Here is a 228,029-nt window from a genome sequence, read left to right as displayed (position 1 = left end):
CTGCGGTGACGGTGCCGTCGCCGGCCACCAGCACCACGACATCGAGCCCCTTGGAACGGCGCAGCGTATCGATCGCCTGCTGCGGGGTCTGCGCGATCGGTCCTGCGACATTGAAGGAGGTGTTGACGGACAGCTCGACGCCGATATGGCGGCCGAGCGCCTTTAAGTAGGCATAGGTGAGGGGATCGTCGCCGGCGCGCACGATCTGGATGCGGCCGGTGCCGTCGGCGTGGATGACCGCCGGGATTTTTTCGCGCGCATGCGGCTTCGAATGCGCTGTCAGCACCATGTAGTTATAGGCGTTGTAATCGGCATCCGCAGCGCCGGGCAGCAGTTCGAAGTATTCTTTCGCAGCTTCCAGCGTTGCCATCGGCGCCAGCGGGCGAATGGCCTCGCGGTATTTGACGCGCGCGTTGAGCAGCTCGCGCACCGCCGGATCGCAGGGATTGGCGAGGATCGAGCGATGGCCGAGCGCACGGGGACCGGTCTCGGCCGCGCCCTGATACAGCGCGATCACGCCGTTTTGGGCGACCATCAACGCCATCAGGTCGGCGATCGCTTCAAGGCCTTCAGGCGTCGATATATCGCCGATCCTTTGCGAGGTGATGTCATCGGCCGCAACGGCGTGGACGATGTCGCCTTGCGAGGGCGGCGTGCCGCAATAGAAGGCGTGCGTCATCGGCGCGCCGCGCGGAGCGCCCGCCAGATGCGCGAACAGCCAGGCGGCACCGATGGTGACGCCGGGATCGCCGGGCACCGGCGGCACCCACAGATGCAGCCGCGCGTTGCGCCGCTGCGCGCCCGCGAACCACGCTTCGTCGAAATGTTCGAGCAGCCGCATATTGCCGACCGCGTTCAGCGCGACGCCGCCGGTCAGCACCAGCCGGTTGGCGCCGGTCGTGCGCAACAAATGATCGACGACGTGGATCATGGCGTCCTCGAACACCAGTTGCGTCGCGGCCGCCTTGTCGAGACGGTCCTTGGTATCGGGACGGTGGTGGATGTCCTCGACACGCAGCACCGCATCCGGATTCCAGAGCTGGTCTCCCTTAAGCGGTTCGCCGAGAATTTTTGTGAGTGCTTCCTTGTAGGGATGGTCGAACGGGTCGCAGTACCAGTTGGCCAGCGCGCGATTGAGCCTGATATCGCCGTTCGCCCCGAAATGCAGAACGTCGCGCAGCCGCGTGTAATAGGGATTGCTGGCGCGGTCCATATTGCCCCAGGCGGCAGCGCCCATGTAGCGGCCCTCGCTGGACAGCCAGGTCCAGCCGCCCTGTGTTGACGAGATCACGCTGTAGAATGCACCGAGTGAATCGAACATGCTGTCGTTGCAGTAGAGCCGACGCATCGCGTCGTTCTCGACCACATAGAGCGAGATCGAGCCCTGATCGCCGGTGCCGTCGAGCACCGCAATCGCGGTCGGCGCGGTATCGTCGGCGAACGGCGAGGCGGCGTACGAAAACCATGCATGGTTGTCGTGATGCGGCAGGCAGATCAGCGGCACCCGCTCGGCAAGCCCAAGCTGGCGCGCGAGGATTTTTGGCGTCCGCGTCATCTGGTCGAGGCGGCGGCCGTCGAAGCCCGTGGCCTCGGTGGTGCGTACGAGTTTTAGGCTCTGCGGCAATTCCTCGAGCACCGAGCGCGCCAGCGTACCGGCGAGCGTCGGGTAATCCCAGCTCGTGAGCCAGGCATCGATGTCGCCGATGTCGCGGCCCATGCCGCGCAGCGTTCCTACCGCCGCGTCGATCGACAGCCTCGGATATTCGGTGGTGTGCTTGTTGCCGGAAAAGCGTTCTTCCTCGTTGTTGACGATCAGCCGTGGCCCATCCGCCTGCGTCACCTCGACCAGCGCCAGCCCTGAATTGTGCGTGCCGGGCGCGCCGAGGCCCGCGAGATAGACCGCCTCGCCCCGCGCGAGCTTGTCGCGCACATGCGCGATCCGCGCATCGGCGAATTCAGAGCCAAGCTGATGAAATCCCGCAGCACGCATGGTCTTTGCAGCGAGCCAGCGCGCAAAGCGAAATCCACCCGCCGCGAGTTTTGGGCGTCGCGGACCAATTCGTGTGTTCGGTTTCAAGCCTTAGTCCAACCTCTGGGCCTCGCCATCGCGCAAGGTCATGCCTGCAGCCCGCATCAATCACAATTGGCGCCGGGCAACAATGCCATTTCGGCATAAGGAATAGGTGTATCCTTGCAAGCGCTGAAGCGGCTTGCGAGACAACGGCGAGCTATGGGAAGTATTCGGCGACATCATGCCGGCGAGGTCGGGTACTGGAGGATGAGGCACCACCGCGTGGTGCCTCTCCTCGACCGTCACTATCCCGGAATATCCGGCTCCACGAGCAACGCGAGCTGGGCAAGCGATTGTTGCCAGCCGAGATAGCAGCCTTCGACCGGGATCACCGTCGGCAAGTTTGTCTGTTCGATGTTGATCTCGGTTCCGACCGAAACCGCTTTCAGGGTCACGGTAACCTCAATAACGCCAGGCAAATTGGGATCGTCGAAACGATCGGTGTAGCGGATCCGCTCGTTGGGCACGATCTCCAGATATTCTCCGCCGAACGAATGGCCGGCGTTCGTGGTGAAATTCGTGAACGACATCCTGAACGTGCCGCCAACCTTCGCCTCGAATTGGTGGACCTTGCAGGTGAAGCCGTAGGGCGGCAGCCACTTGGCCATGGCATCCGCATCGAGGAAGGCGCGAAAAACCTTCTCCGGCTTGGTGGCGAGGACACGATGCAAACGAACGGTATTGCCTTGGGACATGACGTTATCTTCTCCATTACTGAGCGGAGTATATTGCGGGATTTGGTTGGGTTCGCTCAGTCTCTGCCACAAGGACGCCTGGCCCCCATACGATCCGACACGGGGACCAAAAAAATTCACCGACGCGGGCGCGCGGTTCCGTTTTACGTGACGGTAGAATGGGCGGAGGGAGAATAAAGGAAGTAATTCCGCGCGCGATCAACAAGCGAGCACGCCAGTTCTGACGGCGCGATGTTAGCCCGAGCTGAGCCGCACGCCCGCGCGCAGGAATTTCTGCGGATCGACGGCGTCACCGTCAATCCGCGTTTCATAGTGCAGATGCGGACCGGTGGAGCGGCCGGTTGAGCCGACGGCGCCGATGACCTGGCCGATCTTGACGAAGTCGCCGACCCTGACGTGAATCTCCGACAGATGGCCGTAGCGGGTCGACAGGCCGTTGCCGTGATCGACCTCCACCATGCGACCGTAACCACCCATCCATCCCGACGATACGACCTTGCCGTTCGCGGTGACGCGCACCGGATCGCCGCTGGCGGCGCGGAAATCGAGGCCGGTATGCATCGCGGGCCGGCCGAGGAATGGATCGCTGCGAACGCCGAAGCCCGAGGTGAATTCGACCTCGCCGACGACGGGTTTGCGGTAGGGCACCAGCGCGAGCGTCGCGTTGAGGCGCTGCATCTGGGCACGGGTGAGGTTGATCCGGTTGAGCTGGCGTTCGAACGCACCGGCATCCGCCGGCAGCTTCAACGGCACGAACGGGCCACCAATGGCCGAGCGCGGCGTTGCGGCTTCGAGCTGCGCCATATTGAGGCCGAGATCGGTGAACACGCCACGCATGCGGCGCAGCCGCGACTCCATGCTGTCTTCGACCGAGCTCAAGGCCGCCATCTGCCGCCGCTCGACGGAATCCAGCGAGGTCTGCAGGCGGACCAGGACATTGTCGACACCCTGAACCTTGGCGAACTGGTTTGGCTGCGGCTTGGCGACGGCGGGCGCGCGCGATTCCAGCCGGGCCTCGCGATCTGGCGGCGCTACGAAGATCACGGTGTCGCTGATCGGGGAGGGTTTTAGGCTGCCGGAAGCGGGCGTCTCCGCGGCCGCGCCGCGCGGCGGAGGCCGAATCGAACCGGTCGCCGCGATATCCGGCATCGCGCCAAGGGCAGTGGCGCGCGACTCGAGCGCGGTCTGGCGGCGCATGATCTGGTCGAGCTTCTGGTCGAACTGTTCCTGATCGAGCAACTGGCGGCTGGTCGTGCGGTCGACCTTGGCGCGCAGCTCCGCGATGCGGTCTTCATAGGCGTATTGCATCTCGGCCTGCCGGGCGATCAGCCGGGTCAGGACATCATCGCGAAACGCGAAATACGTGGCGGTGGCCGCCGACCACATGCCAAGCAGCACGATCGTGCCGACGACGATCCAGAACACGACCGGGCCGAGCCTGACCTGCCTGCCGGCATGGACGATGGTGTAGCCGTCACCGTCTAGCGCTGCAGCTTTTGCGGCATGGGGTGCCGGACGGCGGGGCGGCGTCCGGCCATGATCGTGGGGATGGTGGTGATCGGCATAATGACCGGAACGGTACGACATCGGCACTCCCGCGCCGGTCGGAAATCAGCTCCGTTCGGCTCAATTTGCGTGCCGATTTGACCCATTCATGGTTAATTTTTGGGAAATGGAACCTGCCGATCACATGCCGCGGACGGCGGCCAACACCTCGTCGGCATGGCCGTCGACCCGCACATTGCGCCAGATTTTGGCGATCCGTCCGTCGGCGCCGATCAGAACCGTCGTTCGAATGATCCCCATGAAGGTCCTGCCGTACATCGATTTTTCGCCCCAGGCGCCATAGGCCTCAAGCATCTCATGTTGCTCGTCCGAGATCAGAGGAACCGAGAGCTGGTGCTTGTTCCGGAAGGATTCCTGGGCCTTTACGGTGTCGGCCGATATCCCGAGCACCACCGCGCCCGCATCGGCAAACGCGCTATCGAGCCGCGTGAAGTCGATCGCCTCCCGGGTGCAGCCGGGCGTGTCGGCGCGGGGATAGAAAAACAGCACCAGTTTCCTGCCGGCATAATCTGCCAGCGAAACACTGCCGCCGCCGTCCCGCGGAAGCTTGAAGGGGAGCGCCATGGCGCCTTCGACCAGTCCGGTTCCGGCAACCGGCTTGGGCGTATCCGATAGATTGGATTTTATTAACTGTTTCGATGTCGGCTTGTGCGACGCTTTGGCTGAAGCGCTCTTGGCCGTCTTTGCCGGTTTCTTGGCCGGCTTCTTGGCGGCCGCCTTGGTGGCGGTTTTGGCGGCCTTGTTGGCTACCTTGGCGGCAGGCTTTTTGGTCGATGCCGGCGTGCTGCGGCGGGCGGTCTTGGCGGCAGTCTTGGCCGCGGCCGGTTTTGCGGCGGAAGTCTTGCGGTTCTTGGGGGATGGCATGGAGGATTTCTTGCGCGTTTTCTTGGACATACGCCTTCCTTTCGTCGCTTTCCGCAGATCAACCATTAGGGTATTGCGGGTCTCGCCTTTGACCGTCGGATTCGCTCCGGCTGCTGGGCAAGTTTGATGACCCCGGAGTATGGTTACAAGGAATTCGACGCTACCCCCGTCCGCTCGTCGATGGGACCGCCCAATCAATCCTTGGGCCCGACCACGAGTAACAGTATTAATCGAGGAATGGCAGCGATGCCGGCACAGGAACGCTCGATACCGATCGAAGAGCGTGCCCTTGGCGGCGATCAACCTCAGCGCCGGCACCGAGAGGCAATGGCTAAGAATACTTCGCCCAAGGGGTCGAATCCGCGTGCCGAGGCCCAGCAATGGGATGACGCTGCGGGCTGGGAGCAGGACGAGGCGGCGGGCTATCGTGCGCGACGGCTGTTGTCGCGCTCCAATTCCCGATTCCACCGGTTCGGCGACAAGTTCTCAGCGCTGCAGCAGATGACCGGCGAGCGCTGGGTCAAGCGCCTGGCGATCGTGATCGCCGTGCTGGCGGTGATCTTCACCGGTTGTTTCGGCGGTCTGTGGTGGCGGCTCGGCGCCGGGCCGATCAACCTCGACGTCGCGACGCCGTGGCTGGCGGCCGCGATCGAAGACAATATCGGCCATGGCAACACAGTCGAGGTCGGCGGTACACAGATCGAGCGGGCCGGACGGATTCGAATCGCGGTGCGCATCCGCGACATCGTGGTCCGCGACCGTGACCAGATCGTCGTCGCGACCGCGCCGAAGGCCGAGGTGAAACTATCGGGCATGGCGCTGGTGATGGGACGGCTGCGCGCCGAGAGCCTCAATCTGGTCGATGCCGAACTTTCGGTGCGAATCACGCCGGACGGCCAGGTGACGGTGTCTGCCGGCGACACCGCCAAGCCGCTGGCGACCGGCGTTGCTTCCAAGCGCGATGCCGGCATAGCCCCAACATTCCCTCGCCAGGCGCCTGCGCCGCCGCAGGGTGCTGCTGCGACGGCTCCCGATACCACGCAGAACGGATTGCTGGCCGGCCTTGACTGGCTCGACAGCCTCAGCCTGACCGGCCTCGATGGGCAGAACCTGAACGAGATCGGCCTCAAGAACGGCAATCTCATCGTCGACGACCAGCAGCGCGGCAACAAATGGACGTTCGAGAATATCAGCCTCAGCATGCGCCGGCCGAGCAGCGGCGGGGTTGCGGTGAGCCTTGGCGAGCAAGGTGCGCGTCCCTGGTCGCTCAAAGTCGTAGTCGGACCACAGCAGAACGGCGTGCGGTCGGTCGATCTTCGCGCCGACAAGGTGCCCGCCGCCAACATCCTGCTTGCAATGCGGGTCAAGGACCTAACCTACAGCGCCGAGCTGCCGCTTTCCGGCGAGCTGAAGGGCGAACTGGGCCGCGACGGTCTGCCGACCTATTTCCGCGGCAAGATCACCGCCGGCGCCGGGAACCTCATCGACAGCGATACGCCTGACTATCCGATGCCGATCGATTCGGCGGAGATGAGCGTCGAATGGGATGCCGGACGGCGCGTGCTGGTCGCACCCTTCAAGGTCATTTCCGGTTCGAACCGGATTACGTTGCTCGGCCATCTCGAGCCGCCGAACGGCGCGACCACCGAATGGCAGGCCGGCCTTAGCGGCGGCACCATCCTGTTGGCCGGCACCGACAACGAACCGCCGCTGATCTTCAACCGGATCGCGATCGGGCTGAAGTTCGACACCGACCGCAAGCGCGTGCTGCTCACCCAGGCCGATATCAGCAACGGCGAGATCGGCATCGCCGGCACCGGCAGCATCGACTATGCGAACGAGGCGCGGCTCCAGCTCGGTTTCGCTGGAACGCCGATGTCGGCGTCAGCCCTGAAGCGGATGTGGCCGATCCTGATCGTGCCCGAAGTGCGCGAATGGGTGATCGAGCGGATCGAGCGCGGCACGCTCCAGCGCATCGAGGTCGGCGTCAACTCGCCGGTGCGCAATCTGTCGCGCAAGGGACCGCCGATTCCCGACGATGGTCTGGCCGTCAACATCGTCGCCTCCGGAGTTACCGCGCGTCCGGTCGACGACATGCCCGCGGTCCGCGATGCGGATTTGAAAGCGCGCGTTACCGGGCGAACAGCGACGGTGACGATCGGGCAGGGAATTGCCGACACACCCGGCGGCCGCAAGATCAACATTTCCGATTTCACCTTCGAGGTGCCGGACATGGCGCCGAAGCCGTCGCCCTCGCGGGTGAAGTTCAGGGTCGATGCGTCCGTGCCGGCAGCGGCCGAGATTCTGGCGTCCGACCGCATCAGCGATCTCTCCGGCACGCTGATCGATCCGAACGCCAGCAAGGGAAACGTTGCCGCCGTCATCACGCTTGGCATGCCGGTCAAGGGCTCGATGACCAAGGCCGACACCACCTACACCGTGATTGCCGATCTGGCCGGGTTTGCCGCCGACAAGCTCGTGATGAACCAGAAGCTGGAATCCAGTACGCTCAAGGTGCTCGCCAATAACGCGGGCTACCAGGTCAAGGGCGACGTCAAGATCAACGGGCAACCGGCTTCGCTGGACTATCGCAAGCCGAGCGAGGGCGACGCCGATATCAGGCTGCAGGCGACATTGGATGATGCCAGCCGCGCGCGCCTCGGGATCGATTTCGGACCCGCCGTGAGCGGCTCGATCCCGATCAAGGTGGTCGGCAAGATCGGCGAGAACGACAGCCGCGTCGGCATCGAAGCCGATCTGACCTCGCTGCGGCTCGACAACATCCTGCCGGGGTGGGTCAAAGTGCCCGGCAAGTCGGGCAAGGCGACGTTCAATGTCGTGAAGAAGGAGCAGTCGACGCTGTTCCAGGACATCGTGGTCGAAGGCGGCGGCGTTTCGATCAAGGGATCGCTGGAAGTCGACCAGAATGGCGATCTGTTGAACGCGAACTTCCCGACCTACGCGCCGTCGGACGGCGACAAGACGACGTTGAAGGCCGAGCGCGGCACCGATGGCGTCGTGAAGGTCACGATGCGCGGCGACGTGTTCGACGGCCGCGGTTTCCTCAAATCGGCGATCTCGGGCAAGGAAGCCGACCCCAAGAGCAAGTCGAGGAACATCGATCTCGATGTCGACGTCAAGCTCGGCGCGGTCGCCGGCTTCAACGGCGAGGCGTTGCGCAGCGTCGACAGCAAATTCTCCCGCCGCAACGGCATCGTCAAAAATTTCACGCTCTCCGGCAAGGTCGGGCGCGACACGCCGGTGACCGCCGATCTGCGCGGCCGCGGGCAGGGACAGGGACGCGACATCATCATCCTGCAGACCAACGATGCGGGTGCTTTCTTCCGCTTCACCGACACCTACTCGAAAATGGTCGGCGGTCAGCTCTCGCTTGCGATGGAGCCGCCGACGGTTGAACCCAGTGCCAAGGACGGTCTGATCAACGTCCGCGATTTCTCCGTCAAGGGTGAGGCCGCACTGGAGCGCGCCGCCGCGGGCGGAGCGGCCGGCGTTCAGAACGGCATTTCCTTTACGGCACTGCGCGCCGAGTTCACTCGGCAGAGCGGACAGCTCACGATCCGCGATGGTGTCGTGAAGGGTCCGATCATCGGCGCGACCATCGAAGGCAGCATCGACTATGTCGGCAATGCCGTGCGCATGAGCGGCACCTTCGTTCCGATGTACGGATTGAACAACATGTTCGGTCAGATTCCCGTGCTCGGCCTGTTCCTCGGTGGCGGCAGCAATGAGGGGCTGATCGGCGTGACCTATGAGGTGGTCGGCACGCCTGGCCAGCCCGTGCTGCGCGTCAATCCGATTTCGGCCGTGATGCCCGGCGTGCTGCGCAAGATCTTCGAGTTCAACACCGGCAAGCAGAACAACACCCCGATCGAACTGCCGCCGAATAATTAGTCAGGCATCGCCGCAGGTTGGTGGATGATCGAATGGAAGCTTCGGGATGGGAAGCTTTCTCTCGGTAGAAATCACTGCTCTGGTGCCAGACATGGATCCAGCAGGACATGGTCGACGTCGCGTCGTCGATATCCGCCTCTCGCGATAACCCTGTCGCCGACCGCTAGGCCGTTGGATTGGTAGGTCACGCACATGATCCTGATATCCGGCGGTGAGCACAGCACGAGATACCACAAGACTTGATCCGTCTGCACCGCTGTGAGATTACCGACCACCGAGAGATCGATCCGGTAGTCGAGTTCTGGAATACCGTCCGCCATCCGCCTGACATCCTTGCAGTCGGCTGGCCTCCGCGCAGGCTGCTCTGCTTCGGAAAATGCCGGACGGTCGGCAAATATATCGTTCGACGCGATTGATCGAGTCGAGCTCGGCACTGCAAAGCACAGGATAATGGTTGCTACCGATAATCCGCCAGTTGCTGCGTGCATTCGGCACCTAGCCAGATGCCATGGCCGAGACCGCCCGCGCGACCGAAGCCAAAGTGGCGTTTTGCTGCGCGGCAGAAACGGTGGCGCCAGTCAGATAGGCGGTGATCACGATGGGCGCTTTGCCGGGTGGCCAGGTCACAGCAACGTCATTGTTTGTGCCTCGGGCACCAGTACCGGTCTTGTCGCCGACGCGCCAGTCTTTCGCAAAACCTGCACGGAGTCGCGCGTCGCCGGTCTTGTTGGCGACCAACCATGCCGTCAGTTGCTCGCGCGATGTTGCCGACAGCGCTTTGGTCCCAAGGATCAGCGCTTGCAGATTCGAAGCCATCGCATTCGGTGTCGTGGTATCGCGGGGATCGTCGGGCAAAGCCTCGTTGAGCGAAGGCTCATCCCGGTCTAGCCGCGTGACTTGGTCGCCCAGGCTCCGCACGAAGGCCGTCAGCCCCGGCGGTCCGCCGATGCTGGCCAGCAGCAGATTGCCGGCCGTGTTGTCGCTCAGCGTCACCGCCGCTTCGCAAATTTCAGCGAGCGTCATGCCGTCGCCGCCGACGCGCTTCTCGGTTACGGGTGAGTACACGATGAGTGCGGATGCGTCGAAGGTTACGCGCCGCGTCAATTGTTCCTTGCCGGCATCCACCCGCGCCAGGATCGCGGCGGCTGCCAGCATCTTGAAGGTGCTGCACATCGGAAAGCGCTCATCGCCCCGGTGGGCATGACGAGTGTTCGTTGCTGTGTCGAGGACACAAACACCGAGCCGGCCGCCGCTCTCGCTCTCCAGACGCTTGATCTCGTCGATCAGTCGTTGATTTGCGGTCGATGCGCGTATCGCTTGCCGGGCGCTCAAAGCAGTCGTTATCAGCGCTGCACCGCATCCAAGCTGGAACTGTCTTCTCGTGATCACCAGGAATCCCTCCTTGCTGCGCGCAGGAAGGTGCCGATCGGTCGCTGTCTTGACAAACGATGAGTTCTGCGGGCAGGCATAAGAAAAACTAGGGACGAGCAATGCGGCGCCGGATGAAGCTTTCGCACCTTCCGCTCAATGCGCTACGGGCCTTTGAAGCGACGGCGCGCCATCTCAGTTTCACCCGTGCTGGCCTGGAGCTTCGGGTTACACAGGCGGCCGTCAGCCAGCATGTGAAAGTGCTGGAGAACCGGCTTGGCGTACAGTTGTTTCGCCGGCTGCCCCGCGGCGTTGCGCTCACCGATGAAGGACAGTTGCTGCTGCCGAGCATTGTCGAGGCCTTCGGCCGGCTCACCGAAACGCTCAATCGTTTTGACGACGGCCACTACCAGGACGTCATCGCGGTCGGTGTGGTCGGTACCTTCGCTTCGGGCTGGCTGCTGCCGCGGCTCGATGCCTTCAGGAAGGCCTATCCACGGATCGATTTGCGCCTGTTCACCAACAACAATCGTATCGACATCGCGGGTGAAGGCCTCGATTACGCGATCAGGTTTGGCGATGGCCTTTGGCACGGCACCGAGGCGACCCACTTGATGGCAGCGCCATTTACCCCATGCTGCGCGCCTTCGCTGGCTCGCAGGCTGAGCCGGCCGGCCGATCTCAAGCGCGAGGTGCTGCTGCGTTCCTACCGACAGGAGGAATGGCCGCGATGGTTTACCGCTGCGGGACTGCAGAGTCCGGTCCTCAAGGGAATGGTATTCGATTCATCGATCACGATCGCCAGTGTAGCGGCGCGCGGTTTCGGCGTTGCGCTGTTGCCGGCGCGATTGTTTCAGGACGAGATCCGGCAGCGGCGGCTGGTACGTCCTTTCAAGGTCGAAGTCGCGCTCGGCGATTATTGGATCACGTCGTTGCACTCCCGGCGACCGACCGCCGCGATGCTCTCATTCAAGAGCTGGCTGCTTGAAACGATCGCAGCAACAAGGAGGAGCCCTGGCAAGCAGGCCGGGACGTAGCTACCGCCGCAGCGCCGGCACGACCAGGAACGGAATCATTCCGAGCACGACGGCCACCAGCGCGAATGCGATCACGGGGTTGTAGCTGTGGGTCCAGTCGTGGATCAGGCCGCCGGCCCAGGCGCCGAGTCCCGAGCCAAGGCCGCTGCCGATCGAGATCGTGCCGTAGATGGTACCGACCCGTTCGCCGCGAAAGATATTCATTGCGGTTGACGTGATCAGCGGGCCGCGCGAGCCGATCATGCTGCCGAAGGTTACGACGAAGGCGCCGAGCAGCCAGAAGTTCGGATAGAACTGCAGCAGCCAGAGCAGGATGATGCCGACGATCGAAATAGCGTAGCTGAGCAGCACTGATGGTCGTCGTCCGAACATTGCATCGAGTTGGGTCACGCCCAGCATGCCGAACAGCAGCACGACGCCGGAAAAGCCCCAGGCGGTTGCGGCCTGCAGCGGCGGGAAGCCGGCATCGATCAGATAGGCGACGATCTGCGCCGCAAGCGCATACATCCCGACGGCCGTAAAGAAGAAGGTCGAAAACAGCGCCCAGAACGCGTGGTGACGCATCGCGCTGCCGAGCGTCCAGCCGCCGTCGACAAAATCGGGATCGGCCTTTTTCGCGATGTGCGGCGAGCCCGTGGAGAACAGCCGCCATGGCAGCAGCAACAACGGCGGCAGCAGGCAGAGCGCAATGATACCGAACGTCTGGTAGGCGCCGCGCCAGCCGATGTGATCGATCAGAAGCTGCGATGCCGGCAGCAGCACCAGGACGCCCGCTCCGGCGGCGGAATAGACCACCGCCATCGCGGTAGGCAATCGCCGGCCGAACCAGCGGCCGAGCAGGATGGAGTTCGGTACGTTGCCGATGAAGGCGATGCCGATCCCGACGGAGACGCCGACGCTCAACTGGAATTGCCACAGCGCCTGCGCGCGTGACGCCACCAGGAACGCTCCGCCGAGCAGCAGCAGTCCCAGCGAATAGACAGCGCGGGGGCCGTAGCGGTCGAACAGCCGCCCCACCACCGGCGCCGTTAGCCCGCCCGCCAGCCATGTCAGCGAATAGACCGAAACCACTTCCGCGCGGTCCCAGCCGAAATTCTCCGAGATCGGTTTGAGGAAAACCGTAAAGCTCTCGCCGAGGCCACGGCCAAGCAGCGCCAGCGTGAAGCACAGCGCCAGTACGTTGAGCGCCACGCGCCCCGGCTTGAGCGGCTTGGCTGTCGCGTCTCCCTCTGGCGTCTTTTCTTCCATAAGACGCAGGGAGCGCGTTTCCGCTGATGCCCGCAAGCGTCAAAAAGTGAATGCGCCTATGCAAGGCCGAGCTAGATTCTTTGTTTGAGCATGATCTCCGGGCAAACGCTGCGCGTTTGTCCCGAGGGGAAAACTGGTATCCACTTTCCGGATCATGCTCTAGGCCGGCTTGAGCAGGACGTGCTTTTTCTTCCCCATGGAAAGTTTGATGACGCCTTCCGGGGTGAGGTTGGACGGTGTGAGCACCATCTTGTCGTCGGTCACCGCGGCATCATTGACGCGCAAGCCACCGCCCTTGATCTGGCGCCGTGCCTCGCCATTCGAGGTCACGAGACCCGCTTTCACGAACAGCCCCAGCACGGCCGCGCCGGCTTCGAGCTCGCCGCGCGAAACCTCCACTGTGGGCAGGTTCTCCGCGATCGCGCCTTGCTCGAACGTTTGCCGGGCGGTTTCGGCGGCGGTGTTCGCGGCGTCGCGGCCATGCAACAGCGCGGTCGCCTCCGTCGCCAGCACCTTCTTGGCCTCGTTGATCTCGCCGCCTTGCAATGCCGCGAGCTTCTCAATCTCGCTCATCGGCAGGGTCGTGAACAGCTTTAGAAATTTCACGACGTCGGCATCCTCGGCGTTGCGCCAATATTGCCAGAAGTCGTAAGGCGAGAACTGGTCGGCGTTGAGCCACACCGCGCCCTGCGCGGTCTTGCCCATCTTGGCGCCCGACGCGGTCGTGAGCAGCGGCGTGGTCAGCGCGAACAATTGCGGCGTGCCCATGCGGCGGCCGAGATCGACGCCGTTGACGATGTTGCCCCATTGATCGGAGCCGCCCATCTGCAGCCGGCAGCCGGTGCGCCGCGCAAGCTCGACGAAGTCATAGGCCTGGCAGACCATGTAGTTGAACTCGATGAAACTCATCTCCTGCTCGCGCTCGAGCCGGAGCCTGACCGAATCCATCGTCAGCATGCGGTTGACCGAGAAATGCCGGCCGATGTCGCGCAGCATCTCGATCCAGTTCAATTTCGTCAGCCATTCGGCATTATCGAGCATGATCGCATCGCTCGGGCCGTCGCCGTACCGCAGCACCTTCGCGAACACGCCACGGATCGAGGCCTTGTTGGCCTCGATTTCCTCGATCGAGCGGATCGCGCGCGTTTCGTCCTTGCCGGAGGGGTCGCCGACCATGGTGGTGCCGCCGCCCATCAGGGTGATCGGCTTGTTGCCGCTCTGCTGCAGCCAGTGCAGCATCATCATGGTGAGGTAATTGCCGATATGGAGCGACGGCGCGGTGCAGTCGTAGCCGACATAGGCGGTCGCCTGGCCCTTGGCGGCCAGCGCGTCGAGGCCCTCGAAATCGGAGCATTGGTGGATGAAGCCGCGCTCCTGCAAAATGTTCAGAAAATCTGATTTAAATTTGGTCATGGGCGAGCGCTTTGATCATTCTATTTTCACTGTAATTGTAACCAGTTGCGGAACCATGGCCGGAACAGGCTGCCGCAAGGCCGGGCGCTGTGGCATTATAAGATGTGCGTGTTTGGCACAAGCTGGTCGTCGTCGGCGGGACGTATCGAGCAGGGCGTTTCAAAGGCACAATCGACCATGATGTTGACGGCATTAGGTTTGATGAGCGGCACCTCGCTCGACGGGGTGGATGTCGCTTTGATCGAAACCGACGGCCGCCGGGTGAATGCGCTCGGACCGTCCGGATACCGGCCCTATACCGATACGGAGCGCGGCCTGCTGCGGCAGGCGCTGTACGAGGCCGCCGACCTGACCGATCGCACGGCGCGGCCCGGCTGCCTGCGGGAGGCCGAGCGGGTCGTCACATCTGCGCATGCGGAGGCGGTGGCCGCCTTTACCGCGCAACACCGGATGCGCTTCGACGATATCGACATCGTCGGCTTTCACGGCCAGACTGTGCTGCACCGGCCAGAGAAAAAGCTGACGGTCCAGATCGGCGATGCGCTGACGCTCGCCAAGACGATCCACATTCCGGTCATGTACGATTTCCGCGCTGCCGATGTCGAAGCCGGTGGGCAGGGCGCGCCCTTTGTGCCGGTCTATCACCGCGCGCTCGCCCAATCGCTGGAGTGGGAGGGGCCGACCATCGTGGTCAACATCGGCGGGGTCGCCAATATCACCTATATCGACGGCGACACGCTGATCGCCTGCGATACCGGGCCCGGCAACGCCCTGCTCGACGACCACATGTTCCGCCGCATGAACCAGCGCTTCGACACCGAGGGCCGCACCGCCGCGCTGGGCAGGGTCGATGCGGCCTGGATCAACCGTGCGCTGGAGATGCCGTTCTTTTCGCTGCCCCCGCCGAAATCGCTCGATCGCAACGATTTTGCGGGCCTGAAGCTCGGCGATATGGCGCCCGCGGATGGCGCGGCGACGCTGACCGCCTTCACCGTCGCCGCGATCGCCCGGGTGGTGCCATTGTTGCCGAAGGAACCCAAGAACTGGATCGTGGCCGGCGGCGGCGCCCGCAACCTCACTATGTTGCGGATGCTGCGTGAGTGTCTGGCGCCTGCGACCGTCCGGGCGGCGGACACCCTGGGCTGGGCCTCCGACGCCATCGAGGCGCAGGCTTTCGGATTTCTGGCGGCGCGAGGCCTGAAAGGCCTACCGCTGAGCTACCCCGCCACGACCGGGGTGCCGCTCCCGATGACCGGCGGCATCATCGCGCGGCCGTGACGCGGTTCAAGATATGTTGATGCAATTGCATTGACCTTGACGGCTGCATGCAGGTGCATCTAATTTAGATGCAGATGCATGGAGCGGAGGCCGGCCGGCCTTCGCGTTGGGAGGTCGTCATGGCGCAGAAGCTCACTTTGATCAGCCACAAGCTTTGTCCCTATGTGCAGCGCGCCGTGATCGCGCTGAACGAAAAGGGCGTTCCGTTCGAACGGGTCGACATCGATCTGGCCAACAAGCCGGACTGGTTCCTGAAGATTTCGCCGCTTGGCAAGGTGCCGGTGCTCGTCGTGACCGGTGCCGACGGCAAGGAGGTCGCGTTGTTCGAAAGCAACGTGATTTGCGAATACATCGAGGACACCCAGGGCGGCGCAAAGCTGCATCCGCAGGATGCGCTTCAGCGTGCGCAGCATCGGGCCTGGATGGAGTTCGGGTCGACCATTCTGAGCGAGCTCTGGGGTCTGGAGACGACGGGTGATCCCGCGATCTTCGAGAGCAAACGGCAGGCGGTTGCCGCAAAATTTGCACAGGTCGAGAAGACGCTCGGCACGGGTCCGTTTTTCGCGGGCAAGGGCTTCAGCCTAGTGGACGCGGTGTTCGCGCCGATCTTCCGCTATTTCGACGTGTTCGATGAGTTGATTGATCTCTCAGTGTTCGCCGACACGCCGAAGGTCCGCGCATGGCGAGAGACGCTGGCGAAGCGGCCGAGCGTACGCACGGCGGTGGGTCCCGACTATCCGCAATTGCTGCACGCGTTCCTGGTGCGCCATAACGCGCATTTGCTGAAATTGGCGGCCTAGCGCGGCGGGTAGGCCCGGCTCTGCGGTGCACCACTTCGTGTTGCACCACGCCCGGGGCACGGACCAGACGTCAGCGGACGTTGGCAAGGCGCATGTCGAGATAGCCGGTCACCGTCTCCATCAGCGGCTCGAGCTTGCCGTCGAAGAAATGATTGGCGCCCGGGATGATCTGCTGATCGATCACGATGCCTTTCTGCGTCTTCAACTTCTCGACCAGCGTATTGACGTCCTTCGGCGGCACCACCGCGTCCTTCTCGCCGTGCACGATCAGGCCCGAAGACGGGCAGGGTGCGAGGAAGGAGAAGTCGTAGAGATTGGCGGGCGGCGCGATCGAAATAAAACCTTCGACCTCGGGCCGGCGCATCAAGAGCTGCATGCCGATCCAGGCGCCGAACGAAAAGCCCGCGACCCAGCAGGCGCGTGCTTCGGGATTGATGGTCTGCGCCCAATCGAGCGCGGATGCCGCGTCCGAGAGCTCGCCGGTGCCGTGATCGAATGAGCCCTGGCTGCGGCCGACACCGCGGAAATTGAAACGCAGCACCGAGAAGCCGCGATGCGCAAACGCGTAATAGCACTGGTAGACGATCTGGTGATTCATCGTGCCGTGGAACTGCGGATGCGGATGCAGGATCATCGCGATCGGCGCGTTCTTCTGCTTGGCCGGATGATAACGGCCTTCGAGGCGGCCTGCGGGGCCGGTGAAAATTACTTCAGGCATTGATGATCCCTAGGCAACGGACGTGATCCGGCGGAAAAGAATGTGATCATGCGTCGTTGGGCGATGCGCGAACGGGCGCTCCCGTGAACTGGTTGCGGCCTTCTAGCATGAGGCGAGGGGCAAAAAGCAAGCATCTTGAACGTCTCGAAGGCTGTTCAAGGGGTCAGCTTGCGATTGTATGAGACGGCACGATCCCCAATTGCCATAAGGCGCTTTGCGCAGGCACCCGGCGTACCTCGCGCTGGCCGCCCGCGGATGTAGGTAATATTATACAGAACAATGTCCGACCGCATCTATCTCGATTGGAATGCGACGACGCCGCTTCGCCCCGAGGCGAGGCAGGCGATGGCGGCCGCTTGGGACCTAGCCGGCAATCCGTCCTCGGTGCATGCCGAAGGGCGTCAGGCACGCCGGCTGGTCGAGGACGCACGGGCTGCAGTCGCGGCGGCCGTCGGCGCCCGTCCGCACGACGTGGTGTTTGCTTCCGGCGGCACCGAAGCCAATACTATGGCGCTGGCGCCGGGATTGCGCCGGGGCACGGGGTCGCCGGTCCAGCGACTGGTGGTGTCGGCCATCGAACACCCGTCGGTGCTATCGGGCGGACGGTTTCCGGCGGACACGATCGCGGCCATTAAGGTCTCGGGTGCCGGCTTGGTCGACCTTACCCATCTGCGTACGCTGCTGGCCGAAGGGCCGCCTGCGCTGGTGTCGGTGATGCTGGCCAACAACGAGACCGGCGCCATTCAGCCGGTCGGCGAAGTCGCTGACATCGTGCATGAAGCGGGCGGGCTGCTGCATGTCGATGCGATCCAGGCACTCGGCAAAATACCGTTCGATATCAAATCGATACGGGCCGACCTAATCACCCTGTCTGCGCACAAGATCGGCGGCCCCAAGGGGGTTGGTGCGCTGGTCCTGGCCGAAGAGGTTCAGGGTCTGGAGCCGCTGCTCCGCGGCGGTGGCCAGGAGCTGGGCCGCCGGGCGGGAACCGAGAATGTCGCCGGTATTGCGGCCTTCGGCGCTGCGACCAAGGCAGCCATGGCCGAGCTGCCGGCCGGCGCCATCCGGCAGCAGGGCCTGCGTGAGCGCCTTGAGAAGGGGCTGAAGCAAACGCCTGAAATCATTGTGTTTTCAGAGCATGCGCCGCGCCTGCCCAATACGACGCTGTTTACCGTTCCCGGGCTTCGGGCCGAGACGGCAGTGATCGGCTTCGATCTCAGCGGTATTTTCGGTATCGTCCGGTTCCGCCTGTTCCTCGGGCAAGGTGCAACCATCCCACGTTCTGGCCGCCATGGGGTTCGAAGGCGAGCTGGCACAGGGAGCGGTGCGGCTCAGTCTGGGCTGGTCTACCACGGAGACAGACATTGATTTGGCCCTTGAGGCTTGGCGAAAGCTCGCCGATGCCTTACTTAGAGGGCGACGAAACACGGCTTGAACCGTTCTAAGCGGGTTTCGCCGGAAACGCTTCGTCACACTGATTTGCGATTGTTCCACCGCGGTCCTTGAAACCGCGAGCGGAGGATGGAATGCCAGCCGTACAAGAGACGGTCGAGCGCGTACGGCGCATCGACGTCGATCAATATCGATATGGTTTTGAGACGCTGATCGAGTCCGACAAGGCCCCCAAGGGTCTCTCGGAAGACACCGTCCGCTTCATTTCCGCGAAGAAGAACGAGCCGGCCTGGATGCTGGAATGGCGTCTGGAGGCCTATCGCCGCTGGCTGACCATGACCGAGCCGACCTGGGCGCGCGTCAACTATCCCAAGATCGACTACCAGGACATCTATTACTACGCGGCGCCGAAGCCGAAGAAGACGCTGTCGTCGATCGATGAGATCGATCCCGAAATCCTCAAGACCTACGAGAAGCTCGGCATACCCTTGCGCGAAGTCGCCATTCTCGAAGGCGTCGAGCCCCCGCCCGGCGGCGAGCCGTCGGCCAACCGCAAGATCGCGGTCGACGCGGTGTTCGATTCGGTTTCGGTGGCGACCACCTTCCAGAAGGAGCTGAAGGCCGCCGGCGTGATCTTCATGCCGATCTCGGAGGCGATCCGCGAACACCCCGAACTGGTGAAGAAGTATCTCGGCACGGTCGTGCCCACCTCGGACAATTATTTCGCGACGCTGAACTCGGCGGTGTTCTCCGACGGCTCGTTCGTCTATGTGCCGCCGGGCGTGCGCTGCCCGATGGAGCTGTCGACCTATTTCCGCATCAACGAGCGCAACACCGGCCAGTTCGAGCGCACGCTGATCATCGCCGACAAGGGCTCCTACGTCAGCTATCTCGAAGGCTGCACCGCACCGCAGCGCGACGAGAACCAGTTGCATGCGGCGGTCGTCGAACTCGTCGCCCTCGATGACGCCGAGATCAAATATTCGACGGTGCAGAACTGGTATCCTGGCAATTCCGAAGGCTTGGGCGGCATCTACAATTTCGTCACCAAGCGTGGCGACTGCCGCGGCAACCATTCGAAGATTTCCTGGACCCAGGTCGAGACCGGTTCGGCGATCACCTGGAAATATCCGAGCTGCATCCTGCGCGGCGACAATTCGCGCGGCGAGTTCTACTCGATCGCGATCTCGAACGGTTACCAGCAGGTCGATAGCGGCACCAAGATGCTCCATCTTGGCAAGAACACGTCGAGCCGCATCATCTCCAAGGGAATCGCGGCGGGCAAATCGCAAAATACCTATCGCGGCCTCGTCACCGCCCATCGCAAGGCGACCGGCGCACGCAATTATACGGCCTGCGACTCGCTTCTGATCGGCGACAAATGCGGCGCGCATACCGTGCCTTACGTCGAGGCGAAGAACTCGTCTGCGACCTTCGAGCACGAAGCGACGACGTCAAAGATCTCCGAGGACGTGCTGTTCTATTGCACCCAGCGCGGGCTCTCGCAGGAGGAAGCGGTTGGCCTCGTGGTCAACGGTTTCGTGAAGGACGTGCTGCAGCAACTGCCGATGGAGTTCGCAGTTGAGGCGCAGAAGCTGATCTCGATCTCGCTCGAAGGATCGGTTGGATAGCGACCTCATCCTGAGGAGGCCGCGCAGCGGCCGTCTCGAAGGATGAGAGGAAAGATTGTGGCCACGCCTTCGAGACGCGCCTGGCGGGCTCCTCAAGACGAGGGGTGAAAATGGAAAAACGACATGTCATTGCTTGAAGTGAAAGACCTGAAGGTTCGTGTCGAGGATAACGAAATTCTCCACGGGCTGACGCTGACCGTGAACCCGGGCGAAGTCCACGCGATCATGGGACCGAACGGCTCCGGCAAATCCACGCTGTCGCACGTCATCGCCGGCAAGCCGGGTTACGAAGTCACGGATGGACAAATCCTGTTCCGGGGTGAGGACCTCCTGGAGATGGAGCCGGACGAGCGCGCCGCCAAGGGCGTGTTCCTGGCGTTCCAGTATCCGGTTGAAATCCCTGGTGTCACCACCTGGAATTTCCTGCACACGGCATTGAATGCCCAGCGCAAAGCTCGCGGCGAAAGCCAGCTTACCTCTCCGGAGTTTCTCAAGAAGGTCCGCGAGGTCGCAAAGTCGCTCAACATCCCGCAGGACATGCTCAAGCGCGGCGTCAATGTCGGCTTCTCCGGTGGCGAGAAGAAGCGCAACGAGATATTGCAGATGGCGCTGTTCGAGCCTGCCGTCTGCATCCTCGATGAGATGGATTCCGGCCTCGATATCGACGCGCTCAGGATCGCGGCCGACGGCGTCAACGCGCTGCGTTCGCCCGACCGCGCCATGGTCGTCATCACCCACTACCAGCGGCTGTTGAACTACATCATACCTGACTTCGTACACGTGATGTCGAGGGGCCGGGTCGTCAAAAGCGGCGGCAAGGATCTGGCGCTGGAGCTCGAAGCTTCCGGCTATACCCAGTTCGAAGACGCAGCCTGACGCAAAGCGGATTTGTGATGAACCTGGTTTTGGCAAAAAGCGAGACGGGACAGGCGCTAAGCGACAGCTTTGCGATCGCCCGCGACCGGTTGCCCGGCACCGGCAAGGTGGCCGAAGCGCGAAGTGCCGCCTTCGAGGCCTATGAGCGCGCAGGCCTGCCGCATCGCCGGATCGAGGACTGGAAGTACACCGATCTGCGGGCGCTGATGCGCGAAGTGCTGCCGCTGGCGCCTGCGCCAGATGCCGCTGCGCTGACGCGGGCCGCCTCCGCCGTCAAGCTGCAGGCGATCAAGGGCGCGCGCCGGCTGGTGCTGGTGGACGGCGTGTTCGCGCCAAAGCTTTCCGAACTAGGCGGCCTGGAGAAGGGCCTTACCGTTCGTCCCCTGCGGGATGTGCTGGAAGCCGGCGAGGCCGCGCTGCAGGCGCAACTGCTCACGACCGACAACACCAATCCGATGGTGGCGCTCAACAGCGCGATGATGACCGATGGCGTGGTGATCGAGATTGCCAACGGCGTCGTGCTGAAGCAGCCGCTGCAGATCATTCATGTCGCGAGCGGCACTGCGCCCGCGGCGATGTTTACGCGCTCGCTGCTGCGTCTCGGCAAGGATGCCGGCGTGACGCTGGTCGAGAGCTACATCGCAGCCGACGGCGCGAAGACCTATCAGGCCCACGACTCGCTGATAACAGCGATCGGGGACAATTCGCGGCTCGATCATGTTCGACTGGTCGAGGACAGCCGCGAGGCCTTCAACATCTCCTCCGCCGTCATCACGCTCGGCGCCCATGCGCATTTCAACACTTTTGGCATAACCTCGGGCGCTGCCGTCAGCCGCTACCAGGCGACGATTGCGTTCGCGGGAGAACATTCCCGGGTCGAGACCAACGGCGTCAACCTGCTCAACGGCCGCCAGCACGCCGACACCACGCTGCTCATGGACCACGCGGTGCCGCACTGTGCCAGCCGCGAGGTGTTCCGCGCCGTGGTCGACGACCGTGGCCATTCGGTGTTCCAGGGCCGCATCATCGTGCGTCCCGATGCCCAGAAGACCGACGCCAAGATGATGACGCGGGCACTGCTTTTGTCCGACGACGCCGAGGCCGACAACAAGCCGGAGCTCGAGATCTTCGCCGATGACGTTACCTGCGGCCATGGCGCCACGACCGGCGCGCTCGACGAGAGCCTGCTGTTCTACCTGCGCGCCCGCGGCCTCTCCGAGAAGGAGGCCCAGGCGCTGCTGATCCAGGCCTTTGTTGGTGAGGCCATCGAATCCATCGTCAACGACGATCTGCGCGAGCTCGCAATCGCCGCCGCGCAGCGTTGGCTGGAGGCACGGGCATGACCCAGCATCCGGCGGTCAAGAATGGCGCCTATGACGTGGCCCGCGTGCGGGAGGATTTCCCTGCGCTGGCGATGAAGGTCTATGGCAAGCCGCTGGTCTACTTCGACAACGCCGCCTCCGCGCAGAAGCCGACCGCCGTGCTCGATCGCATGACGGAAGCCTACAGAAGCGAATACGCCAACGTACATCGCGGTCTGCATTATCTTGCCAATGCCGCGACGGAGGCTTACGAGGGCGGCCGCGCGAAGGTGGCGAAATTCATTAACGCAGGGCGTAGTGAGGAAATTATCTTCACCCGCAATGTCACGGAGGCCATCAATCTGGTGGCATCTTCCTGGGGCGAGCCCAACATCAAGCAGGGCGACGAGATCGTGCTCTCGATAATGGAGCACCACTCCAACATTGTGCCCTGGCACTTTTTGCGCGAGCGCCATGGCGCCGTGATCAAATGGGCGCCGGTCGACGACGACGGCAATTTCCTGATCGAGGAGTTCGAGAAGCTGCTGACACCGCGCACCAAGCTCGTCGCCATCACTCAGATGTCGAACGCGCTTGGCACCTTCGTCCCGGTCAAGGAAGTCGTGAAGCTCGCTCATGACCGCGGCATTCTGGTGCTGGTCGACGGCGCGCAAGGCGCTGTGCATTTACCGATCGACGTGCAGGACCTCGATTGTGATTTCTATGCCTTCACCGGCCACAAGATCTATGGTCCGACCGGGATTGGCGCGCTGTACGCCAAGCATGAGCACCTGGTCGCGATGCGGCCCTATAATGGCGGCGGCGAGATGATCCGCGAGGTGGCAAAGGACTGGGTCACCTATGGCGATCCGCCGCACAAGTTCGAAGCCGGGACGCCGCCGATCGTCGAGGCGATCGGGCTGGGCGCTGCGATCGATTACGTCAACTCGATCGGCAAGGAGCGCATCGCCGCCCACGAGCACGATCTTTTGAACTACGCCCAGGAGCGGCTGCGCGAAATCAATTCGCTGCGCCTGATCGGCACCGCGCGCGGCAAGGGGCCGGTGATCTCCTTCGAGATGAAGGGCGCCCATCCCCACGACGTCGCAACCGTGATTGACCGGCAGGGAATCGCGGTGCGCGCCGGCACCCACTGCGTGATGCCGCTTTTAGAGCGGTTCAATGTCACAGCCACCTGCCGGGCGTCGTTCGGGATGTATAATACCCGGGAAGAAGTCGACCATCTGGCACAGGCGCTGATCAAGGCGCAGGATTTGTTCGCATGAGTGATACGGCCGAAGTCAAAACCGCCAACATGGAAACCAATTCGGCGCTGCCGCCGGAGGAGACCGAGCGGCTGGGCACCGAAATCGTTGCCGCGCTGAAGACGGTGTTTGACCCGGAAATTCCGGCTGACATCTACGAACTCGGCCTGATCTACAAGGTCGACCTCAAGGACGACCGCAGCGTCGATGTGACGATGACGCTGACTACGCCGAACTGTCCGGCCGCCGGCGAACTGCCGACCATGGTGGAGAACGCGATCGCCAGCGTCCCGGGCGTCGGCGTCGTCAATGTCAATCTGGTGTGGGATCCGGCCTGGACGCCGGATCGGATGTCCGACGAGGCGCGCCTCGTCCTCAACATGTGGTGAAGGGACCTATTGCCCAAGCTATCCGGCGTCATCGAGACTGCACTCTACGTCGATGACCTCGACCGCGCCCGCGCGTTCTACGAGGAGGTGCTGGGTCTGGAAGCGCTGACGGCGGATCCGCGGTTCGTTGCTTTCGATGTCGGTGGACGAAACGTGCTGCTGCTGTTTCGCCGCGGCTCGGCGCCTGAGACGATCCAACTCCCCGGCGGCACCATTCCGCCGCATGATGGCAGCGGCCCCGTTCATATGGCCTTTGCCATTCCGGCGGCTGAGCTGCCGGTGTGGGAAGAGGCACTCGACAAGCACGATGTCGCGATCGAAGGCAGGACGGACTGGCCGCGCGGCGGGAAGAGCATCTACTTCCGCGACCCGGACAGCCATTTGCTGGAACTGGCGACACCGGGAATTTGGGCGATTTACTAGAATGCTTGCGGCTGGTTTCGACGGGTTCTGAGTGAGTTCATGACGAGGGGCCTTCACAGCGGGATTTTCGTTGTTATTTTAATGCCATGATAGCTCGTCGCCACGATGCGACGCCGGAGATCGACTGCAATGGATACCACCGTACAGTCTTCCAAGCCGAAGCCGCGGCCGCGCCCGCAGGTGATGAAATTGACCGAGGCGGCGGCTGCGCGGATCACGGAGCTGACCAAGCGGGCCGATTCCGAGATCGTTGGCTTGCGCGTTGGCATCAAAAACGGCGGCTGCGCCGGGCAATCCTATACGGTGGAATACGCCCACGAGATCCGCCCGACCGACGAAGTGGTCGAGGACAGGGGCGTGAAGATTCTGGTCGATCCCAAGGCGGTCCTGTTCCTGCTCGGCACTGAGATGGACTACAAGGCCGACAAGCTCCAGGCGCAGTTCATCTTCAACAACCCGAACCAGGTTTCCGCCTGTGGCTGCGGCGAGTCGGTGCAACTGACGCCGGCGAAGGGTTAACGACCGCATCGCCGGGGGCGGTGAGCCATGGACCGCGATTTCCTGATCGACCTGTTTGCCGATTTCGGGCCGGTCACCATCCGCCGGATGTTTTCAGGTTTCGGCATTTCCGCCGACGGTACCAATTTCGCGCTCGCGCTGCGGGCGGGACTCTATCTTCGTGCCGACGAGCAAACGATCCCGCAATTCCAGGCCGAGGGATCAACCCCATTTCAGTATCAGACGCGAGCCAAGACCGTCACGGTGAATTCGTATTGGCAATTGCCGGCTCGTCTGTTCGACGATTCCGAGGAACTGGCCGGATGGGCGAGGGCAGCGCTGGCCGCGGCGCAGCGCGCAGCTCTGCGCAAGCGACCGAAGGCGCGCAAGGTAGAGAAAGCGAAGGTGTCCGGGACGACCGCGGGCAAGCCGGCTGCGAAGCGGAAGGCCACGGGCACGAGGAAGGCGCGGGGCAAATAGCTGGCGCCTAGGCGACCTGGCTGCGGGTCTCGGCGGCGTATTCGGGGTCGACTTCGCAGACCACGCGGTTGCGGCCGTTGCGCTTGGCGGCGTAGAGGCAGGCATCGGCGCGCTCGATCAGCGAATCGGTGTCGTCGTCCGGCTTCAGCATGGAGACGCCGACCGAGATGGTGACGCGGCCGAGAATTTCGCCGGTCGATTTCTTCTTCAACTCCTTGGCCATGACGGCGCGGCGGAGGTGGTCGGCGACCGTCAGCGCCTGACGCAGCCCGGTATTCGGCAGCACCACCGCGAACTCCTCGCCGCCATAGCGGGCGGTGATGTCCTGGCCCTTGATGGTTTGCTTCAGCGACATCGCTACCAGCCGCAGCACCTGATCGCCGGTCAGATGGCCGTAGGAATCGTTGAACGATTTGAAATGGTCGATGTCGAACATCATCAGCGACAGCGGTTCGCCGCTCGCCATCGCCGTTCGCACCGCCATCTCGATCGAGCGGTCGAAATATTTGCGGTTGCCCAATCCGGTCAGCGGATCGGTCAGGCTCTCGGCGCGGATCGCTTCGAGGCTGTGCTGCAGATTGCTGATCGCGGTCCTAGACAACGCCAGCCGATTCTCCAGCGCCTTGTTGGTCTCGCGCATCTCGCGCGTCGATTTCATCAGACCGTCGACGATCGCCTTGATCTGATCGCCGCTTTTGGCGTTCCTGAGTTTTTCGTTCGCGCCGCTCAGCTTGGCGTCATAGCTCTCCGACATCGCGAGCGCCGCGGTGATGAGGGTCATCACGTCGTCGATCTCGCCGATCACGCGCGCGCCGACCTTGTCGATGCGGTCGGAGGCCTTGATGTGCGAGAGATAGGTTTCGTAGATCTGTTCGAGATCGGACTCGCTCAGCTTGCCGTTGCGCGCCAGCGTCTCGTTGATGATCTTGTTGAGGGGAGCATTGTATCCAGTCGCGTAGACGTACCAGATTTCATAGTTGCGTGGGACGGCGGTCTGCCTGAGGGATTTGATCTGGCCCAACGCGACTTCGGCAAACGCCATCGTGCGTTCGTGCTCGTCCAGCAGCTTGACCACTGATCCGTCCCCAATAGCGAGTAGCGCCGGTCGTTGCCGTGCAGCAATGATTAAAATTATCGCCGCAGGTTAACGGAGGAGGATGAACGGCCGGTAAACAGTTCCGGCCGCAGCAAATCGACGCTTGTCAGACGCGGGCGCGAATGGGCCGCAACAGGAATGCAGGAAGGTGCGAGTGATCGGCAGGCTCCGATTCGACCTCGCGGTGAGCGCGCCGCGGTTCGGGTCGCCCGATCGAGGGCACGCGCGAAGGCTGCGCAGGGGCGGGCGGCGAAAAGGCGGCGGCCTCCGGCTGCGGCCTCGCACTGCGGCCCGTGCCCTTGGCCTGCCGCGTTTCACGATCGGCGCTCTTGTCGCGGCGCTTATCAGAATCCCTGGCGTGTCGCGGCTCGCGTTCGCGCCGCGGCTTGCGCCCGCCACGCGAGCCTTCCCGCGCGCGATGCTCGCGCGGCTGATCGGTCTCCTCGGACGAGTCCGAATGTACGGCGTAGTCACCTTCGGCGGGGGGAATGGTTTGCCCGATCAGTCGTTCGATTGCAGCGATCGATTTACTGTCGAGCGGCGTCACGATCGAGATCGCGGTGCCGGCGCGGCCGGCGCGTCCGGTGCGGCCAATGCGGTGCACGTAGTCGTCGGCGTGATGCGGCACGTCGAAATTGAAGACGTGGCTGACGGCGGGAATGTCGAGGCCGCGGGCAGCGACATCGGAGGCCACCAGCAGCGGAATATCGCCCTTGCGGAATTGATCGAGCGCCGCCGTGCGCGCCGACTGGTCCATGTCGCCATGCAGGGCGCCGACGCTGAAGCCATGCTTCTGCAGCGATTTGTGAACGACAGCGACTTCGCGCTTGCGATTGCAGAAGATGATCGCGTTGTTGAGGTCCTTGGCGTCGCGCAACAGGCGGCGAAGAAGCTCGCGCTTCTCGTGCGGCTCACGGCCGCCGTTGACCTTGAACTGCGACACGCCGGTCGCCGTGGTTGCCGGGCGCGAGACTTCAATTCGTTCAGGATTGTGCAGGAAGGTTTCGCTGATGCGGCTGATTTCCGGCGGCATCGTCGCGGTGAAGAACAGGGTCTGGCGCGTGAACGGCACCAGCTTGCAGATGCGTTCGATATCGGGGATGAAGCCCATGTCCAGCATGCGGTCGGCTTCGTCGATGACCAGCAGTTCGACGCCGGTGAGCAGGAGGCCGCCGCGCTCGGTGTGGTCGAGCAGCCGGCCCGGAGTTGCGATCAGGACGTCGACGCCACGGGTCAGCTTGGAATCCTGGTCGCCGAACGAGACGCCGCCGATCAAAAGCGCGACGTTGAGTTTCTGGCCAGCGCCATACTTGTCGAAATTCTCTTTCACCTGTGCCGCAAGTTCGCGGGTCGGTTCAAGGATCAGGGTGCGGGGCATCCGTGCCCTGGCGCGGCCCTTTTCCAGCAAAGTGAGCATGGGTAGGACGAAGGCGGCGGTCTTGCCGGTGCCGGTCTGGGCGATGCCGAGGACGTCGCGGCGGGCCAGAACGTGGGGGATCGCCTGTTCCTGGATGGGAGTAGGGGTGGTGTAACCGGTAGCCGCAACTGCGGCGAGGACCTTATCGGAAAGACCGAGATGGGAAAAAGACATTGAGCCTCTAGTCGACACCGCCGTTCGGAATCGAAGGTAAAAATGCTGTCGCGTTTTGCCCCGAAACGGCGCGCTTTTGAAAAGCTGGGGGCTCTGACTTACGCAGACGAGCGGCTAACCTAGAGAATCGCGTTTCGATCCAAGGCCGCGTTGAGCGCGAACATAGGGTCGAAATGGCCAAAGTCAATCTGGGAACTGACCATATAGCGAAAAAGCTTAATGTTTTCGCACAAATAACGGCCAAAACCGTCATTTGGCCGTCAAACCGAGCCGCTGTATTCCTATCAACCGGAGCCGTTGAACCGTGGGCATCGGGATGCCGACTATGGCATGAAGCGGCTTTGCACGGCCTAAACCAGGACCATTCGTGCGCTGGGGGATTTCGATGAAGCGTTGGCTTTCCAGATTGCTCGCGGTGACGACCCTTGCAGCTTGCATGGCGGCCCTCACCGTCCCCGCGCAGGCGGAAAAGCGTGTCGCGCTGGTGGTCGGCAACAACGACTACCGGAACGTGCCCAAGCTGCAGAAGGCGGTCAACGACGCCCGCACCATGGGCGATACGCTCAAGCAGCTCGGCTTCACGGTGATGGTGGCGGAAAACCAGAACCGGCAGGCGTTCAGCCAGACGCTGCTGGCCTTCGACAAGGCGGTCGACGCCGGCGACACCGCGTTCTTCTTCTATGCCGGCCACGGTTTTGAAATCGCGGGCCAGAATTTCCTGCTGCCGACTGACGTGCCGGCGGCGACCGAAGGCCAGGAAGAGCTCGTGCGCGACGCCTCGATCCTCGCCGACCGCATCATCGAGCGGATGCAGAACCGCAAGGTGCGCACTGCCATCCTGGTGTTCGATGCCTGCCGCAACAATCCGTTCGAGCGCGCCGGTACGCGTGCGGTTGCCGGCGGCGGCGGTCTCGCGCCGATGACGCAATTGCCGGAAGGCGTGTTCTCGATCTTCTCGGCCGGGCCGCGGCAGACCGCGCTCGACCGGCTTTCCAATGACGACGCCAATCCCAATTCGGTGTTCACGCGAACCTTCGCGAAGGAATTGACGCAGCCCGGCGTCAATCTCGTGCAGGTCGCGCAACGCACGCGGCGCGCGGTCAGCGAACTGGCAGAGACCGTCCACCACAAGCAGATCCCGGTTTACTTCGACCAGATGGTCGACGACGTTTTTCTGAATGGTTTGGCGAAGGCCCAGCCTGAGGCGGCGAAGCCCGCCGAGCCGCTGCAAAAGCTTGCAGCTTTGCCTCCGGTACAGCGCCTGCAGCCGCAGAACGATTCCGTCAACGCGCCGATCGCGATGTTCTCGCGTCACAATGGCGGCTGGACCGTGGTGTTCTCGATCGCCGATCCGACGCTCGGTATTTCCTGGCGGATCGGCGACAGCGGCGATTTCCGCGAGACCGGCTTCATGGATACGCTCGATCCGCGGACCCGCAAGCGGATGCCCAACCCGTCGGTCGAACTGCCGGCCGATGCTTCGGCGGCCATCATCCAGGTGCGCTATGTCGACACCAATGGCGAGTTGCAGGGGCCGTTCCCGATCCGGTTCGATCCCGAGGCTGCGCTGATCCGCGACCAGCGCAAGATTCTCGATATGACCGCGACGAGCTGGCTGTCGTTCCGCGAGTACAACGGGCTTCTGGTCTACTATACGCACTTGATGTCGTACCGCTGCGCGATCCGCGAAGTGCGCGTCGGCATCGACAGCGCGGTGCCCGACAAGGTGCTGAAAATGCCGCCTTGCAACACTCGCGATCCCAGCGTCATTCCACACGATGCGCAGCCCTATTTGAAGCTTGCGCCGGCGACCAGATCGGTTTCGGTGGAATTGACCTATCGCGACGGCAGCGTCTCCGAGATCAAGAGTTTTAGGCGGTAGCGGACGCGGCCTCGATTGCATCACGGGCACCTCGGAGCAGCTCTCCTCCGTCGTCCCTGCGAACGCAGGGACCCATAACCACAAATGTACGTTGTTTGAAGGAAGCCGTTATCGATCCAGCACGACAACGACGGCCGCGGCGTATGGGTCCCTGCGTTCGCAGGGACGACGGGGTGGATGTGGTTCAGTTTTCGACAAGCCAAACATCCGCGCAATGGCTTTCGCGCCGCATATTGCATTGCCGATGCCTGGCAGATGATCGATGCTGCCTCGTCGGGCAAACCGGCGACAGGAGCGAGCGATGAAAGTACGTTGTTGTATCGTCGGCGGCGGGCCGGCCGGCATGATGCTCGGATATCTGCTGGGCCGCGCCGGCATCGACGTCGTGGTGCTGGAGAAGCACGCCGACTTCTTTCGCGATTTTCGCGGCGACACCGTGCATCCCTCGACGCTGCAGGTGATGGACGAACTCGGGCTGATCGACGGCTTCCTGAAACTGCCGCACCAGCGCTTGCAGAAGATGCAAGGCATGTTCGGCGGCGAAACGGTGCGGCTCGCCGACCTGAGCAGGCTTGGCGTCAAATATCCCTTCATCGCCTTCATGCCGCAGTGGGACTTTCTCAATTTCCTGCGCGAAAGCGGCAAGCGGTTCGGCTCGCTCAAGGTAATGATGTCGACGGAAGCGATCGATCTCATTCGAGACAGCGAGCGCGTCACGGGCGTGAAGGCGAAGACGCCGGATGGTATCATCGATATCGAGGCCGACCTGACCGTTGCCTGCGACGGACGCCATTCGCTGGTGCGCGAATGCGCTGGCCTTGAGGTCGAGGAAATCGGCGCGCCGATGGATGTCTTGTGGTTTCGCGCCGGCAAGCGGGAGAACGAAAGCGAGAGCCTGTTTGCGCGGGTCGATCCCGGCAAGATGATGGTGACCTTCGACCGCGGCGACTATTGGCAATGCGCATTCGTCATTCCCAAAGGGCAGTACGACGCGGTCAGGGCGAGGGGACTGCCCGCGCTGCTCGACGACATCGCGCGCATGGCGCCGGTCCTGAGACCGGGACTTGCCGAGGTGAAGAGCTGGGACGACGTGAAGCTGTTGAGGGTTGCGGTCAACCGGCTGAAGCGCTGGACGCGCCCGGGGCTATTGTGCATCGGCGACGCCGCGCATGCGATGTCCCCGATCGGCGGCGTCGGCGTCAACCTCGCGGTTCAGGATGCGGTGGCGACGGCGAATCTGCTGGCGCCGAAGCTGGTAAGTGGCTGCCCGTCCGAAGACGAACTCGACGCGGTGCGCCGGCGGCGCGAATTTCCGGTGAAGATGACGCAGCGGATGCAGGTCGTCGTGCAGAACAACATCGTGAACGCTGCGCTGAAGCCGGGCAACCAGCCGCTGAAGGTCCCGTTGGTCATGCGGCTGGTCACCGCGGTGCCCTGGCTGCAGGGCGTCACGGCGCGGTTCGTGGGCTTAGGCGTGCGCCCAGAGTATGTGGAACGCCGTAAATAGGATACAGGGCCGTTCCTAGGGCCAAGAACCAGGAGTTGATGGCGACGGTATTTAAAATACGCGCAAATGCCGGCTACCGACCACAATACCCGCGATTGTAGCAACCGGGTGACAGCCAAAGGGCGAGAATCTCCGTAAGGTTAGTCATGATTTTGGGTCTTAGATGTCTAATTCCGTGGGAATAAGGGGTAACAACATGAAGAAACTGGTACTCGCTGCTTCCATCCTTGCCGCCAGCGCGGTGAGCGCGTTCGCCGCAGACATGCCGGCGCGCATCGCGAAAGCGCCCGTGGTGCCCCCGGTCGTTACCTACGACTGGTCCGGTATCTATGTCGGCGGCGCGGTTGGCGGCGCCTGGCACGACACCGCCGGAAACTTCTTCAATGCTCCGCCCTTCCTCTGGAGCACCGGTAACAGCGACGCCGCTTTGATTTACGGCGGCTTTGCCGGAATCCAGAAGCAGTGGGGCAATTTCGTCCTCGGTATCGAAGGCGGCTACAACGCCCTCGACAACGGCTTTAACACCACCGCCGGCACCGGCGCCCTCGGCGCCTGCAACTTGGTCGTTGGCCTTTCCTGCCAAAGCCGCGTCAATGACATCTGGTATATCGGTGGGCGGGTCGGTTATGCTTGGAACCGCTTCATGGTGTATGGCCAGGGCGGCTACGCGCAGGCTGACATCGACACCCAGATCCTCCTCAACGGAACCGGCATTACGTCGGACCATGCCGGTGCTTCGCATGGCGGTTGGTACGCCGGCGTTGGTTTCGAATACGCGGTTCTCGACAACCTGATCCTCGGCGTCGACTACAAGCACTACGAGTTCGATAGCAAGCAGCACAATTGTAATCTGGCGTTGGTCACCTGCACTCCTGGAGGAGTGTCCTTCCGCAACGTCGATGCGGATGTCGATGCTGTGATGGCGCGGGTGAGCTACAAGTTCAATCCGTGGCCGACTGGGCCGGTCGTCGCCAGATACTGATCCAAGTACCGAAATCCAGAGACGATGCAAAAGCCCCGGCCTTGGCCGGGGCTTTTTTCGTGCAGGCCGAGGATCAGGCAAGCCGTCTTTGGCTACCCCATGATCGAATACCCGCCATCAATTGGAATCGCCGTGCCCGTGACGAAATCCGACGCTGCCGAGGATAGAAATACCGCGATGCCCGCAAAGTCGTCTATCCCGCCCCAGCGCGCCGCCGGCGTGCGCGCCAGCACCCGCTCATGCAGGCCGTCGATCTCCTGGCGGGCGCGCTTGGTGAGATCAGTGTCGATCCAGCCCGGCAGCACGGCGTTGGCCTGGATGTTGTCGGCTGCCCAGGCACAAGCGCAGGAGCGGGTGAACTGCACGATGCCGCCCTTGCTCGCGGCATAGGCTGGCGTGAAGCTGGCGCCGAAAATCGACATCATCGAGCCGATATTGATGATCTTGCCGCCGCCGGCCGCTTTCATCGCCGGATAGACCGCCTGCGAGCACAGGAAGGCGCTGGTGAGGTTGGTTTGGATCACGCTGTTCCACTCGGCGATATCGAGCGCATGCGGCGGCTTGCGAATATTGATGCCGGCGTTGTTGACGAGAATATCGATGCGGCCGAGATCGCGGACGACGCGCTCGGTCATCGCCGCGACCGCTGCCTGGTCGGTGACATCAGCCGCCACCGCAATCGCCTTGGCGCCGCCTTGCGCAAGTTCCGCGACCGCATCGGCCGATTTGGCTTCGTTGCGGCCCACCACGGCGATCGCCGCGCCGGCCTCCGCGAGGCCCCGGGCCATGCCGAGCCCGATGCCGCCATTGCCGCCGGTGACGATAGCTACCTTGCCGGTGAGGTCGAAGAGTTTTGTGGTCATTGTTGTCGTCCGTTTGCTTTTGGTTTTCGTAGGGTGGGCAAAGGCGCGCTTCGCGCCGTGCCCACCATTTTCAGAGCGAGTGAAGGATGGTGGGCACGCTTCCGCCTTCGCTCGTTGAGCTACGGCGGACAAGTCGCTTTGCCCACCCTACGAATCTAGCGGTTGCCTTGCCAGATCAGGATCAGGCCGACGGCGACGAGCACCGCGCCATATCCGGCCCATTGCAGCTGGTTGATCATGAAGCTCGATGACGGCCAAGGGATCGCGCCGGTGCCCTGGCCGATCCACAACAGGCCGATCGCAAGCGCCAGAAAGCCGATGATTGAAAGGGATCTGGCCATGGCTTCCTCCCTCCTACCGCCTGGCGTGGGGACGCGGTGCGGCATTCTCTTCGGTTGTCTTTGGGCCGCTGCAGGAAACCATCGCCGGCGGCGGCCGTAGCTTCCGATCGAATAGAAAGCCGGCCGGCTTCGCAAGGCCTGAAGTTGCGGCATCGCCAAGGATCATCAAGGATCATCATGAGCTGCCGAATGATCTGTCTAGCGCTCGCGTTGATTCTGATTGCCATTGGCGCCTATGTGTCGTGGCCGCGGAAAGCTGATTTGCGCGCTTTCGATCCGGCTGACATCGCGCGGCTCGAGACGGTGATGTGGCGCGACTATTACGACAAACGCTATCCCGCGCTGTTCTACCATCTCTACGAGCTGTCGCGGACGCAGTTCGGCTTCTCGCCGCTCGATAGTTTCTGGATCGCCTTGGCGGCGGCTAGGGCCGCGAAAGCCTTCCAGCCGACGCGCTCCCGCGAGGCCGCCAACGCCGCGCTGCCCGCGCTCGTGACCTACTACCGTTTGCTCGCGTCCGCCACGCCCGAAGGCTTCAATGTTGAGGAAGCGGCGCGTCTCGAGCTCGATTGGTGGCAGGCAAGGCGCGAGGCCGTGGGCCCCGCGCAGTACGGCGTGACGGTCGCGCGCGTTGCCGCCATCACCTACGGCAAGCATCCCGACGATCCGTCGCTCGTGATGTCAGGTATCGGCCGCGCCGAGGCGATGGCCTGGCGCGACGCCCGCGGGCAGGCGATGACGGATCAGGACTGGTCCGAGATCGAGTGCCGGTTGCGGCGGGCCTATCGATCGCTGAAGGCGGCGGTGGCAGGGGGCGGGCCGTGAAAGCAAGTGCAGCGGGTAAGTTGGCGCGGCTGCCCGCAGACGCAAAAAAGCCCCGGGCGATGCCGGGGCTTTTGAGCTGTCGAGTTAGCAGAAATCAGTACCTGGCGGCGACCGGAGCGCCGCCCCAGTTGAAGCGGTAGACCAGCGAGGTGCTGATGGTCTGCACCCAAGGCTTGAAGGTAACCGAATTGCCGGTGATTCCGCCGCCGAAGGCAGGCGTGAACGTCTCCGGGAGGGTAGCGCGGTCATAGAAAGCCGACCGATATTCGGTCTTCATGAACCAGCCTGGTGCGGAGATTCCGAAGATGTCCAGATTGTTCTCGACGCCGCCGCCGATGAACCAGCCGTTGCGGGTGAAGGAGGGGGTAGTAAACACCACCGGTCCGCCTGCCGCGCCCAATGTAGAATAGCTGGCTCCGGACCACTCCGAACCGGAGTAACCGCCGTTCACGTAAGACAGCACATTCGGCGCGACGAGATAACCCAGCCTCACGCCAGCCGCATAGCTGGTCCGAAGCTTTTCACGTCCCTCAAAAGCGAAATCCGGTTCGTTGATGGAGCCACGGATGTCACCGAATTGTCCGTCACCGAAGACACCGGCCACCCACCTGCCACCGAACTGCCAATCGTAGCCGATACCGACCGTTCCGAACCACCCGCTTCCGCCCATCCTCTGGTCACGGCTGATCGCGACGCCGCCGGGGTTAGTCACCAGGTTGCTGTCGGCTGCCCACAGTCCGCCGCCAGCGCCGCCGAAAATGTAGAAGCCGGTCCAGTTATAAACGGGGGCGACCGGCGCCGGAGCCTTGGCATAGGGACGGGCCCCGAGGTCAGCCGCAACGGCCGATCCAGTCATTGCCGCCACCGCGGTCAGAGCGAGCAGTACCTTTTTCATTTTCAAGTCCCTTACCCTAGGTGCGCCACCGCTCTAGAGGTGCGCGAGCGCCGATTCCCAAAATCCAGTAGCGTGACTATACGCAGTTCCCGCGAAATTGCTGTTGCGGGGGAAGCACACTGGGCCGAAAAGGAACGGCTGGCAAAAGCTCGAAATACGGGCAGGTTTCGCCAGTTACCGGCCAGAATGGCCGGAAATTGCTCGAAAATCGCCTGTTTTCGATGAATCAGACGTCCAGCAGCTCGTCGCTGGCGAACTCCGCCTTGTCGGAGATGAAGGCGAATCTGGCCTCGGCCTTGGTTCCCATCAGCCGCTCGACGGAATCAGCCGTGCCTTCGCGGTCGTCGGCCAGCAGCACCACGCGGAGCAGCGTGCGCTTGGCCGGGTCCATGGTGGTTTCCTTGAGCTGGGCCGGCATCATCTCGCCGAGGCCTTTGAAGCGGTTCACCTCGACCTTGGCGTTGGCATTGAACTCGCTCTTCAAGAGCGTGTCCTTATGTGCATCGTTGCGGGCATAGACCGACTTGCTGCCGTGGGTCAGCTTGTAGAGCGGAGGCACCGCCAGATAGAGATGGCCCTCGTCGATCAGCCGCGGCGTCTGGCGATAAAAGAATGTGATCAGCAGTGAAGCGATATGGGCGCCGTCGACGTCGGCGTCCGTCATGATGATGATGCGCGAGTAACGCAGATCCTCTTCGCGGTAATGCGCGCCGGTGCCGCAACCGATCGCCTGCATCAGGTCGGCAAGCTGCGCGTTCTGCATCAGCTTGTCCTTGCCGGCGGAGGCGACGTTGAGGATTTTTCCGCGCAGGGGAAGCACGGCCTGGGTCTTGCGGTCGCGCGCCTGTTTGGCGCTGCCGCCGGCCGAGTCACCCTCGACGATGAAGAGCTCGGAACCTTCGGTCGCGGTGTTGGTGCAATCGGCGAGCTTGCCGGGAAGCCGCAGCTTCTTCACCGCGGTCTTGCGCGAGGTTTCCTTTTCGGCGCGGCGGCGCAGCCGCTCGTCGGCGCGCTCGACGACGAAATCCAGGAGCTTGTTGGCCTGCAGCGGATTGCCCGACAGCCAGTGATCGAACGGGTCCTTGATCGCCTGTTCGACGATCTTCTGGGCTTCTGCCGTGGCGAGACGATCCTTGGTCTGGCCCTGGAATTCCGGCTCGCGCACGAACACGGACAGCATCACCGCAGCTCCCACCATGACGTCTTCCGACGTGACGGGCGCGGCACGCTTGCCCTGGCCGATACGTTCGGCATGATCTTTCAGGCCGCGCAGCATCGCGCTGCGCATGCCGGATTCATGGGTGCCGCCGTCGGGCGTCGGCACGGTGTTGCAGTAGGAGGAGAGGAAGCCGTCGGCATCCGCGGTCCAGGCGACCGCCCATTCGCAGGCGCCATGGGCGCCGTTGCGCCCCGACTTGCCGGAGAAGATATCCGGGTGCACCAGCGTATCGGCGTGAATGGCGGCGCCGAGATAGTCCTTCAGGCCGCCCGGGAAGTGGAAACTGTCCTCGGCCGGAACGTCCTCGATGCCCTTCAGCAGCGCGGGATCGCAGCGCCAGCGGATCTCGACGCCGCCGAACAGATAGGCCTTCGAGCGCGTCATCTTGAACAGGCGCTGCGGCTTGAAGGCCGCCTTGGCGCCGAAGATATCGGTGTCCGGTTTGAAGCGGATGCGGGTGCCGCGGCGGTTGTTGATCTTGCCGAGGTCCTCGAGCTTGCCCTTGGGATGGCCGCGCTCAAAACTCATCCGGTAGAGCTTTTGGCTGCGCGCGACTTCGACTTCGAGCCGCGAGGAGAGGGCATTGACGACGGAGACGCCGACGCCGTGCAGGCCGCCCGAGGTCTCGTAGACCTTGGAGTCGAACTTGCCGCCGGAATGCAGCGTGCACATGATGACTTCGAGCGCCGACTTCTTCGGAAACTTCGGATGGGGGTCGACCGGGATGCCGCGGCCGTTATCGGTGACGGTCAGAAAACCATCGGCGCTCAGTTCGACCTCGATGAAGGAGGCATGCCCTGCCAGCGCCTCGTCCATGGCATTGTCGATGACTTCGGCGAACAGGTGGTGCAGCGCCTTTTCGTCCGTGCCGCCGATGTACATGCCGGGGCGGCGGCGCACCGGTTCCAAGCCTTCCAGCACCTCGATATCGGCCGCGGTATAGCCGGCCTCGGCGCTGGTTCCGCGCGAGGCGGCCTTGGGCGCCGCGCGGCCCTTCGCCTCTGCCCCGAAGAGATCGTTGGCGGATTTTGATTTTGTAGCTGATTTCAATGGCTTGGACATGGCTCTTTAAGTGTTGCGCGCGATCTCGCGCGAGCGAATCGGTCTGCCTGACTATGCCACGGATGGCCTGAAAAGGTGACGGCGGGGCTGGCGCGATGCGTTACTTCCCTGCTGTTGCACCGGATGCAAGGCCGTACCAGTCTCGCGCGGCTCTGAACAGAGGACCGTAACGCCCTCGGCTATCACCTGGACAGATCAGGGTTTTTCGCGGCGTATTGATCGTGGCTCCGGCAAGCCGGCACGGTGCTATCACATCCCGTGCCAGCCCTTGTGACTTGAAGTCACGCAAGCGGCTGGCTTAGCTGTCGCATAGCCTTGAATCAGACCAAAGTTCAATGGTGTGAACGGGGCGGGGGAAGGCATTCAAGACATGGAAGACTATGTGCGCGCCCTGGCTGATTTTGTGCGCGACAACCAGGCGTGGGCCGCACCGATCGTTCTGGTGCTGGCATTCGGCGAATCGCTTGCCTTCGTCTCGCTGCTGGTGCCGGCCTGGGGGGCGCTGGTTGCGATCGGCGCGCTGATCGGCGTCAGCGGCATCAACTTCTGGCCGGTCTGGCTCGCCGGCGGCCTCGGCGCGGCGCTCGGCGACTGGGTATCCTACTGGATCGGCTTCAAATACAAGGAGCACGTCGCAGAGATGTGGCCGCTGTCGCGCTATCCGGGAATCCTGCTGCGCGGCGAGGACTTCGTTAAGAAATGGGGCGTGCCTTCGATCTTCATCGGCCGCTTCTTCGGACCGCTGCGCGCCTCGGTGCCGCTCGCCGCCGGCATTTTCGAAATGTCATATTGGCCCTTTCAGATCGCCAACTTTGTCTCGGCCCTGGTCTGGTCGGCCGCTCTGCTGCTGGTAGGCGACGTCATGGGGAAGATCGCCGAATGGCTTTGGCGGGTGGTTTAGGAGCGAACGGAATAAGCGGATGACGGGGGTGTTAGCCCCAACGTAAGTAGACAAGAGCAACTTCGCATTGCCGTCGTGTCGTCGCGCTATCGCAGGAGTGCTGATAGGTTCAGCGGCAACCGACCAAGGACACGCATCAAAGCGGGTGAATCCCGCCCTCGTATCCATCATCTCACCGGGGAAAACATCACTATGGAACTGACACGTCGTCACGCACTCACTGGCGCCGCGGCGCTCGCCGCCACACCGCTATTGCCGCAGGCGCCGGCCAGGGCGGCCGCCCAGGTGGCGGACAAGCAGGCGCCGAGCTTCTATCGCTACAAGGTGGGCGATGCCCAGGTGACGGCCATCTCTGACGGCGTCAACAATTTCGCGCTGCCCGACACGTTCGTGCTCAACGCCAAGAAGGACGAAGTGAACGCGGCGCTCGAAAAGGCCTTCATGCCGAAGGACAAGATGTCGATCCAGTTCGCGCCGCTGGTCATCAATACCGGTGGCAAGCTCGTGGTGGTTGATACCGGTAACGGCGCCGCTGCGTTTGCATCGAGCAAGGGCAATGTCGGCCAGTTCGGCGCCAACATGGTTGCCGCGGGCTTCGACCCCAAGGCGGTCGACATCGTCGTGATCTCGCACTTCCACGGTGACCACATCAACGGTCTCCTGACCGCGGAGAACGCGCCGACGTTTCCCAATGCCGAGGTGCTGGTGCCGGCGGCCGAATGGAAATACTTCATGGACGACGGCGAGATGAGCCGTGCGCCGGAAGGGCGGATGCAGACCGTGTTCAAGAACGCCCGCCGCGTGCTCGAGGCGGGGCTCAAAAAGAAGGTGACGCCCTATGAGTGGGGCAAGGAAGTAGCTCCTGGACTGACGGCGGTGGAAACCATCGGCCACACGCCAGGCCACACCTCCTATGTTCTCGCATCCGGCTCCGACAAGATGTTCATCCAATCTGATGTCACCAACCTGCCGGCGCTGTTCGTCACCAATCCGGGCTGGCACCTGATGTTCGACCAGGATCCGGCATTGGCGGAAAAGACCCGCCGCCGGGTCTACGACATGCTGGTCGCCGACAAGATGCGGGTCCAGGGCTTCCATTATCCGTTCCCGGCCAACGGCTTCGTCGAGAAGGACGGCAACGGCTACCGGCTGATCCCGGCGCCGTGGAATCCGGTGATCTGACACCAGACCCTGCCGGAATGGCAGTCATAACTTGACGCCAGTCGGGCGCGGCCTTATAGCCGCGCCCATGACTTACGCTTCGACCATCTCCAACGCTCGCCGCCGCCGCGCCATCGTCGCGGTATGGGCGGACGTCTGCGTTTGAGATTGTCGCCTCTGCCGCCGGATCGGGTCCCGCGGCTTCTCCCTTTTCCAGAAAACGCGGTCTGAACTGGCGGCTCCTACATCAAGCAGGAGTTTGAGATGTATACGCCTCCACCGTTCAAGTCCGACCGCGCCGCGAGCCTCGCGTTCGCGGAAGCGCGCGGCTTTGGTCTGGCCTGCGCGTGGGATGGCAATAAGCCGGTCGCGTCGTCGCTGCCATTCTATCTAACCTCGGCCAATGACGGCACGCCGCGCGCGGCGTTTCACGTCGCCCGTCACAATCCGCTGGTAAAGCTCGCGAGCGGAACGACGTCCTGGCTGCTGGCCGTCAGTGGCGCGGACGCCTATGTATCGCCGGACTGGTACGTCTCACCGGACCAGGTACCGACTTGGCTCTATCAGGCGGTGCACCTGACCGGCCCGGTGCGGATGATGTCCGACGGCGAACTCGCCGCGCAGATCGAGGCGCTGAGCGCCAAGTTCGAGGCGCGGCTGTTGCCGAAGAAGCCATGGTTGTCGTCGAAGATGACGGCGGGTCGGCTGGAGGCGATGAAGAAAGCGATCGTGGGCCTAGAGATGACGGTTGAAGAGGTCGAGGGCAGCTTCAAGCTGAACCAGCACAAATCCGAGACCGACTATGCAGCGGTTGCGGGGTCGCTGGCCTCGCAGGCCGACGCCGGCGCCAAGCAGATCGCGCATTTGATGAGAGAGGCGCGGCCCAACGTGTTTGCAAACCAAGGGGCCTTTGCCGACGAAACCAATCAGTTCGAAAGGACCGTGCCATGACCATCACCGATAGCCACGAGCCCAAGGCCGTGGGCGCCGCGACCAAGCCCGCCGTGTTCGTTGATGGTGCGTCCGGAACGACGGGACTCGGCATTCAGGAGCGCCTTCGGCAGCAGAACGACGTCGTCGTGAAAAGCATTGCCAAGGACAAGCGCAAGGATTCCGGCGCCAAGCGAGCGCTGATGGAGGAGGTCGATCTTGTCATCCTTTGCCTGCCTGACGATGCGGCGAAAGAGACGGTCGCCCTGATCGACAGCATGGGCGCTTCGGCGCCCAAGGTGCTCGACGCCTCGACGGCGTTCCGGGTCGCCGGCGACTGGACCTATGGCTTTCCGGAGCTCGCGCCTGATCAGGCCGACAAGATCCGCGCTGCTCGGAAGGTTTCCAATCCGGGCTGCTACCCGACCGGCGGCATTGCGCTACTGCGACCGCTGGTCGATGCCGGCCTGTTGGCGCCGGACTATCCCGTCACCATCAACGCGGTCAGCGGCTATTCGGGTGGCGGCAAGTCGATGATCGCAAGTTTTGAGGACGGCAGCGCGCCGTCGTTCGAACTCTACGGCCTCGGCTTTGAGCACAAGCATCTGCCGGAGACGCAGCTTTACTCAAAGCTGACGCGGCGGCCGATCTTCGTGCCGTCGGTCGGCAATTTCCGGCAGGGCATGCTGGTCTCGGTGCCGCTGCATCTCGACACACTGAATGGCAGACCCAGCGGCGCTGACCTGCACGCCGCGCTGGCGAAGCGCTATGCCGGCAGCACCTATGTCTCGGTCATGCCGCTGGAGAATGCGGCAACCAAGGCTGGGCGGCTGGAGCCGGAAGCGCTCAACGAAACCAACAAGCTCGAGCTTTACGTCTTTGCCAGCGACAAGCATCGGCAAGCCGTCTTGGTCGCGCGGCTCGACAATCTCGGCAAGGGCGCGTCGGGCGCAGCGGTGCAGAACCTGCGGCTGATGCTGGGCTTGGCGGACAAATAACAGGAACGCGTGATGAGCTCGAAAAAGAAGATCGGCATTCTCGGTGCCTCCGGTTACACCGGAGCCGACGCGGTGCGCCTGTTGGCGCGGCATCCGAACGCCGAGATCACCGCGCTCACCGCCAACACCCACGCCGGCAAGTCGATGGGCGACGTGTTCCCGCATTTCTTCATGCTCGATCTGCCGAAGCTGGTCGAGTGGGAGAAGGTCGACTGGACCAGCCTCGACGCGGTATTCTGCGGGCTGCCGCACGGCACCACGCAGGAGATCATCGCCGCCGTCCTCAGGGCCAACCCCAACATCAAGGTGCTCGACATGTCCGCCGATTTCCGGCTGCGCGACAAGGACACCTATGCGCAATGGTACGGCCATGAGCACCGGGCGCTCGAACTGCAGGGCGAGGCCGTCTACGGTCTCACCGAATTCTACCGCGAGAAGATCGCGGCCGCGCGGCTGGTCGCATGTCCCGGCTGTTACCCGACCGCGGCGCTGCTCGCGCTGGTGCCGCTAGCCAAGGCAAAGCTGATCGACGTCGACGACATCGTCATCGACGCCAAGTCGGGCGTTACCGGCGCCGGGCGCGGCCTGAAGCAGAACACGCTGTTCAGCGAGGCGGGCGAGGGGCTGTCGCCCTATTCGGTCGGCACCCACCGGCACGCGCCGGAGATCGAGCAGGAGATCGGCGTTGCCGCGGGTACAGCGGTGACGGTCAACTTCACGCCGCATCTGATCCCGATGGCGCGTGGCGAACTCTGCACGTCCTATGTCAGGCTCAACAGCGGCGCGACGCCGGACGATCTGCGGGCCACGCTGGAGAAGGCCTACGCCAACGAGCCGTTTGTGCATGTCGCCAAGAAGGGCGTGCTGCCGCAGACCCAGAACGTGCGCGGCTCCAACTATGTGCAGATCGGCGTCGTCGCCGACCGCATCAAAAACCGGGCGATCGTGATTTCCACGCTCGACAACCTGGTGAAGGGCTCGGCCGGGCAGGCGATCCAGAACATGAACCTGATGTTCGATCTGCCCGAAACGGCCGGGCTGGAGCAGATTGCGCTGTTTCCGTGATGTGAGGTGCTGCGGTGGACGAGCAAACCCTGCAATTCTACCGCGGCAACGCGGAAGCCTATGCCAAGCGCACGTTCACCTCGCGCCAGGCGCGGCTGATGGCGTTTCTGGTGCAGCTTCCGCCGGGTGCTTGCATCCTCGAACTCGGCTGCGGCGCCGGCGGCGACACAGCGGAAATGCTGGCGCGTGGGTTCGATGTCCGTCCGACCGACGGGTCGCCAGAAATGGCGGCCATCGCCTCAAAGCATCTCAACCGCAGCGTCGAGACGCTGCTGTTTCATGATCTCGACGCGGTCGAGGCGTACGATGGCGTCTGGGCCAATGCCTGCCTGCTACACGTTCCGCGCAACCAGCTTGCCGACGTTCTGAGATTGATCTGGCGCGCGCTGAAACCCGCCGGCTATTTCTTCGCGAGTTTCAAGGAAGGCGATGGCGACGGCCGCGACACGCTCGACCGCTACTACAACTATCCCTCGCCGGACTGGCTGCGCGCGGCTTACGCCGAGGCGGGCAAATGGGATTCGCTGTCGATCGAGAGCGGCGAAGTCAGAGGCTTTGACGACAAGATGGCGTCGATGCTGTTCGTTGTTGCCAAAAAAGCGACTTACGGCTCGCAAGGCATCGTAACGTAGTTCCACCAGTTGAGCGGGCAATTCGTGGAACCTGTGGCGGCCTAGCTACAGAATCGGGGACAAGAAACCAGTAAAGATGCGTTCGAAGCGCCGGCGGCACGCCTGCCGGGAATGCCGGACTGGGAATGCCGTAAATGAAAATGAAGAAGTACCTCTTGGCCACCGCTCTCGTTGGCCTGGGATGCGCTCCGACGTTCGCCGCAGACCTGGCCGCCCGGCCTTACACCAAAGCTCCCGCACTGGAAGCCGTCTACGATTGGACTGGCTTCTATGTCGGCGTCAACGCGGGTGGAGGGGTCGGGCGCGACCGCACCCGACATCAGCCGTTTCCGGGGCAAGACTATTCGCTTTACCTGCAGCCTCAAGGCGCGCTCGGTGGCGGGCAGATCGGATACAACTGGCAGACGAATTCCGTACTCGGGCCGATCGTCTTTGGTGTTGAAGCGGATATCCAGGGAGCTGGCCTCAGCGACGACCGCACCAATTTGAATTTCGGCGGCGGCTTGCTTACGAACTACAGCCAGAAGCTCGACTGGTTTGGAACCGTTCGCGGACGTGTCGGCCTGGCCAAGGGACCGGTGTTGAGCTACGTCACGGCCGGATTTGCCTATGGCGACGTCAACACCACGATAACTCAGTCGGGACCGGGTCCGGTTCCGGTGACGTTTTCAACCGATCGTACCCAGGGTGGATGGGTGGTGGGCAGTGGTGTGGAGGCTGCGCTGGGCGGCAATTGGACCGGAAAGATTGAACATCTCTATCTGAACCTCGGCAACCGGACCGACTTCGCCGCACCGTTGTTCTTCCCAAGCAACGTGAATACCGAGATCCGCCAAAATATTTTCCGCGCCGGCTTGAACTACCGGATCGGCGGCAACTCGAACTACCAGCCGGTGGCTGCGGCCAATTGGAGCGGTTTCTATCTCGGCGGCAATTTCGGGTCCGGATACGGCCGTGACCGGAGTTCGCTGAGCGTGCCGATTGGTCCGTTCGTGGACACCTTCAACCTGGCCCCCGATGGTTTCATTGGTGGCGTGCAGGCGGGCTACAACTGGCAGGCCGCTAACTGGGTGTTCGGCTTTGAGGCGGATATTCAGGGGTCGACCCTGCAAGACGACAAGACTTGCGTATTGAGCTGCGGGTTCGCTGGAGTGAGCGCGGCTTACGATGCCACCCTGCCATGGTTCGGCACGGTTCGCGGGCGGCTGGGTTATTCGGTCGGGTCGACGTTGTTCTATGTGACCGGCGGTCTTGCTTACGGCAGCATCAAGACGAAGATCAACACGACCTCCTTCGTCGGCCCGGTGACGCAATCGTTCTCGCATACCAATACCGGCTGGACCGCGGGTGCGGGCATCGAAACGCCGTTTACGCTGCTGGGATTGCTGGGTCCGAATTGGACGACCAAGACCGAGTATCTCTACGTCGACCTCGGTTCGACGTCGGACAGCTTTGTCTTCGGCGCTGTTCCGGCGACGACGACCCGTTCGGCTACCGAACACGTCTTCCGCACCGGCATCAACTACCACTTCAATTCGCCGGTCGTTGCGAAGTACTGAGCGCCATTTCAGGACGCACTAACGAAAACCCCCGGGGCGAAGCCTCGGGGGTTTTTCATTGACATTCGAGATGCGAAAGGGAGCCTCAAATCACCGCATGACCGCAGGCGGGATCACATACGGGCTTTATGTGACGATCCATTCGAGCAGGGCGTTTTGCGCGTGTAGAAGATAAGCCTTTGCAGCGGCACTCTGGCAAGCTGGATGATGCATTGCATCAGCAGTGACTTCCTTTTCCCTGGAAACGGGTGGGCAGGGAAGGAAAATGACATCGGGTCGGCATTTCGCCAGAACAGACGCCGAAATCCGGTATTCCCGCATCTGTTCTTCATGTGCCTCACTTGGCCATGAGTCGGTAACGATCACGTCCGCATTCAACAGCTCTGCGAGATCGGTGCTCGCAGCGAGGTTTGGGCCCAATAGTGAGACGTCTTTGACGTGCCAGTTTTCCGGATAGACCTGTCTCACCTGGATGGGCATCGAGATGGAAGCTTCTACCCACGACCGAAAAACGTTGGCGTCCGGAGTAACGCCGACGACTTTCATCCCCTCAAGAGTTCCTCTCTTGCTGTAGATATAGGCGAGATCGCCAAGTGTTTCGCACGGATGATTGGACCTCGTTCTCGCATTTACCACGGCAGCTTTGGCAATTGATGCGAGTTCTTTCAGAGCAGATAGCTCTTTGGTGCGGATCACCAAAATGTCGAACCAGTTGTCGAGGTATCTCGCTAGATCCGCCGTGGCTTCACGGACATTGAACCTGATTTGCGATTGGACACAGATGCCACCCATGGCCTGTATGCCCAGATCAAACGCAGTCGTATTCCTCCATCCACTGTCGTCGGCAATGAGAGCAACACGCTTGCCGGACAAGCTCTGAGGCATGGTGCGATCGTTCCAGGCTGTCGCCAACGACTGAGCGCGATCGATGAGAAAAGATGATTTCTTTTGGCAACCCGTGAAATTCAAGAAAGTCCTTTGCTGGATGCCATGCGCATTCTCGCCTCAAGTGGGCACTGTATCCAGACCCGGAAGCCCAAGATTCCGGATGCGCACTTCAGCGCCCCGGATGACGATGCAAGGAGATAGATGCCCGAGGGCTGGTCGCCTCAGACCACCCTGAAGATCGCCAGCGCCAGCACGGCTTGCGCCAAGAAGCCGACGGTGAAGGCCAGCGTGCGGAATACCGGCAGGCCCAGCGTGTAGACGATCAGATGGGCGACGCGGGCCCAGAAATACACGGCGCAGGCCAGTACGGTCCATCTGTCGGAATAGTCGATGGCGTTGAGGATCAGCACCAGCGGCGCGAAGATGATCAAATTCTCGACCGCATTGTCATGTGCGAACATCATCCGATTGGCCCAATCCGCATGCGGCTTGTCGTTGCGCGAAGGGTTGGCCATGGCGCCGGAGAGGCCGCGCACCTGACAGCGATTGATGAAGTAGGGGACGCACATGAGCCCGGTCAAAATCACGGTCAGAGTCAGCCAGAACAATTCACGCGTTATTGGTTGCGTCATTGGTTTCCCCTCAAACGATTTCGATTCCCGGCACGGGATGGCCAAATATACTCAACAACGCGCTTCCGTGCTACGCGCGCACCTTGACGTAGCTGCCGGGCGCGTCCTCGATCGGCGGCATCTCCTCGGACCCGACGGCGCGCGCGGGCACGCGTTCGGCGTCGAGGCCCTCCAGCCATTGCAGCCAGTCGGGCCACCACGATCCCTTGTGCTCGGTGGCGTTCTTCATCCAGTCGGCGAGCGTGACATCCTTGATGTTGTCGTTGGTCCAGTACTGGTACTTGCCCGCGTCCGGCGGGTTGACCACGCCTGCGATGTGGCCCGAGCCGGACAGCACATATTTGACCGGGCCACCGAAGAACTGCGAACCGTAGAGCACCGAGTCCGCCGGTGCGATGTGGTCCTCGCGCGTCGCCAGATTGTAGACGGGCACCTTGACCTTCGACAGGTCGAGCAGGGTGTTATCGAGCACCATGCTGCCGGAGGAGAGTCGGTTCTCCAGGTAGCAGTTGCGCAGGTAATAGGAATGGTTGGCCGCCGGCATCCGCGTGGCGTCGGAGTTCCAGTGCAGCAAGTCGAAGGAGGAGGGCGGCTGTCCCTTCAGGTAGTTGCTGACGACATAGGACCAGATCAGGTCGTTGGAGCGCAGCATGTTGAAGGCCATCGCCATCTTGCTGCCTTCGAGAACGCCCCGTGCTTCCATCTCGCGCTCCAGCGTCGCGATCTGGTCTTCGTCGACGAACACGAGCAGATCGCCGGCATGGGTGAAGTCGACCTGGGCCGCAAAGAACGTCGCAGAGGTGACGCGCTGGCGCCGCTTCTCGGCGAGCCAAGCCAGCGTCGACGCCAGCAGGGTACCGCCGACGCAGTATCCGGCGGTATGGACCTTCATCTCGCCCGTGACCTTTTCGATGACGTCCATAGCGGTCAGCGGGCCTTCCTTCATGTAGTCGTCGAAGGTTTTCTTGCCGAGCTCCTTGTCCGGATTGACCCAGGAAATCACGAACACGGTGATGCCCTGATCGACGCACCATTTGATATAGGATTTTTCCGGCTTGAGATCGAGTATGTAGAACTTGTTGATCCAGGGCGGCACGATCAGGAGCGGCGTGCGCAGCACCGTCTCCGTGGTCGGCGTGTACTGGATGAGCTGCATCAGCTCGTTCTGGTAGATCACCTTGCCCGGCGTCGTCGCCATGTTGACGCCGACTTCGAGATTCGACGGATCGGACTGACGGATGCGCAGCATGCCGCGCCCGGCCTCGATGTCCTCGGCCAGCATCTTCATGCCGCGAACGAGGTTGTCGCCGTTCGAGGCCAGCGTCTCGCGCAGTACTTCCGGATTGGTAAGCACGAAATTCGACGGAGCGATCGCGTTGGTGATCTGCTGAACGTAGAACTCGGCCTTCTTGCGCGTGTGCGGATCGACGCCTTCGGCGTTCTTCACCAGTTCTTGCGCCCATTGCGCGGTGAGCAGATAGAGCTGCAGCACGAAATCGAAGAACAGATTCGATTTCCACTCCGGATCCTTGAAGCGCTTATCGCGCGGCGACGGCTCGATCGCAGGCTTGGCCTGTTCGCCGGCCATGCGGCGCGCCGCCGAGCCCCAGAGATCGAGATAGGCTTTGCCCATCCTGGCCTGCAGAGCTTCGGCGCGTTGCTGGTCGGTCAGCCAGTATTCAGCCACTTTGGTGAACGTCTTGATGACTTCACCGATTTCGCTGGGCGGCTTGTCCTTCGGTTCCCCGTCCTCGCGCGGTTTGAGATAGGCCGCGAGCGCTTGGCCGCTCGTCTCCATCGCCTTGGCGATGTTCATGGCGAAGGCTTCGGCGTTGAAGGTCTTCGGAGCCTGGGTTTCGGTGTTGACGTCGCTCATATCAAGCACACTATAGCTTCGTTTCGCGTTCGTCACCGCGTGGATTGATGGCGGCGGCGTTGGGGTTAAACCCTGTTGCACTGCGATAAAGTTTGCGTGTTCAGACACAATGCACACATTGCAGCCGCACCTGTCACATTTGCTGTTTGGGCTTTAATCGTTTCGGGCGACAATGGTTTGAACGGTTCTAGCGAAATCAACGCCGCGGACGATTTGGCGATGCAAGGCTCGTACCAGCGCATAGATGTCGTCGCGATGCGCGTGCACTGCATCAGGTAGTGTTGGGGATTTCCGGACGGATGCCGGTAAGCCGAATGATAAGGCTGTGGTCGATTGCCGCGCTGTTCGCGTCAGCGTTCGCGCTCGGCGGCTGCTCGACCCAGATCGCGGATATGCCGGGCCTCGGCCTGCCGGCCGGCGCGCCCGAGCGTCCGAAGGAAGCCGGTGGCTATCTGCCGGTTCATGACCTGCCGCCGGACCGCAACGAGGAGGCGATGAAGCCGGCCGAGTTGGCTAAAATCCAGGCAGAATTGACCGCCGCTCGCGACCGTCAGGCGGCCGCCGCTACCCCGCCAAAACCGGCCAAGAAGTGAGATAGCCTTAGTCTGGACGCGTTTTCTTCACGCGAACCGGTCACCATTTCGCTTGAAAACGCTATAAAAACTGGCGCTGCCGGGCTCCCATGGTAAAAGAACCCAATTCAACCGCATTGCGGGTCCAGAGCCTAGAGACCTCGCGCCTGAATTCGCTCCAAATCCTTGATTGGACGCGATTTTTGGACGAAGCCGATCGGGTTTCGTAGCGCGCGCAGGTTCCGTCCGATTCTGTCCTGCCGGTTGCCGGAGCAAGGGTCCCATGGAAGATTTTTATCGCATTCGCCGTCTGCCGCCTTACGTGTTCGAGAAGGTCAACCAGGCCAAGGCGGCCGCGCGCAATGCCGGGGCCGACATCATCGACATGGGCATGGGCAATCCGGACCTGCCGACGCCGCCTCATGTGCTCGAGAAGTTGAAGGAGACGCTGGGCAAGCCGCGGACCGATCGCTACTCGGCCTCGCGCGGCATCAATGGCCTGCGCAAGGCGCAAGCCGCCTACTACGGACGGCGGTTCGGCGTAAAACTCAATCCGGACACCCAGGTTGTTGCGACGCTGGGTTCGAAGGAAGGCTTTGCCAATGTGGCGCAGGCGATTACCGCGCCCGGCGACGTGGTGCTGTGCCCCAATCCGAGCTACCCGATTCACGCCTTCGGCTTTCTGATGGCGGGCGGCGTGATTCGCTCGGTACCCTCGGAACCGACGCCGCAGTTTTTCGAGGCGGTGGAGCGCGCGATCATTCATTCGATCCCGAAGCCGATCGCGCTGATCGTCTGCTATCCCTCCAATCCGACCGCCTATGTCGCCGAGCTCGATTTCTATAAGGATCTGGTGGCGTTCGCGAAGAAGCACGAGATCTTCATCCTGTCGGATCTGGCCTACGCCGAGGTCTATTTCGACGACCGGAATCCGCCGCCCTCGGTGTTGCAGGTTCCCGGCGCAATCGACGTCACCGTCGAATTCACCTCGATGTCGAAGACGTTCTCGATGGCTGGCTGGCGCATGGGCTTTGCGGTCGGCAACGAGCGGATCATTGCCGCGCTGGCGCGGGTGAAATCCTACCTCGACTACGGCGCGTTCACGCCCATTCAAGTCGCGGCCACCGCCGCGCTGAACGGACCGGACGATTGCATCAAGGAGATGCGCGACACCTACCGCAGGCGCCGCGACGCGCTGGTCGAATCGTTCGGCCGGGCCGGCTGGGAGATTCCGCCGCCGCAGGCCTCGATGTTCGCCTGGGCGCCGCTGCCCAAGGCATTTGAAGGCGTCGGGAGCATGCAGTTCGCGACCCTGATGGTGGAGAAGTCAGGCGTGGTGGTTTCGCCCGGCGTCGCCTTCGGCGAGCATGGCGAAGGCTATGTCCGCATCGCCATGGTGGAAAACGAGCAGCGCATCCGCCAGGCCGCGCGCGGGGTGCGCCGCTTCCTTGAAAGCGGCATTGAAACGTTGCACAACGTGGTTCCTCTCGCCAACCGGCGCTAATTCCTTTTATTGCAGGTTCTCTCATTCATGGTCGCACCCCTGAGAGTGGGTATCGCGGGGCTCGGCACTGTTGGTGCCGAAGTCGTCCGCCTCATCGAAGAGCAGTCGCGGATGCTTGCCGAGCGCAGCGGGCGCGGGGTGCGGGTCGTTGCCGTCACCGCGCGCTCGAAAACAAAGAAGCGTTCGCTCGATCTACGCGGCATCGACTGGGCGAAAAGCCCGCTTGATCTGGCAAGCGACGCCAACGTCGATTGCTTCGTCGAACTGATGGGCGGCTCCGGCGAGCCGGCGCTGTCGGCGATCGAGGCCGCGCTGAAGTCCGGTAAGTCGGTGGTAACCGCCAACAAGGCCCTGATTGCCAAGCACGGATTGCGGCTGGCGAAGGCCGCCGAGAAGCACGGCGGCGCCCTGAACTTCGAGGCGGCGGTCGGCGCCGCCATTCCCGTCATCAAAACCCTGCGCGAGGGGCTTTCCGGCACCGGCGTCAACCGCGTCTACGGCATCCTCAACGGCACCTGCAATTACATCCTGAGTCGGATGGAGCATGAGGGCCTGTCGTTTGCCGAATGCCTGAAGGATGCACAGCGGCTCGGCTATGCCGAAGCCAATCCGTCCTTCGATGTCGATGGCCATGATACCGCGCAGAAGCTTGCGATCCTGGCGAGCCTCGCCTTCGGCACCAAGGTGGCGCAGAGCGCGGTCTATGTTGAAGGCATCTCCTCGATCACGCCGGAAGATCTGCGCGCCGCCGAAGAGCTCGGTTATCGCGTCAAACTGCTCGGGGTTGCGGTGCGGACCGCCAAGGGCATCGAGCAGCGCGTGCACCCGACCATGGTGCCGAAATCGTCCTCGATCGCGCAGGTAATGGGCGTCACCAACGCGGTGACCATCGACGGCGAGGGCATTCCCGCGATCACGCTGGTGGGGCCCGGCGCCGGCGGTGCTGCGACGGCGTCCGCCGTCGTCGCCGACATCGCCGACGTGGCACGCGGCATTCGCGCAAAGCCGTTCGGCCGCCCGGTGGAACGGCTGCGCGACACCACCAAGGCGCCGATGGAGCGGCATGAGGGCGGCTACTATATCCGCCTGATGGCGCGCGACCTCGCCGGCACCGCCGCGACCATCGCCACCCGCCTCGCCGAACAGAAGATTTCGCTGGAATCGATCGTGCAGCGCCATCCGGAAGGCGTGGATGCGAACGGTGCCGCGAAGAAGCCGTCACCGGTTCCGGTGATTCTGATTACCTACGCCACCTCCGAGGATGCGGTGTATCGTGCGCTCGAAGCCGTTCAGCGCGACAAGGTGATCAGCGGCCGGCCGCAGGTGATACGGATCGAGAAGAACTGACGTGGGATCGAAACGGATCGCGCGCCAAAAGGTTTGATTTGCGGGCCGAGCTGCCCGTGCAGGTTTAAAGGAGTGAGCCGATGACGACCCATATTTCCGTTCCGCCGCAATTGCTGCTCGAGCGCATCCTGACGCTCGAAATCGTGCGGGTGACGGAACGTGCCGCGGTTTCGGCCGCGCGTCTGCGCGGCCACGGCCAGGAGAAGGCGGCGGACCAGGCCGCAGTGGACGCGATGCGCCGCGAACTCAACAAGCTGCCGATCGAAGGCACCATCGTGATCGGCGAGGGCGAGCGCGACGAGGCGCCGATGCTGTTCATCGGCGAGAAGGTCGGGCTGAATGCCGGTCCGCAGGTCGATATTGCCGTCGATCCGCTGGAAGGCACCACGCTCTGCGCCAAGAACATGCCGGGCGCGATCGCGACCATGGCGATGGCCGATGGCGGCACGCTGCTACATGCGCCCGACGTCTACATGGAGAAGATTGCCATCGGCCCAGGCTACGCCAAGGGCGTGATCGAGCTCGATGCTTCGCCCGCCGACAATGTCCTGCGGCTCGCGAAGGCCAAGGGCGTCGAGCCTGGCGCAATCACGGTGCTGGTGCTCGATCGCCCGCGCCACGCCGATATCATCGCCAGCATCCGCTCAACCGGTGCGGCGGTGCGGCTGATCACCGACGGTGACGTGGCGGGCGTGATCCATTGCGCCGATCCCGATAACACCGGCGTCGACATGTATATCGGCACCGGCGGCGCGCCCGAGGGCGTGCTGGCGGCGGCGGCGCTGCGCTGCATCGGCGGCCAGATGCAGTGCCGGCTGATCCTCGACAGCGAGGAGAAGCGTGAGCGTGCGCACAAGATGGGCGTGACCGATCCGAAGATGATCTACGGCATCGAGGACATGGTGCGCGGCGACTGCCTGTTCGCGGCCACCGGCGTCACCACGGGCTCTCTGCTGACGGGCGTCAAATTCCGCAAGGATGGCGTGATCGAGACCGAAACGGTGGTGATGCGCTCGGTGACCGGCACGGTGCGCTACATCAAGGCGGAGCACCGGCAGTTGGATAAGTTTCATCTGGACTAGCGAGCCGTCATTCCGGGGCGTGCGAAGCACGAACTACGATGCGCAATTGCGCATCTGAGAATCTCGAGGTTCCGGGTCTGGTGCTACGCACCATCCCGGAACGACGTCTCTCAAAAAAGAGAAAACGGGGAGGGGCTCGCATGTCCGACGTATCAGCCGTGAAGGCGCTGGTGTTCGACGTGTTCGGCACCGTGGTCGACTGGCGCACCAGCCTCATCAACGATTTCACCAAATGGTCGGAAACCTCAGGCATCGAGGCCGACTGGACCGCCTTGGTCGACGGCTGGCGCGGCGTTTACATGGCCTCGATGGACGAGGTGCGCAAACATCCCGAACGCGGCTACCAGATACTGGATACGCTGCACCGGCGGTCGCTGGAAAAACTGGTGGCGCAGTTTTCGATACAAGGCTTGAGCGAAGCCGACCTGCATTACCTGACGCTGGGCTGGCACCGGCTGCATCCGTGGCCCGACAGCGTGCCGGGCCTGACGCGGCTGAAGAAGAAATACATCATCTCGCCGCTCTCCAACGGCAACGTCGCGCTGTTGACCAACATGGCGAAGTTCGCCGGCCTGCCGTGGGACCTCATCATGTCGGCGGAATTGTTCGAGCACTACAAGCCCGATCCGGAAACCTATCTCGGCGCGGCGAAGCTGCTCTGCCTGCCGCCGGAGCAGGTCATGATGGTCGCCGCCCACAATGGCGATCTGAAAGCAGCACAGCAGAACGGCCTCAAGACCGCGTTCGTCGCGCGTCCCACCGAATACGGCCCGCACCAGAAACATGATTTCGAGGCCAAAGGCGATTGGGACATCGTCGCCAAGGATTTTGGCGGCATCGCCGACCGGCTGGGGTGCTAGTGGCCTATCCCGCGCCGGCCTGGATCACGCCGAACCAACCAAGGCCCTTATAGGTCTCGTAGCCGGGCGTGGCGTGGAACGCTACAAGTCCACCGGAGCGGTCCTGATGGAAGCCGGAGCGTCGCCCTTCCAATGGAAGCGAGATGCGTTCGGTGAGCAGGCCCTGGCCGTCGGACGCCGCGATCACCCGGAAATTCGAATCGACCAGCAGCACGCGCGCCCTGTCGGCCGCGCCGACGCGTACGCCCTGGACGATGGCGCGGGCTTGGGGTTCCCAGTCGAAATGAATGGCCAGCACGCCGGTCGGTCTGCCGTGCGCCTTGCCGCCTTCGCGGACGCTGGCGCAGTAGGTCACGACCTGAGCGTTGCCGAGCAGGGGCTGGCATTCGACGTCGCCGACGGCGTAATCGTCGCCGGAGCGCAAGCCGCGCGCGGCGCGAAACCACTTGGTCTGCGCCACGTTCTGGCCGATTACGTTGAAACGATCCGCGCGGCCATTGGCCAGCACATTGCCGTTGAGATCGCAGAGCCAGAGATCGAGATAGACGGTATAGGCGCCGAGGATCACTGCCATCCGTTCCGACACGTGGCTGACGGCGGCAGCCTGCGGCGCGGCCGCGCAATCGACCACGGCGGAATCGGTTGCCCACCAGCGCACGTCGCAGGTGCGCTCATAGAGGTTGCGGTCGATCAGCTCAATGGCGTTGAGCGACAAATCGACCATGCGCTCGCCGCGCGAGCGGTTGGCCATCTGCGCGATCGAATTCATCAGATTGCCGGTCCGGTTGGTGAGCTGGCTTTCGAGCTCGCGGGCAATCGTCTCAACCTGCTGGCCGACATTGCGGACTTCCTGCGCCACCACCGCAAAGCCCGCACCTTGCGCGCCGGCGCGCGAACTCTCGATCAGCGCGTTCAGCGCCAGCATCTTCATCTGGTTGGTGATCTTCTGGATCGACTTGGTCTTCTCGCAGGCGACCTGGTTGACCTCGGCGGTCAATCTCGCGATCAGCGCGGAAACGTCGGATTCGTCCTCGGCGCCCGCTGATTTTGCCGGCTGTTTTGCAGTCGTTGCGGTTTGGGAGCGAAGCGCGACGGACATTGGCGGGAATTCCTCAGTCTTTGTGCGGATGTCGATCTTCTGCGGATCGGCGGGACTCAAGCGAGAGCGTATTCGTCTCCTTTGTCGGGGATCATGGCTAACGATTGGTTTAAGTTCCGGCGGCTTGCGGGTAGTTTTACCTGATGAAGTTGCATCTTCTTTGTGCAAGTCGCATTTGTCGGCATAGCCCAGGGCCCGCGACGCCCCGAGGCTGTGCCGGCGTTGCCGCATACGATTCGTTTGCCTGCCATCGTCGCCGTTTGCGTTTGCCGACAGCCCGCTTAGCCCCTATCTCTCGAAGGCATCATGATCCTTCCCGCATCCGCACTTCCCGTTGAACTGCCGCCGGCGTTTCTCGGCGTGGCGCGTTCGGCGACGGGCAAATTGTGGCGCGACCGGCTCGACGTCAGGGGAGCTGCGCGGGCGCTGGCGATCACCCAGCGCTATCAGTTGCCCGAAATGCTGGCCCGCGTGCTGGCGGGCCGCGATGTCGGAATTGACGAGGTTCAGGATTTTCTCGATCCGACCATCCGCAAACTGATGCCCGATCCGCACACCGTGACGCAGATGGAACTGGCGGCCAAACGCATCGCCGATGCCGCGATGCGCGGGGAAAAGGTTGCGATCTTCGGCGACTACGACGTGGATGGTGCCACGTCCGCGGCGCTGCTGGCCTGGCACCTGCGCCATTGCGGGCTCGATCCGCTGATTCACATCCCGGACCGGATCTTTGAAGGTTATGGCCCTAATGTCGAGGCGGTGCGGGCGCTGGCCGCCAAGGGCGCAACGCTGCTGGTGACCGTCGATTGCGGCACTACCAGCATCGAGCCGCTGGCGGAAGCGCGAAAGCTCGGCCTATCCGTCGTCGTCATCGACCATCACCAGACCGGCGACGAATTGCCGGAGGTCGACGCGCTGGTGAATCCGAACCGACCGGACGATCTCTCCGGCCTCGGCCATCTCGCCGCTGTCGGTCTCGTGCTGATCACGCTGGTCGCCGTGAACCGCGAATTGCGCGGCCGCAGCTTCTGGAGCGCGGAGCGGCCGGAGCCGGATCTTTTGGGCATGCTGCATCACGTGGCGCTCGGCACCGTGGCCGACGTCGCGCCGCTGATCGGGCTCAACCGCGCCTTTGTCGCCAAGGGCCTGATCGCGATGCGCCGCCGCGACCATGTCGGGCATACCGCGCTGATGGATGTGGCGCGGCTTAACGGCCCGCCGGAAGCCTGGCATCTCGGCTTCATGCTGGGGCCGCGCATCAATGCGGGCGGCCGGATCGGTCGCGCCGATCTCGGCGTGCGGCTCTTGCTGGAGGGCGATGTCTCGGAGGCCGCGCGGATCGCGGCCGAACTCGACCGTCTCAACAGCGAGCGCCGCGTCATCGAGCAGGCAGCCGAAGCGCAGGCCGAAGCCGAGGCGCTGGCCTCGCTCGGGCTCGAAGACAAGGGTGCGGTGATCGTGACCGCCGCCGAAGGCTGGCATCCCGGCATTGTCGGTCTCGTCGCCTCGCGGTTGAAAGAGAAGTTTGCGCGTCCCGCCTTTGCCATTGCGCTCGAGCCGGGCGGCATCGGCACCGGCTCGGGCCGCTCGATCTCGGGCGTCGATCTCGGGAGGGCGGTGCGGCAGGCGGTAAAGGAGCGGCTTTTGATGAAGGGCGGCGGCCATGCCATGGCTGCCGGCGTGACGCTGCGCAAAGAGAAGCTCGCGGAGTTTCGCGCCTTCATGGAAAGCGCGCTGGCCGAGGACGTCGCCAATTCCCGTCACGAGAACGAGCTGTTCATCGATGGCGCGGTTAGCGCGCGCAGCGTGACCGTGGAATTCGCCAATACGCTGAACCGCGCCGGGCCGTTCGGCGCGGCCAATCCGGAGCCGGTGATCGCGCTGCCGGCGCATCAGCTCGTCTATGCCGACGAAGTGGGGCAGGCGCATCTGCGCGTGCGCTTCAAGTCGGGCGACGGCGCCATTGTCAATGGCATTGCGTTCCGCGCGGTCGGACAGAAGCTCGGAGACGCGCTGACGCAGAACCGCGGCCAGCTCCTGCATGTCGCTGGCTCGCTCGCGGTCGATCGTTTTCAAGGATCGGAACGGGTGCAGTTTCGCGTGCTCGACGTCGCGGTGCCGGATCCGGGACCGGCGGTGATCAGGTAAGTGGAGGTTTTCGATGTCCGATCAAGAGGAACATCCGTGGGAAGGGCAATGCCTCAAGGCTGCCTATAACTTCGCGTCGAGATGTGCCGAACTATATTTCAAGCAATCCATAGTCCGAAGCTCCTCTCGAAAGCATCATCAACACTCTCATGACGGAGTTGCGGGCCAGGGGATTTAGTCAGTCAGAGATACGAAGTGCCTTTGAGAAGGCTATTTCTGACATGCCTCGTTATGCCGCGGGAGAAGAACGACGAGGCTAGCAAATCGAACGCATGCAGTTGCGAAGTCGCGGTCCCGGGTGCGGGCCGGCGGTGATCATCGTGAAGGTGAGCTTTTGACGAATTGCGCGCGCAACCAGGCTTGCGTTGCTTCGATCGGTTCGGTCAGGGGTCTGCGGGAGCCGCGCACAAGATGCAGGGTGAAGCCTTCGATTTCCGGGCCGAACGGCACGACCAGCGTTTTGGTCGCGAGCTCCTCCGACACCAGCAGCAGACTGTGCAACGCAACCCCGGTGCCGGCGACGGCGGCCTGGATCGCATGGGTCTCATCGCTGAAGCGGAGCCCGGCCCGAGCATCGATACCGTCGATACCTGCGATCTTCAGCCAGCGTCGCCAGGTCGGATTGCCGCTATCGCTGCGGCGCCAGTCGAAATGCAGCAAGGTCGCTGAGTGCAGATCGGCCGGCTTCTTCAGACCAAGACGCGGGCTTGCCACTGGCGCAAAACGATCGATGGCCAACGGTTCGGCGCTCAGATCGGGATAAGGGCCAGGGCCATAGCGCAATGCGAGGTCCGCGACACCCGAATTAAGGTCCACGACCTCCAGGGTCGCCAGCAGCGTGAGATCGATGTCAGGTCTTGCGTTGTGAAAGCCCGCGATGCGCGGCACCAGCCACTTGGCAGTGAACGCGGGAGTGGCCGACAGTGTCACCGTCGCGCGGCGCTGCCTGCGGCTCAATCCTTCGATGACACGTGCGAAGGAATCGAATCCATCGCGCAGAACTGGCAGCAAGACTTGCCCTTCCGCGGTCAGCAGGACCTGACGCGTCCGCCGCTCGAACAGGTTCACGCCAAGCACCTCTTCCAATTGCCGAACCTGGTGGCTGATGGCGGTCGGCGTCACGTGCAGCTCCTGCGCCGCACGCTTGAAACTCAGATGCCGCGCGGCGGCTTCGAACGCCCGCAGTCCGGACAGCGGTGGAAGACGTCTCATCGGCAGGCCCAACAGATGAATGTAGTTCATCCATGTGATGAGCAATTTGCTTTTGTCAATGCATCCTTCCCGATCCATCTAGTCGAACAAGGATGAAAGGAGATATGCCGTGAACTTGCTACGGATTGACGCCAGTGCACGGCCTGACCGATCGGATCGGTTCCCTCGCGGGTCGCACACGCGCCGCCTCACGGAACGCTTCGTGCAGCGTTGGCTGCAATACCGGCCGAATGACCTCGTGACCGATCGGGATGTCGGCCAATCACCTCCGCATCACGTCACCGAGAAATGGATCGGTGCGGCCTTCACCAAACACGAGCTGCGCGAGCCGTGGATGAATGATGTGCTGGCGGAAAGCGACGCATTGGTCGATGAACTCATCGCCGCAGATTTGATCGTGGCTGGCGTGCCGATGTACAATTTTGGAATGCCGGCGCAGTTCAAGGCGTATGTCGACAATGTCGTGCGGGTCGGTCGCACTTTCGGCTTTGACCGTTCCCGGCCAGACGATCCTTATTCGCAGCTACTGGCTGGTAAGGGTAAACGTCTCATCATGCTCAGTTCGCGGGGTGATTACGGCTACGATCCGGGCGGACGGATCGCGCACATCAACCATGTCGAAGGGGCGGTGCGCGACGTGTTCGGCTTCCTCGGCGTCACCGACTTCCACAGCATCGCCATCGAATATGACGAGTTCGGGGGTGAACGCTTGAAGGCGTCGATCGCTGCGGCCGAACGCGCAGTGGATCATCTTGTGGATCGGCTGGCGAAGGAAGTCGAACCGCTGGAAGCGGCTTGACTGCAGGATCGATGGAGAGGACGTGGCCGAGCCGCGCGAGGTTGAAGCTGCGTCGCTATCCGCCCTGCCTCAACCGCGCCAGCACCTTCAGTCCGCCGTACCCATCGGCGGGCAGAAGCCCCATCTTGGTCTGATAATCCTTCACAGCCTTCATCGTGTCGTTGCCGACACGGCCGTCGGTGCCGCCGGTATCGAAGCCCGCTTTGGTCAGCCGGGTCTGCAGCTCCTGCACTTCGGCGAGCGTCAGGGCGCGCTCCGAGCCGGGAAAAGGTTGGATGAAGGGCGGCGCGCCCAAGATGCGATCGCCGAGATGGCAGATCGCGAGCGCGTAGTTCATCGACGGGTTGTAGCTTTTCACCGAATAAAAATTCGGACCCAGCAGGAACGAAGGTCCGCCGGCGACGGGCACCCACATCTGCGCCGACGCGTTCGGCTGCGGGAACGGCTTGCCATCGGCGCGCGTGACTCCGGCGCCGGCCCATGCCGCATAGGTCCGGCTGCCGCTCGAAGCCCCTCCTGTGCTACGGACCTCATAGCCCCAGTGCTCGCCGCGGTGATACTTGCCGCGGTTGAGCAAATAGCGCGCGCTGGAGCCGAGCGCGTCATCGGGCTTGCCGAACGGCGAGACGCGGCCGTCCTTGTCGTAGTCCATGCCGACATTGAGCCAGACTTCCGGCATCCACTGCGTGTGCCCCATCGCGCCGGCCCAGGATCCCCGCATTTCCTCCGGCGTGCCCCAGCCGCGATCGACGATCTTCAAGGCGTTGAGCAGCTCGGTTTCCCAATAGCTGCGGCGGCGCGGCTCGTTCCAGGCGAGTGCCGCGAGCGCGGGAAAGATCGGGCGCATATGATTCTGCTGCACCAATGGGTCGCCATAGGCTGACTCGACGCCCCACAGTGCGAGCAGCGTGCCGCGCTCGACGCCAAAATCCTGCTCGATCCGCGCGAACAGCGGCTCGTGCTTCTTCAAGGCTTCGCGGCCGTTGATGATGCGCCAGTCCGAGACGCGGCGGTTGATGTATTGCCAGATCTGCTCGTGGAATTCCGGCTGTTTCTGCATCTGCCGGAACACGCTCATGTCGGGCTCGACGCGCCCCATGACCCGCGTCCAGGTCGCATCCGAAATGCCTTTTGCCAAGGCGCGTGCGCGAAAGTTATCGCGCCACTGGTCGAAGCCGGCCGGCGCGGCAAATGTAGGAAGCCCGGTCGCGAGCAAGGCGCCGGCGCCGAGGCTGCCTCGCAGCAGGGCGCGGCGGGTCGGCGCAGTCTTGGAATCAGGCTGTTTCATGCGCTCAGTCTAGCGGCGTTGCGTGCCTGCGCCAAAAGCTATGACGCCGCGGGAACCGGCTTTTTCCGGAGAATCCGCGGCAGTTTTGCCGGTGCGGTTAGCCATGGACGGGGTGCGGGGTCTCTTATAATCAAGCGGAGTACTGACAACAGAAGGCAGGAAGAATGTCGCACGCCCGCAAGGAATACAAAGACTTCATGTCGCTGACGCCGGACGCCTACGAGGCGGTGCTGGCGCTTGGCCAGGTCGCGGGCAAGGCGGGCATGGACAAGCAACTGCTCGAGCTGATCAAGCTGCGTGCCTCGCAGATCAACGGCTGTGCCTTCTGCGTGCAGTACCACATCCTGGAGGGCGAGAAGCTCGGTGTGCCCACCGACAAGCTCAACCTCGTGGTGGTCTGGCGCGAGGCGCCGCAGTTTTCCGCGCGCGAGCGTGCCGCGCTGGCTTGGACGGAGGCACTGACGCTGCTCGCAGACGGCGTCAATGACGAGGTCTACGCCCAGGCGAGCGCGGAATTCTCCGAGAAGGAGCTCGCCTATCTCACCTCCGCCGTCGCCTCGATCAATGTCTGGAACAGATTCGGCGCGGCGTTTCGCTGGACGCCGCCGGCGCGGAAGACGGCCGCCTGAGCGTCGAGGGCGCTAGATACCGGTTTAGGCGAGAGGATCGCGTCCGAACCGAACCGGTTTGCGATTAGTTAGCGCGACCTTCCGCTCGCCTCGCGACGTGCCGCAGCACGCCCTTCGACAACGCATGCGCGACGGCGGCTGGCGGCTCCGTCCCGATTTCGTGGCCGCGGCTGCGGATCAGCCGTTCGTAGGAGACGATCAGGGTGGTGTAGGGGTTGACCCAGATCCAGCCGTCGCGCGTGAAGACCTGCACGTCGAAGTGGAGGTGGTACGACGTGCCGTTCGGGAAATCGAGATAGTTGGAGACCACGCCGATCTTCTCGCCCTCGGCGACCCGGCGCCCGTTGAGGATGCCGTCCGCATCCATGGCTGACGGGTTCATGTGCATGTAACGGAAACGGATGTGCTCGTTGCCTGTGTTGATCTGCAGCGTTGCCGCCTGTTGTTTCAGCGAACGGATGACGACGCCGTCGCGGACCGCGACGACCGCCTGTTTCTTCGGATGGCAGGCGTTGTCGGCGCTGCTGTTCGGCGGGCAGGGCGCGGGGCGGATGTCCTGGCCCTGGTGACCGAAGCCGGCCGCACATTGGCCGACCTGGAAACTGCGGGCTTCGCAAAAATTGTCCCGCCACGGATAGACGCCGCCGGATTTGCGCTTGGTGAACTGCTGCGAGCTGACCCGGGCCGGAGCTTTCTCCAGCGGAAAGCGGATCTGCGAATAGGCGATCAGGTCGGCGCGGCCGCCGCGCCTGCGCGCGCCGCTGTTGGCAATGATGTCGCCGCTCGGGCGATAGGTGAAGTCGGACGAAAGGGTGACCGGCCGTTCAGCAACCTCGGAGGGCACGTCGAAGCGCGGTCGCGCCGGCTGGCCTCCGGAGATGCGCAGCGCCTTCAGGAAGCGCTCGGCAATCGGGTAAGCCTCGCGGCAGGCCAGCCGCCGCGCCCGCGGCGCCGAATCGAGGCACTGGATCGACACCACGTAGGGCACGCCGAAACGGGTGAAGGCGTAGCGCACGTAACCTTCGCGAATGAAACGGCGCATGTCCGGAAATTGCGACACCAGCGCCTTGACCGGCTCGCCCTTGCCGCTGAGCGGATCGGCGAGATCATAGACCAGGATTGAGCCCGTAATCTGCACCTCGACCGGACGGGCGAAAGTTCGAGACGGCAGGCCGTCACCGGCGCCGGGGTCCAGCGAAAACACCGCGTCGTAGCCGGAGGGGCCGGCGTGAAACAGATCGACGGGGCGGAAGCCGGCCTGGTGGCGTGACACCGCCGGGTGGCGCGTGCCACCGGCCTCGGCCTCGAGATAGGCCGCGGTATCAAAGGGCAGCAGCACCGGCACCGGACTGCGGCCGATTCCGGCGAACATCGCCGAATTGATCGCGTTCAACTGCACCAGCGCGGGCGTCGCGCGCGGATCCCATGCCGGCACCCGCCGCTGGCCTGCGAAGGTGAAGCGCTGTGCGATCGCCGGCCGGGAATTGATCTCGCTGCGAAGCTGATCCAGAACGGCGCGCCATTCGACGCGAACGGCCGACATCGACGGCGTTCTGAACTCATTGGCGGAAGCGCCTGATATCCCGGCGGGGAGCAAACAAAAGGCTGCCCGCCAACGCGAGAGCAAGCGGACAGCCTTTGTACCCAATGCATCGCCCCCCGGCGTGTGCTCCGTGGCCTATGGCGCGGTCTTAGTCCTTTGCGCGCTCGACGTAGGAGCCGTCCTCGGTCATGACCACGATCCGTGTTCCCGTTCCAATGTGCGGCGGCACCGAGGTGCGTACGCCGTTGGAGAGGATAGCAGGCTTGTAGGAGGAAGACGCGGTCTGCCCCTTGGTGACCGGCTCGGTCTCCACAACTTCGAGGGTTGCGCGCTGCGGCAACTGGATGGCGACCGGATTCAGGTCGTGCATCGACAGCTTCACGGTCATGTTCTCCTGCAGGTAGGGCGCGGCCGAGCCCACGATCTCCTTCGAGACCTGGACCTGGTCATAGGTCTCGGCGTTCATGAAGTGGAAGCCGTCTCCATCCTCGTAGAGGTAGTTGAAGTTGCGGTCCTCGACGGTGGCCTTCTCGACCTGGTCAGTGGTCTTGTAGCGTTCCGACACCTTCACGCCGTCGCCAATGCGGCGCATTTCGATCTGGCTGACCGGGGTTCCCTTGCCGGGATGGATGTTTTCGGCCGACAGGACAACATAGAGCTTGCCGTCTTGCTCGATGACGTTGCCCTTGCGAATAGAACTGGCGATGACTTTCAAAGCTATTTTCCCGAATTTCTGGCCTTCGGCCGAACCGGACATTTGTGTCCGCAGGGCCAATCAGGCGGTTTCGGGCTGCAACATACTGATTTTGCCCGTCGATGCCAGCGTTTTACGGCCGGTCCGGCAAGCTGCTTGAAGCCGCAAATGGCTGGATTTTGCCGTGTTATGTGACGCGTCTGGCAAGCAATTGAACGATGGGCCGACCGTTGCTGATGGGCTTGAAAGCAATGGTTTAAGCGGTTCGCGAATATCCGCAGCTTTGGCTGATAGCGGCGACATCGATCGGGCGAATGGACAAGGAGGGCGTCTTTCGACATGAAATGACGGAGCTGGAGCTGGATCTTGCCGCTTCCTCCGGCTCGCCCTGTCGAACGCAAAGAAAGTCGAATAATATCAATGATATTTGCCGATCCCCTGATCGCCTTGATCGGCTCCGCGGAGGATGCTCGGTGGATTCGGAACCGCCTGTGATGGTCGATATCGACCAGCCCTCGCCTTGGTGGTCGGCTACGCGGCATGCCGATCGAAAGCCGTTCCTGATAGCGCGTGCCGCGATCACGAGGGCAGTGCGAGGCTGGTTCGACGAGCAGGGTTTTACCGAGGTGGAAACCGGCGTCCTGCAGGTCTCGCCGGGCAACGAGACGCATCTGCATGCCCCACGCACCGAAATCATCAGCCACGATGGCACGCGCGCGACGCGCTATTTGCGAACGTCGCCGGAGTTCGCCGCCAAGAAATTGCTCGCCGCCGGCGAAGCCAAAATCTTCGAATTGGCGCGCGTGTTCCGCGACCGCGAGCGCGGCGATCTGCATCTGCCCGAATTCACGATGCTGGAATGGTATCGTGCCAACGCAGGCTATGATTCCGTTATGGCCGACACCATCGCCGTGATCGCACATGCGGCGCAGGCGACCGCGATCGGGCAGTTTTCGTTCCGGGGCAGAACGGCCGATCCCTTCGTCGAGCCGGAACTGCTGACGGTGGCATCCGCGTTCGACCGCTTTGTCGGGATCGATCTGTTGGCCACAATCAGCAATGGCGAGGGCGATCGCGCGGCGCTTGCGGCGGCAGCAGGGCCGCGGGTGCGGATCACCGATGACGACACCTGGTCGGATATTTTCAGCAAAGTGCTGGTCGAGCATGTCGAACCGAATCTGGGGCAGGGGCGTTTGACTGTCTTATTCGAATATCCGGCGCCGGAGGCAGCCCTTGCTCGGGCGAAAGCGTCCGATCCGCGCGTCGCCGAACGTTTTGAGGTCTATGCCTGCGGCGTCGAACTCGCCAACGGATTTGGCGAATTGACCGATGCCGGCGAGCAGCGCCGCCGTTTCGCCGCTGATATGGACGAGAAGGAGCGGCGCTACGGCGAGCGCTATCCGCTGGATGAGGATTTTCTCGCAGCGGTTGCCGCGATGCCGCCGTCGGGCGGCGTCGCGCTCGGTTTCGACCGGCTGGTGATGCTGGCAAGCGGCGCGCTGCGGGTGGACCAGGTGGTGTGGACGCCACCGGCAGGAGAGACATGAACAAGATCGACCCGAAACTTTTGGCAACGCTGCGGCAGCCCGCCGATCTCATCGAGCGGGGGTTGGCGAAGCCGGCCGATCTCGCCGACCTCGAGCGGGTCGCCGCGCGCTACGCCATCGCGGTGACGCCTGATATCGCGAACCTGATCGACACGGAAAATCCTGACGATCCGATCGCGCGGCAATTCATTCCGAGCGCGCTCGAACTAATGAATGCGCCCGGTGAAAATGCCGACCCGATCGGCGACGACGCGCATTCGCCGGTCGCCGGCATCGTCCATCGCTATCCCGATCGCGTGCTGCTCAAGTTGGTGCATGTCTGCGCGGTGTATTGCCGCTTCTGCTTCCGCCGCGAGATGGTCGGGCCCGGCAAGGCAACGGCGCTGTCCGAGGCCGCCTATCGCGACGCGCTGGACTATATCCGCAACAACAACGAAATCTGGGAAGTCATCCTGACCGGTGGTGATCCGCTGATGCTGTCGCCACGGCGGCTGGCTGAGATCATGGCGGACCTCGCCGCCATCGATCACGTCAGGATCGTTCGCATCCACACCCGCGTGCCGGTGGCTGCGCCTGCGCGCATCGATGGCGACATGATCAGGGCGTTGAAAGCTGACGGCGCAACGACCTGGATCGCCGTTCACGCCAATCATCCGCGCGAATTGTCGGGCGAGGCCCGCGCCGCCTGCGCGCGGCTGGCCGACGCCGGTGTTCCGCTGGTGAGCCAGACGGTGCTGCTTCGCGGCGTCAATGACGATGCCGCGACGCTGGAAGCGTTGATGCGGGCCTTTGTTGAAAACCGAATCAAGCCCTATTACCTGCATCATGGCGATCTGGCGCCGGGGACCGGGCATCTGCGCACTACCATAGCAGAGGGACGGGAACTGATGCGCAACTTGCGCGGCCGCGTTTCGGGCCTGTGCCAGCCGGATTACGTGCTCGACATTCCCGGCGGCCATGGAAAGGCGCCGATTGGGCCGAATTATTTGTCGCATGCAAGTTCCGGGGAATGTGAACTATCCTCGGAAGCGCAGTATCGTATCGTCGACTATTGCGGAGACGTTCACCTCTATCCGCCAAAGCCGTGATCGGGCGATGACGGAGGACGGCGAGGAGAAACAGGAGCCGCCGGAAGACGAGGGCCATCGCGGAATCGAAAACGCCGTTCTGCTCGGCTTCTTCGTCCTGCTGGTGGCCGCCGGAATCTGGTTGCTAGGCACCATGGCCGATGTACGAAAGGCGCAGGACTGTGCTGCCCAGGGACGGCGAAACTGCGTAACGATCGACGTGCCCGAACGGACACGATAAAGGAATCTAAAAGGCGGAGAATCAGGATGCAGAGAACAATCTTGTCAGTCGCGCTGATGGTCCTGATCGGCATGCCTGCTGCGTTCGCGCAGGGCGGGACGTCGACAATGCCAAAGAGCAACCCGAGTGCCGGAGGGATTCCGGAGGCGCCGATCGGACACCGGCAGCCCCGCCGCAGCGATGTGCCCAGCGAAAAGAACCTGAACGATCCGAACGATCCGCTGAGCAAGGAAAACGCAGCGCTCGACCGCAAGATCAAGAGCATCTGCCGCGGCTGCTAGGCATGATGAAGCAAGCCTGACACAATGGATCCGTCACCTCTGAGGCGGCCGTGCGTAGCGCGGCCCTCGAAGGGCGACGGCCACCAGCCGGGTCATTGATCCTTCAAGGCTCGCTTCGCTTGCTAGTTCACGGACCGGCTCACAGGTCGGAAGTCCGCGAAGATGACTGAACCGGCTATCGCCGGGAGAAAACCAGCCGTCCGGCTTTTCGTCTCGCCTTTGGCGAGCTTACCGCCGACGAGGAAAACCGCTTCCAGCCGCGCTGGAGGTAGCGTACCGGCATCGCTACTGTCGGCCAATTCCTCGACCATGTTTTGACGTTCGGGCGGACCAGGCTGCGACGCGTCCGGCTTTTTATTCGAGTCGATGTCAGGCATTCGTATGCGAATGTTGCGCGGCAGATTAAGCGCAAGATCTCAGGTAATAACCCAAACAAGCTCGTGCTAAATTTCGGGCTTGACTTGCCCCAGATCGCGCATGTGGAGCCACTGCCCGCACGCCCGGGAGTTTCATGTGGTGGTCGGCCTTTGTCCTAGCGATGCCGTTGACGTCCCGACCCGGTTTCGTCATCTGCAACGCCTATGACCTCGTACTCGAAGACGATGCCTTCTGGATCGTTCACCACGAACCACTCATCGGCGAGGTCCGAGTTTGCAAACACCTTGAGATGGTCACGGTCGCCGACCTTTTTCTTTGTATCGACGTAAATCCAGACCGTTTTCATCGATCTCGCGCCAGCTTGCGGCGTCCCCAGTGAGGGTCCTTGCAAGAAAGGTTAAACTCCCGAACGTGGCTCCGGTTCAATGCTTTCATGACACCGACGCGCGAACATCGTCGGGCCGCCGAGTCCGCCAACAGCATTAGCGCCTCGATCGCGGCCTGCCATTCCGAGAACGGCCACGGCCACGGCTATCACCCGTTGATGGGAACTAATCGATCATTGTCGGCTTAATAGCCAAATGATGAGTGACTTCACGCCCAAGAATCGCATCAACAGCGAGCCAGGACGACCGCGCCACATACTACCGTGGGTTTTACTTATTCTCCTCGCGGTTGCCATTGCGGCAGTGCTTTGGGCCAGCAATCGAATCGGATCCGAGTCCTCGCCATTAGCGGCTGTTCACCCCAATGTTGAGCCGTCTCTGGCTGCCGAAATCGCTGACAAGACGGCTAGACATGCTGTGGCCAATCTCCAGCAAACGATCCAAGAGCTCCAGGCAGCACAGGAACGTGCCGCGGAGCAGATCAGCGGTCTACAGCGGCAGATATCGGCTGAGCAGGGCCAACGTAAGTTGCTTTCGGGAACAGTTGGGTGGGCTTTCCGCTCGCGTGGATAGTCTCCAAGGATCGAATGCAGCAGCGCCACCCGGCCCGCCGCCACCTGCCAAGAAAGGGCGCGGGCAATGAGTGAGGGCTCAGCTTCCCCGCGGCTGCTGGACCTTCGGCAGGTTACGGCCGGTCAGCATCGTCATGAAGCTGCGCGGCATACCTAGTAAGTCAAGACCAGCAGTCGTTGCACAATCGCGCCTAAGCAGACGAGCACAACCAGTAATTTTAGAAGGTTTGCTAGTTTCCTATCGGGGGCAAACTTTTCGATAGCCCAAAAACAAATTGCCCCCACGACAACAATGACCAGAACCCCAATCAGAACTGAAATGATCGCCATGTCGGCATCCCCCGAGCACTGCCTCTAGCGGGGCGAGCACCCTAGTGCTGTGGTCCCACGTCAAGAGCTGGCTGGCTCATGCCATTTAGTCATCGATTAAGGAGCCGATAAGCTTCAGCAGCGCTTGGTGTTCTGGGCCGTTGGCACCGTCTCGGAGAAATTTACCAATGTCCGTGTAGGAGATTTGTCCACCGGAACTCACGTTCGGCTGATGTTTCACGGCGGGCATCCTCGACACCGGGTCGCGCGTCAACAACCAAAAATCGCCGTTGCTGCTCTCGAAGAGAACTCGTTCAATCATAGGCATCTAATCGAGCCCGCGATGTTCGGTTCCTGACCGATTTCCGGGGGGAGTGCGCGCCTTGAGCAGCTCGGCCGCGACTTGGAACCCGACCGAGCGTCAGTGGCTGTACAGCGAATCCCCGCGCCTTGCTGCCGACTTCCACAAGGTCTAGAGACAACAGCCACCAAGTATGAGCATGAATCGTCAGCCGCAGATCACAAGCTGACACGAGGAACGACTGCGTCAGGTCGTTTATCTGCAACCCCGGTCGCGATCTTGTCATCCTGAATTGTCAGTAATCGAGATCTGACAGGAATGTAGTGTTCACGATTTCAAACTCGGACTCCAACCAACCTTTCATCAACTGCGCACGCGCCAGACGATGCGTTTCGGAATCTGAGGTAGTGCATTTCACCGCGTGATGATCGATGCCCGAAATCTCGAGCAGCGTGTCGAAGCTTGCCTGGCGATCTTCGCGATTCCCGACTTCGGCAAAGTAGATCGTATGGTCGAACTTTCCCATCGCCCAGCAAAATTGAACGGGGGTTTGCGCAACGTCGGCAACTGCCAAGTTCGGAACAATCAAAGCTGCAATCATGATCAATCGAATGACTAATTTAATCATCACACCATTCCAAAAAATGTCGTTTGAGTTGCTGGTCTGAGGCCGCTACCGCTTGGTGACAGGCTTGGCCGTTGTCGGAATATCGATTGATGCTGGCCCATCTTTCAGGCGTGCCATCTGAGTTTCGTTCGACGCTCTGAGGTCGCGCGCAGGTCCATTTGCAAGAACGAGACCGACCGCGACGATGATCGCGGCCAAATAGGTGAGGTACAAGCCGCCAGTCCACCGACGGTAGGTGCGCAGGTCGTCCGCACTCAGTTTGCTGGGAAATTGCTGGTTGTTCGGAAATTGCTTCATCGAAACCTCGTTCGAAATAGAAGTCCCGGCAAAGCAGTATTCCGAACTGCGATTTCGTAAGTGTGAAGTATGCCACAGGCCCGCCAATTTTTTGCTGCTAGCGCAGCTTTGACGGCGTCGCGCGGGTGCGTACGCTTCGTAGTGCAGCTTCAATAGAAGCTGGGCAGGGCGCACCGATCGCGCCCTACTTCGCCATCATTCGACCCGGGTGGCTACGCCGAGCGCTCCTCCCGGAAACTGCGCGATGGCACGTTCCGGCGTGTTACCACGGCATCAGCCAGCATGTTCAGCGCCGACACCGTCGTCTCCCAGTCGATGCAGCCGTCGGTGATGCTCTGCCCATAGGCGAGCTGTTTGCCCGGCACGACGTCCTGGCGGCCGGCGACCAGATTGCTCTCGATCATGACGCCGGTGATGCGCTGCTCGCCATCCGATATCTGGCGCGCGATGTCGGCGACCACCAGCGGCTGGTTCTCCGGCTTCTTGTTGCTGTTGGCGTGGCTGGTGTCGATCATGATCCGCGGGGCGACGCCGGCGCGGACAAGCTCGACGCAAGCGGCATCGACGCTTTCCCGGTCGTAGTTCGGCTTGTTGCCGCCGCGCAGGATGATGTGGCAGTCCTCGTTGCCCGTGGTTGCCGCAATCGCCGAGCGCCCGCCTTTGGTGACAGCCATGAAATGATGCGGATGCGAGGCCGACTTCACAGCATCGGCTGCAATGCGGATATTGCCGTCGGTACCGTTCTTGAAGCCGACCGGGCAGGATAGACCGGAAGCGAGCTCGCGATGGATCTGGCTCTCGGTCGTGCGAGCCCCGATCGCCGCCCATGCCATCAGGTCGGCAATGTATTGCGGCGTCGTCATGTCGAGGAATTCGGTCCCGGCCGGCAGGCCGAGATTGTTCACGGCGGAAAGCACGTTGCGGGCGAGCCGCAGGCCCCTGTTGATGTCGAAGGAGCCGTCGAGATTGGGGTCGTTGATCAGTCCCTTCCATCCGACCGTGGTGCGCGGCTTTTCGAAATAGACACGCATCACGATTTCGAGGCGGTCGGCGAGTTTTTCGCGCAAGGCGGCGAGCCGCTCGGCGTAATCAACGGCCGCGGCGGGATCGTGGACGGAGCAGGGGCCGACGACCACCAGCAGGCGGTCGTCGGTGCCGTGCAGGATGGCGTGGATGGCATTGCGCGCCGCCATCACGACGCGCGTCGCGGTCAAGGTGCGCGGTATCTCGCCCATCACCTCCTGCGGCGTACTCAGCTCTTTCAGTTCGCTAATTCGAAGGTCGTCGGTGGTGCTCAACACGGCTATGGCTCCTGTTTCTAGGAAACCTGCCGGCCAACAAAAAAGCCGCCAGGTTTGGCGGCTGTTCGGACTTCTTGGCTTCAATTCGTCAGATTGAGCGCGATCCTCCCACCGCCAGCGAGCTGTCGTAGCTAAAATACCAAAAGTTGCTGGCGGCGATCATGATCATGGCGGGCTCTATAGCGCACCAAGCGGGTCTTGTCATCCCATAATCGGCGGCATCAGGACTTGCGCGCGGCGAGCGCTATGCCGCGACCAGTGACGCGCCGCCGAGCACGAGATTGATCCCGACCAGGAGGCCGATCGCCCATTCCGCCGAACCCGGCAGGCCGGCGATGATGATGAATGCGATCAGGAGGTCCATCACGCCTGAAATCAGCAGCCAGGACCAGCGCTCCGACAATTCGCGGCGGTGGTTCAGTGCGTACATGATGCTGACGACGCCCTCGGCCAGAAAATACGCGCCGACCACGATGGTGAGCGTGAGAACGCCTTGCGCGGGCCGCGCCAGCAAAATCCCGCCGGCTAGAACGGCGAGCGCCGCCGAAAACAGCGACCACCAGAAGCCCGGCATCTGCCGCGCCCAGTAAGTGACGAACAGCCCGGCAATGCCGCTGATCAGAAACATCCAACCGAGGAAGATGGTGACGGCGAGGCTTGCCAGCGGCGGCACGATCATAGCAGCCAGGCCGAGCAGGGCGAGCACGATGCCTTCGAACAGGAAGGCCTTCCAGTGCGCTTTCACCGCGGCATTCATTTCGGACTGCAGCTTGCCGATGTCCGGGGGAATATCTTGGGTCATTGGAAACTCCCGATACCTGCCGCGCCGAATATCCAATACCCGGTACGCCGGCTGCGGGTAATATTGTTGGCTGGCTTTTTAAGCGAGATCAACGACTGAGGGATGACGTTCAGCCCGGCTCGGGCGCGGACGAAAATCCGTCCGAGGACTTTCTGATGCGATTGCGGCCAAACACATAGACAGCCGACGTGGCCAGCAACAACGCCAAGCCTACCAAGATGGAGGTCATGCCGAGCGGAATGAGAAGCAGCGACGCATTGCGCTCCGGATTGACGAACCAGTGATGAAGCGAGGTCAGGACGAAAGCCGCGCCGGCGAAGCCCGCACCGCTGCCCGCGAGCAGCAGGGCCCACATTCGCCGCAACTGGCTCAGCCGCTCACGCGCGATTTCGGTGCGCGGCGCATGATGGCGGCCGACGCGCCGTATCAGCCGTATGGCAAACCCGATCGAACTGAAACCGATGAGCAGGCTCGCCGCCCCCAGCAGCATTCGCGCGTCGGGGCCGAGATCTTGATGTTTCTGTAGCGTGAGCAGCGGAAAATCGAATGCCGCATGCAGCGCGACCGGCGCGAACAGCGCCAGCGCCCAGCTCGAGATCCGCGCCCAGTCGCGATGATGGCGATGCGCACCCAGCGCGGTGCCGGCGCGCGCGATCGCGATATACGCGCCTGCGATGATGCCGAGTGCGCCGTGAAACGGCACCGTCAATACGCTGCGCAAGGCGGCCAGCGACCGCCACATGTCGGCGTGCTGCACGAGATAGGCGAGATTTTCGTAGGCCGCGAAGCCGAGGCCCGCGGCCGCACCGTAGACCACCGTGTCCATTGGGTCGGCAAACGCGCGGCGGCGCACCGGCAATGACACTAGAATGATCACGAGGACCTTCACGATTTCTTCGGGCGCGGCCACCCCGAAGATCGAACGCAGGCCTTGTGTCATCCAGGGGTTTCCAGGCACCGCAAGGATCGCGGCAAACGGGGCGCGCGCGATTCCCAACAGCGAAATGCTGGCCGCGCCGAGGATGAAAGCGAGCCACACCCGCACCGGCGGGCCTGGGCGCTCATCGGCGGCGATAACAAGCCATAGCACCAGCAACGCCGGCGCGATCGCGGCAACGCCGATCGATGTGGGGAGGGCCTGAAGCAACAACATCTGCGGAAATTTACCTCATGTGAGCGTAAATGGCCGCAAATCCAGCCGTTTGCAAGAAAGTCAGACGCGACTCCTTGTCACCAAGGAACCTGGCCGAATCCGGCATCGCTCAGGCGGCGGCCTGTTGGCCGATCTTGCCCTGTACCACCAGCAATCCTGCCAGCGCGACCAGCGCGAAGCCGGCGCCGGCCAGGAACGTGCCCTGCGGCCCTGCGATATCCCAGAGTGCGCCGGCAATGACGCTGGCCGCGAGCATCGCCACGCCGCCGAGCAGGTTGAAGAATCCGTAAGCCGTGCCGCGCAACTCGGCCGGCGCGGTATCCGCAACGAGCGCGGCCAGCAGTCCCTGCGTCAGCCCCATGTGCAGGCCCCACAGAATGACGCCCAGCGCAACACCGCCCACCGACGGCAGCAACGCCAACACGATGTCGGCGGCAACCAGCACCAGTATGCCGCTCGCCAGCACGGCCGTGCGGTTCATGCGATCCGAGATGACGCCGGCGGGGTAGGCTGCGAGGGCATAGACGATATTCATGGCCACCAGCACGGCGGGCACGAGCGCGATCGGCACTCCGACATTCTGGGCGCGGAGAACGAGGAAGGCCTCGCTGAAGCGCGCCAGCGTAAACACACTCGCGACCGCCACCACCCACCAATAGGCCGACCCCAGGTTTTTGATCTCGGCCAGGCTGATCGGATTGCGCACGGTGCGCAGCGCCCGCGGCCGCTCCGGCTCACGCACGGCGAAGACGATCAGCGCCAGCGCCAGGAAGGCGGGAACTACGGCAACCCAGAACACCGCCTTGAAGTTGTCCGATGTCCACCACATCAGGGCGATGGCGAGCAGGGGACCGACGAAGGCGCCGACCGTGTCGAGCGATTGGCGCAGCCCAAAGCTCGCGCCGCGCAGATCGGCCGGCGAAAGATCGGCCACCAACGCATCACGCGGGGCGCCGCGAATGCCTTTGCCGATCCGGTCGACGAAACGCGCGGCCACCAGCCAGCCGACGGTTGGCGCCAGCGGAAACACCGGCTTGGTGAAGGCCGCGAGGCCGTAACCGATGGCAGCCAACCATTTGCGTTTGCCGAGCCAGTCCGAAAGCGCGCCGGAGAATATTTTTGTGATGGCGGCGGTCGCCTCGGCGATGCCTTCGATGACGCCGACCGTCACCATCGATGCGCCGAGGACCGAGACCAGGTAGATCGGCAGCAGGGCGTGGATAATCTCCGACGAGATGTCCATCAGCATCGAGACGAAGCCCAGCACCCATACGCTGGCCGGAATGTCCCTGATCGAATAGGCCGGCCTGGTTTCAGCAACCATGTCGCATCTCGCGTCGCCTCATTGCGCCAACAGCCGCCGGCAGGCGTCAACAAAGACCTCCGCTCCGGTAATGATGTCGGCGTCGGCGGTGTTCTCGGTCCAGTGATGCGAAATGCCGCCGATCGAGGGCACGAACAGCATGCCGGCCGGCATAACGGTTGAGAGAATCTGGGCGTCATGACCGGCGCCGCTCGGCATGCGGAGCGACTTGCCATCGGCAAAAGCTGAGCTGGCAGCCTCGATGGCCTGCTGGCACGAGCCATCCATCCGCGCGGGCGTCCCGGTGCGGATGCGCTCCACCGCGACGGCGCAGCGGCCTTGGGCGTTGACCTCTGCGGCCATGCTGTGGAGCAGCTCCTCCAGCCGCGCAATCACGGCAGGATCATCGTCGCGAATCTGGAACAGCATTTCCGCCGCTCCCGGGATGATGCTGGGCGCACCGGGGTCGAGCGCGATGCGGCCGGTGGTCCACACCGTGCGCGGGCCGCAGGCGGCGGGGAAACGATTGTCGATATCGACGCAAAATCTGGCGAGTGCGAGGCCGGCGTCCCGGCGAATGGCCATCCGCGTGGTGCCGGCGTGGTTTTGTTCGCCCGTAAAGGTGATGCGGTATTGCCATATCCCGACGATGGACGTGACGATACCGATCTTGAGGCCGCTGCTTTCCAGTGCTTCGCCCTGCTCGATATGGGCTTCCAGATAGCCGGTATGCCGCCCTTGTTCGCACCGCGCGCGGGCGCGGCCGGCAAGGCCCGCGTCGCGTAGCGCGTCACGCATGCTCCTGCCATTGTTGCGATCGCGCGCGGCGTCGATATCGGCTTCGGTGACGCCACCGACATAGGACCGGCTGCCGAGGAAGTGTCCGAAATGGCCTTCCTCGTCGCACCACGCCGCCACTTCGACGGCACCCTTTATATTCGGGTCGGGATTGATGACGCGCGCGGCTTCGAGCGCATAGACCACGCCGAGCGGTCCATCGAGCCAGCCCGCGTGGTTTTGGCTTTCCAGATGCGATCCCGCCAGCAGCTTCGGCCCGCTTTTCGTGCTGGTGCCGAGCACGTTGCCGATTCCGTCGATCTCGCCCGTGAGGCCGGCCTCAGGAAGCTGTTGCACCAGCCACGCCAGCGAGCGCAGATGGGGTTCAGAGAAAGTCGGCTTGTGAACGCCGGTCTTGTAGGCGCCGATGGCGCGCAGCGCGTTGAGATCGGCGAGGACGCGGTCGCCATCGACGCGCGCGAAAATGTCAGCCATGCTTCCCGTAGTTCTCCGGAGTAGAACAAAGTTCCGTTACCGTTCTCGGAGTAGAACAAAGTTCCGTGAACGCCACCAGCAGCTTTACTTATCTTCCGGAATGCAACGCCAATGCAATGATTGCTAGCCATGCCACGATCACGAGCGCCGTCACCTTCCGGTCTTCTCCTTAAGCGTGTAGTCACGCATTCTTTTCGCATAAGCTGTGGAGTGACCAGACGCTTTACGTCCGAGAGTCGCCGAATATGATTATCCGAATATGATTTATAATGGCTGTAGCAGTTATCGCGACGGCCGTTTCGACCTGTCCGGTCCGGGAAAACTTGACAGCCTGGTTCGAGGCGAATCGAAAGGCGTCAGGCGTCAGGCGTCGAAAGTCGCGTCGGCGGGAGAGACCAGCTGTCTGCCGAACATGGCGTGGTTTTCGCTCATGCGGTTTCATGGCGCCGACGACGATGCGTTTCGCGTTTTTTCCCGCACAGGATGATCCCAGAAACTCGCGCCGACCGTCCGTCAGGCATCCGGCGGAAAGTAGCACTGCAACGTGCTTTGAAAGTGGTGGCAACGTGATGGCGCGCCGTTCAGAACAAAACTACGAACTCTTATGCTGTTGAAATCGCGATATGATTTTGAGCAAAGCTCAATCGTGGTGCCGCACCCATGTTCATAATTTCCACTTCTCCGGGTCGGAGGCAGCGCTGGACTGAAGGTTCGGGGCCTAGTGGCCGGTGGAGCGTCGGTTCATTTCCTCCAGAAGCTCGCGCATTGCATCGAACTGCGTGCCGAAACCTTTCCAATCTCCGGACTTCAATCGCTCCACTGCTTGATTGTAGCGATCAAGCGCCTCCCGTGCCCGACTTGCCGCCGGGCCTGTGACGGGCCTCTCCTCTGTCGTGGTTGAAACTGCCGGTGCAGCGCCGGACTCTATGAACAGCGCTGACAAGGCCTCGGCGAGCGTCTCTTTCATTACCACATGTTCGCCGTAGGCTGCGATCACGCGCTTCAGCTCCGGCAGGTGTCCGTGCTCCGCTCGCAAATAGAGCGGCGTTACATAAAGGATCGAGTTCTCGATCGGGATCACAAGCAAGTTCGCACCGCGTATCACCCGCGAGCCCATCTGATTCCATAGCGTGATTTGTTGCGATATCTCGGTACTCTGATTGATCCGCGCTTCGATCTGGAATGGTCCATAGACGAGCTTCTCCTTGGGAAACTCGTAGACGATCAGCTTGCCGTAGTCGGGCGCGTCGCAGCGCGCGGCGAGCCACGCGATCATGTTGTCGCGACGGCTAGGCACCATCGGAAGCATGAGGAAGAACTCGGCCTGCGGCTCGCCGGGCAGCCGCATGATGATGTAATAAGGGGCCATCGTTGCAATGCCGCCACCGCCCGGCTGGCGCGGAAACTGCCAGAGATCCTCGCGGTTATAGAAAACGTCGGCCGCCTCCATGTGGTAGGTCTGATACAGCCGCGCCTGAATCAGGAACAGGTCCTCCGGATAGCGAATGTGTTTCTGCAGGTCCGGCGGCATAACCGAGAACGGCTTGAACAAGCCCGGAAAGATGCGCTGGAAGGTTGCGGCGACCGGGTCGCGGGTGTCGATCAGATAGAAGTCGACGGTTCCGTTATAGGCATCGACGATAACCTTCACTGAATTGCGGATGTAGTTGAGGTCCAGCTCTTGCGCCGGCTGTGCATAGGGGAAATAGGAACTCACCGTATAGGCGTCCTGCATCCAGAACATCCGCCCATCGCTGATGACCAGATAAGGATCGTGATCGAGCCTGAGGAACGGAGCGATCGTCCGTACCCGCTGCTGGATATTGCGGCGGATCATGATCCGGCTGTCGGCGGTGATGTAGCCTGAGAGCACCAGGTTAGGGTCGTTGAAGTAATAAGCAAACAGGCCTCTCCACACCATCGCTCCGATCGGAACGCCACCGGTGCCGTCATAGGCCGCATAGACATTGTCCTTTCCCTTCGGATAGTCGAACTCAGGAGTACTCCCCTTGACGATGACGTAGCTGTCGCGTTCTTCGCCGTAGTAGATGCGCGGTTCACGGATCTGGGGGCCTCCATCCGCAACAGGAGGTATGTCGCGCAAATAAAAGAATGGCAGCCCTTCGGTGCTCTTGCGAGTGACCGGGCTCATCACCGCGCCGGTGCCGTGGGTAAACAGCACGTGGCGGTTGACCCATGTCTGTGCATTCGGCGGCAGCAAGGAGGGCCGCAGTTCGCGGGCCGAGATCATTACGCTTTGGTACGAGCCATCGAGCCAGTAGCGATCAACGTCAAGATGGTGGAATTTGTAGTAAGTGCGGATCTCCTGCAACTGCGCGTAGGTGTCCGACAAGGGCTGCCAGTCCCACAGCCTGATATTCTCGATGGTCGCCTTATTGGCGTCGAGCGTCTTAAAGGTAAGCTCCTGTTCGGCAGTAAACGGCTTGGCTGCGATCTGATCGAGATTGTATGCCTGCCGGGTGAGTGCGATGTTGCGTTCGATGTAGGGCTTCTCCAGTTCCAACTCGCTTGGTTTGACGAAGAACTGCCGGAACAGCACGGGAGCGACGCCGGACAGGACGAAAGAGCCGATGACGACAAGCAGGACCGCGGCGGCAGGGAGCCGGTAGGTCCTCACCCGCAAGTTTGCCAACGCAGCAAACGCCGCAATGATCGACAGCCCGATCATTAGCCACAGGCCCGGTAGCCCCACATGCACCTCGGTGTAACTGGCGCCGACGACGACGCCGTTGTCGCCATACAGTAGAAGGTAACGGTCGAGAACGTACGACCAGGCCTTCACGACCAAGAGGAGAGCAAGCAACGCCGAGCCGTGAGCGATTGCTGTCGGCGACATCGATCGACGATGAATGCCGTACTCGATATCGCCGTGCACCCAGTAGATCGCTGCAGCGAAGAGCGCGCTCAGAACGATTGTGAGCAGCATCCAGTTTTTGACGAGGATATAGGCTGGTAGCACGAAGAGATAGAAACTGATGTCGTTGTTGAAGAGCGGATCGTCTGCGCCGTAGGGAACGTGATAGAAAAATGGCAGGATGATGCCCCAATTGCCGGCTTCTGCCGCGGCAACCAGCAGAGCGAGCAATCCTGCACCGCCGGCGATGACGCGAGGCCACGGCAGCCGATCGCGCATGACCGCGAACAGGTCGGGCGGCACATTGCCCGCGAGATTCTGCACGAAGGCCGCGACAGATTGCGTCGGCTGCCGTCGGGCAAAGTGCACCGCGAGCCATCCGTTCAACCAAAGGACGACCGCAGTTCCGGTCCAGACTGCAAAAAAGACGACGGCCTTGGCGCCGATTGTCGTCCAAAAAACCTGCGGATAACCGATCGCGGAAAACCACAGCCAGTCAACCAGGAAGTCGCTCGTGAGCCAGAGCAGGATCAGGCAAATCGCAACGAAGACGGCCGCAATGATGGACCCGACCACGGCGCTTTGCCTTGGTACCTTCCGTTCGGGTCCGGTAATCCCGATCGTCATGGTTTTATTATAGCGGGAATGAGGGCCGCCGGCCGCTTGATTCGTGGTCGGGATTGCGAGTCTGCCAGGCGGGGGACCCGGACGCTCGAAGCTCTGTCGCCGGAACCGCGGAACGATCGAAGCTGTTTCGAACGTTTTTTGGGGGGGGGGGCGGATCAGCCGATGGCTTTCCGCCAGCACGCGTTTCTATGCCAACTTCCGCACCGCCAGATACCGCGGCATTTAAGTTGATGCCTTGGGCCATGGCGAAAACCCACCGGCATGGATGGCATCCGTGCCGTCATGGGTTCGCAGTTTTGTTCGGAGTGGTGGCAATTTGGCGCTCCCTAGCGGAATCGAACCGCTCTCTCCACCGTGAAAGGGTGGCGTCCTAACCGATAGACGAAGGGAGCAAGAACAACAGGAAAATCAAGGTGTTAGTGCTTGATGGGCCGTGTTGGCCGCCGGCCGTCCATGTTTGATGGGGGCGGCGACGGGCGAACGTATAGTGGCGTTTGGGCGGGTGGGCAAGCCGCTCGGAAAGGCGTTCTGCGGCCGCTTTGCGTCTCTCCATCAGCGTCCCGGCCGAATGACGGAGGCATGCCCACGCGCTGAGCAACGGATTTTAAAGCCGCATCGTGTAGGGCTGTCTCGGGGGAGCTTTCGACATGGCTTTGCTATCAAGCAAGAAGCGCGACGCGCGCAAATCATTGAGTCAACCCGGGTGGATCACGCTCGAAGGCGGTTTTGCCGCGCGCCAATGCGTGGTCCAGGATATGTCCGCAACGGGGGCGAAGGTCACGATCGACGATCCCAACACGTTGCCGGCGAAATTGCGGTTGGCGTTTTCGCGCGACGCCAGGACCGGGCGCCGCTGCGAAGTGGTCTGGCGCCGCGGCAAATCGGTCGGCATCAAGTTCATCCGCTAGTCTGGCTCTGATCCGCGAGAGACGATAGAAGGCGGGATGCGAAAATCCCTCCTGGTATTGATCGCCATAATGGTCGCCTTGGCGCTGTCTGCGGTTGCCTCGGTCGCGGAACAAACCCGTCCTCAGAAGCTCGACAAAGCTCCCGCGTCGGGCAAGTCGCTGCCACTCAAGCGCCCAAGTTCGGCCAATGCATGCGCGGAATACGGCGCGGGCTTCGTCAGAATCGAAGGCAGCAACACCTGCATGAAAATCGGCGGCGCGGTAAGCGTCGGAGCGGGGGTGTCCGGCGGCTCGCGTTGAGAAGATTCGCGCTTACGTCATCGGCGGCGCGATGAACTGCGTGAAGCCGGGGCGTACGGCGAGCTGCGAAAACCAGCGTTCGAGGTTTGGCAGTTTCGGTTTTGTCACGCCTTCAACGCCGAACCAGCGCCGCGCGAAGGCACCGAGCGCGATGTCGGCGATGGTGAACTGATCGCCCTCGATGAAGCGCCGCGTCGGCAGGTGCGCCTCGACGATCCGCCACACCGCGGCTTCGGCATCGACATCCTTCTGGATCGCGACCATGTCGCGCTTTTCGATGGGCGTGCGCACCAACGCCCAGAACACCGGCCGGTCGACCGGCTGCAGCGTCGACAGCGTCCAGTCGAGCCAGCGATCGACGCCGGCGCGCGCCTTCGGCTGCGAGGGATAGATCGACGAACCTCGTTCAGATCCTTGTTCAGATCCTTGGCCATAGGCCATGCAGAGATAGCGCATCACGGAATTGGATTCCCACAGCACGTAGTCGCCGTCGACCAGCGTGGGTACGCGGCCGTTCGGATTCATCGCCAGATAGGCAGGCTCGCTGTTCTTTCCGAACTGCATGCCGGCATCGATACGCTCATAGGCGAGATCGAGTTCGGCAAGGCACCACAGCACTTTTTGCACGTTGACCGAATTGGCCCGGCCCCAGATGGTGAGTTGTTGTTTGTTGTTGTCGGCCACGCGCGTTGCTCCCGCTGATTTTCCGATTGGCCGTTAATAGCCGAAGATCGGCAAAAAAGCGCGCTCTTGCGTGGGCTCAAGCCCAACAAAAATCGGGGCTCCGCCGCAGTGCGACAGAGCCCCGATTTCCGCGTCATGCGCGGGCGAGAGCGTTTTCAGTGGCCGAAGAACAGCCACAACAGAATGATCACCGGAATAGGCACGCCCAGCAACCAAAGCAAAATTCCTCGTCCCATCATCTCCTCCTCAAAATGCACTGAGGAGAAAACGCGTCATGTCGTGGCCCGTTCCCATGCAGAAAAGAACCCGAGTGAAGGAACGTTTATGGTAGCTCGGACGACGGACGTGGACGAAGAAATTGTACAGGCCTACCAGTGACCGGTGTTCGGCATCGAGGTCCACGGTTCGGCCGGCGGCTTCGGTTCGCCCTTCTGCAACAGCTCGATCGAATGCAGATCCGGCGAGCGGACGAAAGCCATGTTGCCGTCGCGCGGCGGGCGGTTGATGGTGATGCCGGCCTTCATCAGGCGGTCGCAGGTCGCGTAGATGTCGTCGACCTCGTAGGCGAGGTGACCGAAATAGCGGTCCTCGCCGTATTTCTCCTCGTCCCAATTATAGGTGAGCTCGACCAGCGGCGCGCCGCGGTTCTGGGGAGCGGCCTTGAACAGGCCTTCGTCCTCCGGCGCGCACAGGAACACCAGTGTGAACCGGCCCTTGTCATTGTCGACCCGGCGTACTTCCTTCAGCCCCAGCGCGTCCCGGTAGAACTTCATCGCAGTATCGAGATTGCGGACGCGCAGCATGGTGTGGAGATAGCGCATGTTTGTTGTCCTCCTGAGAACGTTCAGAGATCTTGTTTGGGTTGGGCGGTTCGGGCGGAAAATAGCAGCAAAGTGCACCAGAGGTCACCGATAACGTGCGGATAAAGTGCGGGTCCGCACCGAGCGCTCTGTGGCCTCAGAAGGCCATCGATGCGGGCGAATGCGAAAGATCGGAAGCGCTCGTTGCTCAAGGTCAGGCCTGCGGAACGACGCCCCGCTTGGGCGATGCACAGGAGAGCTCGCCTTACCAGCGCGCTCGCGAAACCCGTTTCTCGTCCTCTCGTAGATATATTTCGAACCTTGGTTCCGAGGAACGAAACCGCTACGCCGGTTTTGAATGGAGGGAGGTGTGGCATGAAACAAGATCATCCGGCTGAAGAGAACGCGGCGCGGGAAGATTTGCCGACAAGGTCCGAGCGAAAGCTCGGGACTTTGACCGCCGGTGCCATTGCTCTCGTTGTCGTTGGAACAGCAATTTATTGGATCGCGTAGCCATCTGCGCGAAGGTCCCGCTCGCTGATGCGCGCTCTGGGTGCCGATAGGACGCGCGATCCTCACCCTTGCCGTGACATTTCAATCGCAACTTAAAGGCTCAATGCGGTAGCAAGACCCTCAAGTAGCGCGACGAGCCTTTCGCCGGTCATTCCGACGGCAGCGATGATGGCCAAGGCGATGAACCCGGCGATGAGGCTGTATTCGATTGCAGTGGCGCCGCCCTCGTCGCGCAGAAACTTCCTGAGCATTTCTTTTTCTCTCGAACTTTGATCAAATCGGTGTGGCACGCTCAAGTTGTGATTGAGACAACGAAAAGCGTAAAATTGCAGAATTGTTGGCACCGCGTCACGGGGGTGACGTCCCACACATACGCGGTTGGCTCCTCCGTCCATTGTGGCGGCAACGGAGGGATCGACCATGTACCTGCTCTATGGCGTGCTCATAGTTGCGATGGTTTTCTTTCTCTTGCTCCCGATTACCGATGCCAGGACGGCCCGGATGAAATTGTCCGTGGTGAGCAGCCTCGGCGCATTGCTGGCGGTATCGGTTATCGTGCCGCGCCTGATGCATTAACGAAGGATATGCCTGCCTCGACGCGCAACGAACATGTTGAGCGCTGCCGCTTGCTCCGTTCCTCGCTTACAAGGAAGGGCCGCAATGGGTCTGGTTTGCTGGCTTGGCCGTGCTCGCCGGCATCGGCGGTCTGCTGACGCTTGGCGTCGTGCACGCACAACAGCTCGCATGGCGAGCGTGAGAGGGGGCCGGACGCAGTCTGGCCTCGCGCGCAAGATTGATACTTCCCGTCAGGTCAGACTTTAACGTCCACCAGCGACGGCTCGTCGGTCTGTAAATCGGCAAGGGCCGCTTCTATGGCGGCTGCCTTGGCATGGTCGACGGCCCTTAGATCCTGATTGATCGTGTGCGGCGGCGCCTTGGCGGCCTGATCGACGACGAGCTGGATTCTGGCTTGTGTCACTTCAACCGGTATGGGGTAAATGACCATGGGTGCAACCCTCCTAGTCGAAACTTGTCAGGTTCCTGTTTACGTCTTGTAAAGAGGTTGGGTTAACGGCCGGGTGCTACAGCGCAAAGGGGTAAACAGAGGCTTAAAGCCTCTATGCCATGCACGCCCCGCGCAATCGCGCTAATGCATCTGTTCCAGTCGCTCGGCGTAGAGGCGGAATTCCTCGGCCATCTCGATCAGTTTCTTCGAAGCTTCCGGATCCTTGACGGCTTCGGCAAGCCGTCGGGCTCTGTCGGATTGTTCTCGATAGTGGTCGGCCTGAGTCATCGCAGCACCTTTTTAGATAGGTACGGGCTGCGCCAAAAAGGTTCGACGGTCGGGACGGCGAGGTAACGGCATCTTAAGAAAGCAATCGTGCCTGAAACGCGCCCCCTGTTCGTTCCGGGAGAACAAAAAGAGTCTGCGGCCGTAAACCGAAAGCGGCCAGCGCTGGTCAAGGCGAACTAGCGCCTGCCCAGTGGGCACTCAACGGTCCGGCAATTTTTCGTCTGGCGATTTGTGATAGGTCGCGATGGCGATGAAGCCGGCATAACCGATCAAATTGATCAGAATTTCCATCCACGCAGGCATGATGCACCTTCCGGTAGTGAAACACCGAACGGATCGAATTCGTTCCGCGCAATTCGACGGTCAGGTCCGCGGGATCGCATAGCTCGCAATGCCGCCCTCCAAAAAGGCAAACGAAACCCCGCCTACATCCGAAGACCTAGACGGGGCTTTCGTGCTTTCACCTCTCACAGGGCTGCGGCATTTGTTAGCAAAGCATCGAGACATCGGCTTGGTTCCGGCCGCAGCAAATTCTATTGCGGGTTCCGGACGCGATATTTCTGTCGACGACAGCGCGGAGGTCGAACAGTGCCCTTGGCGGTGTTGCCTCAGCGCCAGAATGATGGCCGGCTGGATCCATTCAGCGCGTTGGCCAAGGTCGTTTCGTAATATTCTTCGCGCTCGCGTTCGAACTTCTGCTGGGTTTGCCTGAAGCTCGCGACGCGTGCTGCGATTTCGGCACGGTCGCGCGCGAGTCTTTCTTCCTTCTCCGTCATCGCCCATCCATTTTTTTGATTCGCGCCCGCCATCATTGGCGTGCGCGAATGGGGCGTGAATGGGGAGGCCTTGTGATCGCGCGCCGCCTGAAGCGAAGGCGGTGGATAAGGTGTGGCGCATTCTTGTCGCTCATGCGGGTTCCCGTTAGCGAAAGACAAACGGGAGGTTCCAATGGCAAAGATCGATCTGGATTCATTGAGCATCGAAGAACTCGCAGGCCTGCGCGAGCATGCTACCGACAAGTTGTTCGAGAAAGTCGCTGCGCGCCGCGCCGAGCTCGAAGCGGAACTGGAAAAGCTGGTGCAATACGGCAAGCCACCGGTGAAGAAGACGGAAAGCGCACCCGCACCCAAGGCGAAGAAGTCGGAAGAAGCCAAGGAGCCGAAGGAATCCGTGGCCAAGGCAGCATAATGAGGCAGCATGACGCGTCGGTGTGACAAGGCGGCGCGGCATAAGGCGGCTTGATAAGGCCGCCTTGCCGGATGTGCGTGCGGCGCAGCCTGGCAGCGTGCATCGGTCTGGCAATCCGAACGACCGTGCTATAATCCGCGCGGCCCAACAATTTGGAAAATATCAGCGGTGATCGCCAAGGATTTGCGCAGCGGCGTCGAGCAACTCGGCAACATGATCGCCGAAGCCGCATGTATCGTTCCCTTCACCGGTGCCGGCATTTCCACGGAATGCGGCATTCCGGATTTCCGCTCCCCGGGCGGCCTCTGGACCCGCAACCGCCCGATCGCGTTCGACGAATTCGTTGCAAGCGCCGACGCGCGGGCCGAGGCCTGGCGGCGACGGTTTGCGATGGAGGCAACTTTTGCAGCGGCCAGGCCCGGTCGCGGGCATCGCGCGCTGGCCTCGCTCTACAAAGCCGGCAAGACGCCGGCGATCATCACCCAGAACATCGACAATTTGCATCAGGTGTCAGGCTTCAGGGCCGATGACGTGATCGAGCTGCACGGCAACACCACCTATGCCCGCTGCATCGGCTGCGGACATGCCTATGATCTTCCTTGGGTAAAGCAGCGTTTCGAGGAAGCCGGCAGCGCACCCGACTGCACCATCTGCGACGAGCCGGTAAAGACGGCCACGATCTCGTTCGGACAAGCGATGCCGGAAGACGCGATGCGCCGCGCCACCGAACTGGCGCAGCATTGCGACCTGTTCCTGGCAGTCGGATCTTCGCTGGTTGTTTGGCCCGCCGCAGGTTTTCCGCTAATGGCCAAGAACTGCGGCGCGAAGCTCATCATCATCAACAATGAACCTACCGAGCAGGACGACGTTGCCGATCTGGTGATCCGTCACGACATCGGAGAAACGCTCGGACCGTTTGTAGGCAATTGATCTCCAACTGATTCGCGGCTGTGCAAGCCTGTTCATAGTTGCAGGCCAATTTGTTTTTTTAGCTATGCGCCACAATCGGGAGTGTTATCTTTGATTCGAGAGATTCGCGCTGCGTTATCATGATGGTCATGGTAGGGCGCGTGTTCCGGTCCGCTACGGCGACAGTGGACCGCTTTTTGAAGTGTGAGGTCCGGGGTCATGGGGTCGGACGAATTTGGGTCCAAGAAGCTCGGGGGGCCGCCGACAGGCGGGACAGGGCAGAACAGGCTTGGACCAGGTGAATACGCAGCCGGCGCACAGCGCGATCCGGCGGCGGACGCGTTGTCGGGGCTCGGCGATGCCGCAGCAAACCTTGTCGAAATATCGGGCATCATCAAATGGTTCGATGCTTCGAAGGGTTACGGTTTCATCGTGCCGGACAATGGCTGGCCCGATGTGCTGCTGCACGTCACCGTGCTCAGGCGCGACGGCTACCAGACCGCCTATGAAGGCGCGCGGGTGGTGGTCGAATGCGTGCAGCGCGCCAAGGGCTATCAGGCGTTCCGGATTGTCTCGATGGACGAGTCCACCGCGATCCATCCGGCGCAGATGCTGCCGCCTCGGACTCATGTCAGCGTTACGCCGACCAGCGGTCTGGAGCGGGCCCAGGTCAAATGGTTCAACCGGCTGCGCGGTTTCGGCTTCCTGACCTGCGGCGAGGGCACGCCGGACATCTTCGTCCACATGGAAACGCTGCGCCGCTTCGGCATGACCGAACTGCGGCCGGGGCAGTACGTGCTGGTGCGCTACGGACCCGGGTCCAAGGGCATGATGGCGGCGGAAATTCATCCGGAGACCGGCCCGTCGGCGCTGTCGTCGCATTGATCCCGCCGTACCACTGACGCAAACGTGAGCCGGCCGTCGCGCCCCAGCGCGGCGGCCTCTGGCATTTGCCGCAATCCTCAGGTTAGGGTTCCCGGCAATTTCTCCTGGGATATCCGGCGTGAGTGCTTTGATGAATTTCGCTTTGATGGTTGCGCGGCTTCGCATCCCGGACCGCCTTATGACGTCGCTGGCCGCTGCGTCTGCTGTGCTCTTTATTCTCTGCGCCGATCCTGCCGCGCAGGCCGCGAGCGTTCAGCCGCTCGAGATTGCCACCAAGTCAGGCGTACGCGTGTTCCTGGTCGAGATGGCGACGACGGAGGAGGAGAAGACTCAGGGGCTGATGCACCGAAAAGAACTCCCGGACGGCAAAGGCATGCTGTTCGATTTCTCGCCGGAGCAGCAGATCTCGATGTGGATGAAGAACACCTACATTCCGCTCGACATGATCTTCATCCGCGCCGACGGCCGCATCCTGCGAATCGCTGAGAACACCGAGCCGCTCTCCACCAAGATCATCTCCTCGGGCGGGCTTGCCAGGGGGGTCCTGGAAGTGATTGCCGGCACGGCGCAAAAGTATGGAATTCAGCCAGGCGACAGGGTGGCGCATCCGCTGTTCAGCAAGCGCTGACCGGCTTCCATCGCCTTGATGGCTGCGGATTTAGCGTGTATCGAGCATTTCCAGCGTCGGATCGGGGTATAGCGCAGCCTGGTAGCGCGGCAGTTTTGGGTACTGCAGGTCGTTGGTTCGAATCCAGCTGCCCCGACCAATAAAATCAATGACTTGCGACGTCTTTTTCGGATTGAATCTTCCCAGCACAATTGGGGAGGGGCAGGGGAACAATTGTGGCTGGTAGGAAGACAGTCATTCTGGTGCGGCAGGCCCTTCTGCTGGGGCTGGTGATTTGTTTTGTCGCCGCAGGGAGCCGGCAGGCGGCGGCCAATCCCGCGCAGATGATTTCCGATTTTCGGCTAAAGCACGGGCAGAAGCGCGTAAGCCTGGATGCGACTCTCACACGGATAGCACACGATCAAGCTCAGGCGATGGCCGCAAAGGACAAACTGGATCACGATGTCCTTGGCCGGTTCAATACGCGTGTCGGCCCGGCGGGAGCAGGTCGGGCCGCAGAGAACATTGCGTACGGCTACGACGGTTTTCCCAAGACCCTCGACCAGTGGATCAATTCGTCCGGGCACCGGAAGAACCTCCTGTTGCCCGGCGCGACGCGCGTAGGTGTTGCCAGCGTGAAAAGCGCGCGGACCGGTCGTACGTACTGGGCCATGGTGATCGCCGGCGACTATGAGCGTCCCAAGGCGCCGAAGAGTGCGCCAAAGAGTTCGCCGAAGGATTCAAAGCAGGCAAACGCTGCGAAGTCCAAATCGCGCCCGGCTGAGGCTTGTCGACTGAAGATTCTCGGCCTCTGCATTTAGAGTTGAAACCGAGATATCGGAGTGGCTGCTTTCGCGGCGCGCTCAGTGATGGCTTATCCGAGGCGTGACGGACGACGTTGTCGATAACGCCTACGCGTGCGCGCGACCTTTCGATACTGCAATTTCGCTTTCATGACTTGTGACACCGCCACTTGTGACTCCGCAGCGAATTCGTGGCTTGCAATTTCGTTCCTGTTATGTTCTCCTTAGTCGTTGTTTGGAGGTGACCAATGGATGTCGAGAAGCAACGGGAAATCATCCGGCTCTGGAATCGCATGCGTCGGGTCGAAGGCCCGCTCGCGGAGGAAATCCGCATTCAGATCCTTGAGTGCTTTGCGCAGCCGGATTCGCCGAGCGAGCGCATGAACGAGCGGCGCGCGGTGCTGGGTCGCGTGCCGGTTCGGACCGCGCAACTGTATCGCATTGGCGAACGCAACAATAACGCAACGCTCTGACGGCTTTCGTATCCTGGCGAGGTTGATTCGACGGCCGTCAAGATTGACGAAATCGATCCGCGGTGCATGTTGCGTGCATGTTGTCGCGTGTGCGCAATCATTTCCGAGATGCGAAGTTCGCCCGCATGAGCAGCGGGACGTACTGCATCATTCGCGATCTCGGGCTGGTCAAGGGCGGCAAAGGAATGCGGCACCATGAGGTGCTCGTCACCTTCAGTCTCCGGGCGTTGTGGCGCTGGGTCGGACGGGGTTGGCGGCGCCTTATGACGGCGTCGAAGAAGCCGGAGGTTTCGGCTCGGCCTGTCGCAGATACGTAGCCGCAACTGCTCGGCTGCCGGCGATCACCGTCGCGCTGCCTGCCACGCCAACAGTCTGTGCTCCGCCAGCGACATCGCCACCGACGTCACGTAACCGGTGACGCCAAGCAGGATGACACCGGCGAACAGGTCGGCCGAGCGGAACGCGCGGGCTGACAGCAGAACCCAATGGCCGAGGCCGTCGAGGCCGGCCAGGATTTCGCAGACCACCGACAGGATCAGCGCCACCGTCAAGCTGAGGCGCATGCCGGCGAGGATGTCGGGGCTGGCGGAGGGCAGCGCGATCTTGAAGATCACCGCGAGCCGCGACATCTGCAGCGACCGCGCGACCTCATAGAGCCGCGGCTCGACCGCCGCAAAACCGTGGATGGTCGCCAACATGATCGGCCAGATTGCGCCGAAGGCGATCACGAACAGCGCCATCGCCTGGGTTAGCCCAAGCATCGCGATCGCCACCGGAATGATCGCCGAGACCGGCAGCGGCCGCAGAAACTCCAGCGATGGCGCGACATAGGTCCGCATCGGGCGCGACGATCCGATGATCGCGCCGATCGCGATGCCGGCAATGGAGGCGGCGAGCCAGCCATAGGCCATGTGTTCGAGCGTGCCGGCAAGCTTGCTCCAGAGATCACCGGAGGAAAACCCGCGCACCAGCGCAGCCCAGGCCCGGTCCGGTCCCGGCAGGAACACCGACGAGACCAGTTTTAGATTGGCGATCAATTGCCAGAGCGCAATGAATCCGGCCGCGACCGCAAAGCTCGCCACACGCCAGAGGAGGGCCGCGCGGTTCATGCGCTGTCTCCGCTCAACGCGGCGCGTCCGAACAGGTGGTTCTGGGCGACGGTCAAGAGGACGTTCAGCGCGTAGCCGATCATGCCGATCCAGACCAGGTAGGCCAGCATGAGGTCGGGACGCAGCGCCTGCTGCGCCAGCATGATGCCGGCCCCGAGGCCGAGCGGGTTGATCGCGATTTCGACCGTCACGGCGACGATCAGCGCGATGCCGGCCGACAGGCGGAACGCGACGAAGATCCGCGGCAGCGCTGCCGGGATGATGATCTTCCAGACCCGCTGTGCCGGCGACAGCCGCAGCGCCCGCGCCACCTCCATCAACCGCGGCTCGATGCTGCGCACCGCCGCGCGCGACAAGATCAGAACCGGCCAGACGCAGGCGAACGCCACGATCACGATTTCCATGCGGTAGCCGAAGCCAAGCGCGATCAGCGCGATCGGCAGCAGCGCAATCGAGGGAATCGGCCTGATGGCCTCGACCGTTACTTCCATCAGTCGATCGAGCGTATCTGAAATCCCGAAGGCGATGCCGAACGCCAAGCCGATGGTGGTGCCGATCGCAAGGCCTGCGAAAGCTGAAAACAGCGTGTCGCGCGTCGCCGCCAGGATCGAGAGATCGGCGAAGGCGCCGAACAGCGCCATTACGATCTCGCTCGGCGGCGCAAGGCTGTCGCTCTGCAGATGGGTGGCGCGTGCCCAGACTTCGAACGCCACCAGCACGGCGAGCGGCAGCACGAGCGCCTTGGCGGAATTCGCCGTCACTGCTCGGTGGCCTTGATGAAATCGAACAATTGCCGCCGCAGCCGCAGGAATTCCGGATGCTCGCGGGTCGACAATTGATCGCGCGGGCGCGGCAGGTTGACCGAAAGCTCGATGCCGATCCGTCCCGGATGCGGCAGCAGGCCAATGACGCGGTCGCCAAGATAGATGGCTTCGTCGAGGTCGTGGGTCACGAAGATCACGGTAGCGCCGCTGGCTGCCACCAGCGATAATACCTCATCCTGCAATCCCTGCCGCGTCATCGCGTCCAGCGCGCCGAACGGCTCGTCCATCAGAAGCGTCTTCGGCTCCTGCGCCAGGCAGCGGGCTATCTGCAGGCGCTGCTGCATGCCGCCTGACATTTCTGACGGGTATTTGCCGGCATGGCCGGGCAGGCCGACCGTGCGCAAAAGTTCCTCGATGCGGGCAGGGCGCTCGGCTGACGGCATGCCGCCCGCTTCCAGCGCCAGTGAGACATTGCCCGCTGCGGTGCGCCACGGCAGCAGCGCCTTGCCATAATCCTGGAACACGATCGCGATCTCGCGACGCGGCTCGCGCATCGGCTGGCCGTCGAAATTCACCTTGCCGCTGGTCGGTTGGTACAGACCGGCCGCCAGCCGCAGCGCCGTGGTCTTGCCGCAACCGGAGGCGCCGACGATGCAGAGGAATTCGCCGGGCTGTACGCCCAGGCTCAGATTCTCGATGATGGTCTTGCCGCCGAGGACGAGTGTGACGCCGTCAAATGTGATCTGGGGCGTGGCAGTGCCGGATACGGCTTCGAGGCGTTTTGCGGCGCTTGCCATGATGTCAGCTCTCGTTGCCTGGGGGATAGACGAAATCCATGGTCGAACGCAGATGCGCCGATAGCATCGCTTGAGACCCCTGAATGTCGCGGCCGATCACGCGGTCGGCGAGCAATTGATGCGCGCGCACGAATTTCTTGCCGCTATCGACGGAGCGCATCATCACGCGACGGTAGCGATAGGCCTGGTCGTAGAGATCGGAATGGGCCGTCAGCAAACGCTTCGAGCCGCACGCCGCCAGCAAGGCGGTGTGAAAGCCCTTGTGCAGCCGGTCGAAATCCTCTGCGCCCTCGCGGAATTCATCGCCGGTCCGCTCGATGTGGCGGCGCATCTGGTGCAGCGCGCTGACGATGCCAGCCTCCCAGGCATCGTCGCCATGGGTGATCGCCAGCCTGATGGCCTCGATCTCGATCGCCGTGCGCATCGTGGTGATGTCGAGCAGATCCTCGCGACTGACGTCGGCGACGCGGAAACCGCGCTGCCCGGTGCCCACGATCAGCCCCCGCGACATCAGCCGTGACAGGCCCTCGCGCAAGGGGGTGGCGCCGATCTCGTAGCGCTGCACGAGGTCGACGATGCCGAGCCGCGATCCCGGCGGTAGATGACCGGCAAGAATGTCCTGCTCGACCAGCGTGGCCGCGCGCTCGCTCAAGGTAGCGGCCTCAGTCACCGGTCGGCTCGATTGGCGCTCAGAGGCCGGCATCGCGAAATCCTTTACTTCAGGACCAGCTTTGAGGTGTCGAGCTTGGATTGCAGCATCTTCTGTGACGACATCACCTCGATCCACCAAGAGAGCTGCTCGGGCTTCAGCGCCGGTTCGGAACGGTTCGGCGGCGTCGCCTTGACCAGTTCGATCGGCTGCTTGGTGAACTTGGCAATCGAGTTCGACGCCTTTTCGCGGTCATTGTTGACGATCGCGGCGGATTCGGCGAGCGCATCGCGAAATTTCTTGACTGCCGCGGCGTTCTTTTCCGCCCATTCGCGCGAGGCCGCGTAGAAGATGATCGGATCGGTGCGCGCCAGTTCGACCGCATAGCGCGCCCCGACCGAACCAAGGCCGGCATTGGTCATCCGCGTCACCAGCGGCTCAGCGGTCAGCACGGCGTCGACGCCGCCGGACTTGATGATATCGGCCATCGTCGGAAAGGTGACCTCGACGAAATTGACACTCTTGGGATCGACGCCTTTCTCCACCAGCCATTTCACGAACAGCACATGCAGGAAGGCGTTTAGCCCCGGCGCACCGACTTTTTTGCCGATGAAATCCTTCGGCTCCTTGATGGTGATGCCGTTGCGGACGAAGGCGGTGATGTTGCCGTTCGACACCGGGCTCATGATGGTAGCACCCGCAATAGCGACGAGATCGAGCCCACCGTCGACGGCTTGCAAAAACACCGTCGAGGTCGGCCCGCCAATCTGGATCGAATTCGACAGGATCGCCGCTGGGATGTTCGAGTTGATGCCGATCGGCGTCATCTCGACCTCGAGCCCGTGTTTTCTAAAAATGCCCTCGTCGATCGCGATCATTGCCGAGGCGCAATCCGAGGTCGCCGTGCAGCCGACCTGGATCTTGGCTTGCGCAAAGGCGGTACCGGTCAGCGCCACGCTGACGGCAAGGGCGGCTAGCGCCTTTTTCACAGTGTTCTCCCCACTACACATTTTTCTGTCTTGTTTATCGATATTTTTTTTGATCATATATTTCACCGAAAAACAAGGGGCGTCAGGTGAAACTCGCAACAATAAAGTCGGGCGGTCAGGAAAAGGTCGCCATCGTGCATAGCGGCGACAGGCTGCTCTTTGATCTCGCAGCGGCGGCCAGCCGCAACGGAGGTGCCAATCCTGCCTTCGCTTCGATGCTGGCGCTGATCGATGCCGGTGACGCCGCGATCGAACAGGCGGCAAAGGTGTTCGACAAGCACGGCAAGGACGAGAGCTTGTCCATGAAGATCGAGGCGGCCGAAATTCTCGCGCCGGTCCCCGAGCCGCGGCAGATGCGGGACGGCATGTCGTTCCCGCTGCACATCCTGCAGGCGCCGCGCGGGCAGCTCAAGCTGGCCGCACGCGCCAAGGGCGACATGGCCGAGCTGGCGCGGATCGAGGCCGAGCCGCTCGGCGAACTGCCAGAGGTCTATCGCAAGCAGCCGATCTACTACTTCACCAACCGCTTCAGCGTGCGCGGCACCAACACCACCGTGAAATGGCCGCGCTACAGCCAGGTAATGGACTATGAGCTCGAATTCGGCATCATCACCAGGAACAAGGGCGCCAACATCTCCGCCGCCAAGGCCCAAGACCACATCTTTGGCTATACGATCTTCAACGACTTTTCCGCGCGCGATGCCCAGCGCATTGAAATGGAGGGACGGCTAGGCCCGGCAAAGGGCAAGAGTTTCGACGGCGGCAACGTGATGGGCCCGTGGATCGTGACGCCAGACGAGATCGGCGATCCCTACAAGTTGAAGATGGAAGCGCGCGTCAACGGCGAGACGCGCTCGCAAGGGGTGACCGAGGGCATGCTATTCTCGTTCGAGGAGATCATCGCCCATGTCAGCAAGGACGAGACCCTGATGCCCGGCGAATTCATCGGATCCGGCACCGTCGGCAATGGATGCGGGCTCGAACTCGGCTGGTATCTCGAACATGGCGATACCATCGAACTCGAAGTCGAAAAGATCGGCATATTGAAGAACCGGGTCGAGCGGCAATAGCCGTTTGCGACCACGCTCCACAAAAAGAACATCCAGCGAGGAACCGCCATGGCGCGCAGATTGATCGACATTTCCGTCCCCCTGCAAAACGACGTGCCGGCCGATCCGCCCGGCAACCACCCGACCATCCAGTACATCGATCACCAGCAGGGCCTGCCGCGCATGCTGCAGTTCTTCGAAGGGTTGAAGGCGGAAGATCTGCCTGATGGCCAGGGCTGGGCGGTGGAGCAGGTATCGCTCTCCACCCACAACGGCACGCATCTGGATGCGCCCTGGCATTTCCATCCCACCATGAACCGCGGCGAGCGTTCATGGACCATCGACGAGGTGCCGCTGGAATGGTGCTTTCAGCCGGGTGTGAAGCTCGACTTCCGGCATCTTCCGGATGGCTACGTCGCGACCGCCGAGGATGTCGAAGCGGAATTGAAGCGCATCGGCCATACGCTGTCGCCACTTGAGATCGTCGTGGTCAATACCAGCGCCGGTGCCAAATACGGGCAGCAGGACTACGTCACCTCCGGCTGCGGCATGGGCTACGAGGCGACGATGTATCTGTTGGAGCGCGGCGTGCGCCTGACCGGCATCGACGGCTGGAGCTGGGATGCGCCGTTCGTCTACACCGCGAAGAAATATGCCGAGACGAAGGACGCCAGCCTGATCTGGGAAGGCCACAAGGCCGGCCGCCACATCGGCTATTGCCACCTCGAGAAGCTGCACAATCTCGAGCACTTGCCGTCGACCGGATTCATGGTGTCGTGCTTCCCGGTGAAGATCGAGCGCGCATCTGCAGGCTGGACCCGGGCGGTCGCCATTCTCGACGGCTGAAGGCTGCACGCAACAACAACAAGATCGGGGAGAGAACGAATGACGGATTTGCGCACGGCCCCGCTGCGGGGATGCTTCTGCTGTGGTCAATCGAGTTCGTCATTCGCAGCACCAAGCCGGCGTGGCTTCATGCTCGGTGCCGGCGCGCTGGCGATGACGACGGCGATCGGTGGTGGCTGGGTGGGGGCACAAACCGCCGACGCAAAGCCGTTCCGGATTGACGTTCACCATCATCTCTCGCCGCCAACCTACGTGACCGCGTCGAACGACAGCGGCTTCGGCGATCCCTTGATGAAGAACTGGACGATCGAGAAATCGCTCGCCGATATGGACAAGGCCGGCATCGCCACTGCGATGCTGTCCGTGACCACGCCCGCGGTCAATTTCACCAAGGGCGATACGGCACGAAGGCTCTGCCGCGAGTCGAACGAATATGCCGCTAAGCTGGTCGCGGATTATCCGGGGCGGTTCGGCAATTTCGCGATGCTGCCGCTCGCCGACGCCGAAGGCAGCCTGCGCGAACTCACTTATGCGCTCGACACGCTCAAGGCCGACGGCATTGCCTTGATGACGAGCTACGGCGACAAATGGCTCGGAGATCCGTTGTTCTTGCCGGTCATGGAGGAGCTCAATCGCCGCAAGGCGCTGGTCTACACCCATCCCACCGCGGCCAATTGTTGCGTGAACCTGGCGCCGACGCAGCCGCCCGTCATGATCGAGTTCGGCACCGACACGACGCGCACGATCGCCGACATCGTCTTCTCCGGCAACGCGCGGCGGTTTCCCGAAATCCGATGGATATTCTCCCACGCCGGCGGAACGATGCCGTTCCTGATCGAGCGCTTCGTCCGGCATCCGCTGCTGGCGCCGAAGGCGAAGGAGACGGTGCCCGACGGCACGCTCACCGAGCTGAAGCGATTCTTCTACGACACCGCGCAGACGTCCAACCGTGGTGCGATGTCGGCGCTGGCGGCGATCATTCCTCCGTCGCAGATCGTGTTCGGGACCGATTTCCCGTACCGGACCGGCATCGATCATGTGAAGGGGCTGCGCGAGGCGGGTGTGTTCACGGAGGAGCAGATGGCGGCGATCGAGCGGGGGAATGCGCTCAAGCTGCTTCCCCGGCTTGCAAGTTAAGCCGGGCGCGGACGGCGCTCTCTGTGCACGGAAGCAATCGGCCAAAGAAAAAGGCGTGCCGTTTGGCACGCCTGATTCCGTTAACGATCCCGTCTGACGCGACGGCGATCGGCCTATCACCACCTGCAGACGCGGGCGCCGTAGGCGTTCCACCAGCAGCGCGGGCCAGGGCGCACAACAACGGGCCCACCATAGAAGCCTCGGCCGCGATAGAAGCCACGACCGCCGCGATAGAAGCCACGGCCGCCATAATAGCCTCTGCCTCTGCCGCGGTACGCCTGTGCGGACGTGGTTGTTCCGCCCACCAGAATCGCAGACGTGCTGGCCACGTAGACGAACAACAAAGCCAGCGCTGCAAGACAGCGGGTCAGGATATTGTAGCGTTTAGCCATTCGAGAATCTCCCGGTCACTTCCGAAACACCTGCACTTCGGCACTATCTCACGTAGACGCGCGAGAATGCTTTCAGTTCAGATGCACTAAGACAATATTTTTACTAAGGTTCTTTCGGGCTTTCCGGACTTTATTGAGAAGGGGAGGTAAGGTCAAGTTACGGTGGTTTTGCTGCGGATTCCTGCGGCGCGCATTCATCTTCCTGAATGTTGGATGAACACTTAGGATTGTGCGCTGCAGAACTTCGATTGAAAAAATCTGCAAGGCCACGCCAAGAACTTGATGTCGACACGATCTCCATTTTTCAGCGCAAGACGATCCTCTCCTGACGAGTACCCATGCCAAAAAAACACACTTATGTCCTTGGTCTGAACACCTATGACCATGATGTCAGCGCCTGCCTGTTGCGCGACGGCGCCATTGCGTTTGCGATCGCCAAGGAGCGGATCACGCGGGCCAAGCACGCATCGGGCTTCTACAAAGAAGTGATCGATTATTGTCTCGAAGCCGAAGGCATTGCGCTCGACGACGTCGATCTGGTGGTGCGCAATTGCTACATCCTGCCGGTCCCGGAAATGGAAGAGCGGCTGGTCTATTTCGACGCGCCGGGCTTCCTGCCGGAATTCGAGCGCGACGAGGCAGCCAAGCATCCGCTGTATCTGAAACATTCGGACAAGGTGGTCACGATCTCTCATCATCTCGCGCACGCCTACAGCGCGTTCGCGGTGTCGCCGTTCGAGGATGGCGTCGTGATGATCGTCGATGGCGTCGGCAGCTATCGCTCCGACGTCATGGAATCATTTCCCGCCAGCGACCCGGCAACAGCGCTGGCACGAGAATCCGAAAGTTATTACAGGTTCAATGGGACGACCCTCGAGTGCCTGAAGAAGGTCTGGATGGAGCCGGATCGCGGCTTCCTCAGCGACGAATTCTACACCATGCCCGGGCTCGGCGCGCTCTACAGCCGCGCCTCGACCTACATCTTTGGCGACTGGAACAAGTGCGGCGAGCTGATGGGACTGGCGCCCTATGGCCGCCGCGATCAGGTCAAGCATCTGCTCGAACTGCACGACGGCAAGCTGCACGTGCCGCACTGGAACGCCACCGACTTCAAGCAACCTTATGTCTTCGACGTCGCCGGCAACTGGGAAAAACACCCTGCGATGCGGCACTGGGAAGACCTGGCCTGGCGCACGCAGGACGATACCGAGAACGTGCTGCTGGCCCGCGCCCGCTGGTTGCGCGAAACCACCGGCGCCAAAAACCTTTGCATGGCCGGCGGCGTCGCGCTGAATTGCGTGGCGAACGGGCGTCTAGCCCGTGAAGCCGGTTTCGAGAACGTCTGGATTCAGCCTGCCGCGGGCGATGACGGGATTGCGATCGGCTGCGCCTATTACGGCTGGCTCGAAATCCTGAAGCAGCGCCGCGCCTTCGTGATGGATCACGCCTATGTCGGCAGGCGCTACAGCGACCAGAATGCCGCCAAGGAGTTACAGAAGTTTCTGGTGCGGATCCAGGTCGACGCCGTCAGGAGCGACAATGTCTGCCGCGACACCGCCAAACTGCTCGCCGATCAGAAGGTGATCGGCTGGTTTCAGGACCGCTCGGAATTCGGGCCGCGCGCGCTCGGCAACCGCAGCCTGCTGGCCGATCCACGCAAGCCCGAGATGAAGGACATCCTCAACAGCCGCGTAAAGCACCGGCAGGCGTTTCGGCCGTTCGCGCCGATCGTGCTGTCCGAGCGCATGAAGGATATTTTTGAAGGCGAGGAAGACTCGCCCTTCATGCTGATCGCCAAGCCGGTTCGCCCTGAATGGCGCGACAAGATCCCGGCGATCGTGCATGTCGATGGCACTGCACGCGTCCAGACCGTGCGCGAAGAAACCAATCCGATGCTCTACCGCCTGCTGAAGGAATTCGAGGCCTTGACCGGCGTTCCCGTGCTGATCAACACCTCATTCAACATCAAGGGCGAGCCCATCGTGGAAGCGCCGCAGGACGCCGTGAACTGCTTTCTGACTACGGGCGTCGATCATCTGGTGATCCACGACACGATCGTATCGAAGAACGCGATGCACAAGGTGGTGGCGCCGCTAGTCAATATCTACACCGACGTGCGGACGTTGGTGGCATCGACCGCGCAGCCGGCCTGAACCCGCCTGCCGGAGACCAGCCGAGAGCCGCTCAGGCGGCCTTCGGCGCCGCCGGCTTCAGCGGCTTGTCCTGCCGCTTTGACCAGGAAATGTAGTAGGCGACGATGGTCATGATCGCGATGCCGGTCACGCTGACGAAGATCTGCGCGAACAGCGAGCCCGAGCTCATCGACAGTTCGAAATGCCCGACGAACGACAGGAACACGCCGACGCAGAATACGGCGAGCGACTGCTGGCCGCAGACCACCAGCGGATCGAAAATCCTCCACTCCAGCCCCGGCCATTCCTTCGGCACGAAGCGGATGATCAGGATCACGATCGCCACGAAGTGCAGGAAGCGATACGGCGCGAGGTTGGTCTTGTCGTTGGGATTGAACGTCGAATACAGCCACTGCGGGAACATTTCGCCGAAAGTCGGGAATCGGCCGGCCATGGTCATGATCAGGGCGAAGATCAGATAGCCGATGCACAGATACAGCGTGATAGGCGCGTTGATGATCGCGAGGTTGTTGCGGGCGCCGCCTAAGGCGCACCATGCGCCGAATACGAACAGCACCTGCCAGGCGAACGGATTGAAGTACCATGTACCCTGCGGGTAGGCGGGCAGGTTCCAGCCGGTCTGCCGCGACACCAGCCACAGCACGATTGCCGCCACCATGGTCCAGTTGGGCTGGCGCAGCATGATCCATAGCACCGGCGGGAACAGACCCATCAGCACGATGTAGAGCGGCAGCACGTCGAGATTGACCGGCTTGAACTTCAGGAACAGTCCCTGCCGCAGGGTTTCGGTGGCGTTGTCGATCAGGCCGACCACATTGAAGTCGTTGACCAGTTGGGAATCGCCGAAGCGCAGGGCGAGATAGCTGATCGAGGCGATATAGATCACGAACAGGATGATGTGGGCGACATAAAGCTGCCAGACGCGTTTGGTCAGCCGGGTGGCGCCGACAATGAAGCCGCGCTCGAGCATCATCCGGGCATAGACGAATGAGGCGGTATAGCCGGAAATGAAGACGAACAGGTCGGCGGCGTCGCTAAACCCGTAATTGCGGGTGGTGATCCAGTTCACGACATTGTCTGGAATATGGTCCAGATAGATCGCCCAGTTCGCGACTCCGCGAAACAGGTCGAGCCGGAGGTCGCGTCCTTTTTCTGGCAGGGTGGCGTTGATTTTCATGGGTGCCGCTTCGTGATGCTTTCGGGAGGATCGTGCCGCAAGACCGGGTCCTGGGCGCCGGATAGCCCTGGATTGTCACAGTACGGCATAATGACTATACCGGTACGGAAATGGTACAGCCGGATTTCTGGAATCACCGATCAAATTCCTGAAAGGTGTCTCTATACTATCCCGGCCGTTTCCACCAAACGCTTCCATGTCGCATATCGCTTGAGGACCCGACCATCCAATGACCGCCCGCATTTTCAAGCCTGCCAAGAACGCGATGCAATCGGGAAGGGCCAAGACCCAGGAATGGCAACTCGATTACGAGCCCGAGCAGCCGCAGGCGATCGAGCCGCTGATGGGCTGGACCTCATCCTCCGACATGAAGCAGCAGCTCACCTTGCGCTTCGACACCAAGGAAGACGCGATCGCATATTGCGAGCGCAAGGGCATCGCCTACCAGGTGATCGAGCCCAAGGATTCGGTGCGCCGGCCGGCCGCTTACGCCGACAATTTCGCCTTCAAGCGCGTCGAGCCCTGGACCCACTGAGAGAGCCCGGCCGGCACGCTTTCCGGTCGTGCGACGCGAGGGTGTTGCGGCCAGGACTACTGTGCCGGGTCAGATGCCGCCGGACTTGGGGATATCGGCAGCGGCGCATCCTTGGCGACGCCAAGCACCGGGAAGGTTCTGATATTGCGGACCTCGGGCATCGCTGAAAATTGCAGAAGCTGCTGGTGCATGCCCTCGACGTTTCGCGCCACGCATTTGAGCAGATAATCGGCGTCGCCCGAAATGCGCCAGCTCTGCTGGACCAGCGGTATTGCCGCGATCGATTTTTCGAACGCCTGCAACGTCGCCTGAGCCTGGCTCTGCAACTGAATCAATACGTAGGAAATAACCTCATAACCAAGGAGCTTTTCGTCGAGCGTGGCTCGGATAGCACTGACATAGCCGCGCTCGCGCAAGGACCGAACGCGCCGCCGGCACGGAGGCTCCGACAGGCCGACTCTATCAGCCAGCTCATTGTTGCGGATGCGTCCGTCCTTCTGCAACTCGGACAGGATTTTTAGGTCGAATTCGTCGAGGGGTTGACGTTCCGTCATCGGCACCTCATCCGCCCTCCGGCCTGCCGCGAGCCGTGACATCAGGGGAGGGCGCGCGCTTGGTTTGCGCCCGGTCAACCGTCGCGCCAGGAGCGACGCCGGATAGTACCAGCTTCTCATGGGCGGCGACGATCGCCTCCTTGGTGAGCCGCCCGCCGGGCCGGTACCAGGCAGTGAGGCCGGTCAGGAGCGACAGGATCGCAAACGTCGCCACCTGGATGTCAACGACCTCGAACTCGCCTTCCGCGACACCCTCGGTGAGAATTTCCGCAAGCCGCCGCTCATAGGCGCCGCGCAGCGCCACGATCTCCTCGTAGTTCTTCTGCTCCAGGCTTCGCAGCTCGGAATTGGCGATGAAGACCTCGCGCTTCTTGGTCATGTGGTAGCTGACGTGAAAGGCGACGAAGGCGCGGAGCTTGTCGGCCGGCCCCTGTTTCCCCTGCAGGGCGCGATCGAGCTGGCGCAGCAGCTCGTTGATGTGGTCCCGTACCAGCACGAACAGCAATTCCTGCTTGGTCGAGATGTGATTGTAGAGCGAGCCCGACTGGATCCCGACTTCGGCCGCAAGCTGGCGCAGGCTCATCGCCGCGTAGCCGTGCTCGAAGATCAGGCGCAGCCCGGCTTTGCGGATCGCCTCCATCGTCTTGGGGCCGTGTGAGCCGATCGTCCGCGCCATTTGGCCTCTGAGAGTGGAGGGCGTTCGCCGCCCTTGAAACGAGCAAGCGGCCGTATAATTCTGGCACGAAAAGATAGTAATTTCAATTTTCTGCGGCGTTCATTTGAGCCTCAATATGTCCCACTTGCGAGGATAGTAAAAAAACGTATGATCGTTTAATTCGAAGATATGCAAGGGTGGAACGATGGCCTCAAACAGGGCGCTGCTTCTCAACTTCGACCTCGGCGAGACTGCGGACGCAATTCGCGAGACCGTGCATGCGTTTTCGCAAAACGAAATCGCCCCGCGCGCCGCCGAGATCGACCGCAGCAATCAGTTCCCACGCGATCTCTGGCCCAGGATCGGCGCGCTCGGCCTGCACGGCATCACGGTGGAAGAGGAATATGGCGGCGCCGGTCTCGGTTATCTTGAGCACTGCATCGCACTGGAAGAAATGTCGCGGGCATCCGCCTCCGTCGGCCTGTCCTACGGCGCCCATTCCAACCTCTGCGTCAACCAGATCCGCCGCAACGGCAGTGATGCACAGAAGCGCAAATACCTGCCGAAGCTCATCTCGGGCGAGCATGTCGGCTCGCTCGCGATGTCGGAGCCGGGTGCTGGCTCGGACGTGGTCTCGATGAAGACCCGCGCCGAAAAGAAGGGCGACCGCTTCGTGCTGAACGGCAACAAGATGTGGATCACCAACGGCCCTGAGGCGGACACGCTGGTGGTCTACGCCAAGACTGATCCTAACGCCGGCCCGCGCGGCATCACCGCCTTCCTCATCGAAAAGGGCATGAAGGGCTTTTCCACGGCGCAGAAACTCGACAAGCTCGGCATGCGCGGCTCCGACACCTGCGAACTGCTGTTTGAGGATTGCGAGGTGCCGGAAGAGAATGTGCTCAGCGAGGTCGGCCGTGGCGCCAATGTGTTGATGAGCGGCCTCGACTATGAGCGCGCGGTGCTGGCGGCGGGGCCGATCGGCATCATGCAGGCCTGCATGGACGTGGTGCTGCCCTACGTGCACGAGCGCAAGCAGTTCGGTGAGCCGATCGGCAGCTTCCAGCTGGTGCAGGGCAAGATAGCCGACATGTACACCACGATGAACGCCTCGCGCGCCTACGTGTACGCCGTGGCAAAAGCCTGCGACCGCGGCGAGACCACGCGCGAGGACGCCGCCGGTGCGATCCTCTACGCCGCGGAGAAGGCGACGCAATGCGCGCTCGACGCCATCCAGCTCCTCGGCGGCAACGGCTATATCAACGACTACCCGACCGGGCGGCTGTTGCGCGACGCCAAACTCTACGAGATTGGCGCCGGCACCAGCGAAATCCGCCGCATGCTGATCGGCCGGGAGCTGTTCGAAAAGACGGCTTGAACTTCACATCGAGGCAAAGATGATACAGGCTGTCATATCTTCCTCGAACGTTACGTTCCGGCCGTCCTGAAGCCGTTCCAACGGCTCCCTCGCATCCAAAGAAAACGCCGATCATGCCGCTTCATTCCACCATCGATCCTGCATCCTCCGAGTTTGCCCGCAATGCCGATGTGATGCGGGGTCTCGTGGCCGAACTGCGCGAGAAGCTCAAGGTGGTCGCCGGCGGTGGCGGCGAGGTGTCGCGTAAGCGGCATACATCGAGGGGCAAGATGCTGGCGCGCGAACGCGTCGACCTGCTGGTCGATCCCGGCACGGCGTTTCTCGAACTATCGCCGCTCGCAGCCCACGGGCTCTATGGCGGCGACGTCCATTCTGCGAGCGTCATTACCGGGGTGGGACGTATTTCGGGCCGTGAATGCGTGATCGTCGCCAACGACGCCACCATCAAGGGCGGCACCTACTATCCGATGACGGTGAAGAAGCATCTGCGCGCGCAGGATATCGCGCGCCAGAACAATTTGCCCTGCGTCTACATGGTCGATTCCGGCGGCGCCTTCCTGCCGATGCAAGACGAGATCTTTCCGGACGAGCGGCATTTCGGCCGCATCTTCTACAACCAGGCGCAGATGTCCTCGCAGGGCATCCCGCAGATCGCGATCGTGATGGGCTCGTGCACCGCGGGCGGCGCCTATGTGCCGGCGATGTCGGACGAGAGCATCATCGTGCGCAATCAGGGCACCATCTTCCTCGGCGGTCCGCCGTTGGTGAAGGCCGCGACCGGCGAGGTGGTATCCGCCGAAGAGCTCGGCGGCGCCGACGTGCATTCCCGCCACTCCGGCGTCACCGATCACTATGCGCAGAATGATGCACATGCGATCGGAATCGCCCGGCGCATCGTCGCCATGCTGAAGCCGCCGACGCGCGCGGTGCTGAACATGCGCGAGCCGCGGGAGCCGCTGTTTCCCGCCGAGGAAATCTACGGCGTCGTCCCCGCCGACGGCAGAAAACCGTTCGACGTGCACGATATCATCGCGCGGATCGTCGACGGCTCGGAGTTCGACGAGTTCAAGAAGCTCTACGGCGCGACGCTGATTTGCGGCTTCGCCCATATCTGGGGTTATCCGGTCGGCATCATCGCCAACAATGGCATCCTGTTCAGCGAGAGTTCGCTGAAGGGCGCGCACTTCATCGAGCTGTGCTGCCAGCGCAATATTCCACTGGTGTTTTTGCAGAACATCACCGGCTTCATGGTGGGCAAGAAATACGAGGCCGGTGGCATCGCGCGCGATGGCGCCAAGCTGGTGACGGCGGTCGCGACCGCCGGCGTGCCGAAATTCACTGTCGTGATCGGCGGCTCCTATGGCGCCGGAAATTACGGCATGTCTGGCCGCGCCTATTCTCCGCGTTTCCTCTGGATGTGGCCAAACGCGCGTATTTCGGTAATGGGCGGTGAACAGGCCTCCATGGTGCTGAGCCAGGTCCGCCGCGACAATATCGAGGCGAAGGGCGAAAGCTGGTCGGCCGAGGAAGAGGACAAGTTCCGCGCACCGATCCGTGCCCAGTATGAAAGCCAGGGCAATCCCTATTACGCCACCGCGCGGCTGTGGGATGATGGCGTGATCGATCCCGCCGACACCCGCCTGGTGCTGGGCCTTGGGCTGTCCGCCGCGGCCAACGCGCCGATTGAACCCACGAAATTCGGCCTGTTCAGGATGTGATGATGGACCGCTCGAAACTTTACCGGCGTTTTCGCACCCTCCTGATCGCCAACCGCGGCGAGATTGCCTGCCGTGTGATCCGTTCCGCCCGCGCCATGGGCCTGCGCACTGTCGCCGTCTACTCCGAGGCCGACCGCGACGCCATGCACGTCGCCATGGCCGACGAGGCCGTGCTGCTTGGACCGGCCCGGGCGCGAGACAGCTATCTCAACGTCGAGCGCGTGATCGAAGCGGCGCGCCAGACCGGCGCCGAGGCGGTGCATCCCGGCTACGGTTTTCTGTCTGAAAATGCCGAATTCGCGCAGGCCTGCCTGAATGCCGGGCTGGTGTTCGTGGGCCCCACGGCCGAGATGATGACGGCGATGGGCTCGAAGTCCGGCTCGAAAGCGCTGATGGAAAAGGCTGGCGTGCCATTGGTGCCCGGCTATCACGGCGAGGCCCAGGACGAGGCGACGCTTGCGAAGGCCGCCGAGAAGATCGGATTCCCCGTGCTGGTCAAGGCTTCCGCCGGCGGCGGTGGGCGGGGCATGCGCGTGGTCAATTCGGCCGGCGAGCTTGCGGCGGCGATCGTCAGCGCCAAACGCGAAGCGAAGGCTGCGTTCGGCGACGATCGCATGCTGATCGAGAAATTCGTGCAAAACCCCCGGCACATCGAGGTGCAGATCATCGGCGACAGCCACGGCAATCTGCTCTCGCTCTGGGAGCGCGAATGCACGCTGCAGCGGCGGCACCAGAAGGTGATCGAGGAGGCGCCGTCGCCGACGCTGGACGCCAAGCAACGCGAAACAGTCTGCGCGGCTGCGCGCAAGGCGGCTGCCGCGGTCAATTATGTCGGCGCCGGCACCATCGAATTCGTCTCCGACGGCAAGGAGGTGTTCTTCATCGAAATGAACACCCGCCTGCAGGTCGAGCATCCCGTGACCGAACTCATCACCGGCGTCGACCTCGTCGAATGGCAGTTGCGGGTGGCGTTCGGCGAAACGCTGCCGTTGGCGCAGAACGAGATCAAGCTGAACGGACACGCCATCGAGGCGCGGGTCTATGCCGAGAATCCGCAGAAGAATTTTATGCCGTCGGTCGGTCGGATCAGGACCTGGCGCACGCCTGAGGCGGTCGACGGCCTGCGGATCGATGCAGGCTACCGCAGCGGCGATGCGGTGTCGCCATACTACGATGCCATGCTTGCCAAGGTCATCGCATGGGCGCCGACCCGGCAGGCGGCGATCGAGCGGCTGAACCGTGGGCTGGAAGAGACCGACGTCCGCGGCATCGTCACCAACATTGCGTTCCTGTCCGCGCTGGTGACGCACCCGCAGGTGCGCGCCAATACCATCGACACCGGCTTCATCGAGCGCGAACTGAAGAAGCTGACGGAATCGTCGGGAACGGCAGGGGACCTCGAGCTTTGTGCCGCGGTAGCGGCAATTGTTGTCGATGAGCAGAACGCCGCGCGAAAGCAAGCGCATTCACCCTGGCAGACGTTTGGCTGGATGCCGGTCGGCCAGCGAAAGCGGGTGTTCTCCTTCCGTCAGGGGCAGGGCACCGAACACGGGGTGACGCTGCACTATGGCAATGGTGCATCGAAACTGACCATCGGCAAGCATGAGTTCGTTTTCGCGACGTCGCCCGCGGAAGAAGGCAGCTTCGATCTGACGATCGAGGGCATAAAATCGCGCGTCACGGCCGTGATCGAAGGCCACGAGCTTTACCTCCGCACCCGGAACGGCCGCTTCGATCTGCATTGGGTCGATCCGTTCGGCGGCGAGACGGAGGAACTGGTCGGCGAGGACAAGATCGTGGCGCCGCTGCCGGGGACCGTGGTGGCACTGCTGGCCGAGGAAGGCGCGACGCTCGAGAAGGGCGCGGCGATCCTGACGCTGGAAGTCATGAAGATGGAGCAGACCCTGCGTGCGCCGTTTGCGGGCGTGTTGAAGAAAATCAGGTGCAAGGTCGGCGATATCGTCGGCGAAGGCGTCGAGCTCGCCGAAATCGAACCGGCGGCTGTGTCATGAGCGAAGGCGTTCACATTGTCGAGGTCGGCCCGCGCGACGGGCTGCAGAACGAGAAGACGCCGATCAGCGTCGCCGACCGGATCGCGTTCATTGAGGCATTGATCGGCGCGGGCCTCCACACCGTCGAGGTCGGCGCCTTCGTCTCTCCAAAGGCGATCCCGCAGATGGTCGGATCGGCCGAGGTGTTGCGGGGCGTCAACCACCATACGAATTGCGAACTGCCGGTATTGGTGCCGAACGAGAAGGGCTACGAGGCTTCTCAGGCCGCCGGCGCCAAACTGATCGCGGTATTCGCTGCGGCGTCGGAAAGCTTTTCCCGCGCCAACATCAATTGTTCGATCGCGGAATCGATCGAACGCTTCAAGCCGGTGCTCGCCCGCGCGAGGGCCGATGGCGTCCGGGTGCGCGGCTACATCTCCACTGTGCTCGGCTGTCCCTATGAGGGCGAGATCAAGCCGCAGGCGGTGGTCGATGTCGCAAAGGTGTTGTGGGATCTCGGCTGTTACGAAATCTCGCTCGGCGACACCATCGGCGTCGGCACGCCCTCGAAGGCGCGGCAGCTATTGCGCGCGGTCGCCGGCCATGTGCCGATGGCCAATCTGGCGATGCATTTCCACGATACCTATGGCCAGGCACTCGCCAATCTCTACGCCGGGATGGAAGAGGGCTGCCGCGTGATCGACTCCGCCGCCGGCGGTCTTGGCGGATGTCCCTACGCCCCCGGCGCGACGGGAAATGTCGCAACCGAGGATGTGGTCTACATGCTCGAAGGCATAGGCATTGCGACCGGCGTCGATATGGCAAAGCTGGTCGCTGCAACCAATGTCGTCAGTGGGCTGATCGGCCGCCCGCCGGTCAGCCGCGTTGCTGCGGCGCTGAACGCGAAGGCGCGGGCCGCCAAGTAGGCCGCTTACGCGGCCTTTAGGCCGACGTTCGGCAGCACCGGCCGGTTCTTGAGCGCTTTCGCCATCATCGCTTCGACCTCTGCTTTCTCGTGCGGCAGCAGCGCCAGCCGCGGCGGACGGGTCAGCGCGGTGCCGCGGCCCATGATGTGCTCGCAAAGCTTGATGCACTGGACGAGGTCCGGACGGGCATCGAGGTGCAATAGCGGCATGAACCATTCGTACAGCGGCATCGCCTCGGCATAGCGCCCCGCCTTGGCGAGGCGGAACAAGGTCTCGCCCTCGCGCGGGAAAGCGTTCGACATGCCGGAGACCCAGCCGACCGCGCCCATGGCGACGCTCTCGACGATGACGTCGTCGAGGCCAGCAAACAGGACGAAACGGTCACCAACCATGTTGCGGGTGTCGATGAAGCGCCGTGTGTCGCCGGAGGAGTCCTTGAAGCAGACGACGGTCTCGACGTCGGCGAGCGAGGCCAGAATGTCCGGCGTGACGTCGTTCTTGTAGATCGGCGGATTGTTGTAGAGCATCACCGGCAGGTCGGTCGCCGTGGCGACCGCGCGGAAATGTGCGGCAGTCTCGTGCGGTTTGGACGAATAGACCAGCGCCGGCATCACCATCACGCCGTCGATGCCGACGCGCGCCGCTTCCTTGGCGGTTTCGACGGCGAAGGCGGTCGTGAACTCGGCGATGCCGCACAGCACGGGCACGCGACCCGCTGCGACGGATTTCGCGGCTTCCATGATCGCGACCTTCTCCTTGCGCTCCAGCGAAGTGTTCTCGCCGACGGATCCGCAGACGATCAATCCGGAAACGCCGTCGCGGATCAGGCCGTCCATGACCTTGGCGGTCGCATCGATATTGAGCGACAGGTCGTCATTGAATTGCGTGGTGACCGCCGGGAAGACGCCTTCCCAGGAAATGCGTGGGCTCATTTGTTTAGCTCCATTGGAATTGTTGCGGCGGACTGATGAATCCGCCGGGCTTTGGCTTGAAAACGATGGGATGGGATCAGAGCGTCGCGCCGACTTTGCGCAACTCGGCAAGGACCGGGGCCTTGGGCAGCCAGACCTTGTCGAATTCGGCAATGACCGCTTCGGTATCCCCGGCCGGGACCTGACGGATCGGGATCGGCGCGTTCTTAAAGTTCTCGATCAGCTTGGGCTCATTGCCGGCCAATTCATCGATCTGCGCATCGAGCGTCGATTTGACGGTCTTGGTGATCAGCTCGCGGTCGGCCGCCGGCAGCGATTGCCAGACGCGGCCGGAGACGATCGCTGCCATCGGCATGAAGACGGCATTCATCTGCAGGATGACTTTCGACACCTTGTCGAAGCGCTGGTTCCAGGAGAACTCCAAGTCCGCCTCGAGGCCGTCGACCTGGCCGTTCGCCATGGCGTCAAACACCTGCGGCGTCGGGATCGGCGTCGGCGCCGCGCCCAGAGACGAATAGAAATCGCGATAGACCGGCGTCGGGTTGATGCGCAGCTTCATGCCCTTGATATCGGCCAAGGTCGTCAGGTCCTTCGACGAGAAGATGGCGCGCATGCCGGTGATGCCCCAGCCGAGGCCGATCGTGCCGGTTTCCTGCGGCAGCACCTCGAACAGCTTGATCGCGGCCGGATGGCGAACGAATTTGGCGACCGACGGCGTCGAGCGCACGATGTAGGGCGCGTTGATCGCTGCGATATGCGGCACGCGCGAGCCGAGCTCGGCGGCCTGGATGAAGCCCATGTCGAGCGCGCCGGACTGCAATTGCTGCATCATCGCCGGCTCATTGCCGAGCTGGCCGGAGTGAAACACCGTCATGGTCAGGCGGCCGTTGGTAGCAGCCTTGAGGTCGTCGCCGAGCTTTAAGGCCGCCTTGTTCCAGGAATGACCGTTGGGCGTGATCAGGCCGAGGCGGAATTCCTTGGCTTGCGCCAGCGCCAACGACGGCGCGAACAGCGGCACGGCCGCGCTGGCGGCAAGGAAGCGGCGACGTGAAAGCGACATGACAATGCTCCTTGAGGGGTTTGGACCTACTTGATGAGGACGAGGGAGAGGGAGGGATAGAGCGAGAGCAGCACCAGCAGGATGCAGGAGATGCCGAACAGCGGCAGCGTCACGATGAACATCTTGCCGGGCTTGGCGCCGGTTACGGCTGCCGCCACGAAGAAGCAAAGACCGACCGGGGGCGACAGCAATCCAAGCACCAGGTTGATCACCACGACGACGCCGAACTGGCGTGGGTCGATGTGATAGATCTCGGTCGCGACCGGCAGCAGAATCGGCACCGTCATGATCAGGCCGGGAATGCCGTCGATGACCGTACCGATCACCAGCAGGATCACGTTGCAAAGCAGCATGAAGCTGACGGGATCCTTGGCGACCGACTGGATCCATGCGGCGGTCTCCTGCGGCACCTTGCCGAACACCAGCACCCAGGAGAACACGGCGGCCGCCGCGACCAGGAACAGCACGATGGCCGAGTAGACGCCTGCGCGCAGCATCATCTGCGGGAGCTGCGAAAACCTGAACTCCTTGGTCCAGAATTTTCCGACGAGAGCGGCGGCTACCGCGCCGACGGCCGCGGACTCCGTCGCGTTGGCGAGCCCGCCGAGAATGCTGCCGACGATCACGATCGGAATCAGGAGCGTCGGCGATGTCCGCAGGATCGTCGCCAGCCGCTGCCGCGGCGTCTGATAATCGGCCTTGGGATAGTTGTAGACGTATCCCATCAGTGCGATGGCGATGCAGAACATCGCGGTCAGGATCACGCCCGGCACGATGCCGGCAATCAGCATGTCGCTGACCGATACCTGCGCCAGCACGCTGTAGACGACGAACATCACCGAGGGTGGAATGATCGGCCCGAGCATGCCGCCATAGGCGGTCAAGCCGGCCGCGAAGGTCTTGTCGTAGCCCTTCTTTTCCATCTCCGGCACCATGATCTGCGCCATGATCGCGACTTGCGCGGTCGCAGATCCCAGGATGGAGGAGATGAACATGTTGGCAAGGATATTGACGTAGGCCAGCCCGCCCTTCAGCGAGCCGACAAAGGCCATCGCCATGTCGACGATGCGCCGGGTAATGCCGCCGCCGTTCATGATTTCGCCGATCAGGATGAACAGCGGGATCGCGATCAGGCCGTAGCTGTCGACCCCGCCGAAGAGCTGCAGCGGGTAGGATTGATACAGCACCGGATTGCCTGACGCGATGATGAAGACGAGCCCGGCCAGGCAGAGGCAAAGGCCGATCGGTACCCCGACCAACATGATCGCGATGAAGGCGGCTGACGTGATCACTAGTTGACCCCGTCGAGTTCTGAGAGTTGAAAACCCTTCGGCGGCGTCCGTGGCACCAGTTCGAGATCTTCGAGCAGGTTTGCCACGCCGTGAATGGTCATGGAGACCGCGAAGATCGGCAGCGTCAAATAGAGCACCCAGGTCGGCCAGTTCAGCGTTTGGGTGCGCTCGGTGTAGAGGAAGTTGAATGTCTCGGCGGCGAGCTTGCGCGCGTCGAAGCCGGCGCGGGCAAGCCCGATCGGATCCATCCAGAGGAAGCAGGTGATGATCAGCGCCACGCCGAACACGACGACCATGCCGGTCGCGATGACCTTCGCGAACTTCTGATGCCGCGCCGAGAGGCGCTCGGTCATCATGGTGACGGCGAAGTCGAGTCTGAGCCGCGTCATCGCGGAGGCGCCGATGAAGGTCAGCCAGACCACGCAATAGACCGCGGATTCATCGATCCAGTAGATCGGGAAGTGCGAATAGCGGGTGACGACATTCACCAGGATCAGCGCCGTCAGCAGATACATCAGCCCCATCAGGGCGATGCGCTCGAAAGCGAGCAGCAGACTCGAAGCCCTGACGACGATTCCCCGGGCGCTGAACGCTGGCATGTCCGCAATTGCCTGCTCGATCATAAAGAGCCCCGCTGCCCGTCAAGATTTCTCGTGCCATTCGAAATTGTATAATTTATACAATCTTGTCAAATGGAGATTATGGACGCCTCGGCTTTCGCTGCGGCGGACCAGTTCAACGCGAAATGGGGCCGCCTCGATCGGAAAGGCCGGCGATGACGACGGAAGATCAAATGAAAGTCCCTCTGAAGCACCGGACGCTGTCGGCTGCGATCGTCGATCAGCTCAGGCAGTCCATTCTCGACGGGACTTATCCAGCCGGCTCACAACTTCGGCAGGATGCGTTGGGCGAGGCATACGGCGTCAGCCGCATTCCAGTGCGCGAAGCGCTGTTTCAGCTCGAGGCGGAGGGGCTGGTGCGCATCGTCCCGCAAAAAGGCGCGATCGTATCGGAACTGTCGCTGGACGAAATCAACGACGTGTTCGATCTTCGCGGAATCATGGAGCCGCGGCTCTTGGCGCAGTCGGCGCCGCACTTTGCGGAACAAGACTTTGCCGCGCTGGACGACATCCAGAAGCGCTTCGAGAAAGCGATCAAGGCGCGCAACGTCAGCGAATGGGGGCAGCTCAACGCTGACTTCCACATGGCACTATATGTTCACGCCCGGCAGCCGCGTACCAAGGCGATCGTCGTGGCGCTCTTGCAGACCAGCGACCGCTACACGCGTCTGCAACTCTCCAATACCAAGGCGATGGGCACGGCCGAAAAGGAGCACGCTCACCTGATCGAGCTGTGCCGGGCGAAAGAGATCGACCAGGCCTGCCGGTTTCTGCAGCAGCATATCGAGGCTGTCAGAACCGACCTGCTGCAGGTGGTGGGCGGCGGCTCAATCGTGGCGCGCGCGGGGCGTTGATCCGGAAGCGGACCATGCATCATGCGGGGACGTCGCTGGCGAGCTTCAGCAGATTGGCCGACATCGCCGACTTGGCGGTGTAGTCCTTCCAGGCGGTATCGCGCGCGATGTCGCGCCACTTGCTGACGGTCGCGACATCGAGCGTGCTGACCTTGGCGCCGGACTTCTCATAGACCTTGGCGACCTCGATATCGTCGTCCTGCGCGCCCTTGCGGCCGAACGCTTCCAGTTCGCTGCCGACCGTCAGGATGATGTCCTGCTGCTTCTTGGGTAGCTTGTCGAAGATTGCCTTCGACATCATCAATGGCTCCAGCATGAACCAATAGGAGGCGCCGGCGCCCGAGGTCAGCGATTTGGCGACCTCCGCGAGGCGGAACGAGATCAGGCTGGTGGAGGAGGTGATTCCGGCATCGCAGGCGCCGCTCTGCATTGCGGCGTAGATTTCGTTCGATGGCATCGACAGGACCGAGGCACCCGCGGTCTTAAGCACCACATCCATTTCACGCGAGCCGCCGCGCACTTTCAGCCCCTTGGCGTCGTCAGGTGCAACGATCGGTCGAGAGCGGCTGGCGACGCCGCCGGCCTGCCAGACCCATGTGAGAAGGATAATGCCCTTGTCGGCGAGGAAGTCGGTCAGCGCCTTGCCGACCGGCGCGTTCTTCCAGCGCAGACCCTGGTCGTAGGTTGCGACCAGGCCCGGCATCAGGCCGATATTGGTTTCCGGCAGCTCGCCTCCGGCATACGGCATCGGGTAGAGGCTGATATCGAGAGCGCCCTTGCGCATTGCCGAGAACTGCGCGTTGGTCTTGACCAGCGAGGAGTTCGGATAGACATCGGCTGCGATCTCGCCGTCGCTGCGTTTGGCGACTTCGGCGGCGAAGGTGCGGCACAGCCGGTCGCGGAAGTCGCCCTTGTCGATGGTGCCGCCCGGAAACTGATGCGAGATCTTCAGCGTGGTGGCCGCATGGGCCGTGCCGGTGCCGAAACGAAGCACGGCGGGCGCGGCGAGTGCAGATGCGATGACATGGCGGCGCGTGAGCATGGTTTGTTTCCTGCAAACGGTTCTTGGATCGGCAATCCGGACCGGCTTCAGCCCCATATTAACTGAATGTGTTCGCTTCAACTAACCGTGAGAATTGCGGAACTTTGGGACGTGGCCGGTAACAAAACCGGTCGCGCCATCGTCGTTGGAGAAGCGGCAGACGTCGCTTTCGAGAAGCCAACCCAAACCAAGGACCACCATCCCATGACCACCACCACGACCCGTATCGGCCTCGGCCTTTCTGCCGCGCTTGTTTCGCTCGGCCTCGCGTTCGCGCCAGCCGCCTTCGCTCAGGACAAGATGGGCAAGGGCGACGGCATGAAGAAGGAGTCCATGTCCAAGGACGGCATGAAGAAAGAGGACGGTATGATGAAGAAGGAAGGCATGAAGCACGACGGCATGAAAAAAGAAGACGGCATGAAGAAGAACTGAGCCGCACCATCATTCCGGGGCGATGCGCGGCATCGAACTATGATGCGCGATTGCGCATCTGAGAATCTCGAGATGCCCAGGTGCGCAATTCCGCACCTGGGATCTGGCGCTTGCGCACGATCCCGGAATGAAGGGGCTGCATCTGTCGCCGGCAAGAAACGGCGATCAGCATCGTGCCTATTTCTTCTTGCCCTTGGTCTTGCGCGCGGCGTAACGCGCGTCGCGCTTGGCCTTTTGCTCAGCCTCCAGCGCCGCCAGCCTGGCGGCCTCTTCTTCCTTCTCGCGGGCTAACCTGGCGGCCTCCGCCGCGGCGGCCTCGGCCTCGCGACGTTTCTGTTCGGCCTTTTCGGCTTCCTTGGCCTCTCTCGCCTTGGCACGGGCGGCGGCGACGGCCTCGCGCTCGGCCTGGCGGCGCTTCACCTCGGGATCGTCGGGTCCCGGCTGGGTGCGAAACTTGTTCAGGATGTTCTGCCGCGCCTGCTGGGCGGCCTTCTGGCGGTCCGCGAAGCTCGGTTCCTTGAATCCACTCATAAAAGAGGCCTTGTCGCTTTCACTCTTGGGGTTGGACGCGCCACGCGCGCGGAATGGGGACTAGGTAAGTGAACCCGAGGCAAAATACCAGCGTCGAAAAGGGTCGGGTAAAGCAGGGGAGGCTTGCGTGAGCAGCAAATGGTCCAAACTGATCCTGATAAGCGGGATTACGTCAGCTTGGCTGCTCCACGAGATGGCAACGGCGACCGAAGCCCCAAGGCAGGCGCTGGCGATCCTTCAATATGGCCTTCTCGCCTGTGCGCTGATCGGGGTGGTCGGCTCGCTGGTGATGCTCGCTTCGGAGAAGTGATCGCTCTTCTAGATATTATCGCGACGACCCCCAGGTCCAAGGACGCGCGCAACCGTCATAGCGGTCATCGCTACGCGGTCCGCGATCCGCTGCGCCTCGAGCCTGTCGCGGGCCTTTTCCCTGATCATGATTTCGATCAGCTCGAGCCGTTTGGTCTCGTCGACCGCTTCCGCCAGCAATTGCTTGTAGCGATGGTAGTCGTAGCTCGCTTCCTGCTCGTCCATCGCACGCCCCGCACACGCGCTCGCCCCGAGGGCAATGTCGATCAAGCGTTGTGCGCGCGCAACGGATTTGCGCCAGTTATACCCCATTTCCGCGTCCATCGGGGCTCGCGCACAAATCCGTGTAGTGTGAAGCCGTTCACAGGCACCGCGGTGGAGTGATCTTATGCTCCGCGCTTTCGAAACAGGAGCGACCGCCATGCCGCACAATTGGTGGACCCGCAAGAACCTCGTTCTCGCCGCCGCCATCGTCTCACTGGCCTGCGCCATCGGTTTCTTTGCGCCTGGTCTGTCCAAACCGGAGCCGGTCTTGAGCGCAGCGCTTGGTCCGGACTGGCAGTGCAGCCGGCTCGCGTTCGTTTTTACGACCTGCAGCCGGGTCAAGCATAGCCGGTCCATGCCCGTTCGCCTCGCCAAAATCCCGGTGTGCGGACGTGTGCGGACGTAATAGGATCAGCCTGGAAACGGAGCGGGCCCGAACTGGAGCTTTCCATGCAAAAGCCATGTCGTCTTGTGCTGGCCGCGTCGGCGGCGGCACTCGTACTCCTGCCGGCCGTCGCGCTGGCGCAGGGCGCGCCGGATGGCGGCACTGCGGCAACGGCAACGCCGTCCCCCGCCGCGCCGGAAGCCGCCGCGGCCGAAAAGGAGAAGGCGGCGCCGAAGAAAAAGAAACCGGCCAAGATGACGCGGCAGCAGGAGATCGACCGTTCGATCGACCGCGGCACGGTGCCCGCTCGTTACCGGAGCTCGGTGCCGAAAGAGTATCATCAGTATATTCCGTTCGATAAGCGGTAGAGGCGGGCGAATGGCTGCGCCTGGCGTAGCTCGCTTAGAGCGGGACGGAATGCAGTGTCGGCAGCCCGGATATTGCATGCGATCCGCGCTACCGCGTTTTGCTGATCAATTTGTCACACAGAACCGTGCGGCGCCCGCTCACCGTACTCGTACGGATTGGCTGTGCACGTAACGCCGATCTATAACGCCCTCGCTTGCAGCGGGGGGCAGGGCGCTCGTTCATCACGACGCGCGCTACCACTGGAGGCCACGAGGCCCGGACTCCTAGGCACTCCGGGCCTCGTCTACTCCTGACCGCGAGCCGCCGCTTACCTCGCTTCATCGGCGCCATCACATCGCAAAACCAAAAGCGCGCCACGCGCTCGTCGGCATGCGCACAGTGGCTCACTGATCCGTCCGGACCCCCTCAACCCAGCAGCCGGTAGATGATGCTGGTCGATGCACCGGCCAGGCAGAACGCCAGCGCCATACACACCAGCGCCTCGTCGCGATCGAATTCGGGTGGTGGCGGACTCAAGGGGGCCTCGCGCTCGGCCGTTCATTCATGAGACCGGGGAAACGTGTCGAGAGCGTTGCGTTTCCTCACGCCAGGCTATTTCGTGGTCGTTTGCGGCCGGTTCGGTTCCGCGGCAAAAGCTCAGTGCCTGATCGGCGATTTGCGTTCCGATAAAATCGTTATGATTCAATGGCTTTTTAAAGTTCCCTTAAATCATAAATGAGTTCCTGTTCAGGCCGCACCGCCGCGCGGCCCGAATAGCCGGGTGCCGCTCCTATCACCTACCCCAGGGAGACGCGCGCTCGGCTATTATGGGCGATGGTCGCCGCCGGCGCTTCCTTAATGATTGCGGGCGAAGAAAATTTGGCGCAGCTTCTTGGTGCATCTTCGAGCGGATTCCGTTATGGTTGTGTGTCACGATGCCAAGGGATGGAACTTTTCTGCCCGAGGGAGGTTCTAAATCAGCCCTATTCTACTCATGTTTTGCAACCAACGATGATAGTCATCGAATCATGATTGGGGACGGTCGTGAACCGGAAAGCCTTAAAATCAATGTCCACGGATGAGCTGTGGGCACTCCACGAAGAAGTAACCGCCAGGCTTGCAACGACTCTGCTTGCAGAGAAGCGCCTCCTTGAAGATCGCCTGAAGCAGCTCAAGGGCGTGGTCGAAGCTGAGCGCACGAAATCATCGACAGGGCGGCGTCCATATCCGACGGTCGTTCCGAAATTCCGGAATCCCGATCGGCCGTCCGAGACGTGGGCAGGCCGAGGGAAGACGCCTCGCTGGCTCGCTGCAAAACTGAAATCCGGCAAGCGGATCGATGATTTCCGAATTAGGAATGTAGCCTAGCTAGGCAGGTCTACGGTCGTTCGGTGGCGGCGTGGCTTGCACTTCGCCTGCGAGCGCGAGTTCTCGTTCGATTTGGAAATGCGGGCTTGAAGCGTCTTCATGCTCTCCGGCGCCATCTGCGTGACGTTGACCTGGGTTCAGATGCCGGCGTCACGGTCTCCCTTCAGCTTTGCTTTCTTTCAGCTTGCTTGGCGGGGATCTTGGCGGGGATCCTGGGGGGCTCCGCATCGAGCGTCGTTTCAATACTCGTCTCGAAGGCTCTGACAATTCCCATGCGCGCGAACAGCATGGGTCCACGATCTTCGGCGGCATCAATAAGCATCTGGATGGCAAGCCGCCATTCCTGACGTTCGCGTTCGGGCTGAGGAAGGGTCCTGATGTAGTCGGCGGCGTCTCGCAGGGTTTGCGCTGGCGGCCCTTTCGGGAGCGGCACAGGCTGAGCGAACGGACGATCCCAAGACATGTTCGACCTCCCGTCACAAACTCGAAACGACCGACCGCAAACGATACGCGAAGGCGGCTCGCCCGTCATTAGCTTGCGTGCCGGTGGAACCGAAGGGATTCGACGCGGAGCCCCGCTGTTAGTTCCATTCTCCAAGGCTGTTTTGTCTCCAAGCCTGTTTTGCCTCCAAGCCTGTCTTGCCTGCTGCGGTCTTGCCTGACAGGACTTCTGGGCTTTGCAGGATGCGCCTAGATGGCGGCTTCGAGCGAGTTGGCGCGTGAACCGCCCGCGTCGGCGCAACGGATGCGGAATGGCGCCTGGTCGCAGATCGATCAGTTTTGAAACGCAACACCGACGAAATCGCCTTGCCGCCAGATTACGCGGCATTCGCGAATGTTGTGAAAATTGTCGAAGGTCAATTCGAAATTTAGGGGCAGCAGGTTGAGGTCGTGGAGTTCAATTCCAGCCCCGGAATTCGTGACATCCTGAACGCGGCAGGTGAAGACACCGCGCCGAGCGTCGAAGAACAGCAACGCGCTTTTCGAAATCGTCGTCCTTGCGACAGATCGGCGGTCGAATTCCATCTCGGCTACCAACGGTTCACGCAGCCATGGCAAGCAGGCTAACGGATTGTCCCAGGGCGGCAATCAGGTTCGGCCTTTTTCGTAAACAATCAATTTTAATGATTGTAGAAAGTCGCGTTTATCGGGCGGAGCGGCGCCGTCACGACGGTAATAGTTGCGGCTTAAGCACAGCTCCGACCGTTCCGTTGGCGGAACTCACAATCGGGCTTGATGCGTCGCTGAAAGCCATGGCCCTCTGACATAGAGAGGGGAATCACATGGCCTTACGTTGGATGTGTGTGCTGGCGCTGTGTCTGGGTACATCAAGCGCCGCATTTGCGAGTGACCAGTCCGGTGTCTTGCGTCGAATTTCGTGTCCGGTCGTGCGTTACTACGTGGCGAAATACAGCGCGCCCGCCGCAGAGCACTGGGCACGGAGCAAGGGCGCGAGCGACGCCGAGATCGAAGCGGCCCGGCGCTGCCTGCAGTCCGACACGACGCGAACGGCTAGGGCACCACGAAGGCCGCTGGCGCTAGGCAGCTACGGCTGGTGAACAGCGGGCGGGAGTGGCGAGGTGCGAGCCACGCCTCATCGAAGCGAGCCGATTCTCAATAGGACTGATACCGCTTCGGGCGCTTGCCGCGCCCGGCATAGTACGGGTTAACGACGCATTGCGCGGAGCGGCCCGATGCCGACGCCTGACACTGCGCCATCGTTCGATAGTGGCACTCGAAATAGTAGTCCACGAAGCCTTGGTAGACCTGCAGGCAAACGGGGTAGCTCGGATCGTAGGTCTGGGCTCGGGCGGGTGCGGGCAGGGCGATCGCCGCGGCCAAAATCGTCAGAGCTATTGCCGTGGCGGGTGCGTGCGGCAGTTTCATCCCAATATCCTCCCAGCCTTCCTCGCAGAATTATCGCGGTCCTCTCCCCACGACAGAACACCAGCGCTCCGAGCTTATTCCAGCAGGCAGCACACTCGTCAGACTTCCCAGTCCTGAAATCCGTACTCGCGATAGATGACGGCGCGATCGGCATGGGGGTTCAGCCGGCACTTGGCCTGGGCGAGATGCAGGTTGATGGTCCCGGGCTGACAATTGGCCGCCAAGAGCTTCCGGATATCGTCCATCTGCTGGCGTGACTGCTGGGTCGGCTCGAGCTGCTCAAGTGCGACCAGCGCCGTCGCCAGCGCTTCCGTGACGACCCATTCGTCGTGGCCGGTGATTCCCTTTTTTGGCATGACGTCCGCATCCTTTGTCAGGGCAACGGAAGCAATCGCTGGCCGGCATCATAAGCCGAGAATCCAACCGAGACGAGAATGAAGTCGAAATTGCGGAAAAGCGCGAAATGGTATGGCGATCCCAGCAGGATTCGAACCTGCAACCCACGGAGTAGAAATCCGTTACTCTATCCAGTTGAGCTATGGGACCGTCGGGGCGGCCTCGCCGCCTTGAGCCTTTCTACCACTGCCAATATGAAAAATCCGCCTTCCCGCCAAGACGGTCGAACCGATTTCCTCAAGAGTGCGACAAAGCCAGACGGCGGGCCGTAGCCTCGGGCCTGCCCCAATATACATGCCTCCCCGCTGACCGTCTGCTACGGGACGGCCGCGACCGTTCGGACTGCCTAAGCCATGCATGCGACCCTTCCGCAAGCCTTCACCACTGCCATCAGTCCGTCACCTTTTCGCGCCTTTTTTGGTCGTTACGCGGCATCTGTCCGCGGCAAGGAGTCCATCATGATCGGTTTGGTTCGCGCCACAGTGATTTGCGCCACGCTGGCGCTTGGCCTGACGGCGGCAGGGGCCGCGGACAAGGCGTTCAAGCGCGACGAGCTGGCCGATTCGGCCGTGAAGCTGGAGGCCCAGATCAAGAGCGAGGCGGGGCCGGTGGCGAAATCCTCCGCGACGCTGCGCAACGATGCCGACGCCGCCTTCAAGCGCGCCGACTTCCGGGTGGGCCTGCAGATCCTCGGCCAGATCGCGGCGACCACGCCAGAAGACAGCGCCAACTGGCTGCGCCTCGCCAAGACCATCTTCCAGATCCGCTCCGTCAGTTCCAGCGAACAGACCTTCCTCTATGAGCGCGCCTCGACCGCGGCCTACATCGCCTATCAGCGCGCCGGCAACCAGGCCGAGGAGGCTGATGCGCTGGCCGTGCTGGGCCGGGCGATGTCCGAGCGCAAGCTGTGGCGCCCGGCACTGGATGCGTTGCGGCTGTCGCTCGACATGCGTGAGGTCGCCGAGGTCCGCGGCCAGTACGAGAAGATGCGGGATCAGCACGGCTTCCGGCTGCTCGACTATACCGTGGATTCCGACGGCGCCTCGCCGCGCGCCTGTTTCCAGTTCTCCGAAGACCTCGCCAAGCGGGTCGATTTCGCGCCCTTCGTGGCGCTGGCCGGCACCGACAAGCCGGCGCTGACGAGCGAAGGCAAGCAGCTCTGCGTCGACGGGCTGAAGCATGGCGAGCGCTACAACATCAACCTGCGCGCCGGCCTGCCGTCCACGGTGAAGGAGAGCCTGCCGAAATCGGCCGAGTTCAACGTCTATGTCCGCGACCGCAAGCCGTTCGTGCGCTTCACCGGCCGCGCCTATGTGCTGCCGCGCACCGGCCAGCGCGGCATTCCGCTGGTCAGCGTCAACACGCCTTCGGTGAACGTCAACGTGTTCCGGATCGGCGACCGGAACCTGATCAACACGGTGGTCGACAGCGATTTTCAGAAGACGCTCTCCAGCTATCAGCTCTCCGATCTCGGCAACGAGCGCGGGGTCAAGGTCTGGTCCGGCGAGCTCGCCACCGCCTCGACGCTGAACCAGGACGTCGTGACGGCTTTCCCGGTCGACCAGGTGCTCGGAGATCTGCAGCCGGGCGTCTACGTGATGACGGCCGCCGCCAAGGGCCCGGGCAGCAGCAGCGACGATGACGGCACACTGGCGACGCAATGGTTCATCGTCTCCGACATGGGCTTGACGGCGTTTTCCGGCAATGACGGCATCCATGTCTTCGTCAATTCGCTGGCTTCGACCGAAGCCGTATCTAAGGCCGAAGTGCGGCTGGTCGCGCGCAACAACGAGATCCTGGCCACGCGCAAGACCGACGATGCCGGCCACGTGCTGTTCGAGGCGGGGCTTGCGCGCGGCGAGGGCGGGCTCTCGCCGGCGTTGCTGACGGTGATGAGCGAGAAGGCGGACTACGCCTTCCTCAGCCTGAAGACCAATGCCTTCGACCTCACCGACCGCGGCGTGTCAGGACGGATCGTGCCGCCTGGCGCCGACGCCTTCGTCTATGCCGAGCGCGGGGTCTACCGGTCGAACGAGACCGTCTACCTGACCGCGCTGCTGCGCGACGGGCAGGGCAACGCCTTGGCCGGCGGGCCGCTGACGCTGGTGATCGAGCGGCCGGACGGCGTCGAATTCCGCCGCGCCCAGCTCCCCGACCAGGGCGCGGGTGGCCGCTCCATGGCCGTGCCGCTCAATTCGGCGGTCCCGACCGGGACCTGGCGGGTGCGCGCCTTTACCGACCCCAAGGGCTCGTCCGTCGGCGAGACCACCTTCATGGTCGAGGACTACATCCCCGAACGGATCGAATTCGACGTCTCGGCCAAGGAAAAGGTGATCAAGGCTGAGACCCCGGTTGAACTGAAGGTCGCTGGCAAGTTCCTTTATGGTGCGCCGGCGTCGGGCCTGCAGCTCGAAGGCGACATGCTGGTCGCCCCCGCAGCCTCCGGGCGGCCCGGCTATCCCGGCTATCAGTTCGGTGTGGAGGACGAGGAAACCGCTTCCAACGAGCGCACCCCGATCGAGAACCTGCCGGAGGCCGACGCCAATGGTGTTGCGACCTTCCCGGTGTCGCTGGCGAAGGCGCCGACCTCGACCCAGCCGCAGGAGGCGCAGATCTTCATCCGGATGGTGGAGACCGGCGGCCGCGCGGTCGAGCGCAAGCTGGTGCTCCCCGTGGCGCCGACCGCGGCCCTGATCGGCATCAAGCCGCTGTTCGGCGACAAGAGCGTCGCTGAAGGCGACAAGGCCGAGTTCGACGTGGTCTTCGTCAGCCCTGACGGCAAGCAACTGTCGCGCGACGGCCTGCGCTACGAACTCTTGAAGATGGAGTCGCGCTATCAGTGGTATCGTCAGAATTCGTCCTGGGAATATGAGCCGGTCAAATCCACCAAACGCGTTGCCGATGGCGACCTGACGCTGACATCAGACAAGGCGGCGCGGGTGTCGGTCGCGCCGGAGCCCGGCCGCTATCGCCTGGACGTCAAATCGAATGAGGCGGATGGCCCGATCACCTCGGTGCAGTTCGACGTCGGCTGGTATTCCGACGGCAGCGCCGATACGCCGGACCTGTTGGAGACCTCGATCGACAAGCCGGAATACGCCTCCGGCGACACCATGGTGGTGTCGGTCAATGCCCGCACCGCCGGGAAGCTCACCATCAACGTGCTCGGCGACCGCCTGCTGACGACCCAGACCGTCGACGTCAAGGAAGGCACCCAGCAGGTCAAACTGACCGTCGGCAAGGATTGGGGCACAGGCGCCTATGTGCTGGCGACGCTGCGGCGACCGCTGGACGCGGCGGCGTTGCGGATGCCCGGACGGGCGATCGGGCTAAAATGGTTCGGGATCGACAAGAAGGCGCGCACGCTCCAAGTCGCGCTGTCGCCGCCACCGCTGGTTCGGCCCGGCACCAGCTTAAAGATCCCGGTCAAGCTGGGTGGGCTCAATCCCGGCGAGGACGCCAAGGTCGTGGTCGCCGCGGTCGATGTCGGCATTCTCAACCTGACCAACTACAAGCCGCCGGCACCCGATGACTATTATCTCGGCCAGCGCCGCCTGACGGCCGAAATCCGCGACCTCTACGGCCAGTTGATCGACGGTATGCAGGGTACCCGCGGCCAGATCAGGACCGGCGGCGATTCCGCCGGCGCCGAGCTGCAGGGCTCACCGCCCACGCAGAAGCCGCTCGCGCTCTATTCCGGCATCGTCACGGTTGGCGCCGACGGCACCGCCGAGATCAGTTTCGACATTCCGGAGTTCGCCGGTACTGCACGCGTGATGGCGGTGGCGTGGAACACGACCAAGCTTGGCCGCGCCACCATCGATGTCACGGTGCGTGACCCCGTCGTGCTGACGGCGACGCTGCCGCGCTTCCTGCTCAATGGCGATAAGGGCACCATGAGTTTCGACCTCGACAATGTCGAGGGCGCCCCTGGCGACTACAGCATCAGCGTGAAGACCTCGGGACCCGTGAAGGTGACGGGCAATCCGACCACGACGGTCAAACTCGCGGCCAAGCAGCGGACCTCGATGTCGCTGGCGCTCGATGCCGGCGGCGCCGGCACCGCCAATCTCGACGTCGACATCAAGGGCCCGAACGGGCTGACGCTGACGCGGCATTATGCGCTCGACGTCAAGGCGGCGACGCAGGTGCTGGCGCGGCGCTCGATCCGGACATTGGCGAAAGGCGAGAGCCTGACGCTGACTCCTGACATGTTCTCCGACCTCGTGTCGGGCACCGGCAGCGTCTCGCTGTCGGTCAGCCTATCCACCGCACTCGATGCGGCGACCATTTTGAAGGCGCTGGATCGCTATCCGCACGGATGCTCCGAGCAGATCACGAGCCGCGCAATGCCGTTGCTCTATGTCAATGATCTGGCGGCCGGCGCGCACCTGGCGATGGATACCGCCGTCGACCAGCGCATCAAGGACGCGATCGAACGGCTGCTGGCGCGGCAGGGCTCGAACGGCTCGTTCGGGCTGTGGTCGGCGGGCGGCGAAGACGCCTGGCTCGACGCCTATGTGACGGACTTCCTGACGCGGGCCCGCGAAAAGGGCTTTGCGGTGCCGGACGTGCTGTTCAAGAACGCGCTGGATCGTATCCGCAACTCCGTGGTCAATGCCAACGAGCCGGAAAAGGACGGCGGCCGTGATCTGGCCTACGGCCTCTATGTGCTTGCCCGCAATGGTGCAGCGCCGATCGGCGATCTCCGCTATCTCGCCGACACCAAGCTGAGCAATCTCGCAACGCCGATTGCGAAATCGCAGCTCGCCGCGGCGCTGGCGCTGGTCGGCGACAAGACGCGGGCGGAACGGGTCTATGCGGCGGCACTCGATGCGCTGGCGCCAAAACCGGTAATCGAGTTCGGCCGCGTCGATTACGGCTCGGCGCTGCGCGACGCGGCGGCGCTGGTCTCGCTCGCCAGCGAAGGCAACGCGCCGCGGGCGACACTGACGCAGGCCGTTCAGCGGGTCGAAGCGGCGCGGGGGCTTACGCCCTACACCTCCACGCAGGAGAATGCGTGGATGGTGCTGGCCGCGCGAGCGCTGTCAAAGGAAACGCTGGCGCTCGATATCGATGGATCGCCGGTCAAGGCCGCCGTCTATCGCAGCTACAAGGCCGAGGCGGTGGCCGGCAAGCCGGTCAAGATCACCAATACCGGCGATGCGCCGGTGCAGGCGGTGGTCTCGGTCTCGGGCTCGCCGGTTACGCCGGAGCCCGCGGCTTCCAACGGCTTCAAGATCGAGCGCAGCTATTTCTCGCTCGACGGCAAGCCCGCCGACGTCACCAAGGCCAAGCAGAACGATCGCTTCGCGGTGGTGCTGAAGATCACCGAGGCCAAGCCGGAACGCGGGCACATCATGGTGGCCGACTATCTGCCGGCCGGTCTCGAGATCGACAACCCGCGCCTGGTGTCGTCCGGTGACTCCGGCACGCTGGACTGGATCGAGGACGGCGAGGAGCCGGAGCATACCGAGTTCCGCGACGACCGCTTCACCGCGGCGATCGAGCGCGCCAGCGACGACCAGTCGGTGTTCACGGTGGCTTACATCGTGCGCGCGGTCTCGCCCGGCAAATACGTGCTGCCGCAGGCCTATGTCGAGGACATGTACAACCCCTCGCGCTACGGCCGTACCGGCACCGGCTCGGTCGAGGTGCGTCCGGCGAAATGAGCGATGGTGGGATGAGCGACGCGGTGTCACCACAATCTCAATCGTCATGCCCGGGCAAGCCCGGCCATGGCGGTGGTATTGGGCCTCGCCGCTTTTTCCGGATCGCCGTAACGCTGGCCTTTGTCCTCGTCGTCATCACGACCGCCTTCGCGGGTTGGGTCTACGCGCTGGGCCCATTGCCGCTGGAAGAGGCGCGCAAAGTCTCCACCACCATCGTCGATCGCAACGGCAAGCTGCTGCGCGCCTATGCGATGGCCGACGGACGGTGGCGGTTGCCGGTGGAGGCAAAGACCGCGGTCGATCCCGGGTATCTCAAGGTGCTACTTGCTTACGAGGACCGCCGGTTCTGGTCGCATGGCGGCGTCGATCCGCTGGCGCTGGGACGGGCGGCGCTGCAACTGGCGAGCCGCGGCCACATCGTCTCCGGCGGCTCGACGATTACGATGCAACTGGCGCGGCTGATGGAGCCGCGGCGCGAGCGCTCGGTCTACGCAAAGCTGCGCCAGATGGTGCGCGCGGTCCAGCTCGAGCGGCAACTGAGCAAGGACGAGATCCTCGATCTCTATCTGGCGCTGGCGCCGTTCGGCGGCAATCTCGAAGGCATCCGCGCCGCATCCATTGCCTATTTCGGCAAGGAGCCGAAGCGGCTTTCGCTCGCTGAAGCCGCATTGCTGGTCGCGCTGCCGCAATCGCCGGAACGCCGCCGGCTCGACCGTCATCCGGAAGCCGCCCACGCCGCGCGGGACCGTGTGCTGGCACGGATGGTCGAGGATGGCGTGGTGTCGCAAGAGGACGCGGCGCAGGCCAAGGCGGTGGCGGTGCCGCGGCTGCGCAAGCCGATGCCGATCCTGGCGCCGCATTCCTCCGATTCCGCGATGGCGACGGTGAAAGATACGCCGCTGATCAAGCTCACGCTGGATTCCGGCTTGCAGAAGACGCTGGAAGCCTTGGCGCACGACCGTGCCGTGGCGCAGGGACCGAATATTTCAGTCGCCATCATCGCGGTCGACAACGAAACAGGCGACGTGCTGGCGCGCGTGGGCTCGGCGGATTATTTCGACGAGCGCCGCGCTGGGCAGGTCGACATGACCCGCGCGGTGCGCTCGCCCGGGTCGACGCTAAAGCCGTTCATCTACGGGCTCGCGTTCGAGGATGGCTTCGTGCACCCCGAGAGCCTGATCGACGACCGCCCGATCCGCTTCGGCTCCTATGCGCCGGAAAATTTCGACATGATGTTCCAGGGTACCGTGCCGGTGCGTAAGGCGTTGCAACTCTCGCTGAACGTGCCGGCGATCGCGCTGCTCGACCGCGTCGGCTCCAGCCGGCTGTCGTCGCGGCTGAAGCAGGCCGGCGGCAATCTCGTGCTGCCGAAGGACGAAGCGCCGGGTCTGGCGATGGGCCTTGGCGGCGTCGGCGTTACTTTGCAGGACCTGGCGCAGCTCTATGCCGGGCTGGCGCGGCTGGGTGCGGCGCGGCCGTTGCGCGAGATCGTGCTCACCAAGGACGAGCGTGAGCCGCTCCGGCTAATGGACCACGCCGCCGCCTGGCAGGTCGGTAACGTATTGCTTGGCACGCCGCCGCCGGAAAACGGCGTGCACAACAAAATTGCGTTCAAGACCGGCACCAGCTACGGCTATCGCGACGCGTGGTCGGTTGGTTTCGATGGCCGCATCACGATCGGCGTGTGGGTCGGGCGTCCCGACGGCGCGCCGGTGCCGGGCCTGGTCGGCCGCACCGCCGCCGCGCCGATCCTGTTCGACGCCTTTGCGCGCACCGGGAAAATCCCTGCGGCGCTGCCGAAGCCGCCGAAAGGTGCGCTGATCGCCAGCAACGCCAAACTGCCATTGCCGCTGCGGCGGTTCCGTCCGGTCGGCGAACTGATCCGGACCGGCAGCGATTCTGCGCCGCGCATCCAGTTTCCCCTGAACGGGTCGCGCATCGACGTCGACCGTTCAAGCGACGGGCAGGCCGCCGCGATGCCGGTCAAGGTTGCCGGCGGCGTGCTGCCGCTGACCATCATGGTGAACGGCACTTCAGTCGGCGAGATTGACAGCCGTCGCCAGCGCCTGGTCGATCCGCCCGGACCGGGCTTTGCCCGGCTGACCGTGATCGATGCGACGGGGACGGCCGATACCGTGGTCATCCGGGTACAGTAAGGAAAAACGCTCTGTTGACCACGACTTAGGGGTTTTGCGGTGTTGTTTGCACTGCGGTTTCATCGTATGCGAACAGCATGGTGGAAACCTTGCACCCCCCACGCTTTGGAGCGGGCCAACAGCCTGTAAAACCTGCGCATTCCGGCCGCAGGTTGGCCGTTGTGTTCGACTATGCCACCGCGAACCATTTTCGCGCGATCGTGTTTCTGGTGCTCTGCGGTATCGTGCTTTTCCTGCCCGGATTCTTCAACATTCCGGCAATTGACCGCGACGAGGCGCGCTTTGCGCAGGCGACCAAGCAGATGGTCGAAAGCGGCGATTTCGTCGACATCCGCTTCCAGGACGACGTCCGCTACAAGAAGCCGGTCGGAATCTACTGGCTGCAGGCCGCCGTGGTCGAAACCGCCTCGTCGCTCGGTCTGCCGCGCGCGCAGTTGCGCATCTGGCTTTACCGGATTCCCTCCCTGATGGGAGCCATCGGCGCGGTTCTCCTGACCTACTGGGCGGCGCTCGCCTTTGTCACGCGGCGCGGGGCCGCGCTGGCAGCACTGATGATGTGCAGTTCCGTCCTGCTCGGCGCCGAAGCGAGGCTAGCCAAAACCGATGCGATGCTGCTCTTGACCGTTGTCGCCGCGATGGGGGCAATGGCGCGGGTGTATCTGTCCTGGCAGCGTGGCGAGGATCCGGCGCGTCCGCCCTGGGCCCCGCCGGCGATCTTCTGGACGGCGCTGGCCGGCGGCATCCTGCTCAAGGGACCGCTGATCCTGATGTTCGTCGGGCTGACCATCCTGGCGCTCGCGATCCTCGACCGCTCGGCGGCATGGCTTTGGCGGCTGCGCCCGGTTTGGGGGCTGATGTGGACGCTGGTGCTGGTACTACCCTGGTTCGTTGCGATCTTCTGGCGCGCGGGCGAGGCATTCTTCTCCAATTCGCTCGGCGGCGACATGCTGAGCAAGCTCGGCGCTCAGGAGTCCCATGGCGCGCCGCCCGGCCTCTATCTGGTGCTGTTCTGGGTCACGTTCTGGCCGGGCGCGGCGCTGGCGGGAATGGCGGCGCCGGCGGTATGGCGCGCGCGGCGCGAGCCCGGCGCGCAATATCTTCTGGCGTGGCTGGTTCCGTCATGGATCGTGTTCGAACTGGTGCTGACCAAGCTGCCGCATTACGTGCTGCCGCTCTACCCGGCGATTGCGATCCTCACCGCCGGCGCGCTGGAGCGCCGCGTGCTATCACGCTCCTGGCTGATGCGCGGTGCAGCCTGGTGGTTTGTCATTCCGGCCGGGGCATCCGTGATCGCCGTCATCGGCGCCATCAAGCTGACGCATTACCCGGTATTTCCGGCCTGGCCCTTCCTGGCGGCGGCGATGATTTTCGGCCTGATCGCGTGGTGGATGTTCGAGGACAGCCGCGCCGAGCGCTCGCTGCTGAATGCCGTGGTCGCGGCGATGTTTCTGGCGGTCGGAATCTACGGCATTGTCATGCCGTCGCTGACTGCCATGTTTCCAAGCGCCGAGATCGCGCGTGCGCTTCGCAACGTGGTCTGCGTCGGGCCAAAGGCGGCCGCCGCGGGCTTCCACGAGCCGAGCCTTGTCTTCATGACCGGTACCGGCACGCTGCTCACCGACGGATCCGGCGCGGCCGATTTCCTCGGGCAGGGCAGTTGCCGGTTCGCGCTGGTTGAATCGCGCACGGAGCGGGCCTTCGTTCAGCGCGCCGAAGCGATCGGGCTGCGCTACAATGTAGCGAAGCGGATCGAGGGCTATAACATTTCGCAGGGCAAGGCGATCTCGATCGCCATCTTCCGCTCGGAAGGCACGGAGTAAGATGGCTGCGAGCCCTGCTGTCGACGATTCCAAAAGCTATCTTGCGCGTTTCTCCACGCTGACGTGGCTGTCATTGGCGCAGCTCGTGCGGTCGCCGTCGCATTCGCGGCGAGCCGAAGCCGCTCGCCGCGCGGCTCGTCATGTCTTGTGGATCTCGGCAGGTCTCGGTGCAGCGATCGTGGTGCTGATGTATGCGATCGACGCGTGGGAAATCGCCCAGATGCCAAAGCGCGGTACGCCCTCGCTGTGGTGGGTCCGCATTCTCACCGATTTCGGCAAGGACGAATATGTGTTGGCGGGGCTGGGAGGATTGCTGATCGCGGTCGCGATCGCCGCACCGGCCTTGGATGGCATCAGGCGCTCATTGCTGCTCGGTCTCGGAACACGGCTGCAGTTCATCTTCTGCGCCGTCGCTGTATCCAGTCTGGTCACCGAGGTGCTGAAATACAGCATCGGCCGCGGCCGGCCATTTGTCGGTGGCGAGGCCAACGCTTTCCACTTCTCGCACTTCGCGGGCAACCCCGCTTATTTCAGCTTTCCTTCCGGCCACGCCACGACCGCCTTTGCGCTCGCGTTCGCCGTGTCGGTCATCTGGCCGAAGGCTCGCTTTGCGATGGCCGTCTATGCCCTGATCATTGCGGCGACCCGTCTGGTGCTGGTCGCCCATCATCCCAGTGACGTGGTTGCCGGGGCCCTGGTCGGCATCGTCGGTGCGATGTTCGTACGATACTGGTTTGCGGCCCGCCGGCTCGGATTTGCGATCCAGCGCGACGGCAGCATCGTGTCCCTTGCCGGGCCCTCGTCCGGGCGCCTCAAAAGGGTTGCCCGGGGCTCTTTCGCCCCATAAAAGCGGACGCCGCCAGACGGCCCGATACGCCCCGGTTCCGGGTCCTTCCAAACCAACCAGACGAGTACCGATTTGACACCTGCCGACAGAGATGCGGTCGCCGTTTCAATCGTTGTGCCGGTCCGCAACGAGGCGGACAACGTCGCGCCGCTGATTGCGGAAATCGTCAGCGCGCTCGGCAGCCGCTGGGCCTACGAGATCATCTATGTCAACGACGGTTCGACGGATGCGACCGCCGAGCGGCTGGCGGCGATGATGAAGCAATATCCGCAGCTTCGGCAACTGAAGCACGCCGCCTCGACCGGGCAATCGGCAGCGGTGCGCAGCGGCGTACGGGCCGCGCGCGGCGCCATCGTGGCGACGCTCGACGGCGACGGGCAAAACAATCCGGCGTTCCTGCCGGACCTGATCGCGGCAGTTGAAAAAGGCGACGGCCGCGTCGGTCTTGTGGCAGGCCAACGGGTCGGGCGCAAGGATACCGGCTTCAAGAAACTGCAGTCGCGGATCGCCAACGGCGTGCGCAATGCCATCCTGCGCGACGGTACCCGCGACACCGGTTGCGGGCTGAAGGCGTTCCCGCGCGAGGTGTTCCTCTCGATGCCCTATTTCGACGGGCTGCATCGGTTCCTGCCGGCGCTGGTGCGCCGCGAAGGTTTCGACATCGCTTACGTCGACGTGATCGACCGCCCGCGCCAATCCGGCGTGTCCAATTACGGCTTCTTTGACCGGTTATGGATCGGGATCATGGATCTCGCCGGCGTGTGGTGGCTGATCCGGCGCAAGAAGTCGACGCCCGTTGCGATCGAGGTTCGCTGATGCTGATTCAATACGGCCAGGCGCTCGGCGACTATCTCTACGACGTGTTCGTCGCCAAGTTCGATTTCTGGCTGGCGTTCGGGCTGATCGCGCAATTGCTGTTCACCGCGCGGTTCCTGGTGCAGTGGATATCGAGCGAGCGGGCCGGACAGAGCGTGGTGCCGATGGCGTTCTGGTTCTTCTCGATGGGAGGCGGCATGATGACGCTGATCTACGGCATCGCCAAGCGCGAGCCCGTGATCATCATCGGCCAGTCGCTGGCCACGATCATCTATATCAGAAACATCATGCTGATCGTGAAGAACCGTGCCACCGCCTCGAAGACGCTCGATCGCTGACCGTCAGCGGCTCGGTGCCGCCGTGGGCAGCGCGAGCAATTCGCTTTCGGCACTGCGATGGGCGGCGAGTTCGCCGGCGGCATCGAGCACGGGGTAGGCGACCGAGCAGATGTGCGAGTGGATGCGCCGGAGGTCGCGCAACACGTCGAGATGAAGCGACGTGGTCTCGATGGTTTCGGGCCGGCCTTCACGCAAGCGGTCGAGGTGCCGCTCGGTGGCGGCGAGCTCGGCATTGCGCAGCGCGGCCTTTTCGGCCAGCAGTTTTCGCGCTTCGTTGAGGTCACCCGACATGAAGACCCCGAACGCGATCCGCAGAGAATCCATCGTGCGCTTGTGGAAGGCGGAAAGCTCCTCCGCGCCCTCGGCCGAGAACTGGAAGCGGCGCTTGATCTTCTTGGTGGCCAGTTCGCTCAAATTCTTGTCGATGATGTCGCCGATATGTTCGAGGTTGATGGCGAAGGAGACGATCTCCATCGCCCGGTGTCCCTCGCGCTCGTCGAGACTGCCGCGGGTGAGCTTCGTGACATAGAGCTTGATCGCCTCGTCGAGGCTGTCGACGATGTTGTCCATCCGCGAGACCTCGTCGACCAGCGCGCGGTCGTTGGTCATCATCGCCGCCATCACCTTGCGCAGCATGATCTCGACGTGATCGCCCATATGCAGGGTTTCGCGGGCGGCATCCGCCAGCGCGAGGGAAGGGGTCTCGAGTGCGCTCTCGTCGAGATAGCGCGGACCTGTCGGGTCGGCTTCCTTGACGCGCTCGGGCAGCAACCTCTTCAACAGCCGCGCCATGCCGTCGAGCAGGCCAATGAAGAGAGCTGCGGTCGCAACGTTGAAGGCGATGTGGAACAGGGCGGTTGCCTTGGCTACATCCGGTTGCCACGCGATCAGAAGCTCCGCGATCGGCTGCAGGAACGGCCCCACCAGCAGCACGCCGACAAGCCGGTTGACGAGATTGCCGAGCGGAAGGCGATAGCTGGCGGGATTGTCGCGGCGCGCGCCCTCGACGATCGGATTGATGGCGCTGCCGAGATTGGCGCCGAGTACGAGCGCCAGCGCCGCAAAGGGGGTGATGAAATGCGCATAGGCCAGCGACATCACCAGCAGCACGCTGGCAACAGAGGAATGCACGAGCCAGGTCACGATCGCAGCGAACAGGATGCAGAGCACGGGATCGCCGGTGATGGCGTTCATGAATACGCGTACGCCCGGCGCGTTCTCCGCCGGCGCCAGCGTGTTGAGCAGGATGTGCAGCGCCAGCAGCATCAGGCCGAGCCCGATAAAGACGCGGCCGATGTCCTTGATGCGCGAGCGCGGCCCGGTGCGGAAGGCGACCAGACCAATGATGAACAGCACCGGCGCGACGGCGGCGATGTTGAACGACAGGATCTGCACGATCAGCGTGGTGCCGACATTGGCACCGAGCATGATGGCGAGCGCAGGCACCAGGCTGACGAGCCCGTCCGACGTAAACGAACTCGTGATCAGCGCCGTCGCGGTGCTGCTCTGGAGCAGCGCGGTCAAGCCGAGGCCGGCGGCGAGGGCGGAGAAGCGGTTGCTCAGGGCCTTTGCCAATAACAGACGCAAGTTCGGCCCGAACGCGCGCAGGATCCCGCTGTGGACCATGTGCAAGCCCCACAGCAGCAATGCTACGCCGCCCATCAGGTCGAGAAGGACGAGGCTTCCCATGCGCGTCAGTTTCCGCCAAATCGAGTCGAGGGGTCAGGCTATCGCCTGACGAGGGGCGATCAACCCTTTAATTTGCCGAAAATTGCCGTGCACGGGCGCTGCTCGATCGTGGCTTGCCGGTGTTCGAAGGTCTTCGGCTCCGGATTCGGTAAACGGAATTCAAACGTATCAGTTACATTGCGAGCCGTCGCGCTAGGTCAATTCCAACAATTCTTCGGTAAAGCTGAGGGCACCTCCGGGTGAATCACTCCAGCAAGGCCAGGGTAGACATGTTAGCGAATCGCCGCAGAAGCGAACGACGTGCGTGCAGAAACTTTGCGAAAATACAGTTTGCGACCGGCGGATTGCCGCGCGACTGCATGATTACAGACATGTCGGATGGCGGCGTGAAGATCATCGCCGAATATCCCGAAATTCCTCCCGAATTCACGGTGATCTTTTCGGAGGGAAGGCCGCGTCAGTGCAAGCTGGCTTGGCGGATCGGTTGCGAACTCGGCGCGCAATTCCTCGACTAGGCCGCTCGGTCGCCCCGCTGGTGCGGTCGGCCCGGAACGGGCCGGCAAGCGCATGCACGGCGCGAGGCGCCCGCAAAGGTCGCCAATTACCGCAAAAGCGGGCCAGCTTAACCGGAACTTAGGGTTAAGCTGTGAACACTTCTGGACAGTCGCCGCCGTGAGTCCCGCTACATGTTCCAGAAGTTGCCTCATCCGCTCCGCGTCACGCGGCTCCTTGCGTGCGCATCGACCCTGATCCTGGCGTTGGGGATTGGCGGCTGCCAGACCTCGGGACTGTCAGACATTACCGGTTCGATCGGCGAGAAGGCCGACACCGACCACGCCGCCGATCCGCGCCGCGATATCCAGCTTTACCAGGAACGCTATCGCGCCAATCCGAAGGATGCCGACGCGGCCCTGAAATACGGTAAGGCGCTTCGGGCGACAGGGCAGCGGTCGCAGGCGGTTGCGGTGCTCGAACAGGCCTCCATCGCCCATCCGGGCAATAAGCCGCTGCTCGCAACCTATGGCCGCGCGCTGGCGGATAACGGCAATTTCCAGCAGGCCTTCGACGTGCTCGGCCGCGCCCACAGCCCCGACGATCCCGATTGGCGGCTGCTGTCGGCGCAGGGAGCAACACTGGATCAACTCGGCCGATACGAGGAGGCGCGGCAATACTATGCGAGCGCGCTGAAAATCGTGCCCGACCATCCGTCGGTGCTGTCCAATCTCGGACTGTCCTACGTGCTTTCGAAGGATCTGCCCAGGGCCGAGGAGACGCTGCGCCGCGCCCACAGCCTGGCCGGGACCGATCCGCGGGTGCGCGCCAATCTTGCACTGGCGGTCGGCCTGCAGGGGCATTTTGCCGAGGCAGAAAAGATTGTGAAGGCCGACCTGCCGCCCGCCGAGGCGGCAGCCAAAGTCGCGCAATTGAAGCGGATGCTGGCGCGAAAGGACAAGGAGAACGCGCGGGCCGAGGCCGACAAGATGCCGATCGCCGCAGCCCGACGCCTCGACTAGGCTGGAGCCTTTTCGGTTCTGATCGATTCAGAGCCAGCAGAGCCTGAATTCACCCCGGATCAAGTCCGGGGCAGGCTCCCGGATCAAGTCCGGGGCAGGCTTTCGCCCGAAAACGCGATCAGCGCCGCCGTCCGACGCCGCTGCGCCGTCATCCTTCGCTCACGCCCTGCGGGCCGTCGCGCCCTGCAGCTTCTTGATGATCGGCGCCAGGAACGAAATCCGCGACCGCTTGGTCACGGCATGGCCCGTCATGCGCTGCGCGATCTGCAGGAACACCTGGGTGGTGCGATGCTTGGCGGCGATCTGCGCGATCATCTGGCCGTTGTTGGCGGCGGTGCCGAACATCTTCGAATCGAACGGAATGGCCGCAATCGGCTGGCTCTCGATTGCCTTGGCGAATTCGCGCGTGGATATCTCCGGACGCTTGTGCATGCCAACCTGGTTCAGGCAATAGAGCGGCGGGCGGTCATTGGGCCGCGCCGCCTTCAGCACGTTCAGCATGTTCTTGGTGTTGCGCATATTGGCGAGGTCAGGCTCGGCGACGATCAGAATGTCGTCTGCGCCGACCAGCGTGCGCTTGGTCCATGCCGACCATTGATGGGGAACGTCGAGCACGATGCAGGGGGTCGTCATGCGCATCGTATCGAAGATCGCATCGAACGCGTCGGCGCCGAAATCGTAGACCTGGTCCAGGGTGGCCGGCGCCGCCAACAGGTTGAGGCGGTCGGTGCATTTCGCCAGCAGACGCTCCATGAAGGCGGAGTCCGGCCGTTCCTGCTGGAAGACGGCATTGGCAATGCCCTGAACCGGATCCTGATTGTAATCGAGGCCGGCGGTGCCGAAGGCAAGGTCGAGATCGATCACGACGGAATCGAGCGCGAGATCGCGCGCAATCGTCCAGGCCACGTTATGCGCGACGGTGGATGCACCGACGCCGCCCTTGGCGCCGACGACGGCGACGATGCGGCCGACGGCCACGGCCTCGGAGGCCGCGTACAGGCCGCATATTGCGCGCACGACATCGATGGGTTCGATCGGTCCGGTAACGTAGTCGCTGACGCCGCGCCGCACCAGTTCGCGATAGGGCGTGACATCGCTGGCGCTGCCGATCACGACGACGCGCGTTCCCGCGTCGCAGACGGTCGCGAGTTCATCGAGCCCTTCGAGGATATCGCTGCCGGGTTCGGTCTCCAGCAAGATCACGTTCGGCGTCGGCGCCGTGTGGTAAGCCTCGATGGCGGCGGCAATGCCGCCCATGTGAACCGAGAGGTGCGCCTTGCCGAGACGGCGGTCTTCGCTCGCCGCGCGCACCGCGGTTGCGATCGCCACACTGGCGCAAAAGGCCTGTACCGATACGCGCGGCGCCGGCGAGATGTATTCCTCGGGCTGCGCCGGCGTGTCGTCCAGTTGCTCGTCGGAGTTTTGAAAGACGCGGCTGATCATTTGCCTGTATCGCTGAGTTTGGCCTTGTCGGCTTCGGGATAGCTGGTCGCGGTCGATGCACCCTTGCGATATTTGTCAAAGGCGATATCGCGCCGCGGCGTGTAGGCGGCGGTCTCTGGACGCGGCTGCTCGAGGTCCGCCGGATTGTCGACCATCGCCGCGAGGTTGCGCTGGGTGGCGCAGCCGAAATTGTGGTAGGAGCGGTTTTCGTTATAGGCGACATTGTCGATGTTCGGCCCGAGGTCTTGCGGCCACAGCCCGCACGGACCGGCCACCGCCTTGATCTTCGGATAGCTCAGCCTGATCGTCGGCAAGGCCCTGATATCGTCGGGGTGGTAGTGACGCCGTGTGATGGCGCGCGAGGGCACGCCGCCCGCCAACAGCACCGATCGGATTTCCTGATACGACGACGCGGCCGCGCGCGCGTTCGCCGTGTCGATCGGGACATCGGCGATGATTGCGCCGGTGCCTTCGCGCATCCAGGCCTGCGCCAGGCCCATGACGTCGGCGCGCTGCGGCCCCGAGAGGCCGCCGCGGCCTCGGCCGACGAACACGACGATCGAGCGGTCGGCTTCGGTTACGGCAATCGGATGACGGTGGCGGTAATCGTCAGATACGCTTGCGGTTGTCACGATTTCCGTGGACTGCCACGTGCAAGCGCCGAGTGTCGCCGAAAGGCCGAGAAGGGCGCCGAGCAGCCCCCCGGCCTTGACGCGATGGAACGGTGTTCTGGTTATCATCGTTCTGTCCTCGTCCCCACGCGGTGAACAGTTCTGAAACTCAATCAATGATGAAGCCAAAGTTGCCCTGGACGCCGGCGACCGGATCGACGCGGGCGGCGAGGCCGTAGATGCGGTTGATGCGTCCGAGCAGCGTGGACTGGGAATCGGCAGCCGGCGCGAAGCCGTCATCGGGCCGCGACAGCTCTTTCTGCGCGACCGCGCGCACAACATACGGCGTCACGAGAACCATCAGTTCGGTCTGGTTGTTGACGAAGTCCTGGCTGCGGAACAGCGCGCCCAGAACCGGCAATTGATCAAGCCCGGGCAGGCCGTTGATGGCCTGCTTGGTCTGCTCCTGTATCAGGCCGGCCATCGCCACCGAGCCGCCGGACGGTACTTCCAGCGTGGTCTCTGCACGCCGGGTCTTGATCGAGGGAATGGTCGTTCCACCGGCACCGCCCGTCAGGGAGTTTTCGGTCGAGACTTCCGACACTTCCGTCATCACCCGCAGGCTGATCCGCCCCTCACTCAGGACTACCGGCGTGAAGTTGAGCGAGATGCCGAATTTCTTGAAGCTGACGGTCTGGACGCATTGTCCGATGGTGCCGCCCGTGGTCGTTTGGCAGGTCACGCCGGTCGGAATGGGAAATTCGCCGCCCGAGATAAACGTTGCGGATTCGCCGGAGATCGCTGTGAGATTGGGTTCGGCGAGCGTCCGCACGACACCGGCGCTTTCCATCGCGCGAAGCGTCGCCCTGACCGACGGCGCCGAGCCAAATTGCCCGATAAGGCTATTGCCAGGGACGAGGGGCTGGTTGTTTGCCGTGAAGGGATTGTTATTGTTGAAGAGCACCGACGTGTTGCCAACATTCATGCTGGCGCTGAGATCGATGCCCATCTGTTTGATGATATCGCGCCGCACTTCCGCGACAGTGACCTTCAACATCACCTGGTCGCGGCCGCGAACGACGATCGAGTTGACGACCTTCTCGGATCCGCCGACCAGCCGTGCAGCGATCTCGCCGGCCTGTTGGGCTTCGACCGGGCTCGATACCGAGCCAGTCAGCAGTACGCTGTCGCCGACGCCCTCGATCTGAATCCCCGGCAACGACTGCCGCAGCGCGGCGCGCACGCCGTTGAGATCGCGTTTAATTGCGATGTCGTAGGACGCGATCTGCTGGCCATCGCCGTCGAAAAACACCACGTTGGTCTGGCCGACGGCGCCGCCGATGATGTAGGCGCGTTGCGGGGAGCGAATGACGGCATTGGCGATCTTCGGATCGGCCACCAGCACGTCTTTTACGTCGCGTGGCAGGTCGACGACCACCGACTTGCCGATGCCGAGCGAGAGGAAGCGCATCTTGACCGGGCCGATTGCGGAGGTCGTGACCGGATCCTTCTCAGACTCGGCTGCGACCACGGGCAGCAGCGGCCCGAGCGTCAGCGCGGCGACAGCCGACAATAACAGGGTGCGCACCGCCACGGTTCGCATCGCTGACTGATTTTCCCCAAACTTCATATCGGGCGTCCTTTCGGTCACTTCTGTGCCGTCGTTTGATTGGCGACTCCGTAGCGAACCACGTTGACGCTCTCGTTTCGTTTTTGAGCCTCGGAACGGCCTTCGGCCGCGTTGACATCGGTGATACTGCGCAGCGCGAGCGACAGCGTGCCGCTCTGGCGCGCGCGCGCCAGAGTCTCGGCCTGCTCGGGCTTCAGTTCGAGTGTGGCGGTGCGGCCGACGAGGGAGTTGCTGCCCTCTTTTTCCTTTGGCGCCTGATCGATCGCCAGCACGCGGATGTTGGAGAGAATGATTTCCGATTGGGCGACGTCGGGTCCCTTGCTGTCCGGATTCTTTTCACGCTTGGAGAGGATGACGTCGACACGGTCGTTGGGCAGGATGAAGCCGCCGGCACCGGTTTCCGGCGAGATCTCGGTCGAGATCGCCCGCATGCCGGTCGGCAGGATGGCGGCCATGAAGCCGGAGCCGTTGGCTTTGACCAACTTCTGCTCGCGGATCGGCTCGCCCGCGAAGAATGGGCTGCGCGCGATCGAGCCTGCGATTTCCTTGATGGCTTCGGCCTTGCTGGCTCGGTTGATCAGATTGCTGCCGGCGGCCGCGGCAGGCCAGGCCTGCCATTGCAGGTCCTCGGGCTTGACCTGCTGGCCGAGCCCGATGTCGGACTTCGCGACCAGAATTTCCACCGTCGGCAACGGTGCGACAGGTTCGGCTACTGGTCGAGATGTTTCTTCCGTGCCACGGGCGAGATAGGCGGCAACACCGCCGGCACTCAATGCGATGGTCAGAACGACGACACGTGCGATGTTCATACGCTTTGCTACTCTTACGCAGGGACGTCCCAACTACACGGCAGATGGCGGCCATCCCCGGAGGTATGACTAGGCATCAAAGGTATAAGGGAACTTGAGGGTTGAATTATTTGGTCGATCGCACGGCGGGATTCGCCGTCATGGTGAACGGGTGGTTATCGTTTTGGGAAAACCGCTCCGCAAAACCCCGGGGTCGTCTCGGCGTGGGCGTAGCGACGGCCGAATGCGGGTAGAGATGGACGGGCGCTTCGGATGAGAATCAGCGTCAGGCTAGACGCTGCTATGATGCGCGAGCCTGATCTTGCGGCTCGGTCTCCGCGAAGCCAGCCTGCAAGACCTCCTCGCGCTTGTGGCGCAGATGCGCGCGCAGGATATGCGACAACCCCACGCCGTCGCGGCGTTGCAGTGCATTGAGGATCGCTTCGTGCTCCTGCACCGCCAGCGCCCAGCGGCGCGGTGTCATCGGCGTGACGTAGCGCGCACGCCGAATGCGGGCCGTGACGGATTCATATAGGCCTGACAGCACCGGGTTGCCGGCCGCGGCGATGATCGCCTCGTGGATGGTGCGGTTGCAGCGGTAGTATTGGAGAAGGTCGCGATCGCCGTAGTGCCGCACCATCGTGGCGTGGACGGCGGCGACCTCGGCGATATCGGCATCGGTGATGCGCTCGCAGGCGAGCTCGCCAGCCAGGGCTTCGAGCCCCTGGCACACCTCGAACAGGTCGCGCATGTCCTTGTCGGTTAACCTGGCCGCGCGCGAGCCGCGGTTCGGCAGCAACTGAACCAGGCCCTCGGCGGCGAGCACCTTGAGGGCTTCGCGCAGCGGTGTGCGCGAGATCTGCAGCTTTTCACAGAGGTCGCGCTCGGGAATCCGCGCGCCCGGCGGGATCTCGCCATCGAGCAACATGGCGCGGACGCGGCCTACGACTTCCTCATGAAGCATCCCGTAAGATCCAATTTGCATGCAAAAGAGGCTATATCACCGGAATTATGATAGTTCCAGCTTGATAAACCATATTTTTGCATTCAGAATTGATTAAGGTCGATTAAGAAAGGGCCGGCAGCATGGATCACGACGTGACTGTAGGGGAGGATGACCTCCTGTTTGCCCTCGATGACGGTATCGGCCGGATAACCTTCAACAGACCGCAGGCGCGCAACGCCTTCACCTTCGCGATGTACGAGCGGTTGGCTGCGATTTGCGAGCGCGCCAACCGCGACCATGGGATCAAGGTGCTGCTGCTGCGGGGTGCCGGCGACAAAGCGTTTGCCGCGGGCACCGACATCAACCAGTTCCGGGCCTTCAAGGCGCCGCAGGACGGGCTCGACTACGAGAACCGCATCGACCGCGTGCTCGGCATCCTCGAAACCTGCCGGGTGCCGACGATTGCCGCCATCAACGGCGCCTGCACCGGCGGCGGCGCGGGAATCGCGGCCTGCTGTGACCTCCGCATCGGCACCAGAAGCACGCGGATGGGGTTTCCGATCGCGCGCACGCTCGGCAACTGCCTGTCGATGTCGAATGTCGGCCGCATCACCGCGTTGATCGGCCCGGCGCGCGTCAAGGATCTGATCTTCACGGCACGGCTTGTCGAAGCCGAGGAGGCGGCCTCGGTGGGCCTGCTCAACGAGGTCGTCGATGATCTGGCCGCGCTCGACAGGCGCGCCGACGAGATCGCAAGGCTCGTTGCCCGCAACGCGCCGCTGACGCTGAGCGCGACCAAGCAGGCAGTCGCCCGGCTGCAGAAACGGCTGACGCACGAGGAGGGCGAGGACCTCATCCTGATGTGCTACACCAGCCAGGATTTCCGCGAAGGGCTCGACGCGTTTCTCACCAAGCGCGCGCCGCAATGGCGCGGCCAATAGGAGCCCTTAATGTCCCTTCAAAACGACACGACGCCGCGTTCGGGGCCGCTTGCCGGCCTCAAGGTCATCGATCTCACCCATGTGATGGCGGGACCGACCTGCACGCTGATGCTCGCCGACATGGGCGCCGATGTCATCAAGATCGAGAAATGGCCAAATGGCGACGACACGCGGCACTCGGTGCCACCGAAGATCGGCGACGAGGCAGCCTCCTTCCTGATGATGAACCGCAACAAGCGCGGTATCGTGCTCGACCTGAAGACCGCAGGCGGCAAGGAAGTGCTGCGGCGGCTGATCGCTGACGCCGACGTGCTGGTCGAGAATTTCGCGCCGGGCGCGATGGAGCGGTTAGGCTTCGGCTATGAGGAACTGCATCGGGATTTTCCGGCGCTGATCTATTGCTCGCTCTCTGGTTTTGGCCGAACCGGCCCGTACAAGCATCGCCGGGGCTTCGATCTGGTCGCCCAGGCGATGAGCGGCATCATGAGTTTCACGGGCGAACGGCTGGATGGTCCGCCGGTCAAATGCGGCCCGCCGCTGTCCGATATCACGGCCGGACTCCTCGCCAGCATGGGGATCCTGGCCGCCTATTCGCATCGGCTCAAGACCGGTGAAGGGCAGTGGGTGGAGACCTCGCTCTACGAGGCGGCGCTGGTTCAGACCTATTGGCAGTCGACGATTGCGCTCGCCAGCAACGTGGCGCCGCGCGCCATGGGCTCGGCCCATCCGCTCAACGCACCGTATCAGGCGTTCGAGGCATCCGATGGCTGGCTCGTGGTAGGCGGCGCCAACAAGAAGCACTGGCTATTGATGCTGGAAGCGCTTGGCGCGCTGGAACTGGCTTCCGACCCGCGCTTCGTCAACGGCTCCGACCGCATGGCGAATCTGAAGGAGCTCGAAGCCGAATTGAGCGGGCGTTTCCGCAAACAGACGCGGGCGCATTGGCTGGCGGCACTTGACGAGAAAGGCGTGCCCTGCGGCCCCGTGCACGACATGCTGGAAGCGTTGAGCGATCCGCAGACGCTCGCGCGCGAGATGGTGGTTGAGGTCGAACATTCGACCCTCGGACCGGTGAAGACGATCGGGCTGCCGGTCAAATTCTCGGCGACGCCCGGGAAGGTGCGTTCGGGCGCGCCTGTTTATGGCGAGCATACGCGCGAGGTGCTGCGCGAACATGGTTTTGATCCGGCGCAGATCGATGCGTTCGAGCGGGAGGGGGCGATCGTTGCCGCCTCGGCCGGCCGCAAGGAGCAGGTCGCCTGACGAGAAGACGAGAATACGAACGACAACAAGAAACGCCTACCCGGAGGAAACCATGAAGATCACGTCAAAACTGCTGCTGTCCACGACGGCTTTCATGCTCGCGGGCGCGCTTCCGGCCATCGCGGCCTGGCAGCCGCAGAAGCCGATCGAGTTCGTCGCTACCGCGGGGCCGGGCGGCGGCACTGACAATCTTGCGCGCGCCGTCCAGAGCATCGTCACCAAATACAAACTGACCGACCAGCCGGTCGTGGTCGTCAACAAGGGCGGCGGCAGCGGGGCGGAAGGCTATGTCTACGGCAAGGCGTCCGCCGGCGATCCCTACAAGGTGATCTTCGGTACCTCGAACGCGTGGCAGCAACCGCTCGTCTCCAAGGTTGCCTTCAACTACACCGATCTCACCCCGATTGCCGCGATGGCGCAGGACGAGTTCCTGCTGTGGGTGAAACAGGACGCGCCCTACAAGACGGCGGGCGACTTTCTCAAGGCGGCGGCCGCGACCGAGTTCAAGATGGGCGGCGCGCAGTCCAAGGACACCGACGAGGTGCTGACGCGGATGATCGAGAAGGCGGCCCGCGTCAAATTCACCTACATCCCCTTCAAGAGCGGCGCCGAGGCTGCCGTGCAACTGGCCGGCGGCCATATCGATGCCCACGTCAACAATCCCTCCGAGAGCCTTGGGCAATGGCGCGGTAGCACCCAGCGCCCGCTCTGCGCGTTCAGCCCGAAGCGGTTGCCGCAGGGACCGAAGGTCACGACGTCAGAAGGCTGGAGCGACGTGCCGACCTGCGTCGAGCAGGGGCTTGCGATTTCGCAATATGAGCAGCCGCGCACGGTGTGGCTGCCCGGCAAGGTCAGCCCGGAGCAGGCGGCGTTCTACGTCGACCTATTGAAGAAGGTGCAGGCGACGCCCGAGTGGAAGGAATACATCGAAAGGACCTCGCAGGTTGATACCTTCCTGACCGGCGCTGCGCTCGACAATTTCATCAAGCAGGACCTCGAACATGTAAAGCAGGTCGCGGGCGAACAGGGCTGGCTGGTGAAGTAGGGCCGGACCGATGATATCACGACGCGCGCTCGAGATAGCCGCCGCGGCGCTGACCGGAATCTTTGGCGTCGTTGTCGTTGTTTCCAGCATCGACAACGGCATCGGCTGGTCGAGCGCCGGCGTCGACGCCGGTACGTTTCCGTTCCTAACCGGAATCATCATCGTGCTCGGCAGCCTTTACAACATGGGGCAGGGCGCCATGGGGCGCGGCACCCTCGCAGTGGTCAGGACAGCCATCACGCCATCCGAGTTGCGCCGCCTCGCGGGCTTGTTCGTTCCAGCCGCGATTTTCGTCGCCGTCATTCCAATGGTTGGAATGTATCTCGCCTCGGCGGGCTACGTTTTTGCGGTGCTGACGTGGCCGAAACGGCAATCGGTCTTGCGCGCGCTTGTCATCGCCGCGGCAACGCCGCTTGCGCTTTACGTCGTGTTCGAGCGCATGTTCCAGGTGTCGCTGCCGCACGGCGCGCTCGCCACAGCGTTCGGTTTCTGAAGGGCGGGGCGATGGAAAACCTTCAATCGCTGCTGCACGGTTTCACCATCGCGGTCACCGTTCCGCACCTGACGCTGATGGTGATCGGCGTTCTGCTCGGCATTCTCGTCGGCGTTCTGCCCGGTCTTGGTGCGCCAAACGGAGTGTCGCTATTGCTGCCGCTGACCTTCGGCATGCAGCCGGTGTCGGCGATCATCCTGCTTTCGAGCATGTATTGGGGCGCGCTGTTCGGCGGCTCGGTGACGTCGATCCTGTTCAACATCCCGGGCGAACCTTCGTCGGTCGCCACCACCTTCGACGGCTATCCGATGGCGCGCGACGGCAGGCCGACGACGGCGCTGGCCACCGCTTTCGGCTCGGCGGCGTTCGGCGCGCTTGTCGGCGTGGTCCTGATTACGTTTCTGGCGTCGTGGGTGGCGCAGGTGGCGCTCGCCTTCGGACCGCCCGAATACTTCGCGGTCTATTTCCTCGCCTTCGCCAGTTTCGTCGGCATGGGCGGTGCGGCGCCGATCAAGACGGTGGTGGCGCTCGCGATCGGCTTTGCCATCGCCGCGATCGGTATCGATACGGTCTCGGGCAGCGTGCGGCTCACCATGGGTATCGACGAGCTGGTGAAGGGCGTCAGCTTCGTCGTTGCCGTGATGGGGCTGTTTGGTATCGGCGAGTTGCTGATTGCGGTGGAGGAGGAGTTTCAGGCCCGCGCGGTATCGTCGAGGGTGGATTGGAAGGAAGTCTTCCGGGCGCTCGGCCGTCTGCCGCAGCACGGCATTGCGTTGCTGCGCAGCGCCGCCATTGGCTGCTGGATGGGCATTACGCCGGGCGGTCCGACCGCGGCTTCCTTCATGAGCTATGGTATCGCCAAGCGCTTCTCGCGCAATGGCGCTCGTTTCGGCACCGGCGAGGCCGAGGGCATCGTCGCGCCGGAGACCGCCGACCATGCCGCCGGCACCAGCGCGCTATTGCCGATGCTTTCGCTCGGCATTCCCGGCTCGGCTACGGCCGCTGTCATGATGGGCGGGCTGATGATCTGGGGATTGAATCCCGGACCGATGCTGTTCGTCGATCAAAAGGATTTCGTCTGGGGGCTGATCGCCTCAATGTATGTCGGCAACATCGTTGCGGTTGCGCTCGTGCTGCTCACCGTTCCCGTGTTCGCCGCCCTGATGCGCATTCCCTTCGCCGTCATCGCTCCCCTGATCGTCATCATTTGCGTGGTAGGCGCCTATTCGGTCTCGAACTCCTATCTCGACGTCGTCCTGATGCTTGGCTTCGGTGTCGTCGGCTATCTCTTCAAGAAGCTGCACTATCCGTTGGCGCCGTTGGTGCTTGCGATCGTGATCGGCGACAAGGCTGAGGACGCGTTCCGGCAGGCCATGCTGATGTCGAAGGGATCGCTCGGGATATTCTTTGCAAACCGGCTGGTGACGACCCTCGTTCTGGCCGGGATGGCGTTGCTGCTGCTTCCGCTCGCCCTGCAGATCGTGCGTCTGCTGCGAAAGCCGGACGAAGCCGCTGATGAAAAGGTGAGGACCATATGAAGCTGCATAGCCCCGGCAAGCCAGTGATCGCGCTGGCGATGGGAGATCCCGCCGGTATCAGCCCGGAGTTGACCGCAAAACTCGCCTGCCTCGATGAAATCCTCTCCCGCGCACGCCTGATCGTGATCGGAGATCGCCGCGTTTTCGACGAAGGCGCGCGCGTGGCCGGCGTCAGGACGGACCTGCCAAATGTAGCTCCATCCGCGGACCCGCGAACAATCGGCAGTGACGCCGCTTTTATGGACCTTGGCCATCTCGATCCCGCGACCGTCGAGCGTGGTGTCGCGAGCCAGGCCGGTGGCGCGTTCGCGCTGGAGAATTATCGTCGCGCGCTCACGCTGGCGCGTGACGGGCAGGCCGACGCCGTCTGCTTCACGCCGTTCAACAAGAAAGCGATGCGGCTCGCGCGCGCGGAGTATGACGACGAGATCGCGTTCTCCGCCGAGGTCGCCGGCCTGAAAACGCCAGCCAGCGAATTCAACGTGCTCGACAGGCTCTGGAATGCCCGCGTCACCTCGCACATCGCGCTCAAGGATGTGGCCTCGCGCCTCTCCGTCGAACGTATTCATCGCGCGCTGAAACTGACCGATGCCTGCATGCGACAGGCCGGCTTTGCCGAGCCCCGTATCGCGGTGGCTGGTCTCAACCCGCATGCCGGTGACGGCGGCAATTTCGGCCGCGAGGAGATCGATGTGATCGAACCTGCTGTCATGGCCGGCCGGGCCGAAGGAATAGCGGCGGAAGGGCCGTTTCCGGCCGATACGGTTTTCCTGCGCGCCAAGAACGGGGCCTTCGATGCGGTGCTGACGATGTACCACGACCAGGGCCAGATCGCGATGAAGCTGATGGGCTTCGATCGCGGAGTGACAATTCTCGGCGGCTTCCCGTTTCCGATCTGCACGCCGGCGCATGGCACGGCCTATGACATCGCCGGCCAAGGCGTCGCCTCGGTTGGCGCCAGCCGCGCGGCCGTGTTGCTCGCGGCTGAGATGGCTGATACGGCCGGGTTGCGAAATCGGGCGGCGTGAAGCGCCGGCCTAGGCCCGTGGACTCATTAGCACACAGCCAGGTGCGAATGGATGCGAGCTTGACGAACGCTAGGCGGCTGGCGTTGACGCCTGAGCGTTTTACCGCCATATACAGCGCATGAAGAAGCTTCAGTCAGCCGCATTGACCACCACCGCGACCGCTTACGGCGGATCGCCTGCTGGTTGCGCGCGCTAGAGACAAGCGTACTTCACCCAGAAAAGGCCCCGCCGGCGACGGACGGGGCCTTTTCTGGTTTTTGATGGTCCCCGTCCGCGCTTTTTCCGATCACAGGGAATACAGCCATGGACGATCTCGACCATAGAAATCTCGGCGTGAAGCTCAAACTCTGGCACCTTCAGGAAGATGCGCCGGGCATGGTGTTCTGGCATCCGCGCGGCTACGCGGTCTACCGGGTGCTGGAGGATTATGTCCGGCGCAAGATGCGCCAGGCCGGCTATGCCGAGGTCCGGACACCGCAGCTTCTGCCAAAGGAGTTCTGGGGCCGCAGCGGGCACTGGGACAAGTTCGGCGAGCACATGTTCCGGGTCGACGACGGCGAGCAGGCGATGGCGCTGAAACCAATGTCGTGCCCGTGCCACGTGCAGATCTTCAACAAGGGGCTGCGCTCGTGGCGGGAGCTTCCGATCCGCTATGCCGAGTTCGGCGCCTGCCACCGCAATGAGCCGTCCGGTTCGCTCCACGGCATCATGCGGACGCGCGCCTTCGAGCAGGACGACGGGCATGTGTTCTGCCGCGAGCAGGACGTGGAGGGCGAAGTCGCGTGCTTCATCGCCCTGCTGGGCGAGGTCTACCGGGAACTCGGTTTTCCCGACTACGAGGTGGCGCTGGCGACGCGGCCGGCGGTGCGTGCCGGCGACGATGCGACCTGGGACTGGTCGGAAGCGAAGCTCGGCGATGCCGCGCGGCGCTGCGGCCTCGTGCCTCAGATCAACCCCGGCGAAGGTGCGTTCTACGGACCGAAGCTGGAATTCGCGCTGCGCGACCGGCTGGGACGATCCTGGCAGTGCGGCACCGTGCAGGTCGACGGCGTGCTGCCGCAGCGGCTCGAGGCGTCCTACGTCGCCCCCGACGGCAGCCGCGCGAGCCCCCTGATGATCCACCACGCCATCTTCGGATCGCTCGGCCGCATGATCGCGATCCTGCTCGAGCACCACGGCGGCGTGCTTCCCTTCTGGCTGTCGCCAGACCAGGTCGCGGTCGCGCCGATCTCGAAAGACCAGGCCGGATACGGCGCGGACGTTCTGGCGGCGTTCGAGGATGCCGGAATCCGGGCCGTTGCCTGTGACGGCGCCGATACCCTTTCGCGGCGCATCGTGGCGGCCCATGAAATGGCAGTGCCGGTGATGGCTATCGTCGGCGGGCGCGAGATGAGGGACGGCCGGGTGAGCCTGCGCGAGCGCGACGGCTCACAGGCCGACGTTCCGCTGGCCGAGGCGGTGTCCCGCCTGCAGGCGAGGGCGCGACCGGGCGCCCTTGTGGCTGAAGCCTTGTACGCTCGAGCTTATGGCTTCACGCCCTAGGTGGCCGCCTTCAATGCCGCAAAACCGCGATCGAGATCGGCCTTGAGGTCGTCGACATTCTCCAGGCCGATGTGGAGCCGCAACGTCGGCCCGCCGGGGGACCATTTGGTCGCCGTGCGGTAGGGATCGCAGTCGAACGGGATGATGAGGCTTTCGAAGCCGCCCCACGAATAGCCCATGCCGAACAGCCTGACGGCGTCGAGCAGGGCATCGACCGCCTTCTGCGGTACCGGCTTCAGCACGATGCTGAACAGGCCGGAGGCGCCGGTGAAGTCGCGCTTCCAGATCGCGTGGCCGGGATGGCTTTCGAGCGCCGGATGCAAGACCTGCAGGACCTCGGGGCGGCCGGCGAGCCAGCGCGCCATTTCCAGGCCCGAGCGGTAATGTTGCGCGAGCCGCACCGAAAGCGTGCGGGTGCCGCGCAGCGCCAGGAATACGTCGTCCGGTCCGGCGCAGACGCCGAGCAGGCGGATACCCTCGGTGAGCAGCGGCCAGGCTTTTGCATTCGCCGAAATCGTGCCGAACATGATGTCGGAATGGCCGCCGATATATTTGGTGGCGGCCTGCATGCTGATGTCGACGCCCTGGTCGAGCGAGCGGTGAAACAGTGGCGTCGCCCAGGTGTTGTCGTCGATGACGAGTGCGCCCTTGGCATGCGCGACTTCGGCGATGGCGGGAATGTCGCTCATTTCAAACGACTGCGAGCCGGGCGCCTCGACCAGCACCGCCCTGGTGTTCGGTTTGAACAGTTTCTCGATCCCGGCGCCGACCAGCGGATCGAAATAGCCGACCTCGACGCCGTAACGGGCCAGCATGCCGTTGCAGAAGTTGCGCGACGGCCGGTAGACATTATCGGTCACCAGCAGATGATCGCCGGCCTTCAAGACCGACAGGAGTGCGGTGGTGATTGCGGCAAGTCCTGATGGCGCGAGGCCTACGCCCGCGCACTGCGGGCCTTCCAGTGACATCAGCACGTCCTGCAGCGCCAGTGTGGTCGGGGTGCCGTGACGTCCGTAGGAGAATTCGGCGCGGTGGGCGTGCAGGTCCTCGGCGGTCGGGTAGAGCACGGTCGATCCGCGGTATACCGCTGGATTGACGAAACCCCTTTGTCCTTTGGTGTCGCGGCCGGCGGTGACCAGTCTGGTTTCGGGTTTTTGCGGGTTGGACGGACCGTCGTGCGAAAAGCTCATGCGTTTGCATTATCCAAGACGTTATGCCGCAGCCACAACTTGATCGCGAAAACACCGGCGAGCGGCGGGTCGAGGCCGGGTGCGTTAATAACAAGACACAGAAGAGGGCAGTCAACCCCTTGACCCGGCACGCCAGTCGTTCTGAGATGCGCGCCAACGAACAGTCGCTGCAAGTTGAGGGGCCTGCCGCGATATCAGATCCACCGCCTGACCGGACTGGCACGCTAAATGCACGGTCGGGACGACGCTTTTCAGCGAGGGATCAGCGGGTTGGCCCCACAACGTCAGGCGTTGCCTAAAACGATCTCCGGACGTCCCCTTGAAAGGCCTAACCCATGAAACGCGTATCTCTGGTTGTTACCCTTGCCCTAGCCGCCGGCCTCTCGGCCCAGGCCGCCTCGGCGCAAACCCTCAAGACGGTCAAGGACCGGGGCATGCTGTCCTGTGGGGTCAGCCAGGGCCTGCCGGGCTTCTCGACGCCGGACGACAAGGGTAACTGGACCGGGCTCGACGTCGACATCTGCCGGGCGATAGCGGCTGCCATTTTCAACGACGCGACCAAGATCAAGTTCGTCCCGCTCTCGGCCAAGGACCGTTTCACCGCGCTGCAGTCGGGCGAGATCGACGTGCTGTCCCGCAACACCACCTGGACGCTGTCGCGCGATACTTCGCTGGGCGCCAACTTCACCGGTGTTACCTATTATGACGGCCAAGGCTTCCTGGTGAAGAAGTCGCTGAAGGTGAATTCGGCGCTGGAGCTCAACAGTGCGTCGGTTTGCGTGCAGACCGGCACCACGACCGAGCAGAACCTCGCCGACTACTTCAAGGGCAACAACATGAAGTACGAGGTGATCGCGTTCGCGACCGCCGACGAAACTATCAAGGCCTATGAGTCCGGCCGCTGCGACGTGTTCACCTCCGACGTCTCCCAGCTCTATGCCGAACGCCTGAAGGTCGCCAACCCGGCCGAGCACGTCGTACTGCCCGAGGTGATCTCAAAAGAACCGCTCGGGCCGATGGTGCGCCATGGCGACGATCAGTGGTTCGATATCGTGAAATGGACGCTTTATGCGATGGTCGGCGCCGAAGAGCTCGGCTTGACGCAGAAGAATGTGGACGAGATGGCCAAGTCCGACAAGCCTGAGGTCAAGCGCGCCGTCGGCACTGACGGCAATCTGGGCGAGCAACTTGGCCTGACCAAGGACTGGATGGTGCGGGTCGTGAAGGCGGTCGGCAATTACGGCGAGTCCTTCGAGCGCAATGTCGGTTCCGGCTCCAAGCTCGGCATCGCCCGCGGCCTCAACAACCTATGGAGCAAGGGCGGTATCCAGTACGCCCCGCCGATCCGCTAAGCGCCAGCGAGAGGGGCTGCGGCGATGGCCATCGAACCCCGAAAACCTCCGTCGCAGCTACTTCCCAGGCTGCAGCGCGCGCTCGGCGGCCGGGCTGGCTGGAGCGGCTTCGTCCTCCAACTGCTGTTCGTCGCCGCGCTCGCATGGATCTCCTACGAGATCGTCGCCAATGCCCGTGCCAATTTGCAGGCGCAGCGGATCACCGCGGGCTTCGGCTTCCTTGCCAACAATGCCGGCTTTGACGTCAGCCAGAGCCTGATCCCCTATTCGGGGTCCGATCCCTACACGCGGGTCTTTGTGGTTGGCCTGCTGAACACGTTGCTGGTCTCGGTGATCGGCATCTTCTTCGCCACCCTGATCGGCTTCCTGGTTGCTCTCGGCCGGCTGTCGCCGAACTGGCTACTGGCGCGAATCTCGGGCGGCTATGTCGAACTGATCCGCAACCTGCCGCTGCTGTTCCAGATCCTGTTCTGGTATCTCGCGGTGCTCGCCGCTTTGCCCAATCCGCGGCAGAGCATCTCGATCTTCGACAGCTTCTTTCTCAGCAATCGCGGCCTGGTCATTCCGAAGCCGATCGGGGAGCCTGGCTTCGAGCCGTTCGTCGTCGCCTTGCTGGTCGCGATCGTCGCCGCGATCATGTTGTGGCGCTACGCGCGCCGTCAGCTCTTCCAAAGCGGCAAGGTGATCAAGGTCTGGCCCTACGCGCTCGGCATGATTGTCGGCCTGCCGTTGCTCAGCATGCTGATTTTCGGCCTACCTGTCACGTTTGAGGTGCCCGTGCTCAGGGGCTTCAACTTCGCCGGCGGCTCACGCCTGATACCGGAATTCGTTGCGCTGACGCTGGCGCTGTCGACCTACACGGCGGCCTTCATCGCCGAGATCGTGCGTGCGGGCATTCTTTCGGTGCACAAGGGCCAGATGGAAGCCGGTTCCTCGCTCGGACTGCAGCGCGGTTCGGTGTTGCGGCTGATCGTGATCCCGCAGGCGATGCGCGTGATCCTGCCCCCGCTCACCAACCAGTATCTCAACCTGACCAAGAACTCCTCGCTGGCGGTTGCGATCGGCTATCCCGATCTGGTCTCGGTGTTCGCCGGAACCACGCTGAGCCAGACCGGGCAGGCGATCGAAATCATCGGTATCACCATGGGCGTCTATCTCCTGATCTCACTGGTCACCAGCGCAATCATGAGTTTCTATGGATGGCGGATCAGCCGGAGCATGGGCGGATGAGCGACACGACCGCATCCAATTTCGTCCGTCAGGACCTCGTGCCCGAGCGGGCCGCGCCCGTGAAGACCACCGGCTTCATCGGCTTCCTGCGCACGCGGCTGTTCAATTCTCCGACCAATATCCTGATCACGATTGTCAGCCTGTTGCTGCTTTGGGTCACTGTCGTTCCGGCCGTGAAGTTCGCGCTGGTCGATGCGGTCTGGACCGGCACGGATCGGACGGCCTGTCTCGCTGAAAATGTTGGACGCCCGGTCGGCGCCTGTTGGCCGTTCATTCAAGCGAAGATTTACCAGTTCATCTATGGCTTCTACCCGGAGCCGGAGCGCTGGCGCGTCAACCTGACCTTCATTCTTGCCGCCATCCTGCTGGTTCCGCTGCTGATTCCGCGGCTGCCGGCCAAGGGTCCGAACGCCATTCTGTTCTTCGTGGCGTTACCTGTCGTCGCCTTCTTCCTGCTGCGCGGCGGTGGACTGGGGGGCTTCGGCGTGAGCTGGACCGCCGGGCTGCTGTCTGGCTTCAACGACAGCATCGGCGACGGCGGCAGGAAGCTGGTGGCCGCGGGCGAGGCGACGGCCGTTATCGGACCGCTGCTATGGGTCCTCGGCAAGCTGATCGTGCTGGTGAGCACGGTGATTGGCTGGGTGTTGCTGCCGCTGACCTGGTTGCGCGATCAGATCCAGGCCTTCGGCCGGCCGGTCTGGACCGACCTCGCCGCGACCGCGTTGATCGTGTCGGCGCTGCTGTTCTGGCTCGGTGGCGGCTTGCGGTCCGGCTGGCGTCCGCTCATCACCTGCCTTGGGGTCTTTGTCGCCATCGCCTTCGTGATCGCGGTGATGGGTCTCGACAGCGGTGGACTTCCGGAGGTCGACACGCGGTTGTGGGGCGGCCTGCTGGTGACGCTGGTGGTGTCCGTTGTCGGCATCGTCGCCTCGATGCCGGTCGGCATCGCGCTCGCGCTGGGGCGGCGCTCGACCATTCCGCTGATCCGAATCTTCTCGATTGCCTTCATCGAGTTCTGGCGCGGCGTTCCGCTGATTACCGTGCTGTTCTTTGCAACCTACATGCTGCCGCTGTTCGTGCCGGCCGGCTTCACCATCGACGGGCTGATGCGCGCCCTGATCGGCATCGCGCTGTTTGCCGGTGCGTACCAGGCCGAAGTCATCCGCGGGGGTCTGGCGGCGATTCCGCGCGGACAAGGGGAGGCGGCGAGCGCGCTCGGCCTGTCCTGGGCCAAGACCACGGCGCTGATCGTGATGCCGCAGGCGCTGCGCCATGTCATCCCCGGTCTCGTCAACAGCTTCATCGCGCTGTTCAAGGATACCTCGCTGGTCTCGATCGTTGCGCTGTTCGACCTGCTTGGCAGTCTGCGCGCCTCGTTCTCCGATCCGGTCTGGTCGACACCGACGACGCTGTTTACCGGCTTTGCCTTTGTCGGCATCATCTATTTCGTCTTCTGCTTCGGGATGTCGCGTTACTCGCTGTTCGTCGAGAACCGGCTGAACGCCCATCGTCGCAACTGAGTACATCACCATGACCGCAAACTCGATCGTTGGCATCAACGCACTCAACAAATGGTACGGCGATTTTCATGTCCTGCGCGACATCAACCTCGATGTCGCCAAGGGCGAGCGCATCGTGATCTGCGGCCCCTCGGGCTCGGGCAAGTCGACGCTGATCCGCTGCATCAACGCGCTGGAGGAATTCCAGGAAGGCCAGATCGTGGTCGAGGGCATCGAACTCGGTCCGAACCTGCGGCGGGTGGATGAAGTCCGCCGCGAGGTCGGCATGGTGTTCCAGAGCTTTAACCTGTTTCCGCACCTGACCGTGCTGGAGAACTGCACACTTGCGCCGATCTGGGTACGCAACATTCCGAAAAAGGACGCGGAGGCGACCGCGATGAAATTCCTGGAGCGGGTCAAGATCCCGCATCAGGCCAACAAATATCCCGGCCAAATGTCGGGCGGTCAGCAGCAGCGCGTTGCCATTGCCCGCGCGCTGACCATGAATCCGAAGGTGATGCTGTTCGACGAGCCGACCTCGGCGCTCGACCCGGAAATGGTCAAGGAAGTGCTCGACACCATGGTCGACCTCGCCAAGGAAGGCATGACCATGCTGGTGGTCACCCACGAAATGGGATTTGCCCGCGAAGTCGCCAACCGCGTCGTCTTCATGGACGCTGGCCAGGTCATCGAGTCAAACACGCCGCATGAATTCTTCGCCAACCCGCAGCACGCGCGGACGAAGCTGTTCCTGAGTCAGATCTTGCGGCATTGAAGATGGCTAATGGGGAGTGGCGAATGGCGAATAGGGAAACGCCATTCGCTATTCGCCACTCGCCTCTTAAACCTTCTCGAACGGCACGTCGATCTTGGTACGCTTCTCCAGCCATGCCGGCACCGGCAGGTTCTTCGAGCGCATGAATGCCGGATTGAACAGCTTTGACTGATAGCGGCCGCCGGAATCGGCCAGCACGGTGACGATGGTCTTGCCGGGTCCGAGCTGCTTTGCCAATCGGATCGCGCCAGCGACGTTGATACCGGTGGAGCCGCCGAGGCACAGGCCTTCCTGCTCGAGCAGTTCGTAGATCACCGTTACGGCCTCCTCGTCGGAAACCAGGAAAGCGTCATCGACAACAGCGGTCTCGATGATGGGCGTGACGCGGCCGAGCCCGATTCCTTCGGTGATCGAATCCCCTGGCGTCGATTTGGCCTGACCATGCTTGAACAGCTCGTACATCGCAAAGCCGTGCGGATCGGCACAGGCGGTCACGATGTCCTTGTTCTTTTCCTTCAGAAAGCGGCTGGCGCCCGCGAGCGTGCCGCCGGTGCCGACCGAGCAGATAAAGCCGTCGACCTTGCCGCCGGTCTGCTCCCAGATCTCGGGACCCGTGGATTCGTAATGCGCCTTGGCGTTGTCGAGATTGTTCCACTGGTCGGCGAACAAAACGCCGTTCGGCTCGGTCTTGCGAAGCTGGTCAGCGAGCCGCCGCCCGACGTGCTGATAATTGTTCGGATTGGAATAGGGCAGTTGCGGCACTTCGATGAGCTCGGCGCCGCACAGCCGCAGCATGTCCTTCTTCTCCTGGCTCTGCGTTTCCGGGATCAGGATCAGTGTGCGGTAACCGCGGGCGCTGGCGACCACGGCGAGCCCGATGCCGGTATTGCCGGCGGTTGATTCCACCACGAGCCCGCCCGGTTTGAGATCGCCGCGCTTTTCGGCCTCGAGGATCATCCATTTGCCGGCGCGGTCCTTGACCGACTGGCCGGGATTCATGAATTCGGCCTTGCCGAGAATGGTGCAGCCGGTCGCTTCCGAAGCGTGCTTCAGCTTGATGAGGGGCGTGTTGCCGATCGTTTCGATGACGTCTTTGTTGAAGGCCATGTCTTTGAAATCGCCGGTTCGTTTGCCTAATCGTTAGGCGACCCTAAAGGAGGGCCGCCAGCCATACAAGCCAGCGTTGGAGCAAGGCGATCAGTCCGATTTCGCAAACACCACCTGGCGCACGTCGATATTTCCGGACAGGAAACCGGCCTCGCAATAGGCGAGGTAATATTCCCACAGCCGCCGGAAGCGATCGTCGAAACCCGACGGCGTCAGGTTCGGCCAGGCCGCGCGGAAATTGCTTCGCCAGATCGCGAGCGTCTTGGCATAATCTTGCCCAAAGATGCGTTCGCGGATGACGGGAACGCCGAAGCGTTCGCCGAGCGTTTTCAGGATCTGCGGCGACGGCAGCATGCCGCCCGGAAAGACGTAGCGCTGGATGAAGTCAACTTCGCGGCGATAGGCCTGGAACAGGCTGTCCTGGATGGTGATGGCCTGGATACCGGCGAGGCCACCCGGCAGCAGGCGGTCGCGCAACTGTGAAAAATATTTCGGCCAGAATTGCTCGCCAACCGCCTCGATCATCTCGATCGAGACGATCCGGTCATAGCGGTCGCGCTCGTCGCGGTAGTCCTGCAGCTTGATCTCGACCCTATCGCCGAGTCCGGCGTTCTGAATGCGCGCCTGTGCGAAATCGCGCTGTTCCTTGCTGATGGTGAGGCCTACGACCTTGGCGCCGAACGTCTTGGCGGCGTATTCGGCAAAGCCGCCCCAGCCGCAGCCGATCTCCAACAGCTTCTGGCCCGGCCGCAGATCGATGGCCTCGGCGAGCCGTCGGTATTTGTTGTGCTGCGCAGCCGTCAGGTCGGGCGTGTCGTCCTCGAACAGCGCCGACGAATAGGTCATGCTGGGATCGAGCCAGGCCGAATAGAAGGCGTTGCCGATGTCGTAATGCGCATAGATGTTGCGGCGAGCCTGCCGCTTTGTGTTGCGGTTGAGCCAATGCCTGACGGCCTGGAAGGTGCGCGTCAGCGGGTTGCCGATCAGCATGGTCTGCATCCAGTCCTGGTTGACGCAGAACAAATAGAGGAATTGCGTGAGGTCGGGGGTGTCCCATTCGCCGCGCAGATAGGCTTCCGCAATGCCGATGTCGCCGCCGCGCACGAGCCGCGAGGCAAAGCCGTAATCGTAAATCTTCATCACGGCGGCAGGACCCGGCCCGTTGCCGCCCAACCGGACCACGCGGCCGTCGGCCAGTGTCACGTCGAGCGTGCCGTGTTGCAGCTTTGAACCAAAGCCCAGCGCCAGCCGGACCAGGCGGGGCAATTCCGGAAACGTCGCGTCTACAGTTTCCGATGTGACCGAAATCAATTCGGGCATGTGCGATCCATCGAATTGCGGTTTACCCGGGCTTCGCATGGCCGATCGACCCTGCTTCAATGCTTGGCACGGGGTGGACAACGCCGGCGAAGTATAGACGTTGATTTTTCCACTCGCCAAGCCGGTATTGAAGGCCGCGCCCTCCGGTGGGACCGGCCGCATGCCTCGTGGAGGCTGTAGAGCACCGCGCGGTTGACGCAGAGCAGCAGCGATTGCCGGTTTGAGTCGGCCACATCCAGATCGATCGGCAGGCTCGTCACGCGATAGCTGAAGCGATGGCCGATCGGCTGCAGCCGCGCATGCATGCTCGTGGAATCCCTATCCGGTCCATGCGCCGCAGAATCAGGGCCCTCCATTGCATGGTGCGAAATACGGCTGTTCCCGGAGTTTCAAATCGGCCACAGGCCGGACTCCACTGTGCTAGGATCCGGGGTTGGACGTCAGAACGGGGGAAAAACCCCATGAAATCTTCGTAAGAATTCGGCGGTGCTGCGGCGTCGCGACATCGTTCCAAACCCTATAAAACAAGGGGAAGTGAGCTCTTTGCCGCCCGTTTTACGCACCTGAACGCACGATCGGCGAGAGGCTGCGCGGGGCTGTCCGCGTGCTGATCGCAAGGCTAATATCGCGGTTCGGTTCCAACGGAAGCATCACCCCGTGAACGTATCGCAGCCCAACAGGAGAAGCGCTCATAATGCGCCGGGCCGGGATTTGCCCGGTGGAGAACGGGTGTGACCCAGCGAATTGCAACTGCTGCGATCGAAGGTTGGCCTGTTCTCATTCCGGGCGGCAAGCGGCTGGCGCGATCGCTTGCCGTGCTTGGCCTCGTCGCCAGCTCCGCGGGCTGCATCCTGACCAAGGACCTTCCCGACCCTGCGCTCGACATCCCCGAAGGCTACAAGGCGGCGCGGCTTTCGAAGGCCGCGGACGCACCGCCGACGCTCGACTGGTGGCGCGGATTTCGTTCGCGGGAGCTGACGGACCTGATGGAGGAGGCGCAGACCGTCAATCTGGACATTGCGGCCGCCACCGCGCGGTTCAGGCAGGCCGATGCGCAGGCACGAATCGCGGGCGCGGCGCTGCTGCCAACTCTCAGCGGTACCGGTTCGGAGAGCTATTCCCGCACCTCCCGTTCGAGCGCCAGCGGCCTGTCCATTGGCGGCCGTGAGGTGGTCAACTATTCGGCATCGCTTAGCGCCAGCTACGAATTGGATTTCTGGGGCAAGAACCGCGACGCCGCCCAGGCGGCGGAGGAGACCGCGGTCGCCAGCCGCTTTGACCGCGACGTCATCGCGCTGACCACGCTGACGACGGTTGCCAATGCATATTTCCAGGTGCTCGCCGCGCAGGATCGGATTCGTACCGCACAGCGAAACATCGCGAGCGCCGAGCGCATCCTGAACGCCATCAAGGAGCGCTTCAGAGCCGGCACCGGTACCGACCTCGACGTCGCGCAACAGGAAAGCGTGGTGGCCAATCAGCGCGCGCTGGTGCCGCCGCTGCGGCAGACGCTCGACCAGAACATCAATGCGCTGGCAATTTTGGTGTCGCGTCCGCCGGAATCCGTGCGTGTCACCGGCGGAACCCTCAATCGGATTGCCGCGCCGCGCGTCACGCCGGGCCTGCCTTCCGAGCTGTTGACGCAGCGCCCTGACATCCGCCGGCAGGAAGCGCAGCTTGCCTCGGCCACCGCCAATGTCGGCAGCGCCCGCGCGCAGTTCTTTCCGAGCATTCAACTGACGGGGCAGGGCGGTTATCAAAGCTCGGCGTTGACGGCGCTGTTTCAGCCGCAAGCCGCGTTCTTCAGCATGGTCGGCAGCCTGACCCAACCGATCTTCGACGGCGGCAGGATCCTCGGCAATTTCGAGCTCACCAAGGCGCTGCAGGATGAACTGCTGCAGACCTACCGCAAGACGGTGGTGCAGGCCTTTGCCGATGTCGATAACGCCCTGATGTCGATCCGCCAGACCACCGAGAAGCTGCGGCTGCAGCGCGAGGTCGTGGCGTCGTCGCGGCGGGCGTTTGAATTGTCCGAGCAGCAGTTGCGGGCCGGCACCGCCGACATCGTCGTTGTGCTAAATACGCAGCAAACATTATTCCAGGCCGAGGATGCGCTGTCGCAGGCTCAACTGGCCCGGCTGCTGGCAATCGTCAGCCTCTATCAGGCGCTGGGGGGCGGCTGGGAGCCCAGGATGGAAAGGCCGGTCAATGCTCTTTAAGCCGGAAGTGAAGGACGACCCGAAGACGGCGGGCAAGCGCGTCGTGCGCGGCATTGGCCGGCGGATGGTGTCACTTTCGATCACGCTGTTGATCCTCGGCGGGCTCGGCTACCTCGGCTGGAACGCCTTTCAGCAGAAGCAGACCGGCCGTGGCGGGCTTGGCGCACGTCCCGATCTCCCGGTGCCGGTGCTGGCGGCTATGCCCCGCACGCAGGATGTGCCGGTCTATCTCGATGCCGTGGGCTCGGTCCGCGCGCTGAACACGGTGACGGTGCGCGCCCAGGTCGACGGCAAGCTGATCAAGGTGAACTTCGTCGAAGGTCAGGATGTCAAGCAGGGCGACGTGCTGGCCGAAATCGATCCCGTGATCTACCAGGCGCAGTACGATCAGGCGGTGGCGAAGAAGGCGCAGGACGAGGCGCTGCTGGCCAACCAGAAGCTCGATCTGGCGCGCTATCAGCAACTCGCCGCGTCGAATGCCGGCTCCAAGCAGCAGGCCGATACGCAGCGCGCCGTGGTCGCCCAGCAGGAAGCGCTGGTGCAGGCCGATCAGGCCGCGATCGACAATGCCAAGGCGATGCTCGGCTATACCAAGGTCATCGCGCCGTTGTCTGGGCGCGCCGGCCTGCGCCAGGTCGATCAGGGCAACATCATCCGCGCCTCCGACGTCACCGGCCTCGTCATCATCACCCAACTGCAGCCGATCGCCGTGCAGTTCAGCCTGCCGCAGCAGCAGATCGTGCGGGTCAACGCTGCCGCCGCCAGAGGCGTGCTGGCGGTGGACGTGTTCGGCAATGACGGCGTGAGCGTCATCGACACCGGTACGCTCAAAGGCATCGATAACCAGGTCGATCCGACCACCGGCACACTGAAGCTGAAAGCGGAGTTTCCCAACGCCAAATTCCAGCTCTGGCCCGGACAGTTCGTCAATGTGCGGCTGAAGGTCGAAACGCTGGAGAAGGCGATCGTGGTGCCGAGCTCGGCGGTGCAACGTGGTCCGATTGGGACATTCAGCTATGTGATCGGCCCCAACAATGTCGCGACCGCAAAGCCGGTCGTGGTGACGCAGCAGAACGAAAACGATGCCGTCATCGCGAGCGGCCTTTCGATTTCCGATCGCGTGGTGACCACCGGCTTTGCCAATCTGTCCGACGGCGCCAATGTCTTGATTGGCACCGACGACAGGGCGCCAACAGCCGACCTCGCGCCGCGCAAGCGCAGCCGCAGCCCCGATGCCAAGGGAGACTCCAAGGCAGGTCCGGGCAAGGAGGGTCAAGCAAACGATGGCGAGCGCCGCGGCAAGCGCGAGCGCGGCGAGGGCGATCAAAAGGGACAAACCGGCCCGGCACCGGCCGAGCCAGTGCGCGGCGGCGCTGCGAAGTCGCAGCCATGATCGATGCGCCGCACGCATGAAATGAATTCGTAAAGTGAGCACGCAACCATGAGCGTCTCCGAACCGTTCATCCGCCGGCCGATCGCGACCTCGCTACTCGGGATCGCGCTGATGATCGGCGGCGCGCTCGGCTACTGGGCGCTGCCGGTATCGGCGCTGCCGCAGGTCGATTTCCCGACCGTGCAGGTGACGACGCAACTGCCGGGTGCCAGCCCCGACGTGGTCGCCTCGCTCATCACGGCGCCGCTGGAGCGCCAGCTCGGGCAGATTCCCTCGCTGTCCTCGATGCAGTCGACCAGTTCGTTCGGCGTCAGCCAGATCTCGCTGCAGTTCGACCTCAACCGCGACATCGACGGCGCCACCCAGGACGTCCAGGCGGCCATCAACGCAGCGGCGGGTATCCTGCCAAGGAATCTGCCGTATCCGCCGACCTACGCCAAGGTAAACCCGGCAGATGCGCCGGTCCTGACGCTGGCGCTGACGTCGGAGACGATTTCGCTGCGCGCCATGAGCGATATCGCCGACACCATCCTCGGCCAGCGGCTCAGCCAGATTTCCGGCGTCGGGCGCGTTGCGATCCTCGGCGGGCTCAAGCCTGCGGTGCGGGTGCAGGCCGATCTGGCGCGGCTCGCCGCTTACGGCATCTCGATGGAAGATTTGCGCAGCGCCATCGCCGGCGCCAACGTCTCAGGGCCGAAGGGATCGCTCGACGGTGCGCAGCAGGCCTACACCATTGCCGCCAACGACCAGATCGCGGCAGCGGAGGCCTACAAGCCCATCATCATCGCCTATCGTAACGGCTCACCTGTCACGATCGGCGACGTCGCCACCATCATCGACGGGCTGGAGAACGATCGCACCGGCGGCTGGTATCAGGGCACGCCGGCCGTCATCATCGACATCCAGCGCCAGCCCGGCGCCAACGTCATCGAGGTCGTCAGGCAGATCCGCGACGAAATACCCAAGGTGCAGCGCGCGATTCCGGCCGGCGTCAATCTGACCATCGTCTCCGACCGCACCGTTACCATCCGCGCCTCGGTGCGGGATGTCCAGTTCACGCTGATCCTTTCCGTCGTGCTGGTGACGCTGGTGGTGTTGCTGTTCCTGCGGTCGCTGCGCGCGACCCTGATCGCGGGCGTGGCGCTGCCGTTGTCGCTGATCACAAGCTTCGGCATCATGTATTTTTCAGGCTTCAGCCTCGACAACCTGTCGCTGATGGCATTGACGATCGGCACCGGATTCGTGGTCGACGATGCCATCGTGATGATCGAGAACATCGTCCGTCACATGGAGAACGGCGAGTCGGTGATGGAGGCGTCGCTGAAGGGCGCCAGCGAAATCGGCTTTACCGTGATCTCGCTGACGGTGTCGCTGATCGCGGTCTTCATCCCGCTGCTGTTCATGTCTGGGCTGGTCGGGCGCATGTTCCGCGAATTTGCGCTGACGCTGACGATTGCGGTCGTGACCTCGGCGATCGTGTCGCTGACGCTGACGCCGATGATGTGTTCGCGGCTATTGAAGCATGTCGGGGAAGAGATGACGGTCCCGGGGCTTGCCGCCGTCAGCCGCTTTATCGACCGCATGGTCGCCTTCTACCATCGCACGCTGCTGTGGGTGCTGCAGCGCCAGCGCGCGACCCTTGTGGTGACGTTCGCCACCATCGCCGCGACGCTAATGATGTACGTGATCGCGCCGAAGGGTTTTCTGCCGCTGCAGGATACCGCCTCGATCACCGCAGTGACCGAGGCCGGTCCCGACGTCTCCTTTGCCGAGATGCAAAGCCGGCAGGCGATGGCGGCGGCCGCGATCCAGGCCGATCCGGACGTGGTCGGCGTCGTCTCCGTGATCGGGGCCGGATCGGTCAATCCGACCACCAATGTCGGACGTCTGGTGATGACGCTTAGGCCGCGCGGCGAGCGGCACGATGATATTTCCGTGGTGGTCGACCGGCTGAAACAGCGCATAGCGAAAATTCCCGGCATGACCATCTATTTCCAGCCGGTGCAGGACGTGCAGATATCGACCCAGTCGAGCCGCTCGCAGTACCAGTATACGCTGACCGGCACCGATGCCGCGCAGGTGGCGCTGTGGTCGCAGAAGCTCGTTGCAGAGATGCGCCGGGAGCCGCTGTTCCGCGATGTCTCGTCGGAAGCGCAGGAGGGCGGTTTGCGCGCCGCGCTCGACATCAACCGCCAGCGCGCCGGCCAGCTCGGCGTCAGCCTCCAGGCGGTCAACGACACCCTCAACGACGCCTTTGCGCAGCGGCAGATTTCGACGATCTACGGCCAGGCCAACCAGTATCGCGTGGTGCTGGAGGCGATGCCGATGTACCAGCGCGATCCGTCGATCCTGTCGAAACTCTATCTCCCGGGGGCCGCGAGCACGACCGCCGGCGCGCCCGGCGCCCAGGTGCCGCTATCGGCGGTGGCGACGCTGACCCGCACTACCGCGCCGCTGGCGATCTCGCACCTCGCGCAGTTTCCGGCGGTGTCGCTCAGTTTCAACCTCGCCCCCGGCGAGGCGTTGGGCGATGCCGTCGAGGCGGTCAAGCGGATCGAGACCAGAATTGGCATGCCCGGCAGCATCGTCGGCGTCTACTCGGGCGATGCGGCCGAATTCTCCAAGTCGCTGGCCGGCCAGCCATGGCTCATTCTGGCGGCGATCGTTACCATCTACATCGTGCTTGGCGTGCTCTATGAGAGCTACATTCACCCGATCACCATTCTCTCGACGCTGCCGTCCGCCGGCGTCGGCGCCATTCTGGCGCTGATGCTATTCGGGCAGGATCTGTCGGTGATCGGCCTGATCGGCATCATCCTGTTGATGGGCATCGTCAAGAAGAACGCGATCATGATGATCGACTTTGCGCTTGAAGCCGAGCGGCATCAGGGCATGTCGCCTTCCGAGGCTATCGTGCAGGCCTGCCTGTTGCGCTTCCGCCCCATTATGATGACGACGCTGGCGGCGCTGTTCGGCGCGCTGCCGCTGGCGATCGAAAGCGGTACCGGCGCAGAATTGCGCTTTCCGCTCGGCATTTCCATCATCGGGGGCTTGCTGCTGAGCCAGTTGCTGACGCTCTATACGACACCGGTGATTTACCTGGCGCTCGATCGGCTCAACCGGAAAATTCAGAAGGCCGTGCCGGAGCCGGGGCCCACCGGGCCGCCGGTCGCCGGCGCCACCGAGGGGATGCAGTAGATGGCATCGATCTCGGAGCCCTTCATCCGCCGGCCGGTTGGCACCACGCTGCTGGCGATCGGGCTCTTCCTGGTCGGCATGGTCGCCTATGTTTTTCTGCCGGTCTCATCGGTGCCCAATGTCGACTTCCCGATGATCCGGGTGTCCGCCACGCGTCCCGGTGCCGATCCTTCCGTGATGGCCTCGACGGTTGCCGCGCCGCTGGAACGCCGGCTCGGCCAGATTGCGGGCCTTGACCGGATCACCTCGACCAGTTCGCTCGGGTCCACCAGCATCCAGTTGCAGTTCTCGATCGGCCGCAACATCGACCGTGCCGCGCGTGACGTGCAGGCGGCGATCAACGCCTCGCTGGCGGACCTGCCGACCGACCTGCCGTCGTTGCCACGATTCCGCAAAGCCAATCCCGCGGCCGCCCCGGTGTTCGTGCTGGCACTGACGTCGAAGACGCTGACGACGAGTGCGATGTACGACGTCGCCGATACCGTGATTGCGCAGCGCATCTCGCAGGTCCCGGGGGTCGGCGAAGTCAACGTCACCGGCGCCGACCAGCCGGCGGTGCGGATCGCGCTCAATCCGGTGGCGCTGTCGAATGCCGGGATCGCGACCGACGACGTGCGGCTCGCGATCATCAACGCCAATCCGCTGGGACCGGTCGGGATCTTCAACGGCGGCCGCCAGAGCGAGACGATCTCGACCAACAAGCAGATGCGTACCGCGGCCGAATTCCGCGACATCATCGTCAAGAGCTCCGCCGGCAATTTCGTCCGCCTCGCCGATGTCGCCGAGGTCGAGGATTCCGTCCGCAACAGCCGCTCGATCGCCTGGTTCAACAAGCAGCCGGCGGTCCTGATCCAGATCACCAAGCAGGGCGATGCCAACGTGATCGATACTGTCGATCGGGTGCGGGCGCTGCTGCCGGAACTGAAGCAGTGGCTGCCCGGCGGCGTGGAAATTTCGACGCTCGTCGACCGCACCGGCACCATCCGCGCCAGCGTGCTCGACATGCAGTACACGCTGCTGGCGACGGCATTTCTCGTCATGGTGGTGGTGTTCGCGTTCCTGCGGCGGCTGACGCCGACCATTGCGGCCGGCGTTTCGGTGCCGCTGGCGCTGGCCGGCACCTGCGCCGGGATGTGGCTCGCCGGCTTCTCGATCGACAATCTGTCGCTGATGGCGCTGGCGATTTCCGTCGGCTTCGTGGTCGACGACGCCATCGTCATGATCGAGAACATGTACCGCAACCTCGAACATGGCATGGCGCCGTATCCGGCGGCGCTCGAAGGCGCCAAGCAGATCGGCTTTACCGTGCTGTCGATCAGCCTGTCGCTGATCGCGGCCTTCACGCCGCTGATTTTCATGGACGGGATCGTCGGCCGGCTGCTGCGCGAATTCTCGCTGACGCTGACCTTTGCCATCGTGGTGTCGACTGTCGTGTCGCTCACGGTCACGCCGATGATTTGCGCGCATTATATCAAGGAAGCGACCTCCGATCGCGCGACCTGGTTCGACCGGCTGGTCGAGGGCACGCTGTCGCGCATCGTTTCCTTCTACACCTGGACGCTGCGGGCGGTGCTCGGCTTCCCGTTCCTGACCCTGCTCGTGTTCTTTGCCACCATTGCTCTGACGGTGGTGCTCTATATCAAGACGCCGAAAGGCTATTTCCCGACCGACGACAGCGGTCTTGTGATTGGCGCGACACGTGCATCTCCCGATACCTCGTTCCAGGCGATGCTCGGGCTGCAGCAGCAACTGGCCGACATCGTGATGGCCGATCCTGCGGTCGCCGCCATCGGCTCTTCGCTCGGCGGCACCGCCGGTCCGGGCGGCGGCGGCTCCAACCGCGGCACCATGTTCATCAGCCTGAAGCCGCCGGAGGAGCGGGCCGGCATGTCGACGGAGCAGGTGATCGATCGCCTGCGCAAGAATCTCTACCGGGTCGCCGGCATCCGCCTGTTCATGTTCGCGGCGCAGGACCTCCGCACCGGCGGCCGGCAAAGCGACTCCGATTACCAGTACACGCTGTCGAGCACGAATCTCGAGCTCCTGCAGAAATGGGCGCCGCTGGTCGCCAAGCGCATGGAGACGGTGGAGGGCATCACCGACATCTCCAGCGACCGCGACCCCGGCGGGCTGCAATTGTCGCTGGTGATCGACCGCAAGACCGCCTCGAGCCTCGGCGTTAGCGTCCAGGACATCGACAACGCCCTGAACAACGCCTTCGCGCAGCGCCAGATTTCGATCATCTATACCCAGCGCAACCAGTACATGGTGGTGCTGGAGATCGACCCGAAATTCCAGAGCGATCCTTCCAATCTGGAGCGGATTTATGTGGCAGGCGCCAACGACGCCCAGGTGCCGCTATCGGCCGTAGTGCGCTACCAGCGCGGCCTGTCGCCGCTTGCGGTGTACCACTCGCAATCGTTCCCCTCGACGACGGTCTCGTTCAATCTGCTGCCCGATGTGCCGCTGGAGGTCGCGACCTCCAATATCCAGCGCGCGGTCGAGGAATTGCACATGCCGGAGGGCATCCGCGGCAGTTTCGACGGCAGTGCCAGCGATTTCAACAAGACCAGCGGGCGGCAGCCGCTTCTGATCCTCGGCGCATTGGTGGCGATGTATATCGTGCTCGGTGTGCTCTATGAGAGCTTGGCCCACCCGATCACGATCATCTCGACCCTGCCGTCCGCGGGCCTCGGCGCGCTGCTGGCGCTGCAGGTGACGAATACGCCGCTCACCGTGATCGCCTTTGTCGGCATCATCCTGTTGATCGGCATCGTCAAGAAGAACGGCATCATGATGGTCGATTTCGCGCTCGATGCCGAGCGCCACCGCGGCCTGTCGTCGGCTGACGCGATCTTCGAGGCCTGCCGCGCCCGCTTCCGGCCGATCCTGATGACGACGATGGCAGCGCTGTTCGCCGGCATTCCGCTGGTCATCGCCACCGGCCCCGGCACCGAGCTGCGCCGGCCGCTTGGCATCACCATCATCGGCGGATTGGTCGTGTCGCAGATCCTGACGCTGTACACCACGCCGGTGATCTACCTTCTGATCGACCGGCTGCGGCAGCGATCCCGGCCGGCGGCGATCGCCGCGCCTGCCGAATAGTTGGATTACTGCGTCCGGAAAGCGTATAGCGGGCGGATGTCAGACCAATCCAGTTCCGAGGCCGGAACCGCGGTGGAGGCCGTTCCGGAGTGTCCGCGTTGCGGCAAGCCGCTGCCGCTCTGCATCTGCGACAGCGTCAGGCCGATCGAGAGCAAGGTCTCGCTCCTGATCCTGCAGCACCCGCAGGAGCAGGACAGGGCGCTCGGAACCGCGCGGCTGACGGCGATGCACTTCAAGGACGCGGTCGTCAAAATCGGCCTGTCCTGGCCGAGCCTCTCCAAGGCGCTGGGACGGAAGATCGACGATCCCTCCCGCTGGGCGGTGCTCTATCTCGGCTCGGCCAAGGTCAGCGATCTCGACACCGATGCCGAGATCGTGGCGATCAACCGCAAGGGCGAGGTCGAGCCGCACCAGCGCGCCATCCTGTCCGACATCGAAGGCGTCGTGCTGCTGGACGGCACATGGAGTCAGGCCAAGGCGCTGTGGTGGCGCAACGCGTGGATGCTGAAATGCCAGCGGATCATTCTGGGCCCGAAGCGCCTGTCGCGTTACGGCAAACTCCGCAAGGAACCGCGCCGCGACGGCCTCTCCACCATCGAGGCCGCCGGCCTGCTGCTCGCCGGGCTCGAGAAGCGGCCCGAGATCGCGCAGACACTCAACGCCAGCTTCGATCGCATGCTGGCACGGTATCGAGAAGTGCAGGCGGAGATGCCGGAACTGGCACCGAAACCGAAGAAGCGGGACTATCGACGGCGCAAGCGCGCCTAACTCCGGACTCTCAAGCAAGAGCTGCGTCGACGAGGCCGGCGGATCTCAAAATGTGCAGTTGGCCCCCGCAAAAACGTCATGACCATGATACCAACGCGTCGGTTCCAATGTCTGAAAGGATACATAGCGGCCTGTGGACAAGGATGACATTCCCATTGACGATGATAAATTCTCGGCTCTCCGCGTAACAATTTGGAGCAAAGTCGATGTCTTTAACCACCGAAATTCTCACTCGTTCTCCATTGCTTGACGCTGATGAAATCGAAGGGGAAATCGGCACTCTCATCTACAACGCCCGGCGGGCGCCCGCTATCCGAGAACTACCCCACAGCGATGACCACCCGTTGCCGAAAGGCCCGATGCCCGACTATGTCGAGCACAAGGAAGGGGTCAATCAGGTCGGCAAACTCTCGGCCGAAGCTGTGGTCCGAGAATATGATGCGGCAGTGAAAGAGATTGAAGCACTCGGTGTGGAACTAACCGACGCCGCCAAACGATGTGAGGCGATGGTGGCTGGCGTTCACGCCATGGTGTCCGAGATCAAGGAACTGGCTGCGAACTATCGCGAGGAAGGCAAGCGCTACTTCCTGCAGATCGAGGATTGTTCCCTGATGACGTCCGAAGTCCGCACCGTCTGCGAGACGCTCAAGAAGAAGATTGCAGGTAGTAGTCTCGTCGCCTGATGTTCCGGCTGTGGCCGGTCTTGCTGGTGGCCGCGCCGTTCATCGTCGTGGCCATCAGCATGCTGTTGTAATCGCGCAACCGGGGCGCGGCGGCTTCAGGCTGTTTTTTACTGGCTGGCCGCTAACCCCGGATCGCGGCCTATTGCGACCCGTCCAAGCCCCTGTGTCATTGTGGCGATATGTCGCCAACGCCGCGGCGGGCGACGGGGATCCATTTGCAGGCTTCATGGATTATCTGCGTCGACTGTATCCGAAGTCGAGCGCCTCGGCGCGGCTCGTCTTCAGGTACATACGCGCAAGGCTCGAGATGACAAAAGCGCCGGGGGATCACCGCCCTCGAAGTCATCGGAATTCGGCCCGCAAATACCGCAATTGAACGGACGGAACTTGTCTCCTGTACGTTCTCCAGGGAAAGGATATTCGCGCATTGTCGTCTTCGATCAGCTCGCATCTCCCTTTCGGCGGCGCCGAAATCAGCCTGCGAAAGAAATTCCGCCTTTTCTTCACGGTCGGCATCATCGTCCTGTTACTCGGCGGCGCCAAGGCAATCGTTCACTATTTCGGATTCGAGTTCCTCGAGCTCAACGGGCTGGTGACCAGCGGCATTGGTGGCGCCATATTCATTATCGGCTTCCTGCTGTCGAGCATTCTCAAGGATTACAAGGAAGCCGAACAAATTCCGACGGCACTGCGCACCGCGGTCGAAGCCATCGACGGCGATCTGGAATGCTTCGCGCGGACCAACGAGCGCTTCAATCTCAGGGAAGCGCGGCTGATCCTGATCGGGGTCATTGCAAAGCTGCGCGAAGGCCTGGACCGTGCCTACGACCACAAGAACATTGCTCCCGTGCTCGGCGAGCTCAGCAAGCTGACGCCCATCCTCGGTCGACTGGAGGGTATGGGCATGGCGGCGAATTTCGTCGTACGCCTTCGCACCAATCAGGATGCGATCCGCAGGGTGCTGCTTCGCATCTACACCATCCAGCGCGTCGAATTCGTCCCATCGGTGCATGTGCTCGTGCAAACACTGGTGTTCTCGATCATCGTCCTGTTGCTCCTGCTGAAGACGGAGGGTGATCCGGCCGCGGCCCTGTTGTTTGGATTCATCACCTACATGTTCGTCTACGTGCTGTATCTGATCCGGCTGCTCGAACAGCCCTTCGCCAAGGGCCAGGGCTCCGTCGATGACGTCAGCTTCTTCCTGCTTGATGAACTGGAGGAGCAATTGCGGCGCTCGCTCGACCCCGCCGTTGCACGGCGGCGGCTTCAGGCAGTGGAGCGGGGCTGAGCAGTGCACGATGTCTGGATGGCGCGGCGACGGTGGTGCGCCGTCCGCGTCCGCTATTTGTTTGCGCGGCCTGACCGCGCCAGGCAGGTTGGATGTTGCGGACACACGTTGCTCCATTCCGTCGCTCGCACTATGACTGACGCGTCGGATGCAAGCGGAGCAACGCGATGGAACTTGTGGCGCATTGGCGCCTGTCGAAGCAGGCTTTGATCGATCTCGTTTTCTTCTGCGGCGTTCCGATCGTGTTGGCAATGCTTTCGGTCGTTCTCGGACCGCATGCGGCCACCATGGGAGGCGCCGGCGCGACGCTCTATGTTCTCTCGCTCGCCATTGTGCCCTGGTGCCTGACCGGCCTCGCCACTCAATTGGTGAGCAAAACAGCCGGGCGAAGACTGCCGCTTTGGCTGATCGCAGCGATCGGCGCTATGGCCGCCGGCCCCTTTGTGTCGCTGTACGTCTATTTCGTCAATTCGATCGCTTCAGAGATCTGGCCTGCGCTGGACGCTTTGCGGCCCGCGACGTTCAGCGCGGAACACCTCAAATCCGCCGCCCTGTCCGAGGGGCGGGCTATCGTTCTCTGGATCGCCTTTGTCATCATTTTCCATGAGACGCTGGGCTGGGAACGGTTTGCGGTACCGGCCAAGGAAACGGGCTGCGAAGATCGCTTTCAACTGAGCGGCGCCGAATGGACGGCGGAAGACGATGCGCTGCTGCGCTCGCTGATCGGGAGCGGCAAGCCCCCGAGGGCGATCGCGCTGGAAATGAAGCGGACGGTAGGGGGCATCCGCGCAAGGACCGCCAAGCTGGGTCTGCGGAATAATCGTCTTGGCGATCCGTCTGGAGGTTGAGGAGGCGGCCATTTTCGAACGGTGTCGGTTTGCTAACCAGCGCAGGCAGGAATTGCGCTGCTTGGTTGCCTATCCGGGGCGGGGCGTATATGAGTGCGCCCGATGGGGCCACGTGGCGGAGTGGTTACGCAACGGTCTGCAAAACCGTGTACACCAGTTCAATTCTGGTCGTGGCCTCCATCCATATAATCAATGACTTAGACCGATTATATGAGAGGCCGCAGCAAGCCGGCCACGATCAGCAGGCGGCGTACCAGCTCTCAGGAAACGGAACCAGCGGCCAAGAGGCTCCATTGTCGTTGGCGGCGCGTGGCGACGGATAAAAGCGCTGGGTCTGGACCACGAAATCATCCTCCGGGGCTGGCGCAATGGCCGTCTGCACGGTTTCCAGCAGCAGATCGTATTCAACTTCGCTCATCGCGCTCTCCGGGTTCCAGAGGCGATGATCTCAAAAGTATTTTGTTCCCAGATTGAGCGGATCGTTCGAATTTTATCGATCCGGCGGCCGCGGCAAAGCTGGTTACTAAAGTGTTGAACTCTCCACGCAAACACTAGGTCCGCGCACGCGCGGCGCGTGTGAGAAAAATCACATTTTGCAGAATTCAACTCGCGTATTCGGCTTGGATGACGCCCGCCTTGTCAAGGCGGGGCCTGGTCCAGGGAGACGCGGGTCATGAAGGCAAGGTTTGCGCGAGGTGCGGCTATTCTCTGTCGTTCCCATCGGGCTTCGACGCTCGGCTTCCTGCTTACGCTGATGGCCACTGGTTCGGCCAATGCCCAGCAAGGCACGCCTGAACAGCGCCGGGCCTGCACGCCCGACGTCTACCGGCTCTGTGCCGGCGAGATCCCGAACGCGCGTGCGATCACCGCATGCCTGCGCCGGCAGAAGGCGAGCCTGAGCCCGGCTTGCGCTGCGGTGTTCGAGCGGTAAGGGCAGGGCGGTACGGCATCCGCCGACGTTCTCACATCTCCAGCGCCGCCAGATTCTTCGGCAGCATCCGCTTGAACAAGATGAGGATGCGGGCGGCTTCCTTTGTGTCCTGCGTGATGGCATGGCGGACGGTCGCCGCGATCAGCGTCATCATCAACTGCGAGAACGAGGCCAGCGCAGTTGCTGATACATCGGGTGCGATCCGCCGCAGGGTGTCGCCGAGCAGCCCGGCGAGATAGACGCCGTCCTCCTCGTCAAGCTTTTGCAGCGCCCGGTCGGCCTGCGTCGCTTGCCAGATGTCGCGCATGACCGGCACTTCCATGAACATCCGATAGTAGCTGTCGGTAATGCGGCACAGGGCCGGGTGCAGATCCCGGGTAGTCCTGACCACGGCGAGATCGCGCCGCACGCAATCGCGGCCGATATCGTTGTAGCGTTCCGCGAGCGTGCCGATGATCGCGGTCTTGTCCGGAAAGTATTGATAGAGCGAGCCGAACGGCACGCCGCTGCGTTCGACGACGTCGCTCATGCGGAAGGCTTCGCTGCCTTTCTCGGCCATCAGCTCTGCCGCGCATTGCAGGATTTTCTCGAACCGCTCGCGGCTGCGCTGTTGGGTCGGGACCAGCCGCGCCAACACGGGCGCAGCCGTTGCGGCCACCTTCTGTCCGGCTTTTCGCCTCGCCATCGGTTCTCTCACACAAATGCGACTTGACGTTACCAATACGAGAGTTTATCGGGTTTGGCAAATACGAGATATTCTCGTATTACCTTAAAGGAGCGATCCATGTCAGAACTCCCGATCCTGATCGTCGGCGGCGCGGGCAAGACCGGCGCGCGGGTCGATGCGCTGCTGCAGACGCGCGGCATCCCGACACGGCCGGTGTCGCGTTCGACACCTGTCCCGTTCGACTGGACCCGGCCCGAGACGTGGCCGGCCGCGTTGGCCGGCGTCTCGATGGCCTATGTCACCTACCAGCCGGACCTTGCCGTCGAAGGTGCCGCTGATGCGATCGCGGAAGTGGGCCGGCTGGCGCGCGACAATGGGCTCGAGCGCGTCGTATTGCTGTCGGGGCGCGGCGAGCCGGGCGCGCAGCGGGCGGAGGCGGCGCTGCAGCAATCCGGCGTTCCCTGGACCATCGTGCGCGCAAGCTGGTTCGATCAGAATTTTTCCGAGGGGCATCTGCTTGAAGGCGTGCTCGCCGGCGAAATCGCGTTGCCGGCCGGCGCCGTGCCCGAACCGTTTGTCGATGCCGACGACATCGCCGAAGTCGCGGTCGCGGCGCTGACGGATCGGCGTCATGCCGGCAAGGTCTACGAGGTGACGGGACCACGCGCGCTGACGTTCGCGCAAGCGGTCGCCGAGATCGCCGGTGCCGTCGGCCGCCCGGTCCGATACCGGCAGATCGCGGCGAAAGATTTTGCGGCCGGCATGCGGCCCCATATGCCGGACGACGTCATCGAACTGATGTTGGAACTGTTCACCGTCGTGCTCGACGGGCGCAATTCGGGCGTCGCACACGGCGTCGAGCAGGCGCTCGGGCGTCCGGCGCGGGACTTTTCCGATTATGCCCGCCGAACCGCCGCAACCGGTGTCTGGAGGGCATGATCATGCTGCAGATGTTAATCGCCGGTCTGCTGTGGTTTTGCGCCATCGGCTGCGGTCTGCTCGCCGGCCTCTACTTCGCATTCTCGACCTTCATCATGACGGCGTTCGGCCGGATCGGACAGGCCTCCGGCATCGCGGCGATGAACGCAATCAACGTCACGATCGTGCAGTCGCTGTTCATGCCGATTTTCCTGGGAACGACGGCGGCGAGTGCGGCGCTGGCGGTGACCGCGCTGTTGCGCTGGAGCGAGCCCGGAGCGATGGCGATGCTGGCTGGCGGCATGCTCTATGTGCTCGGCATGTTCGTGGTGACGATGGTCTTCAACGTGCCCCTGAACAACGCGCTTGCCGCGGCCGATCCTGGAAGCCAGGAGGCCGCATCCCTGTGGGCGCGCTACCTGACGGACTGGACGTGGTGGAACCACGTGCGGACGGTCGCATCGACAGCGGCTTGCGCGCTGTTCATTGCCGCGATTGCGGCGAGGTAGGGCGCCGGCGATACCGGCAAACAAAAGCCGCCCGGATCACGGGCGGCTTCGCGTTGGGTAGTCGAGTGTGGTGTAATTAATTTCCGAAATTAAATATGGGGCCGCCATTCCAATGCGCCAAGCCGGGAAGCTGACCGGGCGCCAAGCAGGAACGGCCCTTGTGACTCTCCGTTCTTAAATGCGCCGGTTTACGCCGGTGGATTCTGACGAATGTGCAGTTTGTGCCAAGCGTTAGCTCCGTAGTTCTGCGGTGTGCATAATCTCTCGTTCACCCCTGTATTGCCAAAACTCCCATACATCCATCGACACTGCTTTTCATGATCGCGGGGACGACTTGGTGAGTGATTGGAAGTCTCAGTGGGATTCTATGACGATCGATGAGCTGTTTGAGCTCCGCGAACTAATGCAAGATGTCCTCAGCGAAAAACTGAAGGCCAAGAAGGCCGAGATCGAGCGTAGACTGCAGACACTCAATCGACCGTCGGGCGAAGGGACGAAGTCTCGCAACCCCAAGACCGATCAGTGAGAAACCCAGCTCATTGCCGAAGGGCTATCTGACGACGCCAAATGGGGCAGCTCTTGACCGCGTGTTGCAGCCTCCGCTGATCTTACCGTTTCCCTGAGCTTCTGAATTTCGGCCATTCGGTTCTTAAGATCGTTGGAGACTTGCTCAAGGCGGTGCATATGTACCCCGATTGACTGTTCCGTGTTTGCACCTTGCACGCCACAAACGTCGGTTACGTCCCGTACAACACCGAACCTATCAAGCCTATTCCATCTGCTTCGTGACAGTCCGATAGATGAGGTCACATGTGTTATTTCTCCGGCGGACCGGCCGGACCGTGCTGGGAATCCGAAGCTATTTGGTCAGGTGCGCCAGCATGGCCTCACAGGCCTTCTCGGCTTCGGCAAACGTCTTAAAGGGTGATCCGCCTACCTTGATTGCAGGCCGGTTGAGATTGATGGGGCGCCAGGAAGCGACAAAGCCAGGCCGCCCGTGAAGTCCAGGACCAGTGGTACTCTCGTGACTAATCACAAATGAGAAGCCGCGCTCGCTCGCGCTCCATATCTCCAGCTCCTCTTTCGCGGGAGCAACGCGCCTGAAGTGCAGGGCCATCGCCACGATCCAGCGAGTCGCTAAGCGGCCCAAGGGCTTGGGCGGAATCTCGCCCGAGACACACCATGCGGATTGGCATGTGTCTCGCCAAGATGGGGCGCGGGCTCTTTAGGCCATGAGGACTGAGGACGCCCTCTTACTCACGCTAGGCGGGCTTCTTTTTTTCTTTCGATCGAGCGCAGCCGCTACCTGCGCTTGCCTGACCAACTCGCGCAAGAACTCCAATTCGGCGCGCTGCGTCAGAAGGATGGAGTAGGCGTCAATTCGTTGCTGAATATCAATGCGCGGCTGAAGAGAAGGCATTTAGAAAACCCCTCACTAACTAATACTAATACTTCATTGTGAAGAGGGGAGACGGCAGCTTCAACAGGATTCGTCTAATTTGAGAGCCACATCCGGAGTCTTACGGACGCTTCGATTTGTGCGCAGAGCCTTCGCGAAGAGGCCTCGAACTCAGGCAGCCTCTTTCATTCGCGGCGCAGGCAGGTGGTTCACGCGGACGGCCCTTTGTCACCGGCCGTACAGACGATCGGTCCGATTGAGGTCTAGTCTGCACACCCCCGGCAACATCCCCAAGCCGGGGGTTTCTCCAAGGTGCGGCGGCCCCGGAGCGTTGCGTATTGCCGGGGCCGCTCGCGTCACCCATGCGCTGGTACTGTCCGTATTCAGGCCCCGGTATCCTGATTTTGCTAGTGTCCTAGATCGACTGTTAACAAATGCGCGATTGCTGCCATTATGGCCCGTGCTCGCAATGAGCTTTTTTGGAGGAAAGAATGAAAATTTTTATCGTGGCATTATCGCTGGTATTGTTAAGTTCTGTGGTTCCAATGACTACAGCTTCAGCAGGTCGGATGGACGGCAAGGGCAACTGTTCGGGAGGAGTATGCACCGACAAGGGAGTGCTGTGTCCAGCGGGGACCTGTTCTAGGGCCGGAACACCACGTGCCAAGGACGCCAAATATTGTTCTGCTGCGAATTGTAAAAAGTAATGGACCATAACTTCGATTGTGATGAGGCCGCCTCAGTTGGCGGCCTCTTTCATTCGAGGAGCTCATACTCGAACGCGACGTCTTCCGGATCGTTCTCCTTAAACCAGGCTTCGGCAACATCTTGGCTCGCAAAGACCTTGACGTGATCAACGTCGCCAACTTCCTTGCTGGTATCGACGTATATCCAGACAGTCGTCATTGATCCCTCTTCAGCTTGCGCTTTCCCCAATGATGACTCTTGCGATCGGGATCAAAGACCCGTTCGACGTGACGGTTCAACGCCCGCATGACGCCGATCCGGGCCAACATCGTTGGACCGCGTTTCTCCGCAACGAGGATCAGCGCTCGCGCGCGCAGCGGAATTGCCGAATGACAGGGTTAAAGCTAACTTTTGCGGTCCGGTAAGATCGCGGCCCCGAAAAAGGTGCGGCCATGCTAAAGCGCTGGCATCTCTGGAATTTCTTCGGTTCCGCTTACTTGACACGGCTGTACTGGCTGGTGCGGAATCTCTTGCCGTGGGGCAACACCGTACAATTTGCCCTCATCTTTCCAGCCAGGATGGATCACAATTCCGTATTGCCCCCCAACGGAGGAGACCATTACCAAGGCGGCGGAATCGCGAACGTGGGCACCGTGCCATTCAACCCATTACTGCTGCAGGTTTCGGCTGTAATCGGAAATAACAACTTGCCCGGTCCCGGCCCCGCTACGGTGAGGGTAGGTCTTAAAATCTATGGTCCAACAGATCTGTTGTACCCCGGCGAAGTAACAGGCACTTCATTCGGCCTGAGTCTGGCCGCTATTCAGTCAGCTATCCCCGAAGTCACTGCCCGGACTTCCTACAACTACTTCGGCTTGGACACGATCTTGCGCTTTCACAATGGAGTCGCCGGCGTGAACACCTCAGTTGATATAAACTACACCGCGACACTGGGCCGAGCTTCGGCGACTTTCACAACTGTCTACACCAACGGCCAACAACCAAATTACGAAACGCCCACTGTTACTCCTGGCTTTAGGTACTCTGAAGTACGGCTCGAGCCAGTAGGGCCACCATAATCGAATTGAGCGAGGGCGGCCGTTTGTAGTCGTGCCGAACCAAGGCACCGAAGCCGAAATCAAGTAAGCGGGCATGCGCCGTGCGAAGGCGATTAGGCCCGCCGGCATCGCGGCCGCCTAGGCGCGCTCTGAATTAGCCATTCGGGGGGACCGGCGGTGGCAAGGCCCGGCGTGTGTCGTCCGGAAGCGTCGGGCGCCGGGCCGCCTACCTGACGCCCGGCATCGATGTGCCGGCGCCGGGGCGCTCGTGTTCGGGGCAGGAAGGCCGGGCTACTCGGGTGAAGTCCCAAGCGGGGAGATGGACAAGGCGGGGGAGCCACTTCAAGAACCCCAGGACCCTGCACGGACCTCCGGGACCGGCCGAACCGGGCTGGGACTCCCTTGGCGTGGCACCTTAGCCGGTGCACCGTTGCCGTGGCGTCGCGCGGGCCAGGTGCGATGTATTCCCCGAGGATGCGCCTGGCATCCTCCATAGCCCGCAGTACGATGTCTTGATCCGGGGTATTCATGGTACGCGCCTTAACTAAGCGCGATTCAATCACATCCCCCTGGCGATGGCTCCTAAAGCGATCCTAGGATTTGCCAGACGATCGCCCGCACCAAAGTCACCAGCATCGCATAAGCGGTCCTGCGGCCAATGCGGTTCACTTTAGTAGACCCGGCGATGCCGCCGATAGCCCACGGGCTCTTGCGAACTCGCGAAATATGGATTGATGACGCACTGTGCCGATCGGCCCGATGCCGACGCGTTGCATTGGGGCAGCGACGTGTAGCTGCATTCGTAATAGATGGTCCGGTCGTACAGGCGCAGGCAAACTGGATAAGCCGGATCGTACATCTGGGCAGTCGCCGGAGAGACCATCCCGATCGTTAAAATCGCCAAGGCCAGAATGCGCATCAGAGCCTCCTTCTGCATTCAGCCCAAGGAGTGCCAGCCTCACTCTTTAGCTGATAATCTCCTTGACCTTGATGCCCCGCAAGGCCTCGATGCAGTCAGCTACCAAATGCAAGAACTCATGCCGCTTTATGCTTTTCACCTGACGCCCTTCCATATTGATGAGAATGAACCTCGCCATTTCGTGGGCGACTTCAAACTGCGATTTGCCGGTAACCTCAACATCGATCCTTTCAGCCATTTCGCTCTCCGCTAGTTGGAATTGGAAAGCAGCAGCCTGTGGCGAACACCTTGATGTGCTCGGGATCGCCAACCTGCTTGCTGGTGTCGATGTAGACAAAGACGGTCATTGGTCTCTCTTCAGTTTGCGCCTGCCCCAGTGATGACTTTTGCGATCGGCGTTGAAGACCCGCTCGACGTGACGATTTAACGCCCGCATGACGTCGATACGGGCCAGCATCGTCGGCCCGCCGCTCTCCGCAACCAAGATTAGCGCCTCCATCGCCGCCTGCCATTCCGGCGCTGAGTGCTCGGCCTTCGGCAGATTCATGATGTAGGTAGCGGCATGTAGGTAGCGGCATCCTTCAACGTGAGGAGCCGCCGACCATCGGGAAGCGGTATTGGATCCTCAAACGAGGCGGACAAAGGCAATAAATCTACTCGGGCAATGATCTTGGGTGTTCCATCTTATCCAAGACTATCGGTAGCGGCTTGTCATCTTGTTCTTGTTTTGTACTATCGCCAAATGACGACCGATCGTGAAATCGAGACCCTGTTCAGGCGGCTCCGGCTCTACGACCAGCTCGGGCGCCGGGCCGAAGGTCTTTTTCGAACAATCCAGAGAGTATCGAAGGAGAGCTATGGGCCTAGATCACGTCCGTTCCGAAATAGCGCGCATGCGCGTTCAGGTCGGAAGGCAGCGTAAGGAGATCCTCCAGCTTCAGCGTGCCGGCATATCGACTGCAGCGGCTGAGCTTTGCTGCAGCGGATGCTGGCAAAGATCGAGGGCCTTTGTGATGATTGGGACCGGCTCAAGAAGGAGGAGGGCGGTCCGACGAAGGGACGCGTGCTTGGCGGCCGGAGTTGGTGATGCGCGATCAGCTGAAATGGTACGACGACAAGGCCGACAATTCGGCCTGGCTCGATGCGCTCGCTGAACTGCGTCAGCGCGCGGCGCGCGAGGGATACTGCTATCAGCACGTCCAGGCGATCACCGTTGCAATCGACCAGTACGCAGAGAAGGCGATGGGCAACCGCGATTACTTTCTCAACAAGCCGTACGGCGCTGGCTAGGCTTGCTCTCGCAAGAGAATCGCTGGGCTCTGATGCAAGCTTAACAAGTCGTTAGTCTCAGCTTGCTACGCGTGGCTTGGCGAGGGGTATACCGTCTTCGCGGGCACGCTTTCGAATAGCCTCCCGCAGTTCATCGGGCGACGTAACCATCTCCCGAATCCTTCGCCAGCCCTCTCGGTGAGCTACCCATTGCATTGCGCCCCATGTGCGGCCGGAAAATGCTGCCTTGATTTCTGCGCGCTTGCCGGTCGGCCACAGTAATTTGAGTCGGGCCACGTCGGTGGTCTCCCAAGCGACCGGTGGCGCTCGAAAGCCCGACAACAGATAGCGCTTTTTTTCACAGCAGACCAGGTGCGGTCTTTAAACCTGCGCGCAACGATCGACACTGGTTCATGAGCGTATTTTAGAAGCTTTCGATCGTCACTCTTGGACCAAGGTCGGCGCGGTGCACCGGCTCCTGCATTTCTTCGAGCAGTTCTGATCGCGGCTTCCGTGCGGTGAGGTAAGAGCTTGATCGCCTCCGCCACGGAATAGCGGCGTACGATTTCGTATTCATCAGACGTCCATCGATTGGTACCGTGGCTCATCGCTGTGCACTCCGGAGGGAGCATCCGGCGGCCACTATAGGTTGAGCGGGACTATGTCCGAAATGTGCAGGAGGACATCTCCCCGCTATCCACGCGCCGAAGCGCCCCGAAAGGGGATGGATTTTAGGTTGGGCCGAAAGCACTGATGAGCCCGATCACTATGGGGATGAGACCAGCGCAAATCCACAATGCGGGTGCACTGGAGCTTAGGCCGGCAATAAGGATCCAAAGACCGAAGCCGACGATGAAGGCCGAGATCGCATAGGCGGCCGCTTTTTCCATGTTCGATCCAACAGCAAAAGCGGGATCGACGCCTCTACGACTCTCTGCGAGCTCAAACGTTCCGGCGTGCGCGGGCCGTAATACGCTACGCCGGCTCGACAGCAAGAAATTCTCCTACTGGATGCGCACAATGTCTCTGAACCGGCTCGAAAACGGCCGGAATTTCATACCTCTCTCGCAAAGCCAGCGGCGCGCAAATAGCTCTTGGCATCCTCCTGATAGGACTTTTCGTTGATAGAATTTACCCGTTGAGCTGTTGTCGCAATTGCGCGAAAATTGCGAATTGCAATCCTGCAGTTGTCAACTTCGTTGAACGGTTTCCCCGCTTCGATGAGCCTCGTCGACACGGGCGGCTCCGGCTCCAAATCCTGCTGTAGGTTGCGCGTTAGAGAGCTACGCTCTTGGCTCGGATCGACCTTCTTTGGCTTTAGCAAGAGTTCATCCTCAAGTGATCTGTACAGCGTGTAGTCCTCTCGAACCGGGGTTCGTTAACTTCGCGGGAATAGCATCTGATTAATCGCGGCGAGACATCCTCGCGGGTAGTAATGCGTAGAGCCGTCGCTGTCCTCCAGCGGCGGCTTTTTCGCGCCGGTCTGTTTAGGCTGGCTTGCCACCTATCGGCGTTCAGCTAACTTCGGTGCAGCGGAGTGTCCGATGAATTGGCGATCTGGGGCAAGGAAGGCAAGCCTATGGATCCTGGGGTCTCTTGGCGTCGGTATATTGGTTGCCAAAGCCATTGAAAAATGGGGAGACCGAATTGGGTATCTCGATGACCCCACAAAGGGTCTCCAGTGGGCGCTCGCCAAAGCTGCTGCAGTCACGGAACACTGGTTCTTCTATCCAGCTTTGACTTTCCTGATCGGATTGGCGATCGGCCTTTGGGCTGATGCGTTATTTCGCAGCAGAAGTGCCGAAAGGGAAGCGGAGCTTGCACTGCTGGGATACGATCTGAGGGAATTTTCAGACTTCATTGTTGAGCGCGCTGGCCAGATTAACCAACGGTGGCCGACGTGCATAAGTGACCGCATGCCGGACCTGCAAGCCTTATTAAATCGGGCGCGTGGCGCTGGGCTACCCGCTCCACCGCCAGAGGTCATGCAGCTAAGCGACGATGGCGAGCACTTTGCCGGTTACCTCCGGGACGTGGGCACGTTTCTGATCAACAATCAGTTTGCGGGAGCGAAGAACGCCGCCCTTCATTGGAATGCAGAGATCGAAAAATACGCCGCCAGCCGTCAGGGCGGCGGGGTTTGATTTCCTTTGGAGAACGAGGAAAGCCGACTCTCTGGCAAGATAAACAGCCGCAGGCCTCTAGCCGCGCCGTTCCCGCCGCCGCGCGGGCCCATCAGACGGCCCGGCCCAACCGCCGGGCCTTTTTTCTATCAGTTAGGCCGGCTTTGACGGAGTAGCACGAGAGGGGACCGCAGGTTGGGTCCAGGCAACGCGAGGACACCGTTTCGCATTTCAAGGAACTGTCTGGGCTGTCGCCGATTGAATGATCGTCCAGCGCGCGCAAGGGGTGCGTGTCATGCGCCTTCAGACATTCAGGGACGGCAGACGCTCCAGACATTTCGACTTGATCGGTGGAAAAGGACACCCCTGGTCAATTGACCTAGTCACGGTAACGGCTGCGGGCATCCTGGTGGTAGGTTTCGCGTGTGCCCTTGTGGCCCTATGGGTCCGATAGCGGCACAACGGAAAGCTCCGCCGACATCTCAACTGAGGGCACTGGCCTTGACGTCAGGCCCCATCAGCGGGGGTCCGACCGGCCGCGTGGCACCGTCCGATCGCATCCAGGCGCGCGCGGTGCGGCGCATGGGTGAGCTGCTGAAGCAGTTCGATGCTCGTGGAGGCGATCAAAGCAAAAGTGAGGGCGCCCATACTTTCGCTCCTGAGCCAAGCAGGCAGGAGATGGCTGATCGTGCAGGTCTCTCCAAGCACCAGCAGGTGCAGGCCGTCCGCGTCGCCAACGTTCCCGGAACAAAGGTCCGAAGCCGCTTATTCCGCGGTCCTGGCTCGCGGCCGACATGGAATGCACCACCCTGCTTCGCGCAAGTGGCCCCCAATGTGGCCCGATACTAAAAAAGCGGCCTTTCGGCGCCATTTGATTTCGGATCTAACTATTTGAATTCATTTGGCTCCCCGGGCTGGATTCGAACCAGCGACCATTCGATTAACAGTCGAATGCTCTACCGCTGAGCTACCGAGGAATAGGCGAAACAAGGTTCGCGAGCGGGCAGCGTATAACAAAGCCTTTCGGGCTTGCAAAGGACCAAATCACAGGCTGCGGATTTGCTTGAAGCGGCGCCGGAAAGTCCCCGCACTACAACGGGTTGTGACCGCTTTCGTCCTCCGGGCAGACGGCGGCCGGAACCGGGCGCAGGGCAATTGCGTCATCTATAGGGGCCCTGGATCGGGGCCACCAATCCGACTCAATCGGCCCAGAGCCTCTGTGGTGCCGGGTTTCACGGGAGCTGATTCGATGCCAGCCAAAGTGACCGAACTGACACGTGCGGCACCTCCGATCGTTCCGAGCGACATTCCCACCATGAGCGACGACGAATGCCTGGTTCGGCTCGCGCAAGCCGTTGAAGAACATGATGACGGGCATCTGGATGAGGTGGCGCGGCTGATCGCCCGATTAGCCGTCCCGATAGAGTAGGCGACAGCAGCGGCTTTTCCCGGCGGCGGTGGCTCGCAACAGGCGCCCGCATGTTGCGTTTTACCGGAGCTTGTACCAAAGATGGCCCGGTTTCAGCTCCCCCGGCGGCAACGCCGCATGCTTTCAGGGTCTTCGCCTATGTCCGGTTTTGCGACCGCGCGCCAGAAAATGGTCGATGGTCAGGTGCGTCCGAGCGACGTGACCGATATCCGAATTCTCGATGCCATGCTGGCGGTGCCGCGCGAGGCCTTCGTTCCCGAAAACAAGCAGGCGCTGGCCTACCTGGATCTCGATCTCGACGTCAGCGAAGGGGGCTCGGCCAAGCGCTTCCTGATCAAGCCGGCAGTGCTGGCCAAGATGCTGCAGGCGGCCGAGATCAGGGCGACCGATCGCGTCCTCGTGGTCGGCTGCGCCACCGGCTACGCCGCAGCCGTGATCGCTCGATTCGCGGCCCAAGTGACCGCGACGGAGAGCGATTCGGCGCTGGCGGCGAGGGCACAGGCGATTCTGGCCGCCAATGGCTGTGGAAACGTGACCGTTCGGGCCGCGGCGCCGGCCGATGGAGACCCGGCGAACGCACCTTATGATGTCATCGTGCTGAACGGCGCAACCGAGATCGTACCGGAGCGGCTCTACGGGCAATTGCAGAATGGTGGCCGATTGGTGGGTGTTTTTGCGAAGTCGCTGCCCGCGCGGGCCACCATGGTGACCTGTTCGCACGGCGATTTCGGTCACCGGACGCTGTTCGATGCCGTTGCCCCGGTGCTGCCCGGCATGGAACTAGTTCCGGCCTTCGTTTTCTAGCCTTTCAGCCCTTTCCACGCCCAATAATCGCCCGTTGCGGCCAGCTAAATCCTCTTCGAAATCAGAAGTGTGGCCCGATTGCCCCACGTGAAGAGTTTCGTCGGCGGTTTGCTTGCGGGGGTGTTCCGTCCAGGCTACCTGCGGAATAAGGTGAGCCGGGACTCACTTCAAGTGAAGCGACGTTCGGTTAATGATCGTGTGCGATCATGTTCATGGGCCGGGCGTTCAAAAATGATTGGAATGCTTGGGATGCGTGGGGTGAAGGCATTTGCCGGGGCCGCGGCTTCGGCCCTTCTATTAGTGTGCATGGGCCCGACGCCCGTCTTGGCCGACACGATCGAGGCAGCGCTGGTGCGCGCCTATCAGAACAATCCGCAGCTCAACGCGCAGCGCGCGCAGGTGCGCATCACCGACGAGAACGTGCCGCAAGCGCTGTCGGGCTATCGTCCCAGGGTTTCGGTCACCGCGAGCGCGGGCTACCAATATACGGATACGCTCAGTACGCAGGGCGGCACCCCCACCCAGATCGTGAGAACCCCTATTGTCGGCGCCAATCCGCCGCGCAGCATCGGCGGGACCGTCACGCAGACGCTCTTCAACGGCCAGCAGACCGCGAACAGGACCAGAGCGGCGGAAGGCCAGGTTTCCGGCGCGCGCGAAGCGCTGCGGGCACTCGAATCAGCGGTCCTGCTCAGCGGTGCCACGATCTACATGGACTATCTGCGCGATTCGGCGATCGTCGAGGTGCAGAAGAGCAACGTTCGCGTGTTGGAGCAGACGCTGAAACAGACGCGCGACCGCTTCAATGTCGGCGAAGTCACGCGCACCGACGTGGCGCAGTCGGAGGCGCAGCTCGCCGCCGGTAAGACGCAACTCCTGACCGCCGAAGCCAATCTGACGACGACGCGCTCGAACTTCCGCCGCATCATCGGCAACGAGCCGCAAGCGCTGGCGCCGGGCTCGCCGGTCGACCGCTTCCTGCCGTCGACGCTGCCGGCGGCCGTCGAGCTCGGGCTGACGCAGAACCCGAACGTCACCGCGGCGATGTTCGGCATCGATGTCAGCTACCTCCAGGTCAAGGTGGCCGAAGGCGCGCTGTTGCCGACGGTCACACTGCAGGCCGCGGTGCAGCAGTCCTGGGAGCAGAGCCTGATCCAGTACCGCTCGTTCGGCGCATCGGTCACCACGCAGCTCTCGGTCCCGATCTATCAGGGCGGCGGTGAATATTCGCTGATCCGCCAGTCCAAGGAAACGGCGGCGCAACAGCGTCTCGTGCTCGATCAGACTCGCGACCAGACCCGCGCCAACGTGGTCACGGCATGGGGGCAGCTCGTCGCCGGCAAGGCGCAGGTCGCCTCCGCCCAGGCGCAGGTGCAGGCGTCGGAAATCGCGCTGAACGGCGTGCGCGAGGAAGCCAAGGCCGGACAGCGCACCACGCTCGACGTGCTTAACGCGCAGCAGGCGCTGGTGAATGCGCGCGTCGCGCTCGTCACCGCGCAACACGATCGCGTGGTTGCGTCATACTCGGTGCTGGACAAGATCGGACGGCTGACGCCGCAGGTGCTGAACCTGCCCACCACGATCTACGATCCGAGCGTGCACTATCATCAGGTGCGCGATAGCTGGGCCGGCGTTCGTACGCCCGACGGCCGCTGATCTCCGAGTACATTTCCGCACAGTCGGGATGAAATCGTCGCCCGGCGCCTGATGCGCCGGGCGCTTTGCTTGCAATCAATTGTGGCCATGACGTACCGTTTCCGGGGCGAGCTGAGCGATTCGTGGCCCGCGTCTTTGCATCTCATGGACGCGCGTCGGGTTGCGTTTTTGAGGGGAGCAGACCTCCCGCAGCGATGCTGCGGGCGGGCTTGATCTGGGGACAAGTCAGGCTTGTGCGGTGAAAATCCCGGCCTGCATTTCCGGAACCGGCAATTCCCTCTTGGCTTTGGTGTAAAATGGTTTCGATGTGGAGTCGGAGATGACGCAACCTGCAAAGGTCCAAGAGCCCTCGATGGAGGAGATTCTGGCGTCGATCCGTCGCATCATTGCCGACGACGAGGCAAAGCCTGCCGCTGCCAAGCCGGAGGCCGCTGCGGCGCCGCCACCGAAACCGGTGATGAAGGACATCCCGCCGTCGGCCATTGCCCCCAAGCCGGCTGCTCCGAAGCCTGCGCCGGCCCCGCCGCCTGCACCCGCGCCTGAACCGGTCGCCAGCAACAGCCAGGACGACATCGACGCGATGCTGGCGAGCCTCGATGCGGCAACGCCCGAGGCCGATATCAGGCCGGCGCCGCAGCCGGAAGCCGACGTGTTCGAGCTCACCGACGAGATGGCGCTGCCGGATCCGGCGCCACCGAAAGCCTCCTTCAACAAGATCGAGCCGGAGGACGACATCGAGTTCAGCGAGTCCCACAGGGGGCGGCAGCCAGGCCACGAGCCGCCGCCGTTCGAAGCACCGCAGCAGCCGATCTTGTCGCGCTCGACCGTCTCCGCGGTCGAATCCGCCTTCAATTCGCTGGCCAATACCGTGCTGAGCAATAACGCGCGGACGCTGGAAGATCTGGTCAAGGAAATGCTGCGGCCGATGCTAAAGTCCTGGCTCGATGACAATCTGCCGGGATTGGTGGAGCGGATCGTCAAGGCCGAAATCGAGCGGGTTTCGCGCGGGCGCTAGTCCCAAGATTGCATCAAGACTACATCGAGGCAGCCTCGGCGGCGTCGATCGCGGACCCCATCCGCACCTTCAAACCGGCGTTACCGCGGCTCCCCGCTGCCGCCGGACTTGAGTTGTCAGGTTGACTTGAGGCGCTGTGGCGGCTTTCTAGGGGCGGCCCGGCGCCTATCACATCAGAACCGGGCGCTACCACGTTGATTTGATTCACATTCTATGAGCGGACCGGCGACGGATTTGCTCAAGAACGCCCTCTACATCCCCAATTGCAGTGCCATGATCGAGAAAAACTACCAGCCCGCCGATATCGAAAGCCGCATGTCCCGGATCTGGGAGGAAAGCGGCGCGTTCAAGGCCGGCCGCCCGGAACGGAAAGATGCCGCGCCGTTCACCATCGTGATCCCGCCGCCCAACGTGACGGGCTCGCTGCATATGGGCCACGCGCTGAACAATACGCTGCAGGACATTCTCTGCCGCTTCGAGCGCATGCGCGGCCGCGACGTGCTGTGGCAGCCGGGCACCGACCATGCCGGCATCGCGACCCAGATGGTGGTCGAGCGGCAATTGATGGAACGGCAGGAGCCGGGCCGCCGCGACCTCGGCCGCGCCAAATTCCTCGAGCGGGTCTGGCAGTGGAAGGCGGAGAGCGGCGACACCATCGTCAACCAGTTGAAGCGCCTCGGCGCCTCCTGCGACTGGTCGCGCGAACGTTTTACGATGGACGAGGGGCTGTCGCGCGCGGTCGTGAAGGTGTTCGTCGAGTTGTACCGCGACGGCCTGATCTACAAAGACAAGCGGCTGGTGAACTGGGACCCGAAACTGCTCACCGCGATCTCCGATCTCGAGGTGCAGCAGGTCGAGGTCAAGGGAAGTCTCTGGTATCTGCGCTATCCGATCGGGGGCAAGACATTTAGTCCCGACGATCCCACGACCTTTATCGTGGTCGCGACCACGCGTCCCGAAACGATGCTGGGCGACACCGCGGTTGCCGTGCATCCGGAGAACGAGCGGATCGGGCATCTGATCGGGCAGCATGTGATTCTGCCGCTGGTCGGCCGCCGCATCCCCATCATCGGCGACCACTACGCCGATCCCGAAAAGGGCTCAGGCGCGGTCAAGATCACGCCGGCGCACGATTTCAACGACTTCGAGGTCGGCAAGCGTCACGGCCTGCCGCAGATCAACGTGTTCGATCGCGAGGGCTGCTTGGCCCTCGTCGACAATGAGGATTATCTGCGAAGCTTGCCGGAAGGCGCGCTGATGCTCGCGGAAGAGCTGCACAATGTCGATCGCTTTGCCGCGCGCAAGAAGATCGTGGCGCGGCTGGAAGATTTCGGCTTCCTGGAAAAGATCGAACCGAACACGCACATGGTGCCGCATGGCGACCGCTCCGGCGTGGTGATCGAGCCCTATCTGACCGACCAGTGGTATGTCGACGCCAAGACAATGGCGCAGCCGGCGATCGCGGCCGTGCGCTCGGGCGCGACCAGCTTCGTGCCGAAGAACTGGGAAAAGACCTATTTCGAATGGATGGAAAACATCCAGCCCTGGTGCATCTCGCGCCAGCTTTGGTGGGGCCACCAGATCCCGGCATGGTACGGGCCCGACGGCAAGGTGTTTGTCGCCGAGACCGAAGACGAAGCCGTTGGCAACGCACTCGGCTACTACGTCGAGCAGGAAGTCATCACGCCGGAGCAGGGCCGCGAGATGGCGCTGGATCCCGCCAAGCGAGAGGGCTTCATCACGCGTGACGAGGACGTGCTCGACACCTGGTTCTCATCAGGGCTATGGCCGTTCTCGACGCTCGGCTGGCCCGACGAAACGGCGGCAGTGAAGCGCTATTACCCGACCAACGTGCTCGTTACCGGATGGGACATCATCTTCTTCTGGGTCGCCCGGATGATGATGATGGGCCTGCACTTCATGAAGGACGCGCCGTTCTCGACCGTCTACATCCACCGCCTGGTTCGCGACGAAAAGGGCGCGAAGATGTCGAAGTCGAAAGGCAACGTCATCGACCCCTTAGGCGTGATCGACGATTTTGGCGCGGACGCGCTGCGCTTTGCGCTGGCGCGCGGGGCGGCTCACAACCACGACATCAAGCTGTCGCCGCAACTGGTCGAAACCAATCGCAATTTCGCGACCAAGCTCTGGAACGCCTGCCGCTTTGCCGAAATGAACGGCTGCGAGAAGCCGGACGGCTTCGATCCTGTGAATGCCAGGGAGACGCTGAACCGCTGGATCGCGCATGAAACCTCGCGCGCCACGCGTGAGGTGACCGAGGCGATCGAGGGCTATCGCTTTAACGATGCGGCGAATGCGATCTATCGTTTCGTCTGGAACGTCTATTGCGACTGGTATCTCGAACTCGCAAAACCGGTGCTGATGGGCGAGGAGGGCGCGGCGAAAACCGAGACCCGCGCCATGATCGCCTGGGCGCGCGACGAGATTCTCAAATTGCTGCACCCGTTCATGCCCTTCATCACCGAGGAGCTCTGGGCGGTTACGGCCAAGCGCGACGGCCTGCTGGTGTTGGCGGAATGGCCGCGCAAGGTCAGTTCGGTTACTGCCGAGCAGATCGCCGCGATGGCGATGGCAGGGCCCGGCGATCCAGTGATTGCGCCGGCCATGGTCGCGCTCGATGCCGGCGATTTCAGCGATCCGGCCGCCGAGGCCGAAATCGGCTGGGTGGTCGATCTCGTCACCGCCATCCGTTCGGTACGTTCGGAAATGAACATCCCGCCGGCCACGTTGATCCCGTTGGTGCTGTCGGGGGCGTCCGAGGAGACAAAGGAGCGGGCGCAGCGCTGGAACGACATCGTCAAGCGGCTGGCGCGGCTGGCCGAGATCACGTTTGCCGACCGCCCACCGGAAGGCGCCGTTCAGTTGCTCGTGCGTGGCGAGGTTGTCGCTCTGCCGCTCAAGGGCGTGATCGATCTGTCGGCCGAAAAGGCCCGGCTCGACAAGGAAATCGTCAAGGCCGACGCCGACATCAAGCGCGTCGACGCCAAGCTCGGCAACGAGAAATTCGTGGCCAATGCGCCCGAGGAGATCGTCGAAGAGGAAAAGGAAAAGCGCGAGGCGGCGGTCGCGCGCAAGGCAAAGCTGCAGGAAGCGCTGGAGCGCTTGAAGCTGGCGTCGTAGCGCGCCAACCGCACGTCATTGCGAGGAGCAAAGCGACGAAGCAATCCATCTATCCGTTATGCCGCGATATGGATTGCTTCGCTTCGCTCGCAATGACGACGGAGGGTTCTCCGTCATCATCGAGCACTCCATCGATGCTGGACCGGCGTCAGGACCATCCCGATAAGCCTCACACGAACAGAAAATCGCCGGCGTGGAGTTGGCTCATTGTCTTGTCCTGAATCTCGATCGCATTGTTGGCGTCGACCGTGATCACGACGCTGGTGCCGACCTCGGCCATGTGCGATTGGAGCGCGCTGAAGTCGGCAAACACGGTTTTGCTGAACTGAATGATATCCTGCACGCCATCGGTGTTCTGGAAATCGGCGACGGTGTCCTTGCCGAGGCCGGGGGCGAACACGAACGTATCGTTGCCGGTGCCGCCGGCCAGATAATCGTTTCCGCCAGCGCCGATCAGCCGGTCATTGCCGCTGCCACCGTACAGGAACTCGCTGCCCGTACCGCCCTGCAAGCTGTCGTTGCCGTCGTCTCCAAACATTTGGGTTGCCGCCGGGCCGCCTTTGAGCTGGTCGTCGCCAGCGTTGCCGTGCATCGTATCCAGTCCGCCGCCGCCGGAGAGATAATCATTGCCGTCACCGCCATTCAGGACATTGGCTACCCAGCCGCCATAGAGCTGGTCTCCGCCGCTGCCGCCGTCGAGCAGGGCGCCAGTATCGCCGGTGCTGGCCTTGATGACGTCGTTGCCGTCGTCGCCATAGAGCTGATCGGTCGCCGTGGTGATGCCGGCGCCGCTGTTGATGGTGTCGTCGTCTGCCCCGCCGCGGATCACATCCGCACCGGGACCACCATTGATGGTGTCGTTGCCCGCGCCGCCCTGGATCGTGTCCGTCCCGGCGCCGCCGTTGATCACGTCCTTACCTATTCCTCCGTCGAGGCTGTCATTGTCCGTCGACGAACCGAAGAACAGGTCCTGATGGCCGGTCATGTCATAGTGGATGGACTTGTTCTGATAGAGGTTCCATGTTCCCGGCGAACTTGGATTGACGCCTTCCGACACGGCAAGATGCTCGCCGTTGACGGTGATGTCCTTGATATAAAGGTTGCGGTCGCCATTGGCGTTGGCGATATCGTTGATGAAAGCGAGATCGAGGCTGGAGACGGTAGCCGGGTTGGCGAATGTGAATGTAAAAGTCTGGAAACCCGAAGGATCGGTCGCGCCGCGGAATTCGACCGTGCTGCCGATCTGCTGCCCGTTGATCAGGAGCTGCATTTTGGCGCCGACGCCGTCGACGACGGAGCTGTAGCCCGTCACCGTGACTGATGTCTCCGTGAGTTTCGGAATTGTATCGGGGCCGCCGGTAATGGTGTCGTCGCCCCCGTCTGATTTGATCGTGTCGTTACCGACCCCGCCCGACAGCACGTCATTGCCGCCGCCGATATCTATCAAATCGGCGGAGGGAGAGCCCGTTAGGGTTTGGCCGGGCGGCTGGTGCTGACCTCCGTACCATTCGGTAATCAACCCCTGTGCAGGCTTGCCTGAGGGTGAATAGCCGATCGGGGAATACTTGTTGTTCGTATCCCAGTTCCAGATCGACGCGCCCCTGAACCAGCTTCCGCCTTCCGATCCCCACACCTGAAAGAAGGCATTGAAGGCATCGTATTGCTCCTGGACATCCTGCGTCGTGCTCTCGGCCCAGCCGCCCGGACTGATATTGGTTCCGTCGACACTGCGGTAGCCCGTTTCGGTGAAGAACACCTGCTTGCCGTACTGCAAGGCAAGGGAATGGAAGAAATCGACCGGCGACATGTGGTTCATCACCTTCGCCCAGTAGTCGTCGGTGGACATGGTGTTCCACGCATTGACCATCTCCTCGACGGTCGGGTCCGTTTTCGTCGTCAGCGGCGGATAAGCATTGATTCCGATGACATCGACCTTGTCCCAAAAGCTGACGCTGATGGCTTCGTCGGTCGCGGCCGCATAGGTGATCTCGCCCTGGAACACGGCGCGTACGGAATCGATGAGGTCGACCCAGTAGCTTCGATATTGGGGTCCGGATAGTTTGCCCAGCTCATTGCCGATCACAAACATGCCGACGCCTGCTTGTTCGGCGAGCTCCGCCATGTGAACCATTTGGTTCTTGTAGGAAGCAAAGAAAGCGGCGGGATCGCTCGGATTGAGCACGTATGCAAGCGAGCCATCGAGAGCCGAGACCATGGGCTTCAGCGTGACCGAAAGGCCGAGCGCCTGTGCATTTGCAATGGCCTGCAGAATATTGGCGTCGCTCTCGGTCTTGTTGGGATCAGCGACGACGTCATTCGACGTCCTGGTTTGCATAAAGAGCCGCGGAGCGAGCTCGATCGAATTTGCATTCGTACCCGCGATCGCCTGCATGGCGGCGAGCGCGGAACCGGCGACGAATGCACCATTGTAGTTGGAGAGAAATCCAAATCCTTGAACAGGAAACACGCCGGCCATCTACAGCTCCTTTTCTTTTGAAGTTTTCTGTTGCTGGTTGGAGGCGCGCCGCCATTTGCGCAAATTCACCACTCTGCGTGTTCCGCGCGTTCGACGCAGCACAATTTGTGAGCACTTCACTGCGCAAAGCGAAACACACTTACGTACTCAACGTGGGCGTGTCGTGACGGGAATAAGTCGATGTTGCGATTGTTGATGAAGCGATGCGAGTCGTTACGGCGATGTTACCATTTCAACTCAATTCGAAACGGCCTGCTCAGGAACTTCGATTCATTCAACTGACAACGCCATCGGCAGTTCCGCTGTCTTGGTGTGTGCCCATCCCACGCTTGCGATGATGTCGCGTTTTGCTCGAGCATGCATACGGACGTCCGCCGGAGCGGACTCTGGCAGTTGGCAAACCTGTCAAGTTGAGGAAGTCTTGGTCTGGCGCATATAGCTTAGAGACGTGCAGCTATTCCGTCCCGCGCAGCAAGCGTTGACCAGCGTCACGACGTTGGGCCGGGTTGCGGTGGACGGGCGTCTTGCGTGTCATGGCTATCACACTATCGATACGAGCGCCGCCACTCGCCTGGAGCTACACCCAGTGCTCTCGAGAAGGTGCGAGTGAAGTGACTTTGGTCTGTGAAGCCACAGCGTTCGGCAATTGTCTCAAGTGAGAGGGTCGAATTTCGGAGCAAATCTTGCGCGAGTTCGATCCGCCGTGCCAGTAGCCACTTATGTGGCGGCACCCCAGTCGTTATACGGAAGGCCCGGGCGAAGTGGCTGCGCGACAAACCACACTCGCGCGCGAGGTCGACGACACCAATCTTTCCATCGATGTGCGCCAGCAACATTTCCTTGGTCCGCCGCTCCTGCCATGGAGCAAGCCCGCCCCGGATCGGGTGAAAGACCATAGGGTTTTCGCCATAGAACGCCGTCAAATGCGCGAGAAGCGCCAGCGCGACATAGTCGACAAATAGCTGGCTCGCAGCATCGGGCCGCTCGAGAGCCGGGAGCAATCCTTCTCCCAGGTTCTTGATGACGTGGTCCTCGAAAGCCAGCCCTCTGCGAGCCCGAAGCGACCCGACCGGACGGAGTTCGTGCTCCTCCTGGAATCGATCGAGAGCTTCGCGCGAAGTGTACATCGAAATGCAATCCGCTGCCCCCCCATACGTCAGAGCCTCGTGCTGCTCATTGCGATCGAGAAGGAGAAATTGTCCGCTGTCGATTGGCATCCGGGGCACCGGCCGGCCATCGATCCAGTATGGGCAGGGGGGCAGAGGTTGCCGGTGCAAACAGATCATGTAACCGGCCTTGCGCTCGAACCGGAACGGTGTCCCGGCCTCGGATTCGCGCCAGAACATCCGTGTGGCCGTGACTTCCGCCATTTGCAAGGCGCGCATGACAAGCGCGGGTGATTGATTGAGCTCGACGGGACTAGCAGGACGCCGCCCGAACGTCCCAGTCATCGGAGTGCTCCACAATGATTGAGGGCAGTGAAAGTCTCAGCTTCGCTGAAAGGTATGACACTTCCGTACAAAATGCAGCACTCCAGTCACTAGCGCATGAACGGCCACGCCGATATCTGCTCCATCTCCTCGGTCGCACCGACTCTCGCTGAACCAATACCGCCCGCGAGTGCACCGCTGACACCGCCAACCGCGGCGTGACGTAGGAGACTGTATGAATACATATGAGCAGGCGAGCTTAACATCTGACCCGGAAGCCGGCCATGATGACGGCCGGCGCGAATTGTCGCGCCGTTCGGTCCTGATTATTGCAGGGGGAGCCGCCTCCCTCGCCGCTCCGGGAGTTGCCGCACAATCGACACCGCCCGGAAGGTCTCGAAACGTGTCGACGGCATCGGTCCAATTAATAGTCAACGGCAAACCGCATCAGCTCGAAGTCGATCCCCGGCGCTCGCTGCTCGATGTGCTGCGCGAGACGCTCGATCTCACCGGCACGAAGAAAGGGTGCAATCAGGGCGCCTGCGGTGCTTGCACCGTCCTTCTCAACGGCAGGCGTATCGTCTCCTGCCTGACGCTGGCTGCGATGCATGAGGGGGCTGAGATCAAGACGATCGAGGGCCTTGAAACGAATGGCGAGCTTCATCCGCTCCAGGCTGCGTTCGTCGAGCGCGACGGTTTGCAGTGCGGCTTCTGCACCCCCGGACAGATCATGTCGGGAATAGGCTGCATCGCAGAAGGCCATGCAGGTTCGCCGGATGAAATCAGGTTTTGGATGAGCGGCAATATCTGCCGTTGCGGTGCCTATCCGGGCATCGTCGCTGCGGTCGCCGACGCTGCCAAGAGGGCCTGACCATGCTTCCATTCACGCTCGAGAAGGTGACCTCCGTCCAGGCCGCCATCGCCGCCGCATCGTCCGGCCGACGTTTCATCGCCGGCGGCACCACGTTGATCGACCTGATGCGGGAGGAGGTGGAGCAGCCGGAACACCTCGTCGACATCAACACGCTCCCGCTCTCCGAAATCCGCATCGAGGGCTCCGATCTCGTGATCGGCGCGCTCGCCCGCATGGCCGATATTGCCGCCCACCCCGACGTACAACGCCTGCACCCGCTCGTCGCCGAAAGCCTGATCGAGGGCGCCTCGCCGCAGTTGCGCAACATGGCTTCCATCGGCGGCAACCTGCTCCAGCGCGTGCGCTGCCCATACTTCCGGATGCACGACGCGCCCTGCAACAAGCGCACCCCGAACTCCGGCTGCGCCGCGATCGATGGCCTCAATGCCGGCCACGCCATTCTCGGCACGAGCAATCATTGCGCGGCAACGCATCCTTCGGACGTTGCCGTCGCGCTGGTCGCGCTCGATGCCACGATGCAGGTGAGGGGGCCGCGGGGCGAGCGCAGCTTTCCAGTCGAGGAACTGTTTCGTTTGCCGGGCGATACGCCGCATCTCGAACACACGCTGCTGCCTGGCGAGCTCATCCTCGCGGTGCGGGTCCCCGGCGGTCCGTTCAGCCGGCGGGCGCGTTATCTCAAGGTGCGCGACCGCGCTTCTTACGAGTTCGCGCTCGTATCCGCCGCCGCCGCACTCGATGTCGAGGACGGGGTGATCCGTCAGGCGCGGCTCGCTGTCGGCGGCGTGGGCACCCGGCCATGGCGCCTGCGCATGGTGGAGAAAGCGCTGATCGGCAAGACCCCGGATCGCAAAATCTTCGAAACCGCCGCCCGGCTGGCGCTCGAAGGAGCCCGTCCGTTGTCGGGCAATCATTACAAGCTCGAACTCCTGCCCCGGACGATCGTCCGCGCTCTTGAAATGTCGGGAGAAGCCGCATGACGACGAACGTGATCGGAAGTCCGCTGCCGCGCGTGGATGGTCGCGCCAAGGTCACGGGCGCGGCGCGCTATGCGGCCGATTTCAACCAGGGCGGCCAGGCCTATGCGGTGATCGTCGGTGCCACGGTGGGGCTCGGCCGCGTGACCGGTATCGAGACCGCGCCGGTTGAGAAGATGCCGGGCGTCGTTGCCGTCATCACGCATCGCAATGCGCCACGCCTGCCATACGCACCGCACAAGAGCTATATCGATCCGGCGACAGGCGAGCGGCTGCATGTGCTGCAAGACGACCAGGTGCGCTTCTACGGGCAACCGGTAGCGATCGTCGTCGCCGATACCCTCGACCAGGCGGAGCGCGCGGCTGCGGCGCTGCGCATCTCCTACACGGCCGAGCGGCCGCTCGTTGATCCTGCCGACCCAAAAGCCCGACCTGTCGTTCCGGAAGCTGGGAAGCAGCCGGATGCGAGGCTGCCGGCCGACACCGCGCGCGGCAATGCCGACAGCGCGCTCGGGGACGCGCCGGTGAAGGTCGACGAGGTCTATGAAATCGCGCGCGAGAACCATAATCCAATGGAGCCGCACGCCACCGTCGCGGCCTGGAATGGCAATCGGCTGACGCTGTGGAGCAAGAGCCAGTTCGTCGTCAACGAACAGGCCGAGATCGCAGCCGTGTTCGGCCTGCCGCCCGAGAACGTACAGGTGATCTGTCCGTTTATCGGCGGTGCCTTCGGCACGTCGCTCAGGACGTGGCCGCATGTCACGCTTGCGGCCATGGCGGCACGACAGGTGGGACGTCCCGTCAAGCTCGTACTCACGCGCAAGCAGATGTTCTTCATTACGGGCCATCGGCCCCGCACCCTGCAGCGGATGGCTCTAGGCGCCACGGCGGATGGCAAGCTCACCAGCATTGTGCACGAAGGCACCGGCGAGACGAGCCGCTATGAAGAGTTCATGGAGGCCCTGACTTCGGTCACGAGCTTCCTGTACTCCACGCCGAACGTGCGGACCCGCTACCGGCTGCTGCCACTCGATATCGGCACCCCGAACCATATGCGTGGCCCCGGCGAGGCAAGCGGTGTCTTTGCGCTCGAATGTGCCGTGGATGAACTGTCGTACAAACTCGGAATCGATCCGATCGATCTGCGGCGTCGCAACGAGCCGGCGATCGATGAGGGCGAGAACAAGCCGTTCTCCAGCCGGTCGCTGATGAAATGCCATGATCTCGCCGCCGAACGTTTCGGCTGGTCGCGGCGGTTACCCGAACCGCGTTCGATGCGCGATGGCCGGCTGCTGGTCGGCATGGGCGTGGCATCGGCGAGCTATCCGGCCTTCCATGCGCCCGCGAATGCGCGAGCGCGGCTGCTCCCGGACGGCACCGCCGAAGTTGAGATCGCGGCAAGCGACATGGGCCCCGGCACCTACACGTCGATGACGCAGGTTGCCGCCGAGACGCTGGGGCTGCCTGTTGAACGGGTGCGTCTGAGCCTTGGCCGCTCTGACTATCCGCCGGCTCCATCCCATGGTGGCTCATGGACGATGGCCTCGGTCGGCTCTGCGATCCGCGCCGCCTGCATGGCCGTGCAGGAGGAAGCCGCAAAGCGCCCGCGGGACGGCCGACCCATCGAGGCTACGGCTTCGGCTCAGCGCGATCCCGATGTTGCGGCCCGATTTTCGATGCACTCCTTTGGAGCCGTATTTGCGGAGGTGGCCGTCGATCCCGATGTCGGCACGATCCGGCTGCGCCGCGCCGTGGGCGCCTATGGCATCGGCCGCGTCGTCAATCCGCGACTTGCGAGGAGCCAATGCATTGGCGGCATGATCGGCGGGATGGGCATGGCGCTGATGGAACGCACAGTCCTCGATCCGCGCGACGGCCGCCCGGTCAATGCCCATATGGCCGATTACCTGCTGCCCGTGAATCTCGACATTCCCCAACTTGAAGCGCACTTCGTCGAGGAGATCGATCCACACGTCAACGCCCTCGGCGTCAAAGGCCTCGGCGAGATCGCGCTCGTCGGCATGGCCCCCGCCATCGCCAACGCCGTGTTTCACGCCACCGGCAAGCGCGTGCGGACCTTACCGATCCGGATTGAAGATGTGCTGACGGTGTAGCTCCGTCTTGAGTGGCCGGGTCCGCTGGTGCAACTACGGTGACAGCACACAATCTTGCATCGAAGATCCGGCAGATCATCCGATGGGGCAAATCACTTCTGATTTTCAGAAATCAGGTCAAGCCCTGGAATCAAAAATATTCCGCTTCGCGCCAGACCCAAATCACCGGTAAAACTCCCGCCATCCCGTCCCGAGAGAGGGGCGTTGGCCATCGTCACGAACGTTGGGACGGGTTGCGGTGGACGCGGCAGCGTCGGGCGCGTGGATGTGGTCGCAGGGCGGTTTTGCCGTGAGCGGACACAGCGCGCAGGACGTACGGCGCTTAAACGCCTCCGTCCGAATTTTGGCCGGCACGCACTTGGCGGGTCGGAATCTCTGGCAGAGGAAGCTGCGTACGGCAAAACCGTGTGGTCCTGGCACCCGTGGCTGGTGTCAAGCTGGCGGAGGTTTGCAGCGCTCAACCGAGTCATGCGAGCCGTCAATTCGTCAGTGATGGAGGCAAAAGGAATTCGTCTCCAGGGAGAGCGCGGCATAAGACGTAAACCCATCGCGCAGGGAATGCCGGGATGCTCCGGCTGTACCTGTATGCTCGTGTGCGCATTCTTGAAGTGCACCTTGCACACGAGACCGCGGGTGCAGCAAAGCACCCGGCATTCCCTGCGCCCTCTCACTCTTTGGGGGGCGAACGATTTGCAAAAGCTCGGGCGCATCGTGTCGCGAGAACGCCGACACGCATTCGCTGTCATCGCCCGGCTTGACCGGGCGCCCAGTATTCCAGAGACAGCGATGATTGAACCGATAGGCCGCGGCGTACTGGATCCCTGCCTTCGCAGGGATGACGATGGTGTTTTGTGTTGCTATCTCCACGTCATTGCGAGCCACCCGGTCGGCGCGAAGCGCCGCCGGATGACAGGCTCCGCGAAGCAATCCATTTTCACCTCATGCTCAGCGCGATGGATTGCTTCGCTGGCGCTCGCAATGACGGCCGAAGGAGAATCCGTTGTCAAAACGGTTTGCTCAAAAACCTCGACCCCTTCAATCCGTAGCGCCATGGCAGATCGACCGCTTTGGTGATGCCGATCCGCACGCCTGCGGCAATGTCGAGTCTGCCCATGCGTGCATGCAACGCAAATGGCGGCACGTCGAGTGGCAGTTCGTTATGCTTGATCGTAATCCCGAGCGCTTCGCAGAGCTTGCCCGGCCCCGAACACAACGCGCGCTCATCCTGCTGGCCGCGGCGGCGGCGCATCGCGGCAATGCCGTGGGTCGGCTGCAGCGCGCGTATCAGGACGGCGCTGGCCGAACCTTCCTCTTCGCAGACGAAATTTACGCACCAGTGGATGCCATAGGAGCGGTAGACATAGGCAAAACCCGGCGGGCCGAACATCACCCGGTTGCGCGGCGTCGGCCCGCGAAACGAATGCGCGGCCGGGTCCAGATGGTGATAGGCCTCGACCTCGACGATGGTGCCGCCGACGCCGTCGACCAGGAGCGTCGCGCCGATCAGGTCGGGCGCGACCTCATGCACGCTGCGGTCGAAAAACGAGCGTTTCAGCGGCTTGCCGAGCCGGAGGGCGGCGCCGCTGGCAGGCTTGGAGTTTTGAACCATTTTCAGGTGAGAATCGTTCGCGGAACAGGTGAAATTCGTCATTATCTTGCACGATCTGCTAGGTTTCGCGAGCTAGCTTGTGGTTTTCCGCAACAGAGTTGCAGCCGTCGGCGACACGGATTAGCTAGGTATTCTCGTAACATCCGGACTTAACATGGTCGTTCTCGTCGATACCGTCTCCCTGAACCAGGTTCGCCCGCGTCACCCCGAAAAGGTGAACCGGCCGGATGCGCTGTCGCCGCCGAAGCCGGACTGGATCCGGGTGCGCGCGCCGAACACTCGCGGCTATGCCGACACGCGAAAGATCGTCAAGGAAAACGGCCTCGTCACGGTGTGCGAGGAGGCCGGCTGCCCGAATATCGGCGAGTGCTGGGACAAGAAGCACGCCACCTTCATGATCATGGGGGACACCTGCACGCGGGCCTGCGCGTTCTGCAACGTCAAGACCGGCATGCCCGGCGCGCTCGACGCCAATGAGCCGGAACATGTCGCGGAGGCGACCTTCAAGCTCGGGCTGACCCACGTCGTGGTGACCTCGGTCGATCGCGACGACCTCGCCGACGGCGGCGCCGAGCACTTTGCGCAGACGATTCGCGCCATTCGCGCACGCTGCCCGACCACGACCATCGAAATTCTGACCCCCGACTTCCTGCGCAAGGAAGGCGCGCTGGAGGTGGTCGCGGCAGCGAAGCCCGACGTATTCAACCACAATCTGGAAACCGTACCGGCGCGTTATCTCACGGTACGCCCGGGCGCGCGCTACTTCCATTCGATCCGGCTGTTGCAGCGGGTCAAGGAGATTGATCCCACGATCTTCACCAAATCAGGCATCATGGTTGGCCTCGGAGAGGAGCGCCACGAGGTGCTGCAGGTGATGGACGATCTGCGCTCCGCGGACGTCGATTTCCTGACCATCGGGCAGTATCTGCAGCCGACCCGCAAGCACCACGCCGTCATGCGCTACGTGACGCCGGACGAATTCGCGGGCTACGAGAAGGTCGCTTATACCAAGGGTTTTCTGATGGTGTCGGCCAGTCCGCTGACCCGCTCGTCGCATCATGCGGGTGAGAATTTCGCCAAGCTCAGGGCGGCGCGGGCTGCGCTACACGGTTGAGCGCGTCCAATGCCTCGCTTTTCCAGCAAGCGCCGGGTTCATCATACCGCGTCGCATATGTTCGATCTGGTCGCCGATGTCGAGCGCTATCCGGAGTTCGTGCCGCTGTGCCAATCGCTGAGGATACGGCAGCGGACGCAGAAAGCTGACGGCACTGAAGTCGTCGTCGCCGACATGACGGTATCGTTCAAGCTGGTACGGGAGTCCTTCACCAGCCGGGTGACGCTGGACCGGCCGAACCTGAAAATCATGGTCGAGTATTTGAAGGGCCCTTTCAGCAATCTGGAAAACCGCTGGACGTTCGAACCGAAATCCGAAACCGACTGTGACGTCGGATTCTTCCTGTCCTATGAATTCAAGAGCCGGATGCTGGCGATGCTGATGGGGACGATGTTCGATACGGCCTTCCAGCGTTTTGCCGCCGCGTTCGAAAAGCGGGCGGACGTGATTTACGGGAAGCCCGCCACCGGGACCCGAAGCTAGGCTCCGCAACTCGGCGCGATCGGCTCTCGGAAAAATTCCAGGAAACAATAACGGGACGGTTGAAATGACGACATTCGAGCGCGTTGGCTTTATCGGCCTCGGTGGAATGGGACGGGGCTTGGTCAAGAACCTCGTTGCCAAGGGCGTGGCGGTCGCCGCCTATGATCTCAACCCGGCGGCTGTGGCCGTTGCCAAATCGTTTGGCGCGACCGCTGCCAGCGGTCTTCAGGAAATTCGCGACAACTGCCGCATCGTCATGATTTGCGTCAACGAGGCCGAGGATGTCGAGGCGTTGATGACTTGCAGCGATGGGCTGCTTGCCAGTCCGGCGCCGGGATTCATCATCGTGGATCACACCACCGGCAGCCCGCAGATGGTCGCAAAGCTCGACCGCATGGTGCGGGCAGCCGGCGGTCGGTATGCCGAAGCACCGATGACGCGAACCCCGAAACACGCCGACATCGGCAAGGTCAACGTACTGTTCGGCGGCGAGCGCGACCTGCTCGACGACCTCAGGCCCTATTTTGAGCTCTATGCCGAAAACATCTTCCACATCGGCCCATTGGGACACGCGATCCGCCTCAAGCTCATTCACAACTATATCGCCTTCGCCAATGTGGCGGCGTGGTGCGAGGGGTTTGCGCTCGCGGCCAAGGACGGGCTCGACCTCTCGCAACTCATCCGCATCATCTCGGCAGCCGGCGGCAAGAGCGGCATGCTCGATCTTTACGGCCAGGCCACGCTCGATGGCGACTTCACCCCACTGATGTCGCTGGCGAACGCCCGCAAGGACGTCCGCTATTATGCGCGCTGGCTGGAGGAGGCGGGTCTGCCCGGATTCATGGCTGAGGCCGTGCACCAGACCTACCGGCAGGCGGCGCTGCTCGGGCACGACGGCGAGTCCTGCACAGCCGTCATCAAGGCTTACGAGGCCGTGAGTGGCGTGGAGGCACGGGTGCGGCCGAAAGACCAACAATAGGGAAAATGCCCAGCCGCATATCTGATTTCGCAGGAATCCGGTTGCTGGTGCCGACGCCATTCATTAAGCCGGGTCCAAATCCGTGATCCCGCAACAGAGGGACGAGACGATGGACGTAAATCTTCGAACCGGTGGCCATATTCTCATCGAGCAACTGGCCTTGCACGGCGCCGATATCGTGTTCGGCGTGCCCGGCGAAAGCTTCCTGGCTGCCCTCGACGGCATGTACCAGAGCCAACGCGTGCGGTTCATCAACGCGCGGCACGAGGGCGGCGCCGCCATGATGGCGGAGGCCTATGGCAAGCTGACGGGACGGCCCGGCATCGTATTCGCCACCCGCGGCCCCGGCGCCACCAATGCGTCCTCCGGCGTCCATGTCGCGTTCCAGGACTCGACGCCGCTGATCCTGCTGCTTGGCCAGGTCGGACGCGACATGATGGAGCGCGAGGCGTTCCAGGAAATCGATTATCGCCAGATGTTCGGGCCGATGGCGAAATGGGTCGCCCAGATCGACGATGCGCGGCGGATTCCCGAGTTCATTTCGCGCGCCTTCTTCACCGCGACCTCGGGCCGTCCCGGCCCGGTCGTGCTGGCGCTGCCCGAGGACATGCTCACCGACACCGCGGAGGTGGCGGATGCACCACCTTACAATCCGATTCCGGTCGCGCCCGATGACGGCGCCTTGCGGCAATTCCATGCGCTGCTGTCGGAGGCGAAGAGGCCATTCCTGATCGTCGGCGGCGGCGGATGGAGCGATCAGGCTCGCCGCGATCTCGAAACGTTTGCCGCCGCGCACGAGGTTCCGGTCGGCGTCTCGTTCCGATGCCAGGACTATTTCGACAATCTGCATCCGGCCTATGGCGGCCATGTCGGCATCGGTCTGGACGCAAAAATCGCCGACCGGATCCGAACCAGCGATCTGGTGATCGCGCTTGGCGCGAGGCTGGGGGAGGCCACCACATCCGGCTACACGCTGTTCGATATTCCGAAACCGAAGCAGCCGCTGGTTCACATCTATCCAGACCCAGAAGAGATCGGCCGCGTCTATTCGCCGACGCTCGGCGTGGTCGCGAGCAGCGCGGCCTTTGCAGCCGCCATCAAGCGGCTGGAGCCGAAGCATCAATCGCGCGCCGACTATGTCAAGGCGGCGCATGCCGACTACCTCGCCTTTACCGAGCCGACCCGCTCGCCCGGCGACGTGCAGCTCTCGCAGGTCGTGCGCGGTTTGAGCGATCGCTTGCCCCATGACACCATCATCTGCAACGGCGCCGGCAATTATGCCGTCTGGGTGCACCGTTTCTGGCGTTATCGGCAATTTCGTACCGAACTCGCGCCGACCTCGGGATCGATGGGCTATGGGTTGCCCGCGGCCGTTGCCGCCAAGCTGCTGCATCCGGAGCGAACCGTGATCGCGTTCGCCGGTGACGGCTGCTTCCAGATGACCGGATTGGAGTTCATGACCGCGGTCGAAAACCGGCTGCCGCTGATCGTGATCGTCTGCAACAACGGCATGTACGGTACCATCCGGATGCACCAGGAGCGGACCTATCCGGGCCGTGTCTCCGGCACCGATCTGGCCAACCCCGACTTTGCCGCACTGGCACGCGCCTGTGGCGGCTTCGGAGTATATGTCGAGCGTACGGAGGATTTCGCGCGCGCCTTCGACGAGGCTGTCGGCAGCGGACTTCCGGCCATCATCGAGCTTTCGATCAGCCCAGAGGCGTTGACGCCGGTGAGCTCGCTGAGCGAAACGCGCGCCAAGGCTTTGGCCGCGGCGGTTTGATACTGGTTTATGGCCGCGTCGGCCGGCGCCGTTTAACGGCGCTGCGCCGCGGCGTACGGGCCACCCGTGGGCGTAGCCGGCTCATCGTTTCGCGTCGCGGTTTGGCCAAAGCTTGCGGTCCGCGTGCCAGCTCCATCAGCATGCGCAGCGCTTCCACCACCGAACGCTGGCGGACGGTGGTGCGGCCAATGGCGCCAAAGCGGAATTCGCGGTGCAGGATCTTGCCGTCGCGCGACGCGACCGCGAAATGCACGAGGCCGACCGGCTTGCCCGGCGTGGCGCCGCCGGGACCAGCGATGCCGGTGACGGATACCGCAAGATCGACGCCGGCCTTTTCCAGCGCGCCGACCGCCATTGCAGTCGCGGTTTCCTTGCTGACCGCGCCGAAGGTTGTCAGCGTCGAGGCTTTGACGCCAAGCATCGCGCGCTTGGCTTCATTGGAGTAAGTAATGAAACCGCGGTCGATGACATCAGAAGAGCCGGGAATGTCGGTGAGCGCGCCAGCCACCAGGCCTCCTGTGCAGGACTCCGCGGTGGCGATCGTCAGCTTGCGCATCCGGCACACATCAAGCAGCGAGCGGGCGAGGGCGCGGGCGTCGCTGCCGCTCATCTTACTCGCTCCAACCTTTATCATCCCAAGGCAGGCGGATGGTGGCGCTCGCGGTTGCGGCGATGCCTTCCTCGCGGCCGGTAAAGCCGAGCCGTTCGCTGGTCGTCGCCTTCACCGCAACGCGCGAGATGTTGAGCCCGGTGATCTCGGCGATGCGGGCGCGCATGACATCGCGCAGCGGCCCGATCTTCGGGCGCTCGCAGATCATCGTGACTTCGAGATTGGCGATTCGTCCGCCCCGCGCGGTGACGCGATCGACGGCGTATTTGAGGAATTTGTCGGACGCTGCACCCTTCCACTGCGGATCACTCGGCGGAAAGTGCGAGCCGATATCGCCATCTGCCAGCGCACCGAGGATGGCGTCGACCAGGGCGTGCAGGCCGACGTCGCCATCGGAATGGGCGAGAAAGCCTCTGACGTGCGGCACCCGTACGCCGCAGAGCATCAGATGATCACCGTCGCCGAAGGCGTGCACGTCGTAGCCGGTGCCGGTCCTGATGTCGCCGAGCTGGGCGGCGAGCCGGGCTTCTTCACGAATGAAATCTTCAGGCGTCGTCAGTTTCATGTTCGCAGGATCGCCTTCAAAGGTCGCCACCGTCAATCCCGCCCATTCCGCGAGCGCCGCATCGTCGGTGAAATCGCTGCGGCCGTCGCGCGCGGCGCGGCGATGGGCATCGAGAATGACATCGAAGCGAAACGCCTGCGGCGTTTGCGCGATTCGCAACCATGCGCGTTCCGGCGTCGCCTCGACGTGACCGGCATCACCGACCTGCTTGATCGTATCGGTGACGGGAATTGTCGGAATAGCAGCGCCCGTCCGACCGGCGGCATCGATCGCACGCGAAATTACCGCGGAGGTCACAAAGGGACGCGCGGCATCGTGGATCAGGACGATGTCGGGCTTCTCCGCAGCCAGCGCCTCGAGTCCAGCATGCACCGAGGCCTGACGGGTGGCTCCGCCACTTGTGGGAGGTTGATGGCGCAGTCCTGCGACGGCTTCGTTGAAGATGGCGGCGTCATCGGGATTCACCACCGGTTGCACGGCGAAGATGTCTGGATGCCGGCTGAACGCTTGCATGGCGCGGAAGATCACCGTCTGCCCACCGATCTCGCGATATTGCTTGGGTCCCCCGGCGCCGGCGCGAAGCCCGCGTCCGGCTGCGACGAGAATGGCTGCGGTACGCTCAGGTCTGGGCATCTGGACTCAAATACGAACGAATTAGGGGTGGTGAGGAGGGCGGCTGTGCTGGCGCACAGCCCTTACCATGCCGAATGAGGAAAAACAGAGCGATTCCCACGAGCTGTGGGAAAAGCGGTTTTTGTTGCAGTGCACTTGCGCAAATGATAGATCTGTCTAAAGTGTAGGCAAGAAGCTTGACTGCCCAAGATTTGTGCTCACAATATGCGCCGACGGTTGCAATGACGCCGCCGCCCCAACCAAGAGAACGCCGTGACCGGCCCGGAAAGTTCACGCTCTAAGCCGTTGAAAATAGGCGAGATTGCTGTCGCCAACCGGGTCCTTCTGGCGCCGATGTCCGGCGTCACCGATGCCCCCTTTCGACGCCTTGCCGCCACGCTCGGCGCCGGACTGGTCGTCTCCGAGATGACCGCCAGCGACGAACTGGTGCACGGCAGACCGATGTCGATTCTGCGCTGCGAGACGGCCGGTGTCGGACCGCATGTCGTTCAGCTCGCGGGCTGCGAGGCGCATTGGATGGCGGAGGGGGCGAGGGTTGCGGAGGCTGCCGGCGCCGACATCATCGACATCAACATGGGCTGTCCGGCGCGTCATGTCACCGGCGGCCAGTCCGGCTCGGCGCTGATGCGCGATCTCGATCATGCGCTCAAGCTGGTCGAAGCCACGATCGCGGCGGTCAAGGTGCCGGTGACGCTGAAGATGCGGCTCGGCTGGGACGATCGCTCGCTCAACGCGCCCGAGCTGGCGCGCCGCGCCGAAGCCGCCGGGGTGCAGATGATCACCGTGCACGGGCGTACGCGCTGCCAGTTTTACAAGGGCGTCGCCGATTGGGGCGCCGTGCGCGCGGTCAGGCACGCGGTTTCCGTGCCGCTCGTCGTCAACGGCGACATCACCTCATTCGAGCAGGCGGTCCGCGCACGGGAAATTTCGGGCGCGGACGCCGTGATGATCGGGCGCGGTGCGCAGGGCCAACCCTGGCTGCCGGGCCAGATCGGCCGTCGGCTTGAGACTGGACAGGCTGAGACTGCGCCGTCGCTGGCCGAACAACTCGCGCATGTGCGCGCACTCTACGACGAAATCTGCAGCCATTACGGGCTGCGCATCGGGCTCAAGCATGCGCGCAAGCATCTCGGCTGGGCGCTGGAGGTGGCGGCGCAATGCAGCCGCGCGCCGGCGGAGACGCTTAAGGGCTGGCGGCAAAGGATTCTGACGTCGGAGGATCCGCACCGCATCCACCGGTCGCTGCAGGACGCGTTTGACGATTTCTCATGGAGTGCTGCTGCATGAATTCAGCCGCAGAATATCGCCGCGCCGTGCCCTCCGAAAGCGAGGCCATTCTCAACGCGCTGCCCAACCCGGTACTGCTGGTGGCGCCGGACGGCCGCATCGTCGACGCCAACATCGCTGCCGAATCCTTCTTCGAGATTTCGACGCAGTTCCTGCGGCGGCAGTCGCTGAAAGAATTGGTGCCGTTCGGGAGTCCACTGCTGGCGCTTATCGACCAGGTGCGATCGAGCAGCTCGCCCGTGAACGAATACAAGGTCGATCTCGGCACGCCCCGCATCGGCGGCGACCGCCAGGTCGATCTGCACGTGGCCCCGCTCACGGAACGGCCCGGCCACATCGTCGTGATGCTGCAGGAGCGCACCATCGCCGACAAGATGGACCGTCAGTTGACGCACCGGAGCGCGGCGCGCTCGGTAATCGCGCTGGCCGCGATGCTGGCGCACGAGATCAAGAACCCGTTGTCGGGCATCCGCGGCGCGGCGCAATTGCTCGAGCAGGCGGCCTCGTCCGAAGACCGCATGCTGACGCGGCTGATCTGCGACGAGGCCGACCGCATCGTCACCCTGGTCGACCGCATGGAAGTGTTCGGCGACGACCGCCCGGTGGCGCGGGGGGCAGTCAACATCCATTCCGTGCTGGACCACGTCAAACGGCTGGCGCAGTCCGGCTTCGCCCGCAACATCCGTTTCGTCGAGGAATACGACCCGTCGTTGCCGCCGGTGCTGGCCAATCAGGACCAGCTCATTCAGGTCTTCCTCAATCTCGTGAAGAACGCCGCCGAAGCGGTCGCCGATCTCGGCAGCGATGCGGAAATCCAGCTCACCACCGCCTTTCGTCCCGGCGTCCGCCTGTCGGTGCCGGGCAAGAAATCGCGGGTATCGTTGCCGCTGGAGTTCTGCGTCAAGGACAATGGATCCGGCGTGCCGGAAGACCTGCTGCCGAACCTGTTCGATCCCTTCGTGACGACAAAGCAAACCGGGAGCGGGCTCGGTCTCGCGCTGGTTGCCAAAATCGTCGGCGATCACGGCGGCATCATCGAATGCGAATCCCAGCCGCGGAAGACGACGTTCCGGGTGCTGATGCCGATGTTCAATCCCGCCAAACAGTTCGACCAAAGCAACCGCGACGGCGTTCCGGGTACGCTGCCGCCTGCCTCACAGGACGCAAGATGAGGAATAGCAATGCCCGCAGCAGGTAGCATACTCGTTGCCGATGACGACACCGCCATCCGCACGGTTCTGAACCAGGCTCTTTCGCGCGCCGGATATGAAGTGCGCCTGACCGGGAACGCCGCGACGCTGTGGCGCTGGGTGAGCCAGGGGGAGGGCGATCTCGTCATCACCGACGTGGTGATGCCGGACGAGAACGCGTTCGATCTCTTGCCCCGCATCAAGAAGATGCGGCCGAACCTTCCTGTCATCGTCATGAGTGCCCAAAACACCTTCATGACGGCAATCCGGGCGTCGGAACGCGGCGCCTATGAATATCTGCCGAAGCCCTTCGACCTCAAGGAACTCATCACCATCGTTGGCCGCGCATTGGCCGAGCCGAAGGAGCGGGTGACGAGCGCCGCGGACGAGGGTGAATTCGATTCGATTCCCCTGGTCGGCCGCTCGCCGGCGATGCAAGAGATCTACCGGGTGCTGGCGCGGCTGATGCAGACCGACCTCACGGTGATGATCTCCGGCGAGTCCGGCACCGGCAAGGAACTGGTTGCCCGCGCGCTGCACGACTACGGCAAGCGCCGCAACGGCCCGTTTGTCGCCGTCAACATGGCGGCGATCCCGCGCGATCTGATCGAATCGGAGTTGTTCGGCCACGAGCGCGGCGCGTTCACCGGCGCCAACACTCGCGCCTCGGGCCGGTTTGAACAGGCCGAGGGCGGTACGCTGTTTCTCGACGAAATCGGCGACATGCCGATGGAGGCGCAGACGCGGCTGCTGCGGGTGCTGCAGCAGGGCGAATACACCACCGTCGGCGGCCGTACCCCGATCAAGACCGACGTACGGATCGTGGCGGCAAGCAACAAGGATTTGCGCATCCTGATCCAGCAGGGTCTGTTCCGGGAAGACTTGTTCTTCCGCCTGAACGTGGTGCCTCTGCGCCTGCCGCCGCTGCGTGAGCGGATCGAGGATCTGCCCGATCTTATCAGGCATTTCTTTTCGCTCGCCGAAAAGGACGGTTTGCCGCCGAAGAAGCTCGACACGCTGGCGCTGGAACGGCTCAAGCAGCACCGTTGGCCTGGCAACGTGCGCGAGCTCGAAAACCTCGCGCGCCGGCTGGCCGCGCTTTATCCGCAGGACGTCATTACGGCCTCGGTAATTGATGGCGAACTGGCGCCGCCGGCCGTCACCTCGGGCGCCAACGCCCCGATGGGCGTCGAAAACCTCGGGGGCGCGGTCGAGGCCTACCTGTCCTCGCATTTCTCGGGCTTTCCGAACGGTGTGCCGCCGCCGGGCCTCTACCACCGCATCCTCAAGGAAATCGAGGTACCGCTGCTCACCGCGGCGCTGGCGGCCACGCGCGGCAACCAGATTCGCGCGGCCGATCTGCTCGGCCTCAACCGCAATACGCTGCGCAAGAAGATCAGGGATCTCGATATTCAGGTCTACCGGAGTGGCGGTTAGGGATTGCTAAGCCCATCCGCCGGCCAATGCTTGTTCACCCGCGATCATTGCGCGCCCAACCGGGAGGCGCGCACTCATTAACGCTATGAGTACGCGCCCTGGTTCGGCCCTAACCCAACAAGCGATCAGTAGTCCCAGATGGCCGGTACCCAACGAAAGGCGTCGCCGTCGACCGCCACATGGCCGATGGATGGGAACGGCAGGTGAGTCGCCACCAGGAGGCCGCCGGTCGCCGCCAGCTCCCGCAAAAGACTGATACGAACGCGTGCCGACTCCTCGGGGTCATGTTCGAAGCCGTTGTACCACTCGGGGTGTTCGAACCCGACCGCGAACACGAGGTCGCCGGCGAACGTCAGCCGGTCGCCGCCGGACGCCAGGCGGACCACGCTGTGCCCGGGGGTGTGGCCGCCGGTGCGATGGACGACCACCCCCGGCGCCACCTCGTACTCCTCCTCAAACGGCCGCAACTGGCTGCGGTACTCTTTCACGAACCGCTTGGCGGCCGATCGAAGCGCGTCCGGGAATCCCGGCGGCATGGAGACGTGGGAGAAATCGGGCGCTTCCCAGAACTTGACCTCGGCGGCCGCCACGTGGATCCGCAGGTCCGGACGCAGCCGTTCCTTGACCCCGTCGACGAGCAGCCCGCCAATGTGGTCCATGTGCATGTGGGTGAGCACCACGTCGGTCACGGACGCAAGATCGATGCCGGCGGCCTCCAGTCGCTTGATCAACTGCCCGGCCCGCGGCAAGTGCAAGTCCGGGTCGAACCCTAGACCAGCGTCGACGAGTATGGTCCGGCCGCCGCTACGCACCACGACCACGTTCAGCGCCCAATCGAACGCGTCCGGCGGCAGGAACATCTCGTCCAGCCAAGCCGCCCGGACGGCCGGGTCGACGTTGTGGGCCAACATTGCGGTTGGGAGCGGTAGCACGCCATCGCTGACCACCAGCACATCAATCTCGCCGACCTTCAGCGCGTAGCGCGACGGAACCAACTCTTCAGGCCCCGGCCTACCGGGTTGTGAGGTGTTGTCTAAGCTCATGTCTGTTAGGCTCATGTTTGTCTCCTGCTTCATGGTAAGGGCTGCTGGCTGGTCTCGGTTGAGCAGGCTGCGCAGCCAGCAGCGAGCGCAAGCCCGTTTCGCGTGAAGGGTCTAGAGGAAGCCAGTCACATCGGTCACACGCTCCGGATCGGCCGATGCCAACGCCGCCGCGCGCTCGGCCTGCGGCGGATAGATCCAGACGGTGTTGATCTCCTGCTTGGTCTTCTTGGCGACGTCGCCGACCATCTTGACGTTGCGTTCCCAGCCGCTCGTGAAAAGTGCGCCGGCCTCTCCGAGGTCGAGACAAGTGACATAGCCCTTCTGGTGATATGGCTTGGTCGGGACTCCCAGGAGCTCCGCGGCGGCATTATTGCCGGCAAAGGCACCCATCCGCGTGGCGTGCTGGCACGACATCAGCGCGTAGTTGCCGACATCGTCACACGCCGCGCGAGCGGCGTCGCCGGTGGCAAAGACGCCATCCACCGACGGCACGCGCAAATCCCGGTCGACAAGCAGCCGGCCGAAATTGTCGCGCTCGGCGGGGATCTGCGCGGTCAACGGTGCGGCGCGAATGCCGGCGGCCCAGATCACGGTCTCGGCTTCAATGCGCTCGCCACCGGAAAGCGTGACGCCGGATTTGTCGAGCGACGCGACGCCGGCACCGAGCCGCGTCTCAACGCCAAGCTTGCGCAGGGCGTCCTCAATGACGGGGCGGGGACCCGCGCCCATATCGGGAGCGATCGCGCTGTTCCGGTCGACGATGATGACGCGCGGGTTGGCATCCTTGCCAAGGATCGCACGGAGCCGCGCCGGTATCTCGGTTGCCGCTTCGATGCCGGTGAAACCACCGCCGGCGACGACGACCGTGTCGCGCCCGTTCATTGCCGGACGATTGGGCAGGCTATGCAGATGCCGGTCGAGGGCAATCGCGTCGTCGAGTTGGTCGACGCTGAAGCCGTGTTCGGCAAGACCGGGAATGTTCGGGCGGAACAGGCGGCTGCCCGTAGCCACGACCAGGCGATCGTAGGAGAGAGACTTTCGGGTGCCTTTGGCGGTAGCGACTTGCACCATGCGAGCCTTGGTGTCGATCGTTTCGGCGCTGCCTTGCACGTAGACAACGTCGATTGCCTTGAGGACATCAAGCAGAGGCGCCGTCAGGGTCTCCGGCTTCGATTCGTAGAGCCGGGGACGGACCACCAGCGTCGGCTCGGGTGCGATCAGTGCGATCTCGAGCTCCTCGGGCGAAACGCCCTGGATGTCGCGCAGGCGGGCTGCGGAAAGTGCGGCGTACATGCCGGCGAAGCCGGCTCCTATGATAACAAGTCGCATGGTTTGCTCCTGTGGTTAGATTCTCTCGGACGTGCGCGCGTCATCGCCGCCGCCCTGCATTGGCGGCAAACCTCTTCCGATCGATGACGCAAAGATGATGTGAAACGAGTCCCGGCTGTTACGGTGCGGAGCAGTCCAGCATTAGCGGCATTGGCATGGGACGTTCACATGCCGTTCGGCAGCCCCCGGATCCCGGGAGCGAGCCGCGTTGAAAGGCCATCAACGGAGCGGGCTTCGCGGGCCAGTCCTTGTAAAAGATGATGGAACTGACGGGGCTGGCGGTTTGGACGGCATGTGCCGGAACTTCCGTTTCTTCGCCCGCTGCCGAGGTGAAGCGAACACTCAACGAAAGTCCGTACATGAGTGCGGTCGCGACGACTCTCCGCCGCGGTGCGATTGCAAACGGGTTAGCGACGTTCATCCAGGCCATCGTTTATCTCCATCCGTTGTTGGCGTTGTGCCACGCTGATCTAGCGAATTGGATTTGCGACTGCCCCAGAGCGATTGCCGTACCTGTAGAGCGATTGCGGTTACCGAATGCGTCGCCGCCAATCGCTCGGGGTTTCGCCCGTCAGCTTTCTGAACGCGGCGGCAAAAGCGGTCTGCGACGAGTAGCCAAGCGCGGCTGCGATCGACACGATCGAATCGTTAGTGTCGCGCAGCATGTTCATGGCCTGCTCGAGTTGGTACTGCCGTAGCCAGGCATGCGGCGAAAGCCCGGTACTTTCCTTGAAGGCACGGCAGAAATGGAAGCGCGACAGGCCGGCATCGGAAGCCAGCGCCGCGAGCGAGACGTCCGCATCGGCATCCGAACGCAAGCGCTCGATGGCGCGGCCGAGCACCTTCGGCGACAACCCGCCCATGACCGGCTGGATCGTGGTTGGCGAGCCGGTGTGCGCAGCCAGCAGACGCGTGGCCAGGAGGTCCGTCAGTTGCTGCCTGAAGAGCGTATCCAGCGCCTCATTGCCCTCCAGGACATCCGAGGCGCTCAGGAGCAATCGGGACGTAATGGGGTCGGGATGCGCCGTTCGCTCCAAGAGATTGGTCGATGTGGCAATGTCGGCTTCGTCGGCAACCCGCTTGAGCGTTGTGTGAGGAAGATAGAGCTGTACGACATCAACAGGTTTCGAAATATCCCATCGGGAGCTCGATCCTTCCGGAATGATTATCACAACCCCGGGACGAAACGTTCCGATCGCAACCGATCTTCCTGATCGCCGCTCCATGCGCTGCACTGAGCCGTTGTAAGCCATGATGACGTGATGGGTCATGGGTTCGACAACGTCGTGCAATGGGTCGTGCTTCCAGTGGGCGATCCCGGCCCCGGAAGTGTCCAAAGCCATGCGGAGTGGTTTGGTGTGAAGCACGCGTGCCATCTCCGCATCGGCAGTACGGGAGTCGGCGATCTGCGAAGGATCCGCGTCTGACGCGGTGTGGGAATTCACTTGCGAAGAATTGCGCAGGATTGGCTTGCTCATGGCAGTTGCTCGCTTGAAGGGGGCCTTTCGCTCGCGCCGGCGGGCCTGACTTGCGGTGCTGACGCGAAGCTATTGCTTCCTGTCTGCCCGTATTGATGCGCCAAGCGTCGAGAGCTTTCGGTGCGTGTTCTAGGCGCGTAGAACTACCGGGTCTTTCCCAAAGCGGCGGTGCTTTGCCTGATCTTGCTGCAAGCGGCCATCAAGCGTTTGTGACCGAAGTCGCTCAACAGTTGAGCGGGGTCGGCCTCTGCCGTCGAATGAGGCAAGGGCCGCTACCATTGCGTGTGCTTGCGTTGAAAACGGACAACAGCGCTGCCATTCCAAAAGCAAGCTGCTGCGCTTGTGTCACAAAACTGATGAGATAGGGCCTCGGCCAAACATGGTAGACGGCCGCGCTCCGAAAGCAGATAATATGCATTCATTTCGCTGACGGCGCGATGCCAGTCCTTCCAACTTCAAAAGCAGGATAATGCATATGGCACAGGCGGGCGCCTTCGGCGCGAGGCTCGGGCGATTCCTGCACTTGAAAGATGCGCCGCCGTCGCTGGTCACGCGTTCACTGCGCGGCGTTGAACTTGCGGTCACCGAAACGCGCGATGATAACCCGGTACCCGGCCTTTCCGGCTCGCTGACACCGGAGGACGCCTTTCTCGTCAGCCTGAAGCTTCACGATTATCCGGACTGCGAGCTTTGGGAGCGCGGCAAGTGCATCATGAAGAGGGATGTCCAGGCCGGTGCGACCTATCTGTACGATCTCAAGTGCGATCCGCGCTATGTGATCGACAAGCCGTTTCATTCCCTGTTTTTCCATCTTCCGCGCTCGGCGCTCGACGGCATCGCTGAACAGTCCGGCGCGCCGCGCATTGGCGATCTTGCCTGTGAGCTCGGCGTCGGCCACGACGACACGGTCGTCCGTCATATCGGCGCCTCGTTCCTGGAAGGATTGCGGCGGCCATCCGAGGCCAACCAGCTTTTCATCGATCACATGATGCTCGCGCTCACCGCGCACGTTGCCCAGACCTATGGCGGACTGCGGCGCGATACCGAGCTGGCCCGCGGCGGCCTTGCGCCGTGGCAGGTCAAGCGCGCCTGTGAAAGACTGGAGGCCGACCTCGGCGGGACACTTTCGTTGAAGCAGATCGCGGCAGAATTCGATCTCTCGGTCAGCCACTTCTCGCGCGCCTTTCGCATCTCCACCGGCCTGCCGCCACACCAGTGGCTGCTTCGCCAGCGTGTGAAGGCGGCCAGGCAGCTTATGACCGTTCGCGACCTGCCTCTGTCGGAAATTGCGGTGTCGGCGGGGTTCGCCAATCAGAGCCACTTTACGCGGGTGTTTACCTCCGTGATCGGCGTCAGCCCTGGAGTGTGGCGTCGCGAAATGCTGGGCGCACCGGAAAGCGAAACGTGATCGGAGCCACGGGAGCGGCCTCGTCCGCTCAGCGACGCCTTGTCTGCGAGATAGTGTAGGCGGCGCGGCGGGCCGCAAACATCTCGTCCAGCGGATGACCGATGCCTTCGGCCAGAGTTGCCGGATTGAAGACGGGCTCGTCGCACGCATCATTTGCTTCAACACCGGTGATCACGATCGTTCCCAGCCGCACCGCTTCGCGTCCGTCCTCATCGGGCCATCGGACGGTCACGTCCATGACGGGGTCACCGGGACGACCCAGCAGCGCCACTACGCTGAACCTGATATCGCGAGCCGCGATCCGGGTTTCGAGGTCGTCGTGCAGCAGCCCGGCAGGCTTAACCCTGACCTTGGGCCCGGTCGCCTGTTCGCCAACCGGCGCGACCTTGAACTTGATGAACCTGGTTTCGCCCTTTGAATTCGTCGCGGGAAAAGCGTGCACTCCCCAATAGGTTGTGCAGGCAAAGCTTGCGGGTGGCGGATGCGCGGCCATGTAGCGTGCCTGATGCAGCGTCTCGGGATTGGCAACTGAGAATGCCTCGACCTTTTCCATGTCCGGCCTGCCGTCGGGTCCTGGAATGCGCGCTCGGAGGAAAGCCAACATCTGGTCAAGCGTCCTCGCGAAATGAACCGGGGCGCTCTGTGTGAGCATTTCCGAGCGCTGGCCATCGCTGCCAAGCCGGAAGCTGAAACCGCGCAGCAACGTGTCGTTGATGTCGAGGCCTCCTTCCACCGAGAAGCGCGCCAGCACGCGCGATGGCTTGGTGAAGCTACAGGATTTCGTGATCTCCTTGGCCTGATCGGATGGCGCATAGGTGCCACGAACGCATCGACCCCTGGCAAAGCTAGCACGTGCCTTTGGCGGAAGACTGGCTACCCACTTCATAGCAGCGACGATGGATGCGGGGCTGGCAGGGCCGCGCGGGAACTTGGGCAGGACGGGACCTCGGGTTCGAATGTTGGTGCACGGTTCTGGCCCAGGACGGCTTGGGCGTCTTTCCCGAATCCCCCATGCCTTGTCCGATTCTGCGACAAACCTTGCCGATGGCATCTTCCCCGATGGGTTGTCGTCACGTTGCGGATAATTGCCTGGTGAGGATGATTCGACGCTCGGCAATTTTACCACTCGCGTGAAAAGAATGCCCGTAAGCTGTTGATAAAACAAACATCTTACTGATGCCGCAATTCGGCAACATTGTGATATGAATGCATCAGTCCGCAATTGGCGGGCCATAGCCTTTCAGCTCACCGAATTGCCGGAATGACCACCGCAGAGACGAACTCGGCACCATCGTTCGACCCATCGCTTACCGAATCCGGAGGGGGGATCCTGCGGAAGTGGGTGGCGCCGTTTGCGGTCGCCGTCGCGCTGCTGTCGGCATTTCTGACCTTCATCGTCTTGGCCGGCCTGACGCCGATCGAGCCTACTCGCCAGGTGGTCTATTCGTTCCTGCTGATCAATGCAGCGACCACATTTCTGCTGGTCGCAATCATCACCCGCGAGGTCTGGCTGGTGATCCAGGCGCGGCGACGCGGCCGGGCCGCGGCACGGCTGCACGTTCAGATCGTCAGCCTGTTCTCCATCATCGCCGTGCTGCCGGCCGTACTCGTCGCGATCGTCGCCAACGTGACCATCGACCGCGGCCTCGACCGGCTGTTCTCGGGTCCGACACGCGAGGTCATAGAGAACTCGCTGACCGTTGCCCGCGCCTACATGCAGGAGCACGCAAGGCTTATCCGTGGCGACATCCTGGGTATGACGGAAGATATTGCCCGTGCGCGACCGTTGTATGATCAGGACCGGCGGTCGTTTCAGGAACTGCTGACCGCAAATGCGGCCGCGCGAAACCTGCCAGCCGCGATGCTGGTAGACAAGGATGGCAACATCCTGGTCACGGCGAAGACCGGAATCCAGCAGGAATTCACGACACCGCCGCAGGAATTTCTCAGCAACGTCAATGAAGATGAGCCGCCGATCGCGGTCTTTCCCGAAGCCAATTATGTGGCCGCGGTGATCCGGTTGCGCGCCTTTGACGATACCTTCCTTTACGTGGCACGCCTGCTCGATCCGCGTGTGATCAGCCAGCTCAAGCAGACCGAGGCCAGCGTCGCCGAATATGCCCAGATCGAAGCCCGTCGGCTCGGGATTCAGGTCGCCTTCGCGCTGATGTTTGCGGTGATTGCGCTGACCATTCTGATGGCGTCGGTGCTGATCGGGCTGAATTTCGCCAACTGGCTGGTGGCGCCGATCCGAAATCTAATGAGCGCGGCCAACATCGTTTCGACCGGCGATCTGCATGTCCAGGTGCCGGTCCATAAATCCGAGGGTGATCTCGCCCAACTCGGCGAGACCTTCAACAAGATGACGGCCGAATTGCGCACCCAGCGCGACGAGCTGGTCAGCGCCTCGGAGCTGATCGACAGCCGACGCCGCTTCATCGAGGCGGTGCTGTCCTCGGCCAGCGCCGGTATCATCGGCGTCGACGCTTCGGGTAGCGTCGGCATCCTGAATCGCTCGGCCGAGAAACTGATCGGCCACGCGGAATCAGAGACGCTGGACCATCCGCTATCGGACGTCCTGCCCGAGCTCGACGACATGATGAAGACCGCGCGTGAGGGGACGCAGCGCCTGGTGCAAGGCCAGATCACGATCACCCGCGACGGCCACGAGCGCAACCTGTCGGTCCGCGTCAGCGCCGAGCAGACCAGCCACTCGCGCGACAGCTACATCATCACGCTCGATGACATCACGGAGCTCGTCTCCGCGCAACGTACCTCGGCATGGGGCGACGTGGCGCGCCGCATCGCCCATGAGATCAAGAATCCGCTGACGCCGATCCAGCTTTCGGCCGAACGCATCCGCCGCAAATTCGGCAAGGTCATCACCGAAGACAAGAACATCTTCGAACAATGTACCGAAACCATCGTGCGACAGGTCGACGACATCAGGCGGATGGTTGATGAATTCTCCCGCTTCGCGCGGATGCCAAAGCCGGTCATGGAAGGCGAGGACGTCGCCGACACCGTGCGGCAGGCGGTATTCCTGATGAAGGTCGGGCATCCCGATCTCGATATCGAGGCCGATATCAAGCAGGACCCGATGCGCGCGCAGTTCGACCGCCGGCTGATCTCCCAGGCGCTGACCAACATCATCAAGAACGCGACGGAGGCGATCGAGCAGGTGCCGCCGGAAGAACTCGGCAAGGGACGCATCGACGTCATCGCCGCGCGCGAAAAAGACGACATCGTGATCGACGTGATCGACAACGGTATCGGCCTGCCGAAAGTGAGCCGCGCGCGGTTGCTGGAGCCTTATGTGACGACGCGCCAGAAGGGCACCGGTCTCGGGCTCGCCATCGTCGGCCGCGTCTTGGAAGACCATGGCGGCCGCATCGAGCTCAAGGACGCCTCCGATTTCCGCCCCGGTCAGCGCGGCGCCTGGATGCGGCTGCGGTTCGCCGTAACCGGCCATGCGCCCAAGCAACCGGCTCCGGAGGCAAAACCACAGATTGACGAAACCAATGAGGCGGCATCCGCGACCAATGATGAACAAAAACCGAAGCCGCAACGGGCAACTGACAAGGCAGGTGTAACCCATGGCCAGTGACATTCTGATTGTCGACGACGAAGCCGATATTCGTGACCTCGTTGCAGGCATCCTGGAAGACGAAGGCTTCAATACCCGTACCGCGCGCGACAGCGATTCGGCGTTGGCCGAGGTTGCCAACCGCCGCCCGCATCTGGTGTTTCTCGATATCTGGCTGCAGGGCTCTAAGCTCGACGGCCTGCAACTGCTCGAGCAAATCAAGAAGGAGCACGCCGACGTTCCGGTGGTGATGATCTCAGGCCACGGCAACATTGAGACGGCGGTGGCTGCGATCAAGCGGGGCGCCTATGACTTCATCGAAAAGCCGTTCAAGTCCGACCGGCTGATCCTGGTGGCGACGCGGGCGCTGGAGACCTCGCGCCTCAAGCGCGAGGTGAAGGAACTCAAGCAACTGGCTCCTACCGCGAGCGTTCTCACCGGACGCTCCGCCTGCATGAACCAGTTGCGCCAGACCATCGACCGCGCGGCCAAGGCCAACAGCCGTATCCTGATCGTCGGCCCCTCCGGCTCGGGCAAGGAATTGGCGGCGCGCATGCTGCACAATGCATCGAGCCGTGCAGAAGGCCCGTTCGTCGTCATCAACGCCGCGGCGATCACCCCGGAACGGATGGAAGTCGAGCTGTTCGGCATCGAGCAGACGAACGGCGAGCAGCCGCGCAAGCCTGGCGCGTTGGAAGAGGCTCACGGCGGCACGCTGTTCATCGACGAAATCGCCGACATGCCGCGCGAAACCCAGAACAAGATCCTGCGCGTGCTGGTCGATCAGACCTTTCAACGCTCGGGAGGCGCCGCCAAGATTCATGTAGACGTCCGAATCATCTCCTCGACCGCGCGCAATCTGGAGGAGGAGATCGCGGAAGGGCGATTCCGGGAGGATCTCTACCATCGACTGTCAGTAGTGCCGATTCGTGTTCCCCCGCTGTCGGAACGCCGCGAGGATATCCCCGAACTGATCGATTATTTCATGGACCAGATATCGGCGGCGACGGGCTTGCCGAAGCGGCAGATCGGCCAGGATGCAATGGCGGTATTGCAGTCCCATGTCTGGCCCGGCAACGTCCGCCAGCTCCGGAACAATGTCGAGCGCGTCATGATTTTGGCCGGCGGCGGTCCGGAAGCGATCATCACAGCCGATATGCTGCCTCAGGATGTCGGCTCGATGGTGCCGGCGATGCCGACCAGCAACAATGGCGAGCACATCATGGGGTTGCCGTTGCGCGAGGCGCGGGAAGTGTTCGAGCGTGACTACCTGATCGCGCAGATCAGCCGGTTCTCGGGCAATATTTCGCGTACGGCCGAATTCGTCGGCATGGAGCGTTCAGCGCTGCACCGCAAGCTCAAGGCGCTGGGGGTTGGCTGAGGCTGATTGTATCGCTTATTGCGATACGAATCGAACGCACCCCCCAACCCAATGGCATCTCTCCGATCCATGCATCTGCTTGGGAATATTTATCTCTTTCCGGACACTTGCGGAGAATGGCCACTGGGTTCCGCGCCGGTGGCGCCCGAACCGGCTTGCCTAATATCCGCGCGTACCCTCTAATCGTGCTGTCGAGCCGACCGGAGGGGGATCTCAGGGTGGGCCGGCAGGTCGGGGCAGGCTCCGTGAGAGGGCAACAACGGCTTAATAAAAAGAAGCACAAGACGGCGGGACAAAAACAATGGCGGCAGACCGCGCACAAAATCTACAAGACACCTTCCTAAATCACGTTCGTAAAACAAAAACGCCACTGACGATCTTTCTGGTCAACGGAGTAAAGCTGCAGGGGATAGTCACCTGGTTCGACAATTTCTGCTTGCTGCTTCGGCGCGACGGCCACTCGCAGCTAGTCTACAAGCATGCGATCTCGACCATCATGCCCGGCGCTCCGATCCAGTTGTTCGAGGGCGGTGAGGATGCTCCGGCTTGAGAGTGAACTGATTGGAACCCTTCGACCGTGAAGGGAGCGCCGACCGTCCGCGGTCGGCGGGGGCCAAACAAAGCGGGCGGGTGATCGTCATCGGCCCATATTTGCGAATGCGCCGCGGCGATGCCGATGCGCAGGCGAACGAGGCTGCGCGCGATTTCGAGGGCCGGCTCGAGGAAGCCACGGGTCTGGCGCGCGCCATCGACCTCACGATCGCCGACGCGCTGATTGCGCCAGTGACCCAGATCCGTCCAGCGACTTACCTCGGCAAGGGAAAGGTCGAGGAGATCACGGGCCTGATCGCAGGCCATGACATCGAGCTGGTGGTGATGGATTGCGCGTTGGCGCCGATCCAGCAGCGCAACCTCGAGAAGGCCTGGAACACCAAGGTGCTCGACCGCACCGGGCTGATTTTGGAAATTTTCGGCCGCCGCGCCAAGACCAAAGAAGGTGCGCTGCAGGTCGAGCTCGCGCACCTGAACTATCAGCGCAGCCGTCTGGTGCGGTCCTGGACCCATCTGGAGCGCCAGCGCGGCGGTTTCGGCTTCATGGGCGGTCCCGGCGAGACCCAAATCGAGGCCGACCGCCGCCTGATCGGCGACCGCATCACGCGGCTGGAAAATGAACTGAAGAAGGTGCAGGCGACGCGGCGGCTGCACCGCGCCGGCCGGCAGCGGGTGCCGTATCGCGTGGTTGCGCTGGTCGGCTACACCAATGCCGGCAAATCGACCCTGTTCAACCGGCTTACCCGTGCCGACGTGCAGGCGGCCGACATGCTGTTTGCGACGCTGGACCCGACCTTGCGCGCGCTGAGCCTGCCGCATGGCGGCAAGGCGATGCTCTCGGACACTGTCGGCTTCATCTCCAACCTGCCGACGCAGCTCGTCGCCGCCTTCCGCGCCACACTGGAAGAGGTGCTGGAGGCCGATATCATTCTCCACGTCCGCGACATCTCGCATGAAGACGCGGAGGCGCAGGAGCGCGACGTTGATGCCGTGCTGCGTCAGCTCGGCATCGATCCGGATGCCGGCGCACGTATCCTCGAGGTCTGGAATAAGATTGATCGCTTCGATCCCGAGGAACGCGAGAACCTGCGCAACATCGCCGCGCGCCGTCCGCCGGAGCGGCCATGCTTCCTGGTCTCCGCCGCGTCGGGCGAGGGGATCGATGCGTTGCTGACCGCGATCGAGGATCGCCTGGCGGCGACGCGCACAACACTCGACCTCTCCATCGACGCTTCCGATGGCGCCGGCATAAGTTGGCTGCATCGCAATGCCGAAGTGCTCAACAAGGAGCTCCGCGACGGACGCTTCGACATGACGGTGCGCGTCGACGAGACCAAGCGCGATATCGTGGTGTCGCGGTTTGATGCGGTGCCGCGGGTGGCGTAATTGTCGCGCGAATGCGCGTCCTATCTCCGATCACTCCGCGCTGAGGCTGCGGCCAGCTGTTCCGCATCCTTGGCTTCATTCCACAACGCATCCATTTCGGCGAGTGTTGCGTCCTCGAGCGAGCGGCCTTTGGCCGCCAGCACGCGCTCGATATAGGCAAAACGGCGCTCGAACTTGGCGTTGGTGCCGCGCAGCGCGGTTTCGGGATCGGCGCCGACATGCCGCGCCAGATTGACCAGGGCGAACAGGAGATCGCCGGTTTCGGCCGCGAGTTCGTCAGGCTTGCCGTTGTCCAGGGCTGCTTCGATCTCGTCAGCCTCCTCGCGAATCTTATGCAGGACTGCGCGGGGATCGTTCCAGTCGAAGCCGACGGTTGAGGCCTTGCGCTGCAATTCCATCGCGCGCGTCAGCGCCGGCTGGCCGGCCTTGACGGTTGCGAGCAGCGATCTGTGCGCGGTCTCCTCCGGCGGCCGCCGCGCCGCGCGCTCGGCCTTTTCCTCGGCCTTTATGCGTTCCCACGCGCTCTTGACGCCCGCGGGAGCGATGTTGCCGTCCTTGTCGGCGAACACATGCGGATGACGGCGTATCAGCTTGCCTGTGATCGCCTCGACCACGTCGCCGAAGGCAAAGGCGTTTTGCTCCTCCGCCATGCGGGCGTGATAGACGACCTGCAGCAGGAGATCGCCGAGTTCCTCGCGGAGATCATCGAGGTCTCCGCGTGTGATCGCGTCGGCCACCTCATAGGCTTCTTCGATGGTGTAGGGCGCGATCGTCGCAAAGTTCTGTTCCAGGTCCCACGGACAGCCCGTGACCGGCGTGCGCAACGCAGCCATGATCTCGATGAGGCGGGAAACATCGCGGGAAGGGGTCATGGGATTTCCATCGCTTGGAGGGCAGGCCGCTTTATGCCGCAAGCGGTCGACCGATCCCAGCGGAACAGGCCAAAATCGAGGCAGTTTCCACCGGTTGGCCTTGGGGCGCGGGAGTGCTAATTGCCCGTCATGAGCGACCAATCACCGTCCGAAACCGCGCTGGTGCTGTTTTCCGGCGGGCAGGATTCCACGACCTGCCTGGCCTGGGCCTTGCGGCGCTTTGCGCGCGTCGAAATGCTTGGCTTCAGCTACGGCCAGCGCCACGCCATCGAGCTCGAGTGCCGCGACCGGCTGCTGTCGGGCTTAAGGTCGTTGCGGCCGGATTGGGCGGCAAAACTCGGCGAGAGCCACACGCTGGAGATCCCGACGCTTGCAGAGATTTCCGATACCGCGCTGACCCGCGATGTCGCGATCGAAATGGGCGCTGACGGCTTACCCAACACCTTCGTGCCAGGCCGTAACCTGGTGTTTCTCACCTTCGCCGCGGCGCTGGCGTACCGGCGTGGCATCCACCACATCATCGGCGGCATGTGCGAGACCGACTACTCCGGCTATCCAGACTGCCGCGACGAGACCATCAAGGCGCTGCAGTCCGCACTCAATCTCGGCATGGCAAAGAATTTTGAGCTGTATACGCCGCTGATGTGGCTCGACAAGGCATCCACCTGGAAACTCGCGCACGAACTCGGCGGAGCAGGGTTGGTCGATCTGATCCGCGAGCACTCCCACACCTGCTATCTCGGCGAGCGCGGCGCGCAGCACGATTGGGGTTATGGCTGCGGTGAATGCCCGGCCTGCGCGCTGCGGGCGAAGGGCTGGCGGGAGTATGTAGGGGCGTAGTCGGCGGGACTTGCGCCGTGCGTTCGCTTGTCGTCCCCTGCGAAGGCGGGCGGTGGCTACTTCCCGAAATCCTCTGCCCGCAGCTCGATCGGCGCGCCGTGGGGCGTGCGGTCGGCGGCGTGGTCCCAGGCGTCACGGTAGCGATGCAGGACATCTGACGTTGTGACGCCCTTGGCGGCGACGAGGGTTTCCAGCGTCGCGAGCCAGTGCCGGTAGTAGGTCTCGCCCGTATCTGGATCGCCTTCGGCCTGCGCGCGCTTGATTTGCGCACCCAGCGTCTCCGCCCATTCCTTCCAGGTGAAGACGCCGGCCTCATGCAACGCCAGCGCCATCGCAAAGGCGCGCGCTTCCCATGGCTCGCGAAACACCGGGCCGTCTTCATCGCGCGGCACGCCGGGAACGGCGACCGCGGCGCGCATGGCCTGTTGCGGGGTCAAATCCATCACGCGCGCTCCAGATAGGATTCCCAGGCGTCGACGGAGACACTGAGCGTCGGATCGCCGTCCTTGCCCCACAATTCCGGTCCGTCGAAACGCACGGTGTAGAGCCATTGCGGGTCTTCGCCTTGGCCGAGCGAGTTGGTGTCGGGGAAGACGTGGCAGCCGTGATTGAGTTCGATGGTGCCGAGATGGCCACGGACATATTGCGGCAGCCGCGTATGCGTCACCGGGTGGATGTCTTTCATCCGCACGGTGTCGCCGACCGCAAACATCGCAGGCGCTTTCGCCTCGCGTTCGGTCGGGCCGCCGCGGCGGATCGCCGGCGTGACCTCATTTGGAGCGATCGGCTTGACGCCGGGCTTAGGCGGCGCCAGCACTTTGCCGGCCTCGATTTCCTCGCGCGTCACCAGCCCGCGCTCGATCATCAGCGTTTCCAGCCCGGCCAGCCATAGTTCGAAATAGCTCTTGCTCAGGTAATCCTCGGGCGGGCGGTTCTCGCGCGCAAACCGCGACATATCGATGTTCCAGCCGCCCGGGCGCGCCATGGCAACCGTCAGCGCAAAGGCCCGGCGCTCCCAGTCAGCATGAAACACCGGCTCGTTCGGCTCGGGCACGACAAGCCCAAAACCCTTGGCGCCGCCCATGTCATGCGCGCCGTCCATCAGGCAGCCTCGCCAGGCTGTTTGGGCAGGCCGGTGCCGATCATGCTGTCGCGGGTGACGAGTTCGGCGAGTTGTTGTTCACTCCAGCCCTCGGTACCCGCAGGGCGCATCGGCAGTACGAGGTAGCGGATTTCGGCGGTGGAATCCCAGACCCGGATTTTGGTGGTGTCCGGCAGCGTCACGCCGAAATCCCTGAGCACGCCGCGCGGATCGGACACGGCGCGGGAGCGATAGGGCGCGGACTTGTACCAGACTGGCGGAAGCCCCAGCACGGGGTGCGGGTAGCAGGAGCACAGCGTGCACACGACCATGTTGTGCTGGTCGGGCGTGTTTTCTACGACGACCATATGCTCGCCCTGGCGGCCGGAATAGTCGAGCTCAGCAATCGCTGCCGTTGCGTCCTTCATCAGCCGTTCGCGGTAGGCGGGATCGCTCCATGCCTTGGCGACCACGCGAACGCCGTTGCGCGGTCCGATTTTCTTTTCATAGAGATCGATCAGGAGGTCGAGCGCAGCCGGATCGACATAGCCCTTTTCGGTGAGGATCGATTCCAGTGCGCGCACGCGCAGCTCGGTCTCCGAGAGCTCAGAATGCTCGTGGTCGTGGTGGTGGCCGTGTTGGTCGTGATCATGGTCGCTCATGCCGTGAGGATAGGCGCAAAATCCGGGCTATGTCGAGGCAGGGAAGCCGCCCTTTAAGCCGGCTGCAGCCGCTCGCGTGATCGCGACGGCAGTGGCGGGAACGTCAACGCAATCGCCATTGCGGCGAGGCCTACGCTGAGTGCGCCGATGTAAAGCCAGCGGTAATCGTGGAAGGTGTCGAAGATCATGCCGCCGGCCCACGGCCCGAACGCCATGCCAAGGCTCGATACCATTGTCGCCGCGCCGAACACTGTTCCCATGATCCGCGGGCCGAAATATTCGCGCGCCAGCACGGCATAGAGCGGCATCACGCCGCCATAAGCCGTTCCGAACACGATCGCGAGCGCGTAGAACTCGCCGAGTTTGCTGACGTAGAGATAGGTCCCAATCGCCAGCGCCTGCACCAGCAGGCCGCAGACCAGCACCCGCTTGGCGCCCAGCCGATCGGCGAGGATGCCGAGGAGGAGACGCCCGCCGAGCCCCGACAGGCCTTCCACGCTATAGATGCTGACTGCGGTCATCGCCGGGATGCCGCAGAGCATCGCGTAGCTGACCATATGGAAGATCGGCCCGGAATGCGCGGCGCAGCAGGCGAAGAAGGTCAGCGCCAGCACCAGGAACTGGGGCGAGCGAAGCGCACCTGCAACAGACCATTCCGCTCCCGGATCGTTGCCAGCGAGCGACGCCGGCGTGGCGGATGGCCTTACCACCAGCGGCTGCCGGACCAGCAGCGCGGCCGGTATCAGCAAGGCCCACGCCATCAAGCCCACGATCATCATCGCGGTACGCCAATCATAGGTCGAGATCAGCCAGCGCGCGAATGGCGAGATCGTCATCGGCGCCACGCCCATGCCTGCGGACACCAGCGAGACGGCAAGGCTGCGGTTGTTGTCGAACCACTGTGTCGCCGCCGCAATCATCGGCGCGAAGAAGGCGCCTGCGGCGAGGCCGACGAGAATGCCGTAAGCGAGCTGGAATTCGAGCAGGGAGGTGGCGCGGCTGGCTAGCAACAGGCCCGAACCCAGGAGCAGGGCGCCGCAGAGGACGACCGGACGCGTGCCAAACCTGTCGCTGGCCGCGCCCCAGGCAAACCCGGCAATTCCCATGGTCAGGAAATCGATGGTCATCGCACCCGAAATTCCGGCACGCGACCATCCCGTTTCCGTCGACATCGGTTCCAGATAGACGGCCAGCGAGAACATGGCGCCGATGCCGACGCATGTCATCAATGCGCCCGTGCCGACGATCACCCAACGATATGATGGTCCCATCTGCAAAATGCTCCTTGTTCGCCCCGATCCGCGCCACGCGGATGCGATGGTTTCGCGAACAAGACGAAGCGGAATGGACGAAGGATTCAGGTTCGCCGGAATTATTTCTGGTCTAAGCTTTTGGAAAAGACTGATAGGGAGCGATGGGTTGACCGGATTTGTGACGATTGAAAAAGGCCTCGGGCCCGACGGCCGTATCGCTGTGGTGCGTTTCGACCGCGGCGACGGCATCAACGCGTTGTCGCCGGAAGCGCTGCGCCAGCTCACTGACGCCGCCCGCAGTTTTGAAGACGACGGCGCAACGTCAGTCGTGGTCCTGACCGGCGGCGCAAAGTCGTTCAGCGCCGGCTTTGATCTCAAGGACCCCGAGGGTCGTTCGCGCAAGACCATGGACCTCGGAGCCTTGCGCCGGCACTTGAAGCTTGGGCCGCGGCTGACCCGGGCCTGGCAGGACATGGAGCAGATCACGATCGGCGCCATCGAGGGTTTTTGCGTCGGCGGCGGCGTGGCGCTGGCGGTCGCGCTGGATTTCCGGGTGATGGCCCGCGACGCCCATATGCGCGTGCCCGAGATCGGTCTCGGCATGAATATGAGCTGGCAGAGCGTGCCGCGCATGCTGCATCTGATGGGACCGGCCCGCACCAAGCAGGCCGTCATCCTGGCCGACCAGCGCATCACCGCGGCCGAGGCCTACGAATGGCGCCTGGTGGAGGAGGTCGCTGATCCCGGCAAGGCCTTCGACGCAGCGATGGCGCTCGCCGCCAAAATCGCCGCTCAGCCGCCGCTATCCGTCGCCATGACCAAGCTGACGGTCAATCGCCTCGCACACGCGCTCGACGATCTCGCCAGCCACATGGATGTCGACCAGTTCGCGCTGGCGAGCATGACCGAGGATCACAAGGAAGGCGTCGCCGCGTTTCTGGAGCGACGCAAGCCGAAGTTCAGGGGGAAATAGCGCGGTATGGCCGCGTTGGCCAGATTTGCCGCGACAACCAGTGGGATTGCCACGCCCAAAAATATGGCGCAGCATCCTTCAATTGCATGATCGAAATCAAAACAGGATGGGCTATTTGCCCCTTGCAACCTGCAAGCATTGCGTGCCTTGCGGGAGCTTAGATTGTACACCAGCCGTTGCTGGCGATCCCACATATGGAGAAGGCCCCCAATGAAAACCGTGCAAGCGATGCTCGCCGAAGCCGATGCTGAAGTCCCGCGTATCAGTCCCGATGAAGCTAAGGGATTGCTGGGAAGGGCCGATGTGCTTTTCCTCGATGTTCGGGAGCCAGCGGAAGTTACTGCCTCTGGAAAAGTTCCGGGTGCCGTCGCCATACCGCGCGGCCTCGTGGAGTTCAAGGCGGATCCTGCCTCAGCGATGCATGATAAGGCCTTCGACCGGACCAAGACGGTTATTGCTTACTGCGCATCCGGCGGGCGTTCCGCGCTGGTGGGAAAGACGCTGAAGGATATGGGTTACGGCAACGTACGCAATCTCGGCGGCTTCAAAGGCTGGTTGGACGCAGGCGGAGACGTCGAAAAGGGCTGAGGCTCAAAGTCAACGTTCGCGCACGACCGCGCATCGCGCGACGGTCGTCGCAAGCTGACTTCAAAAGCACCTCACCGCGCCACTGCGCTGCCGCCAATATTCCAGCCGCGGCTGCCTTCGCCGAAGATCTCGTAGCCGGTTGCGGTCACTGCAACCGTGTCCTCCAGCTTAATGAAGCCACGGCGCGGGTGCTTCATCGTCGTTTCGACCGACACCACCATGCCGGGCTCCAAGGGCCGGCGCGCGTCCGGGTCATCGTAGGGAATAGGGCCCTTGGCTGTCAGGCGAGGGGCCTCGTGGCTGACTAGCCCCATGCCGTGCGCCAGGAAGTCGGTGCAGTCGCGCTGGTTCGACTGCGCGAGCCGCCTTTCCGCCGCGGCATAGATTTCGCCGCCCATCGCGCCCGGCCGCACTGCGGCGAATGCCGCCCGCTGGATGGCTTCAATGTCCGTCAGAAGATCCGTCAATTCGCTGTCCGGTTCGCCCAGCACAGCCATCCGCGCGAGGTCGCCAATGTAGCCGTGATAGTTGCCGCCGGAATCCAGCGAGAGCACGTCGCCGGTTTCCCAGCGCTGGGCGGAAGGCGCGCGGTTGTGGCTGGCGCCGCAGGCCAGCAGGCAATACTCGAAAGTCAATCCGCGCTTGACCTCTGCGATCCTCAGTGCGTCGAAGAGCTGCTGCTTGGTGGTGCCCGGGCCGTGGTTTGCGATCACCTCGTCCATGGATTCGATCACCAATTCCGAAGCCTTTTTCAGCTTGGTCAGCTCCGCCGGCGACTTCACGGCACGCAGGCGCTCGAGCACCAACAGCGCATCCTTGATCTCGCTATCGGGCAAGGCGTCCGAAAGAGCCCTGCCGGCATCCATCGGCAGGAACGGCATCTCGACGCCGATGCGCTTCATCGGTACGCCCGCGCTCTTGATCAGGCCTGCCGCCAGCGAAACGGCATCCAACGAGCCGTTGCCCTCGGTGCGGACTTGCGGAACCCAAAGTGGCGCCACGGCCCGCTGGTGCGTTTCCAGCCGGTGTCCAATATAGGCCGCCTTGTCGGGCGCGCCCTTCGGGTAGATCAGGACGGGCAAGTACCGGCTGACGCCGAGCGCGTCCATGTAGTCGAAGAAGATCGCGCGCTCCGCGTCGAGCAGGTATTGGACGTTATGCTTGGAGGTCGCGACCAGGATATCAAGACCGGCCGCTTCCATAAGGGAATCGAGCTTAGCGGCGTCAAATGGAATGGCGCGAGGTTCGGTCGGACGACTGACGCGTTCTTGCATGATGAGACCTCCGTTGCGGCCGGCATGAACCAACTGGCCTCGGGGCTTTGTGTTTCGCCTGGAGCCGCATTGTGAGTGGGAAGCGGGAGGCGTACCAGCGATGAAATCGGCGAGCTCCAATGCAGATTGACGAACGCTGTGCACTCCAAAGCGAATTGAAAATTTGATCGGATAAAAAAATCAATACTTTCAATGTGGTTCCTAAAACGAACTCGGAGTCCGATTTAAGTCAATCACGAGTCAGTGCGTCTGACGCGGTCGACTTGCCGGGTCCCGTCGGACCCAGCGCCAGCTCTGAAGGCTCTGGAACAAATGATGGCCTGTCACCATGCTTGAACACTGGTGATGGCCGCGCCCGCAAGGTGAGCCAGCCTCGCGATATGGTCGGTTTTGGCGCAAAGCCCGGCCCTTCCGAACATCGGCGGCGTCCGGTGCGGGAGGTGCTACGAGATCGAAATGATCTCAAGTTTCTGACCTGATGCGTCGACCTCATCACCAACGGCTTTGCCCATCAGCAGCCTTGCCACTGGTGACACGAAGGAGATGGATCCTGCCTTAGGATCTGCCTCGTCCTCCCCCACGATACGATATTTTTGTACGCGTCCATCGTCGCGCCTGAAGGTCACCGTGCTCCCGAAGGCGACAGTGTCAGTCGACGTCGGATTAGGGATGACCTGAGCCGTCCGAACTCTCGCCGCAAAGTAGCGCATATCGCGCAGCGGGATTGCCGCTTGCCGGCGTCGTTCATTAACGTCCTCGATCTTCTGCGCCGTCTCATAAGCCTCGCGGGCCTGGTGGAGTTCAGATTCCAGAGCCTGCAATCCCGCTTCCGTAACAAGATTCGGATGAGGTGAAACGGGGCGGTCGGGAAGCAAAGTCTCCGACGCAGTTTCGGCACTGTCTTCCTTGGTGAAGGCAACGCTCAAGCTCAGGACTCCTTTCAGGCGTAGTAATGTCTGAGTGCGCGCTCGACCGTCGCATCATGGAGCCGAATTGCTACAGCCTTGCTCGGCCGGCAGTTCCTCGGCATTGGGGTCGCCCGGTGCCGTCGCCCAGGCCAGTTCGACGAGCGTCACGATCCGCCGACCGGCACCGTCAAGCTGGCAAACAAGGAGGCCCTGCTCCTCGATGTAGGTCAGCAGACGCCGTGCACGGCGCAACGAATGTGAGCCATAGGCGCGTGCAATCGCTGCATCGCCCGGGCAGGGCCAACCTTCCTTCGCGGCGCGGGCGATCATCATGAAGACGCCCTGCATATCCTCCGGCAGAAGCGAGGCGCGGACCGAGACATCCTGCCACCCGTCATCCTCTGCCATATCGGAGCTGAGCCCGGCGCGGGCGCGTGTCAGCATGCGACGGAAGTCACCTAGGTCCGGCACGGCCGAACCGAGGCCCTCTATTCGGCAGCGGACCACGAACTCCTGATAGAGTACGCCGATGGCACGGAATCCGGCCTCGGGCTCCGCCATGATGGCGCGCAGAATACGGTCCACTCGTTCACGCCGCTCCGCCAGCTCCTCAGCGCTGAGTGGCTGGTCCACCGCTTCGGGATGGATTTCCAGCGCCGCTGATTTCGCCGCCATGAGCTGGGCGAGGAGGTCTGGCGGCGACCGACGCTGGGGCCGATTGTTCTCGGGCGGCGGCGCTGCCAGGATGATGGCGCGTGCGTCAAGTGTCGCTTCCGGCAGAGGCGTCAGGCGCGGGGTCGCGTTGCGCGGCGCGGTATCGGTTGGACCAATACGCAGTCCTAGCGGACGGCGGGAGAGGGCCGGTCCCAGCGCCATGAATTGTCCGCGCTCCAGATCCCGGAAGGCCTCTGCCTGTCGCCGTTCCATGCCCAGAAGGTCGGCGGCGCGGGCCATGTCGATATCCAGAAAAGTTCGGCCCATGAGGAAATTGGACGCCTCGGCCGCGACGTTCTTGGCGAGCTTCGCCAGTCGCTGGGTGGCGATGACCCCCGCAAGCCCTCGTTTGCGGCCGCGGCACATCAGGTTC

At 62.7% G+C, this 228,029-nt stretch carries 213 protein-coding genes, 5 tRNA genes and 3 pseudogenes (2 of these 221 running past the window's edge); 122 read left to right on the top strand and 99 right to left on the bottom strand.

What is annotated here, in order from left to right:
- The 4 genes from V1278_RS23465 to V1278_RS23450 form a co-directional block, all read right to left on the bottom strand.
- Nucleotides 1–2,077, bottom strand: the 5' portion of a protein-coding gene (locus V1278_RS23465; RefSeq protein ID WP_334382334.1) for a carbamoyltransferase C-terminal domain-containing protein. 92 nt of this gene lie to the left of the window's left edge; the window shows 2,077 of its 2,169 coding nt (coding positions 1–2,077); its start codon is at nt 2,075–2,077; its stop codon lies beyond the left edge, outside the window.
- A 239-nt stretch (nt 2,078–2,316) separates the two neighbouring features.
- Complete coding sequence (locus V1278_RS23460; protein WP_334368746.1) at nt 2,317–2,766, bottom strand: SRPBCC family protein; 450 nt, start codon at nt 2,764–2,766, stop codon at nt 2,317–2,319.
- 234 nt (nt 2,767–3,000) lie between these two features.
- Nucleotides 3,001–4,353, bottom strand: a complete 1,353-nt coding sequence (locus V1278_RS23455) for a peptidoglycan DD-metalloendopeptidase family protein (protein WP_334382333.1) — start codon at nt 4,351–4,353, stop codon at nt 3,001–3,003.
- Nucleotides 4,354–4,452: 99 nt separating this feature from the next.
- Nucleotides 4,453–5,226 (bottom strand): peroxiredoxin, encoded by a 774-nt coding sequence (locus V1278_RS23450; RefSeq protein WP_334368748.1) that lies wholly within the window; start codon nt 5,224–5,226, stop codon nt 4,453–4,455.
- 216 nt (nt 5,227–5,442) lie between these two features.
- On the opposite strand from V1278_RS23450, the gene V1278_RS23445 reads away from it, so the two are divergent.
- A complete protein-coding gene (locus tag V1278_RS23445; RefSeq protein ID WP_334382332.1) occupies nt 5,443–9,108 on the top strand; it encodes a YhdP family protein in 3,666 nt (1,221 codons plus the stop codon).
- 71 nt (nt 9,109–9,179) lie between these two features.
- On the opposite strand, the gene V1278_RS23440 is transcribed toward V1278_RS23445, so the two are convergent.
- Together V1278_RS23440 and bla are read right to left on the bottom strand one after the other, a co-directional pair.
- On the bottom strand, nt 9,180–9,428 hold the full coding sequence (locus V1278_RS23440) for a hypothetical protein (protein WP_334382331.1): 249 nt from the start codon (nt 9,426–9,428) through the stop codon (nt 9,180–9,182).
- 175 nt (nt 9,429–9,603) lie between these two features.
- The gene (bla, locus tag V1278_RS23435) at nt 9,604–10,500 is read right to left on the bottom strand and encodes a class A beta-lactamase (RefSeq protein ID WP_442893829.1); all 897 of its coding nucleotides are present in this window, start codon (nt 10,498–10,500) and stop codon (nt 9,604–9,606) included.
- Nucleotides 10,501–10,610: 110 nt separating this feature from the next.
- Between bla and V1278_RS23430 the strand changes: the two genes are divergently transcribed.
- Nucleotides 10,611–11,513 carry a LysR family transcriptional regulator gene (locus V1278_RS23430; RefSeq protein WP_334382330.1) on the top strand — a complete coding sequence of 301 codons (903 nt, stop codon included), beginning with the start codon at nt 10,611–10,613 and terminating at the stop codon, nt 11,511–11,513.
- On the opposite strand, the gene V1278_RS23425 is transcribed toward V1278_RS23430, so the two are convergent.
- Both V1278_RS23425 and tyrS read right to left on the bottom strand, forming a co-directional pair.
- A complete protein-coding gene (locus V1278_RS23425) occupies nt 11,514–12,761 on the bottom strand; it encodes an MFS transporter (protein WP_334382329.1) in 1,248 nt (415 codons plus the stop codon).
- Between the two features lie 159 nt (nt 12,762–12,920).
- Nucleotides 12,921–14,174 carry a tyrosine--tRNA ligase gene (gene tyrS / locus V1278_RS23420; protein WP_334382328.1) on the bottom strand — a complete coding sequence of 418 codons (1,254 nt, stop codon included), beginning with the start codon at nt 14,172–14,174 and terminating at the stop codon, nt 12,921–12,923.
- A gap of 177 nt (nt 14,175–14,351) precedes the next feature.
- Between tyrS and V1278_RS23415 the strand changes: the two genes are divergently transcribed.
- Entirely contained in the window at nt 14,352–15,452 is a 1,101-nt protein-coding gene (locus tag V1278_RS23415) for an anhydro-N-acetylmuramic acid kinase (RefSeq protein WP_334384241.1), read from the top strand.
- Nucleotides 15,453–15,571: 119 nt separating this feature from the next.
- The gene (locus V1278_RS23410; RefSeq protein WP_334382327.1) at nt 15,572–16,252 is read left to right on the top strand and encodes a glutathione S-transferase family protein; all 681 of its coding nucleotides are present in this window, start codon (nt 15,572–15,574) and stop codon (nt 16,250–16,252) included.
- Between the two features lie 70 nt (nt 16,253–16,322).
- On the opposite strand, the gene V1278_RS23405 is transcribed toward V1278_RS23410, so the two are convergent.
- Nucleotides 16,323–16,970: an alpha/beta hydrolase gene (locus V1278_RS23405; protein ID WP_025589847.1), complete on the bottom strand. Its 648-nt coding sequence runs from the start codon at nt 16,968–16,970 to the stop codon at nt 16,323–16,325.
- Between the two features lie 279 nt (nt 16,971–17,249).
- On the opposite strand from V1278_RS23405, the pseudogene V1278_RS23400 reads away from it, so the two are divergent.
- The 9 genes and pseudogenes from V1278_RS23400 to V1278_RS23360 all read left to right on the top strand — a co-directional run bounded on the left by V1278_RS23400 (nt 17,250) and on the right by V1278_RS23360 (nt 25,225).
- Nucleotides 17,250–18,405 (top strand): annotated as a pseudogene (locus V1278_RS23400) (cysteine desulfurase family protein).
- 91 nt (nt 18,406–18,496) lie between these two features.
- On the top strand, nt 18,497–19,993 hold the full coding sequence (gene sufB, locus V1278_RS23395) for a Fe-S cluster assembly protein SufB (RefSeq protein ID WP_334368756.1): 1,497 nt from the start codon (nt 18,497–18,499) through the stop codon (nt 19,991–19,993).
- 123 nt (nt 19,994–20,116) lie between these two features.
- Nucleotides 20,117–20,869, top strand: coding sequence for a Fe-S cluster assembly ATPase SufC (gene sufC / locus V1278_RS23390; protein WP_334368757.1), 753 nt, complete (start codon nt 20,117–20,119; stop codon nt 20,867–20,869).
- A gap of 17 nt (nt 20,870–20,886) precedes the next feature.
- Nucleotides 20,887–22,212: a Fe-S cluster assembly protein SufD gene (sufD, locus tag V1278_RS23385; RefSeq protein ID WP_334382326.1), complete on the top strand. Its 1,326-nt coding sequence runs from the start codon at nt 20,887–20,889 to the stop codon at nt 22,210–22,212.
- Nucleotides 22,209–23,456, top strand: a complete 1,248-nt coding sequence (locus V1278_RS23380; RefSeq protein WP_213288637.1) for a cysteine desulfurase — start codon at nt 22,209–22,211, stop codon at nt 23,454–23,456. The genes sufD and V1278_RS23380 overlap by 4 nt, the downstream gene beginning before the upstream one ends.
- On the top strand, nt 23,453–23,824 hold the full coding sequence (locus V1278_RS23375) for an SUF system Fe-S cluster assembly protein (protein WP_028346267.1): 372 nt from the start codon (nt 23,453–23,455) through the stop codon (nt 23,822–23,824). Before V1278_RS23380 ends, V1278_RS23375 begins: the two co-directional genes overlap by 4 nt.
- A 9-nt stretch (nt 23,825–23,833) precedes the next feature.
- On the top strand, nt 23,834–24,247 hold the full coding sequence (locus V1278_RS23370; RefSeq protein WP_334368760.1) for a VOC family protein: 414 nt from the start codon (nt 23,834–23,836) through the stop codon (nt 24,245–24,247).
- A gap of 129 nt (nt 24,248–24,376) precedes the next feature.
- Nucleotides 24,377–24,766 carry a HesB/IscA family protein gene (locus V1278_RS23365; protein ID WP_334368761.1) on the top strand — a complete coding sequence of 130 codons (390 nt, stop codon included), beginning with the start codon at nt 24,377–24,379 and terminating at the stop codon, nt 24,764–24,766.
- 27 nt (nt 24,767–24,793) lie between these two features.
- Nucleotides 24,794–25,225: a TfoX/Sxy family protein gene (locus V1278_RS23360; RefSeq protein WP_334382325.1), complete on the top strand. Its 432-nt coding sequence runs from the start codon at nt 24,794–24,796 to the stop codon at nt 25,223–25,225.
- A 7-nt stretch (nt 25,226–25,232) separates the two neighbouring features.
- Here the strand turns inward: V1278_RS23360 and V1278_RS23355 are convergent, their stop codons facing one another.
- Complete coding sequence (locus V1278_RS23355) at nt 25,233–26,300, bottom strand: GGDEF domain-containing protein (RefSeq protein ID WP_334382324.1); 1,068 nt, start codon at nt 26,298–26,300, stop codon at nt 25,233–25,235.
- A 127-nt stretch (nt 26,301–26,427) separates the two neighbouring features.
- On the bottom strand, nt 26,428–27,912 hold the full coding sequence (locus V1278_RS23350; protein ID WP_334382323.1) for a DEAD/DEAH box helicase: 1,485 nt from the start codon (nt 27,910–27,912) through the stop codon (nt 26,428–26,430).
- 385 nt (nt 27,913–28,297) lie between these two features.
- On the opposite strand from V1278_RS23350, the gene V1278_RS23345 reads away from it, so the two are divergent.
- The 3 genes from V1278_RS23345 to V1278_RS23335 all read left to right on the top strand — a co-directional run bounded on the left by V1278_RS23345 (nt 28,298) and on the right by V1278_RS23335 (nt 32,283).
- Nucleotides 28,298–29,794 (top strand): caspase family protein, encoded by a 1,497-nt coding sequence (locus V1278_RS23345; protein WP_334382322.1) that lies wholly within the window; start codon nt 28,298–28,300, stop codon nt 29,792–29,794.
- A 301-nt stretch (nt 29,795–30,095) separates the two neighbouring features.
- Nucleotides 30,096–31,301, top strand: coding sequence for an FAD-dependent oxidoreductase (locus V1278_RS23340; RefSeq protein WP_334382321.1), 1,206 nt, complete (start codon nt 30,096–30,098; stop codon nt 31,299–31,301).
- Between the two features lie 196 nt (nt 31,302–31,497).
- Entirely contained in the window at nt 31,498–32,283 is a 786-nt protein-coding gene (locus V1278_RS23335; protein ID WP_334382320.1) for an outer membrane protein, read from the top strand.
- Nucleotides 32,284–32,375: 92 nt separating this feature from the next.
- On the opposite strand, the gene V1278_RS23330 is transcribed toward V1278_RS23335, so the two are convergent.
- Both V1278_RS23330 and V1278_RS23325 read right to left on the bottom strand, forming a co-directional pair.
- Complete coding sequence (locus V1278_RS23330; RefSeq protein WP_334382319.1) at nt 32,376–33,146, bottom strand: SDR family NAD(P)-dependent oxidoreductase; 771 nt, start codon at nt 33,144–33,146, stop codon at nt 32,376–32,378.
- Nucleotides 33,147–33,301: 155 nt separating this feature from the next.
- Nucleotides 33,302–33,487, bottom strand: coding sequence for a hypothetical protein (locus V1278_RS23325; protein WP_334368771.1), 186 nt, complete (start codon nt 33,485–33,487; stop codon nt 33,302–33,304).
- A gap of 189 nt (nt 33,488–33,676) precedes the next feature.
- On the opposite strand from V1278_RS23325, the gene V1278_RS23320 reads away from it, so the two are divergent.
- A complete protein-coding gene (locus V1278_RS23320; protein ID WP_334382318.1) occupies nt 33,677–34,312 on the top strand; it encodes a hypothetical protein in 636 nt (211 codons plus the stop codon).
- 94 nt (nt 34,313–34,406) lie between these two features.
- Here the strand turns inward: V1278_RS23320 and V1278_RS23315 are convergent, their stop codons facing one another.
- Together V1278_RS23315 and parE are read right to left on the bottom strand one after the other, a co-directional pair.
- Nucleotides 34,407–35,207: an outer membrane protein gene (locus V1278_RS23315; RefSeq protein ID WP_334382317.1), complete on the bottom strand. Its 801-nt coding sequence runs from the start codon at nt 35,205–35,207 to the stop codon at nt 34,407–34,409.
- Between the two features lie 226 nt (nt 35,208–35,433).
- The gene (parE, locus tag V1278_RS23310) at nt 35,434–37,488 is read right to left on the bottom strand and encodes a DNA topoisomerase IV subunit B (RefSeq protein WP_334382316.1); all 2,055 of its coding nucleotides are present in this window, start codon (nt 37,486–37,488) and stop codon (nt 35,434–35,436) included.
- A gap of 370 nt (nt 37,489–37,858) precedes the next feature.
- Between parE and V1278_RS23305 the strand changes: the two genes are divergently transcribed.
- The 7 genes from V1278_RS23305 to V1278_RS23275 all read left to right on the top strand — a co-directional run bounded on the left by V1278_RS23305 (nt 37,859) and on the right by V1278_RS23275 (nt 44,734).
- A complete protein-coding gene (locus V1278_RS23305) occupies nt 37,859–38,389 on the top strand; it encodes a DedA family protein (RefSeq protein ID WP_334368775.1) in 531 nt (176 codons plus the stop codon).
- 192 nt (nt 38,390–38,581) lie between these two features.
- A complete protein-coding gene (locus V1278_RS23300) occupies nt 38,582–39,571 on the top strand; it encodes an MBL fold metallo-hydrolase (RefSeq protein ID WP_334382315.1) in 990 nt (329 codons plus the stop codon).
- Between the two features lie 243 nt (nt 39,572–39,814).
- Entirely contained in the window at nt 39,815–40,501 is a 687-nt protein-coding gene (locus V1278_RS23295) for an FMN-binding negative transcriptional regulator (RefSeq protein ID WP_334382314.1), read from the top strand.
- Nucleotides 40,498–41,478 (top strand): N-acetyl-gamma-glutamyl-phosphate reductase, encoded by a 981-nt coding sequence (gene argC, locus V1278_RS23290; RefSeq protein WP_334382313.1) that lies wholly within the window; start codon nt 40,498–40,500, stop codon nt 41,476–41,478. The genes V1278_RS23295 and argC (V1278_RS23290) overlap by 4 nt, the downstream gene beginning before the upstream one ends.
- A 12-nt stretch (nt 41,479–41,490) precedes the next feature.
- Nucleotides 41,491–42,543, top strand: coding sequence for an N-acetyl-gamma-glutamyl-phosphate reductase (argC, locus tag V1278_RS23285; RefSeq protein WP_334382312.1), 1,053 nt, complete (start codon nt 41,491–41,493; stop codon nt 42,541–42,543).
- A 14-nt stretch (nt 42,544–42,557) separates the two neighbouring features.
- The gene (locus tag V1278_RS23280) at nt 42,558–43,175 is read left to right on the top strand and encodes a class I SAM-dependent methyltransferase (RefSeq protein WP_334382311.1); all 618 of its coding nucleotides are present in this window, start codon (nt 42,558–42,560) and stop codon (nt 43,173–43,175) included.
- Between the two features lie 140 nt (nt 43,176–43,315).
- Complete coding sequence (locus tag V1278_RS23275; RefSeq protein ID WP_334384240.1) at nt 43,316–44,734, top strand: outer membrane protein; 1,419 nt, start codon at nt 43,316–43,318, stop codon at nt 44,732–44,734.
- A 126-nt stretch (nt 44,735–44,860) separates the two neighbouring features.
- On the opposite strand, the pseudogene V1278_RS23270 reads toward V1278_RS23275, so the two are convergent.
- The 3 genes and pseudogenes from V1278_RS23270 to V1278_RS23260 all read right to left on the bottom strand — a co-directional run bounded on the left by V1278_RS23270 (nt 44,861) and on the right by V1278_RS23260 (nt 48,130).
- Nucleotides 44,861–45,743, bottom strand: a pseudogene (locus V1278_RS23270) (ornithine carbamoyltransferase).
- 100 nt (nt 45,744–45,843) lie between these two features.
- Nucleotides 45,844–46,242, bottom strand: coding sequence for an MAPEG family protein (locus V1278_RS23265; RefSeq protein ID WP_334369280.1), 399 nt, complete (start codon nt 46,240–46,242; stop codon nt 45,844–45,846).
- An 82-nt stretch (nt 46,243–46,324) separates the two neighbouring features.
- Entirely contained in the window at nt 46,325–48,130 is a 1,806-nt protein-coding gene (locus V1278_RS23260) for a PHA/PHB synthase family protein (RefSeq protein ID WP_334384239.1), read from the bottom strand.
- Between the two features lie 314 nt (nt 48,131–48,444).
- On the opposite strand from V1278_RS23260, the gene V1278_RS23255 reads away from it, so the two are divergent.
- The 5 genes from V1278_RS23255 to V1278_RS23235 all read left to right on the top strand — a co-directional run bounded on the left by V1278_RS23255 (nt 48,445) and on the right by V1278_RS23235 (nt 53,495).
- Nucleotides 48,445–48,723 (top strand): hypothetical protein, encoded by a 279-nt coding sequence (locus tag V1278_RS23255; RefSeq protein ID WP_334382310.1) that lies wholly within the window; start codon nt 48,445–48,447, stop codon nt 48,721–48,723.
- Between the two features lie 262 nt (nt 48,724–48,985).
- The gene (locus V1278_RS23250; protein WP_028346243.1) at nt 48,986–50,206 is read left to right on the top strand and encodes an LL-diaminopimelate aminotransferase; all 1,221 of its coding nucleotides are present in this window, start codon (nt 48,986–48,988) and stop codon (nt 50,204–50,206) included.
- A gap of 27 nt (nt 50,207–50,233) precedes the next feature.
- Complete coding sequence (locus V1278_RS23245) at nt 50,234–51,553, top strand: homoserine dehydrogenase (RefSeq protein WP_334368783.1); 1,320 nt, start codon at nt 50,234–50,236, stop codon at nt 51,551–51,553.
- An 80-nt stretch (nt 51,554–51,633) separates the two neighbouring features.
- Complete coding sequence (gene glpX / locus V1278_RS23240) at nt 51,634–52,635, top strand: class II fructose-bisphosphatase (protein WP_334368784.1); 1,002 nt, start codon at nt 51,634–51,636, stop codon at nt 52,633–52,635.
- A gap of 140 nt (nt 52,636–52,775) precedes the next feature.
- Entirely contained in the window at nt 52,776–53,495 is a 720-nt protein-coding gene (locus V1278_RS23235) for a haloacid dehalogenase type II (RefSeq protein ID WP_334382309.1), read from the top strand.
- A 4-nt stretch (nt 53,496–53,499) separates the two neighbouring features.
- Here the strand turns inward: V1278_RS23235 and V1278_RS23230 are convergent, their stop codons facing one another.
- Entirely contained in the window at nt 53,500–54,594 is a 1,095-nt protein-coding gene (locus tag V1278_RS23230) for a methyl-accepting chemotaxis protein (RefSeq protein WP_334382308.1), read from the bottom strand.
- Between the two features lie 306 nt (nt 54,595–54,900).
- On the opposite strand from V1278_RS23230, the gene recJ reads away from it, so the two are divergent.
- A complete protein-coding gene (recJ, locus tag V1278_RS23225; protein WP_334382307.1) occupies nt 54,901–56,742 on the top strand; it encodes a single-stranded-DNA-specific exonuclease RecJ in 1,842 nt (613 codons plus the stop codon).
- A gap of 315 nt (nt 56,743–57,057) precedes the next feature.
- On the opposite strand, the gene V1278_RS23220 is transcribed toward recJ, so the two are convergent.
- Nucleotides 57,058–57,969, bottom strand: a complete 912-nt coding sequence (locus tag V1278_RS23220) for a LysR substrate-binding domain-containing protein (RefSeq protein WP_442893830.1) — start codon at nt 57,967–57,969, stop codon at nt 57,058–57,060.
- A gap of 94 nt (nt 57,970–58,063) precedes the next feature.
- Here V1278_RS23220 and V1278_RS23215 point away from each other — a divergent pair, with 94 nt between their 5' ends.
- Nucleotides 58,064–58,753 carry an FMN-dependent NADH-azoreductase gene (locus V1278_RS23215; RefSeq protein WP_334368790.1) on the top strand — a complete coding sequence of 230 codons (690 nt, stop codon included), beginning with the start codon at nt 58,064–58,066 and terminating at the stop codon, nt 58,751–58,753.
- 55 nt (nt 58,754–58,808) lie between these two features.
- Here the strand turns inward: V1278_RS23215 and V1278_RS23210 are convergent, their stop codons facing one another.
- Entirely contained in the window at nt 58,809–60,041 is a 1,233-nt protein-coding gene (locus tag V1278_RS23210; protein ID WP_334368792.1) for a lytic murein transglycosylase, read from the bottom strand.
- Between the two features lie 164 nt (nt 60,042–60,205).
- Between V1278_RS23210 and V1278_RS23205 the strand changes: the two genes are divergently transcribed.
- Nucleotides 60,206–60,670, top strand: a complete 465-nt coding sequence (locus V1278_RS23205; RefSeq protein ID WP_334368793.1) for a carboxymuconolactone decarboxylase family protein — start codon at nt 60,206–60,208, stop codon at nt 60,668–60,670.
- 64 nt (nt 60,671–60,734) lie between these two features.
- Here the strand turns inward: V1278_RS23205 and V1278_RS23200 are convergent, their stop codons facing one another.
- Together V1278_RS23200 and efp are read right to left on the bottom strand one after the other, a co-directional pair.
- Nucleotides 60,735–62,213, bottom strand: a complete 1,479-nt coding sequence (locus V1278_RS23200; protein ID WP_442893743.1) for a M23 family metallopeptidase — start codon at nt 62,211–62,213, stop codon at nt 60,735–60,737.
- Between the two features lie 148 nt (nt 62,214–62,361).
- A complete protein-coding gene (efp, locus tag V1278_RS23195; protein ID WP_028346230.1) occupies nt 62,362–62,928 on the bottom strand; it encodes an elongation factor P in 567 nt (188 codons plus the stop codon).
- Nucleotides 62,929–63,401: 473 nt separating this feature from the next.
- On the opposite strand from efp, the gene epmA reads away from it, so the two are divergent.
- From epmA to V1278_RS23175, 4 genes are read left to right on the top strand one after another with little or no spacing between them, the layout of a single operon-like run.
- Nucleotides 63,402–64,454, top strand: coding sequence for an EF-P lysine aminoacylase EpmA (gene epmA / locus V1278_RS23190; protein WP_334384238.1), 1,053 nt, complete (start codon nt 63,402–63,404; stop codon nt 64,452–64,454).
- A complete protein-coding gene (locus tag V1278_RS23185) occupies nt 64,451–65,542 on the top strand; it encodes a lysine-2,3-aminomutase-like protein (protein WP_334382305.1) in 1,092 nt (363 codons plus the stop codon). The genes epmA and V1278_RS23185 overlap by 4 nt, the downstream gene beginning before the upstream one ends.
- A 7-nt stretch (nt 65,543–65,549) precedes the next feature.
- Nucleotides 65,550–65,762 (top strand): hypothetical protein, encoded by a 213-nt coding sequence (locus V1278_RS23180; RefSeq protein ID WP_334382304.1) that lies wholly within the window; start codon nt 65,550–65,552, stop codon nt 65,760–65,762.
- Between the two features lie 26 nt (nt 65,763–65,788).
- On the top strand, nt 65,789–66,043 hold the full coding sequence (locus V1278_RS23175; RefSeq protein ID WP_334368798.1) for a hypothetical protein: 255 nt from the start codon (nt 65,789–65,791) through the stop codon (nt 66,041–66,043).
- 122 nt (nt 66,044–66,165) lie between these two features.
- Here the strand turns inward: V1278_RS23175 and V1278_RS23170 are convergent, their stop codons facing one another.
- The 13 genes and pseudogenes from V1278_RS23170 to V1278_RS23110 all read right to left on the bottom strand — a co-directional run bounded on the left by V1278_RS23170 (nt 66,166) and on the right by V1278_RS23110 (nt 78,639).
- Nucleotides 66,166–66,420: a hypothetical protein gene (locus tag V1278_RS23170; RefSeq protein ID WP_334382303.1), complete on the bottom strand. Its 255-nt coding sequence runs from the start codon at nt 66,418–66,420 to the stop codon at nt 66,166–66,168.
- A 155-nt stretch (nt 66,421–66,575) separates the two neighbouring features.
- Nucleotides 66,576–66,767 carry a hypothetical protein gene (locus V1278_RS23165; RefSeq protein ID WP_035725866.1) on the bottom strand — a complete coding sequence of 64 codons (192 nt, stop codon included), beginning with the start codon at nt 66,765–66,767 and terminating at the stop codon, nt 66,576–66,578.
- Nucleotides 66,768–67,532: 765 nt separating this feature from the next.
- On the bottom strand, nt 67,533–67,709 hold the full coding sequence (locus V1278_RS23160) for a hypothetical protein (protein WP_156908475.1): 177 nt from the start codon (nt 67,707–67,709) through the stop codon (nt 67,533–67,535).
- An 85-nt stretch (nt 67,710–67,794) separates the two neighbouring features.
- On the bottom strand, nt 67,795–68,016 hold the full coding sequence (locus V1278_RS23155; RefSeq protein ID WP_334382302.1) for a hypothetical protein: 222 nt from the start codon (nt 68,014–68,016) through the stop codon (nt 67,795–67,797).
- A gap of 268 nt (nt 68,017–68,284) precedes the next feature.
- Nucleotides 68,285–68,617 carry a hypothetical protein gene (locus V1278_RS23150; protein ID WP_334368801.1) on the bottom strand — a complete coding sequence of 111 codons (333 nt, stop codon included), beginning with the start codon at nt 68,615–68,617 and terminating at the stop codon, nt 68,285–68,287.
- Between the two features lie 45 nt (nt 68,618–68,662).
- Nucleotides 68,663–68,914 carry a hypothetical protein gene (locus V1278_RS23145; RefSeq protein WP_334368802.1) on the bottom strand — a complete coding sequence of 84 codons (252 nt, stop codon included), beginning with the start codon at nt 68,912–68,914 and terminating at the stop codon, nt 68,663–68,665.
- Between the two features lie 212 nt (nt 68,915–69,126).
- Complete coding sequence (locus V1278_RS23140; RefSeq protein WP_334368803.1) at nt 69,127–70,215, bottom strand: 3-deoxy-7-phosphoheptulonate synthase; 1,089 nt, start codon at nt 70,213–70,215, stop codon at nt 69,127–69,129.
- Nucleotides 70,216–70,436: 221 nt separating this feature from the next.
- A pseudogene (locus V1278_RS23135) lies at nt 70,437–71,017 on the bottom strand (HdeD family acid-resistance protein).
- A 109-nt stretch (nt 71,018–71,126) separates the two neighbouring features.
- The gene (locus tag V1278_RS23130) at nt 71,127–72,170 is read right to left on the bottom strand and encodes a PrsW family glutamic-type intramembrane protease (RefSeq protein ID WP_334368805.1); all 1,044 of its coding nucleotides are present in this window, start codon (nt 72,168–72,170) and stop codon (nt 71,127–71,129) included.
- A 109-nt stretch (nt 72,171–72,279) separates the two neighbouring features.
- Nucleotides 72,280–73,494, bottom strand: coding sequence for an MFS transporter (locus V1278_RS23125; protein WP_334382301.1), 1,215 nt, complete (start codon nt 73,492–73,494; stop codon nt 72,280–72,282).
- 18 nt (nt 73,495–73,512) lie between these two features.
- Nucleotides 73,513–74,745 carry a Zn-dependent hydrolase gene (locus V1278_RS23120; protein WP_334382300.1) on the bottom strand — a complete coding sequence of 411 codons (1,233 nt, stop codon included), beginning with the start codon at nt 74,743–74,745 and terminating at the stop codon, nt 73,513–73,515.
- A 718-nt stretch (nt 74,746–75,463) separates the two neighbouring features.
- On the bottom strand, nt 75,464–78,247 hold the full coding sequence (locus V1278_RS23115; protein ID WP_334382299.1) for a UPF0182 family membrane protein: 2,784 nt from the start codon (nt 78,245–78,247) through the stop codon (nt 75,464–75,466).
- 317 nt (nt 78,248–78,564) lie between these two features.
- A tRNA-Glu gene (locus V1278_RS23110) sits at nt 78,565–78,639 on the bottom strand.
- 255 nt (nt 78,640–78,894) lie between these two features.
- Here V1278_RS23110 and V1278_RS23105 point away from each other — a divergent pair.
- Together V1278_RS23105 and V1278_RS23100 are read left to right on the top strand one after the other, a co-directional pair.
- Nucleotides 78,895–79,155, top strand: a complete 261-nt coding sequence (locus V1278_RS23105; protein WP_442893744.1) for a PilZ domain-containing protein — start codon at nt 78,895–78,897, stop codon at nt 79,153–79,155.
- A gap of 36 nt (nt 79,156–79,191) precedes the next feature.
- Nucleotides 79,192–79,455, top strand: a complete 264-nt coding sequence (locus V1278_RS23100) for a hypothetical protein (RefSeq protein WP_334382298.1) — start codon at nt 79,192–79,194, stop codon at nt 79,453–79,455.
- Nucleotides 79,456–79,467: 12 nt separating this feature from the next.
- Here the strand turns inward: V1278_RS23100 and V1278_RS23095 are convergent, their stop codons facing one another.
- Together V1278_RS23095 and V1278_RS23090 are read right to left on the bottom strand one after the other, a co-directional pair.
- On the bottom strand, nt 79,468–80,139 hold the full coding sequence (locus V1278_RS23095; protein WP_334368842.1) for a glutathione S-transferase family protein: 672 nt from the start codon (nt 80,137–80,139) through the stop codon (nt 79,468–79,470).
- A 368-nt stretch (nt 80,140–80,507) separates the two neighbouring features.
- Nucleotides 80,508–80,960 (bottom strand): VOC family protein, encoded by a 453-nt coding sequence (locus tag V1278_RS23090; protein ID WP_028346213.1) that lies wholly within the window; start codon nt 80,958–80,960, stop codon nt 80,508–80,510.
- Nucleotides 80,961–81,314: 354 nt separating this feature from the next.
- On the opposite strand from V1278_RS23090, the gene V1278_RS23085 reads away from it, so the two are divergent.
- The gene (locus tag V1278_RS23085) at nt 81,315–81,452 is read left to right on the top strand and encodes a hypothetical protein (RefSeq protein WP_156433806.1); all 138 of its coding nucleotides are present in this window, start codon (nt 81,315–81,317) and stop codon (nt 81,450–81,452) included.
- Nucleotides 81,453–81,544: 92 nt separating this feature from the next.
- On the opposite strand, the gene V1278_RS23080 is transcribed toward V1278_RS23085, so the two are convergent.
- Nucleotides 81,545–81,874, bottom strand: a complete 330-nt coding sequence (locus V1278_RS23080; protein ID WP_334382297.1) for a Flp family type IVb pilin — start codon at nt 81,872–81,874, stop codon at nt 81,545–81,547.
- Between V1278_RS23080 and V1278_RS23075 the strand changes: the two genes are divergently transcribed.
- Nucleotides 81,873–82,028 (top strand): hypothetical protein, encoded by a 156-nt coding sequence (locus V1278_RS23075; RefSeq protein WP_334368845.1) that lies wholly within the window; start codon nt 81,873–81,875, stop codon nt 82,026–82,028. The genes V1278_RS23080 and V1278_RS23075 overlap by 2 nt on opposite strands.
- Nucleotides 82,029–82,263: 235 nt before the next feature.
- On the opposite strand, the gene V1278_RS23070 is transcribed toward V1278_RS23075, so the two are convergent.
- The 3 genes from V1278_RS23070 to V1278_RS23060 all read right to left on the bottom strand — a co-directional run bounded on the left by V1278_RS23070 (nt 82,264) and on the right by V1278_RS23060 (nt 83,558).
- A complete protein-coding gene (locus tag V1278_RS23070; protein WP_028346212.1) occupies nt 82,264–82,458 on the bottom strand; it encodes a hypothetical protein in 195 nt (64 codons plus the stop codon).
- 141 nt (nt 82,459–82,599) lie between these two features.
- Nucleotides 82,600–82,746 (bottom strand): hypothetical protein, encoded by a 147-nt coding sequence (locus tag V1278_RS23065; RefSeq protein WP_198027963.1) that lies wholly within the window; start codon nt 82,744–82,746, stop codon nt 82,600–82,602.
- A 608-nt stretch (nt 82,747–83,354) separates the two neighbouring features.
- Nucleotides 83,355–83,558: a hypothetical protein gene (locus tag V1278_RS23060; protein ID WP_334368847.1), complete on the bottom strand. Its 204-nt coding sequence runs from the start codon at nt 83,556–83,558 to the stop codon at nt 83,355–83,357.
- A gap of 136 nt (nt 83,559–83,694) precedes the next feature.
- Between V1278_RS23060 and V1278_RS23055 the strand changes: the two genes are divergently transcribed.
- From V1278_RS23055 to V1278_RS23020, 8 genes are all read left to right on the top strand, one after another.
- Nucleotides 83,695–83,934: a hypothetical protein gene (locus tag V1278_RS23055; protein WP_334382296.1), complete on the top strand. Its 240-nt coding sequence runs from the start codon at nt 83,695–83,697 to the stop codon at nt 83,932–83,934.
- Nucleotides 83,935–84,102: 168 nt separating this feature from the next.
- Entirely contained in the window at nt 84,103–84,864 is a 762-nt protein-coding gene (locus tag V1278_RS23050) for an SIR2 family NAD-dependent protein deacylase (protein ID WP_334382295.1), read from the top strand.
- A gap of 198 nt (nt 84,865–85,062) precedes the next feature.
- On the top strand, nt 85,063–85,728 hold the full coding sequence (locus tag V1278_RS23045) for a cold-shock protein (RefSeq protein ID WP_057845021.1): 666 nt from the start codon (nt 85,063–85,065) through the stop codon (nt 85,726–85,728).
- Nucleotides 85,729–85,906: 178 nt separating this feature from the next.
- The gene (locus V1278_RS23040) at nt 85,907–86,356 is read left to right on the top strand and encodes a DUF192 domain-containing protein (protein ID WP_334384237.1); all 450 of its coding nucleotides are present in this window, start codon (nt 85,907–85,909) and stop codon (nt 86,354–86,356) included.
- 62 nt (nt 86,357–86,418) lie between these two features.
- Nucleotides 86,419–86,495: transfer RNA gene (locus V1278_RS23035), tRNA-Pro, on the top strand.
- A 118-nt stretch (nt 86,496–86,613) separates the two neighbouring features.
- Complete coding sequence (locus V1278_RS23030) at nt 86,614–87,156, top strand: CAP domain-containing protein (protein ID WP_334384236.1); 543 nt, start codon at nt 86,614–86,616, stop codon at nt 87,154–87,156.
- A gap of 230 nt (nt 87,157–87,386) precedes the next feature.
- Nucleotides 87,387–87,611 (top strand): hypothetical protein, encoded by a 225-nt coding sequence (locus V1278_RS23025; RefSeq protein ID WP_334368857.1) that lies wholly within the window; start codon nt 87,387–87,389, stop codon nt 87,609–87,611.
- Between the two features lie 125 nt (nt 87,612–87,736).
- Nucleotides 87,737–87,928, top strand: coding sequence for a hypothetical protein (locus V1278_RS23020; protein ID WP_156433808.1), 192 nt, complete (start codon nt 87,737–87,739; stop codon nt 87,926–87,928).
- Between the two features lie 24 nt (nt 87,929–87,952).
- Here the strand turns inward: V1278_RS23020 and V1278_RS23015 are convergent, their stop codons facing one another.
- From V1278_RS23015 to V1278_RS22995, 5 genes are read right to left on the bottom strand one after another with little or no spacing between them, the layout of a single operon-like run.
- Nucleotides 87,953–88,720, bottom strand: a complete 768-nt coding sequence (locus V1278_RS23015; RefSeq protein ID WP_334382294.1) for an ABC transporter permease — start codon at nt 88,718–88,720, stop codon at nt 87,953–87,955.
- Complete coding sequence (locus V1278_RS23010) at nt 88,717–89,481, bottom strand: ABC transporter permease (RefSeq protein WP_334382293.1); 765 nt, start codon at nt 89,479–89,481, stop codon at nt 88,717–88,719. Before V1278_RS23010 ends, V1278_RS23015 begins: the two co-directional genes overlap by 4 nt.
- Complete coding sequence (locus tag V1278_RS23005; RefSeq protein WP_334368862.1) at nt 89,478–90,281, bottom strand: ABC transporter ATP-binding protein; 804 nt, start codon at nt 90,279–90,281, stop codon at nt 89,478–89,480. Before V1278_RS23005 ends, V1278_RS23010 begins: the two co-directional genes overlap by 4 nt.
- A 4-nt stretch (nt 90,282–90,285) precedes the next feature.
- On the bottom strand, nt 90,286–90,984 hold the full coding sequence (locus V1278_RS23000) for a GntR family transcriptional regulator (RefSeq protein ID WP_334368864.1): 699 nt from the start codon (nt 90,982–90,984) through the stop codon (nt 90,286–90,288).
- Nucleotides 90,985–90,995: 11 nt separating this feature from the next.
- Entirely contained in the window at nt 90,996–91,919 is a 924-nt protein-coding gene (locus tag V1278_RS22995) for an ABC transporter substrate-binding protein (RefSeq protein ID WP_334382292.1), read from the bottom strand.
- Nucleotides 91,920–92,005: 86 nt separating this feature from the next.
- On the opposite strand from V1278_RS22995, the gene V1278_RS22990 reads away from it, so the two are divergent.
- From V1278_RS22990 to V1278_RS22975, 4 genes are all read left to right on the top strand, one after another.
- Nucleotides 92,006–92,989, top strand: a complete 984-nt coding sequence (locus V1278_RS22990; protein WP_334382291.1) for a fumarylacetoacetate hydrolase family protein — start codon at nt 92,006–92,008, stop codon at nt 92,987–92,989.
- Nucleotides 92,990–93,037: 48 nt separating this feature from the next.
- Entirely contained in the window at nt 93,038–93,814 is a 777-nt protein-coding gene (locus V1278_RS22985; protein WP_334382290.1) for a cyclase family protein, read from the top strand.
- A gap of 39 nt (nt 93,815–93,853) precedes the next feature.
- The gene (locus V1278_RS22980) at nt 93,854–94,951 is read left to right on the top strand and encodes an amidohydrolase family protein (RefSeq protein ID WP_334382289.1); all 1,098 of its coding nucleotides are present in this window, start codon (nt 93,854–93,856) and stop codon (nt 94,949–94,951) included.
- A gap of 730 nt (nt 94,952–95,681) precedes the next feature.
- Nucleotides 95,682–97,496, top strand: a complete 1,815-nt coding sequence (locus V1278_RS22975; RefSeq protein ID WP_334382288.1) for a carbamoyltransferase family protein — start codon at nt 95,682–95,684, stop codon at nt 97,494–97,496.
- Nucleotides 97,497–97,527: 31 nt separating this feature from the next.
- On the opposite strand, the gene V1278_RS22970 is transcribed toward V1278_RS22975, so the two are convergent.
- Nucleotides 97,528–98,673, bottom strand: coding sequence for an OpgC domain-containing protein (locus V1278_RS22970; RefSeq protein ID WP_334368872.1), 1,146 nt, complete (start codon nt 98,671–98,673; stop codon nt 97,528–97,530).
- 229 nt (nt 98,674–98,902) lie between these two features.
- Between V1278_RS22970 and V1278_RS22965 the strand changes: the two genes are divergently transcribed.
- Complete coding sequence (locus tag V1278_RS22965; RefSeq protein ID WP_334368873.1) at nt 98,903–99,208, top strand: ETC complex I subunit; 306 nt, start codon at nt 98,903–98,905, stop codon at nt 99,206–99,208.
- A gap of 56 nt (nt 99,209–99,264) precedes the next feature.
- On the opposite strand, the gene V1278_RS22960 is transcribed toward V1278_RS22965, so the two are convergent.
- Together V1278_RS22960 and V1278_RS22955 are read right to left on the bottom strand one after the other, a co-directional pair.
- Nucleotides 99,265–99,762: an Lrp/AsnC family transcriptional regulator gene (locus tag V1278_RS22960; protein WP_334368874.1), complete on the bottom strand. Its 498-nt coding sequence runs from the start codon at nt 99,760–99,762 to the stop codon at nt 99,265–99,267.
- A 7-nt stretch (nt 99,763–99,769) separates the two neighbouring features.
- A complete protein-coding gene (locus V1278_RS22955) occupies nt 99,770–100,438 on the bottom strand; it encodes a TetR/AcrR family transcriptional regulator (RefSeq protein ID WP_334382287.1) in 669 nt (222 codons plus the stop codon).
- 184 nt (nt 100,439–100,622) lie between these two features.
- Between V1278_RS22955 and V1278_RS22950 the strand changes: the two genes are divergently transcribed.
- The 4 genes from V1278_RS22950 to V1278_RS22935 all read left to right on the top strand — a co-directional run bounded on the left by V1278_RS22950 (nt 100,623) and on the right by V1278_RS22935 (nt 106,430).
- A complete protein-coding gene (locus V1278_RS22950; RefSeq protein ID WP_334382286.1) occupies nt 100,623–101,795 on the top strand; it encodes an isovaleryl-CoA dehydrogenase in 1,173 nt (390 codons plus the stop codon).
- A 113-nt stretch (nt 101,796–101,908) separates the two neighbouring features.
- Nucleotides 101,909–103,513, top strand: a complete 1,605-nt coding sequence (locus V1278_RS22945; protein ID WP_334382285.1) for a carboxyl transferase domain-containing protein — start codon at nt 101,909–101,911, stop codon at nt 103,511–103,513.
- 2 nt (nt 103,514–103,515) lie between these two features.
- Nucleotides 103,516–105,525, top strand: coding sequence for an acetyl/propionyl/methylcrotonyl-CoA carboxylase subunit alpha (locus V1278_RS22940; protein ID WP_334382284.1), 2,010 nt, complete (start codon nt 103,516–103,518; stop codon nt 105,523–105,525).
- Nucleotides 105,522–106,430, top strand: coding sequence for a hydroxymethylglutaryl-CoA lyase (locus V1278_RS22935; protein WP_334382283.1), 909 nt, complete (start codon nt 105,522–105,524; stop codon nt 106,428–106,430). The genes V1278_RS22940 and V1278_RS22935 overlap by 4 nt, the downstream gene beginning before the upstream one ends.
- A gap of 5 nt (nt 106,431–106,435) precedes the next feature.
- Here V1278_RS22935 and V1278_RS22930 read toward each other — a convergent pair whose 3' ends face one another.
- The 4 genes from V1278_RS22930 to V1278_RS22915 form a co-directional block, all read right to left on the bottom strand.
- A complete protein-coding gene (locus V1278_RS22930; protein WP_334382282.1) occupies nt 106,436–107,362 on the bottom strand; it encodes a dihydrodipicolinate synthase family protein in 927 nt (308 codons plus the stop codon).
- A 76-nt stretch (nt 107,363–107,438) separates the two neighbouring features.
- Nucleotides 107,439–108,422 carry a TRAP transporter substrate-binding protein gene (locus V1278_RS22925; RefSeq protein WP_334382281.1) on the bottom strand — a complete coding sequence of 328 codons (984 nt, stop codon included), beginning with the start codon at nt 108,420–108,422 and terminating at the stop codon, nt 107,439–107,441.
- 26 nt (nt 108,423–108,448) lie between these two features.
- On the bottom strand, nt 108,449–109,714 hold the full coding sequence (locus tag V1278_RS22920; protein ID WP_334382280.1) for a TRAP transporter large permease: 1,266 nt from the start codon (nt 109,712–109,714) through the stop codon (nt 108,449–108,451).
- On the bottom strand, nt 109,714–110,313 hold the full coding sequence (locus tag V1278_RS22915; protein WP_334382279.1) for a TRAP transporter small permease: 600 nt from the start codon (nt 110,311–110,313) through the stop codon (nt 109,714–109,716). The genes V1278_RS22920 and V1278_RS22915 overlap by 1 nt, the downstream gene beginning before the upstream one ends.
- 194 nt (nt 110,314–110,507) lie before the next feature.
- On the opposite strand from V1278_RS22915, the gene V1278_RS22910 reads away from it, so the two are divergent.
- Nucleotides 110,508–111,188 (top strand): GntR family transcriptional regulator, encoded by a 681-nt coding sequence (locus V1278_RS22910; protein ID WP_334368887.1) that lies wholly within the window; start codon nt 110,508–110,510, stop codon nt 111,186–111,188.
- Between the two features lie 19 nt (nt 111,189–111,207).
- Here V1278_RS22910 and dctP read toward each other — a convergent pair whose 3' ends face one another.
- The gene (gene dctP / locus V1278_RS22905) at nt 111,208–112,230 is read right to left on the bottom strand and encodes a TRAP transporter substrate-binding protein DctP (RefSeq protein ID WP_334382278.1); all 1,023 of its coding nucleotides are present in this window, start codon (nt 112,228–112,230) and stop codon (nt 111,208–111,210) included.
- 204 nt (nt 112,231–112,434) lie between these two features.
- Between dctP and V1278_RS22900 the strand changes: the two genes are divergently transcribed.
- Nucleotides 112,435–112,662 carry a pentapeptide MXKDX repeat protein gene (locus tag V1278_RS22900; protein WP_057844241.1) on the top strand — a complete coding sequence of 76 codons (228 nt, stop codon included), beginning with the start codon at nt 112,435–112,437 and terminating at the stop codon, nt 112,660–112,662.
- 177 nt (nt 112,663–112,839) lie between these two features.
- Here V1278_RS22900 and V1278_RS22895 read toward each other — a convergent pair whose 3' ends face one another.
- Nucleotides 112,840–113,193 carry a DUF6481 family protein gene (locus tag V1278_RS22895; protein WP_334368889.1) on the bottom strand — a complete coding sequence of 118 codons (354 nt, stop codon included), beginning with the start codon at nt 113,191–113,193 and terminating at the stop codon, nt 112,840–112,842.
- A gap of 127 nt (nt 113,194–113,320) precedes the next feature.
- Between V1278_RS22895 and V1278_RS22890 the strand changes: the two genes are divergently transcribed.
- Nucleotides 113,321–113,503, top strand: coding sequence for a hypothetical protein (locus V1278_RS22890; protein WP_334382277.1), 183 nt, complete (start codon nt 113,321–113,323; stop codon nt 113,501–113,503).
- Between the two features lie 8 nt (nt 113,504–113,511).
- On the opposite strand, the gene V1278_RS22885 is transcribed toward V1278_RS22890, so the two are convergent.
- The gene (locus tag V1278_RS22885; RefSeq protein ID WP_442893746.1) at nt 113,512–113,814 is read right to left on the bottom strand and encodes a hypothetical protein; all 303 of its coding nucleotides are present in this window, start codon (nt 113,812–113,814) and stop codon (nt 113,512–113,514) included.
- Between the two features lie 109 nt (nt 113,815–113,923).
- Between V1278_RS22885 and V1278_RS22880 the strand changes: the two genes are divergently transcribed.
- From V1278_RS22880 to V1278_RS22870, 3 genes are all read left to right on the top strand, one after another.
- Entirely contained in the window at nt 113,924–114,172 is a 249-nt protein-coding gene (locus V1278_RS22880) for a hypothetical protein (RefSeq protein WP_334368893.1), read from the top strand.
- A gap of 44 nt (nt 114,173–114,216) precedes the next feature.
- Nucleotides 114,217–114,519 carry a hypothetical protein gene (locus V1278_RS22875; protein WP_334382276.1) on the top strand — a complete coding sequence of 101 codons (303 nt, stop codon included), beginning with the start codon at nt 114,217–114,219 and terminating at the stop codon, nt 114,517–114,519.
- A gap of 1,024 nt (nt 114,520–115,543) precedes the next feature.
- Nucleotides 115,544–115,867: an H-NS histone family protein gene (locus V1278_RS22870; RefSeq protein ID WP_334362449.1), complete on the top strand. Its 324-nt coding sequence runs from the start codon at nt 115,544–115,546 to the stop codon at nt 115,865–115,867.
- A gap of 163 nt (nt 115,868–116,030) precedes the next feature.
- On the opposite strand, the gene V1278_RS22865 is transcribed toward V1278_RS22870, so the two are convergent.
- Complete coding sequence (locus V1278_RS22865; RefSeq protein ID WP_334382275.1) at nt 116,031–116,330, bottom strand: hypothetical protein; 300 nt, start codon at nt 116,328–116,330, stop codon at nt 116,031–116,033.
- Nucleotides 116,331–116,641: 311 nt separating this feature from the next.
- Nucleotides 116,642–116,893, bottom strand: a complete 252-nt coding sequence (locus tag V1278_RS22860; RefSeq protein WP_334362450.1) for a PilZ domain-containing protein — start codon at nt 116,891–116,893, stop codon at nt 116,642–116,644.
- A gap of 257 nt (nt 116,894–117,150) precedes the next feature.
- Between V1278_RS22860 and V1278_RS22855 the strand changes: the two genes are divergently transcribed.
- A complete protein-coding gene (locus V1278_RS22855; protein ID WP_334362451.1) occupies nt 117,151–117,426 on the top strand; it encodes a hypothetical protein in 276 nt (91 codons plus the stop codon).
- Nucleotides 117,427–117,481: 55 nt separating this feature from the next.
- Here V1278_RS22855 and V1278_RS22850 read toward each other — a convergent pair whose 3' ends face one another.
- The 3 genes from V1278_RS22850 to V1278_RS22840 form a co-directional block, all read right to left on the bottom strand.
- Complete coding sequence (locus V1278_RS22850) at nt 117,482–117,754, bottom strand: DUF3551 domain-containing protein (protein WP_334382274.1); 273 nt, start codon at nt 117,752–117,754, stop codon at nt 117,482–117,484.
- 98 nt (nt 117,755–117,852) lie between these two features.
- On the bottom strand, nt 117,853–118,110 hold the full coding sequence (locus V1278_RS22845) for a hypothetical protein (RefSeq protein WP_028346177.1): 258 nt from the start codon (nt 118,108–118,110) through the stop codon (nt 117,853–117,855).
- A 113-nt stretch (nt 118,111–118,223) separates the two neighbouring features.
- Nucleotides 118,224–118,300: transfer RNA gene (locus V1278_RS22840), tRNA-Arg, on the bottom strand.
- 308 nt (nt 118,301–118,608) lie between these two features.
- On the opposite strand from V1278_RS22840, the gene V1278_RS22835 reads away from it, so the two are divergent.
- The 6 genes from V1278_RS22835 (at nt 118,609) to V1278_RS22810 (ending at nt 129,799) form a co-directional block, all read left to right on the top strand.
- A complete protein-coding gene (locus V1278_RS22835) occupies nt 118,609–123,822 on the top strand; it encodes an alpha-2-macroglobulin family protein (RefSeq protein ID WP_334382273.1) in 5,214 nt (1,737 codons plus the stop codon).
- A gap of 11 nt (nt 123,823–123,833) precedes the next feature.
- The gene (pbpC, locus tag V1278_RS22830; protein WP_334382272.1) at nt 123,834–125,978 is read left to right on the top strand and encodes a penicillin-binding protein 1C; all 2,145 of its coding nucleotides are present in this window, start codon (nt 123,834–123,836) and stop codon (nt 125,976–125,978) included.
- A gap of 77 nt (nt 125,979–126,055) precedes the next feature.
- On the top strand, nt 126,056–127,798 hold the full coding sequence (locus tag V1278_RS22825; RefSeq protein WP_334382271.1) for an ArnT family glycosyltransferase: 1,743 nt from the start codon (nt 126,056–126,058) through the stop codon (nt 127,796–127,798).
- 1 nt (nt 127,799) lies between these two features.
- On the top strand, nt 127,800–128,645 hold the full coding sequence (locus V1278_RS22820) for a phosphatase PAP2 family protein (protein ID WP_334382270.1): 846 nt from the start codon (nt 127,800–127,802) through the stop codon (nt 128,643–128,645).
- Between the two features lie 72 nt (nt 128,646–128,717).
- Nucleotides 128,718–129,461, top strand: a complete 744-nt coding sequence (locus V1278_RS22815) for a glycosyltransferase family 2 protein (RefSeq protein WP_334382269.1) — start codon at nt 128,718–128,720, stop codon at nt 129,459–129,461.
- Nucleotides 129,461–129,799, top strand: a complete 339-nt coding sequence (locus V1278_RS22810) for a lipid-A-disaccharide synthase N-terminal domain-containing protein (RefSeq protein ID WP_213247201.1) — start codon at nt 129,461–129,463, stop codon at nt 129,797–129,799. Before V1278_RS22815 ends, V1278_RS22810 begins: the two co-directional genes overlap by 1 nt.
- 3 nt (nt 129,800–129,802) lie before the next feature.
- Here the strand turns inward: V1278_RS22810 and V1278_RS22805 are convergent, their stop codons facing one another.
- Nucleotides 129,803–131,488 (bottom strand): Na/Pi cotransporter family protein, encoded by a 1,686-nt coding sequence (locus V1278_RS22805; RefSeq protein WP_334382268.1) that lies wholly within the window; start codon nt 131,486–131,488, stop codon nt 129,803–129,805.
- A 269-nt stretch (nt 131,489–131,757) separates the two neighbouring features.
- On the opposite strand from V1278_RS22805, the gene V1278_RS22800 reads away from it, so the two are divergent.
- Both V1278_RS22800 and V1278_RS22795 read left to right on the top strand, forming a co-directional pair.
- A complete protein-coding gene (locus tag V1278_RS22800) occupies nt 131,758–132,003 on the top strand; it encodes a PilZ domain-containing protein (RefSeq protein ID WP_028346170.1) in 246 nt (81 codons plus the stop codon).
- A 171-nt stretch (nt 132,004–132,174) separates the two neighbouring features.
- Nucleotides 132,175–133,002: a tetratricopeptide repeat protein gene (locus tag V1278_RS22795; RefSeq protein ID WP_334382267.1), complete on the top strand. Its 828-nt coding sequence runs from the start codon at nt 132,175–132,177 to the stop codon at nt 133,000–133,002.
- Between the two features lie 159 nt (nt 133,003–133,161).
- Here V1278_RS22795 and V1278_RS22790 read toward each other — a convergent pair whose 3' ends face one another.
- The 5 genes from V1278_RS22790 to V1278_RS22770 all read right to left on the bottom strand — a co-directional run bounded on the left by V1278_RS22790 (nt 133,162) and on the right by V1278_RS22770 (nt 138,402).
- A complete protein-coding gene (locus V1278_RS22790; protein ID WP_334382266.1) occupies nt 133,162–134,445 on the bottom strand; it encodes an AAA family ATPase in 1,284 nt (427 codons plus the stop codon).
- Complete coding sequence (locus V1278_RS22785; protein ID WP_442893831.1) at nt 134,442–135,182, bottom strand: CpaD family pilus assembly protein; 741 nt, start codon at nt 135,180–135,182, stop codon at nt 134,442–134,444. Before V1278_RS22785 ends, V1278_RS22790 begins: the two co-directional genes overlap by 4 nt.
- 43 nt (nt 135,183–135,225) lie before the next feature.
- Nucleotides 135,226–136,686: a type II and III secretion system protein family protein gene (locus tag V1278_RS22780; RefSeq protein ID WP_334362464.1), complete on the bottom strand. Its 1,461-nt coding sequence runs from the start codon at nt 136,684–136,686 to the stop codon at nt 135,226–135,228.
- Nucleotides 136,687–136,703: 17 nt separating this feature from the next.
- Nucleotides 136,704–137,495 carry a Flp pilus assembly protein CpaB gene (gene cpaB, locus V1278_RS22775; protein WP_334362465.1) on the bottom strand — a complete coding sequence of 264 codons (792 nt, stop codon included), beginning with the start codon at nt 137,493–137,495 and terminating at the stop codon, nt 136,704–136,706.
- 280 nt (nt 137,496–137,775) lie between these two features.
- Complete coding sequence (locus tag V1278_RS22770; RefSeq protein ID WP_334382264.1) at nt 137,776–138,402, bottom strand: GntR family transcriptional regulator; 627 nt, start codon at nt 138,400–138,402, stop codon at nt 137,776–137,778.
- 158 nt (nt 138,403–138,560) lie between these two features.
- Between V1278_RS22770 and V1278_RS22765 the strand changes: the two genes are divergently transcribed.
- From V1278_RS22765 to thrS, 7 genes are all read left to right on the top strand, one after another.
- On the top strand, nt 138,561–139,361 hold the full coding sequence (locus V1278_RS22765; protein ID WP_334382263.1) for an enoyl-CoA hydratase/isomerase family protein: 801 nt from the start codon (nt 138,561–138,563) through the stop codon (nt 139,359–139,361).
- Between the two features lie 9 nt (nt 139,362–139,370).
- Nucleotides 139,371–140,624 (top strand): CaiB/BaiF CoA transferase family protein, encoded by a 1,254-nt coding sequence (locus tag V1278_RS22760; protein WP_334362468.1) that lies wholly within the window; start codon nt 139,371–139,373, stop codon nt 140,622–140,624.
- A gap of 52 nt (nt 140,625–140,676) precedes the next feature.
- The gene (locus V1278_RS22755) at nt 140,677–141,669 is read left to right on the top strand and encodes a Bug family tripartite tricarboxylate transporter substrate binding protein (protein ID WP_334362469.1); all 993 of its coding nucleotides are present in this window, start codon (nt 140,677–140,679) and stop codon (nt 141,667–141,669) included.
- A 10-nt stretch (nt 141,670–141,679) separates the two neighbouring features.
- Nucleotides 141,680–142,162, top strand: coding sequence for a tripartite tricarboxylate transporter TctB family protein (locus V1278_RS22750; protein WP_334382262.1), 483 nt, complete (start codon nt 141,680–141,682; stop codon nt 142,160–142,162).
- Between the two features lie 11 nt (nt 142,163–142,173).
- Entirely contained in the window at nt 142,174–143,700 is a 1,527-nt protein-coding gene (locus V1278_RS22745; RefSeq protein WP_334382261.1) for a tripartite tricarboxylate transporter permease, read from the top strand.
- On the top strand, nt 143,697–144,728 hold the full coding sequence (locus V1278_RS22740; RefSeq protein WP_334382260.1) for a 4-hydroxythreonine-4-phosphate dehydrogenase PdxA: 1,032 nt from the start codon (nt 143,697–143,699) through the stop codon (nt 144,726–144,728). Before V1278_RS22745 ends, V1278_RS22740 begins: the two co-directional genes overlap by 4 nt.
- Before the next feature lie 303 nt (nt 144,729–145,031).
- A complete protein-coding gene (thrS, locus tag V1278_RS22735) occupies nt 145,032–146,270 on the top strand; it encodes a threonine--tRNA ligase (protein ID WP_334382259.1) in 1,239 nt (412 codons plus the stop codon).
- On the opposite strand, the gene metC is transcribed toward thrS, so the two are convergent.
- On the bottom strand, nt 146,267–147,460 hold the full coding sequence (metC, locus tag V1278_RS22730; protein WP_334382258.1) for a cystathionine beta-lyase: 1,194 nt from the start codon (nt 147,458–147,460) through the stop codon (nt 146,267–146,269). The genes thrS and metC overlap by 4 nt on opposite strands.
- 335 nt (nt 147,461–147,795) lie before the next feature.
- Here metC and V1278_RS22725 point away from each other — a divergent pair, with 335 nt between their 5' ends.
- From V1278_RS22725 to V1278_RS22710, 4 genes are read left to right on the top strand one after another with little or no spacing between them, the layout of a single operon-like run.
- Nucleotides 147,796–148,812, top strand: a complete 1,017-nt coding sequence (locus V1278_RS22725; RefSeq protein WP_334382257.1) for an amino acid ABC transporter substrate-binding protein — start codon at nt 147,796–147,798, stop codon at nt 148,810–148,812.
- Nucleotides 148,813–148,836: 24 nt separating this feature from the next.
- Nucleotides 148,837–150,042: an amino acid ABC transporter permease gene (locus V1278_RS22720; RefSeq protein ID WP_334382256.1), complete on the top strand. Its 1,206-nt coding sequence runs from the start codon at nt 148,837–148,839 to the stop codon at nt 150,040–150,042.
- A complete protein-coding gene (locus V1278_RS22715) occupies nt 150,039–151,562 on the top strand; it encodes an amino acid ABC transporter permease (protein ID WP_334382255.1) in 1,524 nt (507 codons plus the stop codon). Before V1278_RS22720 ends, V1278_RS22715 begins: the two co-directional genes overlap by 4 nt.
- A gap of 10 nt (nt 151,563–151,572) precedes the next feature.
- Complete coding sequence (locus V1278_RS22710) at nt 151,573–152,316, top strand: amino acid ABC transporter ATP-binding protein (RefSeq protein WP_057844192.1); 744 nt, start codon at nt 151,573–151,575, stop codon at nt 152,314–152,316.
- Nucleotides 152,317–152,382: 66 nt separating this feature from the next.
- Here V1278_RS22710 and V1278_RS22705 read toward each other — a convergent pair whose 3' ends face one another.
- From V1278_RS22705 to V1278_RS22695, 3 genes are all read right to left on the bottom strand, one after another.
- On the bottom strand, nt 152,383–153,423 hold the full coding sequence (locus V1278_RS22705; RefSeq protein WP_334382254.1) for a cysteine synthase A: 1,041 nt from the start codon (nt 153,421–153,423) through the stop codon (nt 152,383–152,385).
- Nucleotides 153,424–153,513: 90 nt separating this feature from the next.
- Complete coding sequence (locus V1278_RS22700; RefSeq protein WP_334382253.1) at nt 153,514–154,743, bottom strand: cyclopropane-fatty-acyl-phospholipid synthase family protein; 1,230 nt, start codon at nt 154,741–154,743, stop codon at nt 153,514–153,516.
- 56 nt (nt 154,744–154,799) lie between these two features.
- Nucleotides 154,800–155,048 (bottom strand): DUF1365 family protein, encoded by a 249-nt coding sequence (locus V1278_RS22695; RefSeq protein WP_334382252.1) that lies wholly within the window; start codon nt 155,046–155,048, stop codon nt 154,800–154,802.
- Between the two features lie 453 nt (nt 155,049–155,501).
- Here V1278_RS22695 and V1278_RS22690 point away from each other — a divergent pair, with 453 nt between their 5' ends.
- From V1278_RS22690 to V1278_RS22650, 9 genes are all read left to right on the top strand, one after another.
- The gene (locus V1278_RS22690; RefSeq protein ID WP_334384235.1) at nt 155,502–156,962 is read left to right on the top strand and encodes an efflux transporter outer membrane subunit; all 1,461 of its coding nucleotides are present in this window, start codon (nt 155,502–155,504) and stop codon (nt 156,960–156,962) included.
- Nucleotides 156,952–158,355: an efflux RND transporter periplasmic adaptor subunit gene (locus V1278_RS22685; RefSeq protein ID WP_334382251.1), complete on the top strand. Its 1,404-nt coding sequence runs from the start codon at nt 156,952–156,954 to the stop codon at nt 158,353–158,355. Before V1278_RS22690 ends, V1278_RS22685 begins: the two co-directional genes overlap by 11 nt.
- Nucleotides 158,356–158,403: 48 nt before the next feature.
- A complete protein-coding gene (locus V1278_RS22680; protein WP_334382250.1) occupies nt 158,404–161,553 on the top strand; it encodes an efflux RND transporter permease subunit in 3,150 nt (1,049 codons plus the stop codon).
- On the top strand, nt 161,554–164,658 hold the full coding sequence (locus V1278_RS22675) for an efflux RND transporter permease subunit (protein WP_334382249.1): 3,105 nt from the start codon (nt 161,554–161,556) through the stop codon (nt 164,656–164,658).
- Nucleotides 164,659–164,694: 36 nt separating this feature from the next.
- Nucleotides 164,695–165,426, top strand: a complete 732-nt coding sequence (locus V1278_RS22670) for a tRNA-uridine aminocarboxypropyltransferase (protein WP_334382248.1) — start codon at nt 164,695–164,697, stop codon at nt 165,424–165,426.
- Nucleotides 165,427–165,632: 206 nt separating this feature from the next.
- Nucleotides 165,633–166,109: a hypothetical protein gene (locus tag V1278_RS22665; protein WP_334362488.1), complete on the top strand. Its 477-nt coding sequence runs from the start codon at nt 165,633–165,635 to the stop codon at nt 166,107–166,109.
- A 427-nt stretch (nt 166,110–166,536) separates the two neighbouring features.
- Nucleotides 166,537–167,397 carry a hypothetical protein gene (locus V1278_RS22660; protein ID WP_334382247.1) on the top strand — a complete coding sequence of 287 codons (861 nt, stop codon included), beginning with the start codon at nt 166,537–166,539 and terminating at the stop codon, nt 167,395–167,397.
- Between the two features lie 287 nt (nt 167,398–167,684).
- Entirely contained in the window at nt 167,685–168,245 is a 561-nt protein-coding gene (locus V1278_RS22655) for a hypothetical protein (RefSeq protein ID WP_334382246.1), read from the top strand.
- Nucleotides 168,246–168,351: 106 nt separating this feature from the next.
- Nucleotides 168,352–168,425, top strand: a tRNA-Cys gene (locus tag V1278_RS22650).
- A 58-nt stretch (nt 168,426–168,483) separates the two neighbouring features.
- Here the strand turns inward: V1278_RS22650 and V1278_RS22645 are convergent.
- Complete coding sequence (locus tag V1278_RS22645) at nt 168,484–168,663, bottom strand: hypothetical protein (protein ID WP_334382245.1); 180 nt, start codon at nt 168,661–168,663, stop codon at nt 168,484–168,486.
- 255 nt (nt 168,664–168,918) lie between these two features.
- On the opposite strand from V1278_RS22645, the gene V1278_RS22640 reads away from it, so the two are divergent.
- Complete coding sequence (locus V1278_RS22640) at nt 168,919–169,176, top strand: hypothetical protein (RefSeq protein WP_334382244.1); 258 nt, start codon at nt 168,919–168,921, stop codon at nt 169,174–169,176.
- Nucleotides 169,177–169,207: 31 nt separating this feature from the next.
- On the opposite strand, the gene V1278_RS22635 is transcribed toward V1278_RS22640, so the two are convergent.
- A complete protein-coding gene (locus V1278_RS22635; protein WP_334382243.1) occupies nt 169,208–169,861 on the bottom strand; it encodes a TetR/AcrR family transcriptional regulator in 654 nt (217 codons plus the stop codon).
- Between the two features lie 99 nt (nt 169,862–169,960).
- Here V1278_RS22635 and V1278_RS22630 point away from each other — a divergent pair, with 99 nt between their 5' ends.
- From V1278_RS22630 to V1278_RS22620, 3 genes are all read left to right on the top strand, one after another.
- Nucleotides 169,961–170,782: an NmrA family NAD(P)-binding protein gene (locus tag V1278_RS22630; RefSeq protein WP_334382242.1), complete on the top strand. Its 822-nt coding sequence runs from the start codon at nt 169,961–169,963 to the stop codon at nt 170,780–170,782.
- A gap of 2 nt (nt 170,783–170,784) precedes the next feature.
- Nucleotides 170,785–171,270 (top strand): anthrone oxygenase family protein, encoded by a 486-nt coding sequence (locus V1278_RS22625; RefSeq protein WP_334362496.1) that lies wholly within the window; start codon nt 170,785–170,787, stop codon nt 171,268–171,270.
- Between the two features lie 337 nt (nt 171,271–171,607).
- Nucleotides 171,608–171,796 carry a hypothetical protein gene (locus tag V1278_RS22620; protein WP_334382241.1) on the top strand — a complete coding sequence of 63 codons (189 nt, stop codon included), beginning with the start codon at nt 171,608–171,610 and terminating at the stop codon, nt 171,794–171,796.
- Between the two features lie 333 nt (nt 171,797–172,129).
- On the opposite strand, the gene V1278_RS22615 is transcribed toward V1278_RS22620, so the two are convergent.
- The gene (locus V1278_RS22615; RefSeq protein WP_334362499.1) at nt 172,130–172,387 is read right to left on the bottom strand and encodes a hypothetical protein; all 258 of its coding nucleotides are present in this window, start codon (nt 172,385–172,387) and stop codon (nt 172,130–172,132) included.
- A 1,038-nt stretch (nt 172,388–173,425) separates the two neighbouring features.
- Entirely contained in the window at nt 173,426–173,575 is a 150-nt protein-coding gene (locus tag V1278_RS22610) for a hypothetical protein (RefSeq protein ID WP_334362501.1), read from the bottom strand.
- A 233-nt stretch (nt 173,576–173,808) separates the two neighbouring features.
- On the opposite strand from V1278_RS22610, the gene V1278_RS22605 reads away from it, so the two are divergent.
- Nucleotides 173,809–174,435, top strand: coding sequence for a hypothetical protein (locus V1278_RS22605; protein WP_334362502.1), 627 nt, complete (start codon nt 173,809–173,811; stop codon nt 174,433–174,435).
- Nucleotides 174,436–175,084: 649 nt separating this feature from the next.
- Here the strand turns inward: V1278_RS22605 and V1278_RS22600 are convergent.
- The 3 genes from V1278_RS22600 to V1278_RS22590 all read right to left on the bottom strand — a co-directional run bounded on the left by V1278_RS22600 (nt 175,085) and on the right by V1278_RS22590 (nt 175,880).
- On the bottom strand, nt 175,085–175,333 hold the full coding sequence (locus V1278_RS22600) for a DUF3551 domain-containing protein (RefSeq protein WP_334382240.1): 249 nt from the start codon (nt 175,331–175,333) through the stop codon (nt 175,085–175,087).
- 46 nt (nt 175,334–175,379) lie between these two features.
- A complete protein-coding gene (locus tag V1278_RS22595) occupies nt 175,380–175,571 on the bottom strand; it encodes a hypothetical protein (protein WP_334362505.1) in 192 nt (63 codons plus the stop codon).
- Nucleotides 175,572–175,676: 105 nt separating this feature from the next.
- Nucleotides 175,677–175,880, bottom strand: coding sequence for a hypothetical protein (locus V1278_RS22590; protein ID WP_334382239.1), 204 nt, complete (start codon nt 175,878–175,880; stop codon nt 175,677–175,679).
- 539 nt (nt 175,881–176,419) lie between these two features.
- On the opposite strand from V1278_RS22590, the gene V1278_RS22585 reads away from it, so the two are divergent.
- On the top strand, nt 176,420–176,623 hold the full coding sequence (locus V1278_RS22585; protein WP_334382238.1) for a hypothetical protein: 204 nt from the start codon (nt 176,420–176,422) through the stop codon (nt 176,621–176,623).
- Nucleotides 176,624–177,333: 710 nt separating this feature from the next.
- Here the strand turns inward: V1278_RS22585 and V1278_RS22580 are convergent.
- Entirely contained in the window at nt 177,334–177,492 is a 159-nt protein-coding gene (locus V1278_RS22580) for a hypothetical protein (RefSeq protein ID WP_334382237.1), read from the bottom strand.
- Between the two features lie 164 nt (nt 177,493–177,656).
- Nucleotides 177,657–177,926: a hypothetical protein gene (locus tag V1278_RS22575; protein ID WP_334382236.1), complete on the bottom strand. Its 270-nt coding sequence runs from the start codon at nt 177,924–177,926 to the stop codon at nt 177,657–177,659.
- 220 nt (nt 177,927–178,146) lie between these two features.
- On the opposite strand from V1278_RS22575, the gene V1278_RS22570 reads away from it, so the two are divergent.
- Nucleotides 178,147–178,746 carry a hypothetical protein gene (locus V1278_RS22570; protein WP_334382235.1) on the top strand — a complete coding sequence of 200 codons (600 nt, stop codon included), beginning with the start codon at nt 178,147–178,149 and terminating at the stop codon, nt 178,744–178,746.
- Nucleotides 178,747–179,627: 881 nt separating this feature from the next.
- On the opposite strand, the gene V1278_RS22565 is transcribed toward V1278_RS22570, so the two are convergent.
- A tRNA-Asn gene (locus V1278_RS22565) sits at nt 179,628–179,702 on the bottom strand.
- A 272-nt stretch (nt 179,703–179,974) separates the two neighbouring features.
- Here V1278_RS22565 and V1278_RS22560 point away from each other — a divergent pair.
- From V1278_RS22560 to V1278_RS22540, 5 genes are all read left to right on the top strand, one after another.
- A complete protein-coding gene (locus tag V1278_RS22560) occupies nt 179,975–180,154 on the top strand; it encodes a hypothetical protein (RefSeq protein WP_334362509.1) in 180 nt (59 codons plus the stop codon).
- 138 nt (nt 180,155–180,292) lie between these two features.
- Nucleotides 180,293–180,958 (top strand): protein-L-isoaspartate O-methyltransferase family protein, encoded by a 666-nt coding sequence (locus V1278_RS22555; protein WP_334362510.1) that lies wholly within the window; start codon nt 180,293–180,295, stop codon nt 180,956–180,958.
- A gap of 249 nt (nt 180,959–181,207) precedes the next feature.
- Nucleotides 181,208–182,614, top strand: a complete 1,407-nt coding sequence (locus V1278_RS22550) for a TolC family outer membrane protein (RefSeq protein ID WP_334362511.1) — start codon at nt 181,208–181,210, stop codon at nt 182,612–182,614.
- Nucleotides 182,615–182,933: 319 nt separating this feature from the next.
- Complete coding sequence (locus V1278_RS22545; RefSeq protein ID WP_334362512.1) at nt 182,934–183,629, top strand: PopZ family protein; 696 nt, start codon at nt 182,934–182,936, stop codon at nt 183,627–183,629.
- A 273-nt stretch (nt 183,630–183,902) separates the two neighbouring features.
- Nucleotides 183,903–186,770 carry a valine--tRNA ligase gene (locus V1278_RS22540; RefSeq protein ID WP_334384234.1) on the top strand — a complete coding sequence of 956 codons (2,868 nt, stop codon included), beginning with the start codon at nt 183,903–183,905 and terminating at the stop codon, nt 186,768–186,770.
- A 169-nt stretch (nt 186,771–186,939) separates the two neighbouring features.
- Here V1278_RS22540 and V1278_RS22535 read toward each other — a convergent pair whose 3' ends face one another.
- Together V1278_RS22535 and V1278_RS22530 are read right to left on the bottom strand one after the other, a co-directional pair.
- Nucleotides 186,940–189,246: a glycoside hydrolase family 113 gene (locus V1278_RS22535; protein ID WP_334382234.1), complete on the bottom strand. Its 2,307-nt coding sequence runs from the start codon at nt 189,244–189,246 to the stop codon at nt 186,940–186,942.
- Between the two features lie 545 nt (nt 189,247–189,791).
- Nucleotides 189,792–190,697 (bottom strand): AraC family transcriptional regulator, encoded by a 906-nt coding sequence (locus tag V1278_RS22530; RefSeq protein WP_334362514.1) that lies wholly within the window; start codon nt 190,695–190,697, stop codon nt 189,792–189,794.
- Between the two features lie 214 nt (nt 190,698–190,911).
- Here V1278_RS22530 and V1278_RS22525 point away from each other — a divergent pair, with 214 nt between their 5' ends.
- The 3 genes from V1278_RS22525 to V1278_RS22515 are packed head-to-tail and all read left to right on the top strand — an operon-like array spanning nt 190,912 to nt 194,638.
- Nucleotides 190,912–191,547 carry a (2Fe-2S)-binding protein gene (locus V1278_RS22525; RefSeq protein WP_442893747.1) on the top strand — a complete coding sequence of 212 codons (636 nt, stop codon included), beginning with the start codon at nt 190,912–190,914 and terminating at the stop codon, nt 191,545–191,547.
- 2 nt (nt 191,548–191,549) lie between these two features.
- The gene (locus V1278_RS22520) at nt 191,550–192,527 is read left to right on the top strand and encodes an FAD binding domain-containing protein (RefSeq protein WP_334382233.1); all 978 of its coding nucleotides are present in this window, start codon (nt 191,550–191,552) and stop codon (nt 192,525–192,527) included.
- Nucleotides 192,524–194,638: a xanthine dehydrogenase family protein molybdopterin-binding subunit gene (locus tag V1278_RS22515; protein WP_334382232.1), complete on the top strand. Its 2,115-nt coding sequence runs from the start codon at nt 192,524–192,526 to the stop codon at nt 194,636–194,638. Before V1278_RS22520 ends, V1278_RS22515 begins: the two co-directional genes overlap by 4 nt.
- A 1,003-nt stretch (nt 194,639–195,641) precedes the next feature.
- On the opposite strand, the gene V1278_RS22510 is transcribed toward V1278_RS22515, so the two are convergent.
- Nucleotides 195,642–196,247: a DNA-3-methyladenine glycosylase gene (locus tag V1278_RS22510; protein WP_334362518.1), complete on the bottom strand. Its 606-nt coding sequence runs from the start codon at nt 196,245–196,247 to the stop codon at nt 195,642–195,644.
- Between the two features lie 154 nt (nt 196,248–196,401).
- On the opposite strand from V1278_RS22510, the gene lipA reads away from it, so the two are divergent.
- The 4 genes from lipA (at nt 196,402) to V1278_RS22490 (ending at nt 200,606) form a co-directional block, all read left to right on the top strand.
- Complete coding sequence (gene lipA, locus V1278_RS22505; RefSeq protein WP_334382231.1) at nt 196,402–197,361, top strand: lipoyl synthase; 960 nt, start codon at nt 196,402–196,404, stop codon at nt 197,359–197,361.
- A gap of 9 nt (nt 197,362–197,370) precedes the next feature.
- A complete protein-coding gene (locus V1278_RS22500) occupies nt 197,371–197,844 on the top strand; it encodes a type II toxin-antitoxin system RatA family toxin (protein WP_065744589.1) in 474 nt (157 codons plus the stop codon).
- Between the two features lie 64 nt (nt 197,845–197,908).
- The gene (locus tag V1278_RS22495; RefSeq protein WP_334382230.1) at nt 197,909–198,823 is read left to right on the top strand and encodes an NAD(P)-dependent oxidoreductase; all 915 of its coding nucleotides are present in this window, start codon (nt 197,909–197,911) and stop codon (nt 198,821–198,823) included.
- A 109-nt stretch (nt 198,824–198,932) separates the two neighbouring features.
- Nucleotides 198,933–200,606: a thiamine pyrophosphate-binding protein gene (locus V1278_RS22490; RefSeq protein WP_334382229.1), complete on the top strand. Its 1,674-nt coding sequence runs from the start codon at nt 198,933–198,935 to the stop codon at nt 200,604–200,606.
- 7 nt (nt 200,607–200,613) lie between these two features.
- Here the strand turns inward: V1278_RS22490 and V1278_RS22485 are convergent, their stop codons facing one another.
- Nucleotides 200,614–201,216: a CinA family protein gene (locus V1278_RS22485; protein ID WP_334382228.1), complete on the bottom strand. Its 603-nt coding sequence runs from the start codon at nt 201,214–201,216 to the stop codon at nt 200,614–200,616.
- 1 nt (nt 201,217) lies between these two features.
- Nucleotides 201,218–202,414: a bifunctional 2-C-methyl-D-erythritol 4-phosphate cytidylyltransferase/2-C-methyl-D-erythritol 2,4-cyclodiphosphate synthase gene (locus V1278_RS22480; protein WP_334382227.1), complete on the bottom strand. Its 1,197-nt coding sequence runs from the start codon at nt 202,412–202,414 to the stop codon at nt 201,218–201,220.
- A 285-nt stretch (nt 202,415–202,699) separates the two neighbouring features.
- Between V1278_RS22480 and dusB the strand changes: the two genes are divergently transcribed.
- The 3 genes from dusB to ntrC are packed head-to-tail and all read left to right on the top strand — an operon-like array spanning nt 202,700 to nt 206,328.
- Nucleotides 202,700–203,701, top strand: a complete 1,002-nt coding sequence (gene dusB / locus V1278_RS22475; protein WP_334384232.1) for a tRNA dihydrouridine synthase DusB — start codon at nt 202,700–202,702, stop codon at nt 203,699–203,701.
- Complete coding sequence (locus V1278_RS22470) at nt 203,698–204,873, top strand: two-component system sensor histidine kinase NtrB (protein ID WP_334382226.1); 1,176 nt, start codon at nt 203,698–203,700, stop codon at nt 204,871–204,873. Before dusB ends, V1278_RS22470 begins: the two co-directional genes overlap by 4 nt.
- 9 nt (nt 204,874–204,882) lie before the next feature.
- Nucleotides 204,883–206,328, top strand: coding sequence for a nitrogen regulation protein NR(I) (gene ntrC / locus V1278_RS22465; protein ID WP_334362525.1), 1,446 nt, complete (start codon nt 204,883–204,885; stop codon nt 206,326–206,328).
- A gap of 125 nt (nt 206,329–206,453) precedes the next feature.
- Here ntrC and V1278_RS22460 read toward each other — a convergent pair whose 3' ends face one another.
- The 3 genes from V1278_RS22460 to V1278_RS22450 all read right to left on the bottom strand — a co-directional run bounded on the left by V1278_RS22460 (nt 206,454) and on the right by V1278_RS22450 (nt 210,178).
- Complete coding sequence (locus V1278_RS22460) at nt 206,454–207,386, bottom strand: MBL fold metallo-hydrolase (protein WP_334382225.1); 933 nt, start codon at nt 207,384–207,386, stop codon at nt 206,454–206,456.
- 96 nt (nt 207,387–207,482) lie between these two features.
- A complete protein-coding gene (locus tag V1278_RS22455) occupies nt 207,483–208,700 on the bottom strand; it encodes an NAD(P)/FAD-dependent oxidoreductase (RefSeq protein WP_334362527.1) in 1,218 nt (405 codons plus the stop codon).
- Nucleotides 208,701–209,230: 530 nt separating this feature from the next.
- Nucleotides 209,231–210,178, bottom strand: a complete 948-nt coding sequence (locus tag V1278_RS22450; RefSeq protein WP_334382224.1) for a helix-turn-helix transcriptional regulator — start codon at nt 210,176–210,178, stop codon at nt 209,231–209,233.
- Between the two features lie 475 nt (nt 210,179–210,653).
- Here V1278_RS22450 and V1278_RS22445 point away from each other — a divergent pair, with 475 nt between their 5' ends.
- Nucleotides 210,654–211,586: a helix-turn-helix domain-containing protein gene (locus V1278_RS22445; RefSeq protein ID WP_334382223.1), complete on the top strand. Its 933-nt coding sequence runs from the start codon at nt 210,654–210,656 to the stop codon at nt 211,584–211,586.
- Nucleotides 211,587–211,614: 28 nt separating this feature from the next.
- Here V1278_RS22445 and V1278_RS22440 read toward each other — a convergent pair whose 3' ends face one another.
- Entirely contained in the window at nt 211,615–212,472 is an 858-nt protein-coding gene (locus V1278_RS22440) for a catalase (protein ID WP_334384231.1), read from the bottom strand.
- 375 nt (nt 212,473–212,847) lie between these two features.
- Here V1278_RS22440 and V1278_RS22435 point away from each other — a divergent pair, with 375 nt between their 5' ends.
- The 4 genes from V1278_RS22435 to hflX all read left to right on the top strand — a co-directional run bounded on the left by V1278_RS22435 (nt 212,848) and on the right by hflX (nt 218,491).
- Entirely contained in the window at nt 212,848–215,193 is a 2,346-nt protein-coding gene (locus V1278_RS22435; protein ID WP_334382222.1) for a sensor histidine kinase NtrY-like, read from the top strand.
- Nucleotides 215,183–216,553, top strand: a complete 1,371-nt coding sequence (gene ntrX, locus V1278_RS22430) for a nitrogen assimilation response regulator NtrX (RefSeq protein ID WP_334362530.1) — start codon at nt 215,183–215,185, stop codon at nt 216,551–216,553. Before V1278_RS22435 ends, ntrX begins: the two co-directional genes overlap by 11 nt.
- Nucleotides 216,554–216,854: 301 nt before the next feature.
- Entirely contained in the window at nt 216,855–217,103 is a 249-nt protein-coding gene (gene hfq, locus V1278_RS22425; RefSeq protein WP_006020546.1) for an RNA chaperone Hfq, read from the top strand.
- An 11-nt stretch (nt 217,104–217,114) separates the two neighbouring features.
- On the top strand, nt 217,115–218,491 hold the full coding sequence (hflX, locus tag V1278_RS22420; RefSeq protein WP_334362531.1) for a GTPase HflX: 1,377 nt from the start codon (nt 217,115–217,117) through the stop codon (nt 218,489–218,491).
- Nucleotides 218,492–218,511: 20 nt separating this feature from the next.
- On the opposite strand, the gene mazG is transcribed toward hflX, so the two are convergent.
- A complete protein-coding gene (gene mazG, locus V1278_RS22415; protein WP_334382221.1) occupies nt 218,512–219,363 on the bottom strand; it encodes a nucleoside triphosphate pyrophosphohydrolase in 852 nt (283 codons plus the stop codon).
- 129 nt (nt 219,364–219,492) lie between these two features.
- On the opposite strand from mazG, the gene queC reads away from it, so the two are divergent.
- A complete protein-coding gene (gene queC / locus V1278_RS22410) occupies nt 219,493–220,203 on the top strand; it encodes a 7-cyano-7-deazaguanine synthase QueC (protein WP_334382220.1) in 711 nt (236 codons plus the stop codon).
- 56 nt (nt 220,204–220,259) lie between these two features.
- Here queC and V1278_RS22405 read toward each other — a convergent pair whose 3' ends face one another.
- The 4 genes from V1278_RS22405 to V1278_RS22390 are packed head-to-tail and all read right to left on the bottom strand — an operon-like array spanning nt 220,260 to nt 223,217.
- The gene (locus tag V1278_RS22405) at nt 220,260–220,646 is read right to left on the bottom strand and encodes a nitrile hydratase accessory protein (RefSeq protein ID WP_334368900.1); all 387 of its coding nucleotides are present in this window, start codon (nt 220,644–220,646) and stop codon (nt 220,260–220,262) included.
- Complete coding sequence (gene nthB / locus V1278_RS22400) at nt 220,646–221,305, bottom strand: nitrile hydratase subunit beta (protein WP_334382219.1); 660 nt, start codon at nt 221,303–221,305, stop codon at nt 220,646–220,648. The genes V1278_RS22405 and nthB overlap by 1 nt, the downstream gene beginning before the upstream one ends.
- Complete coding sequence (gene nthA, locus V1278_RS22395) at nt 221,305–221,946, bottom strand: nitrile hydratase subunit alpha (protein ID WP_334382218.1); 642 nt, start codon at nt 221,944–221,946, stop codon at nt 221,305–221,307. The genes nthB and nthA overlap by 1 nt, the downstream gene beginning before the upstream one ends.
- Nucleotides 221,947–221,999: 53 nt before the next feature.
- Nucleotides 222,000–223,217 (bottom strand): MFS transporter, encoded by a 1,218-nt coding sequence (locus V1278_RS22390; RefSeq protein ID WP_334382217.1) that lies wholly within the window; start codon nt 223,215–223,217, stop codon nt 222,000–222,002.
- Nucleotides 223,218–223,365: 148 nt separating this feature from the next.
- On the opposite strand from V1278_RS22390, the gene V1278_RS22385 reads away from it, so the two are divergent.
- Nucleotides 223,366–224,172: an enoyl-CoA hydratase/isomerase family protein gene (locus V1278_RS22385; RefSeq protein WP_334362537.1), complete on the top strand. Its 807-nt coding sequence runs from the start codon at nt 223,366–223,368 to the stop codon at nt 224,170–224,172.
- A 210-nt stretch (nt 224,173–224,382) separates the two neighbouring features.
- Nucleotides 224,383–224,760: a rhodanese-like domain-containing protein gene (locus tag V1278_RS22380; protein WP_028346093.1), complete on the top strand. Its 378-nt coding sequence runs from the start codon at nt 224,383–224,385 to the stop codon at nt 224,758–224,760.
- Nucleotides 224,761–224,831: 71 nt separating this feature from the next.
- On the opposite strand, the gene V1278_RS22375 is transcribed toward V1278_RS22380, so the two are convergent.
- From V1278_RS22375 to V1278_RS22365, 3 genes are all read right to left on the bottom strand, one after another.
- Nucleotides 224,832–226,034: a Xaa-Pro peptidase family protein gene (locus V1278_RS22375; RefSeq protein ID WP_334362538.1), complete on the bottom strand. Its 1,203-nt coding sequence runs from the start codon at nt 226,032–226,034 to the stop codon at nt 224,832–224,834.
- Nucleotides 226,035–226,477: 443 nt separating this feature from the next.
- Nucleotides 226,478–226,960, bottom strand: a complete 483-nt coding sequence (gene greA, locus V1278_RS22370) for a transcription elongation factor GreA (RefSeq protein ID WP_334362539.1) — start codon at nt 226,958–226,960, stop codon at nt 226,478–226,480.
- A gap of 54 nt (nt 226,961–227,014) precedes the next feature.
- Nucleotides 227,015–228,029, bottom strand: the 3' portion of a protein-coding gene (locus V1278_RS22365) for an ATP-binding protein (RefSeq protein WP_334362540.1). The gene runs 494 nt beyond the window's last position; 1,015 of the gene's 1,509 nt are visible here — the last part of the coding sequence; the start codon falls outside the window, past its right edge; the stop codon is at nt 227,015–227,017.

Source organism: Bradyrhizobium sp. AZCC 1577, assembly GCF_036924575.1.
Classification (GTDB): Bacteria; Pseudomonadota; Alphaproteobacteria; order Rhizobiales; family Xanthobacteraceae; genus Bradyrhizobium.
Note: the sequence above shows the minus strand (reverse complement) of the source record. Positions and strands in the feature narration are given on the sequence as shown.

Coding starts and splice junctions, on each gene's coding strand:
- cpaB (WP_334362465.1), bottom strand. CDS start 137,495: ATGAACATCGCACGTGTCGTCGTTCTGACCATCGCATTGAGTGCCGGC.
- V1278_RS22445 (WP_334382223.1), top strand. CDS start 210,654: ATGGCACAGGCGGGCGCCTTCGGCGCGAGGCTCGGGCGATTCCTGCAC.
- V1278_RS23040 (WP_334384237.1), top strand. CDS start 85,907: ATGACGTCGCTGGCCGCTGCGTCTGCTGTGCTCTTTATTCTCTGCGCC.
- V1278_RS22485 (WP_334382228.1), bottom strand. CDS start 201,216: ATGAGCGGCAGCGACGCCCGCGCCCTCGCCCGCTCGCTGCTTGATGTG.
- V1278_RS23085 (WP_156433806.1), top strand. CDS start 81,315: ATGAAACAAGATCATCCGGCTGAAGAGAACGCGGCGCGGGAAGATTTG.
- V1278_RS22960 (WP_334368874.1), bottom strand. CDS start 99,762: ATGACGGAACGTCAACCCCTCGACGAATTCGACCTAAAAATCCTGTCC.
- V1278_RS23305 (WP_334368775.1), top strand. CDS start 37,859: ATGGAAGACTATGTGCGCGCCCTGGCTGATTTTGTGCGCGACAACCAG.
- V1278_RS23210 (WP_334368792.1), bottom strand. CDS start 60,041: ATGAAACAGCCTGATTCCAAGACTGCGCCGACCCGCCGCGCCCTGCTG.
- V1278_RS23145 (WP_334368802.1), bottom strand. CDS start 68,914: ATGAAGCAATTTCCGAACAACCAGCAATTTCCCAGCAAACTGAGTGCG.
- V1278_RS22685 (WP_334382251.1), top strand. CDS start 156,952: ATGCTCTTTAAGCCGGAAGTGAAGGACGACCCGAAGACGGCGGGCAAG.
- V1278_RS22755 (WP_334362469.1), top strand. CDS start 140,677: ATGAAGATCACGTCAAAACTGCTGCTGTCCACGACGGCTTTCATGCTC.
- V1278_RS22810 (WP_213247201.1), top strand. CDS start 129,461: ATGCTGATTCAATACGGCCAGGCGCTCGGCGACTATCTCTACGACGTG.
- V1278_RS23430 (WP_334382330.1), top strand. CDS start 10,611: ATGAAGCTTTCGCACCTTCCGCTCAATGCGCTACGGGCCTTTGAAGCG.
- V1278_RS22985 (WP_334382290.1), top strand. CDS start 93,038: ATGGCGCGCAGATTGATCGACATTTCCGTCCCCCTGCAAAACGACGTG.
- V1278_RS23425 (WP_334382329.1), bottom strand. CDS start 12,761: ATGGAAGAAAAGACGCCAGAGGGAGACGCGACAGCCAAGCCGCTCAAG.
- V1278_RS22435 (WP_334382222.1), top strand. CDS start 212,848: ATGACCACCGCAGAGACGAACTCGGCACCATCGTTCGACCCATCGCTT.
- V1278_RS22705 (WP_334382254.1), bottom strand. CDS start 153,423: ATGGCCTTCAACAAAGACGTCATCGAAACGATCGGCAACACGCCCCTC.
- queC (WP_334382220.1), top strand. CDS start 219,493: ATGAGCGACCAATCACCGTCCGAAACCGCGCTGGTGCTGTTTTCCGGC.
- V1278_RS22540 (WP_334384234.1), top strand. CDS start 183,903: ATGATCGAGAAAAACTACCAGCCCGCCGATATCGAAAGCCGCATGTCC.
- V1278_RS22450 (WP_334382224.1), bottom strand. CDS start 210,178: ATGAGCAAGCCAATCCTGCGCAATTCTTCGCAAGTGAATTCCCACACC.
- V1278_RS22715 (WP_334382255.1), top strand. CDS start 150,039: ATGAGCGACACGACCGCATCCAATTTCGTCCGTCAGGACCTCGTGCCC.
- V1278_RS23345 (WP_334382322.1), top strand. CDS start 28,298: ATGAAGCGTTGGCTTTCCAGATTGCTCGCGGTGACGACCCTTGCAGCT.
- V1278_RS22390 (WP_334382217.1), bottom strand. CDS start 223,217: ATGGGACCATCATATCGTTGGGTGATCGTCGGCACGGGCGCATTGATG.
- V1278_RS23165 (WP_035725866.1), bottom strand. CDS start 66,767: ATGAAAACGGTCTGGATTTACGTCGATACAAAGAAAAAGGTCGGCGAC.
- V1278_RS22555 (WP_334362510.1), top strand. CDS start 180,293: ATGTCCGGTTTTGCGACCGCGCGCCAGAAAATGGTCGATGGTCAGGTG.
- thrS (WP_334382259.1), top strand. CDS start 145,032: ATGGACGATCTCGACCATAGAAATCTCGGCGTGAAGCTCAAACTCTGG.
- metC (WP_334382258.1), bottom strand. CDS start 147,460: ATGAGCTTTTCGCACGACGGTCCGTCCAACCCGCAAAAACCCGAAACC.
- V1278_RS22470 (WP_334382226.1), top strand. CDS start 203,698: ATGAATTCAGCCGCAGAATATCGCCGCGCCGTGCCCTCCGAAAGCGAG.
- argC (WP_334382313.1), top strand. CDS start 40,498: ATGACCATCACCGATAGCCACGAGCCCAAGGCCGTGGGCGCCGCGACC.
- V1278_RS22925 (WP_334382281.1), bottom strand. CDS start 108,422: ATGTCGCTTTCACGTCGCCGCTTCCTTGCCGCCAGCGCGGCCGTGCCG.
- V1278_RS23255 (WP_334382310.1), top strand. CDS start 48,445: ATGATAAGGCTGTGGTCGATTGCCGCGCTGTTCGCGTCAGCGTTCGCG.
- V1278_RS22780 (WP_334362464.1), bottom strand. CDS start 136,686: ATGAAGTTTGGGGAAAATCAGTCAGCGATGCGAACCGTGGCGGTGCGC.
- V1278_RS22895 (WP_334368889.1), bottom strand. CDS start 113,193: ATGAGTGGATTCAAGGAACCGAGCTTCGCGGACCGCCAGAAGGCCGCC.
- V1278_RS23340 (WP_334382321.1), top strand. CDS start 30,096: ATGAAAGTACGTTGTTGTATCGTCGGCGGCGGGCCGGCCGGCATGATG.
- V1278_RS23235 (WP_334382309.1), top strand. CDS start 52,776: ATGTCCGACGTATCAGCCGTGAAGGCGCTGGTGTTCGACGTGTTCGGC.
- V1278_RS23060 (WP_334368847.1), bottom strand. CDS start 83,558: ATGATGGCGGGCGCGAATCAAAAAAATGGATGGGCGATGACGGAGAAG.
- V1278_RS22860 (WP_334362450.1), bottom strand. CDS start 116,893: ATGGAATTCGACCGCCGATCTGTCGCAAGGACGACGATTTCGAAAAGC.
- V1278_RS23000 (WP_334368864.1), bottom strand. CDS start 90,984: ATGCCGGCCTCTGAGCGCCAATCGAGCCGACCGGTGACTGAGGCCGCT.
- mazG (WP_334382221.1), bottom strand. CDS start 219,363: ATGACCCCTTCCCGCGATGTTTCCCGCCTCATCGAGATCATGGCTGCG.
- V1278_RS23350 (WP_334382323.1), bottom strand. CDS start 27,912: ATGTCTTTTTCCCATCTCGGTCTTTCCGATAAGGTCCTCGCCGCAGTT.
- V1278_RS23415 (WP_334384241.1), top strand. CDS start 14,352: ATGATGTTGACGGCATTAGGTTTGATGAGCGGCACCTCGCTCGACGGG.
- V1278_RS23075 (WP_334368845.1), top strand. CDS start 81,873: ATGTACCTGCTCTATGGCGTGCTCATAGTTGCGATGGTTTTCTTTCTC.
- V1278_RS23055 (WP_334382296.1), top strand. CDS start 83,695: ATGGCAAAGATCGATCTGGATTCATTGAGCATCGAAGAACTCGCAGGC.
- V1278_RS22585 (WP_334382238.1), top strand. CDS start 176,420: ATGCGCGATCAGCTGAAATGGTACGACGACAAGGCCGACAATTCGGCC.
- V1278_RS22875 (WP_334382276.1), top strand. CDS start 114,217: ATGCAAAAGCCATGTCGTCTTGTGCTGGCCGCGTCGGCGGCGGCACTC.
- V1278_RS22590 (WP_334382239.1), bottom strand. CDS start 175,880: ATGAATCTGCCGAAGGCCGAGCACTCAGCGCCGGAATGGCAGGCGGCG.
- V1278_RS23155 (WP_334382302.1), bottom strand. CDS start 68,016: ATGCCTATGATTGAACGAGTTCTCTTCGAGAGCAGCAACGGCGATTTT.
- V1278_RS23120 (WP_334382300.1), bottom strand. CDS start 74,745: ATGGCTGACATTTTCGCGCGCGTCGATGGCGACCGCGTCCTCGCCGAT.
- V1278_RS22740 (WP_334382260.1), top strand. CDS start 143,697: ATGAAGCTGCATAGCCCCGGCAAGCCAGTGATCGCGCTGGCGATGGGA.
- V1278_RS22680 (WP_334382250.1), top strand. CDS start 158,404: ATGAGCGTCTCCGAACCGTTCATCCGCCGGCCGATCGCGACCTCGCTA.
- V1278_RS23015 (WP_334382294.1), bottom strand. CDS start 88,720: ATGAACCGCGCGGCCCTCCTCTGGCGTGTGGCGAGCTTTGCGGTCGCG.
- V1278_RS23405 (WP_025589847.1), bottom strand. CDS start 16,970: ATGCCTGAAGTAATTTTCACCGGCCCCGCAGGCCGCCTCGAAGGCCGT.
- V1278_RS23375 (WP_028346267.1), top strand. CDS start 23,453: ATGAGTGATACGGCCGAAGTCAAAACCGCCAACATGGAAACCAATTCG.
- V1278_RS22945 (WP_334382285.1), top strand. CDS start 101,909: ATGCCGCTTCATTCCACCATCGATCCTGCATCCTCCGAGTTTGCCCGC.
- V1278_RS23105 (WP_442893744.1), top strand. CDS start 78,895: ATGGCTTTGCTATCAAGCAAGAAGCGCGACGCGCGCAAATCATTGAGT.
- V1278_RS23175 (WP_334368798.1), top strand. CDS start 65,789: ATGCAGAGAACAATCTTGTCAGTCGCGCTGATGGTCCTGATCGGCATG.
- V1278_RS22645 (WP_334382245.1), bottom strand. CDS start 168,663: ATGAGCGAAGTTGAATACGATCTGCTGCTGGAAACCGTGCAGACGGCC.
- V1278_RS22405 (WP_334368900.1), bottom strand. CDS start 220,646: ATGGATTTGACCCCGCAACAGGCCATGCGCGCCGCGGTCGCCGTTCCC.
- V1278_RS23250 (WP_028346243.1), top strand. CDS start 48,986: ATGGAAGATTTTTATCGCATTCGCCGTCTGCCGCCTTACGTGTTCGAG.
- V1278_RS22665 (WP_334362488.1), top strand. CDS start 165,633: ATGTCTTTAACCACCGAAATTCTCACTCGTTCTCCATTGCTTGACGCT.
- V1278_RS22710 (WP_057844192.1), top strand. CDS start 151,573: ATGACCGCAAACTCGATCGTTGGCATCAACGCACTCAACAAATGGTAC.
- sufC (WP_334368757.1), top strand. CDS start 20,117: ATGTCATTGCTTGAAGTGAAAGACCTGAAGGTTCGTGTCGAGGATAAC.
- V1278_RS22915 (WP_334382279.1), bottom strand. CDS start 110,313: ATGCCAGCGTTCAGCGCCCGGGGAATCGTCGTCAGGGCTTCGAGTCTG.
- V1278_RS22495 (WP_334382230.1), top strand. CDS start 197,909: ATGACGACATTCGAGCGCGTTGGCTTTATCGGCCTCGGTGGAATGGGA.
- V1278_RS23125 (WP_334382301.1), bottom strand. CDS start 73,494: ATGGTTGCTGAAACCAGGCCGGCCTATTCGATCAGGGACATTCCGGCC.
- V1278_RS22595 (WP_334362505.1), bottom strand. CDS start 175,571: ATGGCTGAAAGGATCGATGTTGAGGTTACCGGCAAATCGCAGTTTGAA.
- V1278_RS23185 (WP_334382305.1), top strand. CDS start 64,451: ATGAACAAGATCGACCCGAAACTTTTGGCAACGCTGCGGCAGCCCGCC.
- V1278_RS23325 (WP_334368771.1), bottom strand. CDS start 33,487: ATGGCCAGATCCCTTTCAATCATCGGCTTTCTGGCGCTTGCGATCGGC.
- V1278_RS23205 (WP_334368793.1), top strand. CDS start 60,206: ATGTCGCACGCCCGCAAGGAATACAAAGACTTCATGTCGCTGACGCCG.
- nthA (WP_334382218.1), bottom strand. CDS start 221,946: ATGAGCGACCATGATCACGACCAACACGGCCACCACCACGACCACGAG.
- V1278_RS23020 (WP_156433808.1), top strand. CDS start 87,737: ATGAGCAGCGGGACGTACTGCATCATTCGCGATCTCGGGCTGGTCAAG.
- V1278_RS22980 (WP_334382289.1), top strand. CDS start 93,854: ATGACGGATTTGCGCACGGCCCCGCTGCGGGGATGCTTCTGCTGTGGT.
- V1278_RS22805 (WP_334382268.1), bottom strand. CDS start 131,488: ATGGGAAGCCTCGTCCTTCTCGACCTGATGGGCGGCGTAGCATTGCTG.
- V1278_RS22500 (WP_065744589.1), top strand. CDS start 197,371: ATGCCTCGCTTTTCCAGCAAGCGCCGGGTTCATCATACCGCGTCGCAT.
- epmA (WP_334384238.1), top strand. CDS start 63,402: ATGGTCGATATCGACCAGCCCTCGCCTTGGTGGTCGGCTACGCGGCAT.
- sufB (WP_334368756.1), top strand. CDS start 18,497: ATGCCAGCCGTACAAGAGACGGTCGAGCGCGTACGGCGCATCGACGTC.
- tyrS (WP_334382328.1), bottom strand. CDS start 14,174: ATGACCAAATTTAAATCAGATTTTCTGAACATTTTGCAGGAGCGCGGC.
- V1278_RS23245 (WP_334368783.1), top strand. CDS start 50,234: ATGGTCGCACCCCTGAGAGTGGGTATCGCGGGGCTCGGCACTGTTGGT.
- V1278_RS23180 (WP_334382304.1), top strand. CDS start 65,550: ATGACGGAGGACGGCGAGGAGAAACAGGAGCCGCCGGAAGACGAGGGC.
- V1278_RS22825 (WP_334382271.1), top strand. CDS start 126,056: ATGGTGGAAACCTTGCACCCCCCACGCTTTGGAGCGGGCCAACAGCCT.
- dctP (WP_334382278.1), bottom strand. CDS start 112,230: ATGCTCACGCGCCGCCATGTCATCGCATCTGCACTCGCCGCGCCCGCC.
- V1278_RS22965 (WP_334368873.1), top strand. CDS start 98,903: ATGACCGCCCGCATTTTCAAGCCTGCCAAGAACGCGATGCAATCGGGA.
- V1278_RS22375 (WP_334362538.1), bottom strand. CDS start 226,034: ATGCAAGAACGCGTCAGTCGTCCGACCGAACCTCGCGCCATTCCATTT.
- V1278_RS22885 (WP_442893746.1), bottom strand. CDS start 113,814: ATGGGGTATAACTGGCGCAAATCCGTTGCGCGCGCACAACGCTTGATC.
- V1278_RS22610 (WP_334362501.1), bottom strand. CDS start 173,575: ATGACGACTGTCTGGATATACGTCGATACCAGCAAGGAAGTTGGCGAC.
- V1278_RS22880 (WP_334368893.1), top strand. CDS start 113,924: ATGCCGCACAATTGGTGGACCCGCAAGAACCTCGTTCTCGCCGCCGCC.
- V1278_RS23295 (WP_334382314.1), top strand. CDS start 39,815: ATGTATACGCCTCCACCGTTCAAGTCCGACCGCGCCGCGAGCCTCGCG.
- V1278_RS22440 (WP_334384231.1), bottom strand. CDS start 212,472: ATGAAGTGGGTAGCCAGTCTTCCGCCAAAGGCACGTGCTAGCTTTGCC.
- V1278_RS22900 (WP_057844241.1), top strand. CDS start 112,435: ATGACCACCACCACGACCCGTATCGGCCTCGGCCTTTCTGCCGCGCTT.
- V1278_RS22770 (WP_334382264.1), bottom strand. CDS start 138,402: ATGTTGCTCGATGGCGAGATCCCGCCGGGCGCGCGGATTCCCGAGCGC.
- V1278_RS22515 (WP_334382232.1), top strand. CDS start 192,524: ATGACGACGAACGTGATCGGAAGTCCGCTGCCGCGCGTGGATGGTCGC.
- V1278_RS22600 (WP_334382240.1), bottom strand. CDS start 175,333: ATGCGCATTCTGGCCTTGGCGATTTTAACGATCGGGATGGTCTCTCCG.
- V1278_RS23070 (WP_028346212.1), bottom strand. CDS start 82,458: ATGGTCATTTACCCCATACCGGTTGAAGTGACACAAGCCAGAATCCAG.
- V1278_RS22490 (WP_334382229.1), top strand. CDS start 198,933: ATGGACGTAAATCTTCGAACCGGTGGCCATATTCTCATCGAGCAACTG.
- V1278_RS22930 (WP_334382282.1), bottom strand. CDS start 107,362: ATGAGCCCACGCATTTCCTGGGAAGGCGTCTTCCCGGCGGTCACCACG.
- sufD (WP_334382326.1), top strand. CDS start 20,887: ATGAACCTGGTTTTGGCAAAAAGCGAGACGGGACAGGCGCTAAGCGAC.
- parE (WP_334382316.1), bottom strand. CDS start 37,488: ATGTCCAAGCCATTGAAATCAGCTACAAAATCAAAATCCGCCAACGAT.
- V1278_RS22845 (WP_028346177.1), bottom strand. CDS start 118,110: ATGCCAAAAAAGGGAATCACCGGCCACGACGAATGGGTCGTCACGGAA.
- V1278_RS22550 (WP_334362511.1), top strand. CDS start 181,208: ATGCGTGGGGTGAAGGCATTTGCCGGGGCCGCGGCTTCGGCCCTTCTA.
- V1278_RS22635 (WP_334382243.1), bottom strand. CDS start 169,861: ATGGCGAGGCGAAAAGCCGGACAGAAGGTGGCCGCAACGGCTGCGCCC.
- V1278_RS23045 (WP_057845021.1), top strand. CDS start 85,063: ATGGGGTCGGACGAATTTGGGTCCAAGAAGCTCGGGGGGCCGCCGACA.
- V1278_RS22935 (WP_334382283.1), top strand. CDS start 105,522: ATGAGCGAAGGCGTTCACATTGTCGAGGTCGGCCCGCGCGACGGGCTG.
- argC (WP_334382312.1), top strand. CDS start 41,491: ATGAGCTCGAAAAAGAAGATCGGCATTCTCGGTGCCTCCGGTTACACC.
- V1278_RS23005 (WP_334368862.1), bottom strand. CDS start 90,281: ATGGCAAGCGCCGCAAAACGCCTCGAAGCCGTATCCGGCACTGCCACG.
- V1278_RS22455 (WP_334362527.1), bottom strand. CDS start 208,700: ATGCGACTTGTTATCATAGGAGCCGGCTTCGCCGGCATGTACGCCGCA.
- V1278_RS23450 (WP_334368748.1), bottom strand. CDS start 5,226: ATGTCCAAGAAAACGCGCAAGAAATCCTCCATGCCATCCCCCAAGAAC.
- V1278_RS23320 (WP_334382318.1), top strand. CDS start 33,677: ATGATCTGTCTAGCGCTCGCGTTGATTCTGATTGCCATTGGCGCCTAT.
- V1278_RS23230 (WP_334382308.1), bottom strand. CDS start 54,594: ATGTCCGTCGCGCTTCGCTCCCAAACCGCAACGACTGCAAAACAGCCG.
- V1278_RS23300 (WP_334382315.1), top strand. CDS start 38,582: ATGGAACTGACACGTCGTCACGCACTCACTGGCGCCGCGGCGCTCGCC.
- V1278_RS22630 (WP_334382242.1), top strand. CDS start 169,961: ATGTCAGAACTCCCGATCCTGATCGTCGGCGGCGCGGGCAAGACCGGC.
- V1278_RS23380 (WP_213288637.1), top strand. CDS start 22,209: ATGACCCAGCATCCGGCGGTCAAGAATGGCGCCTATGACGTGGCCCGC.
- V1278_RS22850 (WP_334382274.1), bottom strand. CDS start 117,754: ATGAAACTGCCGCACGCACCCGCCACGGCAATAGCTCTGACGATTTTG.
- V1278_RS22580 (WP_334382237.1), bottom strand. CDS start 177,492: ATGGAAAAAGCGGCCGCCTATGCGATCTCGGCCTTCATCGTCGGCTTC.
- V1278_RS22835 (WP_334382273.1), top strand. CDS start 118,609: ATGATCGGTTTGGTTCGCGCCACAGTGATTTGCGCCACGCTGGCGCTT.
- V1278_RS23100 (WP_334382298.1), top strand. CDS start 79,192: ATGCGAAAATCCCTCCTGGTATTGATCGCCATAATGGTCGCCTTGGCG.
- V1278_RS22950 (WP_334382286.1), top strand. CDS start 100,623: ATGGCCTCAAACAGGGCGCTGCTTCTCAACTTCGACCTCGGCGAGACT.
- V1278_RS23445 (WP_334382332.1), top strand. CDS start 5,443: ATGCCGGCACAGGAACGCTCGATACCGATCGAAGAGCGTGCCCTTGGC.
- V1278_RS22820 (WP_334382270.1), top strand. CDS start 127,800: ATGGCTGCGAGCCCTGCTGTCGACGATTCCAAAAGCTATCTTGCGCGT.
- V1278_RS22570 (WP_334382235.1), top strand. CDS start 178,147: ATGAATTGGCGATCTGGGGCAAGGAAGGCAAGCCTATGGATCCTGGGG.
- V1278_RS22695 (WP_334382252.1), bottom strand. CDS start 155,048: ATGCATGCGCGGCTGCAGCCGATCGGCCATCGCTTCAGCTATCGCGTG.
- V1278_RS22535 (WP_334382234.1), bottom strand. CDS start 189,246: ATGGCCGGCGTGTTTCCTGTTCAAGGATTTGGATTTCTCTCCAACTAC.
- V1278_RS23360 (WP_334382325.1), top strand. CDS start 24,794: ATGGACCGCGATTTCCTGATCGACCTGTTTGCCGATTTCGGGCCGGTC.
- V1278_RS22670 (WP_334382248.1), top strand. CDS start 164,695: ATGTCAGACCAATCCAGTTCCGAGGCCGGAACCGCGGTGGAGGCCGTT.
- V1278_RS22520 (WP_334382233.1), top strand. CDS start 191,550: ATGCTTCCATTCACGCTCGAGAAGGTGACCTCCGTCCAGGCCGCCATC.
- V1278_RS23275 (WP_334384240.1), top strand. CDS start 43,316: ATGAAGAAGTACCTCTTGGCCACCGCTCTCGTTGGCCTGGGATGCGCT.
- V1278_RS23065 (WP_198027963.1), bottom strand. CDS start 82,746: ATGACTCAGGCCGACCACTATCGAGAACAATCCGACAGAGCCCGACGG.
- V1278_RS22525 (WP_442893747.1), top strand. CDS start 190,912: ATGAATACATATGAGCAGGCGAGCTTAACATCTGACCCGGAAGCCGGC.
- V1278_RS22795 (WP_334382267.1), top strand. CDS start 132,175: ATGTTCCAGAAGTTGCCTCATCCGCTCCGCGTCACGCGGCTCCTTGCG.
- V1278_RS22970 (WP_334368872.1), bottom strand. CDS start 98,673: ATGAAAATCAACGCCACCCTGCCAGAAAAAGGACGCGACCTCCGGCTC.
- V1278_RS22760 (WP_334362468.1), top strand. CDS start 139,371: ATGTCCCTTCAAAACGACACGACGCCGCGTTCGGGGCCGCTTGCCGGC.
- V1278_RS22700 (WP_334382253.1), bottom strand. CDS start 154,743: ATGCCCGAATTGATTTCGGTCACATCGGAAACTGTAGACGCGACGTTT.
- lipA (WP_334382231.1), top strand. CDS start 196,402: ATGGTCGTTCTCGTCGATACCGTCTCCCTGAACCAGGTTCGCCCGCGT.
- V1278_RS22910 (WP_334368887.1), top strand. CDS start 110,508: ATGAAAGTCCCTCTGAAGCACCGGACGCTGTCGGCTGCGATCGTCGAT.
- ntrX (WP_334362530.1), top strand. CDS start 215,183: ATGGCCAGTGACATTCTGATTGTCGACGACGAAGCCGATATTCGTGAC.
- V1278_RS22790 (WP_334382266.1), bottom strand. CDS start 134,445: ATGATCAGCCGCGTCTTTCAAAACTCCGACGAGCAACTGGACGACACG.
- V1278_RS22940 (WP_334382284.1), top strand. CDS start 103,516: ATGGACCGCTCGAAACTTTACCGGCGTTTTCGCACCCTCCTGATCGCC.
- V1278_RS22675 (WP_334382249.1), top strand. CDS start 161,554: ATGGCATCGATCTCGGAGCCCTTCATCCGCCGGCCGGTTGGCACCACG.
- V1278_RS22615 (WP_334362499.1), bottom strand. CDS start 172,387: ATGGCCCTGCACTTCAGGCGCGTTGCTCCCGCGAAAGAGGAGCTGGAG.
- ntrC (WP_334362525.1), top strand. CDS start 204,883: ATGCCCGCAGCAGGTAGCATACTCGTTGCCGATGACGACACCGCCATC.
- hfq (WP_006020546.1), top strand. CDS start 216,855: ATGGCGGCAGACCGCGCACAAAATCTACAAGACACCTTCCTAAATCAC.
- V1278_RS22605 (WP_334362502.1), top strand. CDS start 173,809: ATGCTAAAGCGCTGGCATCTCTGGAATTTCTTCGGTTCCGCTTACTTG.
- V1278_RS23315 (WP_334382317.1), bottom strand. CDS start 35,207: ATGAAAAAGGTACTGCTCGCTCTGACCGCGGTGGCGGCAATGACTGGA.
- V1278_RS23330 (WP_334382319.1), bottom strand. CDS start 33,146: ATGACCACAAAACTCTTCGACCTCACCGGCAAGGTAGCTATCGTCACC.
- V1278_RS22800 (WP_028346170.1), top strand. CDS start 131,758: ATGTTAGCGAATCGCCGCAGAAGCGAACGACGTGCGTGCAGAAACTTT.
- V1278_RS22640 (WP_334382244.1), top strand. CDS start 168,919: ATGAAGGCAAGGTTTGCGCGAGGTGCGGCTATTCTCTGTCGTTCCCAT.
- V1278_RS23025 (WP_334368857.1), top strand. CDS start 87,387: ATGGATGTCGAGAAGCAACGGGAAATCATCCGGCTCTGGAATCGCATG.
- V1278_RS23080 (WP_334382297.1), bottom strand. CDS start 81,874: ATGGTCGATCCCTCCGTTGCCGCCACAATGGACGGAGGAGCCAACCGC.
- V1278_RS22510 (WP_334362518.1), bottom strand. CDS start 196,247: ATGGTTCAAAACTCCAAGCCTGCCAGCGGCGCCGCCCTCCGGCTCGGC.
- V1278_RS23160 (WP_156908475.1), bottom strand. CDS start 67,709: ATGGCGATCATTTCAGTTCTGATTGGGGTTCTGGTCATTGTTGTCGTG.
- V1278_RS22380 (WP_028346093.1), top strand. CDS start 224,383: ATGAAAACCGTGCAAGCGATGCTCGCCGAAGCCGATGCTGAAGTCCCG.
- V1278_RS22530 (WP_334362514.1), bottom strand. CDS start 190,697: ATGACTGGGACGTTCGGGCGGCGTCCTGCTAGTCCCGTCGAGCTCAAT.
- V1278_RS22725 (WP_334382257.1), top strand. CDS start 147,796: ATGAAACGCGTATCTCTGGTTGTTACCCTTGCCCTAGCCGCCGGCCTC.
- V1278_RS22865 (WP_334382275.1), bottom strand. CDS start 116,330: ATGTCTTGGGATCGTCCGTTCGCTCAGCCTGTGCCGCTCCCGAAAGGG.
- V1278_RS23200 (WP_442893743.1), bottom strand. CDS start 62,213: ATGTCGGCCGTTCGCGTCGAATGGCGCGCCGTTCTGGATCAGCTTCGC.
- recJ (WP_334382307.1), top strand. CDS start 54,901: ATGATCCTTCCCGCATCCGCACTTCCCGTTGAACTGCCGCCGGCGTTT.
- V1278_RS22855 (WP_334362451.1), top strand. CDS start 117,151: ATGGCCTTACGTTGGATGTGTGTGCTGGCGCTGTGTCTGGGTACATCA.
- V1278_RS23335 (WP_334382320.1), top strand. CDS start 31,498: ATGAAGAAACTGGTACTCGCTGCTTCCATCCTTGCCGCCAGCGCGGTG.
- V1278_RS23365 (WP_334368761.1), top strand. CDS start 24,377: ATGGATACCACCGTACAGTCTTCCAAGCCGAAGCCGCGGCCGCGCCCG.
- V1278_RS23115 (WP_334382299.1), bottom strand. CDS start 78,247: ATGACGATCGGGATTACCGGACCCGAACGGAAGGTACCAAGGCAAAGC.
- V1278_RS23410 (WP_334382327.1), top strand. CDS start 15,572: ATGGCGCAGAAGCTCACTTTGATCAGCCACAAGCTTTGTCCCTATGTG.
- V1278_RS22625 (WP_334362496.1), top strand. CDS start 170,785: ATGCTGCAGATGTTAATCGCCGGTCTGCTGTGGTTTTGCGCCATCGGC.
- V1278_RS23460 (WP_334368746.1), bottom strand. CDS start 2,766: ATGTCCCAAGGCAATACCGTTCGTTTGCATCGTGTCCTCGCCACCAAG.
- V1278_RS22655 (WP_334382246.1), top strand. CDS start 167,685: ATGGGAGGCGCCGGCGCGACGCTCTATGTTCTCTCGCTCGCCATTGTG.
- V1278_RS22460 (WP_334382225.1), bottom strand. CDS start 207,386: ATGAGCCTAACAGACATGAGCTTAGACAACACCTCACAACCCGGTAGG.
- pbpC (WP_334382272.1), top strand. CDS start 123,834: ATGAGCGACGCGGTGTCACCACAATCTCAATCGTCATGCCCGGGCAAG.
- V1278_RS22545 (WP_334362512.1), top strand. CDS start 182,934: ATGACGCAACCTGCAAAGGTCCAAGAGCCCTCGATGGAGGAGATTCTG.
- V1278_RS22480 (WP_334382227.1), bottom strand. CDS start 202,414: ATGCCCAGACCTGAGCGTACCGCAGCCATTCTCGTCGCAGCCGGACGC.
- V1278_RS23150 (WP_334368801.1), bottom strand. CDS start 68,617: ATGATTAAATTAGTCATTCGATTGATCATGATTGCAGCTTTGATTGTT.
- glpX (WP_334368784.1), top strand. CDS start 51,634: ATGACGACCCATATTTCCGTTCCGCCGCAATTGCTGCTCGAGCGCATC.
- V1278_RS23440 (WP_334382331.1), bottom strand. CDS start 9,428: ATGGCGGACGGTATTCCAGAACTCGACTACCGGATCGATCTCTCGGTG.
- V1278_RS23090 (WP_028346213.1), bottom strand. CDS start 80,960: ATGCGCTATCTCCACACCATGCTGCGCGTCCGCAATCTCGATACTGCG.
- V1278_RS22975 (WP_334382288.1), top strand. CDS start 95,682: ATGCCAAAAAAACACACTTATGTCCTTGGTCTGAACACCTATGACCAT.
- V1278_RS22955 (WP_334382287.1), bottom strand. CDS start 100,438: ATGGCGCGGACGATCGGCTCACACGGCCCCAAGACGATGGAGGCGATC.
- V1278_RS23170 (WP_334382303.1), bottom strand. CDS start 66,420: ATGCCTGACATCGACTCGAATAAAAAGCCGGACGCGTCGCAGCCTGGT.
- V1278_RS22745 (WP_334382261.1), top strand. CDS start 142,174: ATGGAAAACCTTCAATCGCTGCTGCACGGTTTCACCATCGCGGTCACC.
- V1278_RS22765 (WP_334382263.1), top strand. CDS start 138,561: ATGGATCACGACGTGACTGTAGGGGAGGATGACCTCCTGTTTGCCCTC.
- V1278_RS23455 (WP_334382333.1), bottom strand. CDS start 4,353: ATGTCGTACCGTTCCGGTCATTATGCCGATCACCACCATCCCCACGAT.
- V1278_RS22560 (WP_334362509.1), top strand. CDS start 179,975: ATGCCAGCCAAAGTGACCGAACTGACACGTGCGGCACCTCCGATCGTT.
- V1278_RS23260 (WP_334384239.1), bottom strand. CDS start 48,130: ATGAGCGACGTCAACACCGAAACCCAGGCTCCGAAGACCTTCAACGCC.
- nthB (WP_334382219.1), bottom strand. CDS start 221,305: ATGGACGGCGCGCATGACATGGGCGGCGCCAAGGGTTTTGGGCTTGTC.
- V1278_RS22720 (WP_334382256.1), top strand. CDS start 148,837: ATGGCCATCGAACCCCGAAAACCTCCGTCGCAGCTACTTCCCAGGCTG.
- V1278_RS23130 (WP_334368805.1), bottom strand. CDS start 72,170: ATGTTGTTGCTTCAGGCCCTCCCCACATCGATCGGCGTTGCCGCGATC.
- V1278_RS22750 (WP_334382262.1), top strand. CDS start 141,680: ATGATATCACGACGCGCGCTCGAGATAGCCGCCGCGGCGCTGACCGGA.